The 230,686-nt window shown below is 34.7% G+C and carries 228 protein-coding genes and 4 pseudogenes (2 of these 232 cut by a window edge); 153 read left to right on the forward strand and 79 right to left on the reverse strand.

Annotated features, from left to right (window positions below; translation table 11 throughout):
• The 10 genes from AB4Y30_RS03200 to AB4Y30_RS03245 all read left to right on the forward strand — a co-directional run.
• A protein-coding gene (locus tag AB4Y30_RS03200; protein WP_368654060.1) for an ABC transporter permease crosses the window boundary here: on the forward strand, window positions 1-708 show its 3' portion. 426 nt of this gene lie to the left of the window's left edge; only the last 708 of its 1,134 coding nucleotides appear in the window; the start codon falls outside the window, past its left edge; its stop codon occupies window positions 706-708.
• Window positions 683-1,357 carry an ABC transporter ATP-binding protein gene (locus AB4Y30_RS03205; RefSeq protein ID WP_368654061.1) on the forward strand — a complete coding sequence of 225 codons (675 nt, stop codon included), beginning with the start codon at window positions 683-685 and terminating at the stop codon, window positions 1,355-1,357. Before AB4Y30_RS03200 ends, AB4Y30_RS03205 begins: the two co-directional genes overlap by 26 nt.
• A 498-nt stretch (window positions 1,358-1,855) precedes the next feature.
• Window positions 1,856-3,142: a sigma 54-interacting transcriptional regulator gene (locus AB4Y30_RS03210; RefSeq protein ID WP_368654062.1), complete on the forward strand. Its 1,287-nt coding sequence runs from the start codon at window positions 1,856-1,858 to the stop codon at window positions 3,140-3,142.
• Window positions 3,143-3,354: 212 nt separating this feature from the next.
• The gene (locus tag AB4Y30_RS03215; protein WP_368654063.1) at window positions 3,355-4,725 is read left to right on the forward strand and encodes an aspartate aminotransferase family protein; all 1,371 of its coding nucleotides are present in this window, start codon (window positions 3,355-3,357) and stop codon (window positions 4,723-4,725) included.
• Window positions 4,726-4,914: 189 nt separating this feature from the next.
• A complete protein-coding gene (locus tag AB4Y30_RS03220) occupies window positions 4,915-5,559 on the forward strand; it encodes a GNAT family N-acetyltransferase (protein ID WP_368654064.1) in 645 nt (214 codons plus the stop codon).
• Window positions 5,560-5,597: 38 nt separating this feature from the next.
• The gene (locus AB4Y30_RS03225) at window positions 5,598-7,208 is read left to right on the forward strand and encodes an amidohydrolase (RefSeq protein WP_368654065.1); all 1,611 of its coding nucleotides are present in this window, start codon (window positions 5,598-5,600) and stop codon (window positions 7,206-7,208) included.
• A 149-nt stretch (window positions 7,209-7,357) separates the two neighbouring features.
• Window positions 7,358-8,626, forward strand: coding sequence for an ABC transporter substrate-binding protein (locus AB4Y30_RS03230; RefSeq protein ID WP_368654066.1), 1,269 nt, complete (start codon window positions 7,358-7,360; stop codon window positions 8,624-8,626).
• A gap of 9 nt (window positions 8,627-8,635) precedes the next feature.
• On the forward strand, window positions 8,636-8,974 hold the full coding sequence (locus AB4Y30_RS03235) for a hypothetical protein (protein ID WP_368654067.1): 339 nt from the start codon (window positions 8,636-8,638) through the stop codon (window positions 8,972-8,974).
• Window positions 8,975-9,191: 217 nt separating this feature from the next.
• Window positions 9,192-9,809 carry a DUF47 domain-containing protein gene (locus AB4Y30_RS03240; protein ID WP_368654068.1) on the forward strand — a complete coding sequence of 206 codons (618 nt, stop codon included), beginning with the start codon at window positions 9,192-9,194 and terminating at the stop codon, window positions 9,807-9,809.
• Window positions 9,810-9,824: 15 nt separating this feature from the next.
• Window positions 9,825-10,823: an anion permease gene (locus tag AB4Y30_RS03245; protein ID WP_368654069.1), complete on the forward strand. Its 999-nt coding sequence runs from the start codon at window positions 9,825-9,827 to the stop codon at window positions 10,821-10,823.
• Window positions 10,824-10,881: 58 nt separating this feature from the next.
• On the opposite strand, the gene AB4Y30_RS03250 is transcribed toward AB4Y30_RS03245, so the two are convergent.
• Window positions 10,882-11,322, reverse strand: a complete 441-nt coding sequence (locus tag AB4Y30_RS03250) for a hypothetical protein (protein ID WP_368654070.1) — start codon at window positions 11,320-11,322, stop codon at window positions 10,882-10,884.
• A 195-nt stretch (window positions 11,323-11,517) separates the two neighbouring features.
• On the opposite strand from AB4Y30_RS03250, the gene AB4Y30_RS03255 reads away from it, so the two are divergent.
• Together AB4Y30_RS03255 and AB4Y30_RS03260 are read left to right on the forward strand one after the other, a co-directional pair.
• The gene (locus AB4Y30_RS03255; protein WP_368654071.1) at window positions 11,518-11,697 is read left to right on the forward strand and encodes a hypothetical protein; all 180 of its coding nucleotides are present in this window, start codon (window positions 11,518-11,520) and stop codon (window positions 11,695-11,697) included.
• Complete coding sequence (locus AB4Y30_RS03260) at window positions 11,690-13,099, forward strand: amidase (RefSeq protein WP_368654072.1); 1,410 nt, start codon at window positions 11,690-11,692, stop codon at window positions 13,097-13,099. The genes AB4Y30_RS03255 and AB4Y30_RS03260 overlap by 8 nt, the downstream gene beginning before the upstream one ends.
• 21 nt (window positions 13,100-13,120) lie before the next feature.
• Here AB4Y30_RS03260 and AB4Y30_RS03265 read toward each other — a convergent pair whose 3' ends face one another.
• Complete coding sequence (locus AB4Y30_RS03265) at window positions 13,121-13,609, reverse strand: DinB family protein (RefSeq protein WP_368654073.1); 489 nt, start codon at window positions 13,607-13,609, stop codon at window positions 13,121-13,123.
• A gap of 186 nt (window positions 13,610-13,795) precedes the next feature.
• Between AB4Y30_RS03265 and AB4Y30_RS03270 the strand changes: the two genes are divergently transcribed.
• The 3 genes from AB4Y30_RS03270 (at window position 13,796) to AB4Y30_RS03280 (ending at window position 15,373) form a co-directional block, all read left to right on the forward strand.
• Complete coding sequence (locus AB4Y30_RS03270) at window positions 13,796-14,197, forward strand: CidA/LrgA family protein (protein ID WP_368654074.1); 402 nt, start codon at window positions 13,796-13,798, stop codon at window positions 14,195-14,197.
• Window positions 14,172-14,858: an LrgB family protein gene (locus tag AB4Y30_RS03275; RefSeq protein WP_368654075.1), complete on the forward strand. Its 687-nt coding sequence runs from the start codon at window positions 14,172-14,174 to the stop codon at window positions 14,856-14,858. Before AB4Y30_RS03270 ends, AB4Y30_RS03275 begins: the two co-directional genes overlap by 26 nt.
• Before the next feature lie 230 nt (window positions 14,859-15,088).
• Window positions 15,089-15,373: a hypothetical protein gene (locus tag AB4Y30_RS03280; RefSeq protein ID WP_368654076.1), complete on the forward strand. Its 285-nt coding sequence runs from the start codon at window positions 15,089-15,091 to the stop codon at window positions 15,371-15,373.
• A 56-nt stretch (window positions 15,374-15,429) separates the two neighbouring features.
• On the opposite strand, the gene AB4Y30_RS03285 is transcribed toward AB4Y30_RS03280, so the two are convergent.
• Window positions 15,430-16,596, reverse strand: a complete 1,167-nt coding sequence (locus AB4Y30_RS03285; RefSeq protein WP_368654077.1) for a TraB/GumN family protein — start codon at window positions 16,594-16,596, stop codon at window positions 15,430-15,432.
• 174 nt (window positions 16,597-16,770) lie between these two features.
• Here AB4Y30_RS03285 and AB4Y30_RS03290 point away from each other — a divergent pair, with 174 nt between their 5' ends.
• The 5 genes from AB4Y30_RS03290 to AB4Y30_RS03310 all read left to right on the forward strand — a co-directional run bounded on the left by AB4Y30_RS03290 (window position 16,771) and on the right by AB4Y30_RS03310 (window position 23,558).
• Complete coding sequence (locus AB4Y30_RS03290) at window positions 16,771-18,336, forward strand: ABC transporter substrate-binding protein (protein WP_368654078.1); 1,566 nt, start codon at window positions 16,771-16,773, stop codon at window positions 18,334-18,336.
• 422 nt (window positions 18,337-18,758) lie between these two features.
• Window positions 18,759-19,418 carry a Yip1 family protein gene (locus AB4Y30_RS03295; RefSeq protein WP_368654079.1) on the forward strand — a complete coding sequence of 220 codons (660 nt, stop codon included), beginning with the start codon at window positions 18,759-18,761 and terminating at the stop codon, window positions 19,416-19,418.
• 229 nt (window positions 19,419-19,647) lie between these two features.
• On the forward strand, window positions 19,648-20,700 hold the full coding sequence (locus AB4Y30_RS03300; protein WP_368654080.1) for a hypothetical protein: 1,053 nt from the start codon (window positions 19,648-19,650) through the stop codon (window positions 20,698-20,700).
• A 71-nt stretch (window positions 20,701-20,771) separates the two neighbouring features.
• The gene (locus AB4Y30_RS03305) at window positions 20,772-22,187 is read left to right on the forward strand and encodes a hypothetical protein (RefSeq protein WP_368654081.1); all 1,416 of its coding nucleotides are present in this window, start codon (window positions 20,772-20,774) and stop codon (window positions 22,185-22,187) included.
• 129 nt (window positions 22,188-22,316) lie between these two features.
• The gene (locus AB4Y30_RS03310; protein ID WP_368654082.1) at window positions 22,317-23,558 is read left to right on the forward strand and encodes an amidohydrolase family protein; all 1,242 of its coding nucleotides are present in this window, start codon (window positions 22,317-22,319) and stop codon (window positions 23,556-23,558) included.
• A 250-nt stretch (window positions 23,559-23,808) separates the two neighbouring features.
• On the opposite strand, the gene AB4Y30_RS03315 is transcribed toward AB4Y30_RS03310, so the two are convergent.
• The 3 genes from AB4Y30_RS03315 to AB4Y30_RS03325 form a co-directional block, all read right to left on the reverse strand.
• Entirely contained in the window at window positions 23,809-24,585 is a 777-nt protein-coding gene (locus AB4Y30_RS03315) for an AraC family transcriptional regulator (protein ID WP_368654083.1), read from the reverse strand.
• A gap of 18 nt (window positions 24,586-24,603) precedes the next feature.
• The gene (locus AB4Y30_RS03320; RefSeq protein ID WP_368654084.1) at window positions 24,604-25,179 is read right to left on the reverse strand and encodes a LysE family translocator; all 576 of its coding nucleotides are present in this window, start codon (window positions 25,177-25,179) and stop codon (window positions 24,604-24,606) included.
• A gap of 127 nt (window positions 25,180-25,306) precedes the next feature.
• Window positions 25,307-26,047, reverse strand: a complete 741-nt coding sequence (locus tag AB4Y30_RS03325; protein WP_368654085.1) for a GTP pyrophosphokinase family protein — start codon at window positions 26,045-26,047, stop codon at window positions 25,307-25,309.
• A 426-nt stretch (window positions 26,048-26,473) separates the two neighbouring features.
• On the opposite strand from AB4Y30_RS03325, the gene AB4Y30_RS03330 reads away from it, so the two are divergent.
• Window positions 26,474-27,838 carry an FAD-binding oxidoreductase gene (locus tag AB4Y30_RS03330; RefSeq protein WP_368654086.1) on the forward strand — a complete coding sequence of 455 codons (1,365 nt, stop codon included), beginning with the start codon at window positions 26,474-26,476 and terminating at the stop codon, window positions 27,836-27,838.
• A gap of 57 nt (window positions 27,839-27,895) precedes the next feature.
• Here the strand turns inward: AB4Y30_RS03330 and AB4Y30_RS03335 are convergent, their stop codons facing one another.
• A complete protein-coding gene (locus AB4Y30_RS03335) occupies window positions 27,896-28,696 on the reverse strand; it encodes a histidinol-phosphatase HisJ family protein (protein ID WP_368654087.1) in 801 nt (266 codons plus the stop codon).
• 169 nt (window positions 28,697-28,865) lie between these two features.
• On the opposite strand from AB4Y30_RS03335, the gene AB4Y30_RS03340 reads away from it, so the two are divergent.
• From AB4Y30_RS03340 to tnpA, 14 genes are all read left to right on the forward strand, one after another.
• Window positions 28,866-30,080 (forward strand): ATP phosphoribosyltransferase regulatory subunit, encoded by a 1,215-nt coding sequence (locus AB4Y30_RS03340; protein WP_368654088.1) that lies wholly within the window; start codon window positions 28,866-28,868, stop codon window positions 30,078-30,080.
• A 22-nt stretch (window positions 30,081-30,102) separates the two neighbouring features.
• Window positions 30,103-30,717 (forward strand): ATP phosphoribosyltransferase, encoded by a 615-nt coding sequence (gene hisG, locus AB4Y30_RS03345; protein ID WP_368655159.1) that lies wholly within the window; start codon window positions 30,103-30,105, stop codon window positions 30,715-30,717.
• A 13-nt stretch (window positions 30,718-30,730) separates the two neighbouring features.
• Window positions 30,731-32,008, forward strand: coding sequence for a histidinol dehydrogenase (gene hisD / locus AB4Y30_RS03350; RefSeq protein ID WP_368654089.1), 1,278 nt, complete (start codon window positions 30,731-30,733; stop codon window positions 32,006-32,008).
• Complete coding sequence (hisB, locus tag AB4Y30_RS03355) at window positions 32,008-32,595, forward strand: imidazoleglycerol-phosphate dehydratase HisB (RefSeq protein ID WP_368654090.1); 588 nt, start codon at window positions 32,008-32,010, stop codon at window positions 32,593-32,595. The genes hisD and hisB overlap by 1 nt, the downstream gene beginning before the upstream one ends.
• A 45-nt stretch (window positions 32,596-32,640) precedes the next feature.
• The gene (gene hisA / locus AB4Y30_RS03360) at window positions 32,641-33,354 is read left to right on the forward strand and encodes a 1-(5-phosphoribosyl)-5-[(5-phosphoribosylamino)methylideneamino]imidazole-4-carboxamide isomerase (RefSeq protein ID WP_368654091.1); all 714 of its coding nucleotides are present in this window, start codon (window positions 32,641-32,643) and stop codon (window positions 33,352-33,354) included.
• The gene (gene hisF / locus AB4Y30_RS03365; protein ID WP_368654092.1) at window positions 33,354-34,106 is read left to right on the forward strand and encodes an imidazole glycerol phosphate synthase subunit HisF; all 753 of its coding nucleotides are present in this window, start codon (window positions 33,354-33,356) and stop codon (window positions 34,104-34,106) included. The genes hisA and hisF overlap by 1 nt, the downstream gene beginning before the upstream one ends.
• Window positions 34,107-34,108: 2 nt before the next feature.
• On the forward strand, window positions 34,109-34,741 hold the full coding sequence (gene hisIE, locus AB4Y30_RS03370; protein WP_368654093.1) for a bifunctional phosphoribosyl-AMP cyclohydrolase/phosphoribosyl-ATP diphosphatase HisIE: 633 nt from the start codon (window positions 34,109-34,111) through the stop codon (window positions 34,739-34,741).
• 1 nt (window position 34,742) lies between these two features.
• Window positions 34,743-35,810 carry a histidinol-phosphate transaminase gene (hisC, locus tag AB4Y30_RS03375; protein WP_368654094.1) on the forward strand — a complete coding sequence of 356 codons (1,068 nt, stop codon included), beginning with the start codon at window positions 34,743-34,745 and terminating at the stop codon, window positions 35,808-35,810.
• 479 nt (window positions 35,811-36,289) lie between these two features.
• Window positions 36,290-37,540, forward strand: coding sequence for an IS110 family transposase (locus AB4Y30_RS03380; RefSeq protein ID WP_368654095.1), 1,251 nt, complete (start codon window positions 36,290-36,292; stop codon window positions 37,538-37,540).
• Window positions 37,541-37,785: 245 nt separating this feature from the next.
• Complete coding sequence (gene nadX / locus AB4Y30_RS03385) at window positions 37,786-38,574, forward strand: aspartate dehydrogenase (RefSeq protein ID WP_368654096.1); 789 nt, start codon at window positions 37,786-37,788, stop codon at window positions 38,572-38,574.
• Window positions 38,575-38,651: 77 nt separating this feature from the next.
• Window positions 38,652-39,137: a GNAT family N-acetyltransferase gene (locus AB4Y30_RS03390; protein ID WP_368654097.1), complete on the forward strand. Its 486-nt coding sequence runs from the start codon at window positions 38,652-38,654 to the stop codon at window positions 39,135-39,137.
• Window positions 39,138-39,197: 60 nt separating this feature from the next.
• On the forward strand, window positions 39,198-39,317 hold the full coding sequence (locus tag AB4Y30_RS03395) for a hypothetical protein (protein ID WP_368655160.1): 120 nt from the start codon (window positions 39,198-39,200) through the stop codon (window positions 39,315-39,317).
• 234 nt (window positions 39,318-39,551) lie between these two features.
• Window positions 39,552-41,543 carry an ATP-binding cassette domain-containing protein gene (locus AB4Y30_RS03400; RefSeq protein ID WP_368654098.1) on the forward strand — a complete coding sequence of 664 codons (1,992 nt, stop codon included), beginning with the start codon at window positions 39,552-39,554 and terminating at the stop codon, window positions 41,541-41,543.
• 190 nt (window positions 41,544-41,733) lie between these two features.
• Entirely contained in the window at window positions 41,734-42,204 is a 471-nt protein-coding gene (gene tnpA / locus AB4Y30_RS03405; protein ID WP_368652045.1) for an IS200/IS605 family transposase, read from the forward strand.
• A 160-nt stretch (window positions 42,205-42,364) separates the two neighbouring features.
• Here tnpA and AB4Y30_RS03410 read toward each other — a convergent pair whose 3' ends face one another.
• A complete protein-coding gene (locus AB4Y30_RS03410) occupies window positions 42,365-43,195 on the reverse strand; it encodes a DeoR/GlpR family DNA-binding transcription regulator (RefSeq protein ID WP_368654099.1) in 831 nt (276 codons plus the stop codon).
• 220 nt (window positions 43,196-43,415) lie between these two features.
• Here AB4Y30_RS03410 and AB4Y30_RS03415 point away from each other — a divergent pair, with 220 nt between their 5' ends.
• The 5 genes from AB4Y30_RS03415 to phnX (AB4Y30_RS03435) all read left to right on the forward strand — a co-directional run bounded on the left by AB4Y30_RS03415 (window position 43,416) and on the right by phnX (AB4Y30_RS03435) (window position 48,777).
• A complete protein-coding gene (locus AB4Y30_RS03415) occupies window positions 43,416-44,168 on the forward strand; it encodes an ABC transporter ATP-binding protein (protein ID WP_368654100.1) in 753 nt (250 codons plus the stop codon).
• Window positions 44,161-45,807 (forward strand): ABC transporter permease subunit, encoded by a 1,647-nt coding sequence (locus AB4Y30_RS03420; RefSeq protein WP_368654101.1) that lies wholly within the window; start codon window positions 44,161-44,163, stop codon window positions 45,805-45,807. Before AB4Y30_RS03415 ends, AB4Y30_RS03420 begins: the two co-directional genes overlap by 8 nt.
• Window positions 45,808-45,875: 68 nt before the next feature.
• The gene (locus tag AB4Y30_RS03425; RefSeq protein ID WP_368654102.1) at window positions 45,876-46,871 is read left to right on the forward strand and encodes an extracellular solute-binding protein; all 996 of its coding nucleotides are present in this window, start codon (window positions 45,876-45,878) and stop codon (window positions 46,869-46,871) included.
• A 20-nt stretch (window positions 46,872-46,891) separates the two neighbouring features.
• Entirely contained in the window at window positions 46,892-47,986 is a 1,095-nt protein-coding gene (locus AB4Y30_RS03430) for a 2-aminoethylphosphonate--pyruvate transaminase (RefSeq protein WP_368654103.1), read from the forward strand.
• Window positions 47,983-48,777 carry a phosphonoacetaldehyde hydrolase gene (gene phnX / locus AB4Y30_RS03435; protein WP_368654104.1) on the forward strand — a complete coding sequence of 265 codons (795 nt, stop codon included), beginning with the start codon at window positions 47,983-47,985 and terminating at the stop codon, window positions 48,775-48,777. Before AB4Y30_RS03430 ends, phnX (AB4Y30_RS03435) begins: the two co-directional genes overlap by 4 nt.
• Window positions 48,778-48,870: 93 nt before the next feature.
• On the opposite strand, the gene AB4Y30_RS03440 is transcribed toward phnX (AB4Y30_RS03435), so the two are convergent.
• The gene (locus tag AB4Y30_RS03440) at window positions 48,871-48,993 is read right to left on the reverse strand and encodes a DUF3916 domain-containing protein (protein WP_368654105.1); all 123 of its coding nucleotides are present in this window, start codon (window positions 48,991-48,993) and stop codon (window positions 48,871-48,873) included.
• A 294-nt stretch (window positions 48,994-49,287) separates the two neighbouring features.
• On the opposite strand from AB4Y30_RS03440, the gene AB4Y30_RS03445 reads away from it, so the two are divergent.
• The 4 genes from AB4Y30_RS03445 to guaA (AB4Y30_RS03460) are packed head-to-tail and all read left to right on the forward strand — an operon-like array spanning window position 49,288 to window position 55,276.
• On the forward strand, window positions 49,288-50,244 hold the full coding sequence (locus tag AB4Y30_RS03445) for an AAA family ATPase (protein WP_368654106.1): 957 nt from the start codon (window positions 49,288-49,290) through the stop codon (window positions 50,242-50,244).
• A gap of 2 nt (window positions 50,245-50,246) precedes the next feature.
• Entirely contained in the window at window positions 50,247-51,500 is a 1,254-nt protein-coding gene (locus tag AB4Y30_RS03450; protein ID WP_368654107.1) for a DUF58 domain-containing protein, read from the forward strand.
• Window positions 51,501-53,702 (forward strand): transglutaminaseTgpA domain-containing protein, encoded by a 2,202-nt coding sequence (locus AB4Y30_RS03455; protein WP_368654108.1) that lies wholly within the window; start codon window positions 51,501-51,503, stop codon window positions 53,700-53,702. It begins immediately after the preceding gene.
• 41 nt (window positions 53,703-53,743) lie between these two features.
• On the forward strand, window positions 53,744-55,276 hold the full coding sequence (gene guaA / locus AB4Y30_RS03460) for a glutamine-hydrolyzing GMP synthase (RefSeq protein WP_368654109.1): 1,533 nt from the start codon (window positions 53,744-53,746) through the stop codon (window positions 55,274-55,276).
• A 144-nt stretch (window positions 55,277-55,420) separates the two neighbouring features.
• On the opposite strand, the gene AB4Y30_RS03465 is transcribed toward guaA (AB4Y30_RS03460), so the two are convergent.
• Window positions 55,421-56,296 carry a LysR family transcriptional regulator gene (locus tag AB4Y30_RS03465; RefSeq protein WP_368654110.1) on the reverse strand — a complete coding sequence of 292 codons (876 nt, stop codon included), beginning with the start codon at window positions 56,294-56,296 and terminating at the stop codon, window positions 55,421-55,423.
• Window positions 56,297-56,529: 233 nt separating this feature from the next.
• Between AB4Y30_RS03465 and AB4Y30_RS03470 the strand changes: the two genes are divergently transcribed.
• From AB4Y30_RS03470 to AB4Y30_RS03480, 3 genes and pseudogenes are all read left to right on the forward strand, one after another.
• Window positions 56,530-57,120: an ankyrin repeat domain-containing protein gene (locus AB4Y30_RS03470; RefSeq protein ID WP_368655161.1), complete on the forward strand. Its 591-nt coding sequence runs from the start codon at window positions 56,530-56,532 to the stop codon at window positions 57,118-57,120.
• A 440-nt stretch (window positions 57,121-57,560) separates the two neighbouring features.
• A pseudogene (locus AB4Y30_RS03475) lies at window positions 57,561-59,002 on the forward strand (DHA2 family efflux MFS transporter permease subunit).
• A gap of 181 nt (window positions 59,003-59,183) precedes the next feature.
• A complete protein-coding gene (locus AB4Y30_RS03480) occupies window positions 59,184-59,378 on the forward strand; it encodes a hypothetical protein (RefSeq protein ID WP_368654111.1) in 195 nt (64 codons plus the stop codon).
• Window positions 59,379-59,603: 225 nt separating this feature from the next.
• On the opposite strand, the gene AB4Y30_RS03485 is transcribed toward AB4Y30_RS03480, so the two are convergent.
• A complete protein-coding gene (locus AB4Y30_RS03485; RefSeq protein ID WP_368654112.1) occupies window positions 59,604-61,208 on the reverse strand; it encodes an ABC transporter permease in 1,605 nt (534 codons plus the stop codon).
• A gap of 1 nt (window position 61,209) precedes the next feature.
• Entirely contained in the window at window positions 61,210-62,100 is an 891-nt protein-coding gene (locus AB4Y30_RS03490; protein ID WP_368654113.1) for an ATP-binding cassette domain-containing protein, read from the reverse strand.
• 151 nt (window positions 62,101-62,251) lie between these two features.
• Between AB4Y30_RS03490 and AB4Y30_RS03495 the strand changes: the two genes are divergently transcribed.
• Both AB4Y30_RS03495 and AB4Y30_RS03500 read left to right on the forward strand, forming a co-directional pair.
• Window positions 62,252-62,851 (forward strand): TetR/AcrR family transcriptional regulator, encoded by a 600-nt coding sequence (locus AB4Y30_RS03495; protein ID WP_368654114.1) that lies wholly within the window; start codon window positions 62,252-62,254, stop codon window positions 62,849-62,851.
• Window positions 62,852-63,337: 486 nt separating this feature from the next.
• Window positions 63,338-64,491, forward strand: a protein-coding gene (locus tag AB4Y30_RS03500; RefSeq protein ID WP_368654115.1) for an IS3 family transposase whose coding sequence is annotated in 2 segments (ribosomal slippage) — window positions 63,338-63,590 and window positions 63,590-64,491 — 1,155 coding nt in all. Because the reading frame shifts where the segments join, the coding sequence is not laid out codon by codon here.
• Window positions 64,492-64,569: 78 nt separating this feature from the next.
• Here the strand turns inward: AB4Y30_RS03500 and AB4Y30_RS03505 are convergent.
• Window positions 64,570-64,803: a helix-turn-helix domain-containing protein gene (locus tag AB4Y30_RS03505; protein WP_368654116.1), complete on the reverse strand. Its 234-nt coding sequence runs from the start codon at window positions 64,801-64,803 to the stop codon at window positions 64,570-64,572.
• Window positions 64,804-65,030: 227 nt separating this feature from the next.
• Between AB4Y30_RS03505 and AB4Y30_RS03510 the strand changes: the two genes are divergently transcribed.
• Together AB4Y30_RS03510 and AB4Y30_RS03515 are read left to right on the forward strand one after the other, a co-directional pair.
• Window positions 65,031-65,189 (forward strand): aspartyl-phosphate phosphatase Spo0E family protein, encoded by a 159-nt coding sequence (locus tag AB4Y30_RS03510; protein ID WP_368654117.1) that lies wholly within the window; start codon window positions 65,031-65,033, stop codon window positions 65,187-65,189.
• A gap of 351 nt (window positions 65,190-65,540) precedes the next feature.
• The gene (locus tag AB4Y30_RS03515; protein WP_368654118.1) at window positions 65,541-66,362 is read left to right on the forward strand and encodes a metallophosphoesterase; all 822 of its coding nucleotides are present in this window, start codon (window positions 65,541-65,543) and stop codon (window positions 66,360-66,362) included.
• 147 nt (window positions 66,363-66,509) lie between these two features.
• Here the strand turns inward: AB4Y30_RS03515 and AB4Y30_RS03520 are convergent, their stop codons facing one another.
• Entirely contained in the window at window positions 66,510-69,605 is a 3,096-nt protein-coding gene (locus tag AB4Y30_RS03520; RefSeq protein WP_368654119.1) for an ATP-binding protein, read from the reverse strand.
• A gap of 771 nt (window positions 69,606-70,376) precedes the next feature.
• On the opposite strand from AB4Y30_RS03520, the gene AB4Y30_RS03525 reads away from it, so the two are divergent.
• From AB4Y30_RS03525 to AB4Y30_RS03535, 3 genes are all read left to right on the forward strand, one after another.
• A complete protein-coding gene (locus tag AB4Y30_RS03525; protein ID WP_368654120.1) occupies window positions 70,377-70,943 on the forward strand; it encodes a hypothetical protein in 567 nt (188 codons plus the stop codon).
• Between the two features lie 121 nt (window positions 70,944-71,064).
• Complete coding sequence (locus AB4Y30_RS03530) at window positions 71,065-72,060, forward strand: hypothetical protein (protein WP_368654121.1); 996 nt, start codon at window positions 71,065-71,067, stop codon at window positions 72,058-72,060.
• 15 nt (window positions 72,061-72,075) lie between these two features.
• Window positions 72,076-72,549 (forward strand): hypothetical protein, encoded by a 474-nt coding sequence (locus AB4Y30_RS03535; RefSeq protein ID WP_368654122.1) that lies wholly within the window; start codon window positions 72,076-72,078, stop codon window positions 72,547-72,549.
• A gap of 446 nt (window positions 72,550-72,995) precedes the next feature.
• On the opposite strand, the gene istB is transcribed toward AB4Y30_RS03535, so the two are convergent.
• Window positions 72,996-73,715: an IS21-like element helper ATPase IstB gene (gene istB / locus AB4Y30_RS03540; protein ID WP_003320558.1), complete on the reverse strand. Its 720-nt coding sequence runs from the start codon at window positions 73,713-73,715 to the stop codon at window positions 72,996-72,998.
• Entirely contained in the window at window positions 73,712-75,211 is a 1,500-nt protein-coding gene (istA, locus tag AB4Y30_RS03545; RefSeq protein WP_368652493.1) for an IS21 family transposase, read from the reverse strand. Before istA ends, istB begins: the two co-directional genes overlap by 4 nt.
• Before the next feature lie 178 nt (window positions 75,212-75,389).
• Here istA and AB4Y30_RS03550 point away from each other — a divergent pair, with 178 nt between their 5' ends.
• A complete protein-coding gene (locus AB4Y30_RS03550) occupies window positions 75,390-75,563 on the forward strand; it encodes a hypothetical protein (protein ID WP_368654123.1) in 174 nt (57 codons plus the stop codon).
• A 433-nt stretch (window positions 75,564-75,996) separates the two neighbouring features.
• Here AB4Y30_RS03550 and AB4Y30_RS03555 read toward each other — a convergent pair whose 3' ends face one another.
• Entirely contained in the window at window positions 75,997-76,719 is a 723-nt protein-coding gene (locus AB4Y30_RS03555; RefSeq protein ID WP_368654124.1) for a cytochrome c biogenesis CcdA family protein, read from the reverse strand.
• A 215-nt stretch (window positions 76,720-76,934) separates the two neighbouring features.
• On the opposite strand from AB4Y30_RS03555, the gene AB4Y30_RS03560 reads away from it, so the two are divergent.
• Window positions 76,935-77,630, forward strand: coding sequence for a hypothetical protein (locus AB4Y30_RS03560; RefSeq protein WP_368654125.1), 696 nt, complete (start codon window positions 76,935-76,937; stop codon window positions 77,628-77,630).
• 105 nt (window positions 77,631-77,735) lie between these two features.
• On the opposite strand, the gene AB4Y30_RS03565 is transcribed toward AB4Y30_RS03560, so the two are convergent.
• Window positions 77,736-78,272: a dihydrofolate reductase family protein gene (locus tag AB4Y30_RS03565; protein ID WP_368654126.1), complete on the reverse strand. Its 537-nt coding sequence runs from the start codon at window positions 78,270-78,272 to the stop codon at window positions 77,736-77,738.
• Between the two features lie 106 nt (window positions 78,273-78,378).
• On the opposite strand from AB4Y30_RS03565, the gene AB4Y30_RS03570 reads away from it, so the two are divergent.
• The 3 genes from AB4Y30_RS03570 to AB4Y30_RS03580 all read left to right on the forward strand — a co-directional run bounded on the left by AB4Y30_RS03570 (window position 78,379) and on the right by AB4Y30_RS03580 (window position 80,527).
• Window positions 78,379-79,341: a helix-turn-helix transcriptional regulator gene (locus AB4Y30_RS03570; protein WP_368654127.1), complete on the forward strand. Its 963-nt coding sequence runs from the start codon at window positions 78,379-78,381 to the stop codon at window positions 79,339-79,341.
• Between the two features lie 137 nt (window positions 79,342-79,478).
• Window positions 79,479-79,901, forward strand: coding sequence for a VOC family protein (locus AB4Y30_RS03575; RefSeq protein ID WP_368654128.1), 423 nt, complete (start codon window positions 79,479-79,481; stop codon window positions 79,899-79,901).
• Window positions 79,902-80,062: 161 nt separating this feature from the next.
• Window positions 80,063-80,527, forward strand: coding sequence for a VanZ family protein (locus AB4Y30_RS03580; protein ID WP_368654129.1), 465 nt, complete (start codon window positions 80,063-80,065; stop codon window positions 80,525-80,527).
• 183 nt (window positions 80,528-80,710) lie between these two features.
• On the opposite strand, the gene AB4Y30_RS03585 is transcribed toward AB4Y30_RS03580, so the two are convergent.
• Both AB4Y30_RS03585 and AB4Y30_RS03590 read right to left on the reverse strand, forming a co-directional pair.
• Window positions 80,711-81,388, reverse strand: a complete 678-nt coding sequence (locus tag AB4Y30_RS03585; protein ID WP_368654130.1) for a DUF1129 family protein — start codon at window positions 81,386-81,388, stop codon at window positions 80,711-80,713.
• A 2-nt stretch (window positions 81,389-81,390) separates the two neighbouring features.
• Entirely contained in the window at window positions 81,391-81,717 is a 327-nt protein-coding gene (locus AB4Y30_RS03590; RefSeq protein ID WP_368654131.1) for a PadR family transcriptional regulator, read from the reverse strand.
• Between the two features lie 922 nt (window positions 81,718-82,639).
• Here AB4Y30_RS03590 and AB4Y30_RS03595 point away from each other — a divergent pair.
• Genes AB4Y30_RS03595 through AB4Y30_RS03610 form a run of 4 tightly spaced genes read left to right on the forward strand, consistent with a single transcriptional unit; the run spans window position 82,640 to window position 85,994 of the window.
• On the forward strand, window positions 82,640-83,293 hold the full coding sequence (locus AB4Y30_RS03595) for an ABC transporter permease (protein WP_368654132.1): 654 nt from the start codon (window positions 82,640-82,642) through the stop codon (window positions 83,291-83,293).
• A 21-nt stretch (window positions 83,294-83,314) separates the two neighbouring features.
• A complete protein-coding gene (locus AB4Y30_RS03600) occupies window positions 83,315-84,322 on the forward strand; it encodes an ABC transporter ATP-binding protein (protein WP_368654133.1) in 1,008 nt (335 codons plus the stop codon).
• On the forward strand, window positions 84,319-85,068 hold the full coding sequence (locus AB4Y30_RS03605) for an ABC transporter permease (RefSeq protein ID WP_368654134.1): 750 nt from the start codon (window positions 84,319-84,321) through the stop codon (window positions 85,066-85,068). Before AB4Y30_RS03600 ends, AB4Y30_RS03605 begins: the two co-directional genes overlap by 4 nt.
• A 17-nt stretch (window positions 85,069-85,085) precedes the next feature.
• Complete coding sequence (locus AB4Y30_RS03610; RefSeq protein ID WP_368654135.1) at window positions 85,086-85,994, forward strand: glycine betaine ABC transporter substrate-binding protein; 909 nt, start codon at window positions 85,086-85,088, stop codon at window positions 85,992-85,994.
• A gap of 158 nt (window positions 85,995-86,152) precedes the next feature.
• Here AB4Y30_RS03610 and AB4Y30_RS03615 read toward each other — a convergent pair whose 3' ends face one another.
• The 4 genes from AB4Y30_RS03615 to AB4Y30_RS03630 all read right to left on the reverse strand — a co-directional run bounded on the left by AB4Y30_RS03615 (window position 86,153) and on the right by AB4Y30_RS03630 (window position 88,986).
• Complete coding sequence (locus AB4Y30_RS03615) at window positions 86,153-86,785, reverse strand: DUF421 domain-containing protein (RefSeq protein ID WP_368654136.1); 633 nt, start codon at window positions 86,783-86,785, stop codon at window positions 86,153-86,155.
• Between the two features lie 224 nt (window positions 86,786-87,009).
• Window positions 87,010-87,690, reverse strand: a complete 681-nt coding sequence (locus tag AB4Y30_RS03620; protein WP_368654137.1) for a phosphatase PAP2 family protein — start codon at window positions 87,688-87,690, stop codon at window positions 87,010-87,012.
• Window positions 87,691-87,987: 297 nt separating this feature from the next.
• Complete coding sequence (locus tag AB4Y30_RS03625) at window positions 87,988-88,476, reverse strand: VOC family protein (protein WP_368654138.1); 489 nt, start codon at window positions 88,474-88,476, stop codon at window positions 87,988-87,990.
• A gap of 54 nt (window positions 88,477-88,530) precedes the next feature.
• Complete coding sequence (locus AB4Y30_RS03630) at window positions 88,531-88,986, reverse strand: MarR family winged helix-turn-helix transcriptional regulator (RefSeq protein WP_368654139.1); 456 nt, start codon at window positions 88,984-88,986, stop codon at window positions 88,531-88,533.
• Between the two features lie 487 nt (window positions 88,987-89,473).
• On the opposite strand from AB4Y30_RS03630, the gene AB4Y30_RS03635 reads away from it, so the two are divergent.
• The 3 genes from AB4Y30_RS03635 (at window position 89,474) to guaA (AB4Y30_RS03645) (ending at window position 92,983) form a co-directional block, all read left to right on the forward strand.
• Window positions 89,474-90,010, forward strand: a complete 537-nt coding sequence (locus AB4Y30_RS03635; protein ID WP_368655162.1) for a methylated-DNA--[protein]-cysteine S-methyltransferase — start codon at window positions 89,474-89,476, stop codon at window positions 90,008-90,010.
• A 176-nt stretch (window positions 90,011-90,186) separates the two neighbouring features.
• Window positions 90,187-91,215 carry a M42 family metallopeptidase gene (locus AB4Y30_RS03640; protein ID WP_368654140.1) on the forward strand — a complete coding sequence of 343 codons (1,029 nt, stop codon included), beginning with the start codon at window positions 90,187-90,189 and terminating at the stop codon, window positions 91,213-91,215.
• 211 nt (window positions 91,216-91,426) lie between these two features.
• Complete coding sequence (guaA, locus tag AB4Y30_RS03645) at window positions 91,427-92,983, forward strand: glutamine-hydrolyzing GMP synthase (protein ID WP_368654141.1); 1,557 nt, start codon at window positions 91,427-91,429, stop codon at window positions 92,981-92,983.
• A gap of 452 nt (window positions 92,984-93,435) precedes the next feature.
• Here the strand turns inward: guaA (AB4Y30_RS03645) and AB4Y30_RS03650 are convergent, their stop codons facing one another.
• The 3 genes from AB4Y30_RS03650 to AB4Y30_RS03660 are packed head-to-tail and all read right to left on the reverse strand — an operon-like array spanning window position 93,436 to window position 96,090.
• Window positions 93,436-93,999, reverse strand: coding sequence for an SCO family protein (locus AB4Y30_RS03650; protein ID WP_368654142.1), 564 nt, complete (start codon window positions 93,997-93,999; stop codon window positions 93,436-93,438).
• A gap of 2 nt (window positions 94,000-94,001) precedes the next feature.
• Window positions 94,002-95,414 carry a sensor histidine kinase gene (locus AB4Y30_RS03655; protein ID WP_368654143.1) on the reverse strand — a complete coding sequence of 471 codons (1,413 nt, stop codon included), beginning with the start codon at window positions 95,412-95,414 and terminating at the stop codon, window positions 94,002-94,004.
• A 1-nt stretch (window position 95,415) separates the two neighbouring features.
• Window positions 95,416-96,090: a response regulator transcription factor gene (locus AB4Y30_RS03660; RefSeq protein ID WP_368654144.1), complete on the reverse strand. Its 675-nt coding sequence runs from the start codon at window positions 96,088-96,090 to the stop codon at window positions 95,416-95,418.
• 338 nt (window positions 96,091-96,428) lie between these two features.
• On the opposite strand from AB4Y30_RS03660, the gene AB4Y30_RS03665 reads away from it, so the two are divergent.
• The 4 genes from AB4Y30_RS03665 to AB4Y30_RS03680 are packed head-to-tail and all read left to right on the forward strand — an operon-like array spanning window position 96,429 to window position 100,214.
• Window positions 96,429-97,787 (forward strand): nitrous oxide reductase family maturation protein NosD, encoded by a 1,359-nt coding sequence (locus tag AB4Y30_RS03665; RefSeq protein WP_368654145.1) that lies wholly within the window; start codon window positions 96,429-96,431, stop codon window positions 97,785-97,787.
• Window positions 97,774-98,664, forward strand: coding sequence for a nitrous oxide reductase accessory protein NosL (locus AB4Y30_RS03670; protein ID WP_368654146.1), 891 nt, complete (start codon window positions 97,774-97,776; stop codon window positions 98,662-98,664). The genes AB4Y30_RS03665 and AB4Y30_RS03670 overlap by 14 nt, the downstream gene beginning before the upstream one ends.
• Window positions 98,665-98,671: 7 nt before the next feature.
• Window positions 98,672-99,502 (forward strand): ABC transporter permease, encoded by an 831-nt coding sequence (locus AB4Y30_RS03675; protein ID WP_368654147.1) that lies wholly within the window; start codon window positions 98,672-98,674, stop codon window positions 99,500-99,502.
• Window positions 99,489-100,214: an ABC transporter ATP-binding protein gene (locus tag AB4Y30_RS03680; RefSeq protein ID WP_368654148.1), complete on the forward strand. Its 726-nt coding sequence runs from the start codon at window positions 99,489-99,491 to the stop codon at window positions 100,212-100,214. Before AB4Y30_RS03675 ends, AB4Y30_RS03680 begins: the two co-directional genes overlap by 14 nt.
• A 65-nt stretch (window positions 100,215-100,279) precedes the next feature.
• On the opposite strand, the gene AB4Y30_RS03685 is transcribed toward AB4Y30_RS03680, so the two are convergent.
• A protein-coding gene (locus AB4Y30_RS03685; protein WP_368654115.1) for an IS3 family transposase occupies window positions 100,280-101,433 on the reverse strand; the annotation gives its coding sequence in 2 pieces (ribosomal slippage) (window positions 100,280-101,181 and window positions 101,181-101,433; 1,155 coding nt in all).
• A gap of 114 nt (window positions 101,434-101,547) precedes the next feature.
• Here AB4Y30_RS03685 and AB4Y30_RS03690 point away from each other — a divergent pair.
• Entirely contained in the window at window positions 101,548-102,894 is a 1,347-nt protein-coding gene (locus tag AB4Y30_RS03690; protein ID WP_368654149.1) for a PepSY-associated TM helix domain-containing protein, read from the forward strand.
• A gap of 491 nt (window positions 102,895-103,385) precedes the next feature.
• Here AB4Y30_RS03690 and AB4Y30_RS03695 read toward each other — a convergent pair whose 3' ends face one another.
• Window positions 103,386-103,556: an MmcQ/YjbR family DNA-binding protein gene (locus AB4Y30_RS03695; RefSeq protein WP_368654150.1), complete on the reverse strand. Its 171-nt coding sequence runs from the start codon at window positions 103,554-103,556 to the stop codon at window positions 103,386-103,388.
• 149 nt (window positions 103,557-103,705) lie between these two features.
• On the opposite strand from AB4Y30_RS03695, the gene AB4Y30_RS03700 reads away from it, so the two are divergent.
• Genes AB4Y30_RS03700 through AB4Y30_RS03710 form a run of 3 tightly spaced genes read left to right on the forward strand, consistent with a single transcriptional unit; the run spans window position 103,706 to window position 104,585 of the window.
• The gene (locus AB4Y30_RS03700; RefSeq protein WP_368654151.1) at window positions 103,706-103,882 is read left to right on the forward strand and encodes a hypothetical protein; all 177 of its coding nucleotides are present in this window, start codon (window positions 103,706-103,708) and stop codon (window positions 103,880-103,882) included.
• Window positions 103,883-103,913: 31 nt separating this feature from the next.
• On the forward strand, window positions 103,914-104,144 hold the full coding sequence (locus AB4Y30_RS03705) for a GNAT family N-acetyltransferase (protein ID WP_368654152.1): 231 nt from the start codon (window positions 103,914-103,916) through the stop codon (window positions 104,142-104,144).
• 24 nt (window positions 104,145-104,168) lie between these two features.
• The gene (locus tag AB4Y30_RS03710; RefSeq protein ID WP_368654153.1) at window positions 104,169-104,585 is read left to right on the forward strand and encodes a hypothetical protein; all 417 of its coding nucleotides are present in this window, start codon (window positions 104,169-104,171) and stop codon (window positions 104,583-104,585) included.
• Between the two features lie 258 nt (window positions 104,586-104,843).
• Here the strand turns inward: AB4Y30_RS03710 and AB4Y30_RS03715 are convergent, their stop codons facing one another.
• Both AB4Y30_RS03715 and AB4Y30_RS03720 read right to left on the reverse strand, forming a co-directional pair.
• The gene (locus AB4Y30_RS03715) at window positions 104,844-105,659 is read right to left on the reverse strand and encodes an ABC transporter ATP-binding protein (RefSeq protein ID WP_368654154.1); all 816 of its coding nucleotides are present in this window, start codon (window positions 105,657-105,659) and stop codon (window positions 104,844-104,846) included.
• Window positions 105,660-105,979: 320 nt separating this feature from the next.
• Window positions 105,980-106,969, reverse strand: a complete 990-nt coding sequence (locus AB4Y30_RS03720) for an iron-hydroxamate ABC transporter substrate-binding protein (RefSeq protein ID WP_368654155.1) — start codon at window positions 106,967-106,969, stop codon at window positions 105,980-105,982.
• A gap of 182 nt (window positions 106,970-107,151) precedes the next feature.
• Here AB4Y30_RS03720 and AB4Y30_RS03725 point away from each other — a divergent pair, with 182 nt between their 5' ends.
• From AB4Y30_RS03725 to AB4Y30_RS03740, 4 genes are all read left to right on the forward strand, one after another.
• Entirely contained in the window at window positions 107,152-108,168 is a 1,017-nt protein-coding gene (locus AB4Y30_RS03725; protein ID WP_368654156.1) for a FecCD family ABC transporter permease, read from the forward strand.
• Window positions 108,165-109,187, forward strand: a complete 1,023-nt coding sequence (locus AB4Y30_RS03730; protein ID WP_368654157.1) for a FecCD family ABC transporter permease — start codon at window positions 108,165-108,167, stop codon at window positions 109,185-109,187. The genes AB4Y30_RS03725 and AB4Y30_RS03730 overlap by 4 nt, the downstream gene beginning before the upstream one ends.
• 403 nt (window positions 109,188-109,590) lie before the next feature.
• Window positions 109,591-109,785 carry a cold-shock protein gene (locus AB4Y30_RS03735; RefSeq protein WP_368654158.1) on the forward strand — a complete coding sequence of 65 codons (195 nt, stop codon included), beginning with the start codon at window positions 109,591-109,593 and terminating at the stop codon, window positions 109,783-109,785.
• A gap of 830 nt (window positions 109,786-110,615) precedes the next feature.
• On the forward strand, window positions 110,616-112,013 hold the full coding sequence (locus tag AB4Y30_RS03740; RefSeq protein WP_368654159.1) for a DHA2 family efflux MFS transporter permease subunit: 1,398 nt from the start codon (window positions 110,616-110,618) through the stop codon (window positions 112,011-112,013).
• A gap of 193 nt (window positions 112,014-112,206) precedes the next feature.
• Here AB4Y30_RS03740 and AB4Y30_RS03745 read toward each other — a convergent pair whose 3' ends face one another.
• Together AB4Y30_RS03745 and AB4Y30_RS03750 are read right to left on the reverse strand one after the other, a co-directional pair.
• Window positions 112,207-112,446 (reverse strand): indolepyruvate ferredoxin oxidoreductase subunit alpha, encoded by a 240-nt coding sequence (locus AB4Y30_RS03745; protein ID WP_368654160.1) that lies wholly within the window; start codon window positions 112,444-112,446, stop codon window positions 112,207-112,209.
• Window positions 112,447-112,486: 40 nt separating this feature from the next.
• A complete protein-coding gene (locus AB4Y30_RS03750) occupies window positions 112,487-113,473 on the reverse strand; it encodes an NAD(P)/FAD-dependent oxidoreductase (protein WP_368655163.1) in 987 nt (328 codons plus the stop codon).
• A gap of 398 nt (window positions 113,474-113,871) precedes the next feature.
• On the opposite strand from AB4Y30_RS03750, the gene AB4Y30_RS03755 reads away from it, so the two are divergent.
• The 4 genes from AB4Y30_RS03755 (at window position 113,872) to AB4Y30_RS03770 (ending at window position 116,546) form a co-directional block, all read left to right on the forward strand.
• Entirely contained in the window at window positions 113,872-114,528 is a 657-nt protein-coding gene (locus AB4Y30_RS03755) for a helix-turn-helix transcriptional regulator (protein WP_368654161.1), read from the forward strand.
• 79 nt (window positions 114,529-114,607) lie between these two features.
• Window positions 114,608-115,231, forward strand: coding sequence for a superoxide dismutase (locus tag AB4Y30_RS03760; protein WP_368654162.1), 624 nt, complete (start codon window positions 114,608-114,610; stop codon window positions 115,229-115,231).
• Between the two features lie 118 nt (window positions 115,232-115,349).
• Window positions 115,350-115,841, forward strand: coding sequence for a flavin reductase family protein (locus AB4Y30_RS03765; protein WP_368654163.1), 492 nt, complete (start codon window positions 115,350-115,352; stop codon window positions 115,839-115,841).
• A gap of 240 nt (window positions 115,842-116,081) precedes the next feature.
• Window positions 116,082-116,546 (forward strand): DUF1307 domain-containing protein, encoded by a 465-nt coding sequence (locus tag AB4Y30_RS03770; protein ID WP_368654164.1) that lies wholly within the window; start codon window positions 116,082-116,084, stop codon window positions 116,544-116,546.
• A 100-nt stretch (window positions 116,547-116,646) separates the two neighbouring features.
• Here the strand turns inward: AB4Y30_RS03770 and AB4Y30_RS03775 are convergent, their stop codons facing one another.
• Window positions 116,647-117,084, reverse strand: coding sequence for a DUF6526 family protein (locus AB4Y30_RS03775; RefSeq protein WP_368654165.1), 438 nt, complete (start codon window positions 117,082-117,084; stop codon window positions 116,647-116,649).
• Window positions 117,085-117,356: 272 nt separating this feature from the next.
• Between AB4Y30_RS03775 and AB4Y30_RS03780 the strand changes: the two genes are divergently transcribed.
• The 3 genes from AB4Y30_RS03780 to AB4Y30_RS03790 all read left to right on the forward strand — a co-directional run bounded on the left by AB4Y30_RS03780 (window position 117,357) and on the right by AB4Y30_RS03790 (window position 118,653).
• Complete coding sequence (locus tag AB4Y30_RS03780; RefSeq protein WP_368654166.1) at window positions 117,357-117,836, forward strand: VanZ family protein; 480 nt, start codon at window positions 117,357-117,359, stop codon at window positions 117,834-117,836.
• A 167-nt stretch (window positions 117,837-118,003) separates the two neighbouring features.
• Complete coding sequence (locus tag AB4Y30_RS03785) at window positions 118,004-118,243, forward strand: hypothetical protein (protein WP_368654167.1); 240 nt, start codon at window positions 118,004-118,006, stop codon at window positions 118,241-118,243.
• Between the two features lie 65 nt (window positions 118,244-118,308).
• Window positions 118,309-118,653, forward strand: a complete 345-nt coding sequence (locus AB4Y30_RS03790) for a DUF3221 domain-containing protein (RefSeq protein WP_368654168.1) — start codon at window positions 118,309-118,311, stop codon at window positions 118,651-118,653.
• Window positions 118,654-118,776: 123 nt separating this feature from the next.
• On the opposite strand, the gene AB4Y30_RS03795 is transcribed toward AB4Y30_RS03790, so the two are convergent.
• Complete coding sequence (locus tag AB4Y30_RS03795; RefSeq protein WP_368654169.1) at window positions 118,777-119,706, reverse strand: prenyltransferase; 930 nt, start codon at window positions 119,704-119,706, stop codon at window positions 118,777-118,779.
• Between the two features lie 322 nt (window positions 119,707-120,028).
• On the opposite strand from AB4Y30_RS03795, the gene AB4Y30_RS03800 reads away from it, so the two are divergent.
• The 6 genes from AB4Y30_RS03800 (at window position 120,029) to AB4Y30_RS03825 (ending at window position 124,733) form a co-directional block, all read left to right on the forward strand.
• A complete protein-coding gene (locus AB4Y30_RS03800; RefSeq protein ID WP_368654170.1) occupies window positions 120,029-120,568 on the forward strand; it encodes a DUF418 domain-containing protein in 540 nt (179 codons plus the stop codon).
• 132 nt (window positions 120,569-120,700) lie between these two features.
• Window positions 120,701-121,258: a DUF418 domain-containing protein gene (locus AB4Y30_RS03805; protein WP_368654171.1), complete on the forward strand. Its 558-nt coding sequence runs from the start codon at window positions 120,701-120,703 to the stop codon at window positions 121,256-121,258.
• Window positions 121,259-121,390: 132 nt separating this feature from the next.
• Window positions 121,391-121,999, forward strand: coding sequence for a dihydrofolate reductase family protein (locus AB4Y30_RS03810; protein WP_368654172.1), 609 nt, complete (start codon window positions 121,391-121,393; stop codon window positions 121,997-121,999).
• A 188-nt stretch (window positions 122,000-122,187) separates the two neighbouring features.
• Window positions 122,188-123,300, forward strand: a complete 1,113-nt coding sequence (locus AB4Y30_RS03815; protein ID WP_368654173.1) for a YibE/F family protein — start codon at window positions 122,188-122,190, stop codon at window positions 123,298-123,300.
• Window positions 123,297-124,094: a YibE/F family protein gene (locus tag AB4Y30_RS03820; RefSeq protein ID WP_368654174.1), complete on the forward strand. Its 798-nt coding sequence runs from the start codon at window positions 123,297-123,299 to the stop codon at window positions 124,092-124,094. The genes AB4Y30_RS03815 and AB4Y30_RS03820 overlap by 4 nt, the downstream gene beginning before the upstream one ends.
• Window positions 124,095-124,196: 102 nt before the next feature.
• Complete coding sequence (locus tag AB4Y30_RS03825) at window positions 124,197-124,733, forward strand: DUF1572 domain-containing protein (protein WP_368654175.1); 537 nt, start codon at window positions 124,197-124,199, stop codon at window positions 124,731-124,733.
• Window positions 124,734-124,744: 11 nt separating this feature from the next.
• Here the strand turns inward: AB4Y30_RS03825 and AB4Y30_RS03830 are convergent, their stop codons facing one another.
• Together AB4Y30_RS03830 and AB4Y30_RS03835 are read right to left on the reverse strand one after the other, a co-directional pair.
• The gene (locus AB4Y30_RS03830; protein WP_368654176.1) at window positions 124,745-126,529 is read right to left on the reverse strand and encodes an IS1182 family transposase; all 1,785 of its coding nucleotides are present in this window, start codon (window positions 126,527-126,529) and stop codon (window positions 124,745-124,747) included.
• A gap of 149 nt (window positions 126,530-126,678) precedes the next feature.
• A complete protein-coding gene (locus AB4Y30_RS03835) occupies window positions 126,679-127,545 on the reverse strand; it encodes a GyrI-like domain-containing protein (protein ID WP_368654177.1) in 867 nt (288 codons plus the stop codon).
• A 231-nt stretch (window positions 127,546-127,776) separates the two neighbouring features.
• Here AB4Y30_RS03835 and AB4Y30_RS03840 point away from each other — a divergent pair, with 231 nt between their 5' ends.
• The 9 genes from AB4Y30_RS03840 (at window position 127,777) to AB4Y30_RS03880 (ending at window position 137,271) form a co-directional block, all read left to right on the forward strand.
• Entirely contained in the window at window positions 127,777-128,535 is a 759-nt protein-coding gene (locus tag AB4Y30_RS03840) for a DeoR/GlpR family DNA-binding transcription regulator (RefSeq protein ID WP_368654178.1), read from the forward strand.
• A 199-nt stretch (window positions 128,536-128,734) separates the two neighbouring features.
• Entirely contained in the window at window positions 128,735-129,517 is a 783-nt protein-coding gene (gene phnX, locus AB4Y30_RS03845) for a phosphonoacetaldehyde hydrolase (RefSeq protein WP_368654179.1), read from the forward strand.
• A 5-nt stretch (window positions 129,518-129,522) separates the two neighbouring features.
• Complete coding sequence (locus AB4Y30_RS03850) at window positions 129,523-130,653, forward strand: phosphonoacetaldehyde reductase (RefSeq protein ID WP_368654180.1); 1,131 nt, start codon at window positions 129,523-129,525, stop codon at window positions 130,651-130,653.
• 24 nt (window positions 130,654-130,677) lie between these two features.
• A complete protein-coding gene (locus tag AB4Y30_RS03855) occupies window positions 130,678-132,330 on the forward strand; it encodes an ABC transporter substrate-binding protein (protein ID WP_368654181.1) in 1,653 nt (550 codons plus the stop codon).
• Between the two features lie 22 nt (window positions 132,331-132,352).
• Complete coding sequence (locus tag AB4Y30_RS03860) at window positions 132,353-133,279, forward strand: ABC transporter permease (RefSeq protein ID WP_368654182.1); 927 nt, start codon at window positions 132,353-132,355, stop codon at window positions 133,277-133,279.
• A complete protein-coding gene (locus AB4Y30_RS03865) occupies window positions 133,279-134,121 on the forward strand; it encodes an ABC transporter permease (protein ID WP_368654183.1) in 843 nt (280 codons plus the stop codon). The genes AB4Y30_RS03860 and AB4Y30_RS03865 overlap by 1 nt, the downstream gene beginning before the upstream one ends.
• Before the next feature lie 10 nt (window positions 134,122-134,131).
• Entirely contained in the window at window positions 134,132-135,115 is a 984-nt protein-coding gene (locus tag AB4Y30_RS03870; RefSeq protein WP_368654184.1) for an ABC transporter ATP-binding protein, read from the forward strand.
• Window positions 135,112-135,906: an ABC transporter ATP-binding protein gene (locus AB4Y30_RS03875; protein ID WP_368654185.1), complete on the forward strand. Its 795-nt coding sequence runs from the start codon at window positions 135,112-135,114 to the stop codon at window positions 135,904-135,906. Before AB4Y30_RS03870 ends, AB4Y30_RS03875 begins: the two co-directional genes overlap by 4 nt.
• A 24-nt stretch (window positions 135,907-135,930) precedes the next feature.
• Complete coding sequence (locus tag AB4Y30_RS03880) at window positions 135,931-137,271, forward strand: CehA/McbA family metallohydrolase (protein ID WP_368654186.1); 1,341 nt, start codon at window positions 135,931-135,933, stop codon at window positions 137,269-137,271.
• Between the two features lie 243 nt (window positions 137,272-137,514).
• Here the strand turns inward: AB4Y30_RS03880 and AB4Y30_RS03885 are convergent, their stop codons facing one another.
• Window positions 137,515-137,652 (reverse strand): hypothetical protein, encoded by a 138-nt coding sequence (locus tag AB4Y30_RS03885; RefSeq protein WP_368654187.1) that lies wholly within the window; start codon window positions 137,650-137,652, stop codon window positions 137,515-137,517.
• 190 nt (window positions 137,653-137,842) lie between these two features.
• Here AB4Y30_RS03885 and AB4Y30_RS03890 point away from each other — a divergent pair, with 190 nt between their 5' ends.
• Window positions 137,843-138,235, forward strand: a complete 393-nt coding sequence (locus tag AB4Y30_RS03890) for a DUF3021 domain-containing protein (protein ID WP_368654188.1) — start codon at window positions 137,843-137,845, stop codon at window positions 138,233-138,235.
• A gap of 46 nt (window positions 138,236-138,281) precedes the next feature.
• Here the strand turns inward: AB4Y30_RS03890 and AB4Y30_RS03895 are convergent, their stop codons facing one another.
• Window positions 138,282-138,845, reverse strand: a complete 564-nt coding sequence (locus AB4Y30_RS03895; RefSeq protein WP_368654189.1) for an NADPH-dependent FMN reductase — start codon at window positions 138,843-138,845, stop codon at window positions 138,282-138,284.
• A 189-nt stretch (window positions 138,846-139,034) separates the two neighbouring features.
• On the opposite strand from AB4Y30_RS03895, the gene AB4Y30_RS03900 reads away from it, so the two are divergent.
• From AB4Y30_RS03900 to AB4Y30_RS03920, 5 genes are all read left to right on the forward strand, one after another.
• On the forward strand, window positions 139,035-139,406 hold the full coding sequence (locus AB4Y30_RS03900) for a winged helix-turn-helix transcriptional regulator (RefSeq protein ID WP_368654190.1): 372 nt from the start codon (window positions 139,035-139,037) through the stop codon (window positions 139,404-139,406).
• Between the two features lie 248 nt (window positions 139,407-139,654).
• Window positions 139,655-140,704 carry a FecCD family ABC transporter permease gene (locus AB4Y30_RS03905; protein ID WP_368654191.1) on the forward strand — a complete coding sequence of 350 codons (1,050 nt, stop codon included), beginning with the start codon at window positions 139,655-139,657 and terminating at the stop codon, window positions 140,702-140,704.
• Entirely contained in the window at window positions 140,701-141,462 is a 762-nt protein-coding gene (locus AB4Y30_RS03910; protein ID WP_368654192.1) for an ABC transporter ATP-binding protein, read from the forward strand. The genes AB4Y30_RS03905 and AB4Y30_RS03910 overlap by 4 nt, the downstream gene beginning before the upstream one ends.
• 20 nt (window positions 141,463-141,482) lie before the next feature.
• Entirely contained in the window at window positions 141,483-142,502 is a 1,020-nt protein-coding gene (locus AB4Y30_RS03915) for an ABC transporter substrate-binding protein (protein WP_368654193.1), read from the forward strand.
• Window positions 142,503-142,506: 4 nt separating this feature from the next.
• A complete protein-coding gene (locus tag AB4Y30_RS03920; RefSeq protein ID WP_368654194.1) occupies window positions 142,507-143,418 on the forward strand; it encodes a ferrochelatase in 912 nt (303 codons plus the stop codon).
• A gap of 85 nt (window positions 143,419-143,503) precedes the next feature.
• On the opposite strand, the gene AB4Y30_RS03925 is transcribed toward AB4Y30_RS03920, so the two are convergent.
• The gene (locus tag AB4Y30_RS03925) at window positions 143,504-144,004 is read right to left on the reverse strand and encodes a lysostaphin resistance A-like protein (protein WP_368654195.1); all 501 of its coding nucleotides are present in this window, start codon (window positions 144,002-144,004) and stop codon (window positions 143,504-143,506) included.
• Window positions 143,983-144,111, reverse strand: coding sequence for a hypothetical protein (locus AB4Y30_RS03930; RefSeq protein WP_368654196.1), 129 nt, complete (start codon window positions 144,109-144,111; stop codon window positions 143,983-143,985). Before AB4Y30_RS03930 ends, AB4Y30_RS03925 begins: the two co-directional genes overlap by 22 nt.
• A 186-nt stretch (window positions 144,112-144,297) precedes the next feature.
• Between AB4Y30_RS03930 and AB4Y30_RS03935 the strand changes: the two genes are divergently transcribed.
• On the forward strand, window positions 144,298-144,726 hold the full coding sequence (locus tag AB4Y30_RS03935) for a hypothetical protein (RefSeq protein WP_368654197.1): 429 nt from the start codon (window positions 144,298-144,300) through the stop codon (window positions 144,724-144,726).
• 105 nt (window positions 144,727-144,831) lie between these two features.
• On the opposite strand, the gene AB4Y30_RS03940 is transcribed toward AB4Y30_RS03935, so the two are convergent.
• Window positions 144,832-145,500, reverse strand: coding sequence for an NAD(P)-dependent oxidoreductase (locus tag AB4Y30_RS03940; RefSeq protein ID WP_368654198.1), 669 nt, complete (start codon window positions 145,498-145,500; stop codon window positions 144,832-144,834).
• Between the two features lie 28 nt (window positions 145,501-145,528).
• Window positions 145,529-146,716, reverse strand: a complete 1,188-nt coding sequence (locus AB4Y30_RS03945) for an MFS transporter (protein WP_368654199.1) — start codon at window positions 146,714-146,716, stop codon at window positions 145,529-145,531.
• Between the two features lie 276 nt (window positions 146,717-146,992).
• Here AB4Y30_RS03945 and AB4Y30_RS03950 point away from each other — a divergent pair, with 276 nt between their 5' ends.
• Entirely contained in the window at window positions 146,993-147,334 is a 342-nt protein-coding gene (locus AB4Y30_RS03950) for a MerR family transcriptional regulator (protein WP_368654200.1), read from the forward strand.
• A gap of 151 nt (window positions 147,335-147,485) precedes the next feature.
• Window positions 147,486-148,193 (forward strand): EcsC family protein, encoded by a 708-nt coding sequence (locus AB4Y30_RS03955; RefSeq protein ID WP_368655164.1) that lies wholly within the window; start codon window positions 147,486-147,488, stop codon window positions 148,191-148,193.
• 122 nt (window positions 148,194-148,315) lie between these two features.
• On the opposite strand, the gene AB4Y30_RS03960 is transcribed toward AB4Y30_RS03955, so the two are convergent.
• Window positions 148,316-148,915, reverse strand: coding sequence for a TetR/AcrR family transcriptional regulator C-terminal domain-containing protein (locus tag AB4Y30_RS03960; protein WP_368654201.1), 600 nt, complete (start codon window positions 148,913-148,915; stop codon window positions 148,316-148,318).
• A gap of 125 nt (window positions 148,916-149,040) precedes the next feature.
• Between AB4Y30_RS03960 and AB4Y30_RS03965 the strand changes: the two genes are divergently transcribed.
• Window positions 149,041-150,006: a zinc-binding alcohol dehydrogenase family protein gene (locus AB4Y30_RS03965; RefSeq protein WP_368654202.1), complete on the forward strand. Its 966-nt coding sequence runs from the start codon at window positions 149,041-149,043 to the stop codon at window positions 150,004-150,006.
• A gap of 306 nt (window positions 150,007-150,312) precedes the next feature.
• Here AB4Y30_RS03965 and AB4Y30_RS03970 read toward each other — a convergent pair whose 3' ends face one another.
• From AB4Y30_RS03970 to AB4Y30_RS03980, 3 genes are all read right to left on the reverse strand, one after another.
• The gene (locus AB4Y30_RS03970) at window positions 150,313-151,404 is read right to left on the reverse strand and encodes a hypothetical protein (protein ID WP_368654203.1); all 1,092 of its coding nucleotides are present in this window, start codon (window positions 151,402-151,404) and stop codon (window positions 150,313-150,315) included.
• Entirely contained in the window at window positions 151,344-152,084 is a 741-nt protein-coding gene (locus AB4Y30_RS03975) for a Rieske (2Fe-2S) protein (protein ID WP_368655165.1), read from the reverse strand. The genes AB4Y30_RS03970 and AB4Y30_RS03975 overlap by 61 nt, the downstream gene beginning before the upstream one ends.
• Before the next feature lie 174 nt (window positions 152,085-152,258).
• On the reverse strand, window positions 152,259-153,155 hold the full coding sequence (locus AB4Y30_RS03980) for a LysR family transcriptional regulator (protein WP_368654204.1): 897 nt from the start codon (window positions 153,153-153,155) through the stop codon (window positions 152,259-152,261).
• Window positions 153,156-153,467: 312 nt separating this feature from the next.
• Here AB4Y30_RS03980 and AB4Y30_RS03985 point away from each other — a divergent pair, with 312 nt between their 5' ends.
• From AB4Y30_RS03985 to AB4Y30_RS04000, 4 genes are all read left to right on the forward strand, one after another.
• Window positions 153,468-154,040, forward strand: a complete 573-nt coding sequence (locus AB4Y30_RS03985; protein WP_368655166.1) for a DUF4303 domain-containing protein — start codon at window positions 153,468-153,470, stop codon at window positions 154,038-154,040.
• A 65-nt stretch (window positions 154,041-154,105) separates the two neighbouring features.
• Window positions 154,106-154,420 carry a DUF5713 family protein gene (locus tag AB4Y30_RS03990; RefSeq protein ID WP_368654205.1) on the forward strand — a complete coding sequence of 105 codons (315 nt, stop codon included), beginning with the start codon at window positions 154,106-154,108 and terminating at the stop codon, window positions 154,418-154,420.
• Between the two features lie 27 nt (window positions 154,421-154,447).
• Complete coding sequence (locus tag AB4Y30_RS03995; RefSeq protein WP_368654206.1) at window positions 154,448-155,410, forward strand: DUF1963 domain-containing protein; 963 nt, start codon at window positions 154,448-154,450, stop codon at window positions 155,408-155,410.
• A gap of 120 nt (window positions 155,411-155,530) precedes the next feature.
• The gene (locus tag AB4Y30_RS04000; protein WP_368654207.1) at window positions 155,531-156,127 is read left to right on the forward strand and encodes a hypothetical protein; all 597 of its coding nucleotides are present in this window, start codon (window positions 155,531-155,533) and stop codon (window positions 156,125-156,127) included.
• Between the two features lie 48 nt (window positions 156,128-156,175).
• Here the strand turns inward: AB4Y30_RS04000 and AB4Y30_RS04005 are convergent, their stop codons facing one another.
• From AB4Y30_RS04005 to AB4Y30_RS04020, 4 genes are all read right to left on the reverse strand, one after another.
• Window positions 156,176-156,496, reverse strand: coding sequence for a hypothetical protein (locus tag AB4Y30_RS04005; RefSeq protein WP_368654208.1), 321 nt, complete (start codon window positions 156,494-156,496; stop codon window positions 156,176-156,178).
• 238 nt (window positions 156,497-156,734) lie between these two features.
• Window positions 156,735-157,376 carry a hypothetical protein gene (locus AB4Y30_RS04010; protein ID WP_368654209.1) on the reverse strand — a complete coding sequence of 214 codons (642 nt, stop codon included), beginning with the start codon at window positions 157,374-157,376 and terminating at the stop codon, window positions 156,735-156,737.
• A 13-nt stretch (window positions 157,377-157,389) separates the two neighbouring features.
• Window positions 157,390-157,800, reverse strand: coding sequence for a permease prefix domain 1-containing protein (locus AB4Y30_RS04015; protein ID WP_368654210.1), 411 nt, complete (start codon window positions 157,798-157,800; stop codon window positions 157,390-157,392).
• Complete coding sequence (locus AB4Y30_RS04020; protein ID WP_368654211.1) at window positions 157,797-158,126, reverse strand: PadR family transcriptional regulator; 330 nt, start codon at window positions 158,124-158,126, stop codon at window positions 157,797-157,799. Before AB4Y30_RS04020 ends, AB4Y30_RS04015 begins: the two co-directional genes overlap by 4 nt.
• 318 nt (window positions 158,127-158,444) lie before the next feature.
• On the opposite strand from AB4Y30_RS04020, the gene AB4Y30_RS04025 reads away from it, so the two are divergent.
• Window positions 158,445-159,152, forward strand: coding sequence for a DUF4274 domain-containing protein (locus AB4Y30_RS04025; RefSeq protein ID WP_368654212.1), 708 nt, complete (start codon window positions 158,445-158,447; stop codon window positions 159,150-159,152).
• Window positions 159,153-159,254: 102 nt separating this feature from the next.
• Window positions 159,255-159,779, forward strand: a complete 525-nt coding sequence (locus AB4Y30_RS04030; protein ID WP_368654213.1) for a GNAT family N-acetyltransferase — start codon at window positions 159,255-159,257, stop codon at window positions 159,777-159,779.
• Between the two features lie 141 nt (window positions 159,780-159,920).
• On the opposite strand, the gene AB4Y30_RS04035 is transcribed toward AB4Y30_RS04030, so the two are convergent.
• The 4 genes from AB4Y30_RS04035 to AB4Y30_RS04050 all read right to left on the reverse strand — a co-directional run bounded on the left by AB4Y30_RS04035 (window position 159,921) and on the right by AB4Y30_RS04050 (window position 163,287).
• Window positions 159,921-160,685, reverse strand: coding sequence for an ABC transporter permease (locus AB4Y30_RS04035; protein ID WP_368654214.1), 765 nt, complete (start codon window positions 160,683-160,685; stop codon window positions 159,921-159,923).
• A complete protein-coding gene (locus tag AB4Y30_RS04040) occupies window positions 160,678-161,604 on the reverse strand; it encodes an ABC transporter ATP-binding protein (RefSeq protein WP_368654215.1) in 927 nt (308 codons plus the stop codon). The genes AB4Y30_RS04035 and AB4Y30_RS04040 overlap by 8 nt, the downstream gene beginning before the upstream one ends.
• An 84-nt stretch (window positions 161,605-161,688) precedes the next feature.
• Window positions 161,689-162,387: a response regulator transcription factor gene (locus AB4Y30_RS04045; protein WP_368654216.1), complete on the reverse strand. Its 699-nt coding sequence runs from the start codon at window positions 162,385-162,387 to the stop codon at window positions 161,689-161,691.
• A 21-nt stretch (window positions 162,388-162,408) separates the two neighbouring features.
• On the reverse strand, window positions 162,409-163,287 hold the full coding sequence (locus tag AB4Y30_RS04050) for a sensor histidine kinase (protein ID WP_368654217.1): 879 nt from the start codon (window positions 163,285-163,287) through the stop codon (window positions 162,409-162,411).
• Window positions 163,288-164,070: 783 nt separating this feature from the next.
• Between AB4Y30_RS04050 and AB4Y30_RS04055 the strand changes: the two genes are divergently transcribed.
• The 4 genes from AB4Y30_RS04055 (at window position 164,071) to AB4Y30_RS04070 (ending at window position 168,700) form a co-directional block, all read left to right on the forward strand.
• Window positions 164,071-165,534, forward strand: coding sequence for an ABC transporter permease (locus AB4Y30_RS04055; protein WP_368654218.1), 1,464 nt, complete (start codon window positions 164,071-164,073; stop codon window positions 165,532-165,534).
• An 18-nt stretch (window positions 165,535-165,552) separates the two neighbouring features.
• Window positions 165,553-166,224 (forward strand): ABC transporter ATP-binding protein, encoded by a 672-nt coding sequence (locus tag AB4Y30_RS04060; protein WP_368654219.1) that lies wholly within the window; start codon window positions 165,553-165,555, stop codon window positions 166,222-166,224.
• A complete protein-coding gene (locus tag AB4Y30_RS04065; RefSeq protein ID WP_368654220.1) occupies window positions 166,217-167,719 on the forward strand; it encodes a PASTA domain-containing protein in 1,503 nt (500 codons plus the stop codon). Before AB4Y30_RS04060 ends, AB4Y30_RS04065 begins: the two co-directional genes overlap by 8 nt.
• 453 nt (window positions 167,720-168,172) lie before the next feature.
• A complete protein-coding gene (locus tag AB4Y30_RS04070) occupies window positions 168,173-168,700 on the forward strand; it encodes a DUF308 domain-containing protein (protein ID WP_368654221.1) in 528 nt (175 codons plus the stop codon).
• A gap of 83 nt (window positions 168,701-168,783) precedes the next feature.
• Here the strand turns inward: AB4Y30_RS04070 and AB4Y30_RS04075 are convergent, their stop codons facing one another.
• Together AB4Y30_RS04075 and AB4Y30_RS04080 are read right to left on the reverse strand one after the other, a co-directional pair.
• Window positions 168,784-170,427: an ABC transporter substrate-binding protein gene (locus AB4Y30_RS04075; RefSeq protein WP_368654222.1), complete on the reverse strand. Its 1,644-nt coding sequence runs from the start codon at window positions 170,425-170,427 to the stop codon at window positions 168,784-168,786.
• 669 nt (window positions 170,428-171,096) lie between these two features.
• Entirely contained in the window at window positions 171,097-171,954 is an 858-nt protein-coding gene (locus tag AB4Y30_RS04080) for a MurR/RpiR family transcriptional regulator (protein WP_368654223.1), read from the reverse strand.
• Window positions 171,955-172,319: 365 nt separating this feature from the next.
• Here AB4Y30_RS04080 and AB4Y30_RS04085 point away from each other — a divergent pair, with 365 nt between their 5' ends.
• The 5 genes from AB4Y30_RS04085 to AB4Y30_RS04105 all read left to right on the forward strand — a co-directional run bounded on the left by AB4Y30_RS04085 (window position 172,320) and on the right by AB4Y30_RS04105 (window position 180,562).
• A complete protein-coding gene (locus AB4Y30_RS04085; protein ID WP_368654224.1) occupies window positions 172,320-173,375 on the forward strand; it encodes an ornithine cyclodeaminase family protein in 1,056 nt (351 codons plus the stop codon).
• A 102-nt stretch (window positions 173,376-173,477) separates the two neighbouring features.
• Window positions 173,478-175,532 carry a hydantoinase/oxoprolinase family protein gene (locus AB4Y30_RS04090; RefSeq protein ID WP_368654225.1) on the forward strand — a complete coding sequence of 685 codons (2,055 nt, stop codon included), beginning with the start codon at window positions 173,478-173,480 and terminating at the stop codon, window positions 175,530-175,532.
• Window positions 175,533-175,536: 4 nt separating this feature from the next.
• Complete coding sequence (locus AB4Y30_RS04095) at window positions 175,537-177,192, forward strand: hydantoinase B/oxoprolinase family protein (protein WP_368654226.1); 1,656 nt, start codon at window positions 175,537-175,539, stop codon at window positions 177,190-177,192.
• Window positions 177,193-177,269: 77 nt separating this feature from the next.
• Complete coding sequence (locus tag AB4Y30_RS04100) at window positions 177,270-178,856, forward strand: ABC transporter substrate-binding protein (RefSeq protein ID WP_368654227.1); 1,587 nt, start codon at window positions 177,270-177,272, stop codon at window positions 178,854-178,856.
• Window positions 178,857-178,951: 95 nt separating this feature from the next.
• Window positions 178,952-180,562, forward strand: coding sequence for a gamma-glutamyltransferase family protein (locus AB4Y30_RS04105; RefSeq protein ID WP_368654228.1), 1,611 nt, complete (start codon window positions 178,952-178,954; stop codon window positions 180,560-180,562).
• Between the two features lie 194 nt (window positions 180,563-180,756).
• Here the strand turns inward: AB4Y30_RS04105 and AB4Y30_RS04110 are convergent, their stop codons facing one another.
• On the reverse strand, window positions 180,757-181,548 hold the full coding sequence (locus AB4Y30_RS04110) for an HAD-IIB family hydrolase (protein ID WP_368654229.1): 792 nt from the start codon (window positions 181,546-181,548) through the stop codon (window positions 180,757-180,759).
• A gap of 428 nt (window positions 181,549-181,976) precedes the next feature.
• Here AB4Y30_RS04110 and AB4Y30_RS04115 point away from each other — a divergent pair, with 428 nt between their 5' ends.
• Both AB4Y30_RS04115 and AB4Y30_RS04120 read left to right on the forward strand, forming a co-directional pair.
• Window positions 181,977-183,317 carry an aspartate aminotransferase family protein gene (locus AB4Y30_RS04115; RefSeq protein WP_368654230.1) on the forward strand — a complete coding sequence of 447 codons (1,341 nt, stop codon included), beginning with the start codon at window positions 181,977-181,979 and terminating at the stop codon, window positions 183,315-183,317.
• Between the two features lie 136 nt (window positions 183,318-183,453).
• Window positions 183,454-184,620 (forward strand): M24 family metallopeptidase, encoded by a 1,167-nt coding sequence (locus AB4Y30_RS04120; RefSeq protein WP_368654231.1) that lies wholly within the window; start codon window positions 183,454-183,456, stop codon window positions 184,618-184,620.
• Between the two features lie 41 nt (window positions 184,621-184,661).
• On the opposite strand, the gene AB4Y30_RS04125 is transcribed toward AB4Y30_RS04120, so the two are convergent.
• From AB4Y30_RS04125 to AB4Y30_RS04140, 4 genes and pseudogenes are all read right to left on the reverse strand, one after another.
• The gene (locus AB4Y30_RS04125) at window positions 184,662-184,811 is read right to left on the reverse strand and encodes a hypothetical protein (RefSeq protein WP_368654232.1); all 150 of its coding nucleotides are present in this window, start codon (window positions 184,809-184,811) and stop codon (window positions 184,662-184,664) included.
• A gap of 214 nt (window positions 184,812-185,025) precedes the next feature.
• A pseudogene (locus AB4Y30_RS04130) lies at window positions 185,026-185,804 on the reverse strand (transposase).
• 11 nt (window positions 185,805-185,815) lie between these two features.
• Window positions 185,816-186,247 carry a transposase gene (locus AB4Y30_RS04135; RefSeq protein ID WP_368654233.1) on the reverse strand — a complete coding sequence of 144 codons (432 nt, stop codon included), beginning with the start codon at window positions 186,245-186,247 and terminating at the stop codon, window positions 185,816-185,818.
• A 406-nt stretch (window positions 186,248-186,653) separates the two neighbouring features.
• Window positions 186,654-188,528, reverse strand: coding sequence for a heavy metal translocating P-type ATPase (locus tag AB4Y30_RS04140; RefSeq protein ID WP_368654234.1), 1,875 nt, complete (start codon window positions 188,526-188,528; stop codon window positions 186,654-186,656).
• Between the two features lie 206 nt (window positions 188,529-188,734).
• Between AB4Y30_RS04140 and AB4Y30_RS04145 the strand changes: the two genes are divergently transcribed.
• The 6 genes from AB4Y30_RS04145 to AB4Y30_RS04170 all read left to right on the forward strand — a co-directional run bounded on the left by AB4Y30_RS04145 (window position 188,735) and on the right by AB4Y30_RS04170 (window position 195,911).
• A complete protein-coding gene (locus AB4Y30_RS04145) occupies window positions 188,735-189,631 on the forward strand; it encodes an NAD(P)/FAD-dependent oxidoreductase (protein ID WP_368654235.1) in 897 nt (298 codons plus the stop codon).
• Window positions 189,632-190,063: 432 nt separating this feature from the next.
• On the forward strand, window positions 190,064-190,333 hold the full coding sequence (gene rpsN, locus AB4Y30_RS04150; protein ID WP_368654236.1) for a 30S ribosomal protein S14: 270 nt from the start codon (window positions 190,064-190,066) through the stop codon (window positions 190,331-190,333).
• Window positions 190,334-190,398: 65 nt separating this feature from the next.
• Entirely contained in the window at window positions 190,399-191,367 is a 969-nt protein-coding gene (locus AB4Y30_RS04155; RefSeq protein WP_368654237.1) for a GTP-binding protein, read from the forward strand.
• 548 nt (window positions 191,368-191,915) lie between these two features.
• Entirely contained in the window at window positions 191,916-192,464 is a 549-nt protein-coding gene (gene dcd / locus AB4Y30_RS04160) for a dCTP deaminase (RefSeq protein WP_368654238.1), read from the forward strand.
• Window positions 192,465-192,796: 332 nt separating this feature from the next.
• A complete protein-coding gene (locus AB4Y30_RS04165) occupies window positions 192,797-194,404 on the forward strand; it encodes a BCCT family transporter (RefSeq protein WP_368654239.1) in 1,608 nt (535 codons plus the stop codon).
• Window positions 194,405-194,609: 205 nt separating this feature from the next.
• Complete coding sequence (locus tag AB4Y30_RS04170) at window positions 194,610-195,911, forward strand: GDSL-type esterase/lipase family protein (protein ID WP_368654240.1); 1,302 nt, start codon at window positions 194,610-194,612, stop codon at window positions 195,909-195,911.
• Window positions 195,912-196,042: 131 nt separating this feature from the next.
• Here the strand turns inward: AB4Y30_RS04170 and AB4Y30_RS04175 are convergent, their stop codons facing one another.
• Window positions 196,043-196,216, reverse strand: coding sequence for a hypothetical protein (locus AB4Y30_RS04175; protein WP_368654241.1), 174 nt, complete (start codon window positions 196,214-196,216; stop codon window positions 196,043-196,045).
• A gap of 422 nt (window positions 196,217-196,638) precedes the next feature.
• Here AB4Y30_RS04175 and AB4Y30_RS04180 point away from each other — a divergent pair, with 422 nt between their 5' ends.
• Window positions 196,639-197,742: a glycosyltransferase gene (locus AB4Y30_RS04180; RefSeq protein WP_368654242.1), complete on the forward strand. Its 1,104-nt coding sequence runs from the start codon at window positions 196,639-196,641 to the stop codon at window positions 197,740-197,742.
• A 50-nt stretch (window positions 197,743-197,792) separates the two neighbouring features.
• The gene (locus tag AB4Y30_RS04185; RefSeq protein ID WP_368654243.1) at window positions 197,793-198,848 is read left to right on the forward strand and encodes a polysaccharide pyruvyl transferase family protein; all 1,056 of its coding nucleotides are present in this window, start codon (window positions 197,793-197,795) and stop codon (window positions 198,846-198,848) included.
• Between the two features lie 28 nt (window positions 198,849-198,876).
• Here the strand turns inward: AB4Y30_RS04185 and AB4Y30_RS04190 are convergent, their stop codons facing one another.
• From AB4Y30_RS04190 to AB4Y30_RS04230, 9 genes are all read right to left on the reverse strand, one after another.
• On the reverse strand, window positions 198,877-199,761 hold the full coding sequence (locus AB4Y30_RS04190; RefSeq protein ID WP_368654244.1) for a glycosyltransferase: 885 nt from the start codon (window positions 199,759-199,761) through the stop codon (window positions 198,877-198,879).
• A 206-nt stretch (window positions 199,762-199,967) separates the two neighbouring features.
• Window positions 199,968-200,909, reverse strand: coding sequence for a glycosyltransferase (locus AB4Y30_RS04195; RefSeq protein WP_368654245.1), 942 nt, complete (start codon window positions 200,907-200,909; stop codon window positions 199,968-199,970).
• Window positions 200,910-200,935: 26 nt separating this feature from the next.
• Entirely contained in the window at window positions 200,936-202,018 is a 1,083-nt protein-coding gene (locus tag AB4Y30_RS04200; protein WP_368654246.1) for a polysaccharide pyruvyl transferase family protein, read from the reverse strand.
• Window positions 202,015-203,049 carry a glycosyltransferase gene (locus AB4Y30_RS04205; protein ID WP_368654247.1) on the reverse strand — a complete coding sequence of 345 codons (1,035 nt, stop codon included), beginning with the start codon at window positions 203,047-203,049 and terminating at the stop codon, window positions 202,015-202,017. Before AB4Y30_RS04205 ends, AB4Y30_RS04200 begins: the two co-directional genes overlap by 4 nt.
• A 34-nt stretch (window positions 203,050-203,083) precedes the next feature.
• Window positions 203,084-203,566 carry a hypothetical protein gene (locus AB4Y30_RS04210; protein ID WP_368654248.1) on the reverse strand — a complete coding sequence of 161 codons (483 nt, stop codon included), beginning with the start codon at window positions 203,564-203,566 and terminating at the stop codon, window positions 203,084-203,086.
• Between the two features lie 15 nt (window positions 203,567-203,581).
• On the reverse strand, window positions 203,582-204,007 hold the full coding sequence (locus AB4Y30_RS04215; RefSeq protein ID WP_368654249.1) for a hypothetical protein: 426 nt from the start codon (window positions 204,005-204,007) through the stop codon (window positions 203,582-203,584).
• Window positions 204,008-204,129: 122 nt separating this feature from the next.
• A complete protein-coding gene (locus tag AB4Y30_RS04220; RefSeq protein ID WP_368654250.1) occupies window positions 204,130-204,429 on the reverse strand; it encodes a hypothetical protein in 300 nt (99 codons plus the stop codon).
• A gap of 170 nt (window positions 204,430-204,599) precedes the next feature.
• The gene (locus AB4Y30_RS04225) at window positions 204,600-205,052 is read right to left on the reverse strand and encodes a hypothetical protein (protein ID WP_368654251.1); all 453 of its coding nucleotides are present in this window, start codon (window positions 205,050-205,052) and stop codon (window positions 204,600-204,602) included.
• Window positions 205,049-206,755, reverse strand: coding sequence for a hypothetical protein (locus AB4Y30_RS04230; RefSeq protein ID WP_368654252.1), 1,707 nt, complete (start codon window positions 206,753-206,755; stop codon window positions 205,049-205,051). Before AB4Y30_RS04230 ends, AB4Y30_RS04225 begins: the two co-directional genes overlap by 4 nt.
• Before the next feature lie 519 nt (window positions 206,756-207,274).
• On the opposite strand from AB4Y30_RS04230, the gene AB4Y30_RS04235 reads away from it, so the two are divergent.
• Window positions 207,275-207,910, forward strand: a complete 636-nt coding sequence (locus AB4Y30_RS04235) for a hypothetical protein (protein WP_368654253.1) — start codon at window positions 207,275-207,277, stop codon at window positions 207,908-207,910.
• A 213-nt stretch (window positions 207,911-208,123) separates the two neighbouring features.
• Here the strand turns inward: AB4Y30_RS04235 and AB4Y30_RS04240 are convergent, their stop codons facing one another.
• Window positions 208,124-208,456: a GNAT family N-acetyltransferase gene (locus AB4Y30_RS04240; RefSeq protein WP_368654254.1), complete on the reverse strand. Its 333-nt coding sequence runs from the start codon at window positions 208,454-208,456 to the stop codon at window positions 208,124-208,126.
• A gap of 300 nt (window positions 208,457-208,756) precedes the next feature.
• On the opposite strand from AB4Y30_RS04240, the gene AB4Y30_RS04245 reads away from it, so the two are divergent.
• The 5 genes from AB4Y30_RS04245 (at window position 208,757) to AB4Y30_RS04265 (ending at window position 212,286) form a co-directional block, all read left to right on the forward strand.
• Window positions 208,757-209,329, forward strand: a complete 573-nt coding sequence (locus AB4Y30_RS04245; protein WP_368654255.1) for a bifunctional transcriptional activator/DNA repair enzyme AdaA — start codon at window positions 208,757-208,759, stop codon at window positions 209,327-209,329.
• Entirely contained in the window at window positions 209,319-209,849 is a 531-nt protein-coding gene (locus AB4Y30_RS04250) for a methylated-DNA--[protein]-cysteine S-methyltransferase (protein ID WP_368654256.1), read from the forward strand. The genes AB4Y30_RS04245 and AB4Y30_RS04250 overlap by 11 nt, the downstream gene beginning before the upstream one ends.
• A 6-nt stretch (window positions 209,850-209,855) precedes the next feature.
• A complete protein-coding gene (locus tag AB4Y30_RS04255) occupies window positions 209,856-210,773 on the forward strand; it encodes a DNA-3-methyladenine glycosylase (protein ID WP_368654257.1) in 918 nt (305 codons plus the stop codon).
• 37 nt (window positions 210,774-210,810) lie between these two features.
• On the forward strand, window positions 210,811-211,623 hold the full coding sequence (locus AB4Y30_RS04260; protein WP_368654258.1) for a radical SAM protein: 813 nt from the start codon (window positions 210,811-210,813) through the stop codon (window positions 211,621-211,623).
• Window positions 211,624-211,800: 177 nt separating this feature from the next.
• Window positions 211,801-212,286 (forward strand): GyrI-like domain-containing protein, encoded by a 486-nt coding sequence (locus AB4Y30_RS04265; RefSeq protein ID WP_368654259.1) that lies wholly within the window; start codon window positions 211,801-211,803, stop codon window positions 212,284-212,286.
• Window positions 212,287-212,426: 140 nt separating this feature from the next.
• Here AB4Y30_RS04265 and AB4Y30_RS04270 read toward each other — a convergent pair.
• Both AB4Y30_RS04270 and AB4Y30_RS04275 read right to left on the reverse strand, forming a co-directional pair.
• Window positions 212,427-213,390, reverse strand: a pseudogene (locus tag AB4Y30_RS04270) (arsenic resistance protein).
• A gap of 135 nt (window positions 213,391-213,525) precedes the next feature.
• Window positions 213,526-214,050, reverse strand: coding sequence for an Hsp33 family molecular chaperone HslO (locus AB4Y30_RS04275; RefSeq protein ID WP_368654260.1), 525 nt, complete (start codon window positions 214,048-214,050; stop codon window positions 213,526-213,528).
• Between the two features lie 207 nt (window positions 214,051-214,257).
• Here AB4Y30_RS04275 and AB4Y30_RS04280 point away from each other — a divergent pair, with 207 nt between their 5' ends.
• The gene (locus tag AB4Y30_RS04280) at window positions 214,258-214,896 is read left to right on the forward strand and encodes a hypothetical protein (protein ID WP_368654261.1); all 639 of its coding nucleotides are present in this window, start codon (window positions 214,258-214,260) and stop codon (window positions 214,894-214,896) included.
• 396 nt (window positions 214,897-215,292) lie between these two features.
• On the opposite strand, the gene AB4Y30_RS04285 is transcribed toward AB4Y30_RS04280, so the two are convergent.
• Window positions 215,293-216,183: a DMT family transporter gene (locus tag AB4Y30_RS04285; RefSeq protein WP_368655167.1), complete on the reverse strand. Its 891-nt coding sequence runs from the start codon at window positions 216,181-216,183 to the stop codon at window positions 215,293-215,295.
• Window positions 216,184-216,344: 161 nt separating this feature from the next.
• Here AB4Y30_RS04285 and AB4Y30_RS04290 point away from each other — a divergent pair, with 161 nt between their 5' ends.
• Both AB4Y30_RS04290 and AB4Y30_RS04295 read left to right on the forward strand, forming a co-directional pair.
• Window positions 216,345-217,721, forward strand: a complete 1,377-nt coding sequence (locus AB4Y30_RS04290; RefSeq protein WP_368654262.1) for a PLP-dependent aminotransferase family protein — start codon at window positions 216,345-216,347, stop codon at window positions 217,719-217,721.
• Window positions 217,722-217,734: 13 nt separating this feature from the next.
• Window positions 217,735-218,223, forward strand: a complete 489-nt coding sequence (locus AB4Y30_RS04295) for a MepB family protein (RefSeq protein WP_368654263.1) — start codon at window positions 217,735-217,737, stop codon at window positions 218,221-218,223.
• Window positions 218,224-218,345: 122 nt separating this feature from the next.
• Here AB4Y30_RS04295 and AB4Y30_RS04300 read toward each other — a convergent pair whose 3' ends face one another.
• Both AB4Y30_RS04300 and AB4Y30_RS04305 read right to left on the reverse strand, forming a co-directional pair.
• Window positions 218,346-219,281 (reverse strand): DsbA family protein, encoded by a 936-nt coding sequence (locus AB4Y30_RS04300; RefSeq protein ID WP_368654264.1) that lies wholly within the window; start codon window positions 219,279-219,281, stop codon window positions 218,346-218,348.
• 300 nt (window positions 219,282-219,581) lie between these two features.
• Window positions 219,582-220,022, reverse strand: a complete 441-nt coding sequence (locus tag AB4Y30_RS04305; RefSeq protein WP_368654265.1) for a hypothetical protein — start codon at window positions 220,020-220,022, stop codon at window positions 219,582-219,584.
• A gap of 690 nt (window positions 220,023-220,712) precedes the next feature.
• Between AB4Y30_RS04305 and AB4Y30_RS04310 the strand changes: the two are divergent.
• The 4 genes and pseudogenes from AB4Y30_RS04310 to AB4Y30_RS04325 all read left to right on the forward strand — a co-directional run.
• Window positions 220,713-221,237 (forward strand): annotated as a pseudogene (locus AB4Y30_RS04310) (catalase); the annotation flags it as partial.
• Window positions 221,238-221,546: 309 nt separating this feature from the next.
• On the forward strand, window positions 221,547-222,032 hold the full coding sequence (locus AB4Y30_RS04315; RefSeq protein ID WP_368654266.1) for a DinB family protein: 486 nt from the start codon (window positions 221,547-221,549) through the stop codon (window positions 222,030-222,032).
• Window positions 222,033-222,252: 220 nt separating this feature from the next.
• Entirely contained in the window at window positions 222,253-222,915 is a 663-nt protein-coding gene (locus AB4Y30_RS04320) for a hypothetical protein (RefSeq protein ID WP_368654267.1), read from the forward strand.
• A gap of 47 nt (window positions 222,916-222,962) precedes the next feature.
• Window positions 222,963-223,097: a hypothetical protein gene (locus tag AB4Y30_RS04325; protein ID WP_368654268.1), complete on the forward strand. Its 135-nt coding sequence runs from the start codon at window positions 222,963-222,965 to the stop codon at window positions 223,095-223,097.
• Window positions 223,098-223,166: 69 nt separating this feature from the next.
• Here AB4Y30_RS04325 and AB4Y30_RS04330 read toward each other — a convergent pair whose 3' ends face one another.
• Window positions 223,167-223,721: a TetR/AcrR family transcriptional regulator gene (locus tag AB4Y30_RS04330; RefSeq protein ID WP_368654269.1), complete on the reverse strand. Its 555-nt coding sequence runs from the start codon at window positions 223,719-223,721 to the stop codon at window positions 223,167-223,169.
• Window positions 223,722-224,055: 334 nt separating this feature from the next.
• Between AB4Y30_RS04330 and AB4Y30_RS04335 the strand changes: the two genes are divergently transcribed.
• From AB4Y30_RS04335 to AB4Y30_RS04355, 5 genes are all read left to right on the forward strand, one after another.
• Window positions 224,056-224,937, forward strand: a complete 882-nt coding sequence (locus AB4Y30_RS04335; RefSeq protein WP_368654270.1) for an ATP-binding cassette domain-containing protein — start codon at window positions 224,056-224,058, stop codon at window positions 224,935-224,937.
• A 25-nt stretch (window positions 224,938-224,962) separates the two neighbouring features.
• Entirely contained in the window at window positions 224,963-226,576 is a 1,614-nt protein-coding gene (locus AB4Y30_RS04340) for an ABC transporter permease (protein WP_368654271.1), read from the forward strand.
• 343 nt (window positions 226,577-226,919) lie between these two features.
• Window positions 226,920-227,714 (forward strand): ABC transporter ATP-binding protein, encoded by a 795-nt coding sequence (locus AB4Y30_RS04345; protein ID WP_368654272.1) that lies wholly within the window; start codon window positions 226,920-226,922, stop codon window positions 227,712-227,714.
• Between the two features lie 35 nt (window positions 227,715-227,749).
• Window positions 227,750-229,471: a hypothetical protein gene (locus AB4Y30_RS04350; protein WP_368654273.1), complete on the forward strand. Its 1,722-nt coding sequence runs from the start codon at window positions 227,750-227,752 to the stop codon at window positions 229,469-229,471.
• A gap of 307 nt (window positions 229,472-229,778) precedes the next feature.
• Window positions 229,779-230,686, forward strand: the 5' portion of a protein-coding gene (locus AB4Y30_RS04355) for a chromate transporter (protein WP_368654274.1). 280 nt of this gene lie beyond the right edge of the window; the window shows 908 of its 1,188 coding nt (coding positions 1-908); its start codon is at window positions 229,779-229,781; the stop codon falls past the right edge of the window.

Raw genomic sequence — 230,686 nt, forward strand, 5'->3', positions numbered from 1 at the left:
ATAAAAGCAGTTTTAGAAATTGAAAATTTACATGAACAGCATAATGAAACAGCGCCTTCGTGGGAAGCGTTAATTGAACATAGTAAGGAAATTGAAAATGAACAACATTTGATGGACACAACATTGCAATTTAAAGATGGAGAAATAATAGAAGAAAGTGAAGGCACAACAATTGAACCTTGGACCATTTGGGCGTATATTGCTCTACTATCTACCATGCTAATGTTTGATTGGATAATAAAGGAAAGACGTGCAAATGTAAGGGAGCGATTTTTATTTACACGCATGACCTTTAAAAACTATTTAGCTCAGCATTTTCTAATTTATACAGGGCTTTTATTTTTATTTGATTTACTGACAATGTTCATTTTCCACTATTATTATCAGGAAACAATAAGCTTACAATTTATTAGTGCTTTATTGCTGTTCCGTATGATGATAAATATGAGTTCTTTCATATTAGCGTTATGGATTCGACATCCATATGTACTTTATACGACAGGATTTGCAGTTACATTAATAAGTGCCTTAACAAGTATTATTAGCTTGACCTCGGTGAAAATGACCTGGTTTCAATGGTTCCATCCAATTCAGGCATTTTTAACAGGAGATCATATAAATATATGGTTGATTATCAGCAGTATCATTTTCGTCTTTTGGTTTGTTCGTCGGGAGGATCCTTATGTTAAAGATTCAGTCACTTTCTAAAGCATACAGTAAAAAAAGCATATTAAAGAATGTTTCATTTCAGATTCAGCAAGGTGAAATTATCGGACTAGTAGGGGAGAATGGTGCAGGAAAGTCTACCTTGCTTCATATTTTAGCGACAATTTTAAAGCCTTCTAGTGGAACGATTACATTTAATGAGCAAGTGTACAGCAGAAAAAGCCTTGGAAAATTCCGTAAACAGATTGGGTTTGTTCCTCAAGAGGTTGCGATTTGGGATCAATTCACGGTTGAAGAAAACATGCTGTTCTTTGAAAAATTATCATGGAAGAAGAAAAGTAAGGAACAGTTACGCCAGCTCTGTTTAGACGTGAAGCTAGATAAATGGAAAGAATCTGTACATACCTTATCTGGAGGAATGAAAAGGAAATTAAATCTTGCTATTTCATTAATTCATGAACCAAGTTTATTGCTTCTAGACGAGCCGACAGTTGGAATTGATTTGAAATCCAAACAAGAAATCGCCAGTTATTTAAAAAAACTAGCGAAGGAAAAAGGATTGACGATTGTTTATATTTCTCATGATATGGATGAAATTATCAATCTATGTGATCGCATTTTTAGCTTAGGTGAGGATCCATTTTATTATGAGTTTTTGACAAAATTAGACAAAGAAGTTATTCCGTTATAAAAAATAGAGCCGAATATAAAGAAGGGTTTTATAAATAATCGCCCTTTATATTCGGCTCTATTTTTGCACAAAAAAGGAAGGAGGTTACAGATGGATAAAGGAAAATCCATTTGTAAAAACTCCTTCAAAAGGGGGTATAATTGTTTCTTGAATATATTGTATATGCAAATAAGACAGAATACAACAAAAAAATAGATTTTTATAAATATTTAGTCAATAAGACTCATAAAGTGTAGAAATAATAGAGGGAAACTTGATGGATATACGAAACTTCTGTCCTAAAATAAACAAAAAGTAACAATTAGTTTGCTAGGGATGTTTACTATTGGTAGACTATTCTTAAAGAAGTATAGAAATATTTAACCAACCCAATATTGACTTACTATAAAAATTCAGTATTTTGATAATATAATAATAATTGGAGCGCAGTAAGGGGTTACATTTTCATAAGACGCTTTTTATGAAGGCGTTGGAATTTAAGCATACTAAGGTGAGTATATGCAAGAAATGGGAAATCAGCAATTATTTAAGGAAATTGCAGAGTATTCATCGGATGAAATATTTGTCACAGATCATCAAGGATATATCATCTATGTAAACAATGCTTGTGAGAAGCATTATGGATTTCTTGCGGAGGAATTGATCGGAGAGTTTATTGGAGATTTAGAACATCACTTGTTTTACCCATCTGCGACATTGGAAGTAATTAAACAAAAGAAAACAGTGGAAATGATGCAGAAAACTTCATTAGGAAAATCACTTTATGTTACTTCTATTCCCATTTTCAACAAAGAAAATGATTTAATTCGAGTAATTAGCTTTGCTAGGGATTCTACGGATATTACCAATTTAAGAAAACGTATAGATTTATTGGAACAAGAATTAAGTGATCAAATAAATCACCAGAACCTAGAAAAGGTTGTTCAGCAAAGTGAATGTATGCAGCAGGTGTTTCAAACAATTGATAAAATCGCACATACGAATACACCAGTTTTATTAACAGGAGAATCTGGTGTAGGAAAAAATGTATTAGCAATGAAAATTCATAATCATGATGATCAAGAGTTGGCCCATTTTTGGGAGGTAAGCTGTGCAAATGTTTCTGATGAAGGATCAGATTATGATAACTTCACGAATATTGTAACGAATAATGAAGGAGCTATCTTATTTTCAGCAGGTGAAACAATTTATTTTGATGAAATAGATGCATTATCATTAAAAGCACAATCAAGGCTATTAAAGTTCTTACAGCAAATAAAAAATAAAGTACGTATTATATCTTCTACAAACAAGGATATTGAGGATTTAATTAAACAAGGAAAATTTCGTAAGGAACTGTATTATCGGTTGAATATTGTAACACTTAATATTCCGCCATTAAGAGATTGTAAGCGAGACATTAAACGATTCACACAACATTTTTTATCTTATTTTAACCAAAAGTATAATCGCAACATTACAATTCCTACAATTGTGATGAATGCATTTCATGAATATAGCTGGCCAGGTAATATTCGCGAGATGAAGAATATTATTGAAAATCTAGTGATTACTTCGGATAAAAATCAAGTGTCCTTTAGTCAGCTTCCGCCAAAAGTTAGAGTAGGATCAGTTTCCAATGCCATGACTTTACCAGATCGCATCGAACATTTTGAACGGACATTGATTATGGAGGCGTATGATGTCTATAAATCTAGTTATAAAGTTGCACAACATTTAGGAATAAGCCAATCTACTGCAGCACGCAAAATAAAAAAATACATTAGTGAATCGTCTGTTGAATAATATCCATAGGGGGTGATATGATTTTAGTGATGATGAAGTGGGGTTTGCCTTAAGAGGATGTTCAATGATAGCATGTTCTTTTTGCTAGGATTTTTCTGTTTCTCTATATTGAAAATTTTGGATGAAAAGAGTAGTCAGCCCTTTCATAATTAGCTTTAACATAACTTTGACACCCATTTTTAAGGAAATTTTAAAATCAGGAGGTTTTTTATATGGCAATGGAAATAAAGAAAACAAAGATTGAGGAATTAGTAAATATAGATAAGAAGCATTTCTTACATCCTTCAACAAATCCAAAGGTTCATGCAGAAAATGGTCCACCAATTATCTTTACAGAGGGGAATGGCATTTTTGTAAAGGATGTTCATGGGGATACTTATATGGATGCAATGTCTATGCTTTGGAATGTTAACCTAGGGCATGGTGTAAAAGAATTAGCAGAAGTAGGAAAAGAGCAAATTGGCAAACTTGCATATGCTTCTGCATTTAAAGGTTTTTCAAATGAACCGGCAATTGAGCTTTCTAAAAAATTAGCTGATATAGCACCTGGTGATTTAAATGCAGTATTCTATACCTCAGGTGGTTCGGAGTCGAATGATACAGCAATTAAATTATCACGTTACTATTGGGGAATAAAAGGAAAGCCTGAAAAAATTAAAATTATTGCATTAAATAATGCTTACCATGGTGTTACAGTAGCTGCCCAAACAGCAACTGGTATTCCTGCATTCCATGATTTCGCTCGTTCTAATATCGAGCATGTACATCATGCGAAAGCTCATTTAACAAACTGTGAAAATGGAGATAAAAACGATCCAGATTATGCGCAATCGATTCGAGGTGTTATTGAAAGAGAAGGTGCAGATACGGTTGCTGCTGTTTTATTAGAGCCTGTTCAAGGTGCTGGTGGTGTGCATATTCCACCTGAAGGATATTTACAAGCTGTACGCAAATTATGTGATGAGCATAATATTTTATTTATTGCAGATGAGGTCATCTGTGGATTTGGACGCACGGGTACAATGTTTGGTGTAGAAAATTGGGATGTAGTACCTGATTTAATGAGTATTGCTAAAGGTATTTCTAGTGGATATGCTCAACTTGGTGGGGTATTAATTAATGACGAAGTGAAGCAAACATTAGATGGCTTTGATGCTAACTTAAGTCATGGTTTCACATACAGTGGTCATGCTTCAGCATGTGCTATTGGATTAAAGAATATTGAAATCATGGAGCGTGACGGAGTTGTAGAAAACGCGAAGAAAATGGAAGCAGTGCTTAAGGATGGTCTTGCTTATTTAGAAGATAAACATTCTATCGTCACGAATTCCCGAGCAATTGGTTTATTGGCAGCAATAGAAATCTATGAGGATCGTGATACTGGTAAACTATTTGATCCAAAAAAATTACCTGCAACTACATTGGTAGATGAATTCTTTGCTAATAAATTAATATTAAGAGCTTTAGGATCAAACAATGAAATCATTGCGATTGCACCTCCACTTACGATTACAAAAGAAGAAGTAGAGAAAATGATTGCAATTATGGATGAGTCTATAACATCCTTTAGAAAAACATTTTAAGAAATTAAGAATAAGTAATGAAAGTGATTGAATCCAGCTTTCATTACTTATTTAACTTCTAACTCGCAAAAAAAGTTAGAAGTTAAGAGAGCAACAAAAGAAAGCGCTTACTTTTTAAAATGAGATTCTGTTTGGAAGGTCATAATTACTTTTGCATCAGTCTCGTGTAACACAGAGGAGAGAATAGGAATGGAAACTAATAAGCTAGATGATTTAATTATAAGAAAAATTAAAGATGAAGATATAGAAAAGATTGTAGCGATTTCTACAGTGAGTTTTGGTGATCCAGAGATACCCTTTAAGCGGAAGCATTTTGAAAGTCAATTGGAAGTATTTCCTGAAGGGCAATTATGTGTAGAATACCAAGGCGAAGTTGTTGGCTCCTGTAATAGCGTTATTGTTAATTTTGATGAATATGGAGATGAGCATTCTTTTGATGAGATAGCTGATAAAGGATTCATACGTAACCATAATCCAAATGGGAGAAATTTGTATGGCACGGAAGTTGTTGTGGATCCGAATCGGCGTTCATTAGGAATTGGCCGTAAATTATATGAGGGACGTCAAGCTATCTGCCGAAAGTTTAACTTGGAAAGTATTTTATTTGGAGGAAGAATCCCAAATTTCCATAAATACGCAGATCGTTTATCTGTAGAGGAGTATTGTCAACAAGTAATTCAAGGTGAAATTTATGATCCTGTATTCACTTTCCAATTACGTAATGGCTTTAAGCTTCGAGCAATTATGGAGAATTACTTACCAAAGGATTTAGAGTCATTGAAATATGCCACATTAATGGAATGGCATAATCCCGATTATCGCAGTAATGAATAATAATTATCGAATATAATTTAAGATAGGAGTTATCGTCTATGGTGTTTGCGGATAGTATCCTTTCTAGTAATGCAGTGTTTACTGGCTTGAATGATCATGTGAAGCCAGGAGCAGTTGCTGTTAAAGGAAATAAAATTTTAGCAGTTGGTTCAAAAGAAAAAATAGGAAAATACAATGGCCCACAAACGCAAAACTATGATTATGATAATCAGCTAATTATGGCAGGCTTTCATGATGCACATATCCATCTGATGTTTGGGAGTTTGATGACTCATGGAAGTGTAAACCTTTCACAAGCAACAACAGCAGAAGAAGCTGTACAAATGTTAAAGAGGTTTGCTGATAGCAGAAAAGAAGATGAATGGATTATTGGTTATGGCTGGGAGCATTTAAATTGGGACAAGAAGGTATTTCCTAATCGTTTTCTGATTGATGAATCTATTAAGGATCGACCTGTTTTATGCTTCCATTCTGAAGGTCATTATACTTGGGTCAATAGTAAAGCGTTAGAAATTGCCAATGTAAATAAGGATACGGAAAATCCACCAGCAGGGTTGATTGAAAAAGATCAGCATGGCGAACCGACAGGTATTTTAATTGAAAAAGCATCACGCTTAGTGACAGATTATGCACTTGATTTTCCAAGAGAGAAATTAGAAGAATTATTTGATGCTTTCTTAAATCATGCGGCAAAATTGGGGGTTACCTCAGTAAGTGATGTTTATGGTGCAGGAATGGATTATAAACAAAGCTATACATTATTTGATGCCTATGATAAAGATGAACGATTAACTTGTCGTATCCATTTATATCCTCCAATGAATGGGGATATAGAGAATGTGAAGCGTTTAAGAGAACAGTTCCGTTCTTCAAAATTACAGGTCACTGGATTAAAACAGTTTATTGACGGTGTTGTAACAGGGCATACCGCTTATATGGTAGAGCCTTATACAGATAAACCTGATTCGATTGGAGAAACCATGTTTCCAATTGATACGATCCGTGATTGGGTACTTGAAGCGGATAAGGAAGACTTTCAAATTCGGTTTCATGCGATTGGTGATGGCGCAGTCCGTTTAGGGTTGGATGTATTTGAAGCAGCACAGAAGCAAAATGGTTTTCGTGATTCAAGACATACTTTAGAGCATATTGAAGTCATTGAATCTTCTGATATACCTAGATTTGAATCACTAGGGGTCGTTCCTTCTGTCCAACCTTCTCATATTGCGTTGATGCCGGTTGAAAGTCATACAACAAGAGTTCGTGAAGAAAAGCATGGAAATATTTATCCTAGTAAGACATTGACAGGATCGACAATGAAACTAGCTTTTGGAACAGATTATCCAATTGCAGGTCTGAATCCAATCAAGGAAATTTATCATGCTGTTACCCGAATGGATATCACAGGAGAGAATGTTTGGAATGAAAAAGAAAAAGTGACTGTAGCTGAAGCACTTCAAGCATATACCAGTGGTTCCGCATTTACCGCATTCCGAGAACATGAAATTGGGAAACTTGTTGAAGGGTACTTAGCAGATATTATTGTGTTAGATCAAAACTTATTTGCCATAAATGAACAAGAGATAAAAGATGCAAAAGTAATTCTTACGATGGCTGATGGAGAAGTAGTTTATCAGAAAGAGCAGTGATCGAACAAAATGAAATGAAACCAAAAGTTCCTAGAAAAGGTGAGAGAATTCTCTAGTCATTCCCATTAGAATGACAGGGTCATTTAATGAATACATCAAGCGAGGACAACAATCACCGAATCATCAATAAAAGAGATGGAGATGAAGTGATGAGAAGTATAATGAAGAAGTTACCATTATTTATTTTACTATTATTACTTGTTGTACTAGCAGCCTGTAATTCAAAGACAACAGATGGAGAAGAAAACACAACAGGGGATGAAGGCGAAGAAGCGGCAGAAGAGCCAGTAAATACCGGTGGAGAATTGAAGGTAGCTTATCCTGCCCAGCCACAAACACTTGATATGCAAGTGAGTGGTGCCATTGCAACAACAGATATTATGTGGCATGTGTACGAAACATTAATTGGAGTAGATAATACATTCGCTATTCAACCGATGCTAGCAGAGTCCTATGAACAAAGTGATGATGGATTAACAGTTACATTCCATCTACGTCAAGGGGTTAAATTCCATAATGGGGAAGAGATGACTTCTGAAGATGTTGTCGCGTCCATGGAACGTTATAAACGTGTAAGTACACATGGGAAATCAATGTTTTCAGATGTAACCTTTGAAGCAGATGGAGATTACACTGTCATCATGACATTGCCTGAACCAAGATCTACAGCGCTGAATACACTTGCTTACCCATCAGCAGGGCATCCGGCAATTATGCCAAAGGAAATTGCGGATAATTCAGATGATACAGGGGTTACAGAGCATATTGGAACAGGACCATTTATGTTTCATGAATGGAAGCAAGATCAGCATGTTCATTTGAAAAAGTTTGATGATTATCAGGCTCTATCAGGAGAGCCAAGTCTAACCGTTGGGGAGAAGAAAGCTTTAGTAGATGATTTAATCTTTGTCTTCACACCAGATTCCAATACACAGGCTTCAGGTCTACAATCTGGTGAATATGATATTGCTCATGAAGTAAATCGTGATAATGCTGCTCGCTTAGCGGAAGATGAAAATATTACAAATTATGTATATCCAGATGCATACTTAGTAGCTAATTTTAATAAGAAACAAGGGCTATTTACAGATAAGAATGCTCGCCAGGCAGTATCCGCAGCACTGGATATGGAAGCTATTCTACAAGGTGCATTCACAGATTCAGAATACTATAAATTAAACCATAATAATATGATGTATCATCAGTTAGAGCTTTGGGATAGTGATGTTGGTAAGGATAAATATAATATTGCAGATGAAGATTTAGCAAAAGAGTTATTAGAACAGACAAATTATGATGGAGAAGAAATTGTAATTATCACAGATCGTGAATATGAAGAGCATTATAATGCATCTGTAGTAATTCAGGATCAGTTAGAGCGTATTGGAATGAATGTTGACCTCCAAGTATATGACTGACCAACAGTATTGACAAAGATTTATGAAGAGGACCAATACGATATTTATGTAATGGGATTGACACCTAATCCAGAACCATCTGCAGTCCGATACTTTACGAGAGACTATGCTGGATTTACAGATAGTGAAGAATTAGATGAAATTTTAAGAACTTTCCGTGGAAAACCAAATTTAGAAGCGGCCTATGAAGATTATGAGATACTCCAAGAATGGTACTGGGATTTCATGCCAGCGGTGCGAATAGGAGATTATGATGCGATTGTATCTGTTCGTAGTAATGTAAAAGGTTATGAAGAACAGAATAAACAACATCGTCCTATCTATTGGAATGTTTGGGTAGAAGAATAAAAATATATTAAGAAGTAGAAGCTAGGAAAAAATCCTGGCTTCTACTTTTTATTTTTCATAAATCTAGAACAAATAACTTTTTTTAAATATTTTGTATTAATTTGTCAACAACGTATTTGTGAAAAAAATGTAAATAATTTATGAAAAATCTATACTAATGCAAGAAGTTGGAGTATGATTACTTGGAATCCAGTATTTTGTTAAGGTGGGAAAATGAATGATTTTTAAAAAAGAGGATAAGTTTTCAGTCCATTTAAGTACTATTTCAGCGAATTTAACAGAAGGTACTAATTTTTTTGCGGATTATAAACTGACGAATATTGACGATTTAAAATATTTTTCTGAAGAAATGAAAAAATTTGAATTAAAAGGTGATACTTTAGTACATCAAGTGATTCAGGATTTAAACAATGTTTTTATTACGCCGATTGAGCGTGAGGATATTCTAGCTTTAGCAATGCATATGGATGATGTGTTGGATGGTTTAGAGCAGACGGCAGCCCTATTTGAAATGTATAATATTTCTACAGCTGATGAATTCATGTTGGAATTTGTCGATATGATTCAAGGAGCAGTAGAAGAAACAGAAAAAGCAGTAAAATTAATAGCTAAAAAGAAATTACCAGCAATTCGTGAACATGCTATCAAGATAAAAGATTATGAATCAAAATGTGATGCGATTTTAAGGAAGTCAATTAAACATCTTTTCCAAGTAGAGAAGGATCCAATTCGTATTATCCAATATAAGGAAATTTACGAAGAGTTTGAAGAAGTTGCTGATTATTGTCAAAATGTGGCTAATACATTCGAAGCCATTATTATGAAAAATGCTTAAGGAGCAAATTGTCTAATGGATACAATACTTTTAATTACCGTTATTATCGTACTTTTAGCGGTAGCTTTTGATTTTATTAATGGGTTTCATGATACAGCAAATGCTATAGCAACTTCGGTTTCGACAAAAGCACTTAAGCCAAGACACGCTATTATTTTAGCAGCTACGATGAACTTTGTAGGTGCAATGACCTTTACTGGTGTAGCAAAAACGATAACAAAAGATATCGTTAATCCATTTGAATTAGAAAATGGATCTCTTGTAATTGTTGCAGCACTGATTGCAGCCATTGCGTGGAATTTAATTACTTGGTATTTTGGTATTCCAAGCAGTTCCTCTCACGCTTTGATAGGATCAATTGCAGGAGCAGCTATTGCTGCTGCTGGAATTCATTCACTAAATTATAGTGGCTTTCTAAATATTATTAAAGCATTATTAATATCTCCATTATTAGCATTTGCCATTGGATTTACGGTTTATGGAATATTAAAATTGGTTTTTAAAAATAGTAATTTATCAAAAACAAATAAACGTTTTCGTACTGTTCAAATTGCCACAGCAGCATTACAATCTTATTCTCATGGAACTAATGATGCACAAAAAGCAATGGGAATTATTACGATGGCACTTATTGTAAATAATTATCAACAAACAGATGATATTCAATTTTGGGTTCAATTTGTTTGTGCGTTAGCCATGGGACTTGGTACAGCTATGGGAGGATGGAGAATTATTAAAACAATTGGTGGAAAGATTATGAAAATCCGCCCAGTGAGCGGGGTCGCAGCTGATTTAACAGGTGCTGCAGTAATCTTTGGAGCAACTTTTATTCATCTTCCAGTTAGTACAACTCATGTTATCTCATCTTCTATTCTTGGAGTGGGGGCGTCACATCGTTTAAGAGGAGTGAAGTGGGGAACAGCCCAAAGAATGTTAATTACATGGGTAATTACACTTCCAATTTCTGCGACATTGGCGGGAATAAGTTATTACATATTGAATTTATTTTTCTAATTTTACGGAAGCCCCCTTGTATTGCTATTGGCAAATATAAGGGGGCTTTATGAATGGATTATTGATGGACAGATAAGCGAATATCAACGATTTGTTTTCCATCCTCTGTTTCTTCTTTTTTACTGATCTTCCAGTTAGCAGAAAGCAATGTAGTAAATTGTGATAGCTGTTCTGCCGTGAAATGAATGTTAGTAAATTTATCATCAATCATTTGAAAATCTTTACCTTCTTCAAAGTCAAATTTTAATCCTAGAAACCTCTTAATACCAGGCTGTGTTACAAATTTTACTTTATATTCTTCAGTAATAGCTTTTTCAATTATTTCTGGATGGTCTTTATATGCGTCAGTTAAAATTTGATAATCAAATGTATCGTCAAACTGATTTAATTGCTCATAATCTGATTGTTTTACTAAATCCAGCAGTTGTTGGCTATCCATGCCCTTAGAACGAATAGTTTCGATCAAATAAGCCTCAAACATAGAAATGCGTACAGTCATTATAATCCCCCTCAATATTCTTTTGTTTTTAAGTGCTATAAACCCATACAATATAAGCACAATCGTTGAAGTTAATAGTGTAATTATACTGAATTCCAATAGTTGCTTCAACAATTGCGAACTATCAAAAAATCATCTATCTGATAAGTTTGATTATTGTTATAATGAGTTTATGTACGAGAGAGGAGCTTGATGATGGAAGAATGGGTAAAAGCATATTTAGAAATGCAAGGAATAAAAAGAGATGATGAAACCTATAAGGAATTAGCAGTACGTTGGAAAGAAGTATATGAACATAAAGGTGATTTTCAAGGATTAAAAGAAGCGAATATTATTTTACATTATACTCCAAAGGGGAGTGATGACAATGACTGAAACACTCGCACATCAAACCATTGAACAATTAGCACCATTAATTAAAACTAAGGAAATCTCCCCTGTGGAAGTAACAACAGCTGTTTTACAAGAAGTAGAAAAGAAAAATCCATTGATTAATGCCTATATTGATATTTATAAAGAAGAAGCATTGGATGCGGCACGATTAAAAGAAGCAGAAATTATGAAGGGGATTTATCATGGGCCCTTACATGGAATTCCATTAGCTTTAAAAGATATTTTTCATATGAAAAATAAACGAGTAACATTTGGTTCGAAAATTCATGGAGACCATATTGCTAATTATGATGCTACTGTAGTGGAAAAACTAAAACAAGCTGGCGCTATTTTTACTGGGGCATTAAACATGCATGAATATGCGAGCGGAAATACAACGAATAATGCACATTATGGAGCGTGTAGGAATCCATGGGATCCAGAGCGCATTCCAGGTGGTTCAAGTGGAGGGTCAGCGGCTGCAGTTGCTGCTAACATGACGATTGCATCACTTGGGACAGACACAGGTGGATCGATTAGAGGACCGGCATCTGTATGTGGAATTGTTGGGCTCAAGCCTACATATGGAAGAGTAAGTAAGCATGGTTGTTTTCCATTAGCTTGGTCATTAGATCATATTGGACCAATGACTAAAACAGTAACAGACACAGCAATATTACTTCAGCTATTGGCGGGATATGACTCGCGTGATAGTGCATCCAGCAATTATCCTGTGGATGATTATACTTCTAATTTAACAGGAGATATTCAAGGGCTTGTAATTGGAATAAGTGAGGAATACTTTTTCGATGATGTGGATCCTGAAGTAGAAAAGATTGTGCGCACAGGAATTCAGAAGCTGGAGCAGTTAGGTGCAAAGATAGAGCAAGTGAAGATTCCTTCTCTGGAAAACACAATTTGGGCGCAGCGAATGACTATTACAGCAGAATCAGCAGCAGTACATCATCAGCATTTGATTGAACGCCCTGCTGATTTTGCTGAAGATGTTAGACAAGGCTTCGAGTTAGGGCATTTAATCTCTGCAGTGGATTATTTACAGGCGCAACAAATTCGTGCGCAGATGAAAAAGGAATTTAATAATGTATTTGAAAAAGTAGATGTACTTATTTCACCTACCCATCCATTCCCAGCAACAGTGATTGGACAAGATAAGAAAATGCATAATGGTAGGGAAATAAAAGTTTATGATAATGTAAGTCGTTTTTCTAGACCAGGAAATTTGGTAGGGCTCCCATCGCTTAGTATTCCGTGTGGTATACATGAGGGGCTTCCAGTAGGAATGCAAATTACAGGAGCTGCCTTTGCGGAAAAAACAGTTTTACAGTTTGCCAAAGCAGTAGAAGACTTGAACCTATTGCAAGAAGCAAAACCAAAAGTATATTAAATAGACGAAGAAGCTCTCTAATTAATTAGAGAGCTTCTCGTATTGATCAGATTGAAATAGCTTGTTTAAACCATTCATGAAGCCGAGATGAATTCCTTCATGCCAAGTAACAAATTGTAAGGAAGCATCAACTGTTTCTAACAGCATGCCATTAATATTGCGTTTAATGGAAGCATGGTTCTTTAACTTATCTTGAAAATAATCACTAATTCTTTCTTCTTGTTCCTTTAATGCGATTAATATTTCTTCAGGAGTTGGGACTTCGTTGAGGTTCCAGTCTGATGGACTGGTTCCGTCGATAAATAGCTTTGTCCATTCAGGATGAGTAATTGTATAATTACAATCAGCATCATGTAGAAAATCCTCTGCCGTTATATATACATGCCCTGCATTCCAGCGTACTGTATTCATGTACCCTTCAGGCTGTTCATCCCATAAAGCTTTATCAATTTTATTTAATACAATAAAGGTAGAAGTACGTGAATACTTAAATAGTCGTAATGACTCCATAATATATCCCCCTCTATCTTTGCTTAATATTAGAAGTTATTTTTATCATGAACATGCGTTCATCTAAATTTTCCGTTCATTATACTATACAAATAGCTATGAAACTTTTCAACTGTTTAGCTATTGCTAAGTTAGAAGTATCATAGTATGTTACTAATTGATGGAGTAGAGAATGGATGTGTTTGAATGAAATTAAAATATGCACTAATTTTTTTAGGGCAATTATTTATTCTTTGGTTATTAAATGAAATAGGTATGAAGCTTGCTGCTTGGTTAGATATACCGATTCCAGGAAATGTAATTGGCATGATCTTGTTATTTATTTTATTGCTAACTGGTGTCATTAAATTAGAGTGGATTAATGAGGCATCATCTTTTTTATTAAAGCATTTAGTATTTTTCTTTTTACCGATAACAGTTGGCATTATGACATTAGGTCCAATATTTCTTAACTATGGAATTCCTTTAGCCTTTGTGTTATTTGGAAGTGCAGCATTTGGGATTATATTGACAGGTGCTGTATCACAGCTATTAGCAAGTAGAAGGAAGGTGGCAAAAGAACGTGGTATTCGTGATCACAATATTTAGTATTATCGCTACGATAGGTATGTATTTATTAGCATTGAAAGCTCATAAGAAATATCCAATTCTATTAATGACACCAATCTTTTTTGCGACGACTTCCATTATTATCATTTTGCTCGTGATGGGGATTTCATATGAAGAGTATACATTAGCGAAGGATATAATGACTTATTTATTAGGTCCGGCAACTGTAGCATTAGCGATTCCACTATACCGACAAAGGCATGTTATTATGCGTAATTTTATGCCAGTAATATTAGGCATGATAATTGGAACGACAGCAACAATTGTAGCAACTGTATATATGGCTACATGGATAGGGTTATCTGAGGAAATGGTAACTGCCTTAAGTATTAAGACAATCACTGTTCCAATTGCTAGTGAAGTAGCAGTTGTTATTGGAGCTGATGCATCTTTTGTTGCCATTATGGTTGTTCTTACAGGTATGTTTGGAGCAATGTTTGGCTCGGTTTTATTAAACTGGGCTCGAATTACAGATCCTGTTGCTCGTGGATTAAGTTTTGGAACAATTTCACATGGAATAGGAACTGCGCAAGCAATGGTAGAAGGGGAAATAGAAGGGGCAACTTCTGGAGTAGCTATAGGTTTAACTGGAGTTTTCACCTCCTTAATCATCCCTTGGCTATTACCATTATTAGTTTAATTAGCATCTATATTTAAAGAAAACTAAGGCTATCCAAGTTTGAAAGGAGTAGGTGGCCTTAGTTGTTCTTTCATATTACCTCATGTGACCAACTTTGACACTAGGACATCATGGATGACCTCCTTAAATTCTTTATACTAAAGATTAATAGGCTGTTGTCTATACGAATCAATACCTCGTGACATATGTCTATAGAGAAGGTGAATTTGAATGTGGGAGCGTGAGTGAAGATGGATTCAAATGAGAAGACGTTACCAGAAGAAGTGGAATATTACCACCAGGTCTTTGATAGAATAGATCAGCCAGAAGCAATGCATCAACCGTATCATAACGAACGATTATATGGTGGAATTGGTCCATTTGCAACAGGTTTATTAGGTGGTCTAGTTGTTGGGGCATTGGTTGACGGCCCGCCTTGGGGTTATCCGTATTATGGGGGATATCCATATTATGGAGGCTATCCACCGTACAGACCACCTTACTATGGCTATCCCCCTTATTATTATCGACGCTAAAGTAAGTAAAAATCCCACGCAGAGAGAGGCGTGGGATTGGTTGTTTTAAGAAGCTATTAAAAGTTTTTAAAGAATAAGCGGATAACATCAGCACCACCAACGAATGTACCAATGGAGCTTCCGATATTGGCTAATACAACAACAAGTAAGATACGGGTTACTTTATTATTCCAAAATCCTTTTGCACTGTGAACATCATCAGCTAAAGCTTCAAAGTCTGCGACATTAGGCTTGCGCATATAAGCTTGAACTCCTCCAGCAAACCATCCAGCAGCAAGAAATGGATTCAATGATGTGAATGGTGCGGCAAGAAAAGCAGTAATAATGGCAAGCGGATGTCCAAGTGCAATAGCTGTACCAATTGCTGCTAATGATCCATTCCAGATAACCCAGCTTAGTGTTTGCTGTAAGCCAACTTCAGGATTGGAGAAAAATGTATATGCAATAATCGCTATAATGATAGCGGGTATCGACCAGCCAATTATTTTTGGCCATTTAGATTTTGGAGGTTTCTCTACCAATTTTTCTAAGTTATGTTCTTTTTGAATTTCATTTGTTATTCCAGGAACATGTGCTGCGCCTAATACTGCGACAATTTTTTTTCCTGGAGCATCTTTAATTTTCTGTGCTAAATATTGATCACGTTCATCAATAAGTGGTCGCTTTAAGCTTGGAAAGCTCTCTGTGAATTCTTGAAGCATAGAATTAATCATATCCTGTGACTTCATCTTCTCTAATTCTTCTTCTGAGATTGTTTCTTTACTGAAAATACTTCCCATAACAGATGCAAGTAATCCAGCTTTTCCTTTCATACCAATGCCTCGCCAAATCCGAGAAAAAGTGATCTGAATATCACGATCTGCTAATACAAGCTCTGAACCAATTTCCTTTGCTGATTCAATTCCTTGAATCATTTCTTGACCAGGTTTGATTCCAAATTGACTGGCCATTCGTTTTTGGAAGGAAGAAATGGCTAGGTTCATTAAAAGTAAAGTCGCCTTTTTTTCTTTAATGACTTTAAAGATGTCCATTTCTCTCCAGCGATTTCCATCCATAATAGACTGATATCGTTGTTCGTCTAATTCGATACATACAGCGTCAGGCTTTTCCATTTCAATTACTTCTTTTACTTGCTCTGCACTATGCTTAGAGACATGTGCTGTACCAATGAGTATATATTCTTTTCCATTTAAATGTATTCGAGTAATATTTTCTTCTGACATATTTACGTTAGCACTTCCTTATGCTTTCTTATTGCTATATTATACTTTACTTCTTATTTTTTTAATACAAAAGAACTTGATAAAATTAGATTTCAGGTAAAAAATTGACAATTGACTTGGGATAGTCTATTTTATATTTTAAATTATTTTTACAAAAAGGGGAGATAATCAGCGGTGCGAAGACTAGGACTAATATTATTTTTAGCAATTTTTTCAGTAGCATTAATTGGTTGTGCAAGTGAAAAAAATGGAGGTACAGAAAATAAGGGAGATTCAACAGAAAAGGTGACATTAGATGTAGCATTAAATGCGCAACCACCAGCAATGGACCCTATTGTAACAACATCTACCGTTACTCGAGATGTATCTAGACATGTTTTTGAAACACTTCTAACAGTGGATGAAAACTATGAAGTAGCTCCAATGTTAGCAGAAAATTATGAAGTAAGTGAAGATGGTAAAACAATCACACTTAAATTAAGAGAAGGTTTAACCTTCCATGATGGTAGTGATTTAACAATAGAAGATGTTATTGCTTCATTGGAGAGATGGAGAGATATATCTACATTAGGGAAATCTTTCTTTAGCCAAGCTGAATTCAAGGCAGAAGATGAGCATACATTAATTATTGAATTAGAAGAAAGAATGTATACAGCACTGCAAATTTTAGCAGAGCCTGGACGTTCCGCAATTATCGTCCCAAAACGTACAATTGATGAAGCAGAAGAAGATGGCTTAAAAGAATTTATTGGTACAGGCCCATTTAAGTTTGATGAATGGAAGCAGGATCAATATATCGCAATGAGTAAGTTTGAAGATTATCAAGCAATAGATGGAGAGCCAAGTGGTTTAGCAGGAAGAAAAGAAGCTAAAGTAGATGAAATTAAATTCCATTTTGTTACGGATTCATCTACAAGAGTTGCAGGAATTACATCTGGAGAATATGATATTTCAGTGGCAGTACCATTTGATAATGTGGCACAGTTAGAGGCAGATGATAATATAGAAAATCGTATTGATCATAATGGTTTTAATGCAGTTGTCTTCAATAAAAAAGCAGGTCTCTTTTCAGATCAAAAAGCAAGACAAGCTGCGTTAGCAGCTCTTAATATGGACGAGATTTCTCAAGCAGCATTCAGCAGTGAAGCGTTCTATGATTTAGAGCCAAGCTTAATGATTACAGATATGAAACAATGGTATACGGATGCAGGAAAAGAAAATTATAATCAAGATGATCCAGAAAAAGCGAAGCAATTATTTGATGAAATTGGCTATAATGGGGAAGAAGTAAAAATTATTTCTTCGAGAGATTATCAAGATCATTATGATAATGCGGTTGTTGTTCAGCGTCAGTTAGAGGCAGCTGGACTTAATGTAACATTAGAATTATCAGATTGGGCAACAGTCTTACAAAAGCGCGATGATGAATCGGCATATGATATCTTTATAACAGGATTCCCAACAGAACCAGTTCCAACAAATTATGTTTTCTTAAGCTCTTTAACGCAATGGGCTGGGTGGACAGATAGTCCAGAGTTAGATCAATTAATTAATGAAATTAATGCAGCGACTTCTGATGAGGAAGCGAAAGCATCTTATGAAAAGCTTCAAGAAGCATATTATGATTATGTACCAATTATTAAATTTGGTAATAAAACAACTGTTACCTCTTCAAGAGCAAACATTGAAAATATCGGTTTCTTACATGGAGTGTTTTTCTGGAACGTTGAAAAGAAATAATAGAATGCCAGTTTTCCAATTGAAACGGAAGACTGGCATTTTTTTTAGTAGAGTAAGGAAGTATTAAAAATTGCGCAAATTAATGCTTATGCAGAGCTAGTATTATCTAGAACGCAAAAAATGTTGAGAATGTGCTAGTAGCAGGTGTTGTGATAGGACGTCATGTTTTTAGCCCGTAAGATCGCTCTGCGCTTTTCTTAATAGAAAAGGTAGGATAGAAAGGCAGGAGAAAATAAGTATATTGTTGAACTATTAAATGAGATATGTTTGACTATTAATTAGGTATATTTATTGGAGGATATGAATTGCTTATAATTTGAGGTTATCTAGGAAATTATCTAATTTCACTAGTATGTAACTCATATTTTAAGTAAGATCAAGACATTATTGTTTCAGATAAAATAGAAAGAGGTGTAGTGAGCTTGGAAGAAGAGAAAAATGTTCCAAAACCTTCGTTACTAGGTATGTTAACAAATCCAACAGAGCAATTTATACGAATTAAACAGCAACCAATTATATTGATGCCAATGCTAATCATCATCGTCTTAACTATCATTGGTACTTGGTTATCAGCTTCTAATGTTGTTATACCGGAATTACAAGATGTGGAAATCGACCAGGAGATGGCGGCATTAATTGATGCATTTACTAAAATTGGTGCGACCATTGGTGGCGTTATTATGCCATTATTAACTACACTAATTTCTACAGTTATTTATTTTCTAGTTGCAAAAATTGCCCAATCAAGTGTCAGCTTTAAACAATTATTTTCGATGAATACATTTATTCTATTAATTACTGCAATTGGGTTAATTGTAAATGGCTTCATTTACATGTTAATTGATGGGACAGCAGATGTATCGCCAACAAGCTTAGGTTATATTTTGAATCAGAATAATGTTATTTATAATAGTATTGAATTATTTTCTATTTGGAATTTAATTTTGTCTGCTATTGGACTGCACAAGGTTGCTAACTTCTCTAAAGGCTTAGCATGGGGAACAGTCATTGCGATTTTCCTTGTAGGTATTTTATTCCTTCTTGCAGGTGATGCGGTTACGGACATGGTTCCAAGTAATTAAGAAAAATCCATATAGTTTAAAGAAATCCTCGATTAGTGTAATAGCTAGTCGAGGATTTTATTTATTATTAAGGAATAATGATTATTAATGTAGTATAATGTATTTTATGTGATTTTTTAAAAAATAGTATATTTTAAGGGAAGAATAAGTCATTTAGAGTAGTCCTGTATTATAGTAGGATTGCTAAACTGTCTTATCTTCATTTTGTAATGGATTTGGGGGTTACGGTATGTGGAAAGTATTAAAAATTGCTAGTGCATTTATCGGAATTATTGTTGGTGCCGGCTTTGCATCTGGGCAAGAGATTTTACAGTATTTTACAAGCTTTGGTTACATAGGTACAGTTGGAGCAATCGTTTCTACTACATTATTTGCATACCTTGGTATGAATCTAGTGATGCTTGGAAGTCGTCTGCAAACAACTTCGCATAAAGAAGTCATTTATAAAATTAGTGGACGTTATTTAGGATATATTGTAGATGCAATTATTATTTTCACGTTATTTGGTGTAGGCGTTGTTATGGTTGCTGGTGCTGGAGCGACTTTAAATCAGGAGTTTGGCCTTACTCCATTTTTAGGAAGTCTTCTTTTGACTATTCTTATTTTACTAACGGTCATGCTGAACGTAGAAAAAGTAATCGCTATCATTGGAGGAATCACACCTGCGTTAATCGCAGCAGTTGTGTTAATTAGTATTTATTGTATTTTCACATTTGATAAACCATTAGATGAATTGAATGAAATTGCAGTTCAACAAAAATCTGCTTTATCACATTGGTTTATTTCGGCAATCAATTATGTGTCTTTTAATATTGCGGTAGGTGCTGCGATGGCTTTAGTAATGGGTGGAGCAGAGAAAAATGAAAGAATTGCCAAATTCGGAGGTTTATTTGGAGGTTTAAGCTTAGGTATTTTAATCGTATTAAGCCATTTAGCTATTTTTTCAAAAATTGATCAAACCATTGGTTATGACATGCCAATGTTAAAAATTGTAAATGATATCTCACCGAATTTATCATTAGTTATGGCAGTTGTGTTATTCGGAATGATTTTTAACACTGGTGTAGGGATGTTTTATGCTTTTGTAGCACGTTTTGTAAAAATGAATACGAAGAAGGCAAATATTATGATTGTTGTTACATTAGCTGCTGGCTTTGCGCTGAGTTTTGTAGGATTTACTGATTTAGTTAGTTTATTCTATCCAATTATTGGATTCCTAGGGCTATTCCTTGTATTTGCTTTAATTATTGCACCATATAGAATACCAAAGCGTAAAGAATAAGAAGATAGGATTCCATCATAAGTTTCGTGTAGAATAGAAGAAAAGCTAGTTATGGAGATGAAGGTTCTGCTATGTTTAAACAAATAGGACGATTAGGCTTTGCGATTTCTACAACATTATTTGTTTTATTTCATTTCTTAGAATTATTTTTTTCAGAAGCCATTTTTCTTTCGCTGATTTCATTTTTTGGTCTTTTAACATTATTTTTTGGAATTTTAATCTTAAATCACCGAGCTATACTATTGCCACTTATTCTTTTAATTGTGGCAATAGTTATTGGTTTGGCACATCCAAGTGCTAGTTTTTCAGAGGTCTTTTGGGTAGGGGCAAGTAAAATGCGTTCATTACTCCCTATGTTATTTGTAATTCCATTTGTAGCTTGGGTATTGAAACAGGAAAACTATGTAGAAGATACGATTTTGTTAATGAAGCGTCAGCTGAAAAGTAGTCGAACTTTTTATGGTTTACTTATTTTTATGACGCAAATCATATCATTTTTCTTACTTTTTGGTTCGATTGTTGTTGTTTATCAGATTGCAACAACCTTTTTTAAAGGGAAAGTTTCACCAACTTGGGAAGTTTTTAAATCAACTGCAGTATTACGTGGATTTTCATTTTCCTCTATGTGGGTTGTTAGTATGCCGAGCTTTGCTTATACAGTAGCTGTTTTACAAGCTGATTTGATTCATGCTTTTATCCAAGGGTTATTGGTGGGTGTAGCAGGTCTACTACTTGGAATTGTTCATTTGCATTTTTATGAGAAAAAACAGAAAATCTCTTTGTCTAGCGAAATAAGAGAAGTGATTGCGAAGGCAGAGGAAAATCGTTCAACTGTTCAAAATGGTTTAAGAAATCCGATTGAATTTGCAGTATTATTTAGTTCTTTAATTATTCTAACCTTTGTTGCCAATGCTTTACTGCCGTTAGACTTATTGGCTGTGATTCCGTTTGTTGTGATTGTCTGGGTGGTAACTTATTTTATTGTGAAACGAAGAATGAGGGCATTGTTTCAGGAGATTAAACAATATTTCAGTAAAAGGATTACTTCTAATGCACCACAATGGGTCTTGTTATTGGCTACAGGTATTTTAATCGTAGCTTTGGATACTTCTGGATTGTCTGAAGCGGCTATGCAGGGTGTTTATCAATGGTCAGAGAGTGCGCTAGGGATTAATTTCCTATGGGTATTGCCATTAATAGTACTTATGCTTGGATTTTTAGGAGTTGGGCCACTTTCTGTAACTGTACTTATCGCTGGCATTGTGCTTAGTATTTATCTACCATATGAGCCAGAGTTAATTGTATTAGCGATGACATTAGGAAGTGCATTAAGTATCTTGCTATCACCGATCGTTATACCAACGATCCTGCTCAGCGGAGTGAATCAGAAAAATCCATTTGAAAATAGTGTGTTATATAATTGGAAGTTTGCTATCACCTTTTATTTCTTGGTAGAAACATATATTCAAATTCGGCTGCTATTTTAAGAAAATATGGAAAGAAAAAAACATTTCATTACTCGAAATGTTTTTTTCTTTATGTTATAATTTGATTATATTTTTGCAATATTATTAATAAAGCGAAACTACGATAAAAATTATTGGAGGTAATAGGGAATGTCTTATGTATTAGTAGAAAATGGAACCTTAATTGATGGAAATGGTGGAGATCCAGTAGCTAATGGTGCTGTATTAATTAAAGATAATATTATTGAACAAGTTGGAACAAAAGATTCTATTCAAATTCCAGCTGGTGCCAATGTAGAGACAATAGATGCAAAAGGCGGAACAATTTTACCTGGATTAATCGATGCACATGTACATATTACATTTGAACTTGGTAGCTTAGAGGAAAGAGCAAGCACACCTTTCTCTTTAAAATTCTATCAAACTATTGAATATATGAGAAAAACATTAGATGCTGGGATTACAACAATACGTGATGCTGGTGGAGCAGATTTAGGTTTAAAACAAGCGGTAAATAATGGTCTTGTTGTAGGGCCTCGTATGCAACTTTCTATTAATGCATTAACGATTACTGGTGGACATGGAGACTCTTGGATGCTTTCCGGAATGGACTTAACAAGACAAGGCTATCCTGGAATGCCAAATGGACTTTGTGATGGGAAAGAAGAAGTGAGAAAGAAAACACGTGAAATGTTACGTGCAGGTGCAGATTTAATTAAAGTTCACTCTACTGGTGGGGTAATGAGCCCAACAGATCATCCAGAGTATACGCAGTTCGCTTTGGAAGAATTAGAAGTAATGGTTGAAGAAGCACGATTCCATCGCAATAAGAAGGTAATGGCACATGCTCAAGGAACAGAAGGAATTCAAAATGCGATTAAAGCAGGTATTCATTCTATTGAGCATGGTATTTATTTAGATGATGAAACAATTGAAATGATGAAAGAACATGGTACATATTTAGTTCCAACATTATTAGCACCTGTTGGTGTATTAGAACTAGCAGAAGAGCGTAGCTTGCCTAAATATGCAGTGAAAAAAGCGGAAGAAGTAGTAAATGATCATATGGAAAGCTTCAGACGCGCTCACAAAGCCGGAGTAAAAATTGCTATGGGAACAGATGCAGGTGTATTCACACACGGAATTAATCTTCGTGAGCTTGGTTTAATGTGTGAGGGTGGAATGACACCAATGGAATCAATTGTTGCAACCACTAAAGTAGCAGCAGAATGTATGGGCTGGGAAGATCAAGTTGGTACATTAGAAGCTGGGAAGTTTGCAGACGTAGTTATTTTAAATGGAGATCCACTTGATGATATTCATGTAATAGAGAATCAAGATAATATTGTAACTGTATTAAAAGACGGTAAGATTGTTAAAGATTTACGATAAAATATTTCGTATGTTATGCAGAAAGCTTACATTATCTTTAAAAATTAAAGCAAAGGGATTTGAGTATGAATATATGCTCAAATCCCTTTTTTTTCATATAAATAGACATAAATGATCCCTGGTCAGTTTCACTTTTCTAAGCTAATGTTTTTAATTATAGAAAGATTAGTAGATATTATTACCGTACTTTTCATCCAGTTTATCAATACATTCCATATCATTGTTTCTGTATAGTTCGGTACTGAGGATGCTAATTTAAATAAGAAATGTATTCATGTGCAGTTGTTCCATATACACATTTGAAATGTTTGTTTAAGTGTGTTAAATCAACAAATCCATAATGAGCTACTGCTGAATATAAATCTTTACTTTTTTCCATTAATTGTCTAGCTTGTTCTAGTCTATGGTTAAGAGAGTATTGGTAAGGGGTAATTCCAGTTTGAGCTTTAAACATTCTAATGAATTGAAATTTTGATAAATTAAGCTGTTTACTAATTTCATCGAGTTTAAGGACATTCCCTAGATCAGAACGTAGCATTTCTTTTGCTTTTTTTATGAGCGTATTATCTTTTAGCAGATTTGCTGAAACATTTGTTTGAATAAGATTATCTGTTAGGGAAAGCAACAATGTACTACATAAGGACTCATCTTTTCCACTTAGTATTGCATGGGCAAGATTTAATACACTGCTTTTTAATATGTGATTATATACAATAGGTTTTTGGAAATATATCATTTCCTTTTTCTCGGTAACATCTAAAAGAGATTGAGGATCTATATAGAGCATAACGTAGTCAAGGCCATTTTCATCATGCGCCATTCCATCGTGTGCTTGCTCTGGATTAAAGAACATCACACCATTTGGATAAGATAATTGCAGGTGACCATCTAAATGATAATGCTGAATACCACGTAATGTTACACCAATTGCATATTCTTTATGATAATGATTTTTATATTTGAAATTAGTGAGACTAGCTGACAATGCTGTAATGTCTGCCACTTTTTTATAGTTAAAATTATCCACTCTACTCACCTCGCTATTCTATACCCAGATCATAATTGTAGCATAAACCAAACTAAGAGCCATGACGATGTTAACAATCTTTGAATGCTTTTGTAGAAAGTTTTTGAGAATTGCACCAAACAGAATCCAAGAAATAAATGCTAAAAAACCAATGATAGTTATAACAATTACTCCTATTGTAATAATGGTTGTATCGGTATAGTAGGGTAAAATAAAGCTAGGGATAACTGTTAAGGTAAAGATAACTACTTTGGGATTTAAAAATTGCATAAGAAAACCTGTAGTAAAAGTACCGGTTTTGTTGTCTCTTGATTTTGTTGAATCCATTTTATAGATTTGATAAGAGAGATATAACATATAAATGGTTCCAATTATTTGCATACCAATTAAGATATTCGGCATGATTGTTATTAATATTGAATTCAACATAGCCGATATTCCAAGTAATAAACCAAAAGCGATAGTTGCTCCAAATGTATATTCTGCTGCTTTTTTTGTCCCATAATTATGTACAGTAGATAGTATAACAATATTCGTAGGTCCTGGAGTAAATGTCGTAATAAAGCAGTAAATGATAAAAGATGTAATATCCAAGATGAAAAACTCCTTCCTAAGGTGCTTTCTTGAATATTACATCTTCTATATAAAGAGCGTATAGTATATTATTGCAAGTTTACTGAATCAATTTAGTCAAAATCATTCAGCTATATAAAATTCCTAATTACTCATCAAATTCTTCTGATTTCACTGCATGCTCTAATAATTGCAAAGGATGTAGTATTTGTTCGGTGATTGAGTTTTCCAATGGACTATCTTGAACTTTAAATTTTTTAATCTCTCTATTAAGGTGCTCCATCTTCACGTCTAGCTCTGCAGCGGATTCAGCTGCTTCTTTTAATTCATCAATTAATGTTTGCGGGATATCTTTATTATATTTATAGAAAATCTTATGTTCTAAGCTTGCCCAGAAATCCATTGCAATGGTACGAACTTGAATTTCTACAGGTGTTAATACTTCTCGATCTGATAAGAAAATAGGGATTTCAACCAGTAAATGTAAGCTACGATATCCATTTGGTTTAGGATCTTTAATATAATCCTTACATTCAATAAGTTTGATATCCTTTTGATTGATTAGCATCTCTTTAATTCGGTAAATATCTGAGATAAAGGAACAGGTGATACGTACTCCAGCAATATCCCTTATTTCATTTTTGATAGCATCAAGGGAAATATCTAAATCTTTTCGACTAATTTTTTTCACAATGCTTTCCACGCTTTTTACGCGAGAAGTGACATGTTCGATAGGGTTATAGTCATGCAGATATGTAAATTCTTCCTTTAAAATATTTATTTTTGTATTTATTTCATCCAGGGCAAATTTATAAGGCATCATAAATCGGGAACTTTCAATTTTTATTGCTTTAATTTTATTTAAGTTTAATGTCATGTTTTGCTCCATGATTGATAATCTCCATTCTTAATGAAATGATTCCATATCTATTATAAGGGGTTGTTCAAAAAGTACAATAAAAATGACACATCGAACAGGGGAACTTCGACTAAGTTCCGACACGTCCTGTGGAAGTCGTTGGCTTGCTTTTCCGTTCCTTGAAAAAGAAAAGCACTTTTTCTGCGTGCAAGAGCGTCTGCTCACGTATTGGAATCATACATTTTGCTACTCAAAGCTACGCCTCCTTGAACTACTTGGTCCTTTTTGTTGAACTTTTTGAACACGTACTAGAAAAGAAGAAGTGAAAGAATAACAATAATTGACCGTATGATCTAGCTAGAACAACTTTCATGAATTTATCTATTGAGCTATAATGGGAAAGTGAGTAAAAAGTTAAAAAATTTACATTTGTTAATTAAAGAAAGGAAGACTAAAATGAATTATATTGAAAAATTAAGCAATATCCTTCCTGAAGATCGAGTGACAACAAACCAAGTTGTATTGGAAAATCATAGTAAGGACGAGTCATATCATCAACCTCATTTACCAGATGTTGTTGTATTTCCTAATTCTGCAGAAGAGGTAAGTGCAGTAATGAAAATTGCTAATGAAGAAGAGATACCTGTGGTTCCTTTTGGACTGGGTACAAGCTTAGAAGGTGCAGCAATACCATATACAGGCGGAATTTCTTTAGATTTTTCACAAATGAATAAAATTCTTGAAATTATTCCAGAGGATTTTCTTGTAAAAGTACAGCCTGGAGTAACAAGAATTCAATTAAATGAAGAACTAAAAAAACATGGATTATTTTTCTCAGTTGATCCAGGCGCAGATGCTACCCTTGGTGGAATGGCTGCAACCAATGCAAGTGGAACAACAGCTGTTCGTTATGGGGTAATGCGTGATCAAGTTCGTGATTTAGAGGTTGTTTTAGCGGATGGTACGATTATGAATACAGGAAGCCTTGCAGCGAAATCATCTTCTGGTTATAACTTAAATGGTTTATTTGTTGGGTCCGAGGGTACATTAGGATGCTTTACGGAATTAACATTAAGAGTGTATGGAATTCCAGAAGAAACAGTAGCAGCTCGTGCTTCTTTTAAGACAATTGATGAGGCGGTGCAAGGGGTAGTAGCTATTCGTTCAGCAGGTATTCAAATTGCACGTATTGAGTTATTATGTGAAGAATCAATGCGCCGTATTAATGCATTTAGTGAAACAAATTACTTAGAACAACCAGCATTATTTATGGAATTCCATGGTAATCAGGCTGGGCTTGAGCAGGATATTCAATTTGCCGAAGAGATTCTTGCAGACTTTGGTTGTGAAGGTTTCCAATTTGAGAAAGATACCCAATCCCGGAATAAATTATGGGAAGCACGTCATAATCATGCTTATTCTTTTATGCACAGTAATCCTGGAAAGAAAGCGATGGTTACTGATGTATGTATGCCAATTTCGCATTTAACAGGGGCGATTAATTATGCATCAGAGCGCTTAGAAAATCTAGGAATTGTTGGCGGAATTGTAGGGCATGCTGGGGATGGGAATTACCATACCATTTTAATGATTGATCTGAATAATCCAGAAGAAATAGCACTTGGAAATCAATTTAATAAGGATATTGTAGAATATGCATTAGCACGTGGCGGTTCTTGTACAGGAGAGCATGGCGTTGGTGTAGGCAAGATGAAGTATCAGGAAATGGAACATGGCAATTCATTAGAAATAATGAAAACAATAAAACGTTCGCTTGATCCTAAAAATATTTTAAATCCTGGAAAAGTTATTAGCATTTAAATAAAGAGAGAATCACAGTCTTGTTGATGAGGTGCACTCAACAAGTCTGTGATTTTTTTATAGCAAATCATTAATCTTATGAAAAGTAGGTTTTTGTTTACTAAAGCTACAAACATAAGTAAATCCTAGTTCATCTAGAAGCTGTAATGACTCTTTGAAATGATAGTTTATATCCTCTACGCGATGTGCATCAGCACCAACCGTAATAATCTCGCCACCTAAGTCTTTATAAAGCTGTAAAATATCTTTACTTGGCAAAGCGTTCTTCATCCCATATCGAGTACCAGAAGTGTTGATTTCAATACCTTTGCCTTGAGGTATAATTGTTTGGAAAATTTGCGTGATGGTATCATGGAAATCAGTATTTACCTGCTGGCCAATGGTATATCTTTTTACTAAATCCAGATGGCCGAGAATTTGGTACTTATCAAAGTTTTTCACACAATAAAGCAGTTCTTCATAATATTTTTGATAAGCTGCTTCAATGGAGCGGGAATTAAATAATTCTCCTGAATGCAAGTCTGCTTTATCGACAGTGTGCAAGGAACAGATAATAAAATCAAATTCCTTTTGGGCTAAAAAGGCTTCATATCTTTCTGGTAAATGTGGCTGAATCCCTACTTCAATTCCTTTATAAATTTCAATATCAGTTTCATAGATTTTTTGTAATCGAGATAATTCCTTGAAATATCCATCTAAATCAAGATCAAATGTATATAGTGGATCAGGATAATCAAAATCAATATGGTCCGTAAAACATATTTTTCGAAGTCCCTTCTGAATAGCTCCTTGAACCATTTCTTCCATTGGAACAGAACAATCATCTGAAAAATGACTATGTACATGATACTCAAACATTAAAAAATCCCTCCAAAATTGGTTGACATATTTAATAGCTATGCTTATAGTATTACATATCGCTTTATCGAGATAAAGTAATAAAGTGATAAAATGTAATTAAAATAATTGAAAATCAGATAAATTTTTAGCTCTTGTTTGCATACAAGATAGAAAGGAGATACCAGCTTTGTTAATAAAAACAAATGGACAGTATATTCAAGATGAACAACGGATTGAAAAAATCGCTAAAACAATTAAGCAAAGATTCGTCACTTATGGATTTAAACGTGTATATACATCTGTATTTGAAAAGTATGATCTATACTCACAAGTGAGAAGCTCCATCAATCAAAATGAGATGATTAAAGTTATTGATCATTTGAACCAAGTTCTAGTGATGCGACCTGATGTGACATTGCCTGTTACTAGACAACTAGCTAAAGAATATTCATCTCTCCCTCATGAATTAAGATATTACTACATAGAGGATGTTTATCGCAAGCCTGTTGAGCATCTAGATAAAATTGAAACAACTCAAGCAGGGGTGGAATACTTTTGTGAAAGTTCACCTGAAGCGGATGCAGAGGTAATTGCTTTAGCCATCCATATGCTTAAGGATTTAGGCTTCCAGTCGGTAAAAATTGAACTGGGTCATGCCGGATTTTTTAATGAAATTATTCAAGCATTGGATATTTCTAAAGAAGAGGCAGAGCAGCTTAAGCAATTGATTCGCGCTAAAAATATTGCTGAAATGGAGCCATTTTTAGAACAACTGCAAATCGAATCCTCTGTAAAAGCTGCAGTAGCTAAAATCCCATTCTTGTATGGAAATCCAATAGATGTTTGTGAGAAAGCAAGACAGATTACTTTTACAGAAGGAATGGAAGAGAAGATAGATTATTTCATTGAGTTATTCCGTATCCTGGAAATGTATGGTGTGGCGGAGCATGTAGTAATGGATTTAGGTTTAATTAATCATATGGATTACTATTCAGGTGTGATTTTTCAAGGATTTGTTGAAAATATAGGTATGCCAGCGTTAATGGGAGGGCGTTACAATCAGTTAGGTGATTTTTTCCATGCTGATTTACCAGCAATTGGTTTTGCATGTAAATTGAATACATTAATGCTTGCGCTGGCACAAATGCAGGAGAAGCCTAGAAAAATGATAGATGCAATTATTGTATATGACGAGGAAAATAAAGAAAGTGCAATTAAATTAGCAACAGCATTAAGATTAAAAAAATACAAGGTGATTGTGACAACAGATCATAATTTAGCTAAAGATGAAAGACTCGCAAAATATAAATTTAATATGTTAAACGATTCATATATGCTAGAAGGTTCAAGTGAAGGGAGCAAGCCATCTTCTATCGAAGCATTTATGCAAGGTTTGAAGTAATAAGGAGGAGTACGAATTGTCAGTGATTACATTAGCAATTGCCACGGGACGTATGGCAGCAAGGACAATTGATTTTTTAGAGGAGTCAGGAATCTACTTTCCTGATTATCATAATGATAGTAGAAAGCTAGTAATGTATGACACAACAAATACAGTGAAGCTAATTTTCGCAAAAACAGCAGATTTAGGTACGTATGTAGACAAAGGGGCAGCAGATATTGGTATTGTGGGCAAGGATATTATTGTAGAGGAGCAACCAGATGTATATGAGTTACTAAATTTTGATTTTAGTAATTGCCGCGTAGTTGTAGCAGGATTTCCAAATACAGATTTATATCCCGGTAGAACACTTACTGTTGCTACAAAATATCCTAGAATAGCAGGAAACTTCTTCCATAGCAAAGAACAGGCAGTAGAAATAATTCCTTTAAATGGATCAATAGAGTTAGCGCCATTGATGGGATTATCAGATGTTATCGTGGATATTGTTGAAACAGGAGCAACATTGGAGCAAAACGGACTCGTAGTATTAGAGGATGTTCTTGATGTGAGTGCGAGATTAATTGTTAATAAAGCAAGCTATGCTACAAAAACAGAGCAAATCGAGCAGTTGATCAGCAAGCTAAAAAGGAAGTAGAAAGGAGTTCCTTATGAAAATCGTAACATGGAAACAATACGAACAAGAGCAAGTATTGCAAAAGGAAAATCTGGTAGATGAAGCATCCATTGATGAAGTAGTACTCTCTATGATTGCGGAAGTAAGAAGTAAAGGGGATGCAGCTTTATTTGCATACACAGAACAATTTGATCAGGTTCGATTAGACCATTTGCTTGTGTCTCAAGAAGAATGGGAAGAGGCAATGGCAGCTATAGATCTGGAATTTATGCAATCGATTCAAAAAGCACATGATAAGATTGAAAAATTTCATAAGCTCCAAAAAGAACGTTCCTGGATGCTGGATGATGAGCCGGGGATTTTATTAGGTCAGAAAGTGACTGCTATCGATCGTGTTGGTATTTATGTTCCAGGGGGTAAAGCAGCATATCCTTCGACGGTTTTAATGAATGCAGTCCCAGCTAAAATAGCGGGTGTTTCTAAAATAGTAATTACAACCCCACCGCAAGCAGATGGGAAAATTAATCCATATATTCTTGCTGCAGCTAAAATAGCAGGTGTTGAAACCGTATATAAAGTTGGTGGGGCACAAGCCATTGCCGCATTAGCTTATGGAACGGAAACCATTACAAAGGTAAATAAAATTGTCGGGCCTGGAAATGCTTATGTAGCTAGTGCAAAAAAATGGGTGTTTGGTGAAGTTGCAATTGATATGATTGCTGGTCCAAGTGAAATTTGCGTAATGGCAGATCAGGCGACAAATCCTGTTTATGCTGCTGCTGATTTATTATCACAAGCAGAGCATGATGAAAGAGCTAAAGCTATTTGTGTTACTACAAGTAAGCAATTTGCAGAGACACTTAAAGAGGAGATATATCAGCAAACAGAGCTTGCAGAAAGAAAAGCAATTATTCAAAGCTCTATCGAAGATTATGGCAGAATTGTTCTCGTCGATTCACTGGAAGAAATGTATGATTTTGTAAATCACTTAGCACCAGAGCATTTACAAATTATGCTAGAAAATCCTATAGAGCATTTAGGTAATATTCAGCATGCTGGAGCCATTTTTCTAGGAGAGTATGCTCCTGAGGCACTTGGAGATTATATAGCAGGGCCTAATCATACACTACCTACAAGCGGAACAGCCGTATTTTCTTCTCCACTAGGTGTCTATGATTTCATGAAAAAATCAAGTGTTATTTATTACTCTAAGGAAGCTTTGAGTAAGGTAGGAGAAGATGTGATGCGAATTGCTAATGCAGAAGGATTATTTGCACATGCAAATTCAATAAAGAAACGGATGGATGAATAATGCGAAAGCACGAAATAAAGAGAGAAACCGCCGAAACTAAAATTAATTTGGTATGGAATTTAGACGGTGCAGGAAAAACAAATATTCAAACTGGTGTTGGCTTCTTTGATCATATGCTTGTTTTAATGACAAAGCATGGCAGATTTGATTTAGATGTTAATTGTGATGGGGATATTGAAGTGGACCAGCACCATACTGTAGAAGATATTGGTATCGTTCTAGGTCAGGCCTTCTACCAATGCTTAGGCGATAAAGTTGGTATTGAAAGATATTCGACGATTACGATTCCCATGGATGAAGCACTTGCCACTGTATCGATAGATATTAGCGGTAGACCTTACTTTGTTTATCGAGTAGAAGGATTAAAAGATAAAGTAGGGCAGTTTGATACGGAATTAGTAGAAGAGTTTTTCCAAGCGTTTGTTAGTCACGCAAAGGTGACATTACATATTCGCCTAGAATACGGAAGTAACACACATCATATGATTGAAGCTATATTTAAAGCATTTGGTCGTGTATTACATGCAGCTAGTAGAATCAATGAGAATTGGCAAGAGGTTCCTTCTACAAAAGGGTTTCTTGAGTAACTGAATCTAGATGAGAAGTTCGTTTAACTAGAAAGGAAGAAAGGCATGATTATTTTTCCAGCAATTGATATTCGTAATGGTAAATGTGTTCGCCTTATTCAAGGCGATTATAATCAAGAAACAATTTATGGTGATTCTCCAGCAGCTATGGCATTAGAATGGCAAAATCAAGGAGCTACCTTTATTCACGTGATTGATTTAGATGGAGCAAAGTCGGGAGTAAGACAGAATATCCAAGCGATTACAGAGATTGTGAACACTGTTTCTGTACCTGTTCAAGTTGGTGGTGGAATTCGCTCATTAGAAAGTGTCGAAGCATACTTGCAGGCAGGAGTTAATCGAGTCATTCTTGGTACAGCAGTCATTCAAGATAAACAGCTGCTAAAAGAGGTAGTGGAAAAATATCAAGAAAAAATTGTTGTATCTATTGATGCTCGAGGATATTTTGTTGCAACAGATGGTTGGACAGAAACAAGTAATGTGAATGCATTAGAACTGATCAAAGAGTTAGAAGCATTAGGTGTAAAAACAATTGTTTTTACTGATATTGCAAAAGATGGCATGTTAGCAGGTCCAAATTTTGCAGTGCTTGAAGAAATGAATCAGACAACCGTAATAGATATTATTGCTTCAGGTGGTGTTTCAACAGTTCAAGATGTTACGAGATTAACAGAGATGAAGATGTATGGAGCAATTATTGGTAAGGCATTATATGAAAAAAACATTACACTAAATGAAGTGTTAGGAGTTGAAAAGTAATGCGTATTATTCCATGTTTAGATGTTGATAAAGGGAAGGTAGTAAAAGGGAAAAAATTTGTAGATATTCAGGAAATTGCTGATCCAATTGTATTAGCAAAGAAATATGTGGAAGATGGAGCAGATGAGCTAGTATTCTATGACATTACTGCTTCTACAGAAGATCGAGAGCTATTTTTAGATACGATTCAAGAAATACGCAAAATAACTCCAATCCCCTTTATGGTAGGGGGAGGAATAAAATCACTTCAAGATATAGAAAATTTAATCCAGATTGGAGTAGACAAATTTTCTATTAATAGTGCTGCGATTAATAATTTAGATTTTATTAAGCAAGCAGCTGAACAATATGGCTCTGAGCGAATTATTTTATCCATGGATGTGAAAAAAGTAGGTCCAGGCAAATGGAACGTATTTGCAAAGGGAGGCCAACAGGATACGGGAATCGATGCGATAGAATGGGCTGTGCAAGGAGAACAAGCAGGTGCAGGTGAAGTCGTTCTAAATAGTATTGATGCAGATGGTGTCAAAGAAGGATATGACCTTGAATTAACAAGAACGATTGCTGAGAAAATTAATATCCCTGTGATTGCAAGTGGGGGAGCAGGGAAAAAAGAAGACTTTCTCTTGGCATTAACAGAAGGAAAAGCAACAGGAGCATTAGGTGCATCTGTATTTCATTATAATGAATTAATTATTAGTGATATAAAGGACTATATCTCAAAGCAATTAAATGGAGCTGAGGAGGAGTAGGAATGGATATCCAGCTTGAACAAATAAAATTTGATGATAATGGGCTGATTCCAGCAATTGTTCAGGATGAGCAAACTGGAAATGTTCTGATGTTAGCATATATGAATAAAGAAGCTTTACAGAAGACGATTGAAACAAAGGAAACATGGTTTTATAGTCGTTCACGCCAAGAATTATGGAATAAAGGAGCAACTTCTGGTAATAAACAAAAAGTAAGGCGTATGTCTTTTGATTGTGATCAAGACGCCATATTGATGCAAGTAGATCCCGTGGGCCCAGCATGCCATACAGGCAAGTCCTCCTGCTTTCACAATCTTTATGTTGAAGAGAGCACAAATAATCGCGATATTATTTTTCAATTAGCTAAAGAAATTAAAGGGCGTCGTGAGAATCCAATAGAAGGTTCCTATACTTCCTATTTATTTCGAGAAGGACTAGATAAAGTATTGAAAAAAATTGGTGAAGAATCAAGTGAAGTCATTATCGGGGCAAAAAATCATGATAAGGAAGAATTAGTTAGTGAGCTTGCAGATTTGACCTATCATACACTTGTTCTGATGGAACTAGCAGGAGTAGAAATAACGGATATAAAAGATAAATTAATAGCGAGAAGTCAGAAAAGAAAGGAAGACTAAAATGAGTCAGTTTTGGAGTGCTATGGCAAAGCGGGCTGAACCTTATGTTCCAGGCTTACAGTTAGAGGATGAAAAAATTATAAAATTAAATACAAATGAAAATCCTTATCCAGCAAGTCCGGCAGTAATAGCTGCCATTCAACAAGAAACAGCGAATCTACAACTATATCCTTCTGCAACAGCGGATAGTTTACGTGAGCAAATTGCTGAAGCTTATCAATTGTCGAAGGAAGAAGTTTATGTTGGTAATGGATCAGATGAAGTACTCGCATTTTCATTTATGGCATTCTTTGACCAAGAGCACGCCATTCGCTTTCCAAATATAACCTATAGCTTCTATCCAGTGTATGCAAATTTATTCAATATTTCTTATGAAGAGATTCCGCTAAATGAAGACTTTACTATGCCTATTGAAAGTATGTTTCAAGCTAAGGGTGGAGTTATTTTTCCAAACCCAAATGCGCCAACAGGTATTTATTTAGAGTTAACAGCAGTAGAAGCGGTGATTGTTAATAATCCAAATGTTGTTGTCATTGTAGATGAAGCGTATATAGATTTTGCAGGTGCATCGGCTGTAGAGCTTATTCGTAAATATGATAATTTACTAGTGATTCAAACGACTTCGAAATCACGCTCTCTAGCTGGCTTACGTGTGGGTCTTGCATTGGGAAATCCGATACTGATTGAAGGGCTTATGCGCATTAAGGACTCCATCAATTCCTATCCATTAGATCGACTGGCGTTAGCAGGTGCACAAGCGGCTTTTGCAGATAATGCATATTTTGTAAAGACAACAAAACAAATTATCACAACACGTGAACATGTGAAAGCAGGATTACAAGCATTAGGTTTTCATGTTTTACCTTCACAAACCAATTTTGTTTTTGCTACACATCCCAATTATGAAGCAAGTGAATTATATGAACAATTATTTGCGAAAGGTATTTTAGTACGGCATTTTAACAAGAAGCCAATTGATCAATATTTACGTATTTCTATTGGAACGAAGACAGAAATGGAGAGATTTTTGGAAAGTGTAAAGGAAATAATAGCAACGGCGGAGAGATAAATGAAATAGAGGAGGCTGGGACAAAAGAAATTATTACTTAGCTAATTCCAAACATAAATTGTGCAAATAACCGCTTCGGAAATATACTCCGCTTTCCATGGGCGGCTGGAGAGCCTCCTCGTGCTACGCACTCCGGGGTCTCACCTAGGCCTTCTTCCCATAGGAGTCTACGTATATATAATCATGCCTCTCGCTTTGCTTGAGGCACAAAACGACAGGAAATAAAATTTGCTTTCTGACTCAGAATCATTAATCTAAAAATATAGAGATGTGTCACATACTACAAATCACGTCGTAGGGAGTGGATTGTCTCGAATAGGAGATGACCGCGTATATATATGTGTAGATTACCTTTTTAAGCACAAATAAGTGTGCCTATCGAGCACGAAGACTTATCTTTGGAGAAAACAAATACGTTTACAGCTGGGTAGTCAGTCCCTGTGGCTTGTCTCTATATATTCTAGAGAGGAGTCTTTTTTATGGCTTTAAAAATTGTCTACCCTATTTGTTGTGGTATTGATGTCCACAAAAATTTTGTGGTGGCGGTGATTGCTTCCACAACCAATGGAGTTACTTCCTATCAAAGCCGTCGCTTTTCAACCTATACAAAGGGATTGAGAGAGCTGTCCAAATGGCTTGATGAACATCGTTGTAAAGATGTCTGCATGGAATCAACAGGAAAATACTGGATTCCTGTGTTTAATATATTGGAGGATTCCTGTGATATCACCTTAGCACATCCTAAATATGTGAAAGCGATTCGAGGGAAAAAAACAGATAAGAAAGATGCGAAATGGATAGCTGATTTATTCAAACATGACTTGGTAGCTGGAAGTTTTATGCCACCATTTCGAATCAGGCAGCTTCGAGATTTAATGCGTTATCGCTATAAACTCACTAATTTTAGTTCCAGTGAAAAAAATCGTTTTCAAAATAGTTTAACTGTCTCTAACATTCAACTTGCCAACACTGTCAGTGACACGTTTGGAAAAGGTTCTATGAATATTATTCAAAAACTTTTAGACCATCCAACTCATACTGATTTTGATATCGAACCATTAGTTTTTGGGGCAATGAAACATAAAGTCGAAGAACTAAAGCTTGCGGTGGATGGTTTTATCACTCCTGAACAGGCTGGAAAAATGGCAGTGATAAAACAACATTATGAGGATATTCAAGAACGGAAGCAAGAGCTTGAGAAAATGATTCTTTTTCTTGCCGAACCCTACACCGAAGAAATAAATTTACTTCTGACTGTTCCGTCCATTAAAAACATCTTTTCTGCCATTACTATTATCTCAGAAATAGGTGTGAAGATGGACGTGTTCCCGACAGCCAAGCATTTATGTTCATGGGCAGGGTTAACACCAACCAATCATGAAAGTGCCGGCAAGAAAAAGTCTGTTAGAATTTCGAGAGCAGGAGTATATTTAAAACCTCTCCTCGTACAATGTTGTCTTAGTGTAGTGAAGAGCGATAAACATCCCGAAATTCGAAACCGCTACTTAAACATAAAAAAGCGACGCGGTCACAAACGTGCGATTATCGCCATCGCACGAATGTTATTAACTGCAATATATCATATTTTAAAGAAGAAAGAACCTTATAATCCGGAATTATACCAAACAGTAGATGTTCTTCCAGTAAGCCGTGAGATCACGGTTGAACAAGCAATTTCATTCGCAAAATCTCAAGGATTTCGCATTCTAGAGCGACCTACCGCTACCTAGAATTGATTCAAATCCATTTTTTAAAAATCATCTTTTGATGGTTTCTTTGGCATGTCTATAATTAAATGATACCTTTGAGGTCTTTATTTCAGACTTTTCCTACGCTTCATTTGAAAATTATTCGGATTTCAAGCTTAATTTTTCCTTTTGTCCCAGCCTCTTTTGTGTTTACAAATATTAAGGCAATTCTTCGACTACACCATATTTTCTTATGTATAATAAAAGGATAGATTGGAGGAATCGGAATGAGAATTGGATTAATCGGAGTTGGAACAATTGGAACTTTTTTATTGGATAAAATCAATTTAGAAAAGCGTATTCCTAATTATGAGATTACTGCAATATTTGATGAACGTGAGAAAGCAAAGACCTCTTTGAAAGATGTAGAGAAAAAATATAATGTGCAGTTATATCAAGATATAGAAGCATTTTTGCAGTCCTCTGTGGATTTAGTTGTGGAGTGTGCTAATATTCCTGTGGTGCAAAAATATGGTGAACAAATTTTACAGCAGAAGGATTTTTTTATTATTAGTATTGGAGCATTAGTTGATGATAACTTTGTGCAAACCTTGAAGCAAATTGGTCAACAGGCAGGAACGAAAATCTATCTACCGTCAGGCGCTATCGGTGGTTTAGATGTACTACAGGCAGCAAGCAGCCTAGGTGGACTAGATACAGTATCTCTGACAACAAGAAAACCAGCAAATGCATTAACAGAAGAAGTAATAAAAGAAGAAAAGATTTTATTTACAGGAAAAGCAAAAGATGCAATCGTCGCATTCCCTAAGAATGCAAATGTTTCTATCATTTTATCTTTAGCTGGAATTGGTGTAGAGCAAACAGAAGTAACAATTATTGCAGATCCAGCAGTAGAGAAAAACCTACATTATGTGGAAGCAAAAGGTGATTTCGGAAGTTTAAGCTTAAAACTAGAAAATGACCCTTCACCTACAAACCCTAAAACAAGCTATTTGACAGCTTTAAGCATTTTTTCAGCTATTCAAAAATTAAACTCTACTATACATATCACTTAATATTTGCAGAAAGAAAAGGTTTTGTGTATATTGTTTTATTCTGTGATAAATTTTATGAATCGTAAGCGAGGTGTGAAATGAGAATTGAGAAATTTCAAGAAGCAGATGTAGAGGAGATTTTGACTTTATTCTATGAAACCATTCATACGGTAAATGCGAAGGATTATACAAAGGAGGAAAGGAATGCATGGGCACCAAAAGCTGATTTTACCGAAAAGCTAGAAACGTGGAAGCATTCATTGCAGAAAAACATTACTTTTGTTGCCAAAATCGATGGAGACATTGTTGGTTTTTCGGATATGGATGATCAAGGATATTTGGATCGCCTATTTGTTCATAAGGATTACCAGGGGCAAGGAATTGCTAAAAAGCTAGTACAGCATTTAGAGGCTGTAGCAAGGGAAAGACAGATCGGGAAAATACAGACAGATGCAAGTATTACAGCAAGACCATTTTTTGAAAAACAAGGCTATGCGGTATTACGAAAGCAAAGGATCAAGCGAAAGGGAGTTATAATTACAAATTATAAAATGACCAAACAATTAAATGAGGTGAAGCGATGAATCCATCAATTATCATTGAAAAAGCGAATGAAGGAAATTTAAAAAAATATCTCACTACAAATTCCCCGTAATAAATTAGTCTGTGTAACAGGTGTATCTGGATCAGGAAAATCAACATTAGTTATGGATACTCTCCATCAGGAATGTCAGCGTCAATATTTAGAGGCAATTGGTTTATAAGGAATTCAGAAACCAGATGTCGAGCAAATCAGTAATGTCTCACCAGCTATTCAAATCAGTCAACATCATACAAATAAAAACCCTCGTTCCACGGTTGGAACACTTACAAATACATACACAGATTTACGACTTGTCTATGAAAAAATAGGTTTAGTCCATTGTAAGAGCTGCGAGAAGCCTTTTCATCAATGTGATGGTAAAGAAATGGTTGAGCAGGAGAAGGGTGATTTTCATGTGTTTGTTCTATGCGCTTATTGTGAACATAAGCAATCACGATTAACAAGATCAAACTTTTCTGCGAATACGATGGAAGGTGCTTGCCCAACATGTTCAGGAATTGGTGAACAAGTTCAAATGGATTGGGAAAAAGTTGTCGATGTTAGCTTATCACTTGAAGATGGAGCTATTGTTATTTTTGACAAAGGTTATAAGCAGTATATGCTGTCTATTCTGTATAAAGCATTCGCGTTTTATGAACTAGCCGATGTGAAAGAAAAAGCAGTGCAAGCATGGACAGATGACCATCGCAAAATTTTATATGAAGGAGTAGAACAAGCAAATATTAATCCAGAAAAAGGGTTCCCTAAAAATGTAACGAGTGGGAAATTTGAAGGATTAGCTCCGTTTTTATGGCGTCGTTATCAAGATAAGCAAGGAACAGAGGATAAAATTTTAGATTTCTTCCAAACAACAACATGTTCAAGCTGTCATGGAGAAAAACTAAATCCAGTGAGCCGTGCAGTAACTGTAAATAAAATTCGTTTGCCTGAGCTATCCACTTATTCTCTTGAACAATTATATCAATGGATTATGGAGTTGAAAGAGGAATTATCAGATAAACAAAGGGCACATGTAGATGTTTTTCTACTGGATATTGCGACAAAGCTAAAACGTTTACTCAAGGTCGGAGTAGGCTATTTAACAATGAACCGTCAAGTCATTACTTTATCTGGTGGGGAACAACAGAAGATTAAACTAGCAGCAACCTTAGATTCCACATTAACAGGTGTTATCTATTTATTGGATGAGCCTACAACAGGTCTGCATTCAAAAGACACAGTAGGAATGATAGATTTACTGAAGAACATGCGTAATTTAGGAAATACAATTATCGTCATTGAGCATGATACAGAAGTGATGCGTGCATCAGATGTAATTATTGATATTGGCCCGGGTGCTGGAAACTTTGGTGGTGAAATTATTGGACTGGGCACACTAGATGAATTGGCAGAACAAACAGCTAGTGTAACAGGAAACTATTTACAAAAAACAGAATCACTTAAAGAAAAGACACGTCCAGTAGAGAATAGCTTTAAATTAGAGCATGTGACAAGGCATAATTTAAAGGATTTTTCTGTTTCCTTTCCAAAAAATTGCTTAACGGTAGTGGCTGGTGCATCAGGGTCTGGGAAGTCAACATTGATTTTTGATGTGCTTGCAAATCAAGAAGATCTAGATTTTGATCAAGTCATTACAGTGCAACAATCCTCAATTACGAAAATGCGCCGTTCAAATGTAGCAACCTTTACAGATGCTTTTACTGGAATTCGTACGCTCTTTTCTAAGCTAGAAAAAGCAAAAGAACAAGGGTTTACAAGTAAACATTTTTCGTTTAATACAGCAGGAGGGCGATGTGAAAATTGTGAAGGCTTAGGTGTTGTTCCTAGTAATATGATGTTCTTCGATCATATTGAGCTCACTTGTCCAGTATGTCAGGGAAAACGATTTAAAGATGAAATACTAGAAATTACTTGGCAAGGCCATTCGATTTCGCAAATTCTAGATTTATCTGTGACAGAAGCATGCTCCTTGTTTAAAGCAGAGAAGAAATTAGCAAAAACATTTGCACTACTAGAAGATGTAGGCTTAGGCTATGTCACATTAGGACAATCCTTAACAACCTTATCAGGTGGAGAAGGACAACGGTTAAAACTAGCGAAGGAATTATTAACTGCTAAAAAAGGCAAAATGATGTTTTTAATTGATGAACCAACAACAGGCCTACATCCCATTGATATAGAGCATTTTATTGTATTATTGAATAAAATGGTGGATGCTGGTCATACCGTAATTATTGTTGAACATAATGAACAGATGATGCGAGCGGCGGATTGGCTGATCGAGCTGGGACCAGAAGGTGGAGACAAAGGCGGAACACTGATCGCGGAAGGAACCCCGGAGCAGATCAAAGAAAAACAAGCTTCCTTGATTGGGAAGTTTTTATAAGGAAAGTATGTTAGTTAGATATTGCAACATTCTGTTGCAATATCTAACTTTTTATGATTTTAGAAAACCCCTGGCTATGCCGGGGGTTCTAAAGAGCTTCAAGCGTGGGGTCAAAAAAAGCCTCTCTTCATGGTAAGCTAAGGTTGGTTTCCCGACCACCAAAACTCACCAAAGAAGGAGGCAAAGCCCTATGCAGGACAAGAATAGTTTAGCACATACAAAGTGGAGATGTAAGTATCATATAGTATTTGCTCCAAAATATAGAAGACAAGTGATTTATGGAAAATACAAACAAAGTATTGGAGAAATTATAAGAGAGCTTTGTGAAAGAAAAGAAGTTGATATACACGAGGCAAATGCGTGTAGAGATCATATTCATATGTTAGTGAGTATACCACCGAAATTAAGTGTATCTTCCTTCATGGGATACTTAAAAGGAAAAAGTAGCTTAATGATATTTGATCGTCACGCGAATTTAAAGTACAGATACGGTAATCGAAAATTCTGGTGTCGAGGCTACTTTGTAGATACAGTGGGAAGAAATAAAAATCAAATACAAGAATACATAAGAAATCAGCTTAAAGATGACTACATGAGTGATCAATTAACTTTATTCGAAGAATTTGATCCATTTACAGGGAAGAAAAATAAAAAGAAATAAGAGATTCTTTTAGAATCAGTGAGTAAGTGTGGTGCAAAAGGGAAACCCATTCAGTGGGCCTTTAAGGCCAAGGCCGGTAACAGAGGCTTCTAGCCGCAGAACAAACCACCAGTTCACACTGGTGGTTTTGATTATATGTTTTTACATGCTACTTCTACCATTATTCATTAACTAATCTAGGCAGTGCTTTATTTGTAGGTAGCGAAAAAGATAACAATTGTTCTTCCTCACACTTGGCAAGAAGTAATTCTGTTTTCAATCCTTTAAAATCGCGAATATATTTCTTAGGTAGTTTATCGTCTGTAATGATGTAATTTACGCTATGAAGTGACGTAATTCCAATAAGTGCATCTTTATTAAACTTGGTATGGTCCGCAGTGACAAAGATTTGATTTGTAAGTGCAATGATTTTTTTACGTGTTATGGCTTCCTCCATGTTATAGTCAGAGACACCTTTCTGAATAGAAATACCTCCTGCCCCTATAAATGCCTTATGTATATTTAAGGAATCAAAGTTAAACAAGTAATCATGGGAGAAAATAGACTGCTCTTCTTTTCGAACCTTCCCTCCGATCATAATTACCTCTACATTACTATGAAATAGCTCTAGTACAACTGGAATAGAGTTGGTTATGACGGTCAGCTGCTTTTTCTGTTTAATATATTTTGCAATTTGGTATGTTGTCGTTCCGCTATCTATGTAAATACAATCGCCATCGTCAATATAATCTGCACAAAGTTTAGCAATTGCTTGTTTTTCAGGAAGCATACTAAATTTTCTTTCATCCATTGTTCTTTCCAAATCTAGTGGCTCGACATATTCGATTCCTCCATATATTTTTTTCACTTTCCCTTGCTTTAATAACTGTTGAATATCTCTGCGTAATGTATCTATTGAAATGGCTAAATTACCTGTTAGCTCCTTCATTTTCATCACTTTTTTCCTCTTTAGCATCTCTATAATCTTCTTTTGGCGTTCTAAAGGTAGCACGGAATACCCTCCCTTTGATGAAGTACGTTTATCTTACTTCCTGGATTTCCCGATTTCAATAGGGTTTACATAATCTTTATATTCCCATTTTGAATCTATGCATGATATAGGAGGGATTTATGAAACACTCATGCACTTTTTACATATCGTTTACAAAATCCGTGAATGTAATTTACATTCAACTTTTATACTGGGAATTGTAATCGAGGAGGTGGATATTTTGTTGCAACTACAAAGTATCGGAAAACAATATGATAAAAAAGTCGTATTAGATAATATCAATTTAGAAATTCAAAAAGGTGAGATTGTTTCCTTGCTGGGAACGAGCGGAAGTGGAAAAACAACCTTATTAAACATCATTTTAGGCCTAACTAAAATGGACAAAGGAAAAATTATTTTTAATGGGAATGACATATCAAATGTCCCAATGAGAAAACGTGGATTTAACATTGTGTTTCAGGATTACGCATTATTTCCAAATTTAAATGCATATGAAAATATCATTTACGGTTTGAAAAATAAGAAGGGAGCAATCTCTAAAAAAGAGGTTCAAGATTATATTGAATTTCTAGAGTTAACTCCACATTTAGATAAACGAATTTCAGAGTTGTCAGGTGGACAGAAGCAGCGTGTTGCTCTAGCAAGAACATTAGTAACAAAGCCAGAGGTTTTATTATTAGATGAACCATTGAGTGCATTGGATGGTGTGATTAAAGAATCTATCAAAACCAGAATTCAATCAATTGCGAAAGAGTTTAATTTAACAACTATTATCGTTACACATGACCCAGAAGAGGCTTTAACCTTATCGGATAAAATTGTCATTATTAAAGATGGTAATGTCGCACAGTTTGGAGCACCGCAAGATATTATTCAACGCCCAAGCAATGACTTCGTGGAAGAATTTATTTTAAAGCAATTGCATATAAAGCGTCAGAATATCTATCATTTATTCGGTGAACAGTATGCATAAAGGAAAGATAGAAACAAAGGTTATTTTTATTGCGATTATTGCTCTCTTTCTAGCATTTCTAGCATTGCCACTATTATTCTTATTTGTTCAATCCTTTTCGAGCGAAGAAGGCTTTGCGATTAAGAATTATCTTGAATTATTTGAGAGTAAGGAAATAACTGCTGCATTTTTAAATAGTATAAAAATTTCAGCGATCACAGCGACTATTACAACAACATTAGCATTTGCGCTTGCTTATACGGTCAATGTAACAAGAGTCTTCTCACCGTTGAAAAAAGTAATTCGAACAGGCATTATGATTCCGATGTTACTGCCAACCATTACCTATGGTTTTGCGATTATTTATTCTTTCGGTAATCAGGGGCTCATTACAAAATTGTTCGGACAAAATTTATTTGATATCTATGGATTTAATGGTCTGTTAATAGGCTATGTCATTTACACTTTGCCATCAGCGTTTCTACTTATTCATAACTCTTTTACATACATGGATAAGAAATTCATTATCGTATCGAAGCTAATGGGAGATGGACCAGTTCGAGGATTTATCAATACCATTTTACGTCCGCTAGTAGGAACCTTAGGTGGAGCATTTGTTTTATCCTTTATTTTAAGCTTCACGGACTTCGGGATTCCTGCATCGATTGGTGGAACATATGAGGTTGTTGCAACTGAATTATATCGAGTGATGTTAGGAGCTATTCCTAATTTCGATCAAGGCGCTGCCATTGCAGTGTTAATGCTTTTACCAGCAGTATTCGGAATTATTCTACTAAGATATTTAGATAAATTTCAATTCCACTATGACAAGGTAGGAGATACGGAAGTTTTACGGCACCGAGGGAGAGATATCTTATTTGGAAGTATATCTGTCATGACATTAATAGCTATCGTATCTGTATTCGTGGTGATGCTCGTTGCACCATTAGTAGAAAGCTACCCTTATAATATGTCTTTTACTTGGAAGCATTTTTCGTCAGTATTTACATCCAATGATCTGGTTAATGTTTATCAAAACTCATTACTTGTTGCAGGACTTACTGCCGTATTTGGAACGATTATTGCTTACGGAGCAGCACTGTTAAATATTCGTACAAAAGTAAAAGGTCGCGGAACGATGGATATCATCTCCATGATTACCAATACAGTTCCAGGAATGGTACTTGGTTTATCCTATTTACTATTCTTCAATGAGAGTAGCTTGAAAGGAACATTTATCATCATTATTTTAAGTACGATTGTGCATTATTTTACTACACCATATTTAATGGCGAAAAACTCCCTAGCAAAAATGAATCCTTCCTGGGAGACAACAGGAGAGCTATTAGGGGACAGTTGGTTGAAAACAATCCGTCGTGTTGTATTACCAAACTCTATTTCTACAGTATTAGAAATGTTTAGTTATTACTTTATTAATGCGATGGTTACTATATCAGGATTAATCTTCTTAGTTACAGCAGAAACATCTGTAGTAGCAAGTAAAATTAAAGAGTTACAGCATTTTGCACAGTTTAATGACATCTTCGTGTTATCAATCCTTATTTTTGGCACGAATTTGGCTATGAGATTAGTATGTGATGGTTTACAGAAGATAAAAATTCGCCAAAAGACAAAAACAAAACTACGTAGTGTAGCTTAACTACAAGTGCGTGTTTAAAAAGGCCGTTTTGTTGGACTTTTGAACACCCCCTACAAAGGAGAAAAATGATGAAAAAATTTAAAGGTTTCGTAGTCTTATTAGCAATTATGCTTGTCTTATCAGCATGTGGAAAAGGATCAAGTCAAAAAAGTGATGGAGATTCAGGAGATCAAGTTGTTTTATTAACTAATGCGGATGAAGAAGCAGTAAACGCATGGAAAGAAACATTAGATGAAGCGGGTTATGAAGGAAAGTATATCATTCAATCTCTAGCAACATCTGAATTAGGTGGAAAGTTAATGGCTGAAGGGAAGACGATACAAGCCGATTTAATTACGATGAGTACTTATTTCTTACAAAGTGCACAGGACAAGCACGAAATGTTCGCTGATTTATCTTTTGAGACAAAGGCAATAGAGGAGCATCCATCTTATTATTTACCGATTTTAGGTAACACAGGGGCTATCTTTGTAAATACAGAAGTAATGAAAGCAAATAATTTACCAGTTCCAGCATCGATTAAAGATTTAACCGATCCTGTTTATGAAGGCTTTGTATCGATTCCAAATATCACGGATTCTTCTACAGCATGGTTAATGGTTCAAGCTGTCATAGATGCGTATGGTGAAGAAGAAGGTCAGGAAGTATTAGAAAAATTAGTGAAGAATGTAGGCCCACATTTAGAAAGCTCAGGTTCAGGACCGATTAAGAAAGTACAGTCAGGTGAAGTTGCGTTAGGATTTGGGTTACGTCACCAAGCAGTTATTGCTCAAGAGTCAGGAGCACCTATTGAGTTTATTGATCCAGTTGAAGGAAACTTCTCTTTAACGGAAGCAGTTGCTGTAGTAAATAAAGAATCTGGACATAATGAATTAGCTATGGAAATGGCTGAAGTGTTAATGAATGATAGTCGTGCAAAAATGATTGATTTCTACCCTGTAGCATTATACGAAGGGGAGTCTGTAGATTCAGTGTTTGAACCGGCATATTCAAAGAGTTTTCCAGAGCCTTTAACAGTAGAGTTATTAGAAAAACATCAGGCATTCTTTAATGCGGCAAAATAATAAGTAAGGGGAAATCATAAATGACAGATTATAAATTACTGACTCCTGGACCATTAACAACAACAGCTTCAGTCAAGGATATGATGAAGATTGATCGTTGTACATGGGATGATGAGTATAAAAGGATTACTCAAAAGATTCGTTCCCAGCTACTTGAGCTAGCGCATGTAACAGAGGATGAGTACACAACAGTTTTGATGCAAGGTAGTGGGACTTTCTCTGTAGAATCTGTGATGCAAACAGCATTAGGTGCAAGTGATAAGGCATTAATTATCACAAATGGTGCTTACGGAAAACGTATTGTAGAAATGGCAAAATATATTGGAATTCATTATGACGAATACAGTGTTGACTTCAATCTACATCCAGATATAGCAGAAATTCGTAGCCGTTTAGAGAACGATCCAATGATTACACATGTTGTCATGGTGCATTGTGAAACAACTACTGGAATTTTAAATCCATTAGAAGAAGTAGCTACTGTTGCAAAAGCATTTGATAAAGTACTAATTATTGATGCGATGAGTAGTTTTGGTGGCATCGAAATAAATGTAGAAGAACTAGGAATTGACTATTTAATAAGTAGTGCAAATAAATGTATCCAAGGAGTACCAGGCTTCGGCTTTGTCATTGCTAAGCTTAATCAATTGAAGCAATGTGAAGGAAATGCTCGAAGCATATCATTGGATTTATACGAGCAATGGAAGGAAATGAATCATGATGGGAAATGGCGTTATACTTCTCCAACTCATGTAGTAGCAGCATTTTCAAAAGCAATTGATGAATTATTAGATGAAGGTGGAGTTCCTGCACGTCAAGCACGCTATGAAAAGAATAATAAGCGAATTAGATCAAGATTTGCAGACGCTGGAATCCATGCTTATATATCGGAAGAGAAGCAATCTCCGATTATCGCAACCTATTTATTTCCAGATGAATTCTTTTCCTTCACAGATTTTTATGAGTATGTAAAAACAAAAGGATTTGTGCTCTATCCTGGGAAACTTACTGAAGTTGATACATTCCGGGTTGGAAATATTGGCGAAATTTATGATACAGAAATCGAACAGCTTTGTGATATTATTGATGAATATATGGGGGTGCTTGCAAAATGATAAAAATAGAAGGTGTAATTTTTGATTGGGCAGGAACGACAGTGGACTTTGGATGTTTTGCTCCAGTGCAGGTTTTCGTGGATATTTTTAAAAATGCAGGAATTGAAGTGACAATGGCGGAAGCAAGAGAACCAATGGGAATGTTAAAAATTGATCATGTGCGAGCGATGCTTTCCATGCCAAGAATTGCAGAAGCCTGGGAAACAAAATACGGAAGAACTGCGAATGAAGATGATGTGAAGAAGCTTTACAGTGAATTTGAAGAGACTTTAATCGCTACGTTAGCGAAATTCACGAATCCAATTCCTGAAGTATTAACTACCGTAGAAACATTAAGAAAACAAGGATTGAAAATTGGTTCAACTACTGGGTATACCAAAAGTATGATGGATATTGTTGTATCTGAAGCGGAGAAAAAAGGGTATGCACCTGATTATTATGTAACGGCAGATGATACCAATTCTTTAGGACGCCCATACCCGTATATGATTTATCATAATATGGAAAAACTACAGCTATCTGCTGCTCGTCACGTTGTTAAAGTGGGAGATACAGTTTCAGATATTAAAGAAGCATTGGCGGCAGGTGTTTGGGCAGTTGGAGTTGTGGTAGGAAGCTCAGAAATGGGACTTACCGAAGAAGAATTTAACGGATTATCTAAGGAAGAAAAAGAAAGCAAAATCGCTGAGGTAGAAAGACGTTTTATCCAGCATGGTGCTCAATTTACCATTCGTACAATGGGCGAATTACCAGCATTAATTGAAACAATTAACGAAAAATTGAATGCTTAATAGATTTGGTCTTGGATGAATATGATTATTTATCCAAGGCTTATTTTTTCTATTGTATAAGGGATTTCTAAATGGCAATTTGCCCGGTAGAATTTATTTTGAGTAGCTAGACCCCTTTCTGAAATATCCATCTCCTTTGAAAATAATGATTTGAGAACACCATAAATCGGGTAATGTAATTATAGCCATTACCAAATCATGTAAGCCACGCACCATGTAAGCTCCTTTAATTCGATTCGTATACGAATCACACCAAGAAAAGGAATTCCATTTTCAAAAATAGCTTCATCGTACCGCTTGACGAAGGAATCGCGTTGGGCACATTGTCATGGTTATGCAACTTTTATATCATCATGATTCTTTAACTTCTCCGTTTAGTTAGATCCATTTTATTCCATGTGAGGAGAGACATAAAAAATAATAATTGATAATGGTTCTTATCAATGTATTTATAAGCAGTTTTTCTTTATAATGTAGATAACTACGGTTATGGAAAGGGGCATTGTATTTATGAGCGAAACATCTGTTTACTATAAAAAAATTGAGCAAGTATTAGATAATATCGAACAAGTAATTTTAGGAAAAAGAGATGCAGCAACATTAAGCTTAGTCGCTTTATTAGCACAAGGGCATGTGTTACTAGAAGATGTTCCAGGTGTAGGTAAAACGATGCTCGTCCGTGCACTAGCAAAATCATTAAGTTGTGATTTTCGTAGAATTCAATTCACTCCTGATTTACTACCTTCAGATGTAACAGGAGTTTCTATTTATAATCCACAAAAGTTAGAGTTTGAGTTCCATGAAGGACCTGTTTTTGGAAATATTGTTTTAGCAGATGAAATCAATCGTACTTCTCCTAAAACACAAGCATCATTATTAGAAGGAATGGAAGAAGGGGGAGTAACAGTAGACGGGAAAACACTTCCATTGGAAAAGCCATTTTTCGTTATGGCAACACAGAATCCCATTGAATATGAAGGTACATATCCTCTACCAGAAGCTCAATTAGATCGATTTATCTTGAAGCTGAAAATGGGCTACCCATCTTATCAGGAAGAGCTAGAGATGTTAAATCGAACATCACGTGATCATCCAATTGAACATCTTTCTGCTGTGATGACAAAGGACGAATTAATTAAGATACAAGAAGAAGTAAAGAATATTCATGTTTCTGATACAGTACAACGTTATATTGTGAATCTAGTTACTGTAACTAGAACGGACAAAGAAATCTCTTTAGGTGTAAGCCCGCGTGGAGCAATCGCTTTAATGAAAGCAGCAAAAGCTTATGCTTATATTCATCAGCGTGATTATGTACTACCAGATGATGTGAAATTCCTTGCACCTTTTGTTTTATCCCATCGCATTATTTTAACACCAGAAGCAACTTTTGAAGGTTTATCGAATGAACAGGTGATTAAGCAAATTATTAATCAAACATTTATTCCGGTTCGGAAGGAATCTTAGTGATGAAACAGCTACGGCAATTTTTATTCGCTTGCCTTATTTTCGCCATCTTATTTGCATATGCAATGTTTCAAGGTGGAAAGGTAAGCTGGTTTATGTTTTTCAGTTTTTTGCCAATTTTTATCTATGTAGTCTGCTTGAAGCTGTATCCAATTAGCAAATGGCAAGTAGAAAGAAAGCTACAGAAGAGAATTATTCGTGCTGGTGATGATATTTTATTAGTAATTAGGATAAAACGCTCCATTCCTTTTCCTCTTTTTTCGTTAGTTTGTGAAGCAGTTTTCCCAAATACATTAAAGAGAATTGATAATGGACTAACAAAATATACTACCTTTGATTCCGGACAGCATTTATATATAGAAAGAGAATCAAAGAAAATTATTTTCCCCTGGTTTAAACGTGTCATTGAAATTCCATTCCAGCTCCATCAAGTACCGCGTGGTGAGCACATCCTGCAAAAGGTTAAAGTACGTACATCTGATTTATTTGGATTTATCAAAAAAGAACATACTTTTCATCTAAAAGACTATATCCAAGTTTACCCAAATGAACGGAAAATAACGATGGATGAACAGATCAGCAGCTTTGAGCATGGACCGATTTCTTCTTCCGTATTACATGCGAGGCAAGCAAATATTGTGTCTGGTACCCGTGAATACATCCCAGGAGATCGACTGTCCTGGGTAGATTGGAAGCAAACAGCAAGAAAGAATAAAATCATGACAAAAGAGTTTGAACAGGAAAAAAGTACAGATACATTAATTGTGTTAGATAGCAGTTCACATCAAAATATGTCAGAAATTCCTTATGAAGGCTCTGTAGAAATTGTGATGTCTTTAGTAGGACTATTACAAAGACAAGGAACCAATGTAGGATTGTTATCTATTGGCAAAGATGCGGGGAGAGTTTCCTTAAAACCAGATCCAAATAAATACGAAAAAATCCGTAATCTTTTAATGCGAATACAGCCGAGTAATAACCGGAATTTTTCTGTTCAATTAAAAGAAGAGATTACGAAAACAAATGGGCAATTTGCGATTATCATCGTGACTACAAGAATGGATGCAGCATTTAAGCAAGTATTAACAGAATTACGAAGAAAAACACGAAAAATTACCGTGTTGATCATTATGGCTGCAAAGAAAATTACGCCAAAGGATTATGAAATGATTCAAGAGCTACAGTTTGCTAATGTGGATATTCAAGTATTAACTGAAAAGGAAATGAAGCAGCAGTGGTTAGAGGTGACTGGATAAATGTTAAATTCCAATCGAATTCCAATATTGTATACTTCTATTTTATATTTATGTGGATTTTTCTTATTTCTAGAATGGTTATATCCACTTCAAATTATTTCGGATAAAAGTAATGTCACAGTTTTCATTATGTATGCGGCACTCTGTTTTGCTATTTCTGTTTTCAGGCTACCTTGGTGGGCATCCTTTCTATTAAAAGGCTTTGGGGTAGTAATGATCTTACATGCTTTATTTTTAACAGAAAAGCTATTCTCGAAACTTTGGTTTAATGAAGTGTCTGTGGAATTAGTGTTTAATATTCAAGCAATTTTCAGCAATCAAATGGGAGAAATTACTTCTTTCTTTCGAACACTTCTTTTCCTATTGATTATTTGGGTGATGAGTTATTTAGTACATTATTGGTTTGTAGTTATGAAGCGGATTTTTGTATTTCTGTTCTTTACCTTTCTTTATTTGGCATTGCTGGATACATTTACGATGTATGAAGGGTTTGTTCCAATTGTACGAACCTTTATTATCTCCTTTATCGCCTTGGGAGTTGCACATTACTTTAAAGAAATAGATCGGGAGAAAATTGATTTTCCATGGTTCGGAAAGCTTAAGGTTTGGTTAGTTCCTATCATTGGGATGACATTTTTAGCTTCAGCTATTGGAATCATAACACCATCATTTGCGCCACAATGGCCAGATCCGGTTCCGTTCTTTAAATCAGCAACAAATTTTGGAAATGATGGAGATGGACAAGGAACACGAAGAGTAGGTTATGGAAGTAATGATTCAAACTTAGGAGGTTCCTTTCAACAAGACTACACACCTGTTTTTCAGGCAACAACAGCAAATAGACAATATTGGCGTGTAGAAACGAAAGATGTCTACACAGGTAAAGGCTGGGAGCGCTCGGCAGATCTAGCATATGAAGAACAAGCAAATGGGGAAATCAACTTAGACTTTTATGCTGGTTCTGTTCAAACGGAAGAAGAAACAGCATATGTAAGATTTAATGGAAACAATACGATGAACAATTTAGTTTATCCTTATGGGATGAAAGGGGTACAAGCAATAGAAGGGGTTGTCTTTTCACGAGATCCTAATGCAAATATGGTAAGAGCACAAATTCGTGATGAAACGGTTCAACTTCAGGAATATTCGATGACCTTTGATGAACCAGTCTATTCCCTTGAAGCATTACGTGCTGTTACAGCTGGTAATGACCCAGAAAATATTATGGAAAATTATACTCGGGTTCCTGATACCTTACCAGATCGAGTTCGTGAATTAGCAGAAGAGATTACAGCAGGTACAGATAATCGTTACGATCAGGCAAAGGCAGTGGAACAATATTTTAATCAAAATGGTTTTGAATATGTCATAGAGGATGTACCATATCCAGAAGAGGATCAAGACTATGTAGATCAATTCTTGTTTGAAACGCAAATAGGCTATTGTGACAACTATTCCACCTCAATGGTTGTTATGCTAAGAACCTTAGATATTCCCGCTCGCTGGGCAAAAGGCTTCACTGGTGGAGAAGAACAAAGGGTGAATGATGACGGAATGAGAGATTTTGAAGTGACTAATGCGAATGCACACTCATGGGTAGAAGTATATTTTCCAAATGAAGGCTGGGTTCCATTTGAGCCAACACAAGGATTTGATAACCCATCTACATTCCGAAATACAAATTTAGATCAGCCAGAAGTAGATTTACCAGAAACAGATGATACAGAAGTTGAAACACCAGAACCAGAAGAAGACGAAATGATGCCTCCAGAAATGGAAGATCTTGGTCCAACGAATGAAGCAGGAGAAGAGGAAGAGGTAGAGCCAAACAGAACAGGGCTTTATGTTACAATTGGTGTTATCTTCTTATTAATTCTAGCTTTTATTATTTATAAAACTAGATTTAGATGGAAGACAATATGGGTATATAGAAAATGGATGCGAGACCCAACAGAAAAAACCTTTACAGAGAGTTACTTATTTTTACTAACTTTATTAGGACACTATACATTAGCTCGTCGACCGGAACAAACACTAAGAGAATACGCAGAACAAATTGATGAAAGATATCATACAAAAAATATGAGTTTATTAAATCAAATCTATGAGCAAATATTGTATAATAATGAAGGCAATGATTTGCAAACAAAAGAATTCATCCCAATTTGGAAAGAATTAGTTGACCAGATGAGGAAGGAATAATAAATAGGAAGCATCCTAACAGATTGACGAGGAGAGATAACATGAGTAATGATGAAAAAATTGTAATTTTGGATCTCGGTAACAAGAATAATCAATTGTTAGCAAGAAAGATCAGAGAACAGCATGTGTATAGTGAGCTGTATCCAAACACTGTAACAATTGAGGAAATCAAAGCACTAGATCCTAAAGGAATTATTTTAATGGGAACAGATGAAGATATTCAAGCTGAAGACAGCGCAATGGTGGCTGAAGAAGTATTTGAATTAGGTGTTCCTGTCTTAGCTATTGGCTCTGGTATGCTGCAAATGGCCCTTCATTTTGGAGGAAAAGTAGTTGCAAGTGAACAAGCAGCTGGAGTAGGTAATATAGAAGTACAAAGTAATTCTGTTTTATTTGATGGTATCCCTCAAAATCAGTCTGTTTTCTTAAATCAAGGAAATCAAGCTGTTGAATCACCAGCAGCTTTTCAAGTAGATGCAATAAACGGAACAGGACAAGCAATAGCAATCAGCAATACAGCAAAACAAATGTTTGGAATTCAATTCCAGTTAGAAGAAGAAGCAACAGAACACGGCATTGCTATTTTGAAACAATTCCTATTTACGGTTTGTCAATGTAGCGGAGGCTGGACGATGGACCGTATTATTGAAGAACAAGTGCAGAAAATTCGCGACCAAGTCGGAGATCAAAAAGTAATCTGTGCTCTAAGCGGAGGCGTAGACTCTTCCGTTGTTGCTGTCTTAATTCATAAAGCAATAGGTGATCAACTAACATGTATCTTCGTTGATCATGGATTATTACGTAAAAACGAAGCAAATGAAGTTATGCACGTATTTACAGAAGACTTCAAAATGAATGTTATTAAAGTAGATGCACAAGAACGCTTCTTATCAAAACTAAAAGGTGAAGATGATCCAGAGAAAAAACGTAAAATCATTGGTAATGAATTCATCTACGTATTTGATGATGAAGCAGCGAAATTAAAAGACACTAAATTCCTAGCACAAGGCACCATTTATAGTGATATTGTTGAGAGTGGTGGAAAAGCAGGGAAGCTTGTTAAATCACACCATAATGTTGGTGGCTTACCAGAAGATATGGAATTCGAATTAATCGAACCATTAAGCCTATTATTTAAAGATGAAGTTCGTGAACTAGGAACAGCATTAGGAATTCCAGATTATATTATTTGGAGACAACCATTCCCTGGACCAGGACTAGGAGTTCGTGTATTAGGTGAAATTACCGAAGAAAAATTACACATTGTAAGAGAAGCAGATGCTGTAGTACGCGAAGAAATTGCAGCAGCAGGCCTCGACCGTGATATCTGGCAATATTTCGCAGTACTTCCTAATATCCGAAGCGTAGGAGTTAAAGGAAATGCTCGCTCATACGATTACACAGTAGGAGTTCGTGCAATCCATTCTGTTGACGCAATGACAGCAGAATTCGCAGAAATCCCTTGGAAAGTATTAAGTAAAATCTCTAGCCGTATCGTAACAGAAGTCGATCATGTGAATCGGGTAGTGTACGATATTACTGGGAAGCCTCCAGCGACTATAGAGTGGGAGTGACTTAGAAAATAGCCTAGAACTCTTTATTCATAAGGGTTCTAGGCTATTTATTATTACGCAATTTTTTGCGACAATATTAACAATACCAGAGGCTAAAAAGTTAGACTATCATTCTCAATAACATTAAATAATAATTGCTCTTATTTATATCTTTTGAATCATCTCTATAAAGTTTTGAGCGGCTTTGGATAAACTATGGTTTTTAAGCCATATTAAACCGACTGACCCTGTTAATTCAGTTGTTTTTGATATTCGATAAGCGTTGATAGGATATCCTCTATATCTGTGTAATAAAGTTTCTGGGACAATAGCGGTAGCAAAATTATTTGTGACTAAATCCATTAAAAGACTAATATCAGAACATTCTCCAACAATATTAGGCTGGAGTTTAAAACGAGAAAATGCTTCTGTAATTAAATAATGTACACCTAGACCTTCTGTACTTGGAAAAAGAAGTGGGTAATGATGAATTTCTGCAAGTGATACTTCTTGATCAAATAATGTATGCTCCTTAGATGTAATGAAATAAAAAGATTCGTTACAGAGATGGAGTACAGAAAAATCATCTAATTTGAGTGGCAAACGAATAATTGCTAATTCCACAATCCGCTCTCTAACTAGTTGACAAAGATAGGAGGATTCATTTTGTTGGATTTTATATGTAATCTTCGGGTATTGTTTTTGAAATTCTGCTAGAACATGAGGCAAGTCTTTAAATGAAAAAGTATTGACCCCAATTGTGAGCCATCCATTTACTCCTTTCTCAACCTCCTTTACCTCTGCTTTCGTTTTTTCCATCAATTGAGTGAGTTGTAAAGCATTTATATATAGTGTTTTCCCAGCTTCTGTCAATTCTAAAAATTTACCATCTCGCTCAACTAATTTTGAACCGAGTTCTTCTTCCAAGGCTTTTAATTGCTGGCTTAGAGGAGGCTGAGTCATATGGAGCCTTTTGGCAGCAGCGGAAATTTTCCTTTCTTCTACAATCGCAATAAAATAACGAAGCTGTCTAATATCCATCGTTACATTCTCCTTATTTTATATATGAAAAAAATTAACAAAACTGATTTTATTAATATTTTTCATATGATTCTTCTCATGATAACATATTTATATGGGAGGAGCAGAGTATTATGAGATTAAATGCAATATTAATAAGCTTATTTGTCGTTATTATGCTTACTGCATGTAGTACGACTCCCGAATCTAAGGGAAATTCACCTATACAATCAGAAAGAAAAGAGGAAACAAAATTGGATCAACAATTAATTTTTGCAGCTACAGAAGGGGATATAGATAGCGTTTTAGAATTATTAGAAGCCGGAGCAGATATCAATACGAAGGATAATCAAGGGGTTACAGCGGTAATGGCAGCAACACATAATAACAATGTAAAGACAGTTAAGATACTTATTGAACAAGGAGCCGATATAGATATTCGCAATAATAATCAGGATAATGTGCTTTTATATGCTGGGGCAGAAGGGTTATTAGATATTCTTAAACTTGCTATAGAAGCTGGGGCAGATACAACTTTAACAAATCGTTATGGTGGAACTGCACTCATTCCTGCTTCAGAACGTGGACATGTTGAGGTTGTAAAGGAGCTTTTAATTAACTCTGACACAGATGTGGATCATCTTAATAATTTGCATTGGACTGCATTATTGGAAGCAATTATTTTGGGTGATGGCGGAGAGAATTATCAACAGATTGTACAATTATTAGTTAATCATGGTGCAGATATAAATATTAGTGATGGAGATGGAGTTACTCCATTAGAACATGCAAAGCGACGAGGATTTGAAGAAATTGAGCGTATTTTAAAAGAAGCCGGAGCATAAGTATAAGATTTTAAATGAATGAAGAGTGACCATTACATCAAAACACGTAGAAATGTATAGAAGCACCTAGCATTGGAAGCAGTTTTTAACCTTTGTTCAGTGAAGAGATTCTATACTTCATACTAGAAATTGATAAGCATGCTTGTTTTTCCATCTTTTTAAGTAGATGCGCAAGTTTTTTCTGAACGAAGGTAAAACTTTCGGCGAATGTCACAGAATTATTAAGCATCTTTTTCGAGGTGAAGTTGAAAAAACGAACATAATTTATAATTGATTAATTTTTTGAGTGAAACTTGATTTCAAATAGTCGGAATTATCACTCTAATAAGAACCTGTGTTTAACAGGATAATGAAATTTATTCCAACTCAAATAAACTTAGCTTGGTAAAATACTAACAAATATTGCTCTCAACAATTAAAGGAGTTGGAGATGAATTATAATGTCTAACAATCAAAGCCAAGTGAAAATTGTACCATTAATGATATCCTTACTCATTTGTGGATTTATGGGGATGTTTAGTCAAACAGCTCTTAATATTGCCCTGCATCATTTAATGATAGAATTTGAGGTTTCTGCTGCTACTGTACAGTGGCTGACAACTAGTTATCTACTTGTATTAGGTACTCTGATTCCTATTTCAGGTTTATTGATAAAACGTTTTAAAACAAGGAAAATTTTTACTATTGCTATACTTTTTTCCGTTACTGGTTTAGTGCTTGCGGCCAATTCTCCCAATTTTTATGTACTTTTACTTGGTCGAATTATTCAAGCATGTGGTACAGGTTTAGCTACACCGCTTTTATTTAATACTCTTTTAGTTATTTTTCCACCACATAGACGTGGGGTTGCGATGGGTATGGTTAGCTTAGTGATGATGTTTGCTCCTGCAACTGGTCCAGCCATTTCGGGATTTATTGTCGAATATTTAAACTGGCATTGGGTATTTTGGATACCTATTCCATTTTTATTACTGTCATTATGTTTAGGGTTAGTTTACATAATTGATCTTTCTGTTGAAAAGAAACCAGCTATTGATTTTATTTCCATTATGTTATCAACTCTAGGATTTAGTGGTCTTGTAATGGGATTCAGTTTAGCGGGAGAAGAACAATTCGGATGGTCTAGTTTGCCAGTTTTCTTCTCACTACTCATAGGAGTAATTTCCATAATATTGTTTGGTAGACGTCAATTAAAACTGGAAGAACCAATTCTTAACATTCGCATTTTTAAGCATCCGATGTTTATGATGGGCATAGGCTTAACGGTTTTGAGTAACTTTATCATCTTCTCAAGTAATTTATTACTCCCTATGTATATCCAAGGTGGATTAAGTTTGTCGTCTCTGATGCAGGATTACTATTGCTGCCTGGCGGAATTATTAATGGAATTATGGCGCTTGTAACGGGATATTTATTTGATAGATTTGGTCCTAGATGGGTCGTAATACCGGGTTTTGCTTTTGGTACTATTTCAGTAATAGTATTTTCGCAAATATCTACAACTACTTATGGGTTAACGATAATCATTTTTTATACTTTGTTAATGGTAGGGATGTCCATGATTACCACACCATCACAAACCAATGGATTAAATCAATTAGAACAAAGTAATTACCCTGATGGGACAGCAATTATAAATACTACTATTCAAACCTCTGGTGCAATTGGAACAGCAATTGCTGTAAGTATACTGAATAGAAGCCAAAATACTTTTTTATCTCAAGTGAATAACTCTAGTAATGCTGAGGTAGAGTCTCTAGTTTATGGGATTCAGCATGCTTATACTTTTGCTGTCGTCGTAGCTATCATAGGCCTGATATGCTCTTTATTTATTAAGCGTGTGCTTACTACTGGATTGACACTAAATAAAATTTCTAGATAGTTCATAGTAGAATATTTTAAGTTCTTAAAGAAGTTTATAAAAGGAGAGAGATTCTTTTGACATTATTATTAAAAAATGTGCGTTTAGAAACAGGATATTTATATGATCAATTGTTTATCATAGCTACAGAAACAAAATACTTTGATATCTTGATTTAGCTTTGAATCCTAAGCAGGCTCAAATGGTTTTATCATTTAGTGCCTCAGCTCTTTATATTGGAATTGGATTAGGAGCATTTGTGGGGGGAGGCGTTATAAGTATAAGTTCAGTAAATGATGTGGGAATAGGAAGCAGTATATTAGTTTTGATTGCATTAGTATTATTTACTTTTGTTAATAGAGCAGCTAATAAGAAAGTAAAATATATAATGAAATAAGAGCCAGTTATAAATGCTTCACCCTTATTTTAAGGAAATATACTATAACTTAATTTGAAATGGAAATGTCTATTGAACAGCATTTGTTCTAAACTAAATTAGATAAAATAGATTAAAACATAATGTAGTCTTCTACCCAAATCCCCTACCAATTCATTCCTGGTAGGGGTTTGGTGTGCGGATGCTAAAATAGCAACAATAGCGTAAAAGAATCAGATTGTAAAATCAAGGTTTTGTCATCACATCACGTCTCAGATAAGCAAGCATACCAAAATAGATGCAAACAACAGCAAATAGTAAATTAATACTCAGTGCTACAATAGATAAATTCTCTACTTGAATCGTATAATGTGAAAATGCGAAAGGAGATAACTGCATGATTTCCCAGCCAACAAGACCACTTTCCCAAGCGACTTCCAATAAACCAAAAAGTCCCCATAGTCCCCAGCTAAGAGCAGTTATTTTTGGAAAGAAACCATATAACAAGCTAAATACTCCGATAAGTGTCCATACTGCTGGGATTTTAGAAATTCCCATCATCAAAATTTGCCAAAATTCATTTCCCCAACTACCTGCAACAGAGCTATAAATAATGCCCCCAATGACTCCCATTAGAATAAGCAGAATTGCTGAGCCACCTAATGCGATAAAGATAAAGCTAAACATATACGATTTTCTATTTACTTTTTTATCTAAGATAATTTCGTTACGTCCATCTAGCTCTTCTTTCTTCAATCCGTTCAATGCAAGCAAAGCATATAGCCCGATAAACAGTGCCATAATATAAATACCAATGCTGACAAACAGCAATCCGATTGGTATGCCTTCCATCCAATTATCTCCTCCAATTTCCGCAAATAGGGAGCTGATTTGTCCTGAAATGGTAGGAGAAATAGCTACAAAAGCTCCTATATGAAGCGTGACAGCTACGATCCATCCTACAAACATTCCCTTATGAACCCTCCAAGATAATGTAAGAGGGTTTTTAAAAGAAGGAGCGGCCTCTGCAGGACCAGCTTGTACTCCGAAAATAGCACCACCATTGTCTCTTTTAGTAGAAAGAAAGTAAGCGAGAATAATAGGGAGTAGTGCAATCACAAACAAGGGAATTAAACCAAAAGCGTTTTCATCTGCAAAAGGAGAAGTAATCCGAGTCCAAGAGATAGGGGAAAACCATTTTAGAAAAAGATTGCTTCCACCAAAGTTATTCAAAATATTGATGACTAAGCTTAATCCCAAAATAGTGATTCCTATATTCCGTGCAGCAGAGCTATTATTTCTTAGTTGGCAGGCTAATAATCCAATCCCTGTATAAAATACGCCTGCAAAGAATAATGTAACACCAAAAATGATAATCTGTTTAATGGAAGCTCCAAGGACCAGCATGGTAATACTCATGAAAACATTGGATAAAAAAACACCTAAAGTTACCACACAAGTTATCGCAGTTAAACTGGCATATCTGCCAAGTACCAAAGAATTAATAAGTTCAGTCCGTCCATTCTCCTCATCGGTTCTCGTGTGTCGAATAACTGTAAGAATTACGCTAACACCTAGCAATAAAGTAATGGGATTTATAGCTCTCCACAATGTGGCTCCAACAATATCCATAGACATAATTGGTCCATGTACCGCAGATACTAAACTATCTTGATTTAATTCGGTGATTACAGAAGTTATTTCTAGATTGCTAGTCAGTGAGAGAAAAGAAAAAGCATGTCCAATTAACATAAATAACGGTAACAATATCCAAATAGGAAGGAGAAAACGATCCCTTCTAAGATATAAAGAAATTAATGTTTTTGTTCCAGCGAAGCTTTTGTTAATCAACTTAAATTTCCTCCTTCACATCATAATGACGCATAAATAAATCTTCTAAGCTAGGCGGTTCAGCAGTGAAAGATTGAATATTAACAGAGGACAACTTTTTCATAACATGATTAATAGCAGAACCATCAATGGAAAAACGATACTGGTTATTGTTATAAGAAATATCATAAACACCTTCTATTTGGTCTAAATCCGGAATGATATCTTGTGTAGCTATACTGATAGTTGTTCTAGTGAGATGTCTTAATTCTTGAAGTGTTCCAGTTTCGACAATTGTTCCTTGTCTAATAATACTTACTCTGTCACAAAGAGCCTCCACTTCGGATAGGATATGGCTAGAAAGGAGAACGGTTTTTCCTTCAGATTTTATTTCAGCTACACATTCTTGAAAAGTAGCTTCCATCAATGGATCTAATCCAGAAGTTGGCTCATCAAATAAGTACAGGTCTACATCACATGAAAGAGCGGCAATCAAAGCAACCTTCTGCCGATTCCCTTTAGAATAAGTAGATGATTTTTTCTGCAAATCAAGCTGAAACTTCTTAATCAACTCGTTTCTCTTTTCTAAATTTTGCTTCCCTTGTAAACGTCCTAGAAAATCAATGATTTCTCCACCTGTTAGATCTGGCCATAAGCTTACATCTCCGGGCACATATACAAGATTTGCATGCAGAGTGACAGCATCTTTCCACGGATCTCCTCCTAATAAAGAGACAGTTCCAGAACTCTTCCGCAATAAACCTAATAGTATTCGAATAGTGGTTGATTTTCCAGCTCCATTCGGACCAATAAATCCATGAACTTCACCTTTTTTGACAGTGAGATTCACTTCTTTTAACGCCTTAAATGAACCAAATGATTTTGTTAAGTTGCGAGTTTCTATAATATTCATTTGAAAACCCCTCGTTATATGTTTTGTAGTGAATAAGTTTATATTATACAAAACATTAGATTAGCCTTCCTTTTTTGTCAATTGTTTTATATAATTTTTATTTAATCACTCTAAAATATTATTTATGATGATAAGCATGGAGGTAAATGGAATGAATGGATATGAGCAAAGAACAATAAGTAAGCAAACAAAAATCAAAAAAGCTGCGTGCAAGCTTTTTAATGCATACGGAATTGAGAAGACTAGTGTTAGTGAAATAGCTAAAGAAGCACAAGTTTCACCAGCTAGTATATATAATTACTTTAAAACCAAAGATGGCTTAATCAAAGAAGTGGCAAGCGATTTAATAGAAGATGCTTTAAGAGAAAAAGAGTTATTGTGGGAGAGTGATTTACCATTTAATGAGTTACTTGAAAAAGCGATGAAAAATCAGAATTTATTCTTGAATCCTGCTAACTTAAATTTATTAGAAAAATTTATTAAGGAAAGCGACGATGTGAATACCCTCGTAAAGAAAGTCTTTCATGAACGCTACCCTGCTTTATTAGAAACTTTTTTGGAAAAGGGGAGAAGAGAAGGGTATATCCATCGAAAAATATCTACGGAAGCAATGATGGTTTATCTTAAAATGTGTCAAAATATTATCAGTAATTCAGATGTGGTAAAAGCGAATAATCAAGCAGTGCTTAGTGAGCTTTATGAGTTGCTATTATATGGATTAATCGGTCAACCCCATGAAACTAAAAAATAGAAGTAAAAGAAAAAAGAGCTGAATCCCTTAAACAATAAAGGTTTTAGCTCTTTTTTCTATGATCATTGCATTTTTAATTTTAAATCTTGAGACAGCCCTTATTGTAACTAGTTTAGTAGTTTGTTTCGGTTCCTAATTAATATAAAAAACTTTTTATATCTTTATCCACTACTAATTCTAATGTTTTTGTACCAAATTGTATATTATCTTATTTAAGACTAATCTATATTTTGCAAAATTTTACATACAGGTTTTTGATGCTTAAGAATGGGGTAAAGATACACCGCGATATTGTTGAATAAAAGTTGATTTTAGCTAAAAAACCACCACCTATTCATCTTTTAAAAAGAATAAGTGGTGGTTTTAACAATGGTTTAGTATATCAATAAATATATTACCTAAGGAAGGTGTCAGTATGATGCTAGTATAGTTTCATGGACACAACTTAGTTAAGTCTTTAAAATTATTACTAGGGGGTTGTGTCCAATGGCAAATCACAAACATGGTAAACGTTACAATGATGATTTTAGGAAGATGGTTGTTGATTTATATCGTTCAGGTCAATCAGTTAGGGAATTAAGCAGTGAATATGGCGTTTCAGAAGTAACTATTTATGCATGGATAAAAAAATTCAATCCAGTAGAGCTAGAAGATGGATCATCCGTAACACCAGATGATTACGCAAAGATGCAAAAAGAAATGCTTAAGTTACAACAGGAGAACGAAATATTAAAAAAAGCTATGGCCATATTCGCAAAAAAGTAACCGACAACGATATTACGGATTTCATCGAGCAAGAAAGAGAATATTACCCTGTTCATACATTGTGTGAAGTGCTTGGTGTTCCTAGGAGCACGTACTATCAATCATTAACGTTTTCTATCTCAAAACAAGAACAGGAAAATCGACAACTAACAAAAGAAATCATCCGAATTTTTAACGACAGTAAACAACGTTATGGTGCACCAAAAATCCACCATTTATTAGAGTTGGCCGGATATCATGTAAGTTTAAAACGTGTGCAACGCCTGATGAAAAAGGCAAATATCAGGTCCATCACAACGAAGAAATTCCGTCCGACACCGAGTAAAGAAAAGATAATAGAACGTGAGAATATTTTAGAGCGTGATTTTGAGACGAAAACAATCAATGAAAAATGGGTTGGAGATATTACTTATATCCACACGTTAAAGCAGGGTTGGTGCTATCTGGCAACTGTTTTGGATTTGCATTCAAGAAAGATTGTTGGCCATTCTTTTGGACGCACAATGACAACGGAATTAATAAGCACCGCATTACGAAATGCATATGAAACCCAACAACCCTGTGAAGAACTTATCTTTCATTCAGACCTTGGTAGTCAATATACAAGCGATGAATTCGCATTTTTGATCACCGAATTTAACATAATGCATTCTTTTAGCTATAAAGGTAGCCCTTATGACAATGCTTGCATTGAATCGTTCCATGCCATTTTAAAAAAGGAAGAAGTCAATCATGTTCAGTATCTAGATGAATATTCAGCGAAAATAGCGTTATTTCAGTACATTGAAGGTTGGTATAATCGCAAAAGAATTCATGGGAGTATAAATTATATGACACCACAAGAGGTAGAAAATATCTGCCGAAATATCAGCTGAAAATATCATTAAAAACTTAAGCTATTTGTGTCCAAGATATTGACATAGGTCCAGTATTAAGGATGAGTCATGGAATAATTACTTTATGTCTTTGACTTCATCTTCTTCAACAATAGAAAGAATTTCATTCATATCTTCAATCTCAAATGCTTGTACAATTTTTTCTAGGTGTTCAAACTGGATGCGTTGTCTTTTTCCATTTGCTAATTCACTTAATGCAGCTAGGCGAATACCTGTTTTAATATGTAGCTGAGTAAGAGATATATTTCGATTATGCAATAGTTGATTAATTTGTAATTTTACTTTTTTCATTTAAGTAGCACCTCATACGTTGACTTTACGATTAAGCGTACATTACAATGAGATGAATTAATTACGCATAAGCGTATAAGTGAATGTTAAAAAATGAAGAAATAAAAATGATTAATATTGTTGATGTAACCTTCTAGAAACCATTGTAATAGTGGTTATATCGGCTTGTGTTAAGTATTTATAGAATGACTGGTGCATTTCAGAAACTAAAGAACAGGAGAAAAGAATTGAAACCGAGAAAGGAATTATATCGTGAAATTAAATCTTTAAAAATTAGTCTGGTTCAGATCAGTAAGGAAAAGGGAATGAATCATCCTCATACTATTCAAGCTAGCCAAAAATTAGATAGGTTAATTAATGAATATATGAACCTAACACAAAAATAATAATACACATAAAAGAGTTTACAAGAAATCAATGAGCAATAGGTGCGTCCTGTTGCTCGTTTTTTTTTCGGAAGTAGATAAGTGAAAATTTTAAAATGGGTTAGATTAAATTAATGCTCGACTATCTAAAAGGAAAAGTCGAACATAAAAGAGCTAATTAGATAGAAAATCAAATGAATTTTTTGGGTTTTGAATAAGAGGTTGATACAATCGTTTCATGTAATATCAAATATCATAAAAACTTATAAGACAACATACCTTTAATCAAGAATTTCCGTATATGAATGTATCCTATGGGACTATAACAGAGTATGTATAGGAAAAAAATTTATTCATAAGGGGAGAGTTTAAATGGCAATAATATATGCTGTTAGCGATATCCACGGAGATTATGAAGCTATGCTTGACACGCTAAGTCTAGTTGATTTAGATTCTGATAGAAATCATAAACTAATTTTTCTTGGTGATTATTTAGACAGAGGAAAAGATAGCTGTCGGGTACTTTACCATATAAAAAAATTAGAAGAACAATATCCTAAACAGGTCATTAGTTTACTAGGGAATCACGAACAAATGTTTATGGAATGGTTCACTTTAAAGGATAGATTACAATGGCTTGCACAAGAAGCAAACTTTATTACTGTCAAAAGCTTTTTTTCTAGTGAACAGCTTAATGAAATACTTTTAAATATAGAAAGAAAAAAAGAATCCTATTCGGAAATTAGTCAATATATGGTGAAGGAAATAAGAAAATCTCATTCAGAGCTTTTAGATTGGCTTGCTAACAAAGAAAAAGAACCATTATTTTATGAAACAGATAATCAAATATATGTGCATGCGGGCATTTGTGAAACAGATGAATCTTTATGGAAGCATGCAACAGATCCTTATGACTTTACATGGAAATATCCACCTGAAACGGGCGTGTTTTATAAAGATATTATTGCAGGCCATACTTCAACAGTGGTTGTGTCGAATGATAACAATTATCTAGGAAAAGTATATTGGGATAAGGAGAGTCATTTCTTTATTGATGGGGAAACAACAAAAAGTAACATAGTGCCTTTATTAAAGTTTGATACTTGTACAGGGATATATTCTAGTTACGAGAAACAAATGGACGGTTCGTGGTCAGAATATCAAATAACTAAGAAGGTACCTTATAATCTATAGAAGAAAAGTCATATATTCTATTGTACTTAATAACATTCATCAACAAAACAATACAAAATATTGATGCGAAGCCCTAAAGTAGACCAAAATCTAATCCTAGGGGTTCGCATCATGTAAAACATAATCTATTCAATTTCTACTTCTTTCCTACCGTATCTTGTCAGGAATAATGAAAGACACCGTTGTTCCTTCGCCTAGCTTACTTTGAATGTGCAATCCTTGTCCATACATTCGTATCAAACGGCTATGTGTATTAAACAGACCAATCCCTCGTTGTTCTTTATTTTCTGGGCTCAGTAACACTTTAATCTGTTCATCATCCATACCACTTCCAGTATCTATGATAGCAAAATGAACTGCATCTGCTCGCTTCTCAATTCGAATACGTAACGTTCCACCTTTTAACTGATTTAAAACACCATGTCGAACGGCATTCTCCACTAACGGTTGAACAATAAGTGGAGGGACGAGAATTTCAGTATCTGTATTTACCTCCCATTCTACTTGCAATCGTTCTCCAAAACGCTGTTGTTGGATATACAGGTAGTTCTGTACCAGTTCAAGTTCTCGCGACAACGGTACTAGCTTGCTTGCAGTTAAAAATTCAAAACTGATTCGCAAATACGATGCGAATACCTCTGCAAGATTCCTCATCTTTTTCACATCAGTATAACTTAAAGACAGAATTGAATTCAACGTATTAAAGAGAAAATGCGGTTGAATTTGCGCTTGTAAATAAGCTGCCTCCATACTTAAACGATCATTAACCGCTCGTTTCAATGATGAAAGTGACCAAGCACGATATTTTAATTCCAAAGCATCAGTAGGCTTAGTGACATAATCGTTCGCTCCAGCAAGAAAACCTGCATAAATATCTTCTGGTTCATCACGAGCAGTGAGCAGAATAATAGGTAGCTCAAACATCGAGAATCGCTTGCGAATCATTCGTGTCAGTTCGTATCCCGATGTGTCTGGCATCATTACATCGGCAATGATGAGATCCCATTGCTCATCAGATAATTTATCCATCGCTTCATTTGCGGAATTCACTGTTTCTATCTGGTAATCTTCACTTGATAAAATATGAGTAATTACCTTTAAATTAACTGAATCATCATCAACTACTAGCACGCGGAAACGCTCTATGCTTGTGTGAGGCATTTGAATTTGAAGCGTTTCTTTAATGTCATAACTAGCTGCTGCTATTTCTCCTGTGATTTGCGCTCGTACATCTGCCAACGAATGTTCGATTTTCTCCATATTAACAGGAATGGATGACTGTAGACTCTCATCAAAAATGGGCAATTTAAAGCTAAATACACTTCCTTTATCCAATTGTGACTGGACAATTAACTCACTGCCATGCAATTCAATTAGTTCTTTGCAAATGTTGAGCCCAAGTCCAATACCACCTTCGCCAAAGGTCCCTTGCTCATATCTCATAAATGCACGTTTTTGTGTTGCTTCATCCATACCTATACCTGTATCTTTTACTTTTATCCATACATGCTCTTGATCTTGTTCAGCTGTAAGCTCAACGATTCCTTCTTTCGTGTACTTTAATGCGTTATGCACTAAATTAATGAGAATTTGTACTAACCGCTTTTCATCCGCATGAACATGTGGCAAATCATCCTCTATGTTCATTCGTAGTTCCACTTTTGTACCGTCAGTCAAAAATTGCAACATATCCAGTACACCTGTGGCAACGGACTGAACGTCGACTTCCATCATACGCATTGCAATCCGTTTATCCTGTAATCTTACGACATCCAACAAGTCGTTAATCATAGAGGACATCTGACGGCTAATTTTAATAAGTAGATCCATGTCTCGTTGACTTTGGTTATCCAGTACATGCTTCTTTTTTGTTAGCACACTCTGGGCAATGTTTATAATGCCGTGAAGCGGTGTGCGCAATTCATGAGATGTATTAGCAAGAAAGCGATCCTTTAACCTGTTCGCCTCTGTCAATTGTGTATTGAGTAATGAAACTTTATTTGAATTATGAAAATACCTTTTAAACCAATAAGCAGAGAAACATGTAATCGCAGCAATCAAATCTATCGGATAAAACATAAATTGCGCCGTTCCAGCGTAGTACACGTAACCCCAAAGAACATTACTAAATACAGAAATGACTGCAAATAATAAAAATATTGCACCTTCAGCTTTGTTGAGCACCATCTTCATAAAATAATAGCCTGTCCAAAGTAATGAAGTGTAATAAAAAAGTCTGTAGTAATCTTTTTCAATCGAATAGAGGACGATTTCTTCTGGTCCAGCTAAAATAAAAAGAGTGAAAGTAATCAGCAAGAAGAAATAACTATAAAATATTTTGCTATTATGACGAATTCCAATGAACACTCTTGCCATCAATAAGGCACAAAAGGCAAACCAGATGGATGCAAAAGCCTTCAATTTCACTAACCATTCAAATTCGATAGGAATTAACATGTATAAAAAACCATTGTAATTAAAGGCAATCGTCATGGCTCCTGTAACCATCATGAATAAAAAGATAATAAACTCTTTTTTTCGTACATCCATTAAGTAAATGATTAATGCATACAATGCATGAAGTAGAAAAATGACACAAACGATGAGCTGAAAACCAATAGAACTCAAGTACTTTTGATTGACATTGTCATGTGTACCAAACTGCACTGACTTGATGAGACCACCTTGAAGTGGCGACTGATAATTTGCTACCCGAACGAATAGATCCAGTTCAGTTTGTCCTTTAGAATCATAAGTTACTAAAAATGGCCTCGTTTCGGAAACTTGTCCACTTTTCTCTTCAGCAAGTTTACCGAGTCGAGCGATTGTTTCTCCATTAAATTCTACTTCAGAAGCAGTATAGATTGATTGAAACCAAATACCAAGCGACTCTGATAATGGACGGTCGAGTAAAATACGCAAATGGTAGGTCCCATATCCATATGCCCCGCTATCTGCAGTCCAGTTAGCTGGAACCTGCAACATTTGCCCTTGCGAAGCTTCGTTCACATTGGATGCATCTACCCATTGTTCAGGATAAAACAACCACTCTCCATTCATAGGAAAGGTATTTAAATCTTCAAGCTCGATACCTCGTAAATCCAATACACCTTCTTTTACAGTTGGCGAATTTGGAGATGAGAGCTGCTGATACCAAATCCAACGCAGTGCAACGAGAAAAATGATAAATAATAATATGTAAAAAATATAGCTAAGTTTTATTTTTTTCGTTGAAGTTGTCATAAGCACCCTCATTCCATCTGTCGATTGTCTTGATTATTAGAACGTGTACAAAAATATGATTTTTCAGATGAATAGTATACCTATATGATACAACAAACTACATTCAAATTTCTCTAAGTCTGTTTGCTTTTTAAACATTTTTTATGACATCCATAAGAGATTTTAACTTGATTCTACCAATGTTTATCCTCTTACCAAGACGATTGAATTCATCTCTTTACTTATAGATTAATAATATGGTGGGAGATGTTCTCTTTATAATTCAACAAGTTTTGTAGATACTATCTCCACATCCATATAGAAATAAGTAGCCTAGGATTAAAGATTAGTTTTCATCTTTTGCCCTAGACTGCTTACTTTTGAAAATGATGAAAATAATACTAGTATAGTTTCATAAATACGTCTCTTGATTGAATTAGAGTAACAACAGTTAAAGTAGGTTATATATCTGGCGATGAACTCTAAACTTAGCACATTTTAGAATTTTAAAAATTTAGAAAATAAAAAATTTCATATAATTTTTCTTTTAATTTAGAGTAGGATAAACACTGCCTAAGTAGCTTGTTTTAGCATCTTTCACTTGAATTTAAATCTTAACTTAAACGATGAGATAGAATTTTAACACTATTACGAAAAAAGTATAAAATATTGATTATTTAAAATGGTGATGTTACACTCGGAAAACGCTTCGTAAAAAAGAGAGGGAGGTGTCGATTTAGGTAATAAAATAAGGAGTGAATTTTGTATAATATATTTAGGAGGAATTTACAAATGAAATTTAAGGTGTTTTTATTTACTGTTGTTATTTTAGCAAGTGTAATTAGTCCTAACACTAGTAGTGCAAGTGAAATTGATAATGAACATGAATCAGGACTTGAATTGACAGAAAACCATGAAATAGATATGGAGAAGGAGTTTGATGAAATAGAAGTATTATTTAATGAATTAGATGCACAAGCTGGACTTGATCCAGATCAAATCACACCTTTCAACTTCACACTTCCATTACCTGTATATTTTGCTAAAATTGTAGATTTAGCAGAAGGAGAAACACAAATGACTGTTAAGGCAAATACAATTGAAGGTAAGGGTACTACTAAAGGGTTAAAATTAACTACTGTAACTTCCGCAACTACCGCACTTAAAAATTTCACAACAGGAGCAGAAAAACACGGCGATAAAAAAACGGCAATTGCTAAGTTTACGAGCACTTCAACAACTTCAATGAACAGAGCTAGTGGATTGAACGATTATGCTAATGTAACTATTCATACTGCAACACATCAAGGGGTTTTGTATGATGCAAGAACTGCTAATAGAGCCGTAGATTTAAATTAGTAGATTTCTGGTACATAAAGATAATTAAAGGGAAAATATTATTTTAAATTATTAATTTTTATAGTTTAGGGTGTGTTTAAGCACTCTAAACTATATGTTTTATTTATTTGGAGGAAAGTAAATGCTGAATTTTCACAGATTTTTCATCTTTTTCATTTTTCTTTTAGTGATTGGATGTAATAGTGTTGATAAAGATATCATAAAAAATGAAATAACATTAGATGAAAATAATGAATTATTAATCCTACATAATAATTTTAAATATTTAGATTCTATAGACAGTGTTCTTGAGTCTAGCATAGATTATAATAGTGTCAAATCTTTCGAACCTATATCAGAACAATTGGAAGTATATGAAGGAGTTCAAGATGACTATCAGTATATAAAACTAGCAAAAGATGATTCATCTATAAAAGGAAAGATTACTATTGAAAATAAATCAGAAGATGATTTAGAATTGGAACATGTCTTTTTCCAGGGAGAAAATAAAGTAGACATAACTTTGCAAGATGATGTTACATATGAGAAAGTGATTACAATTACTCCAGCAAATCAAGTTACCGAATTAGAAGTTTCTTTAGAATACTTTGATGAAATGGAAAGTGAATTATCTTATTTTGCACAAGAAAAGACTACATCATCTAATGATTTAGAATTTAATAATTTGGAAAGGCTTCAACTAGTCCGATTTTTTGTGACCAAAGAAGAGCTAATTCCAGAGGAGCAGGTGTTAGATGAATATGAGTTAGAAATAAGAGAAGAAGATATTGAAACCTTAGATTTATTTCCTTACATAGAAATTATTGAAAATGTAAGTAATAATAATACTTTTATTAATTTAGAAGTAAACAAATTGGCTTATCCAGCTATAATGGATATTTTTATTTTAGATAATGATTATCAAGTCGTATATTCCTTTCTTTCAATTGAACTTGAAAAAGGAAAGTCAAAAGAAGTAGAACTCCCAAACGATGTTAGTGAATTAATAGAAAATAAAAAAATGTATGTTCTTTATTTTACTAATCGTTCTGAAGAGTTAATGTTAGATTTTCTTGCTGCCGATATTGGTCTTAGACCAATACCTACATCTTTTCAGAATATAAAAACTTTGAATTGAGGAATTGTATAATTTATGAAAAAAATTATTGGAATAATACTTTTTATACTCCCTATTACTTTTATTTTTTTTAGTGACAAAATTTTCATAGGAAATAAATCATTAAATAATGTATTTTTAATGATCGCAAGTATTCTTGTAGTTGGAACAGTCTATTTCATACTAGAAGCTATTTTTAAGAAAAACCCTAATTTCTTAGGAAAGGGTATTTGGAAAAATCCATTTAACTTAATTATCATAGGAACCTTTCTGTTATTTGCTTTGTCAATGACATTTTTACTACTGTTTAATACATATGATTTAAGTAAACATCCTAATTTAAATCGAAGCGTAACATTTCTTCTTGCTTATCCAACAGTCTTTGTATTGGAAGTCATGGTGATTGGCTTTTACAAAATATTATTGCCTAAAAATAGTGGTAAAGATTTGTTGGTAAAAAGTTCTTATACGATTTTACTGATCCTGCTTGCTTTACTATTATTTAATTAAAATTAACTCAAAAATAAGTAATCTCTATCAAATATTATGTATGTGAATTTTAGTCCATTACATATATAGTTATAGTGCTTTTTATGAATTCTCAAGAAAATTTCTATTTTTGAGGGAGAGCCAGTTATGATACTAGTATAGTTTCATAGACACATCTTAGTGCAGGACAGCAAGCGAAGTGTGGTAGCAAAAAAGAATGAATAAAACGTAACTCACTTGTGTCCAAAATATTGATGTAGATTCAATATGTCTCCTAATTGAATTAGAATAACAACAGTTATATCTAGCAAGTTGTAGATGATCTCTTAACTAAGCATACTTTTAACTTTTAAATACTAATGGAGTAAGAGAGAAGGGAAGTTGTTATCTAAAACAGAGAATTGTATTTGGCAATTAAAAAATGTACCAAATGGCATTTAAATATGCATGCCACTTGTCACTTCAAATTATTGATGCAATAAAGACTCTTTATAACGAAAACTATCTCCTTTAAAAACAAGTAAATGAGAATGGTGAATCAGGCGGTCAATGACAGCTTCTGTTAGAATCGGGTCGCCAAAAACATGATTCCATTGACCGAATTGAAGATTGGTTGTAATCACTATACTTCGGTTTTCATAACACATAGAAATCACTTGAAATAAAAGCTCTGCTCCTTCTTTGTTTAACGGAATATAGCCGAGCTCATCAAGTATTAAAAGGTCTAGCTTTTCGATTTGTTTCATCAGCTTTGGTAGAGTGTTTTTCTGGTTTGCTTCAATTAGTTTATTAACCAAGCCTGCCACTGTATAGAACTTTACCTGGCTGCCAAATCTATGTATGGCATTTAAGGATAGTAATGTTGCCAAATAAGTCTTTCCTGTACCGACACCACCGTATAAAATAAGGTTTTCCCTCTCCTTAATAAAGTCACCATTAATGACAGCTGTACGTTCAATTCCTTGTGGAATTTGTATATGTTCCCATTGGAAAGGAGTAGAACCTGTCTTCGGTAGCTGAGCTTGACTTAGTAATAAATTAACTTTTCTTTCTTCTCGATTTTGGACTTCCTTTTCAAAAAGCTTTAATAGGTACTCTTCATTTGTTTCTGCTTCTATTTGATTAAAATTCTCTCTAATCCAACTTAACTTTAGTCGCTTTGCGTAGGCTTGTATTTGCTCGTTCATTCACTCGTACCCCCTTGAAAGAAAGCATCGTAATGAGAAAGCCCACGAGTTGCGCTAGGTACTGTTGGAACATTAAGACGAGGAGTAATCGCCTCATAAGATGTACCTTGATTTAGTAGAGAATAGAAACAATGCTTGATTTGATCCGCACTAGGATGACCATGTGAAGAAGCTAACTCTAATGCCTCATTCAATAAAGTAAAATCATCATTTTTTAAGAGCGTAGCTAAAAGACGTAAAACTTCTTTCTGCTCTTCTTCTGTACAATCTCTTAAAAAGTTGGACCATTCAAGGGGAAATTGGTCATATAAACTAGAATATTTAATTGCCTTTGGACGTTTTGATAGTAAGTGTAAATATGGTTGCCAGTTCATCGACCTTCTTTTTACTCCATATAAACGAGAATGCTTTACAATAACCTGACGTTCTTCGTTCAATACAATAATAGAGTTATAGGTTACACAAATATTTATGCGCTGCTTGGCAAATCTAGGCGACGTTGAATATTCCTTGTTATCGATGTTTATAATCCCGTATTTATCTGCCTTCACTTCCTGATAACGCACACATTCAAACTTCTTCTCAGGAAGGATAAGCCATTCCTTTTTGTCTTCCTTATATAACTCTGATTGAAGCGTTTCTTTTAAGTAGTGTGGACGATTTCGGTCTTCCTCTGCGCATTGCCAAAGTGTTTCATTAAATTGGTCGAGATCCACTATGGTGCACTCGGGTAATAAGAAGTTATTTCGAACATATTTCACCATTGCTTCAACGTGTCCTTTTTCATTCCCCTTCCCAGGATTACAAAATTCGTAACTGAACCCATAGTGTAAGACAAAACGTTCAAATGTATCAGTGAGTTCACGTTCACCCTTACCTTTTATCTTTTTCACAGCGGGGGATAAGTTATCGAATCGTATCGTTGTCGGCACACCACCCATATAGTGAAACATACGTTGTAGACCCTCTAGTAAACACTCAGTGTTTTCCGAAGGAAATACCTGAAACAGGAATGAATTACTGTACGGAAATGACATCACTAAATACGGTAGGTCTATTATCTCTGATTCATATAAGAAGGGTGCTGTACCAAAATCAACTTGTGCTGTTCCTGGTATGGATTCAAGAGGTAATGAAGCTCCTTCTATATATTCTTTTAGCTCTTTCTTCCTTCTTGAAACATAGTCACGAACTGTACGTGCAGAACCTTCGAAGCTATGAAACTTAACTAACTGCTCGTACATTCTTTTGGCAGTTCTATGATTCTTCTTTTTCTTTTTTAAGTCTTCTCGAATCCACTTATCTAAAATAGGCTTCACTGGATCCATCACTCTAGAGCTTCTTTTCTGTGGTTTTTTTACTGGAAACTCTTCTTGATTCGCATACTTAGAAACTGTACGAGGATCCAGCTCCATCTTTCTTGCCACACTGGAATAAGTTCCACCTTTTTGATTCACTTCATGTCTGATATAATCAATTTGTGCCACTGCTAACATCTCCTAATAGCCTCCTGTTAAACGTTGTTGGTCCAACGAGGAGTTTAAAGTTATTTTGAGAAGTTGACAAGTGGCTTTTTTAATTTGTGTAGGGCCCTCCGGGCCCTACACAAATTAACTGCCATTCCCTACATATTTAGTTTGCCATAAACAGAATGGAATAAGGAGGAGAAAATGCATGGAGGTAATTTTGATAGTAATAGTTGGTGCATTGGTGCTAATTATGAGTATAGTTGTCTTATTTAGAAGTTTATTGTATAGAATAAAAGCTCCTAACGATAGACTAAATGATGAAATTGCAGAACTTAAAAAAAGAGTTAGTGACCTCGAAGTAACCATGAAGAAAAAATGATTTTTTAATGTAATATGGATTCTAGACAGAACAGGCCTGAAGGAACTTCTATTGATGGTTTAGTTATTAATAAAAAACATGATGATAAAAAACTTTTTTATTAGATGTTTAATTAAATCATTCACCATTTAACTTCATTATTTAATTCTACTAATTAATTAAATTTCCTTATCACTTTTAACAATGAAAAGAAAAAGCTAAATGTAAAGGGACTAACCACTTACTAAAGATTAGAGTTTAGCAGTAGTTTTTCGTAAAAGATAAAGGATGAACATAAAATGAAAATGGGTATTACTAATGATGCGAGCCTCTAGTAGTAGATTTTTAGTCTAATACTAGAGGCTCGCATTCTATTTTCAAAGAATCTACTTAATGGGACATTTTAAGCTGACTTTTCTATAAAAACTGATCATTTTCCTACCTTCAAAGTCCATTAAAATCCTTGGAAGTCTCCAAAAATAGGTGTTAATAATGAATTGATAATTGTAAGCTTATTAAAAAACAAGAGTATGCCCATTAAAATCATAATTACGCCACCAATTTTCATCAAGATTCCACTGTATTTTCTCAGCTTCGTAAATTTGGTAATAAAAAAAGCTAGTAATAGAAAGGGAACAGCAAATCCTAAAACGTAAGAAATCATATACCATAGGCCTTGTGAAGGATTTGTTCCAACAAGCGCTAGCGTAGCTGCCAATATAGGCCCCATACATGGGGTCCAACCTACTGCAAAAGCTAAACCGATAAACATGGTACCGAGATAGCCAGGTGGCTTGTTTTTAATATTTAGTTTATGTTCTTTCATTAAAAACTTTGGTTGAAAAAGGCCAAGCGTAACGAACCCAAAGAATATTATAAAAATAGCACCAATTTGTTGAATTAATCTACCATATTTATAGTACCATTCCTGTATAAAAGTTGTACTTTCAGTTGCTCCCAATCCAAGGATTAAATAGATGATTGAAAACCCCACTAAAAAGAAAATGGTATGAAGAATTGCTTTTCTTTGCTCTTTCAATTTACCATCTTGGATATCAGAAACGCTCATACCAGTAATATATGATAAAAAGGCTGGATATAACGGAAATACACAAGGTGAAACAAAAGATAATAAACCTGCGCCAAAGGCAAGTAAAATGGAAACATCTGTCAGCATTATTACACCGCCCATATTAACTAATAACCTTAGTATATATAAATAAAGATAAATTCATATAGATTTGTTTAAAAGTTCAGAGATTAGTTGGAAAATAGTCCTGCGCTTCTGATGCTAATATATATGAAAACGGCAATTCTTTTGATTAATTCAATTTACATATATTATTTCTCGTGTTACATTACACACAACAATCAGCGCAAGAGGGGACGAGTATGCTAAAAAAGGGAATTATTGTTGCGATATTGATGGTGGTTGCATTAGGTATAGGCATTTATAGTTTTTTTCATTTGAATAATCAAATTGTTAAAGCGGATCATGAAAAACAAAATGAATTAAAAGCCGAGGAAGCTAATGAACAAAAGAGTGAAGCTAGGAAAAAAGTAGAACAAATGACAGATGATGAACTTAAGAATTTATTAATTAAAGGTAAGAAAGGAAATAAGGGTGAGGTTGAAGTCACAAGGGAAGAAACTGAAATGTTGCGAGCTGTTAGAGTAGAGGAATATTATGATTTATTCGGTATGACAGAGGATGAAATTTTAGGTCATATTAATAGCCAACATCAATATCTTGATGAAATGATATTGCTTCTACATAGAGGAGAGATAGAGCATACTGAGGAATTCCATTTTTGGGGTAGATTCGGATTTGAATGGATAAAAGAAAACTATAATTTTGAAAATGAATACTACAACAAATCAATAAATGAAGTATTAAATTTAATGGAAGAATATGCCCAAACTAAAAATAGAGATGCATTATTCTCATTGAAGTTTATCCTTTATGAATTAAATCAAGAATTTAATCCTGAATCTATAGCAACGAATAGAGCGAATGAACTAACATTATTTAATGCCGTTAGAATATGGAATGGAAAAGATCCTTTAGAATATAGAGTATTGAAATAAGTAGAGTGGAAAACATTCTCTTTCTATTTAATTTCAAATTTAATGGATTATTTTTAAGAAAAACAGCTCTAATAAGGAGAGCTGTTAATTCTTTAGCTAGATCATTCACCTTTTAACTTCATAATGTAATTCTACAAATTGATTAAATTGCTTTATTCCTTTTAACAATAATTCCAAGTGATAATCTCCATCTTCAAACAACGGAATTCCTTTTCCAATTAGTGTTGGGGCAACGGTTATGATGATCTCATCAACAACATTCTCTTTTAAGAAGGAATATAGCAATTTCCCTCCGCCTACTAACCAAATATTTTTGCCTTCTTGTTTCTTTAATTCGTTTACAAAGTCTGGAATATTGGGGTTAATAAATTTTACCTGTTCTGTATCAGCTACCGAAGACCTTGTAAATACATAACAATTTTTATCAGAATACAGCCAGCTATTGTCACCCTCATGTTTTATAATCCAATCGTAAGTTGTTTTCCCCATTAAAACGGTATCAATCGTGTCAAAAAACTCAGAAGTGCCATTATCCCCGTCTCCCTCTACTTTAAACAACCATTCAAGTGACTCCTCTTTTGTGGCAATATATCCGTCTAAACTTGATGCAATGAATAATACTACCTTCCGATTTTGGTTCATGATCATTCTCCTTTCCTTAGCTCTAAAATAAGTATAAGGTTAAAACACGACATCTTTTGTCATATAAATAGAATTAATTAATATTTTTACTGAAGGGATGTATTTTATGAGAGCAGATAGATTAATGAGTATTATGATCTTGTTGCAGAACAGAGGGAAAATGACGGCAAAAGAATTAGCTAATGAACTTGAGGTATCGGATAGAACTATCCTTAGAGATATGGATGCATTAACGAATGCTGGGATTCCAATTGTTTCTCAACGTGGTAAAGAGGGAGGCTGGAATCTATTAGATAATTTTCGGAGTAAATTAAGTGGATTAAACATAGATGACATGAAATCTTTATTTCTTTTCCCCTCTGAAGAATTACTCGAGGATTTAGGGTTAAATAACCAGTTACTTGATACAAGACAAAAGCTACTTGCAGCTATTCCAGATACTTATCGAGGCGAGGCACAGGCAATATGGGAGAGAATTCATATAGATTCAGGTACGTGGAGACAATCCAAAGAAAAAAAGGATGCTCTTCATATCGTGCAACAAGCGGTTTGGAATAATAAGAAGCTGAGAATTCACTATGAGCAGGCAGATGGGGAGCAAAAGGAAAGGTTGATTGAACCATTAGGATTAGTGGCAAAAGGGAATAAATGGTATCTTGTTGCTGTAAGAAATGGAGAACTACGAAATTATAGGGTGTCACGTATACACAAGGCAAAAGTTGAAAAGGAAACTTTTAATAGACCGGTTCATTTCAATTTGGCGAAATACTGGGAACAATCTAAAGAGAGGTTTGTACAAAATCTCCCGAAATATGATGTACAAGTAGAAATACATCCAAAAATTATTAAAAGAATTACTTTTACAGGTAAGTTTGTTCAAGTTATCCAAACAGAAAATCTAAATGGGGACAAATGGATACCGGCAACGCTTAGATTTAATGATAAGCAAGAGGCGATAGAATTTATATTGGGATTCGCAAACAAAATAAAAATCATTTCACCAGAAGATCTCCCAGATAAAGTTGTTTTGTTAGCTATGTCTGTTATTGATTTTTATAATAATAAATAATGCATATTTATTTGATGGGGGTCTGGTATCGTGTCTTTTAAAAATCAGGTGCACTTTTGAATATCTCAAAGGTTCTATTGGTTTCACCTAAAGGCTATCATTTTCTTGTTACATAAATTTAGGAGGTATGACATTTTATGAAACCACGAATTACAGTAATTACGTTGGGTGTAGATGAATTGGAAAGGTCTTTAAAATTTTATCGAGACGGAATGGGGCTTCCAACAGAAGGTATAGTTGGCAAAGAATTTGAGTATGGTGCTGTTGCCTTTTTCGACTTACTATCAGGGATAAAACTTGCTATTTTTGAGCGGAAAAATATTGCACATGATGCTCAAATTAATCAGACCGCCTCCAGTCCTACGGAATTTACTATTGGTCATAATGTAGAAACTAAAGAAGAAGTTGACAAAGTAATGGAGCAGGCACGGAAGGCCAAGGCTATTATAACAGTTGAAGCTCATGACAATTTTTGGGGTGGTTACTCTGGTTATTTTCAAGACCCTGATGGTCATTTATGGGAAGTAGTATGGAATCCACATATAGCAATCAACGAATAAATTTAAATTACTTTTCTTAATTGAACGCAATCCTGTCATATTGAGGCTTGCGTTTTGCTGATATTAACCTTTTATCAGATTTTTGAACATGTGATAAAATAATAGATTGAAACTATATAAATTTCGAAAAGTAGTATATACATATTGAAGGGGATAGATAGATGTACAAAATACTCTCCTGGATTGCTGTTGTTTTATGGATGGCACTTATTTTTTATTTATCACACCAGCCTGCTACAATTTCCAATGAACTCAGTTCAGGAATTACAGAAATGATTGTAAATGCCTTGGAAAAACTTGCTTCTTCATTCCAATTCGACATTGGAGATCTGCATCATATCGTTAGAAAAAATGCACACTTTTTTGCTTATTTAACACTGGGCATTCTTGTCTTGAATAGCTTAAGAAGAAGTGGTATATATGGCATGCAAAGTGCAGGTATTGCATTCTTGATTTGTGTTCTGTATGCCATAACAGATGAAGTACATCAATTGTTTATCACGGGAAGATCTGGAGAAGTAACAGATGTCTTGATTGATAGTGCTGGTGCGGGCATGGGAATTATTGTTTATTTAATTATTTCTAGGCTTATAGGATGGTACAGAAATAGACGAACTGTTGATTAAGAGTTTGAAGGAATAGACTCTCTGTCAAAATATAGCCAGTGAAAAAAGAAGGGCGATCGCCCTTCTTTTTAACAATTGAATGCCTCTACTAACTTTTTAATAACATCTAAAGTTTCTTCCCAGTTTTTATCCGAGTGTTCATAAGAAGACGCTTCGTCCGAAATGTCATCCGTAAAAATTTGGCTAGGCATTTCTGCTTTTCTTTTTCACGATAAAATGTAATAACCATAGGATAGCTCCCAAAAGTAAAGATAACCACCAATCAAAGCTAAAAGACGGTCCGATTTCAGGAGTGAATCTTGCTACCGCAAGCACAATAGCCATACTTACTGCAGCAACTAATCCTACCTTGAGCATGTTTGTTTTAAGACTAATTTTTTCATTAAATAGAGATTTCTTTGTTACCTTCAACATATACCAGATATTACCAATAACAAAGATCCCAATGGCCAATGAAACCACTGATACTCCAAGTAAGTTAATTTCATTATTTACTTCAGTGAATTGAGAGAATACAAGTAAGATAATACCTCGAATAATAAGTACCCAACTAATGATATTCACTATGACTCCACCAACAAACTGAAAAATATTTCTTTTATCCTCTTTAGGTAATTGTTCAATGATTTCATCTGTATAGGAAAGGGGATCGTCTCCAAATATATCCTTCGCTGTTTTACCTTCTTTTTGCCCATCAATCAAATGATCAAGCATTTCCATCAACACTTCTTCTGTTTGCTGTTCAGATAATGTGAAGTGTAATCGAATATAAACAAGTAAATCATCATAATATTTCTCGTTTTCCTTTGTTAATAATTTTCTTTTTTTATTGTTTTCTTCTATTAATTGTTTTGCATTCAATTTTAGAACCTCCTTTTTAATAATTCATTGACAGGGGATGATATTTGTTGCCATTCTTCAATAATCGATTGTAATGCCTGCTTTCCAGCATCCGTTAAAAAATAATATTTGCGATTTGGTCCTGAATCCGAGGGCCTCATTTCTCCACGAATGAAGCCATTTTTCTGGAGTCTTAATAGCACTGGATAAATCGTTCCTTCGCTTACATCATTGAGACCAGTTTCTTGAAGTTTTTTCGATAGTTCATATCCATAAGCAGGGCCTTTTTCGATAACTGCCAATACACAACCATCAAGAATTCCCTTTAATAGCTGACTTCTTGTTGACATAAACGTCCTCCCCTCGTTATCTAACTTGTTATACATGGTAGTGAAGTAAAAAAATAACTACTTGACTATACAAGGTAGCGAATGAATAAAACACTACTTTGCATAACAAAGTAGCTAAACTTAGTTTATACTTTTTTTGGGTGCCATGTCAAATACAAAATCGTGTAATCAGGATTTTTTAATTTTAAAAGATTAATTTTTTGCTTCTCCTTTTGCAACTATTTTTACAGTTGTGAAGGAGAAGAACCGTATGATAACTAGGCCGAAGGAATATTTTCTAAACATTAAATTGTTAAATATGATTCAGGGCTGACAATTAAAGCTATACGAAAAACATGAAATATTAAAATCAAAGCTTATGTTTTCATTATAAATGTTAGGGTATATAAATAAATAGCATTTCTCCATCCCAATTTTTATCTACCAATAATGTATTAACCATTATTAAGGGTATGAAAAAATCAATTTCTATTTTTCATAACGATATGTAAATCAAAAATAAAATCGAATAACAACAATCTCTAACAAGTTTTTAATTTTGTTTAAGGATATATATGCTAAAGTGTGGGAAAATTCCGACATTATCTGTAGTAGCTTCAAAGTTTAGTGCAAGTCATCCATCACGTTTCTTTCCAATTTACTTTTTCGTATCTATATGAGGTTTGAGGTAGACAAAGTAGCATAGAATACCTCGTTTTAAACTTTCCGCATTTATATATCAAATAAAATATCATTCATATCGTAAACAAACCCCTTAAATATTTGTTGCATGGTTGATACATTTATTTATCATTTCTCTATAGCTTTAAAATGGAGTAATTTTATGGATTTAATAGGGATTAATTAAAGATGAGAAATTTTAAAAACATGAAGAGTGATTCAATTTATCATTGATCATTGCTGAAAAAAGGAGGGCGTTTAAATGAATGAATATTTAGAATATGTAAGTATTAATGCTTCCTATATATGGGGGCTTACTATTCAACATATTGAACTCGTAGGAATAGCAATTATTATTGCGGTGATTATTGGTGTTTCTATAGGTATTTACTTAACAACTAATGAGGATTTAGCCGAAACTGTTTTAGCTGTGGCTTCCATCATGCTAACCATTCCAAGTATTGCTTTGTTTGGGATAATGATTCCTATCTTTTCATTAATCAATCAAGGGATTGGGTTTGTGCCATCATTAGTCGCGCTTGTATTGTATTCGCAGCTTCCTATTATTCGTAATACATATTCAGCGATTAAAAATGTAGATCCAGCTGTGATAGATGCAGCTAATGGTGTAGGAATGAAGCGAGGACAAAGATTGTTCCGTGTTGAAATTCCAAATGCATTACCTGTCATTATGGCTGGAATACGCACAGCAGTAGTAATGAATATAGGAATAAGTGTTATTGCTGCGTTTATTGGTGCTGGCGGACTTGGTACTTTGATTGTACAAGGAATCACGCGAACTGATATGTATTCCATTGTTACAGGTGCGCTAGTGGTATCTCTACTCGCAATTGTTGCAGATACCATGCTACTCTTCGTCCAGAAGTGGATGACACCAAGAGGATTAGCAAAATAATATTGTGAAAAGGGTGAGTGTATGATTTCATTTAAAAATGTATCTAAAACATATACAGGAAGTGAAAAAGCTGTAAATGATGTGAGCTTTGAAGTAGAAAAAGGTGAAATTATTATTCTTCTTGGACCATCAGGCTGTGGGAAAACGACATTGCTCCGCATGGTGAACCGTTTGGAGACCATCAGTGAAGGGGAGATTTTCATTAATGGAGAAAATGTAAACGATTTAAATGAAATTGAACTTCGACGAAAAATTGGATATGTGATCCAAAGCAACGGTCTTTTTCCAAATATGACTATTGAAGAAAATGTAACCATTGTTCCAGATCTATTGGGATGGGATAAAGAGAAAAAGCGGGAGCGCTATAAAGAATTGATGCAGTTAATTGGTTTAGATCCAAAGGAATATAGAAAACGTTCTCCTTATGAGTTGTCGGGAGGTCAGCAGCAAAGAATTGGTGTTATTAGGGCTCTTGCCGCAAATCCACCGGTTATGCTGATGGATGAACCATTTGGGGCACTAGATCCGTTGATTCGTGAAAAAATACAAGATGAATTTTTACAAATCCAGCGTGAAGTGAACAAGACTGTTCTATTTGTTAGCCATGATATTGATGAGGCAATTAAAATGGCGGATAAAATTGTGCTTATGCGTAATGGGGAGATTATGCAATTTGGAACTCCTACAGAAATATTGATACGTCCAAAAAATAATTATGTCTCACAATTTATAGGGAGAGATCGAGCAATTAAACATCTTAGTTTGCGAACAATAGCTCAATTAAACGAAGAAATTGAACTTATAGACATCGATCAATCCATTGTTGATTCTAAAAAAGTAAGTATTCATGAAAATTTAAAGGATACACTTGTAACGTTATTGAATCAGGAAGCAGACCAGCTGATTGTGCATGATGATAACGATCAAATACAAGGTGCTATTACCATTGACCAAATTCAAAGATATTTGCATTTGGAAATGCGCCAGAAGTCATCTCAGTTTGCTGAAAAAGAGAAGGTGATGGAGTGAGTCGTAAAAAACTTATCACTTATATCGTACGCATTTTATTGTATGTTTTGGCTTTTGGTTTCTTTATTTACGCAGCTATTAATGGGTTTTTCTCACCAATTTATAAGGAGCCTAATACATTCTTCGTATTGGTAAGAGAACATCTTAATCTTGTCATGCTTTCTTCTTTTTTAGCTGTTGTTATTGCCTTACCTTTAGCAGTACTATTTACACGTGCGCGTTTTCGAAAATACGAATGGATTGTTTCGAACATTGCTAACGTGGCACAAACGCTTCCGAGCTTAGCAATTTTAGCACTTACGATTGGGATTTTAGGAATAGGCTTTGTGCCAGCAGTATTTGCTTTATTTATTTACTCGGTTCTTCCTATTTTTCGTAACGCAGTAGCAGGATTTAATTCCATAGATCCTAATCTCATTGATGCAGGAAAAGGTATGGGAATGAAAGCGAGCCAGATTTTTTGGAGAGTGGAGGTTCCAAATGCGGCGTACGCGATTATTGATGGTCTCAGGACTGCGATTATTTTAAATGTTGGAACAGCTGCTTTTGCTTACTATATCGGAGGCGGGGGTCTAGGTGTCTGGATAATGACAGGTATTCAGCTTGTTGATCATGCTTATCTTATTTCAGGAGCAATCTCTGTTACACTAATGGCTATTGGATTTGACTACTTATTAAGAGGAATAGGTTACATTGTTACCCCAAAATCGAATAGACAAATAACTAATTCAGCCACAACGACATAAAAGGAGGATGGTGAATAATGATTATCATGAAACGTTCCTTCATACTTGTTTTTCTCTTCATTTTTTTAAGTGGATGTTCGGTTTTAGGTGGTGGGAGTAAGTCGATAACCATCGGTGGAAAGAACTTTACCGAGCAGTACATACTTACACAAATGACGTATTATTTACTTGAAGAGGAAGGCTTTCAAGTAAGGATGATGGAAAATTTGGGTTCTACACTTCTTCGTGTAGCTCTTGAAAATGGTCAGGTTACTCTTGCTTGGGATTATACTGGAACCATTTTGGTGAGTCATTTAGGGCAGGAACCGATTTCAGACCCAGATGAAGCTTTTGAAGAATTAAAACGAATCGATAAAGCAAATGGGATTGATTGGGTAAACCCTTCAGGTGTGAATAATACATTTGCATTTGTTATGACACAAGAGCAAGCAGAAGAACTTGAGATAGAAACAATGTCTGATTTGGCAGACTATATAAATGAAAATCCAAATGAATTAACGCTGGGAACAGATGCTCAGTTTACCAATAGACCAGAAGATGGTCTGCCTGGTGTTGAAGAAGAATATGGATTTTCTTTTGGAGTAGAGAATACTGTTCTAATGGAGCCTGGCCTAGTCTATGGGGCATTACAAAACGGGGACTTGGATGTAGCAGTAGCATATGAAACAAATTCTCAAATTGAAGGATATGATTTGTTTTTATTAGAAGATGATAAAAGCTTTTTCCCTCCTTATCATGCAGCGCTTGCTATAGATGAGGAATTATTTGAACAATATCCGGAAATTGAGACCATTCTTGCACCTCTTGCAGAAAGTCTTGATAGTGAAGTGATGCGTAAGCTTAATTATCAGGTTGACTTTGAAAGACAAAGTGTCGCTTTGGTTGCACATAATTATTTAGTGGAAAATGGTTTCTTGGAGGAATAGAAGGGGGTTAGATATAAAGGCTTTCCAATTTTAAATATAAACTTTAGTGACTTTATATCAGAGAATTAGATTATTTACAAACATTGACTTGCTGCAAGTACAAAAAAATTTCCTGCCAAATTTTATTTTAGCAGGAAATTTTTTAGTGGTATTTTAAATTATTTCTCTTTTTCTTCAATGTATAGCTCTCCGTTCGTGTAACTACAAACAAAAATAGATGAAAAATCTGTGTATCCCTTCGACTTTAACTGTTTGTCTAGCCATTCTTCAGTTAAACCCATAATCTGAACCTGTTCTTTCTGAATAACCCCATCAAGTATTAGAGGTAAACTAAAAGTGGATTGATCTTCGAAAACCGTTAATTCTCCTGAAGGTTCAATCAATGCAAAATGGACTTTTGAAATATCAGCAATGCCCTTATCTCTAAGTTGAGTATATAAGTCATCTAGAGTATAACCGATATTTTTCATTTTATATTGGTTACATCGCCCATTTTCAATGATTGTAGTAGGTCTTCCATCGATGATATCCCTTGTTTTTTGAATTTTTAAGGTGATAAATGAAAGAACATATTGAATAAGAAATAACGTTAAGATCGGTGCCAGCCCTCTTATAATAGAAATTTCAGGATCTTCTATCGCAATGACTGCTAAGTCGGCAATCATTAATGTTATCCCGATTTCCAAAACACTGATCTCTCCAAGCTCTTTCTTTCCAGTTAATCTAAAAAAGAGGAGGATGACGAAAAACATTAGTAGTGTTCGAAATAAAATAACAGTCAATTCATCCATAAATAGAGCTCCTCCTTTTATACTGATTGAAGGGATTATCATTAATGTGCGTTTTCCCTTGATTTTTATACTGGATAAGTGTTTTTTTTGATTAATCAATACGTTTTATATAATGTAGAAAGTTATTAGGAAAAAATTAAACAGCCTGATACCATTGGAATTTTGGTAACAGGCTGTTACGACTTTTTAAATATTATAGTATAATTTGTGATATATAAAACACTCTACAATGATTCTCTCTCCGGCTGTTTAAACATTCTATGGAGCGGTTGTCGCACGCGGAGGTAAACTCCTATAGAAATAAATACGGCTGCTAAACCATATAAAAATCCGGCAAGTACATCTGTTGGGAAATGAACACCTAAATAGATGCGAGTGTACAATATAAAGCCAATCCAAACAAGTGTGATGAAACCGATAATTACCTTCTTCCATAATTGGGCGACAACAAGTATAAGCACCATCCCGATAAAGGCATAGAAAATAGTTGTTGCTGTAGCATGCCCACTTGGAAAGCTTTCATTTGTTTTTTCAATAAGCTGTATAAATTCCGGGCGATCTCTATCGAATAGTTTCTTTAAGACTTTTCCGCCAATCGCTGCACAAAAAAGAATCGTACCTCCGAACCAAAATCCTTCTGTAAATTTCCGCTTGAAAAATAATACAATACAAATAATGATTGTTAAGGCGATAACAACCTTCATGCTACCAAGCTCTGTGACTTTCATGATAAAGCTTGTTTTTCCTTCAGAGATAGACCCTTGAATCCTTTCAATCCATGATAAATCAAAGGATCTAATCCAGCTACTTTCAAAAAATACACCCCAGGCTATTCCGCCAAATAATAATAGAAATATGATTCCTGTTATTAAAAAAGGGGCAGGAGTTAATCTTCGTGATTTCAAAACGAGAACCTTCTTTCTATCTTTTACATTTAAATATTAAATTACCATTGTACATAAGAATGAGAATTTTTGCATGGAAATAAATAAAAAAGTTATGTTTATTCTTCTATATAGAAAAAAGGAAAAGGGGGGACTTTCAGTAATACAATGTTGTCAATGCAAATATGGTGAGAAAGGTTAGTGCAAAGGGGATGAGCCCTTCAAGTGTACTTCGTGTGTTTGGGATGCTTGCACTGACTGCATATTTTGGAATGATGCATATTGGATTGTAAGTATATAATATACTTGATTCTAATCTCAATTAGCAGTCGCTTTCGGCCATGCTACCTCCAACTGAATTCCATTATTATCTATAAAAATAAAATTACGTATACTACCTTGATCGTAAATATCAGTCATAATGATATCTTCACTTTTTAGTTTTTCTCTTAAAAGAAATGCTTCTTCTTCATTCTGAACTCCAAATGCAATGTGCTGAAGGGCGCCAGGTAAAATACTATATAAGTCAGCTGCTGTTGGGTTCTCGCTTAAACGCTTCAATGCCTTGTCGCTTCTATATATTTGGGCCTTTGGATATTCGAAGAAATGAATTCCCCATGTTTCTACATTTCCAGGTTTAATAAAACAATGTCTCCCTCGTTGCTTAAATGCTGGATAAATATTTCCAACCTGCATTCCTAAGACATGTTGATAAAAGTGTACTGTTTCATCCAAATTATTTGTTACCAAGGCTATATGATGGATTCCTTGCCATACTATATGGTCCTTCTGTTTTTCTTTGCTCATGAAAATACACCCTTTCACTATATAATTAGAGTTCTAATTAATTCTGAAAAAAACTTACTTCTCTTCAAACAGGTTAACTAATTTAATAAGTTGGTTTTTCAACGTTTCAAATTCTTCATCTGAAAAACCTGCTTTAACTCGATCCTCAACGAGACGTGTAATATATTGTGTTTCTGTAGCCATTTTCTCTCCGTCTGCGGTGAGGAAAATTTGTTTGTAACGCGCGTCTCCAGAATAATTTTTACGTACAATTAATTGCTTTTTTTCTAATCCATTCATAAGACTGGTCACACTCGGACGCTCAATCATTAGGATTAACTCTAATTCTGATGAAGTGATTCCAGGAAAGTAATGAAGAACCCCTAACGCGTTCCACTGGGTGTGTGTCAATCCGAACGGCTTTAATTCTTTTTCAACTTCACGTCGTAAGGTACTATAGGCTATCTTAACAATTCGGCCGATTGGTCCTTGATCCCATTTCCAACTTGATGTGTTTAGATGACTATCCATAGATAACTCCTTTTGAAATTAGTTAGAACTCTAACTAATATATATTAGTAGTGTTTTGGTGTCAAGAAACAAAAGGAATTTATACGCTCTGAAATAGATTGTATTTATAAAATTCAGCCTGTAACAATTGAACAGGGAAGTTGATATTTTAATTATGCAGGGATACTATTTAAGTAGTGAATCAGCTGAGAATTATTACAGATATACATTATCTACTAAATATGATGGTGATAACATGACCCGAAAATTAACATTTAAACAGAAAAATTACATATCTGCTATATTGTTTATTTTAATCTTCTCTTGGTTAATCTTTATTAATTATATGGAAACAAAAAGTATAGCTTTAGGATTAATTATAATTCAGACTATATTTTTTGTATTATTTTTCCGCATCGTATATTGGTTAATAGATTGGGTGAAAAAATAGTAGAATGTACTTTAAAGAGAAGGAATAACACATTTTTAAAAGATAAAGGACTGATTAATTATGTATAAAACATATTACAGCTCTCCGTTAGGTCAAATACTTTTAATTAGCGATGACGACAATTTGCTTGCGTTGAAATTAGAATGCCATAGATTCTATGATAAATTCGAAGCTTCGGATTTAGTCCAAAAAGATGACCTAGGTGTTTTTAAAAATACTAAATTATGGTTAGATAATTATTTTGCAGGTAAAGCACCTGACATTGAAGAACTCCCACTTTCACCAGCAGGCAGTAAATTTAGGCAGGACGTCTGGAATATTCTATGTAAGATACCATATGGTGAAGTAATTACCTATGGTGAAATTGCAAAGAAGTTATCTCATAATACTGATATAAAGATGTCTGCACAAGCTGTTGGTGGCGCAGTAGGACATAATCCAATATCCATTATTATTCCATGTCACCGTGTTGTAGGTGCAAACAATAATTTAACAGGGTATGGTGGCGGAATAAAAAATAAAATCAAGTTATTAAAATTAGAAAAAGTTGATGTCGATCAATTTCATATTCCTACGTCTGGTACAGCATTATAGAAAGTGATTTAGAAATATGGCGAGTTGGTTATCGGAATATTGCAGCAATAATGGTAGGTATAATATAATGGCAGTATCACATAAGAGTAATTTTTACTTAAAAAAGACCAAAAACTAATAGAATACAAGAAGGGAGCGTATGAACAACACCACTTTTTGTTCATATAAAACTGACTATGTTTAAAAAAGACGAAACTGTTTCATTTTTAAAAGATTTACTTTTAATTAATAGTCCATCAGGCTATACAAAGCAGGCAGTACAATTTTTAAGAGAAACAATTGAAGGCTTTGGTTACGATACAATCACAACACCTAAAGGGAATCTGATTGTTCATGTTGATGGTAAAGACCAATCTCAGACTCGTGCTTTAAGCGGGCATGTAGACACATTAGGTTTAATGGTTCGCTCGATCAATAGTGATGGAACATTAATGCTTACGAAATTAGGTGGTCCAATAACACAGACACTTGATGGAGAGTACTGTGACATTATTACACGTGATGACAAGGTGTATACGGGAACGATTTTATCAAAATCACCATCTAATCATGTTTTTAAAGATGCTGCAAAAAAGGATCGTGAGATTGATAATCTGATCGTGAAGATTGATGAGTGTGTGAAGAGTAAAGAAGATGTTCAGAAGCTTGGTATTCAAAATGGAGATTTCGTTGCTTATGATCCGAAGGTAGTGATTACGGATTCAGGATTTGTGAAATCTAGATTTTTAGATGACAAAGCATCTGTCGCAATTTTAGTAAGTGTTTTAAAAGCGCTTAAAGAAGAAGGAATTGTTCCTGCGACAAACTTGAAATTCATCTTTACAACTTATGAAGAGGTTGGTCATGGGGCGTCATGGATTCCTGAAGATATTACAGAGATGCTTGCAGTGGATATGGGATGTATCGGTCTTGATCTAGATTGTACGGAATTTGATGTATCCATCTGTGCAAAAGATTCTTCCGGCCCATATGACCGTGATTTAACAACGACTTTAATAAATCATGCGAAGGATCAAAAACTCAACTATGCGGTCGATATTTATCCGATGTATGCAAGTGATGCAACTGCTGCATTACGTGGTGGGGCAAATATTAAGGCAGCACTAATCGGTCCAGGTGTTGCAAATAGTCACGGAATGGAACGTACACATATGGATGCGCTTGAGAATACATTTAAGTTAATTACAGCATATATTCAAAACTAAAAAGAACCTATATTAATTTTTCCAAGGGGCATATATGATATGCCTCTCTTTGTGTGGTCTAATAGCACTTTTTGATAGGAATAAGGTATAATAGAAAAATTCAAATTCACATTGGTAAATTTGGTAGAAGTTTTATACGAAAAAAACTGTTCAATAATGAATACTAAATGATAAAATAATAGGTAATTAATTAGGAAGAAGAGGTGCGTAGATGTACAATCAATCAGATAGTAAACAAGTTGAAATGATGGCAGTCCTGGATTTTGGTAGCCAATTTAATCAACTAATTACTCGGCGTATACGAGAATTTGGCGTGTATTCAGAGCTATTACCACATACGGTGACAGCAGAAGAGTTAAAAGCATCCAATATAAAAGGAATAATTTTTTCTGGGGGACCAATGAGCGTTTATGATAAAGAAGCTTTTTCGGTTGATCCAGAAATTTTTAATTTAGGTATTCCCATTTTAGGAATTTGTTATGGAATGCAATTGATGACACATCATTTAGGCGGAAAAGTAGAACCTGCGAAAACACGAGAGTATGGGAAAGCTACTATAGAAATTAAAAATGGTGAGAGTGCATTATTTACAGATCTTGAGCCAGAAGAAACGGTTTGGATGAGCCACGGAGACTATGTGGCAGAAAAACCTGAAGGATTTGAAATTACTGCAGTGAATCCACATTGTCCTATTGCTGCAATGGAGGATAAAGAGAAACAATTTTACGGGGTACAGTTCCATCCAGAAGTACGTCATACCGTTCATGGGGACAAACTGCTACGCAACTTTACCCTTAACGTGTGTGGTTTCCAAGGCGATTGGGATATGGGACAATTTATTGATATTGAGGTAGAGAAAATTCGCCAACAAGTAGGAGATAAAAAAGTGTTATTAGCTTTATCAGGGGGAGTGGACTCCTCAGTTACTGGTGTTCTATTGAATAAAGCGATTGGTGATCAACTAACCTGTATTTTTGTAGATCATGGATTATTAAGAAAAGATGAAGGCGATCAAGTGATGGAAAGCCTGTCCGGAAAATTTGGCTTAAACATCATTCGAGTGAATGCAAAGGATCGTTTTCTAGGCAAATTAAAAGGTGTAAGCGATCCTGAAACGAAACGGAAAATTATTGGTAATGAATTTATTGAAGTGTTTAATGATGAAGCGGCAAAATTAAAAGGAATTGACTTCTTAGCACAAGGAACGTTATATACAGATGTAATTGAAAGTGGAACAGCAACAGCTGAGACCATCAAATCCCACCATAATGTAGGTGGGTTGCCTGAAGATATGCAATTTGAACTGATTGAACCAATGAATACTTTATTTAAAGATGAAGTACGTGCATTAGGAGAAGAGCTAGGTATGCCATCTAGCTTAGTATGGAGACAACCATTCCCTGGACCAGGACTTGCCATTCGGGTATTAGGAGAAGTGACAGAAGAAAAGCTAGAAGTCGTACGTGAAAGCGATGCAATCTTGCGTGAAGAAATTACCAATGCTGGTTTAGAGCGTGATGTATGGCAGTATTTTACCGTACTTACAGGTTTTAAATCTGTCGGAGTTATGGGAGACGGACGTACTTACGATTACACAATCGGAATTCGAGCTGTTACCTCCATTGATGGTATGACAGCGGATTGGGCACGTATTCCATTTGATGTACTGGAAAAAATCTCTACAAGAATTGTAAATGAAGCAAGTCATATTAACAGAGTTGTGTATGATATTACTAGCAAACCCCCAGCAACTGTGGAGTGGGAGTAATTCATTAAGAGCAAGTGTCGAGAAAAGTTTGCATGAAGTAGGCGGAGCAGTGTATGAGGCTTTATTTAAAGCCATAGAGTTAGACAAAATATTAAGTAGTAATTGAATAGTTCGTTTTTGGGTAGTCTACAGTACTCATATAATAGCCATAAGTTTTTACTTCCATACTTGTAAATTGTTCATAGATAAGTATATACATTTTATAATTATGAAAAATATCAAGAACTAATAAGCGGCTTTAGCTGTATATTTTATAGGGCTAAAGCCGCTTATTAGAAAAAAGAAAGAAGTTTTAACGCTAAAGTTCTGTCATCCACACATAGATCTTGTTTTGCGAAGCAAGTTAGTTTATACGAATCTAATTTAGAACGTTAGCCGCTCAGCATTATTTTCTTAACCTTATATATTTATCGGTATAGTCAAGACATTTCCTATTTGTTTCATTGTTTCTATTAACGAATTTCTTTTATGTTTTTTATTACTTTCTCTACATAAGAATCATCATTATAATTATACTCATTTAGGACATAACCTTGATCATCTACTAAGTAAAAATTCGTTCCATGGATGACCTGATTAGAAGTATCAGGTTTTTGCACAATCGTCTGAAATTGTTCCCTCGCAAATTCTTCAATTGTATCTTGAGTATATCCTGTTAACATATGCCAATTTGTTTCAGTATTTGTGAATTGTTGTATATATTCCTTCAATACATCCGGGGTATCAAGGTTAGGATCTACAGTGAATGAGACAAACTCGACGTTTAAGTCATTTGCCTCAATTTCTTTTTGTAGAGATGCCATTTCAAACATCATAGGTGGACAAACCGTTTCGCAATTCGTAAAAATAAAGCTGGCTATCCAAACTGTTCCATTCAAATTGTCTGTTCCAAATGGTTTCTCATTTTGATCTATAAATGAAAATGGATCAATTTTATTCCCGGTAGGTTGATTCGCACTACAAGCTGATAAAATTAATAGACAGACAAGAGAATAGATGATATATCGAATCTTCATGATTATATTTCCGCTCCTTCTATGTCTAGATAAGGCAATTGTATTGTAATAGTTGTCCCCGTTGATTGAGTACTTGAAATAGTAAATTTTCCTTCATGTAATCGAACAATTTCCTTTACTATAGATAATCCTAATCCAGTTCCTCCGGTTGTACGATTTCTAGCTTTATCCGATCGGAAAAAACGTTCTCCGATTCGCTCGATATCTTCTTTTGGGATTCCTATCCCGTCATTGTTGATTTGGAATTGTACTGCTTTATTTACTTTTTTGAGCTTAATTAAAATGGCGCCTGATGATAACGAATATTTAATAGCATTATCGATGATGTTATAAAACACTTGATGAATTCGATGTGAATCACCTAATACAACAAGATCTTCTTCTATATCAAGTTTTAAATGTAACTTTTTTTCTTTAATATGAATCTCAAATAAATCAATTGTATCGAAAAGTAATTGTGCAATTGCAATAGGTTCCATGTTTGTTGAATAGGAGTTTTCCTGCAAATAATTCAAATCCACGAGATCGTTAATTAATTTACTTAATCGATCTGTTTCTTTCTGTATAGTTGCTAAATAATTGGTTGCTTCTTCAGGAGAAGTATATATTTTTTGTTTTAATGCCTCAGTATATCCTCCAATATATGTAAGAGGAGTACGTAGTTCATGTACAATGTTTGAGGTGAATTCTTTTTTACGTTCTTCTAGTTGGCCTAACGATAAACTCATCTGGTTGAAAGCTTTAATTAATTGACCAATTTCATCTTGACGATCTGTTTGTATAATATCTGAATAGTTACCTATTGAGACCTGATCTGATAGTCGTTGTAAATCTTGAAGTGGTTTGAACATGGATTTCCAGATACGAGTAATTATCAGGAAGAAAAAGCAAAAAAACAACGATCCAGCGATAAGTAATATTGGAATGCTATCACTAAATACATCTTGAATAGCTTCAAGTGGTACATATATGTATATAAACCCAATGAGCCCCTGGTCACCTTTGATTGGAAATATCGCTCCCAAAATTTCTCTATTTAGTTCTTCGACAAATCCTTCCTTCATTACATATTTTCCTTCTTCTAATTCAGATTGATCGTGTGAATCGATAAGATTTTCATAATTTATTTTATAAGGAAAGTATGATGACAGTTCATCTAAGTCATCAACAACAATAATTTCATATTCTGAAACTACGTTATACCATTGGATTTTTTCAATAATTTCATCACTTAATTCTCCATAATGATAATGAGAAGCTGTACGTTTACCTTGGTGGATGATAGAGTCTTCAATACTTGACACATATAATTTGGAATATAAATAATGGATAAATAAAAATGAGACCAGAACTGAAAATCCAATACTGAAAATGATTATGAGTAATATTTTTTTATTAAATGTTAGATTTTTCATTTTACACCTCAAATTTATAACCGATCCCCCAAACAGTTTCAATCAAACTTCCATGGTTTCCCATTTTTAGTCTTAATGTCTTAATATGTGTATCCACTGTTCTTTCACTGCTGTTATGGTCTTCACCCCAGACGAGATATAATAATTGCTCTCTTGAGTATACGCGACCATTATTTTTCGCAAGAATATTGAGTAATCCGAATTCTTTTCGTGTTAATGAAAGCAGAGAATCATTTAGTTTTACTTGGTGTGATTTATAATTAATTATAAGGGGGCCAAACGTTAGAATGTCAGAATCTCTCTTGTTACCATAAGTTCGTCTAAGAACCGATTCGATTCTAGCAAGAAGTTCTCCTGGCAAGAATGGCTTGACTATATAATCATCTCCACCTAGTTTTAGTCCATGGACTTTGTCCCATTCTTCTCCTTTTGCTGATAAAAAAATAAGTGGAATAGATGATAGTTGTTTAACTTCTTGAGCAAATGAAAATCCGTCCATAAAGGGCATCATTACATCTACCAGCAATAAATGTGGTTTCGCTTTATCTAATAATGCAAGAGCGTGAGAACCATTTGTTGCTTCAACGACTGTATACCCATCTTTCTCTAAAAAAGTTCGGATCATTTTCCTCATTTGTTCCTCGTCATCTATTATCATAACAATGGTTCGATTCATACAAATACCCCATTTCTACAGTAAATTCTTATACATTTAATTATAGAGAAAAAATATGAAATATGTGTGAAATCAGAAGCCCCTATTAATTTTCATTTCTTGATTAACATCATAGAACAAATTTTTGATGAATAACGGTTAAAAATTATCTCTCTTTGCTCAAAAAATCAATTTTATTACACAATCTCACATTAACTTCACATATGTAATATATTATTTTGCTAATGAGTTTAATGGAGGTGAAAAGTTATTAATAATTGAGTCAAGATGTTTGCTAGAAATTAAAAGAAAGCAAAATAGTAAGACTTCCTTTGTTTAATAATGAATGAATTAGAATTTTGCAGATAAGTGAAAATCATGGGCTTACAAAGGGGGGAGTTTGTATTAGAAAAAAATTTATTATGGTGACATTAGGTTTGCTGTTAATCTTATTTTCTCCTATTTATGCAAATGCACAGGAAAAATCTATTCAATATCAGATTAAAGAATCACAATCAGGTGAAATTGTTAAACTAAATCAAGGTGAGTATATAGAAAATATTGTTATCGATAAACCTATTCATCTTATTGGTGATGAAAATGTAACTTTAATTCAAAAAGGATCCAATCCTACCATCACAATCAAATCAAATAATGTAATAATTGAAAATCTGAATGTTAGACATATAGATACTGGTAGTAAGTCACCAGCTATTTTAATAAATGGTGATTATAACTCTTTAAATAATATTCAGATTGATACTAATAGCTACGGAATCCAATTAGATCAGGCGAATGAAAATAACATATCATATGTAAGTATTTTAGGAAATGAAGATGAATCAATAAAAAACCGAAATCATGGGATTGACTTGTGGGATTCGGATTATAATGAAATCTATGCTACACGAATAAGAAATGTTCAAGATGGTATTTACATTGAAAAAAGCAATAAAAATAAAATTCATCATAATATTGTCTCCCATTCTCGATATGGAACTCATCTTATGTTTACAAAAAATACCGAACTTATAGAAAATGAATTATATGAAAATATAAGTGGTATGTATATTATGGGAGCCGAAGGAACAGTAGCAAAACATAATATATTAAGAAATAATCAAGGAAATGTTCAATCGTTAGGCTTGTTCATATTTGATACGTCAGGAGCTACCATCACGGAGAATTCAATTGAAAATAATCGAATAGGATTTCTTATTGAAAGCGCGAGGGATAATAAATTAGCCTTTAATAATGTACAAGGTAATTATATTGGTATGCAATTTAAAAGGGCCGAAAATAACGATGTCGTTAACAATTCATTTATAGCAAATGTAGTACAAGGACAAGCAACGGAGAGTTCTGAAAATGATACGAATCAAAACTATTGGGGAGACCACCTTAGTTTAGATATAACTGGAGACAAAACTAGTGACTTAACATATAAAATTGATCCTTTTTTTCTCAATTTAACGAATGAATTCCCGCCTTTTCAATTATTATTTCAGTCACCTGGGATGATATTTCTTGAACAGCTTATTTCTACACCTGTAGACCAGCAACTAGTTGATGAGTCTCCATTAATGGAAAATCCGTTAATCAGTTCAAAGAACAATCAATCTATAAATCAAGTTTCTACTTTATTATTTTGTATTTTTCTATTAATTTTTAGCATACTTATTATTTATTTGGGGGTAAAAAGCAATGAAAAAATTTAGTTTGTTATTTATGGTTTTAGTGGTAGTTGCCTTGGTTCTAGCTGCATGTGGTGAGGGAGATAATGGTAAGAAAGCAGAAGACGCCAATTCAGAGAATAAAGAGTCCGATGAAACTACTGAACTAGAATATGAACCGGAACCAATTGATCCAGAAACGGATGTTTGTGTAGTTTGTGGAATGGCTATCGCGGATGATGAGCATGCAACGCAAATTATTTTAAAGAATCGTAAGCCATTAAAGTTTGATGATATTGGCGATATGTTTGTCTGGTTAGATGAAAATAGTGAGGACGATATTGGAGCTAAATTTGTACGCGACTTTCACACTTTGGAATGGATTCTACTTGAAAATGCAACGTTTGTTTATGACGAGGGGATAAGTACCCCGATGGGATTTGGAGTTATTTCATTTAAAGATAGTGAAGGAGCAGAAGCATATATAGAAGAAAATGGTTTTGGAAAACTTTTAAGTGCTACGGATTTATACAATCATGAATGGGAAATGATGATGGATCATGGTCATGAAGGACATGACCATGGAGATCACAGCCATGGAGATCACGACCATGGGCATGGGTTTCATACAGAAGGATTTGACATGCACTTTACAGAACTTGAAAATGCAACGGTAGGAGAAGAAACTAAATTAGAGGTAAATATTACACTTGATGAAGCTGGTTTAGAAGGTGCTAAAGTTCGTTATGAAATTTGGAAGGAAGATAATACGGACTGGGTAGACGCAAGTGAAGCTAATACAGGGAATTATGCTGCAGATTATACCTTTAAAGAAGCTGGTACATATATTATTCAAGTTCATGTAGAAGATGATCATGATTTACACGAACACATGGAATATGAAGTCATTGTAAAGGAATGATATGAAGTTGCGTATCCTAACAGTAGCAAAAAGAGAAATAAAATTAGGGTTTAGAAGCTCCTGGACCTATTCTTTTATGATCCTTTTGTCCATTTTTACTGTTGCTATACTACTGTTACAATCAGGTGTTGCAACTGTACAAGGGTATACTGATATGACTGGTACGGTAATAAATATGACCCTATATTTATTACCGTTAATTACCCTTCTATTAGGTGGATTTTCAGTAGCAGTTGAAAAGGAAGATGGGCAATGGGGATTACTTTCTACCTATCCAATCTCTGTGTATGCTTTTTTATGGGGAAAATGGATTGGACTAGCCATTATTCTTTTAACTATGCTCTTTTTTAGTTTTGGGCTTTCTGGTGTTATTACTATCGTATTTGGACATGGATTAAGTATTAATACTTTAATTTTCTTTTGGCTATTTTCTACTGTGTTGGCATTAGTCTATTTAAGTATTTCTTTATTGATAGGATCTATTGTGATGAATCGTTGGCAATCACTTATTGGAGGAATCACAGTATGGTTTTTTACAATAATTATATGGCCATTGTTAATGATTAGCACACTTAGCCACTTACCATCTTATAAATTAATAAAACCTATTTTACAAGTACTAACTCTTTTAAATCCTGCTGAATTTATTCGTGTTGTTTCTATTATGAGATTTGGAGCAGGGGCGGCGTTCGGAGCTGACTATTATAAATGGATTACATGGGCAACCAGTAACTACGGATTACTTATTTTTTTCGGTATTTTTTTGAGCTGGATATTCGTATCAATATTCGTTGGTGGATTTATTTGGAATCGGAGCGACAAAAATGGAGCAGAATAACATGACAGTAGAGTTTTATAATCTATCGAAAATAGTAAAGAAGAAACACTTATTGATGTCTTTAAATTATCAACTTTCTAAAGGAAGGATACTTGCTTTATGTGGTGGCAACGGGGCAGGTAAAAGTACACTAATCCGGTTGATTACAGGGATAATAAAGCCCACAACAGGATATGTGACAATCAATGGATTAAATAAAAATAAACATAAAAGGCAATTCTTAGAACAACTTGGCTATATGCCAGATGATTTTCAATTTCAAAAGTCGATGACTACTAAAGAAACGCTGGACTTTTATGCACGAATTAAAAATATAAGTAAAACAAGATATTTAGAAACATTAAAGGAAGTGGGTTTGCTAGATAAACTAAATGAGAAAGTTGGCAAGTTCTCAAAAGGAATGAATCAACGCCTTTTGTTAGCTCAAGCACTCTTAGCAAAGCCAAATATTCTAATTTTGGATGAGCCAACGAACGGTTTAGACCCATATTGGGTGAAACAATTTTGTAACCTTATGCTACAGGCTAAAAAGGATGGACAAACGATTATCTTTTCAACGCATGATCTTCAGATTGCTGAACAGATTGCTGATGAAGTTTTGTTTCTTAGTGAAGGTGAGGTTATTAGTAAAGGTTCTATTAATCAATACCTTAATACCGGTTTATATGAAACATTTCAACAGCTTTATTTTAATGCTATTTCAGAAAAATAAAACATGGTTATATGGACCTATGTCAATATCTTGGACACAAATAGCTTAAGTTTTTAATGATATTTTCAGCTGATATTTCGGCAGATATTTTCTACCTCTTGTGGTGTCATATAATTTATACTCCCATGAATTCTTTTGCGATTATACCAACCTTCAATGTACTGAAATAACGCTATTTTCGCTGAATATTCATCTAGATACTGAACATGATTGACTTCTTCCTTTTTTAAAATGGCATGGAACGATTCAATGCAAGCATTGTCATAAGGGCTACCTTTATAGCTAAAAGAATGCATTATGTTAAATTCGGTGATCAAAAATGCGAATTCATCGCTTGTATATTGACTACCAAGGTCTGAATGAAAGATAAGTTCTTCACAGGGTTGTTGGGTTTCATATGCATTTCGTAATGCGGTGCTTATTAATTCCGTTGTCATTGTGCGTCCAAAAGAATGGCCAACAATCTTTCTTGAATGCAAATCCAAAACAGTTGCCAGATAGCACCAACCCTGCTTTAACGTGTGGATATAAGTAATATCTCCAACCCATTTTTCATTGATTGTTTTCGTCTCAAAATCACGCTCTAAAATATTCTCACGTTCTATTATCTTTTCTTTACTCGGTGTCGGACGGAATTTCTTCGTTGTGATGGACCTGATATTTGCCTTTTTCATCAGGCGTTGCACACGTTTTAAACTTACATGATATCCGGCCAACTCTAATAAATGGTGGATTTTTGGTGCACCATAACGTTGTTTACTGTCGTTAAAAATTCGGATGATTTCTTTTGTTAGTTGTCGATTTTCCTGTTCTTGTTTTGAGATAGAAAACGTTAATGATTGATAGTACGTGCTCCTAGGAACACCAAGCACTTCACACAATGTATGAACAGGGTAATATTCTCTTTCTTGCTCGATGAAATCCGTAATATCGTTGTCGGTTACTTTTTTGCGAATATGGCCATAGCTTTTTTTAATATTTCGTTCTCCTGTTGTAACTTAAGCATTTCTTTTTGCATCTTTGCGTAATCATCTGGTGTTACGGATGATCCATCTTCTAGCTCTACTGGATTGAATTTTTTTATCCATGCATAAATAGTTACTTCTGAAACGCCATATTCACTGCTTAATTCCCTAACTGATTGACCTGAACGATATAAATCAACAACCATCTTCCTAAAATCATCATTGTAACGTTTACCATGTTTGTGATTTGCCATTGGACACAACCCCCTAGTAATAATTTTAAAGACTTAACTAAGTTGTGTCCATGAAACTATACTAGCATCAATAGGCAAAGATGTTATATAAAAATAAAAGGGATGGGATCTAATTTGAAAAATACCTATAATCCTTTACAAAGACTTCATTTTTATGCAGCGTTGTTTATCACTCCATTATTACTTATATTAACTTTATCAGGTATTGGTTATCTTTTTTTCACGGATGTGGAAAATAAAATATATCAACATGAGTTTTTTGGTAAAAGTGAAGAAACGGAACAACAGACACTTAAACAAGCTGTTAAAGAGATTGAGGAAACGTATACTGGTTACAGTATAAACAAGATTAGTATTATGGAAAAGCCTTATAATGATAGGATAACAATCAGTAATGAAGATGGGAATCAACAGTATCTTTTTTTAGATGACAATAACCAAATAGTTGCTAGTCAAAATGCTAAATATACTTATTCTAATGTGATGAGAAGCATACATAGTTCACTGTTTACGGAAAACACAATTATTAATTACTTAGTAGAGTTAACTGCATGTTGGACTATTTTCATGATTGTGTCTGGAACTTATATGTTAGTTAAAAAGAAACTTATTACGAATAAAAATAAGAAATTAAGATTTCAAAAATGGCATGCTCTTTTAGGATTGATTGTAGCCATACCTTTATTTGTTATTGTATTAACAGGTATTCCATGGTCAGCATTCATGGGAAGTCATATTAGTAAGTTGGGAGAGGATTATCCAAATTTAGGGAATACGGAGTTGCGTTATAACCCACCTAATTCAGATATTAACGAGATTCCTTGGGCGACTAAAAGTAAAAAAGAACCTGTGTCTGAGAGTGGTGAGCATAAAGGACACGCTGATCATCACGGTGCATCAAGTTCAGTTACTGATTTACCCAATCAAATGACTGTTGATGAAATTAGCAGTATTGCTCAAAAAGAGGGTGTTTCTAAACCATTTTCTATTGTATATCCATCAGATGAGAAAGGGGTTTTCACTGTATCCAAAGGAAGTAATTCTGGTGTTACTGGGCTGGATGTTTCACCAAATGAAGAAACAACAGTTTATTATGATCAATATAGCGGCGACAGGCTGGGAAAAGTGGATTATGAAGAATATGGTGTCATAGGTAAATGGTTTACTTGGGGTATCCCGTTACATGAAGGTCACTTATTTGGTTTGCCAAATAAAGTAATGAATCTACTTGTCTGTATCGCGTTTCTAGGTGCTATCGTAATTGGTTTTATTTCTTGGATGAAACGTACAAAAAACTTCTCAAATATACTACCGAAAAGAGTTAATAAACCACTTTCAATTTCTGTTATATCGATGTTAATAGTACTTGGTATTTTAATGCCATTGTTCGGAATATCTATTATTCTTGTGTTCATTATAGAAGCTATTTTATATTTCAAGAAGAAAAAAGCGGTGTCTTAAGACATCGCTTAGTTTGTAGGGAAATCATTTGAAATTTCAAATGATTTCCTATCTAGAGCACGTAATAAACCGCTAATATTTGATCGGGTGACAGTAAGTTCATTGCTTAGCTCAGAGGGTAATGCTTCATAGTTTCTTTCCTCAAGCATTTATAATAGATATAGCCGAGCTAAATTCAAATCAAATACTGTGGTTTTTGAATCTAATATTCTGGTTAATTTATTTGTTTTTTTGATGTAATGTAAGAAAGAGTTTTACCTCGATATCCGGATTATCAAGAGGGTTTGTCATATGTTATTCATCTTCTTCTAATTATTGAATGTATTTATTATAATGGCAATTGATTAACTGTCAAATAGATAAGCTATTAACTAAGTGTGGGGCGATAATCCTTATGTTAAAATGTTTAGCAGTCTTGCTGCATTATAGTTTTTTCCATTTCTTCCCCTTAAAATAGTAAACAATCATTGTCTACTACTCTAAACGCTTTTTTACCTTGTTAAATCATAGCTTAAATCTAAGAGATGGAAGATTTCCTCGTCAGGAACAGAACCATCCAATACAATGCTAATCCAGTGCTCCTTGTTCATGTGATAAGCGGGTAAAATTGCATTATTCTCTCTTAAAATACCAGATAATGCTGGATCACATTTAACATTCAATATCTCTGTTTTTCCCTATTGTAGATACGCTATCTTGCTGTATCGTTACTGTTAATGTATTTGGTGTACCGAGACTACTTCAGATTGTATGAAAATAATATTACGAATAATCAATTAGCATTTTTAAAATAAGATAGGAGGAGAAACAAATGAATAATGATATTACTTACAAAAAGCTACAATCAGGCGATGAAAAGGATTTTTATGATTTAGTATTGTTATTCAACGATGTATTTGAGGCCAACAATGGCGTAAATAAGAAAAATATTAGCCAATTGCTGAACAATCCAAACTTTGTGTGTTTGGTCGCTTTTCATCATCAATAAAGTTATTGGGGGAATAACTGCTTATGAGCTCATGTCGTATGATAAGCCTGGATCTGCAATGTATATCTATGATTTAGCAGTTCAGAATAGTCATCAACGAAACGGGATTGGTAGCAAATTGGTTTCGGAGCTATTAGCAGATTGCAGAAGTAAAGGTATAAAGGAATTATTTGTCCAAGCGGAGGAAGCTGACACTCATGCGGTTCAATTTTATCAGAAATTAGGAGGCAAATCTCTTAAAACATATCAGTTTGATTTTTAACGTTTAAACATAGATGAAAGGACAATGATTGTGGTTGGACTGGCAGTATTATGTGGAATTTTGGTAGCTATCATCCCGTCACGGTTGATAATTAATGTCTTTTCTGACGTGAATATGAGTTATATTTTGATTGATATCGCTCGTTGGACAGCAGTCTATTTCCTAATGTCCATGATTGCTTTTGGCATTGCAGAATTAACACGCAGTACAATTGTACCGCTTTCCATTTTAATTATGATTCCAATACTTATTGCGACAGGTATCTTACAATGGCCAGAAGGATTACGATTCTTGCCAGATCAAGCAAGTATGAGTTTACTTGGAACTCCTGCTTATGAAGTGACTGAGCTTCCGCCGTGGATTGCTTTCTTTACACTTCTTGCTTGGGTGGTTGTGTGTATTGGGATTTATTGGTTTTCCTTGTTACGACGCGATAGTTAAAAAGATGTGAACTCATACTTTGATAGGTGATAAGTATGAGTTTATATTTATCATTCTATTTATCAGTATCCATTAGTTTTGCCAACCTGATAAAAGAAAGTTAGATGTATTGAATGTAGCAATGATTGTTCTTATATAGCTTACTTCGATAACCTCTATATTTGTGGTCTCATCAAGGTTTTTTCCACCTCTGACGAAAGATACTGGAATGAACAACGTGTCTTTTATTAAAAATGAATTAATCTTTTGGCTAGTTTATCAAGTTTTTTGTATAGCATCTTTAATTAAGCAGTTTCCTCGTCCATGTGGAATACACATTGGAGTACCAAAGATAGGATCACGTGCGATATTACATCTCATACGAAATACTGCTGAAACAAGTTCTGCTGAAATTGTATCTTCCGGGCGTCCTTGAGCATATATTTTTTTATCTTTTATCGCAATGATATGGTGTGCATAGCGGCTTGCTAAATTTAAATCATGCAATACCATTACAATAGTACGATTGTCTTTTTCATTTAAATTGAAAAGAAGATCTAGAACATCAATTTGATGTGTTAAATCCAGATAGGTGGTTGGTTCGTCTAATAAAATAATCTCAGTATCTTGTGCTAAGGTTAACGCAATCCATGCCCGTTGGCGCTGTCCACCTGATAAAGAATCAACAGATTGATCCTTTAAATCTAACATATTTGTATCTTCTAGAGCTTTTTGTACAGCTTCCTCATCTTTTTTGGACCATTGCTTCATTACTTTACGATAAGGATGTCTTCCTTGTTTAACAAGCTCATAAACAGTTAAACCTTCAGGAGCTGTTGGCCCTTGTGGCAAGATTGCTAAGTTCTGTGCAATTTCTTTTGTTCGCATTTGAGCGATATTTTGTCCATTTAATACAATAGATCCTCGCTTTGGTTTTAATAAACGTGCCAACGAACGCAGTAATGTTGACTTTCCACAGCCATTTGGACCAATAAAAACAGTAATTTCCCCTTTTGGGATAGAAATATCTAGTTCTTTTATAATAATTCGATCTCCAAATCCCAGTGTTAGATTACTTGCTGTTAATGAGCTCAATATAAAACGCCTCCCTAACCTAAAAAGGTGTGGTGTTCTTAATTAATTTCATTCTATGATTTTGATGGACATGATAACAATTTCAATAAAAAATAAATACTTAATAAGCCGCTTCTATTTTTTCATGTAAAAAAGTTTCACTCAGTAGTATTCACGATCTTTTGTAAAGGTGATTCCTTTCCTTTTGCTTAGATAAGAAACTAAGAGAACAAATATTCCTGTTAAGTATTTGTTTTCTTAAGAAATTTTTAAAAAAGGTTAATAAGAGGTAGAAATCTTTTGCTTAAAGACAAATTAAGCTTTTTAAACAAGTATGAAAATTATTTAAACAAATCAACAAACATATCGATTGTTTGTTTTGAAGCAACCAAGCCACTGTTTGTCCAATTGCTTTCATCTTCTATGAAGTATACTTGATTATTTTGAACGACAGCAGTATTGTTCCAGACATTGCTATTGTCTAATGCTTCAATTCCTTCATCATCTTTGTTACCTAGAATAATGAGATGATCAGCATCTATTTCAGAAAGTTTTTCTAAAGATATTGGGTTCCAAGCTGATTCTCCTTGGCCTAGCTCTTCAACCAGTCCAGGTACTGTCACACCTAGTTCATTATAAATCATATTAGCGGAGTGACGATTTTTCTCGAATAGGAAGTATTTACCTCCAATAACCCACATCATTGCAACGCTTTCGTCACCTAATAATTCCTTAAGCCCTTCTTTTGCTTGGTTTACTTTTTCCTCATAATCCGTTAAAGCTTCTGCTGCTTCATCTTCCTTACCTATTAGTTTCCCTATCTTCTGTATGCGAACTTGCCAATCACTTACCTCTTCTTCAGATAATACATAGGTAGGTGCAATAGCTGCATAATCATCATAAGAGCCTTCATAATTATCTAGCACATGATCTAAAATAATAAGATCAGGTTCTATGCTTAGAACAGCCTCTAGAGGCAATGTCCATTCAATGGTGTCAACATCTGCTAATTCTTGTTCTAGGTAATCTTGTACGCTTTCACCAATTGCCCATTTTGCAACAGGTTTCTCACCAAGAGCAATCAATGTATCTTCATTGTAAGATGCAAGAATTTTTTCAGGGTTTGCAGGAACGGTAACTTCCCCCATATCGGAATCAACCTTGATTTCGCTTTCTTCTTCTGCATCATTTGGTGTATTTACTTCTTCTGATTTATTGGGCTCATCTGCTTCGTTCGGTTCCTTATCATTACTATTACTACAAGCAACGAGAAGAAATAGAGCAATGAGGATAAGCATTAACAAATATTTCTTTTGTATGTATTTGTGCATTTCTTTTTCTCCTTTAATATTATATAATGAACTTCTACCGATAATGATAATCATTTTCGATTAAGGTGTCAATAAAATTATAGTGATATTTTATGGAAATAGAACTTAAAATTACAGAATATCTAAACATGATATGTTCATCTAATAATGTTTTAGATAGAGGATATAGGAGTATATAAGCAATGAAATTATTTTCGCATTCATCCCAATTAATAAAACTATTAATCAATATCATAGGAATTTTTCTGATCGTTTTCTCGATTGGTGTTTCTATTTCTTATGGTGCAACAAAAATTGATTTACATATAATTTGGCAGGCTGTTTTTAATTTTAATGAGGGAGATAAGGCACATCAGGTTATTTGGGAGTTACGCATTCCACGTGCTTTAGCTGCAGTATTAGTTGGCGCATTTTTAGCTGTATCTGGGGCAGTGATGCAAGGAATGACACGTAATCCTCTTGCATCACCTTCTATTATGGGTGTAACAGATGGTGCAGCATTTATGCTAGTAATTATTTTAGCATTCTATCCAGCAGTTTCTAATATTGGCCTAATATTCTCTTCTTTTTTAGGAGCAGGGGTAGCAGTAACACTAGTATTTTTAGTAGGATCCTTTTCTAGTGGCGGCCTAACTCCTGTAAAACTAGCGTTAGCTGGGGTTGCTATAGGAACCTTATTGCGTTCTGTTTCTTCTATTCTTTCGTTACATTTCCAACTGGAGAAAGATATTGGTTTTTGGCTTGCAGGTGGATTAGATGGAGTAGGATGGAATGAGATAGTTATTCTTCTTATTGTTGGAGTTATTGGAATGGCATTAGCGTTATCCATTGCAAAATCTATTACTGTTCTCAGTCTTGGAGATGATTTATCTACTGGATTAGGACAGAATAATACATTGATTAAAGTTTCTGGTATTGTGGTTGTGTTGATATTAACAGGTGTGGCTGTTTCTATTGCAGGTTCTGTTGGGTTTATAGGGCTCATTATTCCGCATATTACACGTTTTATTATTGGAACGGATTATCGTTGGATTATTCCAACCACAGCAGTATTTGGAGCCTTATTGCTGGTAAATGCAGATCTTATTGCACGACTAATTAATGCCCCTTTTGAAACACCAGTAGGAGCAATTACATCTATTATTGGTGTTCCTTTCTTTCTTTATCTAGCAAGAAGCAGTGGGGGTGACAAAAAATGAATACAATTGAGAAGAAAAAACGTCTTCGGTTTTGGTTAATTATTAGCATTTTAATCATAGGAATAATTGCTTTTTTCTTTATCAGTTTGAGTTTAGGTATGATTTCCATTTCTCCAAAAGAAGTAATTCAGACACTAATGGGGCAAGGGACAGATAGGCAGGAGCTTGTACTATTTAAATTTCGTATGCCAGGAATTATTTTAGCATTACTTATTGGAGCTGGTTTAGCTGTTTCCGGAACAATTATGCAAGGTATTACACAAAATGGTCTTGCTGATCCAGGAATTTTAGGAATTAATTCAGGTGCAGGTTTTGCGATTGTTTTATTTCTTTATTCTTTTCAAGGAATTATCCCCGCTAGCAGTGTGCTTAGCACCTATATGCTTCCTTTTGTAGCTTTAGTAGGGGCATTTACAGCAGCAATTTTGATTTATACTATTGCTTGGAAAAAAGGAGTTTCTCCAATTCGCCTGGTCTTAGTTGGAATTGGAGTGAATGCTGCATTTGGTGCTCTATTAACAATATTACAGCTACGAATGGATCCACAAAATTATCGCCATGTAACTATTTGGCTTTCTGGAGAAATATGGAGCGCAAACTGGGATTTTGTTTATGCTTTATTGCCATGGATGTTGATTCTTATTCCTGTTGCAATGATAAAGGCAAGAAATTTAAATGTCTTTCATTTAGGAGATGATATAGCTTCCGGTTTAGGTACACATGTAGAAAAAGAAAGAGGATTTTTATTTTTTATTGCTGTAGCATTGGCAGGAGCGGCAGTAGCAGCCGGTGGAGCAATTGCTTTTTTAGGATTAGTTGTTCCACATATTGTTCGTAAGCTAGTTGGGCCATTACATAATTATGTAATTCCTATTTCAGCTTTATTGGGAGGATTTATCTTGATAATTGCTGATGTTATTGGAAGTAATATTCTAGCACCAACAACAATCCCTGTAGGAATTGTTGTAGCAATTGTTAGTACTCCTTATTTTGTTTATTTGCTGATGAAAACAAATTAAAAAAGAGAAGGAATTACGTTTGCAGTATCATGTGGTGGAGGAAAACTTCCATAGAGAATCGTTGGTGAAGTAGAGGCTTTTGAACAAGCTTACAATATTTGATGCTTGAAAGTATATTACGAACTTTGTACAAAGCAGTTTGACGATACCTAGCGATACAGCATTGATGATAACTGCCTTATATTCTCCGAATAACTAAAGCTAAATAAAACTTTTTTCGAATAAATAAAGAAAAAGCTATCTTTTTAAATGGATAAGTGTTACACTACGTACAACTTAATTGTTTGTGTTAGCAATACAGGATTTATGTCAATGCATATAATGTATATCATCGTCTTGAATTATTATCAGAACAACCAAAGTAATAAACGTGCATAAAATGATGCACATGGAGGAATTATCTATGAACACAGGTTCAGTAAAATGGTTTAACGCAGAAAAAGGTTTCGGTTTCATTGAAGTTGAAGGTGGAGACGATGTATTCGTACATTTCTCAGCAATTCAAAGCGATGGTTTCAAAACATTAGAAGAAGGTCAACAAGTTACTTTTGATATCGAAGAAGGCAACCGTGGACCTCAAGCAACTAACGTTAGATAAGATTTTATAGTAAGAAGCTCTTCTGTTATAGAAGGGCTTTTTTTATTTTTCTATTTTCTTGATTGCAGCATGAAAAAAGACGCTTAAAACGTCTTTTAAAGTCAATATTGATTTTTAAGAAGAAGTTAATATATTTTATAAGCTTGTCCTGTTTCTAATCCTAAAACACACTTGCGATATGATAAGCCAACTCGTTTAGATGTAGTAGGTTCAAATCCCTGAAATAATTTTCCATACTTTCACTTGGCTATACGGCAGAAGATACTGTTTTTAACGGGTCATCCATTAAAAGTCCTGTTGTGCCAATCGTTCTAGTTGCTCCAAACTAATAAGATTTTCAAACATTTTGCTCCTTTCATGCTTTATATATAGTGCAAGCTTTAAATATAGTTTAGTGAAGCGGATTATCTTGTTATATCGAATTTTTCGATTGATAGCCATTTGTTTACTTAAAAAGCTTCCATACTTTTCTGTTTTCAAATTTACTTAGAGGATAATAGCATTTCATTTTTTGGGAATTTCATATGAATTCTGACTATTTGATTGACCTATATTATGGAGTATAGTAATATTTGGCTACCTATCAGTAAGGAGTTTTTGTTATAGAAGGTTCTGACTCCAACTAAGATACGAGATGCTGCTTTAAGTTATTTAGCGTATTATGATTTGTTTTTATTAGATCAAATTGCAGAAGATATAGAGATTAGAAAATTTTTATATATTCTCACTATAAAATCTCTTTTTATAAGGATAAATTACGCTTTGAAAAGTGAGTAAAAGCTATTTTACCTATGTTTTGAGATGGTAACGGCTAGGGGGAATCCAAAAAAATGGGACAGAAAATTAATCATAAGGGTGTTGTGGTAGTTGTTATCTTAGCGACATTTTTATTTTCATTTAGTCAGTTTTTATTAATCACAGCATACCCAACAATTATGGCTGAATTTGATATAAATGCTACTCAAGTACAATGGCTTACTACAGCATTTTTACTAACAACAATTGTTTTTATTCCAATGACCGCTTATCTATCAAATACGTTTTCATCAAAAAGCCTTATTGTTTTTGCGCTTTCCTGTTTAGCTATTGGTACAGTAATTGGAGGATGGTCACCAAATTTTATTACATTAGTATTCTCAAGAGCAATTCAAGCAATGGGTGCAGGTATTATTCTTCCACTTGTCCAAACCATATTATTGACTATATTTCCATATGAGCGTAGAGGTGCTGCAATGGGCCTTCTAGGAGCTGTATCGAATGTAGCACCAGCAAGTGCACCGGCTCTTTCTGGCATCATAATCGATATGTATAGCTGGCGTTCTCTTCATTGGGTTATATTGCCCTTAATAGTAGTAGCTTTAATTTTAGCTGTATTTGCAATGAAAGATGTGTTGGAAAAGCAAGAATCGAGATTAGATGTTTTTTCCATTATTCTTTCTGCAATAGGTTTCTCTTTTTTCATTTTTGGTTTAAGTAATATAAGTGTGACTGGATTTATGGATAAACTTGTAATTCTTCCGCTTTTTATTGGAATTATAGTGCTTTACCTTTTTGTACGTCGTCAATTACATTTGACTTTACCAGTTCTTAATGTGCAATTGTTTTCTAATTCTATCTTTCGGTTAGCATCGATACTTGTTTTTATTAATTTAATGCTATTATTATCTACAGAGACAATACTACCTATGTTTGCACAAACTGTTCTACAAACAAGTGCATTTTTATCTGGTTTTCTTTTGCTTCCAGGAACCATTTTGCTATCTATCATGACATTTGTGTCAGGGAATTTATATGACCGTTACGGCGGTAGAAAAATTACTATTATAGGATTTTTATTTACATTTATAGCTTTATTATTATTAAATGCTGTGGGCATGGAAAGTTCTCCATATTTAATTGCCATATATTTTTGTTTATTTATGCTTGGTTTTGGATTAACACTAATGCCACTAGTTACGGTAAGCATGAATGCATTGGACAACAAAGACATTCCTCATGGATCTGCGATTATTAATACTGTGCGACAGTTTGGAATGACATTTGGAGTTATTACACTTTCCACTATTATCAGTGTCACTACTTCAAATATGGATGCATCTTATAGAGTGAGTACATATTGGGGAGTAACTTATTCATTTATTGTTATGGCACTATTAGCTTTGGTAGGGTTTTTCCTTGCAAGATTTATAAGAGAAAAGCAAAGAAATGCAAACTCAGTAGAATTATAGACTCATATATGAGAATTCACCCTAAAAAAGTTGAAATGGTTTTAGGGTGAATTTATATTCATCAAAGGGAAGGGGCATGCCTTGCTTCCTTTGCGTTATTTGTAAAATCTAATTAAGAGGATATTCCTCTAGATTTCTGAGTTACGAATGCTTTCACAACTAATCTATAAATTTTTTCATTACATCTAAGCTTCTACTTATTTTCAAAGAAGGCCTCTGCTTTTTCTAAATAAATGGCTTGGTCTGGAGATAAGTCATATTCTTCAACAATCGCATCAACTGGACAAACGGCTACACACGCACCACAATCAATACAAATATCAGGATCAATATAAAATTGATCTACGCCTTCCTCTATACAATCAACAGGGCAGACACTTACACATTCTGCCGCTTTTTCTTTACTACATGGGTCAAGAATAACGAAAGCCATAAAGTAAATCCTCCTTCAATTTGTAATTATTTTTTCAGTTTTAGAACATGGCTGTAGAATGTTTTGGTTGAATTCGTGCTTTTGGGTCCATATAATTTTTTGCATTATTGATTGCGGTTGGACCTTCTCCAAAGCCTGTTGCAATTAGTTTTACTTTTCCTTCATACGTACAAATATCACCAGCAGCATAGATTCCAGGAATATTAGTTTCCATTTTAGAGTTCACAACAATACTATTCTTTTCTATTTCTAATCCCCAATCTTTAATTGGTCCGAGGCTGGATACAAATCCGTAATTACAAATAACATCATCAACATCTAATTCAATCAGTCTTTCTCCTTTTATTTCTTGTAAAATCAGTTTTTCAATTCGATTTGTCGCAACAATGGAAGCTGTTGTAAAAGGAGTAAGTTTTTTAACCGTAGATTTATTTAATTGATTTACACTATGCTCATGGGCACGAAAATCGTCTCTACGATGGACAAGCGTAACTTCTGAAGCTATTTTCTCTAGCATTAATGCCCAATCTACTGCGGAATCACCACCACCAAGAATAGCAACTCGTCTATTTTTAAATTTATTTATATCTTTTACATAATAATATAGGTTCGTTCCTTCAAAAGTTTCGCTTTCCCCAGCATTTAATCTTCTTGGTTGAAAAGCACCATTGCCAGCAGTAATAATAATTGTTTTGGTTAGGTGTATGTCACCAGTGTTTGAAATAAGCCGAAATGTGCCGTCCTCTAAACGTTCTAGTTGTTCGATTGATTGACCAAGTATAATTTCAGAGTTAAATAAGTTCATTTGTTCTTCTAATTGATCAATCAGCTCTTGTGCTTGGATTTTAGGAAATCCTGCTACATCATATATGTATTTCTCTGGATAAAGTGCTGTTAACTGTCCTCCAATTTGAGGCAAGCTATCTATTACTTTGACACTTGCTTGACGCATACCACCATAAAAAGCGGTAAATAATCCAGTCGGGCCAGCCCCAATAATGGTTATATCAACTTGATCCAATGTAATACCTCTTTTCTATTTCTTTTTGCTAATTAAAAACCTAACTTTCGTAAAAATGATCATTTAATTAACTTTTTATACCTAAAAGTATAAATAATGAAAATATAACTGTCAAGACGCAATATGATAAGCGTAGAAAAGAAATTTCTGTTATGTTTCAAAAGTAAATTAGTACGCTAATCAGTATATAATTAACTTTTTAAACTAAAATGTTGAAAAAATAAAAAATAAGATATAAACTAGATAATTATAGAAAGAGGTGACTTATTAGCATAGCAAATATTTTACATAGACCATACAACGAGTTATTCATTATCAAAGGGGTTTTATGATGAACTTTACGTCATATTTTAAAATGGAAAATGTTATGCTATGATGAGGATAACTACCCTGGAGGTGAAAAAATGAAGAACTCTCGTCTAACAACAAAAGAAAAACTTATTGATTTATTAAAAAAGCAAAATGAAATGACAGTAAGTCAAATGGCGCAAGCGTTAGACATCACAGAAATGGCAGTTAGAAAACATCTTAATATTCTTGAGAGAGATTCCTTTCTGCATATCTCTGAAGTAAAGCAACCCTTGGGTCGCCCTGTTCAGGTTTTTTCACTAGCACCTAAAGCTGATATACTCTTTCCGAAAAATTATGATAATCTAACTTTGGATTTTTTAAATGATTTACAAGAAATGCAAGGAAATGAAATCATTGATCGTCTATTTGAGAATAGAGGTAAAAGACTTGCAGGTAAGTATTTTCCTTTTATGAAAGATATTTCTTCAAATGAAGCGATGGTTGAGACATTAAAGGATATTCAAATCGACAAAGGATATATGGCTGACGTGATTAAAATAGATGAGCATCAATTTGAATTGATTGAACATCATTGTCCAATTTTTGAAGTGGCTAAAAATTTTAAACAAGCGTGCCATTGTGAGACAAATATGTTTAAAGAAGTTTTAAATACAGAGCATGTACAAAGAACAAGCTGTAAAGCAGATGGAGATCATCATTGTCATTTCCTTATTAAATTTACTGAGGATGATATACCTGTTACAAGTTAATTTCTACCTAATCTTTTATGCATAATTATTATACTAAATAGTTTATAAAGTATTAATTAAAAATTTGGAGGGATTTATAATGACCACATTTTCATTACCAGCATTAAATTATGGATTCGACGCATTGGAACCAGTTATTGATCAAAAGACAATGGAAATTCATCACGGAAAACACCATCAAACATATGTAACTAATCTGAATGCGGCGCTTGAAGGACATGAAGAATTAAAAGGAAAAACATTGGAAGAGCTACTTGCTAATTTAGGTACATTACCAGCACCTATTCAAACAGCTGTTAGAAATAATGGGGGAGGACATCTAAATCACTCGCTATTCTGGGAAATACTGACTACTCCTAAAGAGAATAATTCTCCGACAGGTGATTTAGCTGAGGCGGTCAACCAAAAGTTTGGTAGTTTTGAAAATTTTCAGGATGAATTTACGCAAGCGGCAACAGGAAGATTTGGCTCTGGATGGGCTTGGCTAGTTGTTAATAATCAGAATGAGATTAATATAACGAGTACGCCAAATCAAGATAATCCGATTATGGTAGGGGAAACAGCTATTTTAGGTTTGGATGTTTGGGAGCATGCCTATTATCTAGCTTATCAAAATAGAAGACCTGAATATATAGCGAATTTCTTTAAAGTTATTAATTGGGATGTTGTTTCTCGTAATTATGAAAAAGCTTTAAATAAATAATAACTTTTATCTACAAGATAAGATGCCTTTAGGCTCTTATCTTGTTTATTTGATGAAGTAATTTCGGGTTGCGAACAAAATTCTAAAAATGTTAAATCATAAGGAGAGAAGTGAGACAATGAAAGTTGATATTTTTAAGGAAGCAATGGCAAATTATCCTACAGGTATTTCAATTGTTACATCAAATGATGAACAAGGTAATCCAATAGGCTTAACGGTTAATTCATTTGCTTCTGTATCACTAGATCCATTACTTATTTTATGGTCAATTGATAATAGAGTTTCTACATATGAGGCATTTAAAAAAGCAGATAAGTTTGCTGTTAATATTTTAGCGAATGATCAAGCAGAAATTGCTAAATTATTTGCAAGCAGTCTTAGCAACCAGGAGAGATTTGAAGGTTGCGACTGGAATTCATCAGCATATCAATTACCAATTATTAAGAATGCTGTGGCTTCATTGCAATGTAAAACATTCCAGCAAGTCCAGGCAGGAGATCATATTATCTTTATTGGTGAGGTTATTGAAATTGACATAGAAAAAAGACAACCTCTTTTATACCATAGAAGAAAAATGGGAGGATTTCCAGAAAGCTTCCATGAAAGCTAGCCTAAGAAAAAAGTTAATTAATTGATGACAAAAAGAAAAATTAACTATAGGAGTAATAATTTGTAATATTACAAATGCATAAGTGTTTTTTAGTTTATGTAATAGCATCAATGGGTAAAGATACTTATATAGTATTACGTTTGTGTTACAAAATTGCTAAAGTGTTATTTTAGTTTGACTTTGATCATGTAATTCGGTAAGTTAGTAATTATTTCAAAAAAATGGATAGGGGAAAAGTAAATGAAGAAAAATCTTCGAAATATCATGTTTTTATTTATATTAACTGCTATGGTGACATTAGTAGCTTGTGGTTCAAGTGAAAAGGTTACCCTTGAAGGTGATGTAGATGGTGCAACACAAATCGTCACTTTTGAAGCTAAAAAAGATAAAATTGAAAAAGTAGAAATGAAAATAGCTCAAACATATGAGTCTTTGAATATGTCTTCTAAAGAGGAAGCTGAATCTACAATGGGTGAATTGATGGAAGAAGCGTTTGCGTCAGCGAATGAATCCGATGGAGTCGACGTTAGTGTTGGCTTTGAAGATGAAGAGCTTATTGTAGAAGCAAATATAGATTTCACAAAAGCAGATACAGATGCTTTAGATGAAATAGGTATGGGGCTTGGATCATCTTTAGATGATGAAGATTTAAGCTTGGAGAAAGCTGTTAGTGATTTAGAAAGTCAAGGTTTTGAAAAGAAGTAAATTAATAGATTAATATAGTTTTGGATTAATAGATTTTAAACAACAAACTCCCGGTGATTTTTATTGCTTGGGAGTTTGTTGACTTTATATGGATAGTGAGTTAAATTCTATGATTATCTGCGCGCCAATTTTTAATTATTTGTTTTATTTCACCTTTTGATAAATCCTCGTTTCCTGTCTTTTCTACTAAACTTACAAATTCTTCATCTGATGCAAAGCGTAATCCAATAAGTTGATTAACTGTAATTTTTTCATCGATTTTCTTTTGTGTTAACATGTAATATCGCAGTGTTTCTTCTGTTCGAATCAACCTATCTTGTAATTTAAGTGCATAAATTCGAGCAAGCATCCTAGAAATAATAGCGATAAGAAGGATGCTGAGCAAGAAGATGTGAACGAAAGTAAGGTTTTCCTGTGCCGTAGCAACAACGATATACGCAATGATAGAAAATAGCGTAATTGCACTCAATGGAAGCCAAAAAAAATGTTGTAGTGGTGATACTGCTGTGTGATTTTCAGCAGATTGTTTCTTTTCCAATATAATCTCCTCTTTTCTATATACCTATATGGGTATATTATAAATGCGTTAGAAGAGAAAGTCTATGAAATGGCTTATGGATTTAACACTAAAGACAATATGTAATCCGTTATAAAACCCGATTATCATAAAGAAGTTTATTATCGCAAGCAATCAAAATGATTTGGAATTTATGTTAGAATAGTAACAAAATTTCAATTCAAAATATTTTCTTATATATAAATGAGCCAGATTGGAAATCAATTCGTTAACAGAGAGGGGTTACTTATTTATTGAAGTCTTTTTATAAATTTATGGTAGTACTGTTATTCTGTCTTTATTTAATTATCCTTTCAAAACAAATATTATTTAAATTTCTACCTCTACAAGTAATTGTAGACCATATCACTTTGAATTTTGAGGGAGAAACTTTTTGGCACAGTCATAACTTTATTCCGTTTAAAACTATTTCTTATTATCTTTTTACTGCAGCAGATATGAATTTTAGTATACGTATTGTGAATTTAGCAGGTAATGTAATTGGTTTTATGCCGTTTGGTTTCCTGATGCCTTTGCTATCAAGGAAGTTTTTAAACTTAAAGGTCATTATTTTAGCAACTTTTTGCTTGAGTTTAGCTTTTGAGCTTATACAGCTTATATTTAGGTTCGGTAGTTTTGACGTAGATGATTTAATTCTGAATACGTTTGGAGGAGTATTAGGGTACTTATTTATTTTCTTGATTCTAAAATTTATATTTAACAATAGAAAATAACGGTATGCCATTAATAGGTGAGATTGTAACAACAAATTACAGTAATAGTTGTGTGCTTAATTTTACAAAATGTAAAAAGAAAGTATTCCCCAAATCTTGTATAATGGTAATTAACTATAACAACCGGACTATAAAGTAGCACAATTTTAAAAAAAGGAAGATGTAAAATGAATAAATATTTAATAGCTTTTACAATGATATTAGTCTTATTTCTTGCAGGTTGTTCTCTAATTCATGAAGCAAATTTAGCATCCCCAAATGAAGAAGCGGCAACGGAAGAGGCGGAAGGCGGTCATTATGAGTTGATATCAGTAAAAATGTCCGATAAACCAAAGTTCTCGAAGGAAGAATGGAGAGAAATCCTTAAACAGATTCAAAATGGTGAAGTTATTTTAGAGAAGGAATAAAAAAGAGATCAAGTATGATATTTTTTCTTTAAATCTTGAAATAGGAGAGAAAGGCAAGAGTTAATATGAAAAAAACACTTCTCATAACATTTATTGTTTTGTTAAATGTTTTACTTATTGGGTGTGGAAAGCCTGATATAGAAGGTATTGTATTAGAAGTAAATGACGATGGGGTAAAACTTGCTACAGAACTTTCTCCTGCTGAATATGAGAAAATCAAAGATGAGTCGGTTTTAGATATACAAAATGAAGATGTAAATGGTAGTACATCTCTTGGTTTGATAGATCTAAATTATGAACATACAGATAAATTCAGTAAAGGTGATGAAGTAGAAGTATGGATGGAAGGGGATATAATGACATCTTATCCTTCAAAGGCTAAAGCCAAAAAAATTTCAAAAAAATATTAAATTCTCCCTTGAACTGAAAAGAAAACCATTCAAGAATCATCATTATTACAATCTCCCCCATCTATCTACAGATGAGGAAGATTGTTTTATGTTCCGATTTTTATTAAATGGAGCGGTAATATATTAAATAAAGATACCAATCCAGATAGCTGTCACAAAAGCGAGTAGAAGAAGGATTTTTTCAATGCTTGTTACTTTCTCAACATCCTCGACATCCATTTTCATCATAAGATAAATACCATAAATTAGTATAACACCAGCTCCAATTGCTCCAATTGGGCGTGTAAAAGCCATCCAAACTAGTAACGTACCAACAAATATAAAATAAAGCAGTGCTGGAAGCTTGGCCCCTATTTCCCCAAATTTATCTTCTGCCCAAACAACTGATGTACGTTTTATAGGCTGTGCTTTTCGATCGGCATGCCTATCAGGAATATGATGCACCATGACCCATGTCATACACCATATGGCATTAATCAATGCATTTTGCCAAGCCCATATAGGTACTTGCTCAAGTAATATCCATGGTGCTGCAATTCCCAGCAATAACATTGTTGGAAATAAACTAAACCATTCGCCCACAAAAGGATAATAAGCTAATTGAAACGGTTTTAATGAATAGGAAGCTGCTCCCCAAAGACCTACAAGTGTCAAAACAGCAAATTCTATATACCCTAAAAAGGCAAAGACAGCTGTAATAAACAGTAAGAATATGCTTATCCCAATACCTAATTGAATTAACATCCGCTCTGACATCGTTCCTGTCTGTAACACCCTACTGCCTCCAGAAAGTATACCAGGACTATGCTGATCTGTGCCAGATTGGTAATCTGCCAGATCGTTAAAAGTATGTGTCAACATTCCATGTATCAATACTGTTCCAATTAATAAGATGGAAGCAACACTGATAATCGTCAATGCTGATAAAGTATAATGAAATAAAAGTGGCAATACGGTTGATAGAATAGCTGCCACACTGGAAGATACAACTGCTATAATCCTTAATAACATACCAATTCCTTTTAAGCTAAATGCTGGCTGTGATGGAATCATAATCATCATCCTTTTTCAATTAGATAATTTTAAATTTTCTTTTGTTATTAGCATAGTTGTAATTCCGAACATTTATACTATATTTCTGTCAATATACGCTGTAATAATATAACTTTGACATCCCATATAAAATCTCCTTTATCTAAGGGTTATGTTGAACTACTAATAAATCTATCTGATCAAAGAAATCTCAACAGTTTGTAAATATTAAGCGAGTCGCATTGAAATGATGGAAATTTAACTTAAATTAATTAAGTGCTACACTTAATATGGCATGATGAACTTTTTAAATACATATTGATAAACTGAGGGGAGGGATAATTTGAAGAATAGGATACAAGAGTCATCTCCTATTTCGACGAAGGAACGTATTGAATCATTGGACATTATTAGAGGGATAGCATTGTTCGGAATTTTATTAGTGAATATGCCATTATTTCAGTCTCCTCAATTAATTGCAGATTTATATATGATGTCACCCGAATTAAGCTCAAGTGATCAGTTTTTACGAATGCTACTTGATGTTTTTGTAGAGACGAAATTCTTTACGATATTTTCCTTTTTATTTGGTGTTGGCTTTTATATTTTTATGGAACGTGCAGTAAATAAAACAGATCATTTTTATCGCTTATACTCACGGAGATTAATCGTGTTAGCCATCTTCGGATTCTTACATCTTTGCTTATTGTGGTATGGTGATATTCTTTTAGGATATGCGCTTGCTGGATTCTTTTTAATTTTCTTTTATAAGAGGAAGCAGAAGACGATTCTTCTTTGGTTGATGTCATTTTCAATTGCGCTGATTGGACTTTTAGTATTTGGTATTTTTGGTTCGACTGATTTAGCCACCATGGAACAGTAAATAAGTAACTTAAAAGAAGAGGGGACAGATAAAGTAGAAGAAGCGATTGATATTTATCAAAATGGTAGTTATTTAGAATGGCTATCTTATCGTTTTACCAATGAAGTAATTCCTGTTTTAATGAATACGCCAATGAATATACTAACTGCTCTATTTATGTTCTTAATAGGTTTATATGCAGTAAAACGGGGAATTTTTAGGGATTTTCCTTCTCATAAACCTTTTATAAAGCGTGTCTGGTTGATTAGTTTGTTAACTAGTATTCCGTTGAGTGCTGGCATTATTTTATTACATTTAAAAATACTTAATTTTGGCATTTTAAATGAACAGCTAATACAGTCACTTTTAACGATAAGTGGATTGAGCCTTTCGTTCTTTTATATTTCAACGATTTTATTTTTACTAGAAAGAGAGAAATGGAAGAGAATTCTTCATCCTTTTAGTTATGTTGGCAGGATGGCATTAACAAATTATATTACCCAAACAATAATTGGGGTAGGGATATTCACTGGGTTAGGGATGTTTGGAGAAGTGAATATAGGTTTGGGGATTCTGATAAGTATTATTGTTCTTCCATTGCAAATGATACTAAGTTACTTTTGGCTAAAACATTTTCGTTTTGGTCCCCTAGAGTGGGTTTGGCGTTCACTTACATATGGTGAATTTCAGCCTATGAAAAAACAGTTGTGATGTTTAAATGAATTTATTGAAGAGAAATACTATAAGACTCTAGTAGCTACAACACGAAATCACAGCAAAATAAGAGAAGTCTCCCTCCATTCGGTTTGCTACAATAAAAGTATAAGGAAGGGAGCGGATAGTATGGGAAAAGTAATTTTAGATATTTCCATGTCACTTGATGGGTTTATTGCTGGTTTGAATGATAATCAAGAGCAACCACTTGGAGCGAACGGTGAAATAATTCATGAATGGTTATTTAGTGGTGATCAGCCGAGTCGCTATAATGATTTTTTTAGGTTATCTAGTATCAATAAAGAGGTCTTTGACGGTTCTATTCCAGACATAGGTGCTATGGTAGTTGGGAGAAGGACATTTGATATTGTAAATGGATGGGGAGGTAGTCATCCAATTCAAGGGATACCAATTTTTATAGTGACTCATGAAGCGCCAGAAAATTATCTTGAGAATCATACAAGCTTTACATTTGTTACAGATGGTATTAAAAGTGCTATCGAACAGGCAAATAAAGCTGCAAATGGCAAAAATATAAGTATCGGAGCGGCGAGTATTGCTCAGCAGTGTGTACAAGCAAAGCTTCTTGATGAAATGCATCTTCACATATCACCTATTCTGCTGGGGAACGGCATTCGTTTATTTGATCAAATTGGGCAGGAGCATATTAAATTAGAAAGTAAAGAAGTTGTCGACGGATCAGATGTTGTACATGTTAAATATAAAATATTATATTGAAATCTTGGTATGACTTTCTCAACAAAACCTGCCATAGATTCTAAAACATCCAATGTTACTATGAAACATTGGATGTTTTATTTTGGGGCATGCTGAAGTACTATACTGTACATATGAATCACTCTATGTAAAAGTGGTAACATAGTATATATTTTAGAAATATAAATAGTCCAGTTTTACTTTTTGGAGTGATCGCATTGAAAAGATGGTTACAAAATCGAACAAAGACTCAATACTTAATAAGCGGTTTACTACTAATTGCTTTTATAGCGTCTATGATTTTTATTAATAATAATCATGAATTATATACACGTACAATAGTTCAAATAACAGATGTGCAGGAAACTCACAGAGAATCTCAAGTAGATAGACATGGAAATCAGGATGACTTTGTAATTCAGAGCGTTACTGGAGAAATTAAAAATGGTCCCGATAAGGGTGAACTCACTACTTTTGATAATGAATATATGCAGTCCCTGGCATTAGATTATGAATTATCAGTAGGAAATGAAATTTTTCTCGCAACAGATGGAAAGGCAACGGGAGATATCAAACGGGATAAACATTTTGTATTCGTAGCGTGGATATTTCTTATCATTCTCCTGATTGTCGGTAAATCAAGAGGTGCACTCTCAGTCTTAAGTTTACTTGTGAATGCATTAATTCTATCTATTGCTTTGGATATTTATATACAAAACCCTAGTCTCGGCTTATCCGTCATTACATTAGTTAGTATTGTGATTTTTACTATTTTATCTTTATTAATGGCAACTGGTTTTAATGAGAAGACATATACAGCCATTCTTACCACATTGATTGGTACAGGATTATCACTGCTTATTGCTTATTTAGCACTCCGTTTTACTGGGGAAGAAGGGCTTCGTTATGAAGAGATGGCATTCTTAACTAGAAATCCTCAGGTAGTCTTTATGGCAGGTTTATTAATCGGTTCGCTGGGAGCGGTGATGGATGTTGCAATTACGTTATCAGCTTCTATGTTTGAAATGTATGAAAAGAATAACCGGATTAGTGTAAAAGTGTTGAAGAAGGCTGGATATGAAGTAGGGAAAGATATTATGGGAACGATGACGAATATTTTATTTTTCGTCTATGTTAGTGGATCGATTCCGATGCTGCTTATTTATTTTAAAAATGCCACGCCATTTGGTTTTACATTATCGATGAATCTATCTTTGGAATTAGCACGTGCTTTAGTAGGAGGGATTGGCATTGTATTGACCATTCCAATTGCCATCTACATTTCTATTTTCTTTATTCGTAGAAAGCAGGTGAAATCATGAATGTACTAATCGTGCTAGCAGTTATATTGTTTGCATTAATGGCTTGGGTTGGAGGGATGAAGGGTGTACGATCTTTTATTGCACTTTTTATCAATTTTATCATTGTACTCATGGCTGTCTTTGTGATGAATGATCCTTCAGGAAATCCTATTATTATTGCATTAATCGCATGTGGATTTATTAGTGCAGTCAGCCTGTTTTTCATTAATCGATTTAATAATAAAACGATGCTCGCCTTTTTGGCGACTATTGCGACGATGGTTATTCTAATTTTCTTTATTATTATTTTAACGGAGCAGTCGATGATTTATGGGCTTGGTGAAGAGGAATCTGGAGAGATAACGACCTTTAATGTCCATATTGGGCTTAATTTTGTTCAGATTGCTACAGCAGTGATTATTATGAGTACAATTGGAGCAATTGTTGATACTGCTATTTCAATAACTTCACCATTACGGGAAATACATGAACAAAACCCTGAAATTTCTAAAAAAGATTTATTCTTAGCAGGAATAAATATTGGTAGAGATATTCTTGGAACAAGTACGAATACTTTATTCTTTGCCTTTTTTGGCGGTTATATGGGATTGTTGATTTGGTTTAAGGATTTAGATTATTCGATAGGGGATATCATTAATGCCAAAGTATTTAATGATGAAATGCTGACGATTTTTATTTCTGGTATTGGAATTGCCCTCGTTATCCCTATCGCATCACTGATGAGTGCTTATTATTTGAAACGGAAAAAGAAAAAGGAAGCTTCCAATGAAAACGAACAGATAGAACAAAATTAGCAAGTACAAGAAATCTGAATGGGCTTAATATGATAAGTCTATTTGGATTTTCTATATGATAAACTGTTGTATAAAGATCCGTCTAAAAAAGGAGAGATATTTGTGGATATTGGAAAAGAATATTTGAAGGTAATACAAGCAAGATTTGCAGATGTAAAAAATCTTGGTGATAAAACAATAACCCAACTATCAGAGCAGGATGTACATTGGAAATTAAATGAGGCATCCAACAGCATCGCGATTATTGTAAAGCATATGAGTGGCAACATGATATCTAGATGGTCCGATTTTTTAACATCAGACGGGGAGAAGCCTTTTAGGAATCGTGATCAGGAATTCGAGGATGATATATCTTCCAAGCAGGAAATGATCACACTTTGGGAAAAAGGCTGGAACATATTTTTTGATACATTAAGTGGTTTAGAAAGTTCGGATCTCCTAAAAAACATCACCATTCGTGGAGAGCAACATACCGTGTTAGAAGCGATCGAGAGACAAATGGCTCATTATGCTAGTCATGTTGGTCAAATGGTGTATATCGGTAAGCAATTAAAAGATGAAGATTGGCAAACTCTTAGTATTGCGAAAGGGAAGTCAGAAGCATATTTACAGGAGAAGTTGAAAGAGCATAGGTCTTAAAAAGAATTTTCTTATGAAAATATAATAAAAGCAGGGGCTGTCCAATAAGCCCCCAAAATAAAACAAGAGGAAGAAAAATAAATCATTTTTCTCTTCTTGTTTTTCATTTGTAAAAAATTCCTGAAAAGTAGCCTGCGAAGCTCAGCTATTTTCAGGATATTGTGGGCTATTGCCACGATCCCGAATTCTGTGTGGACTTTATCGATACCCCGTAAAGAAAATCTACGGAACGACCGATTGCCCTTGATGTGACCGAAAACACTTTCTACTTCCACTTTTCGTTGGGCGTAGATTGCTGCTTCCTCTTCACTTTCAAGGGCTGCTTTTGCCTTAGCTTTCATTTCTTCAAAGATTGTATTCCAAAAAATTTGTCTGTTCCCCTTTGCCTTCGTACACTGGGGCTTCAATGGACAATCCAAACAACTTTCACATTCATAAATTTTATAACTCTGCACATAACCAGACCTATTCTTCCGATTGAGATATTTTTTGAACACGACTCTTCGGTTATTTGGGCAGATATAATCATCCTCATGGGCACGATAGGTCCAATTTTTAAAGTTTTTAATGTCTTTTTTGTACGCTCTTTTTTGTTCTTTGAGATAGGTGCCATAGGGTATTAAAAATTCAAAACGAGGGGATTTCTCTTCACCAATCGCATATAAATAATTTGCTTCACTTCCATAACCTGCATCGGCAATGATCCGTTGAGGCATCGGAAGGTTAGAAGCTGCCAACTTCTCCAAGTGTGGAATAAAACACCGAGTATCATTTGGTCGTTGATGCACGGAGTAATCGACAATCAATTGATTTTCTGTGGCCATTTGTACATTATAGCCTGGCTTCAACTGTCCATTTCTCATATGATCTTCTTTCATCCGCATAAACGTGGCATCCGGATCTGTCTTGGAAAAGCTGTTTCGATCTCCTAAGATGGTTTGATAGGTCTGATACTTTTCCATACGTGGAAGAAAGTTCTCACGTATTTGTTTCATTGGTTTTTTTAAGGTGCTACGACGAGAGCGGAGCTGTTTTCGAAGCTGACTTTCTTCCGTATTTTCGATAGCTTCAGAAAGGGCATCTACTTTTTCTGCTAGTTGATTGGCAATCGCTTCTAAGTCTTCCGCAGTCGCTTCTTCTTTAGAATGGCTTATCTCTAGCTCTTCCTGTGCGGCAATCGTATCGATATGTGCCAACGTTTCCTGGATGCGTTGCTTTAACTGCGCCTCCCATCGCACGGTTGATTTTTTCCATACGAAAGAATACTTATTGGCATTGGCTTCTATCTTTGTGCCATCCAAGAAGTAGTTTTCCATCGTAATCCATTGATCTTCTATCAGTTGCAGAATCATCGTTTCAAATAGCTGATCCATCATGGCTTTCATTCGCTTCCCACGAAACGCATTGATGGTGCGAAAATCAGGGGTTTGCATACCTGCAAGCCACATAGTTGGTAGATTTTCTTTGGTCATTTTTTCGATGTCTCTACAGGAATATATTTTTTGGCTGTAAGCATATAAAATAACTTTCAGCATCATTTTGGGATGAAAGGCTGGTCTACCTCCACCGCTATAATAACGATAGAGCTGTTCCTTTGGGATACGCTCCACCATTTCATCTACCACTCGTGCTACATGATGTGTAGGGATATAATCTTGGATATCAAAAATCACCGTGCTTTGTCGGTTATCGTAAGGTTTAAATAAGGGAGTTGCTGGGTTAGAAGCTGTAACTTTTTCCTCGATTACCTCTAGAGGAAGTGTCGTTTGTGTGGTACAATTTGTATGAGATTTCATAAAAAATCGCCCTTTCTGAAATGTTGTGTGGTAACTCCATTTTACAAGAAAAGGCGATTTTTTTATATGTTTTTTAGGAAGAATAAAGAAAAAAAGGGCCGTCATAGAAAAGCAGTTTTCACTGACTTTTTGGACAGCCCCTGCTAAACTCACTCAGATTTCTTCTCAACTGGAATCCAGATCTCACTATAAGCGTTTATTCCATCTTCTTTCATATGGGTAAATGAAAATGAAGGTAATGGCAGAATAATGTAATCAGAGCTTAGTAACCATTTGGCATAAATATCTGCCATCGTATTTTGTAGTGTCTCTGGGAATTTTCCTTCATTTGGAAATACTGCCCATTCATTTACCTCAACGAAATACGTATCAAGTTTTTCATCAATATTGGTTTCAGTTGTTAGTACCCCAATGAAATGCGTTAAATCACCTTTTTCTTCTTGAAATAAATAGTCGGCATCATAGGATGCATTTACAACTTCTTTAGGATCAAGATTCATTAATTCATGCATCAATTCCTTTTGCTCAGTCGTTATAGACTCTACAAGTTTTACTATTTCTTGATTAACCCCTTCAAATTGCATCGGTACTCTTGATTTGACACCAGCTAAGGTAAACGCTGGCATTTTTACTATTTTATATTCCATAGAATCTCCTCCCTTTACTTCGATTGAGAAATGTAGCTTTGAAAACATTTGTTTTATGTTATGTTTTTGAACTTCAGACGGTAGATAACCTAGCTCCTTTTTGAATGCTCGAGTAAAACCGTCAATAGACTGATAAGCATATTTATAAGCAACATCAGTCACTGATAGACCTTTTAATAAATCCTCATTTGCCATGGCAATTCTTCTTTTTTTGATATACTCGTTTAAGGTTAAACCTGTTAAATGAAAGAAAATTGTTTTGAAATGGTATTCATTGATAGCATGAGCTTTAAACCATTCCTTCCAGTTAATGTCCTCACATAAATTTTCTTCAATATATTCAACTGCTTGATTGAGTTCTTTTAACATGAAATGTCCTCCTTTCTGTAGCTACAGTTTATCAACGATTTGTTATCGTTACTCGATATTGTTAGAGAAGTTCGGTCGGATCATATATTGTTTTTAGATGTAAAGTTTTATTATGAAAAACTGAGAAAATATGTAAAAGGTATTTTGATTTGGTAAACTATTGGTATTGATATTTAATTAAGCATGAAGTGTTAATGAAAGCATCATACATACAAAACAGGAGAGATTTCTATGTTATCACAAGAACGATACAACTTAATTATGGAGAACTTACGTGTAAAAGGAAATGTATCCATGAGAGAATTAGTGGAACTTCTAGGTGTTTCCATGGATACGGTGCGTAGAGATATAAAATATTTAGAAAGTATAGGAAATCTAAAAAAAGTATACGGTGGTGCATCTTTACCTAATCAAATTGTGACAAATCATTCTTTTGTCAATCGCAAAAATTCTAATGTTGTAGAGAAACAAGAAATATCTAATAAAGCGATCCAATATATTAAAGAGTATCAGGCGATTGCATTAAATGCTGGTACTACAAATGTGGAGTTTGCGGAAGAATTAGTGAAATCATTTGATTGTTTAACTGTTATCACTAACTCTTTACTCATCGCTAATATTTTAAACACTAAAAAGGATTTCACCGTTATTGTTACAGGAGGGTTCTTAGATCATGAGGAACATTCATTTTATGGTAATGGTGTGATGGATAATTTGCATCAATTCTATGCGGATATTGCTTTTATTAATGTGAATGCCATTTCTTTAGAAAAAGGAATTACAGATTTCCGTCAAGGAGAAGTGGAAGTCATTAATGCTTTTATCAAAAATGTTGAAAAAGTTATCGTCCTTGCCGATTCTAGTAAATTTGAAACCATCTCTTATTTAAAAATATGTGATTTGGATAAAGTGGATGTTTTTCTAACAGATTCAAATATCAATCCACAGCTAGTAAAACAATATAAAGAGAAAAACGTCATCATCAAGTAGGAATATTAGGATAAATATAAAGATGAAATAGCCATTAGATAATGGTTATTTTTTTTGCTTAAATAACACAAAAATGTAAATAAAATAAATTCGATTATATACTTATGTAAAATATATGTAAACTATCGCAAAATATATTGATGAATTATGCAAAAATCATTATGATGGGTTTGAGTTTAGAAGAAGAAAGGGTGGAATCATGAGAAAGATTAAAGCTGTAATTTTCGATTGGGCAGGAACAATTGTAGATTTTGGAAGTATGGACCCGGTAGTTGCTTTGAAAAATGTCTTTAAGTCATTTCAGATTGATGTAAGTTATGAATTGGTAAGAGAATCGATGGGAAAGCATAAAAAAGATCATATTCGAGATATTCTTACGTCGGCTTCTAGTGCTTCACAGTGGGAGAGTATTTACCATCAAAGTTGGACAGAAGAAGATGTGGAGATGGTTTATCAATCATTTAATAAAGAATTGATACATGTTCTATCAACCGATGCAGAAATGTTAGATGGTGTTTTAGAGTTATTCCAAGCTTTAAGAGAACGGGGAATTAAAATTGGTTCATCAACAGGTTATCGAAAAGACATGCTTGATCTTATAATCAATCAAATCACAGATGAAAGGTTGCTGCCAGATTTTATTGTAACAGCTAGTGAAGTGGAAAAGGGTAGACCTTATCCAGATATGATTTTAAAAAATTTGGAGCTAATGGATATAAAAGATAAACAGCAAGTAATCAATATTGGGGACACAAGCGTTGATATTCTTTCTGGATTAAATGCAGGTGTGTTTTCAGCTGGCGTACTGATTGGGAGTAACCAAATGGGACTTTCTAAGGAAGAATTCCAATCTTTAAATGAGAAGGAGAAGGAAGAAATCATAAGTAATACGCAAAAGAAATTTGAACAATCTGGTGCAAATGCGATTGCTCGCCAAATTGGAGATGTACTTGAAATTATTAATGATTTAGAAAGGAATTAAACTTGATGGCAAAATTTTATAATCCTGTAAAACTATATTTTGAGAATAGTGGAATGGTGCAGTTAAAAGAAGATTTAAAAGATATAAATGCAGAAAATATATTAATTATTACTTGGAATAAAGCATTATTTGCTACTGATTCTATTTTACTTAATCTACTTCCTCCTCAAGTATATAAAAAAATAATTGCATTCGATCAATCAAATCCAGATATGGAAGATATCCTTGCAATGTCTGAAGAAATAAAGGATTTTTCATTTGATTTTATCCTTGCAGTTGGTGGAGGTAGTGTGATTGATATTTCAAAAAGCTTAGTTGCATTAAAGCATCAGGAGTTTGAAACGATAGAACAGCTTCGAGATATTATCGTTAATGGTAAGTATGAAATTGGTTTGGAAGAAATTCCAATGTTAGCTATCCCAACAACTTCTGGAACTGGATCAGAGGTAACACCATGGGGAACGATTTGGGATCGAGAATTTAATAAGAAGTATTCTATCAGTTCTTCAAAGTTATTTCCTGCTTATGCATTGATTTTGCCAGAATTAACGATGAAGCTACCGCTAAGGAGCACCATTTCAACAGGGCTTGATGCATTATGTCATGCGACAGAAGCATATTGGTCAATGCATTCAAATCCGATATCTAGAAGTTATTCTCTTCAAGCGATTGCAATGATTTTACAGCAATTGGAACGAAATGACTTTGCATTAGACAACTATGAGATTAGAAAGCAATTGGCCATGGGAAGTGTACTTGCAGGATTGTCTTTTAGCAATACAAGAACAACAGCGTGTCATTCCATTTCTTATCCTTTGACACTTCATTATAATATCGATCATGGTATTGCGGTCAGTATGACATTAGGAAAGATGTTTGAACATAATCAGCAACGTATCATTGATTTACCAAGTCTATTGTCAGCATTTCAAGTAGAGGATGTGAAGGATGTAGAGAAGAGAATCATTGAGATTTACAAAAAGTATGATATACCGTTTCGTTTGATGGATTATCAAGTAAAAAGAAGTGATTTATCAATTATTGCTAGCCAATCTTTTACTAAAGGAAGAATGGATAATAACCCAGTAGATTTAACGGAACATGATATTGAGCAGTTACTAAATTCAATTATTTAATAAAAAAGAAAGAAGGTACATGACATGAGAAAAAATGTAACGCTTAAAAATAAATCGAAAATTATTTTCAGTATCTTTTCGGTAATGTTAGCTCTCTTCCTTGTTGCTTGTTCGGATTCTGATTCAGGAGAAAAGTCTTCAAATAATGGAAATTCTACAGCTTCTGGATCGGAAACAGGTAGTGATACACCTCTAAAAAATATGGAAGAATTAAAAATTGGTGCACAGACTTTACCAAGTACATTGGATGCAAATGCGTCAGTATCTAATGCAGGAATTCAAGTTTACTACAATATTTATGACACATTAATTATGAGAGAACCACATGCTGAGGAGCTTGAATTCATTCCTGGTCTTGCAGAAGAATGGGAGCAAACAGATGATTTAACTTGGGAGCTCAAATTACGTGCGGATGTGAAATTTCATGATGGTACAACAATGACTGCAGAAGATGTTGCTTATTCATTAAATAGAGTAATTAATGAAGAGGATCCGAGTTATGCAACATCTCATGCTTATTTACTAGCGAACATAGAAGAGGCTGAAGTGGTAGATGATTTAACAGTAAGATTACACACATTTAAACCAGAGCCCTTAATGGAGCATTTATTATCAGATCCAAATGCAGGAATTTCTGCTAAAGCCTACTCAGAAGAAGTTGGCTTAGATAAAGCAAGCTTAGAGCCAGTCACAACAGGACCCTATAAAGTAACTTCGTTTGAACCAGATCAGTCTATCGTATTAGAAAGATTTGAAGATTATTGGGGAGAAGAAGCGCCCTTTGAAAAAGTGACCTTTACATTAATCCCTGAGATTTCTTCACGTGCAACAGCTTTACAAAATAATGAAGTAGATTTTGTTACAAGTATACCTGCAGATCAAGAGCAGATTTTTGAAGGGAATGACTCTCTTCGTTTAATAGGTACAACTTATCCAATGTATCATATTTATCGATTTAATATGAGTAATCCAATTGTTGCTGATCCTAATGTAAGAGCAGCATTAGACTATGCTATTGATAGACAGACAATTGTTGATACGATTTGGGAAGGTAAAGCAGAAGCAGCAACTTCATTTCAATTTGAAGATTATGGTGAACCTTTATATTTATCTGATGTAGAAAATATTGAGTTTGATTTAGAAAAAGCAAAAGAATTAATCGCAGCATCAGATTATGATGGTGAAACAATTGAAATCTACAATACTACAAACTATTACACTTATGCAGACTTAGCAGCACAAACAGTTATTGAAATGTGGAAGGAAATTGGTGTGAATGCTCAACTAGTAGAAGTAGAAAGCTTGTCTTCTGTACCTAATGAAGAGAAGGAAATAAGAACATGGTCTAACCCACTTTATTATATTGATCCAATGGGGGTTATTGAGAGACATTGGTCACCAGTTGGTGAGTCAGTAAATAGTGGAGATTTTATCCCTTCGGATGAGTATATAGAACAGTTTGAAATTGCCCGTTATAGTGCAGATGAAAACGAGCGAGCAGATGCATTAAGAAAAATGCAAGAATTTTACCGTGAAGAAACACCTTATATCTATCTGTATAAACCATATGAAGCTATTGCAATGAAGGAAAATATAAATTACGAAATTCCATCTAAATTACGAGCACATACTTTAGGTTTACGTGCAGGAGAAATAAGTGTTAATAGTACACAGTAGGATTAACTAAGGTTGGTGACTCATGTTTAGCTATATTTTAAAAAGAACACTTTTTAGTTTAGCAACCATTTTTCTAGTACTTGTTTTCGTCTTTGTAGCTGCTCGCGTGACAGGAAATCCAGCAGAAATTATGTATCCAGATGGAATGGAGCCCGGGCAGTTAGAACAATACAATGAAAAATACGGTTTAGATAAAAGTTATCCTGAACAATTTTATAGTTATATGAAAAACGCATTTCGTGGAGATTTTGGTCAAAGTATTGTAGAAAGACGGCCTGTAACAGATGTTATTATACCAAGACTTGGTGAAACATTAAAACTGGGTAGCATTGCATTAGTTACTAGTATAGTAGTTGGGATTTTATTAGGAATCTTTATCGCATTAAATCGTGGAAATATTATTGCAAAAGCGATTAATAATTTCATGTCATTGATCTATGCAGTACCAGGCTTCATTATTGCGATATTTTTAATGCTCTTGTTCAGTTTCCAATTGAATATTTTACCTAGTCAAGGTGGGGGTTCAGTACTGAACTATATTATGCCTGTTATTTGTTTGTCTGTTGGACCAATAGTAAGTATTGCAAAACATGTACGAACTGGTGTGTTAGACACATTAAATCAAGAATATATTCGTACGGCAGTAGCAAAAGGTATTGGCAGAAAGCGTGTAATTTACGGACACGCTTTCCGCAATGCGCTTATTCCTACATTAACGATTACAGGGATGGTATTTGTAGATATTATGGCTGGTTCGATGATTATAGAAACAGTTTTCTCATGGCCGGGAATAGGAATGACATTAATAAATTCGGTGTTGAATAGAGATTTTCCGATTATACAATTTAGTATTGTTCTTATTTCAGCAGTAGTCGTAGTTGTTAACTATGTTTTAGACGTTTTGTATATGATAGTAGACCCTCGAATCGGTAAAGGAGGGAACGCATAATGAAGCAAGCTATTTCATCCATGCCACTTTTTATTAAAATATGTTTCATCATCGTACTCACTGTTATAATTGGAGCCATTTTTGCGAGTTTAATTTCTCCCTATGATCCGAATGCGCAAGTACTTCTAGATAGAAACAAGCATCCATCCTTTGCAGGTGGTGATATGGCTAATATATTTGGTACAGATGAACTGGGAAGAGATATTTTCTCCCGACTTCTATATGGTGCTCAAGTTAGTATTGCCATGGCATTAGTAGGATTAATTTTTGGAAGTATTATTGGTGTTGTTCTCGGACTAACATCCGGATATTTTGGTGGCTGGTGGGATCGTCTAGTCATGATGGCTGTTAATTTTCAGCAATCTATTCCATTTACATTAGTGATTTTGATTGGAGTAATTATTTTTGGTAGAGGAATCCCAGTGTTAATGATTTTCATCGGAATTGCGAAATGGGAGTCCTATACTCGTTTTGTTCGAGGACTTGTACTAAGTCTGAAAGAGAAGCAATTTATTGAAGCAGCCCAGAGCTATAATGCTTCATCATTTCGAATTATGTTTAAGCATATATTTCCAGCTCTTACTTCTTCTCTAATTGTGTTGATTACGCTTAATTTTCCTGGTGTTTTATTGCTAGAATCCTCTCTTTCCTTTATCGGGATTGGCGTACAACCTCCAACAGCAACACTAGGTCAAATGGTTGGAGCTGGCAGAAATTACTTGACAACAAATCCATGGATTGCAGTAATGCCTGCGATTATAATTGTGATTCTGTCTTATAGCGTGCAAAGTATTGGTGAATGGCTACGGGATAAACTTGATGTTAAAAAGGCTGATAACTAGGAGGGATCATGTGAAAACAGTATTAAAGGTAGAAGATTTAAAGGTTGGTATTAAAGGAAAAAAATCAATAACATATCCTATCCAAAATGTCAGCTTTGATATTAATGTCGGAGAATCCTTAGCACTTGTAGGGGAATCAGGTAGTGGTAAGTCGATGACTGCCATGTCGATTATGGGGTTATTACGTTCATGGAATAGCCATCTGAATACAGAAATCGATGGGAAAATTGAATTTACAACAAAGGCAGGAAAGACACATCAGCTAACAGAAATTGACGATAGAGCTTATGACCTTATCCGAGGAAAGGATTTAAGCATTATTTTCCAAGAGCCTTTATATGCATTAAATCCAGTTATTTCAATTGGGAAGCAGATTGGAGAAGTTATTTGGGCCCATGAGAAAGCTTCTAAAAAAGAAGTTGAACAAAGGGTCGTCTCTCTTTTAAAACGTGTTGGTATTCCAGATCCAGAAAATCGTATGCATGATTTTCCACATCAATTTTCTGGTGGCCAATTGCAGCGAGTGATGATTGCTATGTCAATTGCTTGTGACACTAGCTGTTTGATAGCAGATGAGCCAACAACAGCACTTGATGTTACGATTCAAAAGCAGATTTTAAACCTTTTGAAACAATTACAAAAAGAAGAAAAGCTTTCTATTCTGTTAATCACCCATGATCTAGGAGTTGTTTCTCAATTCGCAGATAAAGTAGCAGTCATGTTTGCAGGAACAATCGTAGAATATGGATATGTAGAAAAGGTATTTAAGAATCCGATTCATCCTTATACAAAATTATTATTAGAATCTATACCTACCTTAGAAACAGAACCAGGTGTTCGTTTACGAACGAAAAAAGATTTTCTTTCCGACGAAGGGAAGAAAAAGGGAGAATTGGTATTTGATCCAGATCATAGGCAAGAGAATTATCATTTGAAATTGATAGAGAAAGAACATTATGTATCCAACTCTTTTACTCGGGAGGTTACTGTATGACAGACCCGATTTTAGAAGTGAAAAATCTAAAAATCTATTATAATACGAAATCTAATATCTTTAGTAAAGGAGCCTCAGGGCAAAATAAAGCAGTGGACGATGTGAGTTTGAAAATCAATAAAAATGAAATCCATGGATTGGTTGGCGAATCAGGATCAGGCAAAAGTTCATTAGCTAGAGCTGTCATGGGCCTTAGTCCAATAACAGAGGGACGAATTTTATTTAACGGAAACGATATCTCAAATCGCAAACATGGTAAAGATCGTGTCAAGATCCAGATGATCTTCCAGGATCCAAACAGTTCGTTAAATCCGAATATGAGGATAAAAGAAATTTTAGAAGAACCTATTATTGTCAATCGTTTAATGAGAAAAGATGAAATTATGCCACGATTGTTAGAGCTGATGGAATTAATTGATTTACCAGTATCCTATTTAGATAGATATCCACATCAATTATCTGGTGGACAAAGGCAGAGGGTTGGTGTAGCAAGGGCAATGACAACAGATCCAGAGCTAATCATTGCAGATGAACCAACTTCTGCACTTGATGTATCTATTCAGGCTCAGCTATTAAATTTGCTTTATGAGCTAAAAGAACAGAAGGGATTATCCATTCTATTTATATCGCATAATTTAGCTGTTATTCGTTATATTTCTGATTATATTTCTGTCATGAAAAAAGGGGAAATTGTAGAAACAGGTAAAGCTCTTGAGGTTTTTAACCAACCTGAACATCCATATACAAAAAAACTAATAAGCTCCATTCCTACACTAAAAAAGTTTTCATAAATGACCAAGGAAAGAGGGAATATCATGAAAAAATTCGAGATCAGTTTACAAACAGTGGATTTAGAGAAAGAGCCTTCTGTTGAAAATCAATTTATCTTTGAAATAAAAAACGTAACTGATACAGTACAAAATAGTGTAATTTGTTTACAAACTCCACTATATACTATTCCTTTTGAATATTTGGAGATAGATATTGTAGATTTAGAACCAAATCAGACGAAACAGATTGATTTAAATTATCAATTTACATATGGAGGAAGGTATGTATTTTACTTTTGGGAAAAAGATGCCCAGCTAGATACTTTAGATAAAACAAGCTTTTTTATTCCAGGTTCAGGATTTTACTCAGGAGATGTACATAACCATTCCTTTTATAGTGACGGGAAAAGTACATTGACGGAAAATCGTGCATCTATGCTTGATAAAGGACATAGCTTTTTATATAGTACTGATCATAATACATTAGAACATGGAAAAGAGATCATTGAATTTCAACGGACAGAAGAAGCAGAGGAATTCCTACATATGGTTGGTTGGGAATTCACATCCAAGCATGGTCATGCCTTAGCGTATGGTGCAGAGGAGCTTTATGATCCAACAAAGATAACGGAAAAGCACAATTTAGAACAGTGGCAAACATATGTAGATGCGATGAATCGGGACAACGGAATTGTCTTTCTTGCCCATCCGTACGAAGCTCCAAAATATGAATTTAGTGATGATGTTTTAATGCAGATTAAAGATATAAATGGAATTGAAGTATGGAATGGTCTCAATCATCATGCACTAAGTTATCAAAATAGAAAAGCATTTGAGATGTGGGATGCATTGAATAGAAAAGGTGAAGAACAGTATATTGGCAATGCCGTTTCTGATGCTCATACAAAAGAAAAGCAAGGGAAACCATATATTAAAGGATATTTAAATACGTTAACACAGGATTCGATTCATCAGCTTTTAAAGAGTGGTTGTTTTATCGGTTCTAATGGACCAGAAATCACCTTTGAAATAGAAAATGCCCAAATTGGAGAGACTTATTATATAGCTGAAGAGAAAAAGACTGTAAAATTCTCATTTACTGTATTTGATCCTGCTGGGCATATAGAAAATATTATTTTGTATAAAAATGTCAAAGATAAAGGACAACGTAAAGCGGAGAAGGTTTTAGAAATTTATCCAGTTGGAAAGTCAGAACGAAGATTTTGGAAAGAAGTATGCTACATGGATGTTTCACCAAATGAATTTTATCGTTTAGAAGTGGTTACTGCTTTTGGTATTGTCGCATATGATGCGGAAGCAAACATACAAGATAAGGGGTTTGCCTATACTAATCCAATTTGGATTTCTCGAGTGAAAAATGATTGATATTGATATTGCATAAATTCCATTTGATATAAATTGAAAAAAGCTACCTATACAGAATTGCCCCCTGTATAGGTAGCTTTTACTTTTGTATATTAATAAACAATATGTATTGCAATCTCAAAATCTAACGCAAAAGCCGCATGTTTTTTACAATTTCAGTAAAGCGTTCAACGGTTTTATAGTTTACACCGTGTAATGCAAATGGAGCTAAGTAATGTGTGCCAACAAAGTTACTGGTTGCTTCTAGAGAACGAGGTAGTTCTGGAATGGTAAATCTAACACCCCTGCTGAATAACCTGCTTGCTTAACTTCTATAGTAACAGAAATTAACGTTTCTTTTCCTTGCAATTCATTACCTTCTTGTACCATGAGCCCAGCCATAGATGATTAAATCCTCGACTAAATTTCAGCAAAGAAGGTGCACTATTCCACTAGATAGAAAATGGAAAGATATGATGAAATGTTTGTAGGCAGCGAAAAAATAGCGAAGGTATGTATGCTATAATAACTTTTAAAAATTATTTTCTTTAATAGAAAATTTAGCGAAAAATTTTAAAGGCAGGTCAATCAAATGCTAATTAGAAAAGCTCTTTTAAGAGGAGGCAGACCTTTCATTATTATGGGAGCAATTGCTTTATATTACCAAGGAAGTTATGAGGATGCTAAAGGAACATTTATGTCCAGCTTAATTGCTTTCTCTGTTGGTGCAGCAACTGTTATATATAATATTGATCATTGGAGCTTTCCGAAGCAAAGTGGTATTCATTTCTTAATCATGCTAGTAACGGTTTATCCTATTCTATTATTTAGTGGCTGGTTTGAAATTTCCACTGTCTTTGATGCTTTTAAAGTTTTTTTCTATTTTGTATCTGTTGGAATAGTAATTTGGCTTGTTATGATTGCATTAGCCAAAAAGTTTTCATGGTGTACTAATGCGGGGAACTTTGTTAGATCTGATTATTAAAGGACCCACTCCAATCATACATAGTTTGGGGTGGGGCTATCTATTATTATCTTACAGTTTTAAGAGCTGTTGACCAAGCAACAACATCATCAATCAATTCACCAAATCTTGGTTTATGAACGTCCATTGGCCTGAAAGTTTTCATTTCCTCAAAGTCATTAAATAAGCTAAATGCACCTTGAGGTTCTACTGTGGCTACTTTTAAGTTTGCTAATGTTGTACGTAATGCCAGAGAAGCCGCAATACCTAGTGTAGAGCCGTAAGCTACAATACCAGCTGCTTTATGATGCCATTCTGAACCTAAGTAATCTAAGTGATCTTTAAGACCTGAAGGAATATTTTTATTGTACTCTGGTGTTACAAAGATAAAACCATCACATGCGTCAATTTTCTTCGACCATGTCTTATGTGCATCTGTTGCATATTCTTTATTTGTCATAAGTGGTGGAACTGCCTCGTTGAAACGATCAAGTCCACTTTCTTTAATATCTATAATTTCAAATTCTGCATTTACTCCTCTAGCATCTGCAAAATTTTTAACCCACTCTGCAACTTGTAAGTTAACACGTACCTCACGTGTGCTTCCTGTAATAATACCAATTTTAGTCATGATGTAACCTCCGTATAAATGTATATTGGATGAATCAAATAATAAACTTGTATTAATTTGATCACTAGAGTTATAATAAATCTAAAGTTTCCTTTTGGGAAGAAGGCACTTTAATTAAACCTAGTTACTTTTAGGAAACTATTTGATGTGATTGGGATTTGGAACTGGCATATAAAGGAGAAAATTTAAATGACTCATCAATTAACAGGTGAAAATTGTGGAGAGCTTCAAGTTGCATTAGATATTATTGTTGGTAAATGGAAGCCGGTAATTTTATTTCATTTGATGCGAAATGAGAAATTGCGTTTTAGTGAACTACAAAGAGCTATTCCACAAATTACTAAGAAAATGTTAACTTCACAATTAAGAGAATTAGAATATAATGACATCATTCATCGCGAAGTCTATCAACAAGTACCTCCAAAAGTAGAGTACTCCATGACGGAATATGGAAACGGATTAATTCCATTATTAGAATCCATGAGAGGATGGGGAATGGAGCATCTAAAACATATGGAGGAATTACACGGGAAAGATAAGATAGAGTTAACTGAAATTTAAGTGTAAAAAAATTAAATATATAAACGTATTTCTAAATACTAAATCATTCAAATTAGAGTGATTTGGTATTTTTTATTTGGAATAGAAATGAACTGCTCATCATAATTGTCGCTCGTATGTAACATCTTTTTCTCCTTCTTTATTTTATTTGTACTATTGACAAAATAATTCCACAAACATATAATTGTCATCAATATAATTAAATTGCATTAAGGAAACAAATTAAAAGGTGGGAAAGGGAAGAGTGAATGGGAAAGAAAAATCATCCATATGTAACAAAAACACTAATCGTGCTAATAATCATGGGTATCATTTTAGTATTTGTAGCAATCGCAGGTATATCAATTGGACCTATTTCTATACCTTTTAAGGAAACGATTTTAATCTTTTTACATAAGTTAAATCTGGTGCATTATGCAGGTTTTACAGAACAACAATGGGTTGTGATAACAGATATTCGACTTCCGAGGGTGCTTGTAGCTAGTTTAGTTGGGGCTGCACTTGCTGTAGCAGGAGTATCTATGCAAGGGTTATTTCGTAATCCATTGGTTGAGCCAGGTTATGTCGGGGTATCTAGCGGAGCTGCACTTGGTGCGGTTTGTGCAATATTCTTTGGTTGGACATCTTTTCATCCATGGTTTTTACCTATCTCTGCATTCATAGGAGCATTATCAGCCACATTTATTATCTTAGCTGTCTGGAAGGTGACAAAACAGAAGAGTATAGCAGTATTGCTTTTATTAGGAATTGGGATTAATTCTTTCTTTTCTGCCGTTATGAATGTCTTGGTTGCATCCTCTAAAGATGAGCAGGAGTTAAGAAGTATTGTTTACTGGTTGCAAGGGGGACTAGAAGCAAGAACCTGGGAGCATGTTTCGTTAATTGTTATTCCGATTATTTTAGGTGTTGGTGTCTTATTTCTTTTTGGAAATAGACTGAATATTATGCTGTTAGGTGAGGAGCACGCAAATACATCTGGTGTAAATACTCGTTTAACGCGAAATATTATTTTAACGATTGCAGCAATGATTACAGGGATTGCTGTTTCGGTCAGTGGAATGATTGGTTTTATTGGACTCGTTGTGCCACATATACTCAGGCTGATTATCGGCCCTGATCACCGTTTATTACTACCTGCAAGTATGCTAGGAGGAGCAATCTTTTTGATCTTAGCAGATTTGATTTCACGTATGATTTTACAACCAATTACCTTACAAGTTGGAGTTGTCAGCGCATTGATAGGAGCACCATTATTTATCATCCTGATATTAAGATCTTTTAAAGGAGCTTCATTATGATAAAAGTTAATGATCTGCATGTTTCATTAAATAATAAAGCCATTTTAAAAAATATTAATGCATCTATTCCAAAAGGAAGCTTTTCTGGATTAATTGGTCCAAATGGAAGCGGGAAAACTACTTTATTAAAAACTCTATCTAAATTGATTCCGTATGATAAAGGGGAAGTAAGCATAGCAGAAAAAGAATTATCATTCTATAAGCATAAAACACTAGCAAGGGAATTAAGTTATGTGCCACAAGATACGAATATAGATTTTGACTTTAACGTCAAGGATATTGTAGCTATGGGTAGGTATGCTCATGGTACGTTTTTTAATAAAGAAATATCTAACGAAGCTATCGTCAAAGAAGCAATGATTGCGACCAATACATGGCGTTTTGCAGATAAGTCGATTTTAAGCTTATCTGGTGGACAACGTCAGCTTGTATGTATAGCAAAAGCATTAGCTCAAGACACACCGCTTATTTTATTAGATGAACCAATTGCAGCACTCGATATTTATTATCAAATCCGGATTCTCAAATTACTTAAAGAGCTTACAATGCAAGGAAAAACAGTGGTGACTGTCTTACATGATCTAAATTTAGTTGCTCGCTTCTGTGAAAATGTACTGCTGCTTGAAGACGGAAAAATTAAAGCCCATGGTAGCTGTAAGGAGGTACTAACAGAACAGACATTACAAGAAACTTATCAAATTGAAGCTGCTGTAAGAGAAGACAAGCTAATAAAAACAATTCAAATTACACCATTGTAAAACGAAAGGATGATAGATGGATGAAAAAGAGTATTTTAATGATGATGGCAATTTTCATATTCGGATTATTAATTGTAGGGTGTCAAGGAGGAAATGAAGAAGAAAGAGCGGAAGCAAATGAACAAGAAGATAACGAAGGGAATGGGGAGAACAGTGTAGAGGGTGAATCAGATACGTTTCCAGTAACCATAGAATTGGATGGAAATTCTATTGAAATTAAAGAAAAGCCTGAGCGTATATTACCAATGTCACTTGATGTAGCCGAAATTGTTCTGGAACTGGTTGAACCAAGTAGAGTAGTTGCGATACCGAAAAATGCAGGAAATTCAGTGATGTCTACACAAGCAGAAAAAGCCAAGGAAATTGAAAATCATGTATCTTCCGCAGTAAATATTGATCCAGAAGAAATTCTTTCCTATGATACAGATTTACTTCTACTAACAAAGGTACATGGACAAGAAGAGGATGCTAGTAATGTATTGAGTGAAGTTGATCTACCAACTCTTTTTTTTAATTCTGTACAAACGGTTGAGGCATTTATGCAAAGAGTTGAACTGATTGGTAAGGCAGTAGGTGAGACAGAGAAAGCTGTTGAAGTAACTAATAGATTAGCTTCAGATGCTGAGTCCATACAGAAAAAGATTCCTGATGGGGACACACCGCCTTCTGTTTTAGTATTATCAGAAGTAGGAACAGGGACAGGACCTTTTATGCTTGGACCTACTAATATTTCATATGATATTATTCAATTGGCAGGTGCTACACCAGCAATAGATTCTATTAATTTGCAAAGCTCCACACCTGCATCGATAGAACAGGTGTTACAAATGGATCCAGATTATATTTTTCTCCTTGATTTTACTGGCGTAGGAGAAGAGGTTTATGAAGATTTAATGGGAGCACCTGGTTGGGACACATTAACTGCTGTACAAAACAACAATCTAAAAGTATTAGATGTAAAATATTTAATGAACCCAAATGTAGATGTAATTGAGGGCCTTGATATTATGGTAGACTGGATTTATGAACTAGAGGAGTAATCTTATGAATATATTAGTATTATTTAGCTATGGAAGCTTAAGAACAATTGATGATGTGGCTGGTTTTTATGATGATATTTTTCACGGCCACGGGACAGCGGAACAAATTGAGAAGGGTGTAGAAAAATACCGCGCTCTTGAAAAAGCTGAAGCCCTAGGCTCTAATACATATCGGATTGGTAGGTTTTTGGCAAAACGGCTCCAACAAATAACGGGGGAGGAGTGGGAGACATTTGTTGCGAACCATCATGCTAGTCCTAGTATAGAAGAAGTCGCAAAAGAGTGCGCGGAGATAGATCCGAAACAAGTGGTCACACTTGGACTAACTCCCTTTGATTCGGTTACCGGTAAAAATGCTTATGAAAGCCGATTTGCAAAGAAGTTTCGAGCACATCATACCTCGACTACTATTGTCCATGCCACTTCCTTTTATGATAATCAATTGTTTAGAAATGTCATAGTAGATCGTGCTAAGACTGCTAAACAATGGCTAAAGGAAGAAGTTAGGAACAAGGCAGAGATTGTCTTTACTGCACATAGTAAGCCAGGAACCGCTGCTGCTCATCAAAAAATGATTAACGAATATAATGAATTAGCCAAACATATTGCAACAGAACTTCCATGTGAACATTATCATATCGCATATCGAAGCGGTCAACCTGCCCCGCAACGCTGGCTTGGTCCAGATGTTTTAGATGTTATTAGTGAGTTAGCGGAGCGACAAGTATCTGCAGTCATATTTATTGAAGTATTATCTGTGATTGAAAACTTAGAAGCTGTAGAAGAAGTGACAAAAGATGCTGTAGCTAAAGCACGAAGCCTAGGCATGGAAGCTATACAAAGTGAATACTTGAATGATAGTGCTGATTTTGTAGAAGCGCTTGTGGATCATTTATGTAGAGAGTTGGGGATTTGATATTGAATAATTGTAACCCCTTCTGGACTTTAGAAGGGGTTATGATGTAGGTATCTATAGAAAGCGATGATTTTATGTAGGTCGATTATAAAATATCAAAAGCAAGCAGCAAAGATGAACTAATATTCATCAGACTATGGATAATCCAGCTAGGCAATATAGATCCATTTCCTAGTTTTTCATTCACATATCCCATCAACCATCCAGCTAAAGCAGAAAAAATAATGATTAAAATCACTAAAGAGCTACTTAAATAAGTAAATAGGAGAATACCATGTAACAGTCCGAATAGGAGGGCTTGAATAACATTACCAGCTCCAAATCCCCACCAATTTGAAAAGTTTTTTAATAAGAGTCCACGAAATAATAATTCTTCCGATAAACCTGTTTGTACAATGGCATAAATCAAAATAAGTAAAATACTCTGTATACCCATAGAGGCAAATTGTGCATTTGCTATCATTGTTTTGTCATCAATAACAGAGAGCAAGATAAATCCTGAAAATAGTAATAAAATAAGAGACAGGGCAGAAAGTATAAAGGCCTTTGTTTTATTGTGAAAAGTTATTTTTTTAACCCAATCCATGGAAGGAATTTTTCATGTTTTCTAAATGCGATTGTCCAATACAAGAAGGAAATAATAGCGAAAATAACTACTTGTATCAATCCATCTATAACCGTTTGAATAAACAATAGATATTCCTCCTTTGTACACGTTAATAAAGTTTAGCAAATAATGGAAAACAGGGATATAAATAAGCTTAATGTCCGGCTTAACTAACTTTATGAAGAGGTAATTATTCAATGGTTTTTTGGATTTAATACATCGTTTTTCGTATGTTAGAATAAAGGTATAGAGTTTGAAAAGGTGGGAGAGGTATGAGATATCGAGGTAGGCTGCTATTTGTGATGATTGCATTTATTGCCTTAACTGGTTGCTCAGAAATTCTTAATTCAGAAGAATTATTGGGAGAAGATGTACAAAGTGCTTTGGAAGTGGCGATAGAAAATGATACTGGTCAAGGGGCACTTGAATTAGTAACACCAAACATTACTACTGAAGATACTAAAATTGAAGTCAAGACGATAGACATAGATGAGGATAAAACTACTTTTATTTTCATAGCTAATGAGCCAGTTTTTGAAGGACAAATCAAAAATAATGAAATTTACACTTTGGATATCAGTGATATTAAAGATGCACTCAGAACGGATTACAATCCTAAAGTTCAGTTAATGCAAACAAGCAATGACAAAGAATCAGGAGATATTACCACCTTTAAACAAGTTAGATATTCTGTAGAGTAAGAAGAACGGACAACAGGTCCTTCCCTAAAAATAAATGGGAGGGGCCTGTTTGTGAGTTATTAATGAGAAAAATGACGGGGTTTCTACATCTGGCAAAAGGTATTTTTAAGTTGGTAAATTTTCCCCAGCAATGAAATGTACTCCTTCCCAGCGCTCTCTTACCGCGTCACAAACTGCCGTAGCAAAATCTTCATAGCTAATACTTTTCTTTAAAAAACTCATTTCATCGTTTGAAGCGTCCCAGCGCTGGTAAGATCCAACACGTAATCCATTAGGAATATATGCTGGTGGTGGGATTAAGTAAGCCCATGATTTTGGGGAAGGTAATGTTTCCAGATAATCACGTAATCGGCTATGAGCTCTTCCTCTAGGTAATGTACGTTCTGGAAAAGCAACGTCTTGCCAAAATCGCTTGCCATTACTCATTTTTAGACTTCCGGCTCCTCCTACTGTAATAATCACTAAATTCTTTCTACCGTCAGCTGCTTTTCGAATTCGTTTGTCGAATTCAAGTAACGTAGTTTCAGGAATATCTCCACGCATGCGAATGGCATTTACAACTATATCAGCTTTCTCTACCGCACAATGCAAGCTAGAGATATTATTTATATCTACAGGCTTCGTCTGAATAGGGGATTTCGTCTTTGGTAGTCTAGAAATATCACTATCCTGTCGTACTGCTGCAATAACTTGGATATACTCATATGTTGATAATTGTTGTAAGACGGAGACCCCAGTACGTCCAGTTGCCCCTAAAATAAGTACATTTGTCATCACCGATCGACTCCTTGAAATAGAATTTTTATGATGGCTCATTCTTTATACAAAACGAGATAATCAAGCTGACACTAAGTAATATGGCCAAGCATACAAAAGCCATCCCATAATTTATGATATTTAATAAAAATACAGCAATTATTGGGCCAAGACTTGCACCAACAAATAAAATAAAGGTGTAAAGTGAAACAGCTGCTCCATGATTTTTTCCGCCAAGCTGACCTACTAACGAGATAAGTGTTGGGACAGTCAACGCAATTCCAGTAACAAAGATGACACTCATTAAAACTAAAAATACTAAATTAGAACTAATTCCAATGATTAAGGAACCTAGCACTGCAATAACTAATGCACCTCGTAAAATGTTCATTAAGCCGAATTGATTGGACAACTTTCCTGCAAATGGGGCGAATAGCATTCCGATGATTCCAATGATACGAACATAAAGAATCCCGTCTGCACTCATAGAAAATTCCTCTGTTAAATATTCACCAAGAATAGTATAAAAAGCTACGAAAGTAAGTAGTAAGGTAATAGCGATACTATATACCTGGATTAAGCTTTTATTGGTTAATAAACGATAGAACTGAATGAACATGAGCTTCATGTTATTGTTATCCTGCCTAATGACTGCTTTTGGAAGTAGGGTAAGAACCAATATAGCGGTTATAAAATAAATTCCGCCAAAGTAATAAAAAACACTTTGCCAATTAAATTCTTGACTAATATAACTGCTGAATATTTGACCAACGATAGCAGAGATTAAAAAGCTGGAGCTAATAAACCCAATGGCTGTCACTCTTTTAGTAGCAGGAAATTGATCCACTACATAAGCAATGGCAACTGGTGCAAAGGTTGCTGCAGCAAATCCTTGAAAAGAACGCCAGACAATGACCCAAGCCAAAGAGCTGAAAATCGGTAGCATAAAAGTCACCACCGTCAACAACAACAAACCGGTTAAGATAACCTGTTTTCTGCCATAACGATCAGATAGAGGGCCGGTAAATAAACTTCCGATTGCATAGCAAAGTGAGAAGGCGCTTCCTGTCCATGCTACATTTGTCATGCTAGTGTTAAAATCTAGACTAAATATTGACATTAATGGAATGGTTAAATAATTGCTTGCTACAACTACTAACCCGCACCAAAATAATACGGCAGTTAATAAAGAATATTTCGGCTGCAGGTTCACGTTATCTTTACTAAAATTCATAACTAATCTCCTTTGTGAAACATATTTACTTATTTTGTAATTTATTTACATTAATAATAGTTTAGTTACAAAAATGAGTCAATAGGTAATTTGTAGATTAGCTACTTTTATTGTAAAATAGTTACAAACTTAATTGGATAACATGGGCTCCACATGCTCACTAAAAAATGTATAATAATCAATCTTAAGCGTAAAAAAAGCTGCGGATTTTGTTAATGATATATAATGCTTGCTTTAATTCAAAAAATATTTTGATAGAAGTTAGGAGAATGAGAGATGAACGAAGATGCCCAAAAATTAAATGCTTTATTGGATTTTGATCTATTAAAAAAATTAGTAGTTGGAATAGGAGAGGTATCTGAGATCACAGGTATTCCAACGCGTAAAATCCGTTATTGGGAAGAAAAAGGAGCTATCCAATCTGAAACCAATACAGAAGGTTCCACACGTAGATATAATTATTTGAACGTGAAGAAAATGCTCCTTATTCAAGAAATGATTGACGAAGGATTCACATTAGATGCAGCGATTAAAAAGGTAGATAAACGTATGATTATCTTAAACGATGCATTTCGCAAATTAGCGGATATCATACCAGATACAGAAGAAAAGGAATAGCGGAATAATTTTTTAGGAGAGTTCAGTATATCCAAGGAATATCCTGGTAGGGAGTAAGTGGTAAGTGATGCTGACAACCTTTGAGAATGAAGAAAATATTAGGCTGACTTTTAGCTGGGATGACGTCTATAAATTGAAGGCGGTTTTGAATATGGAATATGAAATAATAGTGCAAAAGGAACTTTGGGTCTGGCGAAATAAAGTTTTGAAAAAATCCAGTCTTTTCAACCAGTTATCGAAAAAAGCACAAAAGAAAATAAATAGCATAATTCCTGAAAAGGCTCACCACATCATTACAGAAAGCATCAAAAACATGGTGAAAGCGACGTTGGTCGGATCTCATCTGACAACAAAGAAACCAAAACCAACAGAACTTACCTTGTACGAAAGGGATGAGATGGCCAAAGAAAAACTCATTTCCTATCGTAAAACGGCAGTAATTGAAGGAGCAGGAACAGGTGCAGGAGGCATTTTCCTTGGACTTGCAGATTTTCCATTGCTATTGTCGATCAAGATGAAGTTTTTGTTTGAGTTGGCAGCGGTTTATGGCTATGATGCAAATGAATATGAGGAAAGACTATTTATTCTCCATGTTTTTCAGCTAGCTTTTTCCAGCGATGAAAAACGAAAGGAAACGTTTTATATAATCGAAAATTGGGAGCAGGAGAAGGGAGGGCTGGTTGATATGGATTGGCGTGTTTTCCAGCAGGAGTATCGTGATTATATTGATTTGGTTAAAATGCTTCAGCTCATTCCAGGATTTGGGGCAATAGTAGGTGCATATGCGAATCATAACCTGATGGATACCCTTGGAGAAACGGCAATGAATGCGTACAGATTACGTCATCTTGAAATATAGATCGAAGAATGAATAATCGGTGACAGCCATTATTTTTTTTGCTTACGCCAATACTAATTTTGCTTGGTATTGGCGGCGGTTTTAGAGAATTCGTTTGGAACGCAATAAACAGTCTATAAAAATTAACTAATAATCATTCGTAGTCCATCATTAAAGAGATCATCAATTGTTTTTCCTGCCGAAAAATATTCTTCTATGCTTGCTGTAAGAGTAGGATGTTTCTGATGGAATGGTTCAAAATGAAAGTCTTGGATCTCCTGTTCAGAGACACTTGTTTGTTCTTCAATCACATGACCGAAAGTAAAGCGGGTTGCAGTCAAAATAATTAGACGTGATTGACGCATGCTCATTCCAGCATCCACTAAGGTTTTCATTGCCAGCTCAGATAGATCTGCCATTGTTAAGGATAGATGTGCTCCTGCAACAACCCTTCCTCCATCAGTATGCGAGAGTAATGCTTTGCGCAAACGATTAAATATTTTTACCAACCAATCTTGCCAAGATTCATTATTCTTTCGTCCAGTCAAATTATGGAACTCCATTTGCAAAATAGTCTCTGCCATTTCATTGACCAATGCTTTTTTATTTTTAAAATGCCAATATAATGCGGGAGCTTTAACATCTAATCTGCTTGCTAATTTTCTTAGTGTTACTCCTTCAAGACCACTATCATTGAGCAACTCCAATGCTACTTTTATAATGTGTTGTTTGTTAAGTGTCATACTATGTATACCCCTTTCATTATATTTATGTACGCTTGACATTATATCATAAGTATCGTATAAACTTACTTAACAGTGTTAAATTTAACGATGTTAAATAAGTTTTATTTTGGGGAGGTTTTACCATGAAAGCTGCAGTATTACACAAAATTGGAGAAATTCCACGTTATGAAGACTTTACTGATCCGTCTCCAGGAAAAGATGAAGTTTTGATTCATGTGAAAGCCATAGCGCTTGAAAACGTTGATCAGATGATAGTAAGAGGAGAACATTTTGCGAGTCGCCAATTTCTTTCTGAATTACCAGCTATCGTTGGAATCAAAGGAGTAGGGGAACGTTCCGATGGAAAACTGGTTGGATTTTCAGGTATGAAATCTCCATATGGTGCCATGGCTGAAAAAGCGGTTGTCCCTAATGAATCTACAGTTCTGATTCCTGATGGGGTTAGTGCCGAAGAAGCGGTAGCACTTCCATCTGCATTAACTTCACTTTTTCCACTTAAATGGGGGGTGAAGATGGAACCTGGCAAGACTGTTCTTATAAATGGTGCTACTGGGATTGCAGGTAAGCTTGCTATCCAAATTGCTAATCTCCTTGGTGCTAGGCGTGTCATCGGTACTGGTAGGAATGAGGGATCTTTGCAACGCATCAAGGAATTAGGTGCAGACGCAGTTATAAGCCTTAAGCAGTCTGAGGATGATTTATTCGCGTTATTTAAAAAGGAGGCAGATCAGGGTATAGACATTATTTTAGATTTTTTATGGGGACATCCAACAGAAATACTCATAAAATCGATTGTACCAAATGAAATAAGCTTAAACGGGCAACAAACTCAGCTTGTTCAAATAGGAGAAAAAGCGGGAGTGGATATCGTACTTCCTGCAAACGCTGTGCGAACCTCAGGGCTTGAAATTTCAGGTGCTGCTGCAGGTATAACTCCAGCATTAATCCAAGAGGGAACTGATTTGATATGGGAGTGGTTAAAGGAAGATAAACTTCATATGGATATTGAAAGAGTTCCACTTGAAGATATTGAGAATGTATGGAGCTGCTCGGATTTTCAAGGAAAAAGGATTGTAATTAATCCTTAAGTTATTGTGTGATTAGCTTAGAAGCAAAAGCAATGAACGAAAACTGTATTGATGATTGAATTGCACCCAAATATTTGGATGCAATTCAAATGAATTACAAAGCTACTTTCTTTCTGAAAATATTATATGATAAATGATTTTCTTAGTTAACAGTATCAAACTCAAGTTGTAGTTTATGTTTTCAAGGATATAAATGATGGATTGAATACATAAACATTTGTATACTGCTTATTGATTTTATTGTTTCTATAGTTTTTCTTAATAAGAATTCAGTGGTTTATTATCTAGATTTTTATATTAAATTCTTTACTCCTCATCAAATAAATGATCGCCTCGATGCAAGCGTATAGCAATTTGTACAGTGTGTGGTAATTCTCTTGAAGTCGGTGCATGACCTGCCAAATATCGTGTTACGGCAAGGATAAGTGTCTCTTGAGCGTGTTTGGATAATTCACTGTCTTCCTTTTGCCAATGCTCATATTCTATAAATGCAGCCTCAAGCATTTGAAAGGAATGAAACTCTGCATCTTCACGTAATAAAGCATGACCAAGCGTAGCAAATAATGTATTCATATCTCCATTATTTTCGAGATATTGCATCACCCAAGTAGCGGCTTCTTCTACTTTCTGTTGACTATCTAATAATTCGAGCAATTGCTGTGGATCTGAAGGAGGTGACCCTTTAGAGACATTTGGACGTTTTGCAGAAGGAATATTTAAAAAGCGATCTTGATAAACGGTCATCGCAGCATGAAATACGCCTCGAATCAGCTCTGGTGTAACGGAACGACGTAATGACTCATGAACTGCATGAGCATGTGTGAATGTATGCAATACGGTTATCCAATCTCTAAATTCATTTTGAGTATGAAAGCGAGCAATGCGTTCTGCAGCAGCTAAGGCAACAAGCTGAGCAAGTCGAATTGGTGATACACTTTTCTCTAATGCATCAGTTAAATATGAAATTGTTTCTATTGGGTGATCACTCAAAAGTTGATCTAAAAGTGCAGACTCATCAACGGATGATTCATTTTGTACTGGTTCATTTTGATGGGAGAGTAGCTGTGGCAATGATGTAAATGCCTGCTCTAGTGGTGTAACTAAATTAACTGGAGATTGCCAGCTATGCAGCTCTTCACTTCTTGTTGCATTTCCCAGTCCAGGAAGCAACGAGGTTAATACATATGGGCGGTGTTCATCACCTATTTGTTCCAATGTCTCGAAAGCTTTATTATGAAAATCTAACGTATGTCCTGTATTCATATAAACATGATCTGTTATTGCTGTTAGCATCATATCAGATAATTGTTCAACGGAAGCTCCATGATTTATAGCTGTTAGTAATATTCGCTCCGCTCCTTGCTCATCACGTACTTCCAGACAATGAGACGATACCATTTTTGTAATTGATCTATGGTTGGTTGTGTACCAGAATTCTTATCTGAAAGCGAACCAAGTAAGAATCGAGTACCCATTCCCGCACTTTCTCGGCTGATATGAACTAATCCTTGATACAGGGCTAATATTTTCCCCATATGATCAAGTTTATGCAAGATATTGGTCATTGCTGTCAAAATTGTCAAGCCTGATCTCCAGCCGCTGCGTCGGTGTTTCGTACCAAATTCAATGCCAATACGGACAATCTCCGTCGATGATTCCCCGGCTTCCATTAAACCAACAACCGATTTAGCAATAATCAAACGAATATTTTGTTCCATACCTTCCCGTAATCGATCATACAAATCCTGTACGGTTCTTTTCTGGTAAGGCTGTGGATCTACCCACACCTCATCGTCAATTATCTTTACGGGATATGTTGTCGCATCATCTGCCCATGGGTCAAGTGTTCCACCGCTTTTTAGATCAAATCTAGCCTGATGCCAGTGACATGTTAAAATTCCATCACACCAGCTTCCTTTATGCAATGGAAATCCCATATGTGGACATCGATTATCGATGGCAAAAAGCCTGTTTTCATTCTCGCTACGGTCAACAACTACGGCAATTCCGTGTTTACCACCTTTGACAACCTTTACTCCTGACTCACATAATGCGTGGAACTTATCTACATAGATCATTTCACTCACATTGTGTTCCTCCTTTGTATACGTAAGTTGTCTATTTTTATTTACTTGGGCATTATTATCTCACTTTTCAATCATATTATAAAAAGATATGATTCAGAATAGTGAATATTTGCATGAGGTGAATGCTATACTTTCAGAAATATGATTAGGGTGGAACTTTGAGTTTTATTCATTTTGATTATGTCTTTCAATATTATATCGAATTTGTTCTAAAAACTTGCTTGCTGCGCTGGAGAATACTTGGTGTTTTTTCCAGATAATATTTAAGCCTGCTGTTAATTTAGGGTTCAAAGGTTTAAAGCAAAGTTCAGATTCTCCTGATGTGTTAATAATTTTATCTAAACATAAAGCATATCCAAGACCTTGTTCCACCATAAGTGCAGCATTATAAAGTAAATTATAGGTGCCAGCAATATTTAAATCTTTCACATTTTGTCCAAACCATCCAGAAATTTCATTATCAACAGTTGTTTGTCTAGAGATGATTAAAGATTTATCGATTAGATCGGCTGCTTGAATTGACTTTTTATGCGCCAATGGACTATCCCTGCGCATTAATACGCCCCAAACATCTTTATCTGGTAACTGCATATAATCATATTTTTGTTTATCAGTTGGTTCAATCACGATACCAAAGTCTAATAAACCGCTATCTAATTTATCCGTAATATCATCTGCATTTCCACTGTATAAATGAAATTGAATAGCTGAGTGATCCTTCCTTAGATCTTTTAAAGTTTCAGCAATAAAATGCATTGCTTCTGTTTCACCGCCACCGATATATATTTCTCCGCTAATAAATTCTTCCGGCTGGTTAAAATTTGCTTCTGTTTTATCGACTAAATCGACAATTTCTTTTGCCTTTGTTAGCAAAAATACGCCTTCCTCTGTTAAGGTGATTTTTCTGTTGCCTCTGATGAATAAAGAAGTGTCTAATTCAGCTTCTAAATCACTTAATTGTCTTGATAATGTAGGTTGGGATATATGTAAAGACTTTGCTGCTGCTGAAATATTTTGCTCATTTGCAACTGCAATAAAGTAACGTAATAAACGGATTTCCATGATGAATCCTCCTATGCTTTTTATGTATAATTTATCATCTAATATAGGTATTTGGATTGTATCATCTTTATGCTGTCATTGAAAAGGTAAGGAGTAGTGGAAAAATGATATAAAACAAATAGATGGATACCAATGCATTTATTGATGATACATGCTCTGCTATACATTTAGAAAAGATGGGAAATTTGCAAAAAAACCTTGGAATTATGCTACTATTTGTATATAGAAGCGGAACTAGAAAGTAGATTATTAGAGTAGCTCAATAGGAAGTATTTATGAGAAATATATTGAGGTGAAGGGACAGTGAACGAGATGGAGGAACTTGCAACAGTGATTGCCAATGCAGCAAGAAAAGCTTTTAAAAATCTTTTTGCGAATGGTGAATCCTTTTACTATTGCACGTTGTTCACAACAGGGGAAGGACACGAACCATACATATCAGCTTGGTCGTGGGAGGCATTAGAGCGAGAAGCTAATAATCCAACAACTTGGTCAAGAGATAGTCTGCACAAAGGCAAAATTGATAATGTAGTGTTATCTAAAAGGAAAGAATTAATGAAGTGGTCTTATGTAGATTCTCCATATTACTGTTCAGGTGAAGAACATTTTCAATATGTGAAAAAGCTTTTTGAAGCTCGTCCATCGAGTGCACAACTTGATGAAGAGAAGTGGTTGATAGAATGGCAATTACGTTTAGAGGCAATGGAGCTAGCCATGAAAATACTCGATAAAGAAGGTTTGTTTTCCCTGAATCAAGCAAGAGAATTGATTTGTATCTTAGTTGAAGTCATGCCCCCAGATGAAATAAATACGCAAATAGCCAAACGTTTGAACGAAGCATACAATCTAGCATTACAATCATGGCTATCAGAAGCTGCAGAATGATATTAGCTGGAAGTCACACAGGATTTCGTAAATAATTAATAAAACCATAAAAGGAGCTAGATAAGATGAAAGAGATAAACTACTTAGAAATTATGTATAAAGATGATTATTATCCGAATTTTTTAGTGGATAAAATTAAAGTATTATTGGAAGACGGTGTTCAATATTTACAGCAAGGTACTCATTCTTTAGAGGAAATTCAGGCTAAATTTGATGAAATCACACGCTCTATTAATGATTTAGAAGATGAATTTGATCAACATCATAGTGAAATTGAGACCGTTGCAAGAGATAGTATTGCAGTAACAGTCATGGAGATATTGCAAGCATACAATATTGAGCTTGATATAGAGGATGCAATAAGAGAACGTGAATGGTGAAGATATTGTTAGAAGAGGAGGAATATGATGCGGGCTGCTTGGAGGAAACAAGCAATTATAAATATTCTAGAAAAATATGATCTTAACTTGAAATTAGAAATTATGGGAAAGAAAGAGCTAAAAACATTACTAATAGAATATGCTGAGGTGGCGCTGCGTTTAGACCTTGAAGCAGAGGAGAATTATGCACAAGTAGGTAATAGTCGTATAGCAGGGCGGCCAGATTTACCACCATCAATCAAATGGCCATGTACTGCGGATGGGGAAGCTTATACTTTTTTGGCGCAAATTAATTTAAGTGAATTGCCATTTCTGCCTTCAGATAGCTGGCCGACAGCAGGGATGCTTTATTTCTTTTTAGGTTTAGATGAACCAGCCTATAATATTGATCATCAGGTCATGTATTATAATGGCGATTTCGCAGATTTAACTTTAGCTAATTTCCCAGAGGGAGTAGAGGAAGTCAATGCAGATGAGCGTGAATTTATTGCGCATCGTATTACATGGCAACCTCAGTTATCATTACCTGATTTGGGCGAGGATTCAGATGTGCTACTTCAGGAATATGAGGAGCTTTATACAGAGATATGCGATGTGAGTGATGCACTGGGAGGAGGCTTACAAACATGGGCGGGAGAAACGCAGCTCGATGCCTATTTATGTCGTAATGGAATGGCTGAGCTATTATTTCAAACGCATAAAACACCAGAAAGAGTTGATCAGCAAGCGGTAGAAGCATTTACTGATGGGCGTGATCAATATGGTATGCATCTTTTAGAAGAAGTATTGCCACTTTTACGGAAGTATAAGGAACATGAAGAACAACATCAACAGGCTGCAAAAAATTGGCAAGTGTTGTTCTCTTTATCCTCTGTAGATGAAGTAAATATGTGCTGGTGGGACGCTGGATATTTAGAGTTTTTAATTAATGTGGAAGACTTAAAAGAAGGTCGTTTTAACAATACTTATCTTAATTTAGCAACAAGTTAAGAAGTGGAAATCGCTCTTTCTAGTAAAAAAATCTTTCTTATTCCCACTTTGAAATTAATCTTTCTTTTTAGGTAAATTGAAATATATTACAATCATTTCAGGGAGGAAGGGGTGTGCATAATGAGTAACGGATGGGAAGGCAGACGAGAAACACGTCAGTATGGCAATGGATGGATTAGTTTTGATCTGCCTGTATTGACTAATATCACGATCACTCAAGCATTGACCGCCATCCGTGATTCGTCCATTCAGGATCAGTGTCTAGACTTTGGCAAAGTGCATCTGGGTCCCTCTGGAAATCCACCAAGATATTTAACAGCACTTGACCATAAGACCCAAATTCCTCTTTCACCACAGCTGCAAGAGTTCTATTCATTTGCAAGATGGTGGCGTAACAGCATATTGTTAATGGAAGTGATCGATCCTGATGCCTATTTCGAGCATCTTACAAACCCTAACTTGCATTTGGGCGAGGTGCTTGCTAACGAATTCTCTCATCCATATGTACTCGTCGATGAGGACGAATGTGCAATAGATCCGGCTCGATGCGTACTGTTCAGTCTGGATACGCTCGATAGATATCCCTATAATCGGGTTTACCTTGTGTTTGGTGATAAAGAAGAACCTGAAGTTTGGGGATTCCGTGAAGAGCATTTCCATTCGCCAAATTTGCTGGCATATCTTGTGAATGGAGTACCACATGATGGGATTCTCTAAACTTCGTTGCGTCTAGCTTGTTCACGATAAGTTAAGCGTGTCTGTCGTTTATAGGTTTTCATACGCTTTAGTGATTGCAAGCCATTCAAACAGAATGAAGAGAATAGTCAGCGTAATCCAGGCTACTTGTGAGATTTGCTTTTCCATTTCTTGCTTCTTTTTAATCCCATAAATGCCCAAGATAATGGTGATTGCTGAGGGGAGGTATAGTATCCACAATCCGTAATTATTAGTACCAGTACCTCTTCGATTTATAAAGGTTACGACTGTTCCTTCTGGTACATTCCATACGACCCAGCTTGCAATTCCAAGCAATATCACCCCAACACTAAGCGTTACCACACTTATCCACTGCCCACGACTACTCATACCTTCACCTCATTCGCTTATCCCTTTTATAATCAGTTTATTATATTTATCTTGTAGGCTCAAAGAAAGTCTGTAATTCTTGTAAGGTGGTAACTCTTATTAAACAATAAAGAAATTGATAAATATAAACTTATTTTCTCAACGGAGTGCTCTATTTACTAGGACTTTTAAGTAGAAACAGCCTTTTAATCAAAACACAAAAAAGAGATAATGCTTTTGGCAATATCTCTTTATCTTCCTAGTTATAAACTTTTTTCTTCTTTTCAGCTCCGTAAAAATACATACTTAATGGCCACCATAAAACCGCAAATATTGGATAAACTTCCCAGATGACATTTGGTGTGGAAACAACACTTACAACAATAAAAAAGATGCTAGTCAGTAAGGTTCCAAAAAGAGATAAACCAAAATATTTCTTGGCTCTGATAAAATATAAAAGAATTGGCCACCAAAGAACAACATAAGCTGGATAGATTGCCCATGGATATCCAGGTGAAAGATAATAATTTAGCACCGAATAATATAAAATTGTACTAGCACTTCCAATGAATGCAACGGATAGCTTTTTGCTATTTTTTCCTAGAAATGCAAGGATGACCCATAAAATAATTGGGAAAATAGCATATAGAAACCATGGATGATCTGACTCATTTGTATAGTTAGCGGCAACTAAGAAAAAGATTGTTACTATCCCAACGAAAAGAGCGAAAAACTTATATTGATTTTTACTTAAAAAATATAGGCTCATTGGCCATAGAATAATTACATAAGAAGGGTATAGAAACCAGAGATGCCCTGGGCTAGTTAGATAATTAACTATGATTAAAAATAAAATACTCATCGCACTTCCAATTGTGGCAAAGGTAATCTTATGTTCCATATTCACCAGCTCCTCATTTTATTTTCAGCCATCTGTAAAACATAGAAAGGGGCCACCATAAAATCGCAAACACTGGATAAACAAACCAAATGTTGTCAGGTGAATAATAGAAATTAATAAAAATGAACAATGCGATAATTAAAATAGCTCCCCATATGGAAAAATTCAAGTCAATTTTTGCTCTCTTTTTTCTATCAGGTCTCTTGCTTGGTTTGCTGATACCAAGCTCCATTTTTAATTCTTCAATATTTCCAAATTCTACAATCGCCTTATTGATGGCATCTTCTTCTTCCTTCCCTTGTGCCATAAGATCATAGACTTTTTCTTCGAGATTTTGAAAGATTTCTTGTTTAATTCTTTCTTTTTCCTCACTATTAGGAATATCTTTAAATAATTCATCTACATGGTTTTTAATCTTTCTCACTCTAATCCCTCCATAAATAAATCAATGATTTCTTTTAATTCTTTCCACTCTTTAACGGTTTCTTTGAAATAGGCTTTTCCTAAAGTGGTAATTCTGTAATATTTTCTCTTTCCCCCATGAGACACATCGCCATAATAAGACTCAATTAATTCCTTTTTTTCAAGGCGCTGAAAAACAGCATATAATGTAGCCTCTTTAATTTGGAAACGATTTTCTGTCCTCAAGCTAATTTGTTTTGAGATTTCATAACCATATTGATCATTTTCATAAATTAATCGCAAAATAATGGATTCCAGATGACCACGAATAATATCACTTCTAATCATAACGTCCCTTCCTCGCTTAGGATGATAGTTCTATCTGATAGAGTAATGTTAAAATCATTTACTCTATGTGTCAAAGTAATTTTAGGATGACTAATAAAATGGCTGTAACTATTGGTAATAAAGGGATATTTATAAAAAAATGATTCTAATATAAGAAATATTTTTATGAGGTAGAGTAATATTAAAGAGTTTGTATACATAATCTCGAGAGAGAAATTGAAATAATTAACGGAGATTTTAATGGGTATCTATTAAATTTTTATTAGGAATAATGATATAATTATTTAACAAAAAATTCTGATATAAAGGGAGAAATATATGAACTGGACAACGATTAGTAAATCCAAAAATATCTCTCAGGTCCAAGAAGCTTTAACAAAATTGGATATTCATGAACGTGATGCGCGAGGAAGGACACCTTTATTGATTTTTATCACAAACCGAGCACCAGTTGAATCAATTAAATTATTATTAGATCATGGAGCAGAACTGGAAGTAGCAGATAGATTAGGAGAGACTCCATTAAAAAAAGCAGTCAAGTTTCAACATAGGGAGACGATCGAACTTCTGCTTGATTACGGAGCTAAATTAGATGCACCTGGCGGAATCTTGGAATCTGCATGGAATATTGCCCGTTTTCGAGATTTTTCATTAGCCGATTTATTGATTGAAACAAGAGGAGCTGTGCGCTTAACTTTAACAAATGAGGAAAATCAATTAGTAGATGATATACTACATCAAGAATCTGAAAAAATATGTCATGAAATTAAGCAATTATCCTCAACGGAACTCTTACATGCCGTTGTGCAGCGATATAATTGGGATAATGGGATAGAAGCGATGTTAACTGTTTTTGAACATCCGGCGTGTGCCGAAATTACGGTGCTTGATATGTATGATTTGTTGGAAGGAGATTCCTGGCTAGAAATGGAAGGAGATCTTTATACAGAGGCACAAGCTTGTAAGAAGTTTGCCGAAAAGTTGAAGCCAGCTATTGATACCTATTATGAACGCTTTAAGGTATAATGCTCTTTTTCATTTGGATCAGGTTTAGTATCGAAAATTTCTAATAAATGAAGTTTCATTTTATAAAGGGGATCATTTTGAAGTATAGAGAGGAGCAATATTTTGGAATTTAATACAGAAAGATTAGTCATTAGACCATTTCAGTATGATGACTTACAGGATGTGTTTAATATTTATAATAACGATGACATTTGTAAATATCTCTTACATGATAAGTGGACACAGGAAAATATGTGTGAAGAATTTAGTCCAAAGCTAGAAAATAATCTGCTGACAGAAGGGACACCTTTAAGTTTAGCAGTAGTAAGTGATGCTAAAGTAATTGGTGATTTATCTGTATGGTATACAGGAATGAAGGATACTGTTGAAATTGGTTATAGTTTTTCTAAAGAGGCTTCTGGAAAAGGCTATGCAACAGAAGCGGTGAGTGCTTTAGTGAAGAAGTTGTTTATCGATTTTAATGTACACAGGATACAAGCTAATCTTGACGCAAGAAATAAGGCATCGCAGAAATTATGTGAACGTGTAGGAATGAGGAAAGAAGCTCATTTTATTCAGGATTTCTGGAATAAAGGTGAATGGACAGATAGTATTGTGTTTGGAATGCTGGCTTCTGATTTAAATTAAGGGAATTAAGGAATAAATAATTATATCAGGCTGTCAAGAAATCCCGACAGCCTGATATTTCTTTTAAAGTAGCGTTTTTTATCATATAAGTTTGGGGAAGATTAAAAATGCCACTTCATACCCTTCGAATTCCACTACCACTTATCGTAAATCCTCTTTCATTTTATATTTGATAGCTATCACAGAAAATACAGCTAAGAAAATGACTGCCACACCAGCAACATGAATAACATCATTTGTATGATGTAAGTCTTTTGTGCTCGTAATTGTGTTCACTAATAAGTAGGAAGATAGATTTGTGTTGCTAATAAGAGACTCTAATGCACTTATGACCATTCCCAAGGCATTCAATGAGAGGACGATTCCAATTACAATAATGGCGATTACATTTTTAATAATCATGGCTACACACATTACTACAATGGAAAATGCCCAATGGAGTAAAAACTGTCCGATTAGTAGCTTTATGAAGTACCCTAAATCTCCGATAGTAGCATGACCAAAGAACAATGATCTTCCAATTAAATCAGCCATAAGCATCGCAAGGAATATAAGCATGGTGAATATTCCTAGGATCAGGATTTTTGAAAGGACAGAATTCCTTCGCGCGTTTTTCATGGATATATAATTTTTATAAAAGCCAGAGTTGTATTCAGTGATATAAAAGTAGACGCTGAATACAGCAATATACATTAATACCCATGATGGAGTTTGACCTAGCATCATTTGGATAAATTGACTTTCATTCATACTGCTGATTAGCATTTCTCCTTGGACAGCAGGCTGGGCATATTGTTTCAGCATAAATATGCCAAAGATTTGAAAAGCAATAAAGACAAGTAATAATACATACATTATTTTATTTGAAAAGAAACGGTTTAGATCCATTTTGAGTAGATTAATCATGTGTATCACCGCCGCTTCCTGTCCGTTCCAAAAAGTATTGTTCTAAACTCTGTTTATGTTTTGTAATGTAGTGAACAAAGACCCCGTTTTCAGCAAGTGTTTTAACGATTTGTTGGCTTTCCACATGTGTATCATGGATATGAATGATACGTTCATTGATTACTTTGTATCTTTGAATTCCTAGATTTTTTTCCAAAATAGGAATAGCCATTTTAGCTTCGTCAACTTCTAATTCAATACGATTTTCACATTGAAGCAATAATTCTTCTTTAGAAATATTTTCAATAACCTTACCATGATGAAGGATTACATATTTGGTTGCCACCTTTGATAACTCCTCCAATATATGGCTGGAAATAATGATAGTAATTCCTGTCTTATTCAAATCCAAAATCAACTTCCGGATTTCAGAAATACCTTGTGGATCAAGTCCATTAATGGGTTCATCCAAAATTAACACATCTGGACTTCCTATTAATGCAACTGCTATCCCTAATCTTTGCTTCATACCCATGGAAAAGTTTTTGACCTTCTTCTTGTGAGTTCTATCCAAACCAACTAGCTTTAGTAGGTCGTTAATATATCTCTGACGATCTTTTAGCCCATAGGAAATGGCTATTAAATCAAGATTTTTATAAGCAGAATAATTTGGGTATACTCCTGTATTTTCAATTAATAAACCCATTCGCTCGAAATAAGAATGGTTTTCTTGTACTGCATGATCAAATAAATGAATTTTTCCAGATGAAGGATAGATCAATCCCCCAATCATTTTCAGCAAAGTAGATTTTCCAGCTCCATTTGGACCGATCAATCCGAAGATTTCACCCTTCCGTATTTTGAAATCTACGTTATCTACGGCTACTTTTGCTTTAAATTTTTTGGTTAGCTGTTTCACTTCAATAATTTCACTCGACATATTGGTTACCCTCCTTAGAAATTAATGTAATAAAAGAAAGCTAATATAACGTCAAGAAAAGGTTAAGAAAGTTCAAAGAAACATTTATTTGCTTAACCGAAAACCAATCCCCCATACTGTTTCAATATAATTCTCATCATCAAAGGCTTTGATTTTATTACGAATATTACTGATGTGAACAGTAATGGTCTTATCTTCTCCAACATATATTTCATCCCAAGCTAGCTCATATAAGTCCTGTCTAGTAAACACACGTGTTGGATTTTTTATTAAGAGTTCAATGATTTTATATTCTTGCCTAGTAAGATTTAATTCTGATTGATGAACGGTAACACTCATTGTGTCACTATCTAAAGTTAAGTTTTTATGTCTGTAGGATGTAGTGGTTCTAATTTTAGTATTTCTTTTGAGATGTACATGGATTCTGGCGAGCAATTCTTCTACTTCAAACGGCTTGGTGACATAATCGTCAGCTCCCAAATCAAATAAGTTTAATTTGTGATCGAGCTTTTCTTTGGCAGATAGTACAATCACTGGTGTGTCATACTGTAAATCTGTTCTTAGTTCATTCATAAAAGCTTCTCCTGATAAACCTGGAAGCATAAGGTCTAAGATAATAAGGTCATAGGCTTGCTGACTAACATTTATTTTCCCTTCACTACCAGAAAAGGCTTGTGTACATAGGAAATTCTCTTTCTGCAGGACATCATAGATAATATTATTGATATGCTCATCATCCTCAATAATTAGGATATGAGGTTGTCTACTTTCATTCTCTAGCATGCTTATCCTCCTTTTTAAATATCACACTGATACAAAATTGATTGCCTCTAAATCAGCATGGACATGGCCATCCATTTTCTCAACAAGTGATTTTACAATGGAAAGACCTAATCCCGAAGAAGGATGGCTACGCGAGGAATCTTCTTTATAAAAACGAGTAAATATCTTGTTGAAATTAATCAATTGGCTTTGTTTCAGCAGGTTACGAAAATGTAGTCGAGCTTCATTTTGACTTTCTTCATACTGGATTGTTAAAGTTCCTTCTCCGTGGGAAAAATAATTTCTAATAATATTTTCATAGACTCTCTCTAATGCATTCTGATCACCCATCATATAGACAGGGAGCTCTGGGAGACTAATGTCTGGTTCCTCACCATTTTGATTAAATTCATCGATGAAAAAGAATAAACGTTTCTTCAGTGTATTAACTAAATCAACGGATTCAAGCTTTAAATGATAATCTGGGTTTTGCAATTTTGTATATAAGAACAGTTCATCTACAAGTGTAATAATCTGTTTTATTCTAGTCTGAGCCAAAGAAACATAATGTGCTTTCTCATCGGGATTTTCAGAGCGCTCAGCTAGCTGTAGGTAACCGTCAAGTGAGGTGAGTGGAGTTCGTATGTCATGGGATAAGCTAACAATTGTCTGATTGATTTCTTCATTTTTCTTTATAAATGCTTGGTTTTGGTCTCTTTGCTTGCGAAGAAATGTATTGCATACTTCCATCAGTTGATAAATTTCTTTAGGTTTAATTTGAGACTGAATAAACTTGAAGGAATGATGCTTTGAAATAAAGGTTAGCTGATTTCCAATATCCTTTACCTGGTTTTTGTAGTACAGCAAGTAAACTGTCTGAATGATAAATGCGATGGATATTAGGATTAAGGCAATAAGCATTTCTCCACTTCCTTTTTAAATAATGACGAAAATTTTCTTTGTCATCATTGTATATCAAAAATCTGTTATTTTCGATATGAAGCTGCTCAAGATATGAAAATAAGAGGTTAATAATATTCTTTTGAATTGTTACTAGAAAAGGTTTTTCATAAAATAATATGAAATTATTCTCGCGTTACAATTACTTTCTATGCGAAATCTTCACTTATCCCACTTTATATGAAATTCGGCTTAAATTATTAACCTTCTTTCGCTTTAATATAATAGAAAGCTAATACTTGAACAGAAAATCAAAAAGAGAAGCATTCTAAGAAGAAACCTAACAAAAGGGAATATTTACAGAGTTATTTAATAAAATAGGAGGAAGAAATTCAATGAAATAACCTTGGAAAAATTAATGAAAATTTCCACAACACACTTGTTTAAACTCGATGCAGGGATATTTTTAGAGATAATCGAATTATAGAATAACAATAGTAGAATTATTTAATGGTACCGATTGAAAATCAGGAATTTGATTATATTTAAGTGTAAGTAATTCTTATTCTATAGAAATAGCAGGAAAAGTTCAGATGAATCAAAAAATTAGAAAAAAACTTTGATTTTCTCATCTTTTTCTAAATAGGAGTAGTTTTTTTTGTGTATTAATACTATAATACGGTTTAATGGTGTATTAATAACATAATACAATTTGGTACCCAGGTAGGGAGGTGGAATATGTTAAATAAGAAAATTATGGGCAATTATTTTTAAAATAACAGTAGATTTGTAGGGGGGTCAATTATGAATTTTATTAAACGGGGATTTTTAGGAATTACAAGAAAAAAGGGAAAATCTCTTATTCTATTAGCAGTTATTTTTATTTTAGGGAATCTAATATCTGGTGCTATTTCGATTCAACAGGCAACAGGGAATGTAGAAGCAACCATTAAGGAAAGACTAGGTACAGCAGCAACTGTTGATATGGATTATGAAGCATTTGAGAAATTACCTGAAGAAGAACAAATGGAAGTAGAATGGGCACCGCTAAAACCTGATATGATTAAGCAAATCGGTGACCTTTCATATGTGAAATACTATGATTATAGTATGTCTCAATGGATGAGCTCAGATAGTATTAGTCCGGTTCAGAGCGAAGATATGATGATGATGGAAGACTATTATCAGTTTGTCCTTAAAGGAATTAATTATGCTCCAGTTATTGATTTTGAAGAAGGGAAAGCCAAATTAATTGATGGGCGTGTATTTACAGATGAAGAGATTGAGAATGGTACGCCTGTAACTATTATTTCTGAAGCACTAGCAGCTGAAAATAATCTTGCGGTTGGAGACAATTTTACTTTAGTAAAGAACGTACTAACTTATGATGATGAAACAGGCGAAGAGAGCGTAGTTGCTTCTCGTGATCTAGTCTTAGAGATTATTGGGGTATTTGACCCGCAGTTAGTAAGAAATGATGAAAACGATAGTAGTACTAGTAGTGCTACGATGATGTTTGTGGACGATACAGAGAAACAGAATATGATGTATGTCGCAAATGAGATTGTTATTCAAGAGACAGAATTTGAATGGACTGAAATGTTAAAAGCAGATCCTGAATGGGCAGATATGATGTCAGACGAGGATACATTTGAATACTACGAGCCAATTTTTTATTTAAATAATCCAGAAGATGTTGAACCGTTTAGAGAAGAGGTTTTACCTTTATTACCAGAATACTATACGGTAATCAGTGCAAGTGATCAATATGATCGAATTGCAGGACCAATGGAGTCCATGTCGAAACTATCAAAATATGTTTTAATTGCGGCAGTAGGAGCGACAATCTTAATTACAGGTTTAGTAGTGTTACTTTTCTTGCGAGATCGTAAACGTGAATTAGGTATTTACCTATCGTTAGGTGAGAAGCGCAGTAAAGTAATTGGACAAATCTTAATTGAAGTAATTGTTGTTGCATTTGTAGGAATTACGATATCCCTATTCAGTGGAAACCTTTTAGCTGGACAGGTCTCAGATACAATGATGAAATCGGACAATAATCAAGAGGACTACTACGGTGGTTATGTTTATTATGATGCATTGGAAAGTAATATAACTACAGATGATGTATTAGATTCTTATGAAGTACAATTAGATTTAGGCTATGTATTAGCTTTCTATGGAATTGGCTTATTAACTATCCTAATGGCAACGATTATTCCGTTAGTTTATATTGTACGTTTGAATCCGAAGAAAATTTTAATGTGACGGTAAGGGGGGAACATAATGATATTAGAAGCGAAAGGTTTAAATTATTATTATCAAGATGGTGAACAGCGTCGTTATATTTTAAAGGATACATCCATTTCTTTTGAAAAAGGAAAATTCTATACAATATTAGGCCAATCTGGTTCTGGAAAAACTACTTTATTATCCTTACTCAGTGCATTAGAAACACCGCATAGTGGGGAAGTATTATTCAATAATCAAGATATTAAAAAAATTGGCTATGAAAAATATCGTCGGAATAATATCGGAATTATTTTTCAAAGCTATAATTTAATTCCAACATTCACTGCTGTTGAGAATGTCTTAGTTCCAATGGCTATTACAGAAAATGAATTGCCAAGTGAAAAACACACAGTTGCATATAATTTACTGGATTATATTGGAATTGTAAAAAGCAAAGCAGATCGTCTTGTTAACAAGCTATCTGGTGGAGAACAGCAGCGTGTAGCTATTGCTCGTGCATTAGCTACAAACGTAGAGTTAATTTTTGCCGATGAGCCTACTGGGAACTTAGATGAAGAGATGGAACAGGAAATCATTGATATATTTAAGAAATTAGCACATGAACATGGAAAATGCGTTATCGTAGTAACACACTCTAATGAAATTGCTGTACAATCTGATCAGGCTTTTCGCTTAAGGAAGGGTGTACTATCTCCTTATGAGTGATTTTTTATCAAAATTTAATAAAGATAATTATGATGATATGGTAGACGAGAAAGGCCAAAAAGATCAGAAAGATGTACAAGAAAATAATGTAGAGAAACAGCAAGAAGAGCAATTAGAGTTGAATCAGGCAGAATATGAGGAAACTGAGGAACAAGTAGATTTAAGTCCTAAACAGGATACATCAACTAACACCTCACCGTTAGTTTCTTCAAGAAGTACGCGAAGACAAGATTCTGAAGAAGAAGTAGAGATTGATTTAGACTATCGCAAGAAAAAGAAACAAAAAATGATTATACTGATAGCGGGTTCTGTTGTAGCCGCTATCTTCCTATTCTTTATCTATCATATGCTTGTCCATGTGAAGCTAGAAAATTTCGTAGATAGACCAGTTTCAGAGGTGCGTGCTTGGGCCACAGAAAATGATGTTGAAGTTGAATTGGAACAAGAATATAGCATGGAGCATGATGCAAATGAAGTTATTCTGCAAAGTGTTTCTGAAGGGGACAAAATCAGAAAAGGAAAGACTCTTACAATAACAAGTAGTTTAGGAGCTGACCCAGATGAAACACTTCCACTGCCGGAATTCTCGGAAATGAATCAAGAAGAAGCAAGAGTTTGGATTGATGAAAATAAAGCAGAAAATCTACAAATGGTGACAGAGTTTAGTGATGATATTGAAGAAGGAAGCTTTATTAAACTTACTATCAAGAATAGTGATATTGATCCATCAGAATATACTAGAAAAGATAGTGCCGCTGTTTATTATTCCAAAGGAAAAGAAGTTTTTGAGAAGAATATTACAATCCCTGATTTTGTTGGTCAGCCTAAAGAAGAAGTGGAGAAATGGGTAGAGACAAATGAGATTGAAATGACTTATGAAGAAGCAGATTCAGATAGCGTAGAAGCTGGAAATATTATCAGTCAAAGTGAAGCAGCAGAAGGGAAGATTGCAAAAAGAGATAAAATGACAGTTGTTGTTTCAGCAGGAAAAGCAATTGTTGTACCTAATTTTACTGAATTAACTCCAGACGAAGCAGCGATGAATTATCCTGATTTAAATGTGACAGTAAAGCAAAGATTTCATGGAGAAGTGGCTTATGGGACAATGATCTCGCAGTCCGTTGACGCAGGTACAAAGCTGTTAGAAAGTGATGATAAAAATGTCACTGTTACATATTCACAAGGAAGACCATATTTACAGGATTTCCGTGGACAATCAGAGGGCGACCTGCCAAGACTATTTTATGAGCAGTATAAGTCAAAAGGTGCTGATATTAACTATATTGTAAAATATGTTGATTCTGATGAAATCAAAGGTACAGTAGTTGGTATGGGTAACTTTAATGAATTTGTCGCAATGAAATACACCGTAGAAATTCGGATTAGCAATAATAAGTATGCACCACCAAATCCACCAGACTTTTCTGAAGAGGGTGGAGACATCTATCCAGAGCCAGATGATGAAGAAATACCAGAAGAAGTTCCGGAAAAATAAAGTACATTGATTTGAACTAGAAAAATATAAATCGCTGAACTGCTCTCTGTTAGAAGATAGATTTGAAAGTGAAATCTGTTTATCTGATAGGGAGCAGTTTTAGTATTTCCTATTTTGAAATGTAGTTCAATCAAACATAATTGCTTCTATAATTCCCATGACCTGTTCGATTACTTCTTGTGGTGCCTCTTCTACGAATTTATAATTTCTCGCTTTTAAGGTTTAGAGAAATTACAGCAGGAAAAATAGGAGAGGTTTGTAAAGATGAGTTGAAAGAAAACGATTTATATTTTGAATTAAAGGGAATTACAATTATTACGAGGAGGTTCACTATGGAAAACGGTACTAATTCCGTTTAGGATATATTCGTCTTGTTAAAATTATCCATTCCTATAGTAAAAAAACGATTTTTACATTAAAATAATAAAAAAACATATAAGGAGGTAATACTAAATGATCAAGATTAGGGAGTTCAAAGAAAACTTTCAACGTCATGCGATTCTCCGAGCTGTTATATTTATATTCATTGGAGTAGCTATTTTTATTAACCCAAATGGCTTTCTTCATTTTATCGGTTATTTGATTGCTGGATATCTGACCTTACTAGGTGTGATTAAAATATATCAAAGCTACAAATTTAAACAGCAGACTGGTACTTATGATATAGCTTTAGCAATTGGTATTATCTTGATTATATTAGCAGCTATCTTCATTTACTTTGCACCAACTATTTTCTCCATTTTGCCATTCGTACTAGGTTTAGCGATTATTATCAATGGATTAATGCACCTGATTGTAGCATTGAATCTAAAGAGTACAGGCTGGACTATTTTTTGTATCCTACTCATGGCCGGGGGAGCTGTCCTTGTTTTTAACCCTTTCCAAAGTACATTAGTATTATTTCAAGCGTTTGGAGTTATCTTGACATGTATAGGTATCTCTGAAATTGTTGGACATTTTCAAAATAGAGAAAACAATTAGAGTAATAGAATTATATGTCTTCCTATTAGCATGAAAAACTCACCTTCATCTTTTTATAAGAAGAAGGTGAGTTAGTATATTATCTATTCTTTTTTACTTGTATTCCATAAAACGAGTGATTGGTATAATGTTATACCTTCAACATTATCTCTAGCTGCATTTAGAGAGTAGGTATTACCTGTTTTCACTGCTGGCATATACTCTGACCATGCATATTCTTGTAATTCAGCCCACAGCTCTTTTGCTTCTTCATCAGAAGCAGCGCTAAGAATCCTTTCATGAAGATCGACTAAATGTTCATCATCTGCAGATCCCCAACCCATGCCTGTGCCTAGAACTAGCACTTGTGCAGGGATATTTACTTCAGCCGCACTGTTGACATAAAAGCCCCATTCCGTTGGATCTTCACGTAGCTCAGATACAGTAGCCCAATCATAATCACCTAATTTTACATTAACACCAATTTGTTTCATTTGTTCCTGAATTACAACTGCAGCACTATAGTTAGTTGGAACATCTGAACTTGTTAACATTGTGAATTCTTCGCCATCATAGCTAGATTCTTCTAAAAGCTCTCTTGCCTTATCTAAATCATTTTGATTGTAATGCTCTAATCCTGCTTCACTGTACCAATCGGTATGTTTAGACATATATCCATGATCAAGCTCATAGAAGTCCTCATTTACATATCCTGCAAGTAAAATTTCTTCTACATTCAATGCTGTCGCAACAGCTTGTCTCAATTTCTGATCAGAAAATAACTCATTCTTCTTATTGAAAATTAGAAATTGAGGACTACCTAATGCAATAAGAGAATTAATATTTTCATTTGCTTCCATTTGATCATAGTTGTCATATGGAATACTATATGCGACATCATAATCACCCGAAGTGATACCAGCTACTCGTGTAGATGCATCTGTTACAAATTCAAAAAAGATATTATCTACTAACGCTTCTTTTTTACCTGATAAACCACTTGGCTCTATATCTACTGGTTGATAATCGTCAAATTTAGATATGTGAACATGCTGATCTGTTAACCATTCTTCAAACTTAAATGGTCCTGTACCTATAAATTCCGATACACCTGATGCATCTGCATTATCAATAACCTCTTTTGGCATTATCACAGGTGCCTGTAGAACTGCTGACATGGTGTCAAGTACACCAATTGTCGGCTTTTCTAATTGAAGTAAAACAGTTTGATCATCTTCCGCTGTCCATGTAGACCCTTCATAAACTAGTGATATAGATGAATTATATTCTAGCCAACGCTCCATTGAAGCAACAACGTCTTCTGATGTTAATGGGCTCCCATTATGAAAGGTTACTCCCTGTCTTAAATTAAATGTATACGTTAATCCATCATCACTTACATCAACAGATTCCGCTAACATTGGTACAGGCTGACCACTTTCATTTGGCGCCATTAAGCCTTCAAAAATATGTCTTGTGATCATGTTGTTTGCTGCTGATGTAGATACATGGGGATCTAATGCTGGTGGACGCTGATAGAAAGCAACACGCAAATCTCCACCTTCACTTGTTACTTCTGCATTATTCTCACTGTCATCATCGCTGTCTGCATCTGTGTCAGTGTTGTCTACATCGGTATCCTCATTCTCTGAACTGGTGTCTTTATCAGAAGAACACCCTGCTACCATAATAACTGCAAAGAACAGTAAGACGGCAAGTAGATAAAACTTGTTTTTTGTTCTCTTCATTCTGTACTTCCCCCTATATATAATTTTAGGCTTGGTTTTAAGCCTTTAGCCTCTGAATCATATGTTGAAAATATTTTCTGAGATGAGAATTTTACATTGAAGTAGTATGCCTTTTGTAAATAATAATTTGTTATTTTGCTTACTTAATATCTTCCGTAAAGATATAAAGAAACGGATTGGAATTTTAGTTAAAAAAGGAAGGCAATACTTTCTCAACATTTTGTAGAGATTGTGGATTTTTACTCGAGATTAATCAAAAAGCATAGGTGTATTTTCTTTGAGGTAAGATTGATTACTTTATAAGTAAATCATAATAGATGAGTCTTTGTAATCATCATAGATTATACACTATTCGCTAATTAATTTCCAATTTTATAAAAATTCGGGATATATGGAGGAGGATAAAGATGTTAAGTATTTTATATAGGAGTATTACTACTCACTAGAAGCTCACTTGAGATCACTATGTATGAGAGATTAATAAAAGTCCTAAAATCCTTTAATTAAAAGAGCTTTAGGACCTTGATTCATGTTAAGAAAGTATAAGTGCACCCAAGAGAAATTTCACAGCTTTTCAATTTTATAATCTACTCTACGGCAAGATTAAATAGAAGAAATTGATCTCTAGTAGAAACTTTTTTAACAGTATTTATATCTCTTTCCAATCCATTAAGATTCTGTTAATTGAAATCTTTCGTTTAACACTTTCATTTCCTCAAGTGGTTTGAGTAACTCTCCCTGTTTATTAATTGTTAATAAATAAATCAAAGTATCAATTAAAAACATTGTTGCTAAATGAGAATTTGAAAAAGATAATGAATCAGCGCTTGTGAGCAAAGTACATTTTGCATTCTTTCCAAATGGATTAGAATTGGAGTTTGTGATTGCAGCTTGGGTAATCTTCTTTTCAGCTAGAAAATTACTATACTGTATCATCCGTTTTGAATAAGTAGGGATTGCAATGAATATAACCAAATCTTTATTGGTGAATCCACGGATAATGTCTAGTGCAGTAACACTTTCACCATCTAAAACCATAGATTTTGAGAAAACCTCATTAATATGAGCGTTTAATACATGAGCTGGTCCTAATGAGTTCTTACGTGCTAAAATGACAATTCTTTTAGCCGTTATAATATTTTCTAACATTTCATTGAAAGTAGCAATCGTATTTCGGTTATATACTTCAGTTAAGTTTTCAATTGATTTTTCATATACCTTGTAAATGTTATTGTGTACATTATTAGAAGTGGTTTTTAAGTCTTGATTTTTCTGAATAGAATCAGTACTAACTAATCTGGATTTAAGAATTTCTTGTAATTCCTTTTGAAGCTCTGGAAATCCTGAATATCCTAAATCTTGTGAGAGTCTGACAACAACTGATTCGCTAACATCAACTTCTTTAGCGACTCTAGAAGCTGGCAAAAAGGCAGCATCTAGCCACTGATCCATTAAATAATATGCAACATTTTTTTTGGCATCACTGAGATGTTCTAATGAGTTTTGTATTTTGTCGAAGAAAGACATTGTGTTCCCTCCTGATAAATTTATTATCAATTATTTTAAAAATAAAATTGCCAAAGATAATTTGGTTTGAAGTAGAGAATAAAGTACTTTAGAAGCAATTTATATCATACTACCACGAATATCTATATTCCTCTTGAGTAAGTTAAAAATACTTTTTATATGCTAAAAAATTTTTCAAAAACAATTGAATGGTAACATACTATCTTATTTTTAATAGAATAAAAATCTTTTAATTATACATTATTTAAAACTGGGGATTGAAATTTCTAATAATTCTATATTCAGCAAGATTAAATGTTGACAAACAATATTTATTGCTGCATAATGTGATTGTATCATAATTGGTCATAAAAGGAGAGATTTTTTTGAGTACAAAAATTTTATTTCTTAATCAAGATGATATTTTAAAATGCGGTGGAGGAGAAATGTCTTTAGCAGTTGATGCGATGGAAAAAGTCTTTTCGCTTCATCAAAAAAAAGAGTACATATTACCAAATAAATCTGTTTTGCGCTGGGGAGGTATGGAATCTGAGAGTACAAGAGGAAGAATTAATTCTATGCCTGCTTCTATTGGCGGGGATTTTAACTCAGTAGGTATTAAATGGATTTCAAGTGCTCCACAAAATCCAGAAAAATATGGAATGCCTCGGGCAACAGGGGTTATTATTCTGAATGATTATGAGACATTGATGCCGATTGCAATCATGGATGGAATGTTATTAAGTGCGATGCGTACGGGTGCAAATTCTGGAGTAGTTGCAAAATATCTTGCTAAAGAGAATTCTGAGGTTTTAGGGTTAATAGGTGCAGGAGTTCAAAATAAAACCCAACTTCTAGCAATGAAACATGTCATGGGAAATCTAAAAAAGGTGAAAATTGCCGATTTAAATAAAGAACGAGCAGAAAGCTTTGCAGATGAAATGAGTAAAAAAGTTAATTTGCCAATTGAAGTAGTGGACAAAGCTGAAGAAGCGGTAAGAAATTCAGATGTAATTATTACTGCAACAGTAACAAAGAAACCAATTGTTCAAGCGGATTGGATTAGTGAGGGTGCTCTCTATATTCATGTGGGAAGTCATGAATGTGAGTTTGATGTAATTGAGAAAGCAGATAAAGTAGTGGTGGATGATTGGGAAGAACTGAAACATCGTGGTGTTGAAACAATCTCAATAATGTATGCTGAAGGAAAATTCCAAGAAAATGAAATCCATGCTCATCTAGGAGAAGTAGTTAATGCAGTTAAACCGGCGAGAACTAATGATAAAGAGTTTATTTATTTTAGCAGTGTAGGACTAGGTATTCAAGATGTTGCTTTAGCTTCTGTAATATATGAAAGAGCACGAGAAAAAAATATCGGAAAAGAATTAGATTTATGGGGAGAATCAACCTATTTACATCAGGCTAAAAAAGTAATGAAATAAGTAGATAATTTATTATTCTACTAAAAATTTTATGCGATAAATAGACTGAAAAATCGAACTTGAAATAATTTTTGTGAAAACATACTACAAGGAGGAGAAATTTTGGGATACAGAATAGGAGTGGATGTAGGAGGAACGTTTACAGATATTTGTTTATTTGATGAAGAATCTTTAAAAACGATAATTCATAAACTTCCATCTACCAATAAAGATCCTTCAGCAGCAATTATTAAAGGAATTAGTGAAATAATTCAAACTAATAATTTGCCAATGCAGAAAATAACTTCCTTAGTTCATGGAACAACAGTAGGGACAAATGCGGCAATACAAAGAAGAGGAGCGAAAACAGCACTTTTAACAACAGAAGGTTTTCGGGATTTATTAGAAATTGGCAGACAGGTGAGACCATCTTTATATAACTTGCAAGCAGATAAGCCTGAACAACTTGTTAAACGAAAGTGGAGAAAGGAAATTAAGGAAAGAATTTTATATGACGGTGGAATTTACCAAGATATAGACCTTCAAGAAGCAGAGAGCATTATTGATGAATTAATAAATGAAGGTGTTGAAGCTATATCTGTATGTTTTTTACATTCTTATGTAAATGCAAAACATGAAAAAGAAATTAAAGCTTTATTAAAAGAGAAATATCCTAATGTGTATATTTCTCTTTCATCTGAAGTATTACCAGAATATCGAGAGTATGAGAGATTAAGTACCACGATTCTTAACAGCTATATTGGGCCAGTGATTAGCGATTATATGAACAATCTTGAAAAAGAATTGAAGGGTATTGGTGTTCAAGTAAGACCATATATTAGCCATTCTAGTGGAGGATTAATGTCTGTTTCAACAACAAAATCTAATCCAGTTAAGACTGCTTTATCTGGACCAAGTGCTGGAGTTTCTGGAGTAGTACATGTTGCTAAACTAGCGGGGTTTAATAATCTAATAACTTTAGATATGGGTGGAACAAGTGCGGATGTATCCTTAATACAGGATTTGAAAGTAAAAGTTGCTACTGGAAAAAAAGTGGCAGGATTCCCGTTAAATATACCCATGACTGATATCCACGCAGTAGGAGCTGGAGGAGGAAGTATTGCATGGATAGATAGTGGAGGAATGCTTAAGGTGGGTCCACAAAGTGCTGGTGCAGACCCAGGACCAGTTAGTTACGGGGGAAGTGGAACTGAACCTACAGTAACAGATGCGAATGTGCTTTTAAAAAGACTTAATCCAGAATGGCTTCTAGGTGGGAAAATGAAGGTCAATTATGGTGGGGCAGAGATTGCTGTAAATGAAAAACTTGCTAAGCATCTTCATCTGGAAACGACAGATGTTGCTTATGGAATAATTAAGGTGACTAATTCAAATCTAGTCAGGGCAATTAGAGTTGTTTCTGTTGAGCAAGGACATGATCCTAGAGACTTTACACTTGTAGCATACGGAGGGGCAGGTCCCTTACATGCTGCGGAGGTTGCAAAGGAACTTGGTATGAAATATGTTTTAATACCAGAAAGTCCAGGAATTCTTTGTGCGATGGGTCTTTTAGCTACAGATTTAAAAATGGACTATGTGCAAACAAAAATAATTACAGCGAATTCTACTAATCTACACATCATAAAATCTGAAATTGCAGAATTAGAGAAGAAAGCTATGAATTGGTTCGTAGAAGAAAATATATCCAGTGAAAAACAAGGAATAGAGCGAAGTTTTAGCATGCGTTATAAAGGTCAAAATTATGAATTAACAGTAGATGCTGATTTTAATATAAATGAAGAACAAGATCTTAATAAATTAATAGAAAAATTTCATGATACACATAAAAAGATCTATGGTTATGCAAATAATGATGAAGACGTTCAGATTGTGAACTTTAGAATTACTGCTTCAGGACAAATAGATAAAGTTGTATTAAAAAAATACGATGAACACATTGATTCTAATCAGGCAATTATTGATTCAAGAGAGGTTTACTTTGATGAAGAAAAAGACTTTGTAAAGACAAATATTTACAAGCGAGAATTAATGGGTGTAAATGATAGTATTTCAGGACCGGCAATCATAGAACAAGTAGATACTACTATTGTTGTACCGTCAAATGTTACGGCAAAAATGGATTCGTACAGAAATATTATTTTGGAATTAGGAGGTTAAAAATTTGAAGAATAGAAAAGTGGATCCAATCATGGTTGAAGTTTTAAGTAATGCTCTACTTTCGATAGCGGAAGAAATGGGAGTAACATTAGTAAAAACCTCTTATTCAACAAATATTAAAGAAAGAAAAGATTCTTCAACAGCCATATTTAATGAAAAGGGAGAAACGATTGCACAAGCAGCAGCCATTCCAATCCATCTTGGTTCAATGCTAGGAATTTGTAAAGAAATATTAACCAAATTTGATGTGGATGAGATTCATGAAGGCGATATGTTTGTAGCTAATGATCCTTATAATGGGGGAGGAACACATCTCCCTGATATTACTATTGCTCAGCCAGTTTTTAGTAATGGAAAAATTATCGCATTTGTTGCTAATATCGCTCACCATTCTGATGTAGGTGGAATGGTACCAGGAAGTTCATCAGGGAATTGTACTAGTATTTTTCAAGAAGGAATAAGAATACCTCCAATAAAGTTGATAGAAAAGGGAGAAATATCTCAGTCTATTATAGATTTAATTTTGCTTAACTGTAGGACTCCAGAAGAAAGATTAGGGGATCTAAAAGCACAAATTGCTTCTAATAAGCTAGGGGCAAAGAGGTTATTTGAGTTAATTGATAAATATGGAGAACAAACCTATAAAAATAGTTTAAATGAGTTGTTATTATACACAGAGAGAAAAGTTAAAGCAGGTATAAAAGATATTCCGAATGGTGTTTATACATTTACAGATTATCTTGATGATGATGGGATTAATCTGAATATTAAAATTCCAATTAAAGTAAAGATTGAGGTATTTGATGAGTCGATTCATCTTGATTTTACAGGCTCTAGTCCTCAGGTAACTGGTGGAATAAACGTTGTGAAAACTGCTTTATTAGCGACAATTTATTATGCTTTAAAAGTTGTCATTGATCCAACAGTCCCATCTAATGCTGGATATTACAAGGCAATTAAAGTGACTGCACCTCGAAAGTCAATTGTCAATGCTGAATCACCAGCAGCTGTTGGGGGAAGGACAGATTCATGTCAAAGGATAGTCGATGTGATTTTTGGAGCTCTTTCTGAAGCAGTACCTGAGAGAATTGTTGCTGGTTGTAATAGTGCTGTTACAACTGTATTGTTTTCAGGATATGACAATTATAGAGATAAGACGTTTGTTTATCCAGAATCATTAGGTGGAGGGCTAGGTGCAAGATATAACAAGGATGGACTGGATGGGGTTCATGTGCATGTAACTAACTCCTCAAACTTACCTATCGAATGTTTGGAGATGGAATACCCATTAATGATTGAAAGGTTTGAATTGAGAAAAGACTCTGGAGGTGCTGGTAAATATAGAGGAGGACTAGGCATACGACGAGATTATAAAGTGCTATTTGATATGGAGTTTGCGACTCATGGTGACCGACAAGTGATTCCACCGTGGGGGTTATTTGATGGATTAGACGGCGTTGGTGGAGAGTTTGTCATCAATCCAGGAACAAAAACTGAAAGAAAATTAAATACTGGTAAAGTTTCCGGAATTGCACTGAAAAAAGGAGACATTTTGAGTGTGCGTACACCTGGTTCTGGTGGTTATGGTAATCCGAATGAAAGAGATCAAAGTAAAATAATTGAGGATCTTTCTGAAGGGAAGATAAGTAAATTCAACTAAATTGATTGTAGTAGATTTTAACTTATTTACGCTAGCTTGTTTTTGCCAAATATAAAGTGAAGGAAGGCGTTTTGGATATGATTAGTAAAAAATATATATCTAAAATTATTGCATTGTCACTAATAATGTTTGCTAGTGTATTAGTGGGGTGTAGTGATGATTCTACAAAATCAAATACCACTTCCGATTCTGATAACAGTGGTGGTCAATTAAAAGTGGCATTGGAATCTCAACCTAATACACTTGATCCACTAATGAGTTCGGCAGTAGTAAGGGCAAGGGTTGCTCAAAATATTTTCGAATCGCTAGTGACATTAAATTCAGACTTTGAACCTACACCAATGTTGGCTGAATCGATAGAACAAAGTGAAGACGGATTAACATATACATTCCATTTAAGAAAAGGAGTTAACTTCCATAATGGAAAAGAAATGACTGCTGAGGATGTTTTAGCTTCTATGAATAGATGGGCGGAAAAATCAACACAAGCACTTGCATACTTTGAAGGAATAACATTTGAAATGGAAGATGACTATACGGTGATTATGAAATTAAAGGAGAAGTATAAGGATATCCTAGTTTTTCTTGCTGAGCGAGATGATTCTTCCATAATGCCTAAAGAAGTTATTGAATCAGAAGAAACAACTGGTGTTACAGAGTATATTGGTACAGGCCCTTTTAAATTCGACGACTGGAAGCAAGATCAATATATTAAATTATCAAAATTTGAAGATTACACACAGTCAGACTTACCGACAGATGGATTGTCTGGAAAGAAGGAAGCACTTGTAGATGATCTCTATTTTTATTTTGTTACAGATACTTCTACACGATTAATGGGACTTAAAACAGGTGAATATGATATTGTTAACTTCTTACCAGAAGATAATTATGAGGAGCTAAAATCAGATCCCAATATAAATACACTAATATCCTACAAGGGAGCTATTGAAATATCATTTAATAAAAAAGAAGGATTATTTTCTGATTTTAAAATGCGTGAAGCAGTAAATACAGCTGTAGATGCAGAAATGATTATGAAAAGTACTTATCCTGATGAAGATCTTTATAAATTAAATCCAGGATATATAAATGACCAAATAGTTAATTGGTATGTGGATGCGGGAAAAGAAAAATATAACCAGGGAGATCCAGAAAAAGCTAGAGAGTTATTAGAAGAAGCTGGTTATGATGGAGAGGAAATCACAGTCTTATCTACCCGAGATTATGACTATAATTATAATACTGCAGTTATCTTACAACAGCAATTAGAAGAAGCCGGAATGAATGTTAAAATTGAAATTTATGATTGGTCATCATTATTAGACCTTCAACATGATCCAGGAGTCTGGGATATTAGTATTTTAGGTCCAGATTATAAAACCTCGCCACCACAAATGCTAGCATTAGATCCTAAATGGCCTGGTTGGACGGATGATCCAAAAATCACAGATTTAAAAGATAAAATTAGAACAGCTGAAACTCAAGAACAAGCTAAAGCACATTGGGAAACTTTACAAGAATTCTTATGGACAGAATACTTACCAATATCAAGAGTAGGTGACTATGCAGTAATAGTTGGAACAACAGATAAAGTAGAAGGTTTCAAAGTTTTTGATAGCCCTGGAGGCTATATATTTTGGAATACAAAAGTATCAGAATAAAAGATATGCTTATAGAAAGTTTTAACAAATAATAGTGCATTGTTTTACAAAGAATAATTTTTCACTATCATTTAATTATACTGGAGTGAATAACTATGAATGGAATGGTAGTTGCACCAGAACCTTATTCAGTAGAAGCTGGAGAGTATATTCTAGCGAAAGGTGGAAATGCAGTAGATGCTGCTATCTCAGCTGCATTTGTTCAAGGAGTAATAAATCCTTTTTATAGTGGAATAGGAGGGAGTGGATATTTACTTGTCCATATTGCTTCAACAGGTGAATCTTTTCATCTAGATTGTTCATGTACAATGGGTTCTAAATCAATTCCAGAATATTGGGCTGATGAATACATTAGTCGTTCGGAAGCATATGGTAGGTACATCATAAAGAGTGAAGAAAATCAGTATGGTTATAAATCAATAATGGTGCCTGGCTTTGTATTAGGTGCTTGGGAAGCATTTCAAAAATACGGAAGCGGAAATATTTCTTGGAAAGAAATTATAGAACCGTCTATACAATTAGCAACAGAAGGCTTTGAAAATTACCCTTATCTGTTTCGATTATGGTCTGATAAAGCAGATACCCCAGGACACCCAAGCTTTTATCGGAAAATTTCTGAAAATGAAGATTCTATAAAGATTTATGGGACACCGAAGAAAACAGGGAAAAGATTTATACAAAAAGAGTATGGTAAGACATTGAGCCGGATTGCAAATAATGGAGGATTAGACTTCTATAAAGGAGATATTGGTGAACAAATTGCAAAGGATTTTCAAAGTAATGATTCACTAATAACTAAAGAGGATATAGAAAATTATAATGTTTTAGAAACAGAAACGATAGTAGGACATTACAAAGGCTATGAATTACGAGGTGCTGTAAGTGGTAGTACAAGCAGTGCTCAAGTAATTGCTATGTTACAAATATTAGAAGGTTTTGATGTGAAAGGACTTATTCATAATAGTCCGGCATATATAGAGCTTATTGCAAGTGTAATGCGCGCAGGATTTAAAGATCATCTTCAATTAAAAGGTGATCCTCCTTATTCAGTAGTAATAAATTTGTTACGTAAATATACTTCCATAGAACGAGCTAAATATTGGCAAGAACAGATTAATCATGGAGACACTATTATTGGTCCAGATACACCTACAGGATTAGGTTCGGATACTACTCATGTATCCGTAATTGATAAAGAAGGATCGGCTGTAAGCTGGACACATACCCTGGGTTCAATGGGAGGATCTGGGATGGTAACTAGTAATTTAGGATTTTTATACAATAATTTTGTTGGACATTTTAACCCTGTTCACGGAAATTGGAATTCTATTCTTCCTGGTAAACGTGGTGGTGGCGGTGCTCCCCTTTTTCTTTATAAAAATGGTAAGTTAGTTATGGTGATAGGAGCTCCAGGAGGAAGTCGTATTATTACAGCAGTACTTCAAACAATCCTTAATGTGATTGATCATGGCATGTCCATGCAAGAAGCGGTTAATGCTCCAAGGTTTCATTCAGAAGAGCAGGATAAAATTTTTCTTGAGCCACTTATCCCGGAGGAGACCAGTCGTACATTACGAAATAAATATGATGTGCAACGCTCTACTTATATGTCAAGAGTACAAGCTATATGGATAGATCCAGATACAGGAATCCTGTCAGGGGGCTCAGATCCAAGAGGATTAGACGGACAAAAGGTAATCTCTTGAGCTAAGTTTTACGACAGGAACGAGATTATATCATAAAGTCCCCTAAAGGTAGTTTTATTATCTACCTTTAGGGGACTTTGTTGTTGACTATAGGGTTTTATTAATAATAAATTCATTAAAGAGATTTTAGGAATGAGAGGAGAAAATGTATATGGAAATCATTTTAATAAACAAGAAAGTCTAGCTAACACCATTTAAACTGTACTCCTATTATCAATGTTTGTTCTATACATCGTTCCTAATTCCTCAAGCTTTTCTACAATAATATTTTCTACATCCTCGCTTAATATAACATTTTCAGATGCAAATGGAGATAATTGTAGATTTTCCCCAATCATGACAGAGTGTAGCGCATGCTGAAACATGGAAATATCATTTATGTCATTGCCAAATGCAATATATTCTCCCTCTTTAATACCAAGTTGCTGTAATCCGCTCCATTTATCAATGCCTTTAGGACTTATATCTAAAACACCTTCACCTCTGTGAGTATGGACAACAATCTCCATCTTCTTAAGCTTTTCTTCAACTTCTTTCATATTGGATGAAGTGAGCATTAAAATTTTAATAAAGGACTGTAGTTGATCTAATGGTACATTTTTAGCACGTTTTTGTGGATCAAGACTATTAAAAATAGGGTGTGTGTCCGATCCTGTATAAGAATAATTCCAATCACTATCTATTAAATAGGATACATGGTAAGTATCAATTAATTGAATAATCTCCTTAAGCGTATCATGTTGGAAATTTACTGTTGATATGATATTTCCATGGTTTGCAACCATGGAACCATTGCCACCAATCATTGGATATTTATGAAAACGCTCATGTAGAACAGGAAGTAAATCCCGTATTGACCTAGCTGATGCAAAAATAACTTTATGTCCTTCTTGATCTACCAATCTCTCTAATGCATTTAATAATTTTTCAGAAATGGGCTGGCCGTTGAAACAAATAGTTCCATCTAAATCAAAAACAAAGTTCATGATGTATCACCTCTATAACCTTTAATACTCTTATCATATCAGATTGAAGGATTAAATAGAAAACGTAGTTGAGATGTTACTAAAACCTCTATAATTTACAAAAGAAAATGATTAAACAATCTCTTTTGATGAAAAATTCCTGTTGATATCTTCGCGGATGGACATAATCGAACCAATACAATAATGAAGAAACTTGGCTATTTTCCTATTTTAATATAGGTTAACTGATAGTCTATTCAGCCTTGTTAAAACTTGAAAAGATATATTTTTAAAACTACAAATAGATTTCAAACAGCATAGGATAAATATACTGAAAAAACAATTTGCAAATTTATGTAAATTATGAGAAAGTTTGAATTAGTATGATTAAAAGTGCAGGTACTAATGAAAGACCAAATAGCAATATTCAAAAAGAAAGGGGAAACGAGATGGAAACGAAAACGATTGAGAAGGCACAAGAAAAATATGAGGAATTGGCGGGCATTGACAAGAAGCATTTTATGCATCCAACGACCTCATTCAAACAACATCAAGAACAGGGACCCGGCTTTATTTTTACGGAGGGTAAAGGAGTTTACTTAAAAGATATTAGAGGAAAACAGGTGATTGATGGCTTATCGTCTTTATGGAATGTTAATATCGGTCACGGTCGAGAGGAACTCGGGTTAGCGGCAATGGAACAAATGAAGAAATTAGCATTCAGTTCAACATTTGCAACGAATAGTCATGAACCTGCAATTAAGCTGGCTGAAAAGGTAGCACAAATGACACCAGGAGATTTGACAATGACTTTCTTTACTTCAGGTGGATCAGAGGCCAATGATACAGCATTTAAAACAGCACGCTATTATTGGCAATTAAAAGGAAAATATGAGAAGAAAAAGATTATTTCCCGTAAAAAATCGTATCATGGAATATCCATGGGAGCTACGAGTGCAACAGGCTTGCCTGCATTCAGAGAATTTCCTTCCTTATCACCAGATTTTCACTATGTCGATTCTTCCATTGAATCACTAAAGGAAATGATAGCACTTCAAGGGGCAGAGACGATTGCCGCTTTTATTTCAGAGCCTGTACAGGGATCAGGTGGTGTCAATATGCCGCCAGAAAATTACTTTAAAGAGGTTAGGGAAATATGTGATGAAAATGACATTCTGTTCATTACAGATGAAGTTATAACAGGTTTTGGCAGAACAGGAACCAACTTCGGAATAGAGAATTTCGGTGTCGTTCCAGATATGATGGTGATCGCTAAAGGGATTTCAAGTGGTTATGCTCCTCTAGGTGGGATGGTCATTTCAGAGAAGCTTAAAAATGAACTAATTGAGTTATCAGATGGTGTTTATATGCACGGATACACTTATAGTGGTCATCCAATGTGCTGTGCAGTTGCATTGAAGAATTTAGAAATCATTGAAGAAGAAAATTTAATCGAAAATGTGCGCAATATGGGAGCAGAATTTCAAAAAGGATTCAAATGGTTGGAAGAGCGTCATGAGGAGATTGGTAATATAAGAGGCATTGGATTGCTGAGAGCTTTTGAAATCTTAAAAGATAAAGAAAAGAATATACGCTACTCTGAGCCAGTATCCGTTAAAGTAGTTGAAGAAGCGTTGAAACTTGGCTTGTTAGGCAGAAGTATTATTTATGAAGGACAGGATACACTAGCCTTCGCTCCACCATTCTGTATTAATAGGGAAGAAGTGGAAACGATCATTTCAATTATTGATAAATCCTTAACCAAGGTTAAAAAGAAAGGGCTTAAATAAACAATACAAACGGCCAGTCTCTGCGATCGTGATGAGTAATAGACCGTTTTTTATCCAATAGGACATTGCTAAGAAAAATGAATCGATCAAAGATTTTGCACAACGAAGTAACAAAGGTGGTAAGGGGGAATATGGAATGGTTTTTAAGAAATCTGAATTCGTCCAACGACTAAATAAGACGAAAGAAAGTATGCAAAAGCTAGGGATTGATGTATTGCTTACTACGAATCCTGCTAATATGAATTATTTGTCAGGCTACGATGGATATTCATATTATGTAGAACAGGGTGTCATTGTAATCCTGGATCAGGAAGAGCCAATTTGGGTGGGCAGAAGAATGGATGTCAATGGTGCCAAATTAACGACTTGGATTCAAGAGAATAATATAAAGGGCTACAGTGACGATTATGTACAATCTTCTACTAAACATCCGATGAACTTTTTTGCGGATATTTTAAAAGAGTTAGATTGTGATAAAAAGCGGATTGGATTTGAAATGAACCAGGAGTTCTTTTCACATCGTGCTTATCTGGAGCTGGAAAAAGATTTACCCAATGCGACATTTAAAGATGCCTCATACCTTGTGAATCATATACGAATGATAAAATCAGAACAAGAAATTGAGCATATGAAGATTGCTGGACGCATAACAGAGAGGGCAATGCAAACAGCTATTGATCATATTGAGGTTGGAGTTAGAGAAGCGGATGTTGCTGCAAAAGTATATCAGCAATTGATTAGTGGTGTAGATGGATTGGCAGGTCATTATCCAGCAATTATCCCCTTGATGCCTTCAGGTGAAAGAACGTCAACACCTCATTTGTCTTGGACAGATAAAAAATATGAGAAAAATGAGGTTGTCTTTATGGAATTATCTGGGTGTAGGTATCGATATCATGCTCCTCTTGCCAGAACTATATTCTTGGGACAACCTACTCATGAATTTGAAGAAGTGTCAAAAGTTGTTTTAGAAGGCCTAGATATTATTTTAGACTTTATTAAACCAGGCATTCTTTGTGAAGAGGTTGAACTAAAATGGAGAAATGCTATTGAAAAAACAGGCTTGGCAAAGGAATCCCGTGTAGGTTATCCAATTGGATTAGGCTATCCACCTGATTGGGGAGAACAGACATTAAGCTTCAGACCAGGTGATCGAACGGTATTGGAACCAAACATGACGATTCATGTCCTACCAGCTATTTGGATGGATGAACAGGGGTTTGAAGTGAGTGAGACGATTAGAATAACGGAAAATGGATGTGAACCTTTTTCAAATATAGAGAGGGCGCTATTTTTGAAATGATAAGCTAGGTGATGTGAGGCTGGGACAAAAGAAATTATTACTTAGATAATTCCAAACATAAATTGTGCAAATAACCGCTTCGGAAATATACTCCGCTTTCCATGGGCGGCTGGAGAGCCTCGACGGACAGGACGTCCTAATGCAGACGTTGCCACAGGACGTGGCGTACTCGTCTGCCTCGTGCTACGCACTCCGGGGTCTCACCTAGGCCATCTTCCCATAGGAGTCTACGTATATTTCCTACGCTTCATTTGAATATTATTCGGATTTCAAGCTTAATTTTTCCTTTTGTCCCAGCCTCATTTCCTACGATTAGTCAAGTCTTTTTTAATATGTAAGCATGCTAAATAGACCTCAAGTATTCTATATTTTTTTGAGGGAGTATCTGTGTTATAATTTAAGAGATTATTGGTCCACCGAGACCGTGTGCGAGTAATCGTACTTTGTATTGTTCCTGACCATGGAATAAATACATTTTAGTAGTTTGTTCATGCAAGCTACTACCGCAACCTTGTCCTTTTTGGGATGAGGCTGCTTTTTTAATTTATAATAATAATCGACAATGTGATTTGGTGCTGCTTTTTGTTGACGAATCATATTTCGAACAATGAAGTATAAGACTTTCCTTCCTTTCGGATTTCCGCGCTTATTAATGTGATCTTGACCTGCATATTTACCTGATTGATATCTTCGAATATCAATCCCAATAAAAGCATTGACTTTTTATGATTGGAAAAGCGAGAAAGATCCCCAATTTCACCAATAAATAGGGATGCACTAATTTCACCAATCCCTGGAAAGCTTGTGAGAATCTCGAATTCAAAAAGTGTCTTTGCCTTTTCAATCATTTGCTTTGAAATATTTCCCTTTTCTTGTAATAGTTGTAAAAGTTGTTGCGCATAATATTGGACTTTTTGAGTTATGACACTAGTTGAAGAAACAGCTGGGTAAGACTCTTGGGCGTATACCATAATGTCGCTTGCTTTTTGCTTTGCCCGATTCTCTGAAATCTTTTTGATCGTACTTTTCATCAAAAGGTTTTTGACTTTTGTTTTACTTGTTTGTAATACAAAATCTGGGTGTGGAAATAAATTGATTAGAGTGAGTGCATAAGGCGTGACTCGACTAGAAAAGAATCTCTCCAATTCTGGAAAACTTAACTGTAATGCATTATGCAAATGCATTCGTGTACGCTTTATATCATATCCTCTTCTACTTCTTGATAAAAGCGAGATAAATCACGTATTTCATGATAAACACTAGGTTGTTGTATTTTTTTTAGACGAATATTTTGTTGATGCACTTGTGCCAATTTATGGGCATCATGTTTATCCGTTTTCCAACTTCTTAATGTTCCTTGTTCTAATTGTTTTTTAGCTGCTAAGGGATTTAATAAGCAATAATGCAACTGATTTTTTCGGCAGAATGTTTCTACTGGTTTAGAGTAAATACCCGTCGCTTCAAAGACCAACATCATATCATCTGGGAGCGTACGAATTTCGTCCAGGAGGCCCTGAAAACCAACTTGACTATGAATGACTTCACCTTCAGAAAGACACTGTTGACCATCGTAAACAACTTTATAGCTTTTCCCCATCGAAACATCCAAAGCCATTACTGTTCCCATTTTACTACCTCTCTCTTCTTTTTTATGAAAGATCTTCACCTGTTCATTTCGATTCCAATTTCCTTTACACGAGCTCTATGGCCCCAACATACTTAAACCTGATTCAAAAATGAAAGTGAAGAAGCCCTGTTTTTAATTCGGATTCGTAATCCCAGAGACTTCGGTCGGGCTTTCTTTCACTTCTCACTATATCTTAAAAAAAGAAATAGTGGGTAAGGTCATCCGTCGATGATCTTACCCACTAATCTTAGTATGTTTTATATGACAAAAAATAATGAAGCAGGTAAATTGACATCTTCTTCTAGCTTTTTTGATATGAATTTTTTTTAAGTGTTTATCCAGGCATAATCAAGAAAATCACCACTTTGTATAAATCAAAAATACAAAGTAGTGATTTTACTATAACTTACTCTGTCTTTAACATCCGTAAGCCATTCAGAATAACAAGAATAGTACTTCCTTCGTGACCAATGACACCTAATGGCATATTAATAATTTGTAAGAAGTTACTAACAATTAGAATTCCGATGACAGCAAGGGAAAAGATAATATTCTGCTTAATAATAGCATTCATTTTCTTAGAAATCCGAATGGCATTTACCATTTTGGCTAGATTATTTTTCATTAATACGATATTTGCTGTTTCTAAAGCAATGTCACTTCCTGCTCCCATGGCAACACCAATGTTTGCTGTTGCTAGGGCTGGTGCGTCATTTACGCCATCACCAACCATTGCGGTTTGTTGGCTTTCCTGTCTTAACTGTTTTAAATGGTTTACTTTATCTTCAGGCAAACAATTTGCGTGATATTCCGTTATTCCAGCATCCTGGGCAATGCTTTTTGCTGTTGCTTCATTATCTCCTGTTAACATCATTGTTCTTAGGCCGAGCTGATGCAGCTCGTGAATTGCTTCAACTGCCTCTTGACGGAGCGTATCCTTTAACAGAAAAACAGCGATAATTTCTGTATCTTTCTTTACAAAGATATTTGTTTTGGCTTGTTCTACAGTATAATGAGTTTGAAAAAACTCATTAGCTGCTTGCTTTCCTACCATTTCTGCATTCCCAATGAGCCAATGGACGCCATTAATTTCTGCTGCAAGACCTCGACCGTTATGATGCTGTACAGTTGTTGCTAACCCTAATCTTTCACCAGCTTGTGCTTCTGCCCAATTTTTCATTGCTAGAGCAAGTGGGTGGATTGATTCATTTTCAATTGTATAAATGATATCTGCTAGTTCTTCTAAATTCTGTTTTGGAACAATAAAAGAATCAACGACAGCGGGTTCGCCTTTTGTTAATGTTCCTGTTTTGTCTAAGGCAATCACATTTAACTTAGCTAATGCTTCTACATACACACCGCCCTTAAAAAGAATACCTTGACGTGCCCCAGAAGAAATAGCAGATAGAGTTGCTGGCATAATTGAAGCAACTAGTGCACATGGTGAAGCGACAACTAATAAAATCATGGCACGATAAATTGTATCGGTCCAAGACCAACCAAATAAATAATGAGGAAGGAACATCATCACAGCAACTGTAATGAGAACAATTTTTACATATAAACCTTCAAATCTTTCAATAAATTGCTGGGATGGGGAGCGTTCTTCATGCGCATTTTGAACTAACTTAATGATTTTTTGAAACATTGTTTCATTTGGTAATGTATTTATTTCAATATGAAGACTTCCATTTAAATTTACTGTTCCTGCAAATACTTCAGCTCCAATTCTTTTAGAGATTGGAACGGATTCTCCAGATAACGCACTTTCATCAATGGTTGTTTCGCCTTTTATAATCAGACCATCAGCTGGGATTCTTTCACCTGCTTTTACCGCAATTTGATCACCGGGCTGTAATTGTTCAATATGAATGACTTTTCCATCTAATAATGTAGCTGTCTCTGGCTGTAATTTCATAAGACTTTGTAATTCGTTTTTGTTTTTATTTTCTGTATAGCTCTCTAAAGCCCCAGATAAAGAGAAAATGAAAATTAAAATAGCACCTTCTGCCCAATAGCCTATGGATGCTGCGCCAATTGCAGCAATAATCATTAATAATTCTACGTTGAGTTGTTTAGTTTTGATGGTCTCTGTAATACCTTCTTTTGCTTTGGCAAAACCACCAATAAGAAAAGCGGCAATGAGTAATCCAATCCATAAAGCATGATGAATATGACTAGATAGTATCCAGGCGATTAGAATCAAAATTCCACTGATAGCTGCAGCGATTATTTCTCCATGTATTTTAAAAAAAGAGACAATCTGATTTATTTTGCTCATTATTATGTATTTCCTTTCAAATTATAATAAGTATTAATTTATAATAATTATAATTATAGTTGATTTTATTTTTACTGTCTAGGATTATATGAAGAATAGTGATAAAAATCTTTTGAAATAATCTCACTTGATAAATCGTAACGATTACGATATAGTGGGTGAGGAATAATGAAAATTAGTTCTGTACAAAAAAGGAGGGAAATATTTTGTATTATGATTGCGCTGTGATTGGGGGAGGACCTGCTGGATTAAATGCTTCTCTCATTTTAGGAAGAGGGAGAAAAGAAGTTATTTTATTTGATAATGATGCACCACGTAATTCTGTAGCGCAGGAATCTCATAATTTTATTACGAGAGATGGGATCAAACCATCTGAGTTTAGAAACTTAGCTCATATAGATTTAAGAAAATACCCTACCATATCCATTCAAAAGAATCGGGTATTGGATATTATACAGGCTGATTCTACCTTCCAGATTAAAACAGAGGATGGCCGGAATTACAAAGTTACAACCATTATTCTGGCAGCAGGATTAAAAGATGTATTGCCTGAGATAGAGGGAATTCATGATGTTTATGGAACTAGCCTATTTCCTTGTCCTTTCTGTGATGGATGGGAGCTAAAAGATCTTCCATTGGTCTATATTGCTAATGGTGCACATGCCTTTCATGGTCTAAAAATGATTTCTAATTGGAGTGAGGACATCATTGTTTGCACAAATGGAAAAGCAAGCTTCAGTTCTGATGAAAAAGAAATATTAAAAGAGAAGCAAATCGAGATTATAGAAGATGTGATTTTAAGGTTAGAAGGGGAAAATGGACAATTAAAAACGATTCATTTTCAAAATGGTAAAGAACTTCATAGGGAAGTGGGATTTGTCTCTTATCAAATGAAGCAAGCTACACCTTTTGGTAAGCGTTTAGGGTTAGAGTTGAATGAAATGGGCGGAATTAAAACAGATTTATATGGACGTACAAGTATGAAGGGAATTTATGCAGCTGGAGATAATGCAAATGGTCCTCCACAGCTGATTATTGCAGCAGGTGAAGGAGCTAAAGCAGCAATAGGAGTAATTAGTGATTTCGTAGAAGAAGTATTTTAGTAAGTATATAGAGAAAATAATAATTGAAAAAACCGCATAAATATGAGGTCTTTTTTTTATTCCTTAAATCGTAATTATTACGTTTTGTGTGGTGGAGAAAAAAGTAGTGAGTAAGAGTGCTACATAAATAAAGAGCATTTTTAAATATTAAATTGCAATATTTATAATTTCATTTATGGAAGCTTGACGAAAGAACGCCTAAAGAAGAATGGCAAAGTTTAAAAGGCGCATTTTTTAGAAGCAGAAGCTTTGATGGAATGATCTATTGCACTTCAAGAAATAAAAATACAAGTTTGAAATAGAGTTACATTTTATGGAAATAGCAGAGAAGTCTGTCATTTTAGGAGACTTCTTCATTTCCTGATATTAATCATAATGACACCGATTTATTCGCTGAAAATAAATAATCAATAATGAAGGGAGCAAGTTAAAATGGCTAAAAAATCAAAAATAGCTAAAGAGAAAAAACGTCAACAAATGGTTAAACAATATGCAGAGCGAAGAAAAGAGCTGAAAGCAAAAGGGGATTACGAAGAATTGCGTAAATTACCAGTAGATTCTTCACCAACCCGCCTAAAAAATCGTTGTGAGATTACAGGGAGACCACATGGCTATCTACGAAAATTCAAGATGTCCCGTATTTCTTTTAGAGAATATGCTCACAAAGGACAAATACCCGGCGTGAGAAAAGCTAGCTGGTAATAGAATCTCCAGAAAATGAATACTTTTGGTAAAAATTTTTCTTTTATGGATAAGGAGGAAAAGCATTGTCAATTGAAAAACCAATTCCTGTAACTATTTTAACTGGTTTCTTAGGCGCTGGGAAAACGACATTGTTAAATAAATTACTACATGATATGTCAGATCAGAAGGTTGCTGTTATCATCAATGAATTTGGTGATACATCCATTGACGGTCAACTGGTGATACCGACAAGAGAAGAAATCATCGAAATAAACAGTGGCTGTATTTGTTGTAATGTGCGAGGAGATTTAATCCATTTATTAGATAATTTGATCAAACAAGAGAAAAAATTGGATCGAGTAATCATTGAAACAACAGGCATGGCTAATCCTGCTCCAGTTATTCAAACATTTTTAATGGATGAAAAAACGGCAGATTATTTTGAAATCGACAGTGTGATTACAATGGTCGATGCCCTGCATATAGGGCAACATTTACAAGAGGAGGAGCCGCAGCAGCAAATTGCGTTTGCAGATATTTTGCTTATCAATAAGGTAGATTTAATCACAGAAGCTGAAAAAATAAAGCTAGAAAAACAGCTGATTCAAATGAATCCAAATGCACAGCGATTCTATACCACTTATGGAGATGTTGATACTAAAGATTTAATCGGTCATAGATCGTTTGAACTGGATCATGTATTAAATATTGATCCTAATTTGTTAACTGAAACACATCACCATCATCATAATCATGAAGTAACATCTTTTGTATTACAGGAGGATCGTCCGCTTGATTTAGATAAAGTAAATAGGTGGTTTGCTTATTTAGTCCGTGTTAAAGGAGAAAGTTTATATCGCTACAAAGGTATCCTTAATATCAAACAATTGGAGCAAAAGGTAGCTTTTCAGGGAGTGCATATGTTGTTCGCAGGAACAGAAGAAGAGCTTTGGGGAAAAGAAGAGAAAAGGAAAAGCGAGGTCGTATTTATTGGGAAAAACCTAGATCATGAGGAATTGAAAAAAGGCTTTCAAAAGTGCCTTGCTATATAATTACTCCATTCATTTTTTATAAGAACTCTGATTTAAAAAGAGCCTGTTATTTAGGAGCTATGCTGTCTTGCCTTCATGCAGCACATGCTCCATTTTTATTATTTCTAGTGATAGATAGCAAGCATTTAGAGCGGAATTTATATTATCGATTTTAGCTGTTTAAATTATATGGATATGGGGAATAGGAAATTAGCTTGGTTTTAACTAACATGTTGTCAAATATTTGTTTTATGGTGTCTTTGCTAAATCTTGATTTAACAAGAGGCTCTCCCTCCCAGATTATGAGAGACATGCTTGTTTTTCTTTTCTGTCTAGCAGGATTAAGACTAGACATAATAAATACAAGATATTGAACATGCTATTAGATTTCCATATGTATCACCTAGTAAAAAAATCGATTAATATCTTGGTACAGCTCTGCTTGCATCAAATCTTTCCATTGATTAGAAAAGTGAAAGAGGATTTTACCATATCACTTTTATTTCATGATTTTTGGAAAGAGTTTTTGTATTTCTATTTATTATTTATTAAATAAGGAGTGTAAGCAGATGATTTTATCGGGAAAAACAATTCAAGACCATGTAAATGACAATTTGATATCTATTACTCCGTTTCAAGAAATAAGTATTCAACCTGCTTCTGTTGATTTGCGTCTTGGTAAGGAATTTTTAATCGTTGATGATGTTTCTAGTCCTTATTTGTCTACTGAACAGCCTGCAAATTATCGGGAAATGGAAGTGACGGAGGAAGGGGTTATCATGATTCCTCCACAAACTTTTGTACTTGGAACTACATTAGAGCAAATTAGCTTACCTAATCAATTAACTGCTTTTGTAGAGGGTAGAAGTTCTATAGGAAGACTTGGTGTTTTTATTCAAAATGCAGGATGGATTGATCCAGGGTTCTCTGGGCAAATTACGCTAGAGTTATTTAACGCAAATCGTGTACCAGTAAAGCTAGAAGTAGGCATGCGTGTTTGCCAATTAGTTATTGCACAAGTGGATCAAGAAACAGAAGGATACCAAGGGAAATACTTATTTCAAAAAGGAACTACACCAAGTAGAGTGTATTTGGATCCCGAAAAAAAGAAGCAATAAATAATTTTGAATGGATTTATAAAAATTATTTTTTGGACCACGCTGAATGCTAAAGATATTTCTTATATGTAATTAGAATTTTTTCTTGGTCAAAGGGAAAAATAAAATAATTCACTGGTGAAATAAGCTGGAAAAAGTAAAAGATTAATGAAAGTTTATTGGCTTTGTGCAAAATTATATAAAAATTTTAATTTGCGCAAAGCCTAGTAATAGAGCGAGTAATCAAATATGTTCAGCAGGCGAGAAACTTGAATCGTCTTCTAGGTATGTTACAATGGAAAACATGTTGTTAAAAATGAGAACAGATAAGAACAGAGAGGACATATTTTTTTATGGATCAAAGTGACAAGAAATTCTCAACGGTATTTACATATGCGGCATCTTTTGTTGGCATATTAGTGGTTTTAGGTGTAGTTTTTCCTGATCAATTTGGAGAAGTATCTGGAGCAATTGGGTCATGGATTACAGAACACTTCGGTTGGTATTATCTTACAGTTTTTACCTTCATTTTACTTTTCTGCATCTTCTTAGGACTTAGTCCAATTGGAAAACTTAGACTAGGTCAACCTACAGATAGACCGGAATTTAAAACCGTATCATGGTTAGCTATGTTGTTCAGTGCAGGTATGGGAATTGGTTTGGTTTTCTATGGAACCCATGAACCTATTGCGCATTACTTAGCTCCACCTACTGCTGATCCGGAAACTACAGCAGCAGTGGTTGAAGCCATGCGTGCTTCTTTTCTTCATTATGGATTACACCCTTGGGCGATTTACGCTATAGTTGGGCTTGCTTTAGCTTATGCGCAGTTTAGAAAAGGTGAAGTAGGTTTACTTTCTAAAACTTTACGACCTATTTTTGGAGATAAAGTTGATGGAACCTTAGGAAATGTTGTTGATATTTTAGCTGTATTTGCGACAGTTATTGGAGTAGCTGTATCCTTAGGTGTTGGTACTATTCAAATTAATGGTGGACTGAACTATCTTTTTGGTCTTCCAGTTAATGGAATAGTTCAAGGAATCATTATTGCTGTTATTACTGCGCTATTTTTATATAGTGCTTGGAGTGGATTAAGTAAAGGAATTCAATATTTAAGTAATTTAAATATGATTTTAGCCGGATTATTATTTACGGCTATTATGATTATTGGTCCAACCGTGTTAATCATGAATATAGCAACAAGTGCAACAGGAGATTATTTAACAACCTTCTTTTACACGAGTTTAGACCCTGCACCATTGAATGCGCAAAAGCATGAATGGTTGGAGAACTGGACGATTTATTATTGGGGTTGGTGGATGAGCTGGAGTCCTTTTGTAGGTATATTTATTGCTAGGGTATCAAAAGGGCGTACCATTCGCGAATTCGTATTTGCTGTATTATTAGTTCCAACCGTTGTAGCTATCCTTTGGTTCAGTGCTTTCGGGATTACTGGAATTAGTACAGGAGTAGATGCGCCAGAAATATTTAATTTACCACCTGAAACACAGTTATTTGGTGTCTTTAATGAGTTGCCATTTGGCTTTCTTTTATCTACATTTGCCGTGTTATTAATTATGTCGTTCTTTATTACATCTGCAGATTCTGCAACATTTGTTTTGGGAATGCAGACTTCATTTGGAAGATTAACCCCTGCAAATGCAATAAAAATTATTTGGGGATTATCTTTAGCAGCTATTGCTTATGTATTATTATTAGCAGGTGGAGAAACAGGATTGAATGCTTTACAATCAGCAGCCATTATATCTGCATTTCCATTTAGTATCGTAGTGATATTAATGGCTATAGCTTTCTACAAAGATGCGGACGCAGAGAGAAAAAGAGTATTTCCACCAAGGCAGCCGAGAACAAGAACACCAAAAGCGCCGAAGCCACCGAAGCCTAGAGCGCCAAAACCGCCAAAAGTATCTAGAAAATCAAGAAAACAAACTGAAGTATAAAAAAAGCTTGATACCTTATCAAATGATAGGTATCAAGCTTTTTTATTGATTAAATTTTTTGCATAAAGAGATCTTAAAAAAATGCTGAAGAATATTAATATTTTCTGAAATAATTGCGAAACTATTAATACTCATCAAATATTCAATTTGAAAATATAAAAGATGAATGGAAAGATATACCTTCAGAAAAGAAAGGGTGAAATTATTGAAAAAAATAATTATGAAGTCGCGAATATTGCCTATGATATTCGCTCTATTAATTATATGGACACCAATGACAGTGCTAGCAGAGAAAAGGGAAAAGATAGAAATTCATTATATTTCATTGGGTGATTCTTTGGCTGCGGGGCTATTATATGATGGAGAACACGGCGATGGTTATGTTGGTGATATTGTTAAGACTTTAATTACTAATGGATATCAGGTAAATATGGTCAATAAAGGCGTATCAGGTTTTACGTCATCAGAAGTTTTAGAGACATTACCAAATAATAAAGAGCTCTCTAAAGCAGATATTGTCACAATCAGTGTTGGTGCAAATGATTTACTAAAAGCATTAGATATACCAAAATTTATCATGTTTAATTCAAAATATTTGAATGCAGCATCTAATGAAAAAATGAAAAGAGAAATTAAAAATACTTTAGTAGAAGCGATTAAGGTAGCAGAAGGATCTTTAGATAAAGTATCCATAGATAAAATTGAAAGAAAAGTAATGGATCTTCTAGAAAAATATCCAGATTTATTATCTCCAAATATAAGCGCAGCACTACAATTGATTATAGATAATCTAGAAAACACGGAAGAAAATATAGAAGCTGCAAAGTTAAAAATAGCTGAAACAAAAGGAAATCTTGAAGGAAATGGAGTAGATGATGTAGGCATATTAAAGGCCGCATTGATTAATCTGGAAGCTGCTTCAAGTAATATGCAGACAATCATTGAAATATTAAATATATCGGAAGAACTTAAAAATGAAGTAGAAGAACTTAAAAATATGGCTTCTCCTTTAAAAGCAGCTATAGATGATATAAAAGGTTTAGAAGATGATTTAAATAAATATTTGGAGCAAGTAGCAGAAATCGAGTATTTAATAAATAATGCACAAGAGGTACAGCAAATCATGTTGAATATTCCATCCACTATAGCAAATGTTGGTCAAAATCTTGAACAAACAATAGCTACTATCCAGCAAGCAAATCCAAATGTTCATATTTATGTGTTAGGCTATTATAATGCATTACCTTATTTACCAGCAAATCTACAACAAATTATCCTGCCATTAATAAATGCTTTAAATCAAGAAATACAAGAAACTACAACTGCAACAGGATCAATGTTTGTACCTACTTTTGCATTCTTTGAAAAAAATTATGAGACATACCTTCCTAACAAATTTGATATTCATCCAAATAATGAGGGATACCAAGTAATTGCAGGTGCATTTATGAGTAAGATAAGTCAAGCTTTCCCAGATATTACAGAACCTTCAACACCAGAACAGTAATGCTAGCTGCTTTATTGAGGTTTAAAAGCGTAAAAAAAGCTTAGACTAACCCAGCTTGAAGAGATTTTTCTTCAAGCTGGGTTTTGTTGAAAAACGTATACATACTGATCACAAGCTTTCCATATCAAGTCTTATGGAATAATAACTAGTGAAACAGTGCGCTCTCTGTTATCATCATTTTGCGATTCATCGTAATATTTTTTTACTAAAGCATCAAGTTCTGACTGGAAATCTTCAAATTTAGATTCGTCTAAATTCAACTTTGCAATGGAGAAAGTGGATGTATCTTTATTTTCATCAAGCATTTTATGATAACTTTGGTAGGACTGTAGGATGTACATGAAATAAAAAGTTATAAAATTTACCTTATCATGATAACTTGCTAGGTTCCACTCTGCCTCATCAATTTTATATGTCTCCGTATTAATTGCGTATAATGATGTTAATTGTATATATAGACAATGTTTACGGGATATTACTGCTACTGATTTTAGAAATAGCGATAATGCTTAGAATGATGAAGAAAATATCAAATAGTAACATGATGTTAAAATAAAATTATGTGGTTTTGAGAAGAAAAGAAAACTCAAAACCGCTATTTTTTATTTTGAAAATGAGCTTTATAAAATCCCACTGAATAAAGTTTCATTTTATGATTCAAGCTCCCTTACTTTCACAGCTTTGTATTCATATACTACTATATCTTGTTTATTGGTGGTGTAGAGATATGGTAAATATAAGTCTTTGTATGATTGTTAAAAATGAGGAAGAGGTGTTGTGTCAATGTTTGGATAGTGTAAAGGGAATCTGTGATGAAATAATTATTGTAGATACTGGTTCAACCGATAGTACGAAGGAAATTGCAAAGAAATACACAGATAAAGTCATTGATTTCACATGGGTAGATGATTTCTCCGCTGCGAGAAACTTTGCATTTGATCAAGCAACCTCTTCCTATATTTTATGGCTGGATGCAGATGATGTATTGGAAAGGGAAGAACAAAAGAAATTCCAAAAATTAAAGGAAGAGCTAGATGATTCAGTGGATGCGGTATCGATGCTTTACCATATTGCTTTTGATGAATTTGGTAATCCAACCTTTAGTTATCGAAGAAATCGTTTAGTAAAACGGGAATGTTGTTTTAAATGGATTGAACCTGTACATGAATATTTGGACGTGTCTGGAAATATTATCGCTTCTGATATTGCTATTACACATCGTAAATCAGATAAATCGAATATAGATCCCGCGAACGATCGCAATTTGAAAATATATGAAAGACGATTGGAACAAGGAGAAGTATTTAGTCCAAGAGCTTTATTTTATTATGCAAATGAATTAAAGGATCATGGGTTTTATCAGAAAGCGGTTATTTATTATCGGGAATTTTTGGCTACAAGAAAAGGCTGGGTGGAAGATGAAATTCGGGCTTGCATTAATATGGCTACATGTTACCGAATGTTAGGCAATGCGGAGAAAGAAATTGAGGCACTTGCACTATCTATTGTCTATGATGTTCCAAGACCCGAGGTTTCTTGCCGAATTGGAGACTTATTCAAGGAAAAACATTTATTTCGAAAGGCAATCATTTGGTACCAATTAGCAATAGAGATAGAACTAGACGATCATCAAGGATTTCAGCAGCAGAGTTATTCCACATGGTATCCACATCTCCAGCTTTGTGTTTGTTATTGGCAGATAGGGGAGAAGGGGTTGGCTGAAGAGCATAATCAAAAAGCTAAATATTATCGTCCCAATGATGAGCAGGTTTTGTATAATGAAGCGTTCTTTAAAGCGTTTAAGGAAAAGCATGTGCAAGAGAAGATTTAAATATAGATAAGAATGGGGTGAGATGACATTAAAATAAAGGTGTGTTGATAATGAATAAAAAAATTTTATATATTGGCTGGATTGGCTATCGAAATTTAGGTGATGACTTGATGTGGAATAGCTTTTATTCTTTAGTCAAAAAGTATTTTGCATCTAAACCAATAACCGTTATTCCTTCCTTTCCATCTGTAAATATTCAGGAATTAGAACCTTATGATACAGTTGTTTTAGGCGGAGGTTCTTTAATTTCACCTGCGTACATCCAGCTTTTACACAAGGCGATAAAAATGAAAAAGAAAGTAGTCATCTGGGGTAGTGGGATTGACCGTATTCCTGAGACAGTATTGCAAGCAATCCAGCAAGGAAAAAAGCCTCCAGCTATTCAACGTTTTAAGGGAGAAGAAATTAGGCAATTACGTGAAGTTCTTTTAAAAGCAGACTTTGTTGGAGTAAGAGGACCATATACAAAGAAAGTGCTTGAAGTATTAACTGGAGTAGAAACAGTTCCAATTATTGGTGATCCTGGATTATTATTAACACATTCCTCTACGGAAGCTAAAGCAAAAAAGCAAATCGGAATTAATTGGGGAACAACCGGAAATAACTTGTATGGCACTAATGAAAAGAGATTGGAAAAAGAATTAGTGCAGGCAACAAAGAAATTAATAGCCAAGGGTTATCAAATATCTATTTATGCTGTGTGGGATAAAGATTTTCCTGCGTGTCGGAGTTTTTATAAACAAATAGATGATTCGGAAAATGTCATATTTGAAGAGAAACTCTATACAGAAGAAGAACTGATGAAGAAGTTATCTAATTGTTTGTTGACGATTAATTTTAAATTACATCCTAATTTATTATCTTTATCTGCTGGTGTGCCAGCGATTGCATTAGGGTATCGATTTAAAGTGTTTGATTTATTCTCCTCTCTTGACTTGGAACATTTTGTTTTATCAACAAGTGAAGAACAAATGGATGAAAAAATAGCTCAACTTGTTGATACAATAATTCATGAAGAAGAAAATATAAAAGAAACATATCAGGGCAAACAAGATGTTTACCAACCTCTTATTGAAAAAGCTTTTATAGAATGCTTCCTATGGTAATTTGATTAGCAAAAAGGATTACAAGCCCTTATGGCTGTAATCCTTTTTCTATCCAATCTAATAAAGTTTTTGCTCTATGCTCATAGGTATGGTGGTGAAGAAGATGCTGATAACCTGCTGATGCAATTACTTGAGCTTCATCAAGATGTGTTAGATAGTAATCAATTTTCTCCATAAGGTTTTGGTGGGAATCAAACAAAACAAGATGCTTGCCATCTTCAAATAAGGAATCTAATTTAGGAACCTCATCGGTTAGTACAAGGGAACTACAGCCTACCCCTTCAAAAATACGCATATTAAGACTTTTAATAGTATCTGCTGTATGGTTGATAATGAGCTTGGATTGCCCATAAGCTTTAGCAAGATCATGTAGGAATACGCGTTTATTAAAAGATAATTGATAATTTGCTTGAAATTTTTCTTTTATTTTTTTAATAGCTTGTATCCGTTTTTGATACATATTAATGTCTAATGTTCCAACGGAGGTAATATCAACAGGTCTATTCTTAAGAGGTGTATCATGATTAAAAATATGCTTTGCCATTGCAAATGGAAAGAATTTGGCTGGTACAGGAAAATGTTTTGCTAAATGCAAGGAGTGTGACATTAATATAAGATCCGGCTGGTATCGGTGAATTAATCCCTTATTTGTTGTGAGTCGGTTTTCTCCATGATGAATCCAAAACAATTTTGGCAGTTTTGCCAGATGGATATTCTTTACTTTAACTGGAGGGAGAGCAGGACTTTCAATAAATAGAACAGCGTTATACCTATCAATGGCAATCTTTGAAAAATCAATCAAGGATGTGTATACATCTATCTTTACACCAATATTTCGAAAAGCGTCCTCTAAATATCTCCCGGGTGTGAAGCTTGTTCGCCCATAACATATCAAGAGTTTTTTCTGATCCATAATATTTTAACCTGCCTTTATTTAGTTGCGATTTATACTGCTTATGCTTTACCAGTGTATGTGTAGTTTGAAAAAAAGGATGTATGCTTATCCAATGTAGAGAAAGGAATTGCCAGAAATGAGCAGGGAGTGGATAGAAATACATGAGAGTTGTCTAAATAGCAAAAAGTAATTTCTATGGATGCGAAAAGATCCAAAATACATGCTTATTTTCCTGAAGATGTTTGCTTTAAAATAGATTCTATCTTTGTCAGGAATTCCACAGCACGTATTTTGGTTGTATGTCTTTCTTTTGTCAGCATCATGCCGTTATGGGCGATTATTTTTCTTTCTTTTTCATGATTTAGATAATAATCAATTTGTTCTTCAAAGCAGAGTTCGTCAATTGCAACAAAATTAACACCAGGTATAAATCCTAAATCACCTAATTCTTTAGAATAACTGGCAATTAGTAGGGCATTACAAGCTGTAATTTCAAAATACTTCATTAATGGATATTTAAAAACAGAATCACATGTTAAAACGATTTTAGAACGGTTCAACTCCTTAGCATAATTTTCTCCTACGAAGACATTTTTTTCTCCCTTTAAAATTTTCCGGTAACCTGGATGTGGATAATGGACAAAGTCATCTCTATTTTTTAGGCGCATCTGCATCATGGCACGTAACGGATAAAAATCCTCTAAAACGGAACCTGTAAGCAAGATACTTATATCTTTTTTTAATTTATAGTCTTTATAAATTTCTTCATGAGCATGATGTGGCAGCCAGTGCATAAGGGATGCAAATTCAGGGTACCACTGCAAAAACTTATCCCGATAAAAGGTAAAAACATGCTGAATATTTTCCTTTTCAATCATTGTTTTTCGTAAAGGCCTTTGAAAGTGTAAATCATGCAACCCAACTGCAAAGGGGAGACTTAAATCCTGAAGTCCTGTTACAATTGGAGAACCATTTTCTAAATAATCATTAAAAAAGATAAAGTCTGGTTCAAACTGGATATCATCAAGAATCTTCTGGATGTTACCAGATTGATGAGATACATGTAATTCGGTTATTTTTTGAAGCTCTTGGATAAAGTAATATGATGCAGGAACGGTGTAGGTTTGATCATCACGTGTCATAAATAACAGCTTTAACTTTTTCATTTTCATCGCATCCTTTTGGAAATACTTTATATATATAAGCCTTGCTCAAATGGTTCTTTCAATTTTGAGCGATAGTATTGCTTATGCTTCTCCATGATTTCAATAATATCAGAAGACTCTTTCAAGATTTTTTCTTCCAATGAAATAATCTGATCAGCTAAATTTACCTCATCTGTTGCGATAGCCAGTTCTTCCAAAAGAATAGAAAGAGCAAAGTCAAATGCTTTAAAACGATATGCTAATGCAATAAAAGGCACTTGAGCTGCAAGGGAGAGGTAGCTTGCATGCAATTTAAAATTAATTGTAAAAACAAAATGCTTCATTAAAGCCATTAACCTGTCTGCTGAATAAAGTTTCTCATCTAATTTATAAGCAGATTGGTCAGTTAATTTAGCGGCTAAACGTTTGGTCGGCTCAAGATCTGTTTCCCACATAATATAAAAATAAATCTTATAACCTTTCTCAACCAGTTGATTTAAAGCATTGGCAAATCGATCCTCTAGCGTGAATTCATTTCCACCATAGATACGATGATAGGAAGTCCCCCAATTCACACCAATTACTTTATCGTCAGCAAGAAATGGGGGAGGGAATAAATTTTTATTCATAGGATCTGATAATAAAAATGCAGGATCTCCACTGATGAGAACCTCATTTTTTACACCAACTTGCTGTAATACTTGTTGTGATAATGGGCCTCTGACACCACTCCAGACACTTTGATCAAAAACCGTATTTAGCTTTTTACGAAATGACTCTGTTGTTTTTAGAAAATCGATTTTTGCATCTGAAATATAAGACTTAGGTACCCAATCAATACCTGATCCCCAAATCATGATTTTTTTATTCAATTGTAATGCCCGATATAAAGTATCAATAATATAAGGCTGAATCGGATAATCTGCACCACTTAAAATAGAGCCACCGCCAAGTACAATCAAATCATAATCGGCGAGGTTTGCATTATCGAGATAACGTTTTTCATTATTTACCAAATCAAGTTTATATGAATTCCCTAGCTTGTAGAATTCTTCTTTAAAACATTCATACATTAATTCATCGCCTAAATTGTTATAACCAATCCAGCCTATATATAAAACACGTTTCATTTTTTCTCTCCTTTATTTGATGCTTCTAATTTCTCTAAGCAAGTCTTTTTATAATGCGTGGCCCGAAAACTTCCAACACCTTTTAGAATTAAGTAGCTGGGATGACTTTCACCTAATTCTAGGCATTTTTCGAAGCATGTTTTTGCAGCTTCATAATCAGATTGATGAAAGAGAAAGAGGCCTTTATAAAAATGTAGATCAACGTAATCTGGATAGAGAAGCAGTGCTTTTTCAATACCAGGGAGTGCTTGGTTCATGCTATTAGTCTGAATAAACATGTCATATTTCAGTTTATAGAGGATAGAGGGAGGTTTTTGCCCTGCTAATAAAAAATTGAAAATAGATTTATTAACATATTCGAAGGCTTGATTATATTCTTTATTACGATAATACTCACTAGCAAGATGATATTCGACCCAAGGACTATGGTTTTCCTTCTTCTCTTCTAATTTTAGAATTCTTTTATTCCGAGTTGATTTATCTTTTTCTATAGAGACCTCATTAATGTAGCCATAATGCAGGATAGGAAGGTCTAATACATCGGTTGTGAGATTTTCGCGCTCTCCGTCTAATGATTCATGAATCGGATTGATAAATTTAATGCCCTGGTGATTACGAAATAACCGAGGTTGATAATGAATATGAGCGTTGTGGTTTGGGTCGTCTATACGATCACCTGTTAAATTGGTTATAGGCAAAAAGAGTAGATTGGTATCCTTATTTTTTATTATTTCCTTATATACTTCAGCATCCTGTATATCTAAATATTCATCCGCATCCAGCCACAATATCCATTCACCTGTAGCTTTGGCAATTCCTTTGTTTCTTGCGTTTGCAAAATGGTTATCCCACTTATAGTGAAAGATTTTCGCTTGAAATCGTTGAGCAATATCGATTGTACTATCCGTGGAACCAGTATCTATAATAATAATTTCTTCTACAAAGTTCTTTACACTGGATAAGCATTTTTCAAGAAAGGTCTCTTCGTTTTTGACAATCATGCATAAGCTTATCATTGGTTTTGTTTCCACCTAAATTCCTCCTTATTTGTTATGTTGGCTCCCTTCATATATTTGACGAAATCGATAACCAAGGAGGGGAAGGAGCAGTGTTAATAATAGTTACTTTAGGATAATAGCTTAGCAGTAGGTGTAAAGTATCCATACATCGAATTTTATACGATTTGAGTAAGAAAGAGCACTTATCTATTAGTTCTCTTAGTTCGATGATTTGCTTACGGATATCCTCTTTAATATATTCATCCGACACATCATTATTTAGGGCGATTATAGGTACATCGGAATAATAAATTTCTTCAATTAAATCTTTTTGGTGAAAAAAGTGATAATGAATTTTTTCAAGGGATGAGAGAGAAAGAAGCAATTTTCTCTCCAATTCCTTTCTCTCATCATCAAGTATATTTTCTCTTTCATCATGAAGTACATAAAAATATTCAATTAGGAAATATAAGAAAATGTGTGTAAAGACTATATAATTTGATTCACATTTATATAATTTGTCTTTCACAGATGAACCACTGTACTTCATCTTCTTTTACCTCCTTTATTTTTTAGAACAAGGCCTGTTGTTTCTACAATCTTCACAATCACATTTAGTTGAAGGATGATAACCTAGTTCTTCATAGAAATTATTGCTGCAATCGTGGTTCTTGTGTACTGGCTTTTTGTGTCTACATTTACAATCACATGCTTCATCTAAAGCTGTCACATCTTCTAGTTTAAATTGAAGAAGCATCTGGGATTTAACAATTGTACGCAATGTTTTATTGACACTATCATTAATGGTTAAGAAATCCTTTAAACCATGATGTGATTTTTTTAAAAATGCTTGAAGCTTCTCTCCTTCTGCATTTAAGATGTGAGATAGCCCTATTTCTTCTAAGGCAATAGAGGATAGAAGTAAATTTATTGTTTCACAACGTTTCAGTGAGACAATCGGAGTGATATTTGGAACATTTGGCATTGACATAATTTTACCTCCTAGTTTTGGAAACATATAAATATCTAGAGAATAAAAGTTGATGATAATCACACAGTTATTCCTTGTTTCGGCGAGACAGTCATTGAGTAAATATTTTTCAATCTACATATTTACTCAAGTATTTCCAATATATTTTTAAGCTTTGTTTGTAGTAATAATTCTTTTTTTAATACGGTTTCTAATGTTGATTGGACACTATTATTTATTTTAAGTAAATCCTTCAAATCTGGAAGTGCTTTAGGCGAGCTCCTTAAGGTACCTAATACATATTGAATTTTTTCTCCCTCTGCATTAATAATATGGGCTAGACCAAGCTCTTCAAAAGCTATAGAAATCAATAATAAATTAATGACATCATCACGGTCGATCGAAATTTCAGGTGTAATATTTGGAATATTTGCTTGTGACAAATCGCTTCCTCCTCCTTATTAGACATATATCTGTTAGCATACAACTATCGTATGTCTATACCATTTAGGCTGTTCCAAATGCCATTAAGAAAAGAAAAAAAGCTTGCGGAGAAATAATTTATTTCTCCGCAAGCCTGGCTATCGAGTGTTGATTTTACAATTCAGATTATTTATGCAATTTGATTGATAGACCAGAAGATTCCTTGCTGTCCGGAACCACCTAAGTCTAAGCCAATAGTTAGACCATTAGCTATATAGAATAGGCCAATCTGGTCGCCGGCAGTAAGTTCGACTTCTCTTGCAAGAGTCACGGTTCCGTTTCCTAATACAGCTCTTAATGTGAGTAGGGTAACCTGAATGTTCAGTATAGGGAATAGACCAGTTACTAATGTTGCAGGATCTGGCGTAATTCGTTGAACAGCAAATGCTGGGTTTACTCCTGCTCCTAGGCTAAGGGTAATTGCAGCAGTCGTTTGGTAGTTAATTGTTGCACTAATAGAATAACGACCTGTTTCAGGAACTGTGTAAATTCCATCTAATGCGTTAAAGTTAGGGTTAGGATAAGAACCAGGTGTCGCTACCGTCTGCCAACTGACTAATTGTTCAGAGCCTGTTACAGTCATTGTTCCTTGAGTGGCAGAAAAACCGTTTTCTGCAAATGCAGGTCCCGTAGCACCCGTAGCACCTGCTGGTCCTGTAGCACCTGCTGGTCCTGTAGGTCCTGCTGGTCCTGTAGCGCCCGCTGGTCCCGTAGCGCCCGCTGGCCCTGTAGCACCTGCTGGTCCTGTAGCACCTGCTGGCCCCGTAGCACCCGCTGGTCCTGTAGCACCTGCTGGTCCTGTAGCACCTGCTGGTCCTGTAGCGCCCGCTGGTCCCGTAGCACCTGCTGGTCCTGTAGCACCTGCTGGCCCTGTAGCACCTGCTGGTCCTGTAGCACCCGCTGGTCCTGTAGCGCCCGCTGGCCCTGTAGCACCGTCAGCACCCGTAGCACCTGCTGGCCCCGTAGCACCTGCTGGTCCTGTAGCGCCCGCTGGCCCTGTAGCACCTGCTGGCCCTGTAGCGCCCGCTGGCCCTGTAGCACCGTCAGCACCCGTAGCACCTGCTGGCCCTGTAGCGCCTGCTGGTCCTGTAGCACCTGCTGGTCCTGTAGCGCCCGCTGGTCCTGTAGCGCCCGCTGGCCCTGTAGCACCTGCTGGTCCTGTAGCACCCGCTGGTCCCGTAGCACCTGCTGGCCCTGTAGCACCGTCAGCACCCGTAGCACCCGCTGGTCCTGTAGCGCCCGCTGGTCCCGTAGCACCTGCTGGTCCTGTAGCACCTGCTGGCCCCGTAGCACCTGCTGGTCCTGTAGGTCCTGCTGGTCCTGTAGCGCCCGCTGGTCCTGTAGCGCCCGCTGGCCCTGTAGCACCGTCAGCACCCGTAGCACCCGCTGGTCCCGTAGCACCTGCCGATCCTGTAGCACCCGCTGGTCCTGTAGGTCCTGCTGGTCCTGTAGCACCCGCTGGTCCCGTAGCACCTGCTGGTCCTGTAGCACCTGCTGGTCCCGTAGCACCCATTGGTCCTGTAGCACCTGCTGGCCCTGTAGCACCGTCAGCACCCGTAGCACCCGCTGGTCCCGTAGCGCCTGCTGGCCCTGTAGCACCCGCTGGTCCCGTAGCGCCCGCTGGCCCTGTAGCGCCCGCTGGTCCCGTAGCACCGTCAGCACCCGTAGCACCCGCTGGTCCCGTAGCACCCGCTGGTCCCGTAGCACCTGCTGGTCCTGTAGCACCCGCTGGTCCCGTAGCACCTGCTGGTCCTGTAGCACCTGCTGGTCCCGTAGCACCCATTGGTCCTGTAGCACCTGCTGGTCCTGTAGCACCTGCTGGTCCCGTAGCACCCATTGGTCCTGTAGCACCTGCTGGCCCTGTAGCACCGTCAGCACCCGTAGCACCCGCTGGTCCCGTAGCGCCTGCTGGCCCTGTAGCACCCGCTGGTCCCGTAGCGCCCGCTGGCCCTGTAGCGCCCGCTGGTCCCGTAGCACCGTCAGCACCCGTAGCACCCGCTGGTCCTGTAGCACCCGCTGGTCCCGTAGCACCTGCTGGTCCTGTAGCACCCGCTGGTCCCGTAGCACCTGCTGGTCCTGTAGCACCTGCTGGTCCTGTAGCGCCTGCTGGCCCTGTAGCGCCTGCTGGCCCTGTAGCACCTGCTGGTCCTGTAGCACCCATTGGTCCTGTAGCACCTGCTGGTCCCGTAGCACCCATTGGTCCTGTAGCACCTGCTGGCCCTGTAGCACCTGCTGGTCCTGTAGCACCTGCTGGTCCAGTAGGCCCCGTAGGTCCCATAGGTCCACTTGGCCCCGGTGTAGAACCTCCATCTGGAATAATGCTAGTTACTTGTTTTAATTTATTGTCCAATAGTAATTCTTTTTTCATCGCCATTGCGAGCATATCTTGAACAGCTTCATTTACTTCTAATATTTCAGGTAATGTTGCTGGTATTGTTAGACCAGGGAGAGTTCCCAATGAATATTGGATTTTTTCTCCCTCCGCATTAATAATATGGGCAAGTCCTAATTCCTCCATCGCAATGGAAGCTAATAACAGGTTAATTGCATCGTCCCTTGTTAGAGATACATTTGGGGTAAAATTTGGTAGACTGGGTTGGGACATTATTATTCTCCTTTCCTTAGAAATAGGTATTTCAAACAGATGTACTTGCTAAATAAGGGATTAACAAATACAACGTTCTCAAACAATATATTCAGTGCTGACAAGTCAGTATAGACAGACTACTATTATTCTTATATTCATGAAAAATGGGTTTGAAGGAGTTTTGAAATAGGATTTATATATAATGAAGAGGAAAGAGAATGTTAAGAGAAATAGAATACGAAGGAGATGTAAAGATGAGGTACACAGATATTAAAGCAAAGACTGTTGAAGATATAATTTCAGAAAAACAATTTTACACTTTAAGGGAATCCTTAATTCAATCCTATTTATTAATAGATAAATTAAACCAACAAGAGGTTAAAGAACTTCTACTAAACGTTTTTAATATGAGCGAACAAGAGCTTATGGAACGTTCTACTTCTTTTCATCAACATCAAATGAAAAAATCAATAATCACATCTACCATTGAAACAGCTGAAAAATGGATTGAAAAGTCGAATATGAAAGATGTACCTTCAATGCTTGAATTGACTCATTCAGACATTGAAATTAACGGACCTAAGGGATCAATTAGTGGAAGCCATCATTTAGAAGGCTGGTTAGAACGAGCAAACCTTAAGTTGATCACAATAAATCGCTTTGCTAAACAACATGATATTGTCCTGGAACAAGAAGGGATATGGTATGAAGATAATGGTGAGGTAAGAGGACAAGCCATTGTTTATACTTATATGAAAATAACAGAAGATAAAGTTTCCTTTATAGCACGTTATGATAATAAAAGAGAAGCATTTCAAATGAGCGGATTAAGCGAGGAAGATTTAATTAATTAATTAATTAATTAATTTCAACGACTCATGCAACAAGATAAGAAAAATTATCGAGAGTCAAAGGGCATTATTTTGCATGTATATTTTCAATTTTCTAGATTTCTAATAAATAAAAAAGATCGTTTCTATTTAAGAGCGACCTTTTGCATTGTTCTGCTATAAATTTCTAAAGAAACAATAGTATGAGCAACTAAACCCTATAGAAGTTTTACTAACTTATTTTAAAGGATGTTTCAGACGGAAGCCAATCTCTGTAAAACCTAAACGTTTATAAAGGGAAATTGTTCTATTCCATATTTCAGGATTTGGAGTTCCAACTTCTAAATTATTCCATCCATATTTTTTGCCATGTTTTTTTGCAGCAACAATTAATTGTTCACCAACACCTTCACTTCGCACTTTTGATGCTACATATAATTCTTGAATAATACCAAAAGTACCGGATGCATATAAAGCCATAGCTTCATAAATAGTTAGCACACCGACACATTCTTTATCTTTAAAAGCTAAGAAGGCAGTCCTCCATTGTTCTTCATCTTTTTTTAGCAATTCCGTACAGGCGTTTACTAAGCTTTCACTTGAAGTAGCCGTTCCTCTTAATTCTGATAAAAGTTTCGAAACTAATTTTGTTACAAGTTCAATATCATTTAGTTTGGCTTTTCTTATTTCAATACTTATTTTATTTCTCCCTCCTTTATTTTAATTGTAGGAAAAAATGATGATAAAGGAAATACAAATCATAATTTACTAAGAACACATAGTTTTTGAAAAGTTTTCATATCTTGCTATTTAACTTGAAATATGTTTTTTTATCTGTAAACCATGTACAATTTAACTAGAGGTGAGGTCATGATGAAAAAGCCAACAGAAGAACAACAAAGGGCAATTATTGAAAATGATCAGAGCTATGATGGGCAATTCTTTTATGCGGTTAAAACAACTAAAATCTTTTGTAGACCATCTTGTAAATCAAGAGTACCAAATTTTGATAATGTAACTATTTTTAGAGATGCGGCAGCTGCAGTAGAAGCAGGGTATAGACCATGTAAAAGATGTAAATCAGGTGGTAGTCGTTTGCCTGATGAAGAATGGATTACACATATTGAAATGTATATAAAGGAAAATTACTCGAAGCCTTTAACCTTAGATTATATAGCCGATCATTGCCATGGTAGTGCTTATCATCTACACCGAGTTTTTAAAAGAATCAAAGGCATAACTCCATTAGAATATTTACAACAGATTAGGATGGAAGAGGCAAAAATATATTTAGTTCAAACTGATCTGTCGATACAAGAGATTGCAAAACTAGTTGGAATTCCGAATTCTGCAAGGTTTTCAACAGTATTTAAAGAGAAAAATAAGCAGACACCAAGTCATTATAGAAAAAATTACAAAGAGGAGTGTAAAAATGAAAAATAAACAAAACCAATTCGTTTATTATGGAAATATAAATCACAAAGACTGGTCCATTTATATTGCAGCAACAGACAAAGGGCTATGCTTCGTTGGTTCTCAAAAAGAAGGAATAAACGAGCTAAGAGCTTGGGTAGATAAAAACAAATCGGGTGCAACACTTACCGAGGATGAAACGAAAATTAGCCCGTATGCTTATCAGCTTAAGGAATATTTAGATGGAAAGAGAAAAACATTTGATATCACTGTTGATTTAAATGGTACGATTTTTCAAGAAACCGTGTGGAATGAGTTACAAAATATTCCCTATGGTGAAATAGTTTCTTACTCTGATCTTGCTAATAAAATTGGCAAGCCAAAAGCGGTACGAGCAGTTGGCGCGGCTAATGGTGCAAATCCAGTAATGATTGTTGTTCCATGCCATAGAGTCGTTGCTAAAAATGGTAATTTAACAGGATTTCGAGGTGGTTTGGAGATGAAAAAAGCATTACTTGCACTTGAAAAATCAAATGAGATGGGAGAGTAATGCAGGATGAGAGCTTGGAAGGAAGAAGATCAAGATATTTTGATTGAAACACCAGAAGCTTTTGATTTTAAGGTAAATCTGGACTATTTGTTAAGAGATCCAAATGAATGTATGTATGAAATTGAAGATCATTTAATTACTCGTGTGATTGAGGTAAACAATGTCTGTATATTAGCACGTATAAGTGAAAGAGATAAGAAATGTTTATGTGTTGAGTTTTTAGGGGAAACAAAGCCCAAGTCATTAGCAGATAAAGAAGCCGTCGTTCGTTATATTTGCGAATGGTTCGATCTTGATAATGATCTTACCCTATTTTACGAAATGGGCTATCAGGACCCCTTATTGAAGCAGCCAATCGAGCAGTTTTATGGGCTGAGAACTATTGGGATAGATGATTTATTTGAAGCTTTATGCTGGGGAGTTTTAGGTCAACAAATCAATCTCAAATTTGCATACACCTTAAAACGTCATTTTGTAGAGAAATTTGGTAAGTCATTGGACTATAACGATAAGAAGTATTGGATTTTCCCTTCCTTTGAAGAAATAGCTGTATTAACTCCTGAAGATATGGCAGATATAAAAATGACAAGGAAAAAAAGCGAATATATTATCGATATTGCAAAGTTGATGAAAAGTGGACATTTATCAAAAGAAAAAATGCTAGGTTTTGATGACTTTAATCAAGCTGAAAAGGAATTAATTAAAATTCGTGGGATTGGACCATGGACGGCTAATTATGTATTGATGCGTTGCCTTCGCTATCCAGCTGCCTTCCCTATTGATGATGTTGGATTAATCAATGCCATTAAATTTCTAAAAGGAATGGAAAGAAAACCAACAAAAGAGGAAATAAGATTATTGGCTTCTACATGGAAAAACTGGGAATCTTATGCGACTTTTTATCTGTGGAGAACATTGTATTAAATGAAATGATTTTAGAAACAAGTGAAGAGGTAATCAGATGAATAAAAAATATACAAATTCAAAAAGCTTATTAAATAAAGGAACTGGATTCTTAAAGGGGTATAGCCATACATTAAATCCATATGTTGGTTGTGCCTTTGGCTGTTCTTATTGCTATGTTCGTCAGCTACCTGTACAAATATTTCGTGATGAGAGCTGGGGAAGCTGGTTAGATGTAAAAGAAAATGCGGCAAGTATATTAGAAAAGGAATTAGTTCGTGAAAAAGCCAAAGGACCTGTCACAATTTTTATGTCATCTAGTACGGATCCCTATCAGCCAGCAGAATATAAGGAGGAAATCACTCGTTCTCTTTTGGAGGTTATGGTTAATAATCCACCAGATTTTTTATTTATTCAAACGAGAAGTTCGCTTGTATTAAGGGATATTGATCTAATTAAACAATTAGACAAGCGTGTACGTGTAAGTATGACTATCGAAACAGATTCAGAGAATATTAGAAAACACTTTACCCCCTATGCACCACCTATTCAAGGTAGGTTAAAAGCGTTACGTAAGCTTAAGGAAAATCATATTCCCACTCAAGTAACTATAGCACCACTTTTGCCAAGCTCTAAGGATTTTCCTGCCATATTGTCTGAAGTCGTTGATAGAGTTTGTATAGATGATTATTTTATGGGTGATGGAAGTGGTGGAAAACGAACTGCAAAGCTTGGTGTACATCAAAAATATGAAGAACTCCAGATGGAAAAATGGTATGAAAAAGATACTTACTTAAAACTGTATAGACGTTTTGAAAAACATTTTAATTCTGATCAGATCTATATTAGCCAATCAGGATTTATGCCTTAATTCCGATGTCAACAACCCACCAATTAACTCCATCCGAAAGAAATTTAATCCAAAAGAAATTGGCAGTAAAAGCGAGTGTTATTAGTGGTTTAGTACAGATATAATTATTTGAAAAGTATTTAACTAAACTTTACACTTAAAGGGAATCACAAATTATTGTTGAAGGAGCTATAAATAATGAAAAACTTTGATTATGAAATTAAAACGCTTCCTGCTTATCGTGCAATGGGACTAAAATGTGATGTTCCATTCACTGAAATTGAAACAATTAAAGATGTGATTCAGGATTCAGTGAGTAGGGTGGATACACTTGAATATGCTGTAAATAAAAATATAAGATTAGGCCTGTCTTATCATCTTCGACCAGATGGTTTTGTTTATTATTCTGTCTATGAAGTAGAGGAAAAACAGCAGCTACCTGATGGGATGGTTGAAATCAATATTCCAGAAATGACTTATTTAGTAACAAAGCATAAGGGTGAAAGTATTGAAAAAACTTATCTGAAAATTATGGAATGGATAAGGGGAAGTGAGTACAAAGCTTTTAAAGAACAGAGTATCCAATATTATGATGAATTGCCGATAAAACACGAAAGGCACACAAATCATATAGATATAAGTAATCCTCCATTTGAAATATGGATACCTATAGAAAAATCATAACGAATCTTATTAAAATTGGAAAACAAGAATTTTTAGATCATAAGTGGTTGGATGATTATACTATGGAACTACTGATAAAAAATATCTTACATGAAAACGGCTTTAGCTAGGGAAGATAGAGTTAAAACCGTTTCATTATTTCAATCTTTCATGATTAGTTTAGGAATTATCTTGATATAAAATAATTCTCCTATTAATTCAACAATGGTTTGTGTGACGATGATAGCTGCAGTTAATGTTGCCCAAGCTTCGGGTAATGCAAGTGCCAATGGAAGAATAACAAGAGAATTTCTTGTTCCTATATTAAAAATTAATGCTCTTCCTGCACTTTTATCCAATTTAAACATGTATGCGATAAAATGTGATACAAATGGGGTAATGATTAAAACTAAAATATATTGGAATCACACGTATAATCATACCGAATTCATTGTATATTTTACCGATTTGAGAAACTACTACTACAAATAATACGCAAGCCATAAATGGGACAGGTAATCATGTTGTCGTATCTAATACCTTCTCGCCTAATGCCTGCTTCTTAGCCCAAAGTTGAGTAAATATAGCTATAATGATAGGTATAACAATAAGTACTAAAAAAGCTTCAAGGAATGGTTCTATATGAACAATTCCTACCATTTCTTCACCTATAAATATCCATAGATATAATGGTAGTAACATTATTTGTACTATAAATAAGATAGGAGTGGAAGCTAACATTAATTTCTCATTTCCCTTGCCTAGTTGCGTAAAAACAATGACATAATCAATACATGGTGTAAGTAAGACTAAATAAACTCCTAATAAAATCGGTGGTGATTGTGGGAATATCATTGTTAATACCCATACAATAATAGGAACAGCTATAAAATTTCCCAATAATAAAGCGGTTATAAACTTGAAATTTGACATAGCCTCACGTAATTTTAAAAATGGAATTTGTGCAAACATCCCATACATTAGTACGGCTATCAATGGTGAAATTGTCCAATCTAATCTTGCTCCGAAATCCTTAGTTAACACTCCTAATAATCCTCCAAGCAGAAGTGCAACAGCATATATCCAAATTTGTTGGGTTTCTAATTTTTTCTTAGTGATCCTCACGTTTCGAAGCATTTTTCATTCATTCTCCTATCATGCTTAGCGAATATATATCGTACATAAATTTTAGCATTGAAGGATTTTTAAGTCTATAGAGCGACTCTAAAGAGAATATTTTCATTACAGATTATCAGCTTGTTAAAGAATTGAGCTAAACTGAATATTATTGTCATTTGTAAAGCTAATATTAGCAGCGATATATGTTTGTGTTTGCTCACTCTGAATAAAGTAATGCGATATATCATCAATAATGTTTTGATATGGCATATCCGTTATTCCGATAAATTGATTCATTGCAGACCCTTTTACTACACGAATAGTTCCTTTAGAGCCAATTAAATCAGCAAATGACGTGTCATGCTGCATGGGAGCATGGAGTAGTGCATCATTAAGGTATCCGCGAACATTTCCTTTAGCATCAGCATCAGCAAAGATTTTATATTTTGGCTCACTTAATGTTATTTGTAGACTTATTCTTTGTTCTCCTTTTAAAGTGCCTGTCAGTATACTAATAACAGAGATCGTTTTTCCTAACATTTGTTTGTGAATAGGATGGATGTTTTTATTTTTTGTTAAAATTTTATTGATTAGCTCTGTATTATTTGCAAAGAATAAGCGCACTTGATTATCATAAATAAGCGTTTTAACAATTGTATTCTTCATTTTATCTCTCCTTCCTTTCTATGTACACTATAAAACGTAACGTGACGTAAGGTTCAAGAGAGGATTTTAAAAATAGGCATAAAGTATTCTTTTTGGAAAATCGATAAGTGAACTAATGATAATTTCCTATTGTAAGAAAATCCCAAATCTGTTTATCATAATATAATAGATGCTTCTGCAAATTGCAGAAACAAAGGAGTAAAAAGGATGGCAGATGAAATATTTTCAACTTTAATGCTTGTTATCGTTACACTTGTTGTGATAACTATTTTTTATTTTTTAAGTAAAATACCTGGAGCAGGTCTGGTGCTCAAAATTATTCGAGGAATTTTCATTATTTTATGGAGTATTGTTTTATTCCTCCTCGTGTTTTTCATGTTCTTTATGGTAGGTTATATGGTGATTGTATTCTTTACATTTACCGCAAACCCGGAAGGAATATTGTTCCAAGGAGAGCCAATTAACTTTTTAATTGGAGATAATGCTAGGCATGCTGCATACTTTATCATGGTATATGCAGGCTTTTGTTTAGTGATGGTGTATGTTCTTTCTTTTATTTTTGTATTTGGAAAAAAGCTTACTAAAACGTTTGGTAAGTTTCAAAATGAAATTACTTTATTAGTTATGCTTGTATTAGTATTTACAATTTTTCCTACCGTTGTCGAAGCAATACTACCAGACTTTGAGGTAGGAAAACATGGAAGATATGCGCTTGGATTTTTACCACTTGCTATGTATGCACAAGGGCGAATTAAAAAAGCAAAAGAACGTCATAAAGATGGACGCTATCTTTCTCGAACAGATCAATTTTACTTGGATATGGATAAAGAGGATGCTAAAAAATAACAATAACTGACAAAGCCGAGATGATATTCCATTTCGGCTTTATTAGCTATGATATAATTATTTTATTAAAATCCGATGAAATTCACCTGGAAAAGGGGAGATAAGTATGACTATTTTTTCTGTCCTTGCATTTACAGCGTTGATTGTGGCAATTGTAACCTTTGCTTTTGCGATGGCAGGTAGACACCAGCTGTAATGGATTTCTGCAAGATTAAAACAATCTTACTATATTTTACAAGAAGCATTTCAGCAAGTCCCGTAATAAAATTGGTATTAAAACTATGTTTGCGTATTTGATAGTAATAGATTCAAGCAACCTGATCCCTTTTGAGATAAGGTTGCTTTTTTTACAGATGATATAGCGCTATTTCTCAAAAGTTCATGCTAAATGTTTAGTTAGGAAATTTCTTTCCTCAACACAGGGGCATTTTTCCCTGTTATAACAGAAAGAACGACAATCCCTGCTGCAATTATCGTGAAGAATGTAATCGATTCATCTAGAAATAACGTTGCAAATAGGATCATCAAAAATGGTTGTAAGTATTGAAGCTGACTTACTCTTGCGATTCCTCCCATAGCCATTCCTCCATACCAAGCAACATATGCTAGAAACTGGCTGATAATAGCGAGGTAAATAAAGCTGATCCAAGCCTGCACAGGAGCTTGAAGCATGTCTACGGTAAAATTCATTCCAACTGGAATAATGAAAAAAGGAGCTCCAATCATAATTGCCCAGGCAATCACTTGCCAGCTGCCTAATTCTTTCGATAACCTTCCACCCTCCGCATAACTAAGCCCAAGTATAATTACAGCTGCGAGTAAGGCTAAATCAGCAAATTGCAATTGGCCGAATCCAAGATAAAGCGCATAGATAATAACAGCTAAAGAGCCAATGATACTTGAAATCCAAAATTTGCGAGAAGGGATTTCACCTGCTCTTAACATAGCAAATCCTGCTGTTGCTAATGGTAATAATGCTAATTCCACTGCTCCATGAGAAACAGGTAAGGATTCCATGGCCCAAGAAGTGAGGAGAGGGAATCCTAAAACTGCACCAACAGCGACAATAATTAGGCTTTTGAATTGACGAAGAGAAGGTAGTTTTTCTTTTCGAACAATAAATATAATAGCAATTAGAACAGCCGCCACAACGGTTCTACCTAAACCAACTATAGTTGTGCCAAAGTATTCGACTGCGATACTTGTCGCAGGAAGTGTTAAACTAAAACAAATAACACCTACTAATCCTAACAATAATCCTAATTTTTCTTTATTTTCTCTCTGCACCATTATTCAGCCCCTGTCTTTTTATTTTGTAACCTATCTGTACTGTTTTTCATTTTTCTTAGTGATAATTCTGCTATAATTCAAATATTAATAGGTACAAAATCAAAAGCATACTATTCATTTATCTATCTGTCCTGGTACAGATAAAGGAGGTGGAATAAATGAACCCGAAATATATAAATATAATGGAAGAAATTAAGCTTCGACTAACTAATGGATCGCTTGTTACTGGTAGTAAACTTCCATCTATTCGTCATCTGGCTAAGGAATTTTCATGTAGCAAAAATACGGTGATAAAAGCATATGTGGAGCTAGAAAAAGAGCATTTAATTTATGCTGTTCCTAAAAGTGGCTACTATGTTGTCAATGAATTTCAAAATGAGATAAACGAAAATAAAGAAATTGATTTTCTTTCTGCTGGCCCAGATAAAAATGCAATGCCTTATGTTGATTTTCAACATTGTATGAATCAAGCCATTGAACATTATAAGGAGGAACTCTTTACTTACTCTGATCAGCAAGGGTTATATTCCTTACGTGCACAGGTAGCAAAGTATTTACAGGATTTACAGGTATTCACGCAACCAGAAAGGCTAGTTGTTGTATCTGGTTCGCAACAGGCTCTTAATTTATTAGTTTCTATGCCATTTCCAAATGGGAAAAATAATATTCTGATTGAGCAACCTACTTATTTCGGATTCATTGAGTCTCTTCAGCTTCAGCAAACTACGACTTTTGGAATTGACTTATCGATGGAGGGAATCGATTTTGATCGGTTGGAATACATTTTCCGAAATAATGATATAAAATTTTTCTATATTATCCCGAGATTTCATAATCCGCTTGGACATTGCTACTCAAATAGAGAAAAGAAGAAAATTGTTGAATTAGCTGAAAAATACGATGTGTATATTGTGGAAGATGATTTTTTAGGTGATCTTGATCCAAATGCAAAGTCAGATCCTTTATTTTCTTTTGACCCTTCGGAAAGAGTGATTTATATTAAAAGCTTTTCAAAAATCTTTCTTCCAGGGCTAAGGATTGCTACTGTTGTTCTACCCAAATTAATGATTAGTAATTTTTTACGATATAAATTTAGCTCAGATTTCAATAGTCCGGCTCTTTCCCAAGGAGCATTAGAAATCTACCTGAAAAGCGGGATGTTTCAGAGTCATTTAAAGAAAATAAAAGAGATCTATCATACTAAAATGCAGCTTCTTCAAGAAGCATGCGAAGCCTTATTACCTACGAATACATATTTTTCTAAACCAACTTCCGGATTTTATATAGCAATTCGTTTGCCAGAAAATGTGACTGCCAAACAAGTAGTCCATCGATTGAATGAGCAGCAAATATATGTTGATGATGCTTCAAGAATGTTCTTACCGGAATATAAGCGGGAAAATTTACTGCGGATAAGTATTTCTCAAGTGGAAGCAAAACAAATAAAACCTGGTATAGAACAATTAGCTAACTGTATTACTTTGTTAAATAGTAGAAAAAGCTGTTTTTTATCAAATAAGTCTTTATTGTTGTAAAGGAGTATGAATCATGCAAACAATGGAATTAATAAAACAATTATTTCCTACTGATCAGAAATACCAAATCACGAACATCAAAGAAGAGAAACAAAATGAGGAATATGAAGGACTTACCTTTAGGATAAACACTCATGATTTTAGAAGTAGACTAGCTAAGAAAACACCAAAGAAAAAAGGTTATTTTGTAGTTTTTTGGTATAAGAATATAAATAATGAAAATCAAGCATACTCATTTGATGAAACGCCTGATAAAGTTATTATTACCATTTTGGATGATGACAAAAAAGGACAATTTATTATTCCAAAATTAGAGCTATTGAAAAGGGGAATTCTTAGAACTAAGGACACTAAAGGGAAGATGGCAATAAGAGTTTATCCAAAATGGGAAAAGGAACTAAATAAGAACGCAATGAAAGTTCAAAAATGCCAGGAAATCTATTTTATTGATCTGTCTAACGAAATCGACAGTGAACAAATGTTATCCTATTATTTTGAATAAGGCTTTAAATGATTTTAATGTTTGGATAAAAAAGACGCTTCTACTAAAAGAAACGTCTTTTTGCATATTAGATTATTCTGGTAACTATAAAGAAATTTCACTTTGTCTTTAAAAGAAAACAATTATATTTTTGCAATATAATCTTCTCCAAGAATTGTTTCCTTTTGATATTGATCGTTAGCAAGTTCTTTATTCACAAATGTATCCACATCTTCTTGCTCTATATCATACATCATTTCAATTTCTTTAGAGAATAAAAGTTTTTCCATTTCTAGTAGCTGAGAAAGGGATGGCTGGGATTTAGGCTGGATATCCTCATTACCCAAGACTTGTTTTAATCCTTTTACATAGTATTCTAATGGGCGATCACCAACAATTCGTACTCCTTGATTCTCTTTATTAATCATAATAATTGTAGGGAAGCCTCTAGCACCTAAATTTGCGACCTGTTGAAAATCTTCTTTAAGTAATTGTTGTCCAATAGGCTGTTCTGCTTCTTGAATAATAGCTTCTCCAGGCAAATCAAGCTTATTTACAATGTCGATTAAAATATTTCTATCAGACACATTCTTATTGAAAAGGAAAAGTGCTTCTCTTGTGCGTCGTAAAAATTCTAATGCAGTCTCTTCCTTGTATTTCTTTTGAATAATTTTAAATACTCGAGAAGCTGGATAAGAAGATTGTACTGGATTGTCGATCATAACAGAACCATCAATCGGCATTCTTGAATGATTTCCGACCTCTCGCCAATGTGGAGCAACATCTGCTGGTTTATAGATGCCATTCGCTGGATCAATCGGGCCATCATGCCATTTTTCTAATAAACCACCCATAACAGGTTGGAAGATAAAATAATCCTCGTATTGTTTGATAAAACGGCGTAAAGTAGGTTCAATTGCCCAACAATGTGAGCAGATTGGATCTGTTACATAGTAAAGAGTAACTTCCTTCTCTGGTTTATTAAAATTAATCATTTCTATTTCCTCTGATGAATCAGAAACACCACAAACACCAGTTTCTAAGTCACAGACCATAGTATTATTCTTTTGATTATCCATTTTATTTCCTCGTTTCTTTTTTGTTCGCTGCTTTATTATAGATCAGATTAAATCTGATGGAAATCAATTTGTTTGTTACCATAGATTACAGGTTATAGTTAACCAGTCTTTTGATTTTATAATGTTGTTTACTTAGTTTTAGAATTCCGCATAAATCCCATCACACCTGCAATAAAATAAAAAAAAAATTGCTAGTAAGCCATTGCCATAAGTAAGGAGAGTGGTAATCATAGCGAAAATTAATAATAAGTTACTTGCTGTTTGTTATTTTGTTTAAAGAGTAAAAGAGAGAATCAGAGATTAATTTGAATCTACAAACTTTCTATTTTGCCTAATTGTCCATATGCCTATACCAATGAGGATAGGTGATGCAAGGAATAAACCGCTTGTTAAGTGCAATGCTCTTGGAGATGTTCCCTCGAAGGCTGTAATGTCAGCGTTGCAGGTGACATGTACTCGATGTATGAAGTCATCACTTGTAAAAGCAATGTTTGAATCATGTCCTTGAAATAAGTTAATATCATTCCCATCCTGATCTTGGCATGAAATTGTTTCGTTAGAGGTTTGATAAGTAGTATAGTTTGCTTTGTCTGCAGTTTGAAATGTTTCGTCTGCTGAGAAGGTGGCTACCTCTACTGACTCTAAAGAACGGGTAAAGAAAAAGGCAAAAGGTGCAACGATAATTCCCATCAATAGACAACTGATTCCAAATAGGGATACCGTCTTTTTCATATTTTTCATTTTCAGATCTCCTTTTTTATGGGATAAGAAAGTATAAAAGTTGGCAAAAATTTATTCTTATTCAGAGTTAGCCATGTCTAGCTCCGAGCGCCAAAAACTATGAAATTTCGCGTCACTCCCTACAATAAGTCAACATCGGTTCGTGACCTCACCGTGCTTCCTTTATCTCGGTTGTGACACTCCAATCTCTACGTTTTTCGACGCATAGGACGTGCTAGTGCAGGCGTTGCGACAGGACGTCGCGTTTTTAGCCTGTAAGGGCGCTCTGCGCTTTTCGTTCAAGGTGTAGAGTATTGACGATAAAACAAAATATAATAGATTCTTTTTTAGTATCTTCTTTATTAAATACTCTTCTAACTTTTCAAAGTCCTTCTACATAATAGGTATAGTGTGATATTTGTCTTTTTAGAACTTCTATCGTTGGTTCGCCTCACCGTTTATTCTTTACAGGGATATAATCACTGCTTTTTCACTGTTTTGAGCAACGGGTCTTATTTTGAAAATGAATTTTTCTTATCTAGGATCTTTAAGCTAGAAAATTTTCGTAAAAATTCCTTATCTCCTTGGTAAACAATTGTTCAAACATGGGTTAATGATTATTGTGTTGTGAATACTCTAGGACTTTTTTAGTAAGAATACAGGATAATTACTATTGAAGGGAGAACAAGCTTTGTGAGTGAAGATAAACACATAAATAAAAAAGAAGAACAACTAAAGTCATTTATTAGAGATACTTATAATCAAGAGATGATTTCCAATGAGGGGAAAAAGATTGCGGATGATGAAAATTCATTGACTACTGGAGATCGTGGACCAACCCTGATTGAAGATTTTCTTGCGAGAGAAAAAATAGCACATTTTGACCGAGAAAGAATACCAGAATGAGTCGTTCATGCACGTGGCTATGGGGCTTATGGAGAATTCGAACTGTATCAATCCATGAGTGATATAACGATGGCAGATTTCTTACAGGATCCTTCGAAGAAAACACCATTATTTGTGCGGTTTTCACAAGTGATTGGTTCACGAGGCTGTAATGAAACGGTTCGTGATGTACGTGGTTTTTCTATTAAGTTCTACACAGATGATGGAAATTTTGATATTGTTGCTATTAATTTCCCGATTTTCTTCATCCAAGATGCAATTAAATTCCCAGATTTGATTCACTCCGTCAAACCAGAGCCTAATAATGAATACCCTCAAGGTCAAACTGCTCAGATAAAGGATATGCCAGGTGTTATTATTGAAAAAGATACAGAGTTTGGACCTGCGTTTATTCAAGCAATGGCCAAACAACGTTTTTGGGAACGACCAAGCTACTTATATCATGTTTAACATAACTTAACATCAGCCATTGGAAAGATGATCACAAATCTTCCAATGGCTATTTTCATGTCCATCTAAAATTTCTTCTTACTTTTTATTCCATTCTTATTGTGGAATAAAGGGTAAATATGGTTTTTGGAATTTTATCCGCAAATAAACAATTTGTTTAACATGTTAGAGAAAAAGGAAAAGGAGAAAATGATTCTAAAAAAGAGAAGGGAGAGTGTAATGGGTGCTGTATCTGTTTTAAGAGATGAATTATTAGCTGTACTAGAGCTTGGAATCCGAACGATGGAAGGATTATTGCAAAAAGTGAAGGAGAAAGATTGGAATTATCGACCAGCGGAAAATATGCGAAATCTACAAGAGCTTGCGATACATATTATTTCAATATCAGAAGTGGATTTACATCTCTGGCAGGAGAAGGATCAGGAAACAATCCAAAACTTAGAAGCATCATATGAGCAGATAGAATCAACAAAAGCGATGATTGGAGCAATGCATAAAGGATTTCAACAGTATAAAACATATATGGTTTCCTTATCAGATGAGGAGCTTCTAACTAAGAAGACTAAACCATTTTATTTGGAAAGAGGGAAAATCCAAGCACATTGGCTTGTGGAAGAGATTTCTCATTTTTTCCATCATCGAGGTCAATTTTTAAACAGCTTGGCTATGATATAAATATGTTTAACCTCTATGTATAAAAGCTAAGATTAGGCTCGACCTAATGCCACAAGAAAGTGTCTGAAGAATCTACAAAACAAAATATGCACCAAGCCTCATTTTGCATCAGCAAAAAAACTTTATAAGAAGCGGTAATCTATATTAAAATGAAATCAAACGTATTCAAACTATTAATGAACAATAGAATTATGTGATGAGGACATGGAGGTCAAGTGGAATGTTACGTTTTTTCAAGAATAAGCATCGACAAAGGAAAATGAAAAAGGTGAAAAGTGGAGATGGTCATGCACTCAAGCCTTTTCGTTTTTATGAGGTGTTTCATCGTTCGCTTTTTTATATCAAGTTGCAAGAAAATGATGGAGAATCACATATTTATGCGGTTCACGTTAATTTAATGGATGAAAACTATACGATTGATTTATATCGTGATGGAAAACATTATGCAAGAGTTACTGATCCAGCATTTTTCCCCGTTCCAGGTGGTGTTATTGAGGTAGCTACAACTTCTTATGGTTTGAAACGGATTCATTATGTTACAGAAGATGGACAAGAACATGTTTTATCTCCAGATCGCCTTTCTGCTGAAGGACTACGCATGCGATTTGATGCTCGTTTTCCGAAAGTCAGTTCCATTATTGGTAAACTAGCCATTGTGACCCTACTTATTTCTATTATATTAGGTCTTCCTCAGCTTATTTCACTTATTTCGCAGCTTCCTATTATTGAAGAAAGATGGGGCTCCTTTGAGTCACCAATTACCCTCCCCGCTTGGTTAAATACAACGGTTTTCATTGCTGGAATCATTGCAGCAATAGAGCGTGCTTTAACATTAAAAAATCATTGGTTGATTGATATGGAAACAAGCTGGTGGGACGCTTAGATTTATCGCAAAAGAAAGAGTTAGGATTATGAATTAGTAAGAAGTTCTTGTCAACCAAGACAATTATTGAAGAATTAGGATATATGGAGATGCTGGAGGAGACAAAAATAGCTTATCGAAACCCAGAGAACGAAGAATTTGTAACCTTATATCCCGAGGGTGCAGATTTTGAACTGATGTGAGGTAAATGAAGAAAATCAAAGTTAGAATGAATGCAGAGGACAAGTTAGTGTCCGTCCTCTGTTATATTTTTATTTCTTCTCTGGTGCAATCCCTTTGATGAACATTTCTGTCCATTCCTCTGTATAAGGTGTTATTTTTTCATATACATTTGGATTTGAAAGGCCCTCAACAAGTGCTTGAAAATATAATAGTAGAAATTCATCAGAATATTTTAAGTCGACTTTTCCTTCTTTGCGCCCTTGATGGAATAAGTCCAGCATCATCCTAAAGCTTTCCTGAGTATATTTCTGCATTATCATGGATAGCCCGTCTTCACCTTTTTCAGTAAGATACCTCATCATATCTAGATAAAAATCTTTATTAATTTTTTCTAAATAAGAAATTTTATTTTTGCTCATGGCAATCAATGTTTCTTCGAAAGGTTTATTTTCAGCCATAATTTGTTTCGCTTGATTACCCATATCTTCTAAAAAATGCTTAAAAACTTCATGGAAAAGATTCTCTTTATTTCCAAAGTACTTAAAAACAGTCGCTTTGCCGACATTAGCATGTTTTGCAATTTGCTCTATTGTTATATTTCCTTTACCTGTATTAGTATTCAACAACCCAAAAGTTGCTTCCAAAATTTGAATTTTCTTTTCTTCTGTCCGTTTTTGAAAACCGTTCATATTTATACCTGCTTTCTATATATCATTCAAAAGTTTCTTCAAATAATCATGTTTCTTCCTATTTATTATATATGTAAATTTATGAACTATCAAATAGAAAATAGTATTTATTTCATTGAATATTTTTTTAAAAAGGATTATTATTGAACTTATAATCATATTTTAGTTTATAAATAGGTTTGTTATGAAGTAATACGAACCAAAAAGATATTAATGGTTTATTTTCAGCCTTTTCTTGGAAAGCACGTTTTGACATGGTAGCTATTTTTAAAAAAGGAGTGTCAGCGTTATGAAGAAAATTGTGAGATTAGAAGGTTTGCAGAAAAAGTTCGGTAAATTTCAAGCATTAAGTGATGTGACGTTCAATGTAAATGCTGGGGAAGTGGTCGGATTTATTGGGCCAAATGGTTCTGGTAAATCAACAACAATACGTGCTTTGTTAGGAATTATTAAGCGTGATGCTGGTATTGCAGAGATTTTCGGAAAAGATGTATGGAAAGACAGCCTTGAGATTCATAAACGTATATCATATGTTCCAGGCGATGTAACGCTTTGGGGAAGTCTGACAGGTGGAGAGATTATTGATTTATTTCTTAAGCTTCATGGTGGTGGAGATGAGAGAAAACGTGATTATCTTATCAAACGCTTTGAATTAGATCCAAAGAAAAAAGCAAAAGGATATTCAAAAGGAAATAGACAAAAGGTTGGATTAATTGCAGCTTTATCTGTTGACTCAGATTTATATATATTTGATGAACCAACTTCTGGGCTTGACCCTTTGATGGAGGCCGTTTTCCAGGAGGAAGTGGAGAAAATTAAACATGCAGGAAAAGCTATTTTACTTTCTTCACATATTTTGAGTGAAGTGGAACGATTAGCAGATAAAATTGTTATTATTCGTCAAGGAAAAATTGTAGAAACAGGTACCTTGGATGAATTGCGTCATTTAACTCGTACAACGATAACAATGTCTACAGAAGAAGATGTTTCCCTCATGGCATCGATCAATGGTGTGCATGATTTTATACAGAAAGATAACCATGTAACATTTTCGGCTGATCATCAATATATGAATGATATTTTAAAGGAAGCAACCAAATTGGGAGTAAAGACATTTGAAGCCGTTCCACCAACGTTAGAAGATTTATTCCTACGTCACTATGAAGGCTAAGCATTAGGATGGAGGTGTTGATACGATGAAAGAAAAATTTGCACGTTGGGATATATTGTTTTGGCAATATTTGAAACGTGATTGGAAAAAGCTGATTATTTGGATACTAGGCTTAGGATTGTTTTCAGGAGGCTTTGTCCCAGCATTTGAGGAGTTAACCAAAGGGCAGGGCTTGGTTGGCATGTATGAAACAATGCAGAATCCAGCAATGATCGCAATGGTCGGTCCTACACCAATTGATAATGCACTAGATTATACATTAGGAGCTATGTATTCACAGGAAATGCTATTATTTTGTGGATTATTTGCGATTATTATTTCTGTCTTACATATAGTAGGACATACACGTAAAGAAGAAGATCTAGGATTAACAGAGTTAGTACGTTCTTTCCAAATTGGGCGTCAAGCAAATTCCTTAGCTGCAGTGGCTCAAGTGATTGTGGTTAATACAGTATTAGTATTTTTTATTGCAGGGACGTTATTAAGCTTTGGCGCGGATGGTATTTCTGTTCAAGGAGCATTACTGTTTGGGATATCAATTGGAATGGCAGGTGTAATAGGTGCGGTAATTGCCTTAGTAATGGCTCAAATTATGCCTTCATCTTCTGGTGCAACAGGATCAGCACTGGGCTTAATTGGACTTTTTTATATTATTCGTGCAGGAACGGATGTTTCAAATGTAGATTTATCTATGTTTAATCCATTAGGTTGGGTTTACTTAACTTACCCGTTTACAGATAATAATTGGATGCCGGTTGTTTTTTTCTTAATCTTTAGTGTAATTCTGCTCGTCATTGCATTTGCGCTTGAAGGTGGTCGAGATATGGGGGCAGGCTATTTGCCAGAAAGAGAAGGTCGAGCAAATGCGAAAAAATCCCTATTATCTGTTCCAGGATTATTCATGAAAATCAACAAAGGCGTTATGATTGGTTGGTTAATTGCTTTTGCAATCATGGGAGGAGCCTATGGTTCAATTTATGGAGATATGCAAACCTTCCTTGAGAGCAATGAGCTAATGCAGCAAATGTTTTCTTATACTGGATTTTCTATAGAAGAATCCTTTACAGGTACGATTATGATGGTGATGATAGTGCTTGTTTCTATTTTGCCAATTGCGATTGTTAATCGACTTTTTACAGAAGAGAGTCGTTCATATTTAAGCCAATTTTACGCAACTAAAGTAACACGTGGTCAGCTTTATTGGACCAGTATTGGGATAGCAATTGGTGCAGGCTTTTTAGGAACAATATTATCTGCAGTCTCACTTGGGGGCTCAGCGATGTATGCTATGAATGACAATGAAGCAATAGGGATGATTGATTTTATTGCTGCAGGTTTTAACCTTTTCCCTTCCGTTTTATTCTTCACAGCACTTGCAGCTTTAGCACTTGGATGGGCACCAAGATTAGGAAAAGTAATTTACGCTTATCTAGGATATTCTTTTATGTTAAATTATTTTGGTGGCATTTTGGATTTACCAGAATGGTTTTCGAAAACGGCTATCCAAAGCTGGATACCACAAATGCCAATGGAGGATTTTGCTCCAACAGTTTTTATTACGATTACACTGATTAGTACTCTCTTAATGATTATTGGTTATTATGGATATCGTAGAAGAGATATGATAGAAGGAGCTTAATTTTTCTTATTAAAGTCAATGAAGTCCATTATTTGGTGGACTTCATTGGCTTTTTGTTTATGGAAGGGAAAGTATTAAGCTATCTGTGTTTATCTAAAATAGCATGTCCAGCGCAGGCGCCTTGCAACTAACAAGGGTACCTGCGCTCGTGAAGTCGCTGTTATAGACTTTATTTCTAATTTTAATAGAGAACTGTTAACATATAAGTTGAAATCAACTGTGAAAATCATTATCTATTTTTAGATGCATGAAAACGACAGAAGTATTTTTATCATTGAAATATTAACCTGATGTCTTTAACCAAGTAATTGTTAACTTTAAAATGAATATAGGAGGTAATAAGATGGGTGAACGATCCATTAAAATTTTAGAGCTTGAGAAAAAATATGGAAATCAATCCGCTGTAAAACAAATTAATTTTGAAGTGAAAAAAGGGGAGTTGTTTGGATTTTTAGGGCCAAATGGAGCGGGCAAAACTACGACGATTAAAATGATGACGGGATTACTTGAGCCAACAAGTGGTACGGTTGAAATAAATGGTTACGATATTTGGAAAGATCCAATTGAAGCGAAAAAGCAGATTGCTTATGTTCCAGATCAGCCAAATCTGTATCCGAAACTAACGGGTTGGGAATATTTAGAGTTCGTAGCATCTGTATTTCAAATACCAGAAGATCGTTTTAAAGAACGAGCGAACAAGTTATTGTACATATTTGGATTGAATGATCGGGCTGATGAATTGATTGAAGGATATTCTCATGGGATGAAGCAAAAAATTGCAATCTGTGGAGCACTTGTCCATGAGCCAGAAATTTTATTTTTAGATGAACCAACAGTAGGACTTGATCCAAAAAGTGCACGGAATTTAAAAAATTTGCTTAGAGAAGAATGTGATAATGGCATGACGGCTTTTTTAACAACGCATATTCTTGAAATAGCGGAACAGATGTGTGACAGAATTGGGATTATTGCAGATGGCGATATCATTGCTCTTGGCACAATGGATGAATTAAGAGAAAAAGATGGACGTACAGAAGGAAGCCTTGAAGATATATTCCTAGAGTTAACAGGTGGTGATGATCAAGAAGCAGTAATCCAGGAGATGGCGAAAGAAGATCAATCAGGTGATCGATTATGATGAAAATCTTGCTCAGAAATCAGAGAAGAATATTCGTGAACACACTCAAATCTCAAGAGCTGAAAAACTATTTTGCCTATCTTGTTATTTTTGTAGTTTTAGCTATTCTACTATTTTTATTTTCTGAAGCGATATGGCGAATTGCCGGATCGGTGACCGAGCCTATTTTAGCTGGTATCTTTTCTTATAGTTTTTTAATGATTATTGGGATGATTATACTAATGGGGATGCCACAAGTGTTTAAACAATTGTACTCAGCAACAGATTTAGAGTTTCTCTTCACATTACCGATTAAAACGAGACATATTTTTCTAATGAAGTACAGCCAAAGTTTTATCGGCACACCTATAACTGCTTTTTTATTTTTTTTAGTACCACTCACAGCTTATGGGGTGGCTAGCGATGCAAATATTTTATATTATTTCGTACTCATATTGGTGTTGTTTGCAGCGGCAATTATTGGACTTTCCATTGCCTACTTACTTAATTTAATTGTCATACAAATTTTGCCTGCAAGTCGAGCAAACGAATTTATGACTGCAATGAGCTTTTTATCAGGATTGGTTGTCTACTTGTTATTTATGTTGCCACAAATGTCGAATGATCGTTCCTTTTCAGAGTCAATAACCTCTGGACTTCCAGTTTTACCAGATTGGGTGCCAATAAGTTGGGGAAGTAATGCATTAATTAGTGCGACAAATGGATCGATGAACTTTTTTCTACCTTTGGTTTTATTTTTACTTCTTGCTGTTGTGTCTGTCTTGCTTACGACAACATTAGTTGAGAAGGGTTTCCGTACAGGTTGGATTAGACTAAGTGAAGGAGGCAGGAAAAAGAAAAAACGTAAAATTAAAAAGGAACGTGCCCAAGGTATATCACATCCGATTATGGCGATTGGGAAGAAAGAATGGTTTTCCATTAAGCGTGATATGAGGGAATGGCTGGTGTTTTTACCGCTCGCTTTTTTCATTATTTTTCCTGTGATTGGTTTTATAGGTGGGGGCGTGAGCTTAAATGAACTCCGTGGATTTAATGAAATTTCATGGCCAGTTGCTCAAGGTGTGTTTTTATTTATTTATGCTATGTTTAACGGTCAGCTAGCTGCTACGGCTATTTCTCGAGAAGGATTATCTATGTGGATTTTACGCACACTCCCGTTGTCAGGTCGCGATATTGCTCTTGGGAAGCTATGGATTAGTTGGTTGCTTCCATTCATTATTTTAACAATCTTGGAATGTATTGTAGGAGCTTTTCTCGGCTGGGCATGGTGGCAATTTATCCTTGGTATTATCGTGAAAGCAGGAATTACCGTTGGAATTAGTGCCATTGGCATTTGGATTGGAACAATTGGTGCAAGGTTTAATCCAACCAATCCGCAGCAACGACTAACTTTTGGAACATCGATTATTTTATTATTACTGTCGTATGTGTATTTGTTCATTTTAACTATACCTTACGCATTAATGCTCGTACCTGGTGACGCTGCTCCATTTGTAGCTGAGGCGGCTACTGATATCTCTGGATTTTTCAGTTTAGTATTAAGTTTATTTAGTGTTTTGCTAACATGGAAAGCAAGCTATCCCATTATAGTAATTGGTTTAGGCCTATTGCTCATGTTCGTATTATCTCTCGGTATTGCATGGTTGTTCTTATATGTAAGTGCTGGTCGGATTAACCGTGGTGTTACTATCGATATAGTGAGCGGAACGAGTGGGAAGACTGTGTTTAAACGGAAATCAAGTGGAAGCTTGTATTAAGCTTTACTGCTTGAAGCAAGGAAGCCAACTTTGTCTGAAAGATAAAGTTGGCTTTTTTGAACGAAAAGAAAACATAGTATTTTCACTAGATTCTTTGAGCAAGCCAGGTCTAGCTCCGATATCATAGAAAATGTGTTATAACAGTGGTCACGTCGGAGCTCTTGAAGTCGGAATTTTAGTTTGTAAGGAAAATTGAGCTTTTCTAAATGTAAATTATTTGTAAATTATTTTTTCAAAGATTGAAAAATCAATACATTCATGATAGTTTTTAGAAACTTAAGATACGCAAAAAGGGGGAATGTAGTGTATGGATCAACCTATACATAAAAATAAATTTAGTTTATTGCTAGAAATTCTTCTTATTTCAACGCGACTTGGTTTAACCTCTTTTGGAGGACCGGTGGCACATTTAGGTTATTTCCATGAGGAATATGTTCGGAAAAGAAAGTGGATGGATGAAAAGAGTTATGCAGATTTAGTTGCATTATGTCAATTTTTACCGGGGCCAGCTAGTAGTCAGGTTGGAATTGGGATTGGTGTAATGCGTGGTGGTATTCTCGGTGGTATTATAGGATTTATTGGCTTTACATTTCCATCCGTTATTCTATTAATCTCACTTGCTTTATTTTTACAAGGATCCACGATGGACAATTTTGGTTGGATTCACGGTTTGAAGATTGTTGCTGTGGTTATTGTTGCACATGCAATTTTAGGAATGGCAAAACAATTGACACCTGATTTACAACGAAAAACGATTGCCTTGTTCGCATTAGTTATTGCCTTAGTATGGCAGACAGTATTTACCCAAGTTGGCATTATTCTATTAGCAGGTTTATTTGGGTATTTTATTTATAAAAACGCTTCCAGTTCGGATGAATCTACATTTCATTTTCCTATTTCTAAAAAGATAGGAGTCATTTGTTTATCTTTATTTATTGGCTTTCTTGTCATGCTTCCGATCTTAAGAGAAGTTACTTCAGCCACCTGGATAGCAATGTTTGATAGCTTTTATCGCTCTGGTTCACTTGTTTTTGGTGGAGGTCATGTGGTTCTTCCATTATTAGAGCGTGAATTTATTCCTACAGGGTGGTTAGACGAAGCTTCCTTTCTAGCAGGTTATGGGGCTACTCAAGCGGTTCCAGGACCATTATTCACCTTTGCCGCATATATCGGTGCAGTTATCAATGGCTGGCAGGGTGGCCTTTTGGCTACAAT

The organism is Ornithinibacillus sp. 4-3, assembly GCF_040958695.1.
Taxonomy (GTDB): Bacteria; Bacillota; Bacilli; order Bacillales; family Amphibacillaceae; genus CALAMD01.

What these genes read in the sequence shown, in the direction of transcription:
- AB4Y30_RS03205 (WP_368654061.1), top strand. Translation starts at nt 683, where the DNA reads ATGTTAAAGATTCAGTCACTTTCTAAAGCATACAGTAAAAAAAGCATA.
- AB4Y30_RS03210 (WP_368654062.1), top strand. Translation starts at nt 1,856, where the DNA reads ATGCAAGAAATGGGAAATCAGCAATTATTTAAGGAAATTGCAGAGTAT.
- AB4Y30_RS03215 (WP_368654063.1), top strand. Translation starts at nt 3,355, where the DNA reads ATGGCAATGGAAATAAAGAAAACAAAGATTGAGGAATTAGTAAATATA.
- AB4Y30_RS03220 (WP_368654064.1), top strand. Translation starts at nt 4,915, where the DNA reads ATGGAAACTAATAAGCTAGATGATTTAATTATAAGAAAAATTAAAGAT.
- AB4Y30_RS03225 (WP_368654065.1), top strand. Translation starts at nt 5,598, where the DNA reads ATGGTGTTTGCGGATAGTATCCTTTCTAGTAATGCAGTGTTTACTGGC.
- AB4Y30_RS03230 (WP_368654066.1), top strand. Translation starts at nt 7,358, where the DNA reads ATGAGAAGTATAATGAAGAAGTTACCATTATTTATTTTACTATTATTA.
- AB4Y30_RS03240 (WP_368654068.1), top strand. Translation starts at nt 9,192, where the DNA reads ATGATTTTTAAAAAAGAGGATAAGTTTTCAGTCCATTTAAGTACTATT.
- AB4Y30_RS03245 (WP_368654069.1), top strand. Translation starts at nt 9,825, where the DNA reads ATGGATACAATACTTTTAATTACCGTTATTATCGTACTTTTAGCGGTA.
- AB4Y30_RS03250 (WP_368654070.1), bottom strand. Translation starts at nt 11,322, where the DNA reads ATGACTGTACGCATTTCTATGTTTGAGGCTTATTTGATCGAAACTATT.
- AB4Y30_RS03255 (WP_368654071.1), top strand. Translation starts at nt 11,518, where the DNA reads ATGGAAGAATGGGTAAAAGCATATTTAGAAATGCAAGGAATAAAAAGA.
- AB4Y30_RS03260 (WP_368654072.1), top strand. Translation starts at nt 11,690, where the DNA reads ATGACTGAAACACTCGCACATCAAACCATTGAACAATTAGCACCATTA.
- AB4Y30_RS03265 (WP_368654073.1), bottom strand. Translation starts at nt 13,609, where the DNA reads ATGGAGTCATTACGACTATTTAAGTATTCACGTACTTCTACCTTTATT.
- AB4Y30_RS03270 (WP_368654074.1), top strand. Translation starts at nt 13,796, where the DNA reads ATGAAATTAAAATATGCACTAATTTTTTTAGGGCAATTATTTATTCTT.
- AB4Y30_RS03280 (WP_368654076.1), top strand. Translation starts at nt 15,089, where the DNA reads ATGGATTCAAATGAGAAGACGTTACCAGAAGAAGTGGAATATTACCAC.
- AB4Y30_RS03285 (WP_368654077.1), bottom strand. Translation starts at nt 16,596, where the DNA reads ATGTCAGAAGAAAATATTACTCGAATACATTTAAATGGAAAAGAATAT.
- AB4Y30_RS03300 (WP_368654080.1), top strand. Translation starts at nt 19,648, where the DNA reads ATGTGGAAAGTATTAAAAATTGCTAGTGCATTTATCGGAATTATTGTT.
- AB4Y30_RS03305 (WP_368654081.1), top strand. Translation starts at nt 20,772, where the DNA reads ATGTTTAAACAAATAGGACGATTAGGCTTTGCGATTTCTACAACATTA.
- AB4Y30_RS03310 (WP_368654082.1), top strand. Translation starts at nt 22,317, where the DNA reads ATGTCTTATGTATTAGTAGAAAATGGAACCTTAATTGATGGAAATGGT.
- AB4Y30_RS03325 (WP_368654085.1), bottom strand. Translation starts at nt 26,047, where the DNA reads ATGGAGCAAAACATGACATTAAACTTAAATAAAATTAAAGCAATAAAA.
- AB4Y30_RS03330 (WP_368654086.1), top strand. Translation starts at nt 26,474, where the DNA reads ATGAATTATATTGAAAAATTAAGCAATATCCTTCCTGAAGATCGAGTG.
- AB4Y30_RS03335 (WP_368654087.1), bottom strand. Translation starts at nt 28,696, where the DNA reads ATGTTTGAGTATCATGTACATAGTCATTTTTCAGATGATTGTTCTGTT.
- hisD (WP_368654089.1), top strand. Translation starts at nt 30,731, where the DNA reads ATGAAAATCGTAACATGGAAACAATACGAACAAGAGCAAGTATTGCAA.
- hisB (WP_368654090.1), top strand. Translation starts at nt 32,008, where the DNA reads ATGCGAAAGCACGAAATAAAGAGAGAAACCGCCGAAACTAAAATTAAT.
- hisA (WP_368654091.1), top strand. Translation starts at nt 32,641, where the DNA reads ATGATTATTTTTCCAGCAATTGATATTCGTAATGGTAAATGTGTTCGC.
- hisF (WP_368654092.1), top strand. Translation starts at nt 33,354, where the DNA reads ATGCGTATTATTCCATGTTTAGATGTTGATAAAGGGAAGGTAGTAAAA.
- hisIE (WP_368654093.1), top strand. Translation starts at nt 34,109, where the DNA reads ATGGATATCCAGCTTGAACAAATAAAATTTGATGATAATGGGCTGATT.
- hisC (WP_368654094.1), top strand. Translation starts at nt 34,743, where the DNA reads ATGAGTCAGTTTTGGAGTGCTATGGCAAAGCGGGCTGAACCTTATGTT.
- AB4Y30_RS03380 (WP_368654095.1), top strand. Translation starts at nt 36,290, where the DNA reads ATGGCTTTAAAAATTGTCTACCCTATTTGTTGTGGTATTGATGTCCAC.
- nadX (WP_368654096.1), top strand. Translation starts at nt 37,786, where the DNA reads ATGAGAATTGGATTAATCGGAGTTGGAACAATTGGAACTTTTTTATTG.
- AB4Y30_RS03390 (WP_368654097.1), top strand. Translation starts at nt 38,652, where the DNA reads ATGAGAATTGAGAAATTTCAAGAAGCAGATGTAGAGGAGATTTTGACT.
- tnpA (WP_368652045.1), top strand. Translation starts at nt 41,734, where the DNA reads ATGCAGGACAAGAATAGTTTAGCACATACAAAGTGGAGATGTAAGTAT.
- AB4Y30_RS03420 (WP_368654101.1), top strand. Translation starts at nt 44,161, where the DNA reads ATGCATAAAGGAAAGATAGAAACAAAGGTTATTTTTATTGCGATTATT.
- AB4Y30_RS03425 (WP_368654102.1), top strand. Translation starts at nt 45,876, where the DNA reads ATGAAAAAATTTAAAGGTTTCGTAGTCTTATTAGCAATTATGCTTGTC.
- AB4Y30_RS03430 (WP_368654103.1), top strand. Translation starts at nt 46,892, where the DNA reads ATGACAGATTATAAATTACTGACTCCTGGACCATTAACAACAACAGCT.
- phnX (WP_368654104.1), top strand. Translation starts at nt 47,983, where the DNA reads ATGATAAAAATAGAAGGTGTAATTTTTGATTGGGCAGGAACGACAGTG.
- AB4Y30_RS03440 (WP_368654105.1), bottom strand. Translation starts at nt 48,993, where the DNA reads ATGGTGCGTGGCTTACATGATTTGGTAATGGCTATAATTACATTACCC.
- AB4Y30_RS03445 (WP_368654106.1), top strand. Translation starts at nt 49,288, where the DNA reads ATGAGCGAAACATCTGTTTACTATAAAAAAATTGAGCAAGTATTAGAT.
- AB4Y30_RS03450 (WP_368654107.1), top strand. Translation starts at nt 50,247, where the DNA reads ATGAAACAGCTACGGCAATTTTTATTCGCTTGCCTTATTTTCGCCATC.
- AB4Y30_RS03455 (WP_368654108.1), top strand. Translation starts at nt 51,501, where the DNA reads ATGTTAAATTCCAATCGAATTCCAATATTGTATACTTCTATTTTATAT.
- guaA (WP_368654109.1), top strand. Translation starts at nt 53,744, where the DNA reads ATGAGTAATGATGAAAAAATTGTAATTTTGGATCTCGGTAACAAGAAT.
- AB4Y30_RS03465 (WP_368654110.1), bottom strand. Translation starts at nt 56,296, where the DNA reads ATGGATATTAGACAGCTTCGTTATTTTATTGCGATTGTAGAAGAAAGG.
- AB4Y30_RS03480 (WP_368654111.1), top strand. Translation starts at nt 59,184, where the DNA reads ATGGTTTTATCATTTAGTGCCTCAGCTCTTTATATTGGAATTGGATTA.
- AB4Y30_RS03490 (WP_368654113.1), bottom strand. Translation starts at nt 62,100, where the DNA reads ATGAATATTATAGAAACTCGCAACTTAACAAAATCATTTGGTTCATTT.
- AB4Y30_RS03495 (WP_368654114.1), top strand. Translation starts at nt 62,252, where the DNA reads ATGAATGGATATGAGCAAAGAACAATAAGTAAGCAAACAAAAATCAAA.
- AB4Y30_RS03505 (WP_368654116.1), bottom strand. Translation starts at nt 64,803, where the DNA reads ATGAAAAAAGTAAAATTACAAATTAATCAACTATTGCATAATCGAAAT.
- AB4Y30_RS03515 (WP_368654118.1), top strand. Translation starts at nt 65,541, where the DNA reads ATGGCAATAATATATGCTGTTAGCGATATCCACGGAGATTATGAAGCT.
- AB4Y30_RS03520 (WP_368654119.1), bottom strand. Translation starts at nt 69,605, where the DNA reads ATGACAACTTCAACGAAAAAAATAAAACTTAGCTATATTTTTTACATA.
- AB4Y30_RS03525 (WP_368654120.1), top strand. Translation starts at nt 70,377, where the DNA reads ATGAAATTTAAGGTGTTTTTATTTACTGTTGTTATTTTAGCAAGTGTA.
- AB4Y30_RS03530 (WP_368654121.1), top strand. Translation starts at nt 71,065, where the DNA reads ATGCTGAATTTTCACAGATTTTTCATCTTTTTCATTTTTCTTTTAGTG.
- AB4Y30_RS03535 (WP_368654122.1), top strand. Translation starts at nt 72,076, where the DNA reads ATGAAAAAAATTATTGGAATAATACTTTTTATACTCCCTATTACTTTT.
- istB (WP_003320558.1), bottom strand. Translation starts at nt 73,715, where the DNA reads ATGAACGAGCAAATACAAGCCTACGCAAAGCGACTAAAGTTAAGTTGG.
- istA (WP_368652493.1), bottom strand. Translation starts at nt 75,211, where the DNA reads ATGTTAGCAGTGGCACAAATTGATTATATCAGACATGAAGTGAATCAA.
- AB4Y30_RS03550 (WP_368654123.1), top strand. Translation starts at nt 75,390, where the DNA reads ATGGAGGTAATTTTGATAGTAATAGTTGGTGCATTGGTGCTAATTATG.
- AB4Y30_RS03555 (WP_368654124.1), bottom strand. Translation starts at nt 76,719, where the DNA reads ATGCTGACAGATGTTTCCATTTTACTTGCCTTTGGCGCAGGTTTATTA.
- AB4Y30_RS03560 (WP_368654125.1), top strand. Translation starts at nt 76,935, where the DNA reads ATGCTAAAAAAGGGAATTATTGTTGCGATATTGATGGTGGTTGCATTA.
- AB4Y30_RS03565 (WP_368654126.1), bottom strand. Translation starts at nt 78,272, where the DNA reads ATGAACCAAAATCGGAAGGTAGTATTATTCATTGCATCAAGTTTAGAC.
- AB4Y30_RS03570 (WP_368654127.1), top strand. Translation starts at nt 78,379, where the DNA reads ATGAGAGCAGATAGATTAATGAGTATTATGATCTTGTTGCAGAACAGA.
- AB4Y30_RS03575 (WP_368654128.1), top strand. Translation starts at nt 79,479, where the DNA reads ATGAAACCACGAATTACAGTAATTACGTTGGGTGTAGATGAATTGGAA.
- AB4Y30_RS03580 (WP_368654129.1), top strand. Translation starts at nt 80,063, where the DNA reads ATGTACAAAATACTCTCCTGGATTGCTGTTGTTTTATGGATGGCACTT.
- AB4Y30_RS03590 (WP_368654131.1), bottom strand. Translation starts at nt 81,717, where the DNA reads ATGTCAACAAGAAGTCAGCTATTAAAGGGAATTCTTGATGGTTGTGTA.
- AB4Y30_RS03595 (WP_368654132.1), top strand. Translation starts at nt 82,640, where the DNA reads ATGAATGAATATTTAGAATATGTAAGTATTAATGCTTCCTATATATGG.
- AB4Y30_RS03600 (WP_368654133.1), top strand. Translation starts at nt 83,315, where the DNA reads ATGATTTCATTTAAAAATGTATCTAAAACATATACAGGAAGTGAAAAA.
- AB4Y30_RS03610 (WP_368654135.1), top strand. Translation starts at nt 85,086, where the DNA reads ATGATTATCATGAAACGTTCCTTCATACTTGTTTTTCTCTTCATTTTT.
- AB4Y30_RS03615 (WP_368654136.1), bottom strand. Translation starts at nt 86,785, where the DNA reads ATGGATGAATTGACTGTTATTTTATTTCGAACACTACTAATGTTTTTC.
- AB4Y30_RS03625 (WP_368654138.1), bottom strand. Translation starts at nt 88,476, where the DNA reads ATGAGCAAAGAAAAACAGAAGGACCATATAGTATGGCAAGGAATCCAT.
- AB4Y30_RS03630 (WP_368654139.1), bottom strand. Translation starts at nt 88,986, where the DNA reads ATGGATAGTCATCTAAACACATCAAGTTGGAAATGGGATCAAGGACCA.
- AB4Y30_RS03640 (WP_368654140.1), top strand. Translation starts at nt 90,187, where the DNA reads ATGTTTAAAAAAGACGAAACTGTTTCATTTTTAAAAGATTTACTTTTA.
- guaA (WP_368654141.1), top strand. Translation starts at nt 91,427, where the DNA reads ATGTACAATCAATCAGATAGTAAACAAGTTGAAATGATGGCAGTCCTG.
- AB4Y30_RS03650 (WP_368654142.1), bottom strand. Translation starts at nt 93,999, where the DNA reads ATGAAGATTCGATATATCATCTATTCTCTTGTCTGTCTATTAATTTTA.
- AB4Y30_RS03655 (WP_368654143.1), bottom strand. Translation starts at nt 95,414, where the DNA reads ATGAAAAATCTAACATTTAATAAAAAAATATTACTCATAATCATTTTC.
- AB4Y30_RS03660 (WP_368654144.1), bottom strand. Translation starts at nt 96,090, where the DNA reads ATGAATCGAACCATTGTTATGATAATAGATGACGAGGAACAAATGAGG.
- AB4Y30_RS03670 (WP_368654146.1), top strand. Translation starts at nt 97,774, where the DNA reads ATGAAAAAATTTAGTTTGTTATTTATGGTTTTAGTGGTAGTTGCCTTG.
- AB4Y30_RS03680 (WP_368654148.1), top strand. Translation starts at nt 99,489, where the DNA reads ATGGAGCAGAATAACATGACAGTAGAGTTTTATAATCTATCGAAAATA.
- AB4Y30_RS03700 (WP_368654151.1), top strand. Translation starts at nt 103,706, where the DNA reads ATGAATAATGATATTACTTACAAAAAGCTACAATCAGGCGATGAAAAG.
- AB4Y30_RS03705 (WP_368654152.1), top strand. Translation starts at nt 103,914, where the DNA reads ATGTCGTATGATAAGCCTGGATCTGCAATGTATATCTATGATTTAGCA.
- AB4Y30_RS03710 (WP_368654153.1), top strand. Translation starts at nt 104,169, where the DNA reads ATGATTGTGGTTGGACTGGCAGTATTATGTGGAATTTTGGTAGCTATC.
- AB4Y30_RS03720 (WP_368654155.1), bottom strand. Translation starts at nt 106,969, where the DNA reads ATGCACAAATACATACAAAAGAAATATTTGTTAATGCTTATCCTCATT.
- AB4Y30_RS03725 (WP_368654156.1), top strand. Translation starts at nt 107,152, where the DNA reads ATGAAATTATTTTCGCATTCATCCCAATTAATAAAACTATTAATCAAT.
- AB4Y30_RS03730 (WP_368654157.1), top strand. Translation starts at nt 108,165, where the DNA reads ATGAATACAATTGAGAAGAAAAAACGTCTTCGGTTTTGGTTAATTATT.
- AB4Y30_RS03735 (WP_368654158.1), top strand. Translation starts at nt 109,591, where the DNA reads ATGAACACAGGTTCAGTAAAATGGTTTAACGCAGAAAAAGGTTTCGGT.
- AB4Y30_RS03740 (WP_368654159.1), top strand. Translation starts at nt 110,616, where the DNA reads ATGGGACAGAAAATTAATCATAAGGGTGTTGTGGTAGTTGTTATCTTA.
- AB4Y30_RS03745 (WP_368654160.1), bottom strand. Translation starts at nt 112,446, where the DNA reads ATGGCTTTCGTTATTCTTGACCCATGTAGTAAAGAAAAAGCGGCAGAA.
- AB4Y30_RS03755 (WP_368654161.1), top strand. Translation starts at nt 113,872, where the DNA reads ATGAAGAACTCTCGTCTAACAACAAAAGAAAAACTTATTGATTTATTA.
- AB4Y30_RS03760 (WP_368654162.1), top strand. Translation starts at nt 114,608, where the DNA reads ATGACCACATTTTCATTACCAGCATTAAATTATGGATTCGACGCATTG.
- AB4Y30_RS03765 (WP_368654163.1), top strand. Translation starts at nt 115,350, where the DNA reads ATGAAAGTTGATATTTTTAAGGAAGCAATGGCAAATTATCCTACAGGT.
- AB4Y30_RS03770 (WP_368654164.1), top strand. Translation starts at nt 116,082, where the DNA reads ATGAAGAAAAATCTTCGAAATATCATGTTTTTATTTATATTAACTGCT.
- AB4Y30_RS03785 (WP_368654167.1), top strand. Translation starts at nt 118,004, where the DNA reads ATGAATAAATATTTAATAGCTTTTACAATGATATTAGTCTTATTTCTT.
- AB4Y30_RS03790 (WP_368654168.1), top strand. Translation starts at nt 118,309, where the DNA reads ATGAAAAAAACACTTCTCATAACATTTATTGTTTTGTTAAATGTTTTA.
- AB4Y30_RS03795 (WP_368654169.1), bottom strand. Translation starts at nt 119,706, where the DNA reads ATGATTCCATCACAGCCAGCATTTAGCTTAAAAGGAATTGGTATGTTA.
- AB4Y30_RS03805 (WP_368654171.1), top strand. Translation starts at nt 120,701, where the DNA reads ATGAATATACTAACTGCTCTATTTATGTTCTTAATAGGTTTATATGCA.
- AB4Y30_RS03810 (WP_368654172.1), top strand. Translation starts at nt 121,391, where the DNA reads ATGGGAAAAGTAATTTTAGATATTTCCATGTCACTTGATGGGTTTATT.
- AB4Y30_RS03820 (WP_368654174.1), top strand. Translation starts at nt 123,297, where the DNA reads ATGAATGTACTAATCGTGCTAGCAGTTATATTGTTTGCATTAATGGCT.
- AB4Y30_RS03830 (WP_368654176.1), bottom strand. Translation starts at nt 126,529, where the DNA reads ATGAAATCTCATACAAATTGTACCACACAAACGACACTTCCTCTAGAG.
- AB4Y30_RS03835 (WP_368654177.1), bottom strand. Translation starts at nt 127,545, where the DNA reads ATGTTAAAAGAACTCAATCAAGCAGTTGAATATATTGAAGAAAATTTA.
- AB4Y30_RS03840 (WP_368654178.1), top strand. Translation starts at nt 127,777, where the DNA reads ATGTTATCACAAGAACGATACAACTTAATTATGGAGAACTTACGTGTA.
- phnX (WP_368654179.1), top strand. Translation starts at nt 128,735, where the DNA reads ATGAGAAAGATTAAAGCTGTAATTTTCGATTGGGCAGGAACAATTGTA.
- AB4Y30_RS03850 (WP_368654180.1), top strand. Translation starts at nt 129,523, where the DNA reads ATGGCAAAATTTTATAATCCTGTAAAACTATATTTTGAGAATAGTGGA.
- AB4Y30_RS03855 (WP_368654181.1), top strand. Translation starts at nt 130,678, where the DNA reads ATGAGAAAAAATGTAACGCTTAAAAATAAATCGAAAATTATTTTCAGT.
- AB4Y30_RS03860 (WP_368654182.1), top strand. Translation starts at nt 132,353, where the DNA reads ATGTTTAGCTATATTTTAAAAAGAACACTTTTTAGTTTAGCAACCATT.
- AB4Y30_RS03865 (WP_368654183.1), top strand. Translation starts at nt 133,279, where the DNA reads ATGAAGCAAGCTATTTCATCCATGCCACTTTTTATTAAAATATGTTTC.
- AB4Y30_RS03875 (WP_368654185.1), top strand. Translation starts at nt 135,112, where the DNA reads ATGACAGACCCGATTTTAGAAGTGAAAAATCTAAAAATCTATTATAAT.
- AB4Y30_RS03880 (WP_368654186.1), top strand. Translation starts at nt 135,931, where the DNA reads ATGAAAAAATTCGAGATCAGTTTACAAACAGTGGATTTAGAGAAAGAG.
- AB4Y30_RS03885 (WP_368654187.1), bottom strand. Translation starts at nt 137,652, where the DNA reads ATGGCTGGGCTCATGGTACAAGAAGGTAATGAATTGCAAGGAAAAGAA.
- AB4Y30_RS03890 (WP_368654188.1), top strand. Translation starts at nt 137,843, where the DNA reads ATGCTAATTAGAAAAGCTCTTTTAAGAGGAGGCAGACCTTTCATTATT.
- AB4Y30_RS03895 (WP_368654189.1), bottom strand. Translation starts at nt 138,845, where the DNA reads ATGACTAAAATTGGTATTATTACAGGAAGCACACGTGAGGTACGTGTT.
- AB4Y30_RS03900 (WP_368654190.1), top strand. Translation starts at nt 139,035, where the DNA reads ATGACTCATCAATTAACAGGTGAAAATTGTGGAGAGCTTCAAGTTGCA.
- AB4Y30_RS03905 (WP_368654191.1), top strand. Translation starts at nt 139,655, where the DNA reads ATGGGAAAGAAAAATCATCCATATGTAACAAAAACACTAATCGTGCTA.
- AB4Y30_RS03910 (WP_368654192.1), top strand. Translation starts at nt 140,701, where the DNA reads ATGATAAAAGTTAATGATCTGCATGTTTCATTAAATAATAAAGCCATT.
- AB4Y30_RS03915 (WP_368654193.1), top strand. Translation starts at nt 141,483, where the DNA reads ATGAAAAAGAGTATTTTAATGATGATGGCAATTTTCATATTCGGATTA.
- AB4Y30_RS03920 (WP_368654194.1), top strand. Translation starts at nt 142,507, where the DNA reads ATGAATATATTAGTATTATTTAGCTATGGAAGCTTAAGAACAATTGAT.
- AB4Y30_RS03925 (WP_368654195.1), bottom strand. Translation starts at nt 144,004, where the DNA reads ATGGATTGGGTTAAAAAAATAACTTTTCACAATAAAACAAAGGCCTTT.
- AB4Y30_RS03935 (WP_368654197.1), top strand. Translation starts at nt 144,298, where the DNA reads ATGAGATATCGAGGTAGGCTGCTATTTGTGATGATTGCATTTATTGCC.
- AB4Y30_RS03940 (WP_368654198.1), bottom strand. Translation starts at nt 145,500, where the DNA reads ATGACAAATGTACTTATTTTAGGGGCAACTGGACGTACTGGGGTCTCC.
- AB4Y30_RS03945 (WP_368654199.1), bottom strand. Translation starts at nt 146,716, where the DNA reads ATGAATTTTAGTAAAGATAACGTGAACCTGCAGCCGAAATATTCTTTA.
- AB4Y30_RS03950 (WP_368654200.1), top strand. Translation starts at nt 146,993, where the DNA reads ATGAACGAAGATGCCCAAAAATTAAATGCTTTATTGGATTTTGATCTA.
- AB4Y30_RS03955 (WP_368655164.1), top strand. Translation starts at nt 147,486, where the DNA reads ATGGAATATGAAATAATAGTGCAAAAGGAACTTTGGGTCTGGCGAAAT.
- AB4Y30_RS03960 (WP_368654201.1), bottom strand. Translation starts at nt 148,915, where the DNA reads ATGACACTTAACAAACAACACATTATAAAAGTAGCATTGGAGTTGCTC.
- AB4Y30_RS03965 (WP_368654202.1), top strand. Translation starts at nt 149,041, where the DNA reads ATGAAAGCTGCAGTATTACACAAAATTGGAGAAATTCCACGTTATGAA.
- AB4Y30_RS03970 (WP_368654203.1), bottom strand. Translation starts at nt 151,404, where the DNA reads ATGGTATCGTCTCATTGTCTGGAAGTACGTGATGAGCAAGGAGCGGAG.
- AB4Y30_RS03975 (WP_368655165.1), bottom strand. Translation starts at nt 152,084, where the DNA reads ATGATCTATGTAGATAAGTTCCACGCATTATGTGAGTCAGGAGTAAAG.
- AB4Y30_RS03980 (WP_368654204.1), bottom strand. Translation starts at nt 153,155, where the DNA reads ATGGAAATCCGTTTATTACGTTACTTTATTGCAGTTGCAAATGAGCAA.
- AB4Y30_RS03985 (WP_368655166.1), top strand. Translation starts at nt 153,468, where the DNA reads ATGGAGGAACTTGCAACAGTGATTGCCAATGCAGCAAGAAAAGCTTTT.
- AB4Y30_RS03990 (WP_368654205.1), top strand. Translation starts at nt 154,106, where the DNA reads ATGAAAGAGATAAACTACTTAGAAATTATGTATAAAGATGATTATTAT.
- AB4Y30_RS03995 (WP_368654206.1), top strand. Translation starts at nt 154,448, where the DNA reads ATGCGGGCTGCTTGGAGGAAACAAGCAATTATAAATATTCTAGAAAAA.
- AB4Y30_RS04000 (WP_368654207.1), top strand. Translation starts at nt 155,531, where the DNA reads ATGAGTAACGGATGGGAAGGCAGACGAGAAACACGTCAGTATGGCAAT.
- AB4Y30_RS04005 (WP_368654208.1), bottom strand. Translation starts at nt 156,496, where the DNA reads ATGAGTAGTCGTGGGCAGTGGATAAGTGTGGTAACGCTTAGTGTTGGG.
- AB4Y30_RS04010 (WP_368654209.1), bottom strand. Translation starts at nt 157,376, where the DNA reads ATGGAACATAAGATTACCTTTGCCACAATTGGAAGTGCGATGAGTATT.
- AB4Y30_RS04020 (WP_368654211.1), bottom strand. Translation starts at nt 158,126, where the DNA reads ATGATTAGAAGTGATATTATTCGTGGTCATCTGGAATCCATTATTTTG.
- AB4Y30_RS04025 (WP_368654212.1), top strand. Translation starts at nt 158,445, where the DNA reads ATGAACTGGACAACGATTAGTAAATCCAAAAATATCTCTCAGGTCCAA.
- AB4Y30_RS04035 (WP_368654214.1), bottom strand. Translation starts at nt 160,685, where the DNA reads ATGATTAATCTACTCAAAATGGATCTAAACCGTTTCTTTTCAAATAAA.
- AB4Y30_RS04040 (WP_368654215.1), bottom strand. Translation starts at nt 161,604, where the DNA reads ATGTCGAGTGAAATTATTGAAGTGAAACAGCTAACCAAAAAATTTAAA.
- AB4Y30_RS04045 (WP_368654216.1), bottom strand. Translation starts at nt 162,387, where the DNA reads ATGCTAGAGAATGAAAGTAGACAACCTCATATCCTAATTATTGAGGAT.
- AB4Y30_RS04050 (WP_368654217.1), bottom strand. Translation starts at nt 163,287, where the DNA reads ATGCTTATTGCCTTAATCCTAATATCCATCGCATTTATCATTCAGACA.
- AB4Y30_RS04055 (WP_368654218.1), top strand. Translation starts at nt 164,071, where the DNA reads ATGAATTTTATTAAACGGGGATTTTTAGGAATTACAAGAAAAAAGGGA.
- AB4Y30_RS04060 (WP_368654219.1), top strand. Translation starts at nt 165,553, where the DNA reads ATGATATTAGAAGCGAAAGGTTTAAATTATTATTATCAAGATGGTGAA.
- AB4Y30_RS04065 (WP_368654220.1), top strand. Translation starts at nt 166,217, where the DNA reads ATGAGTGATTTTTTATCAAAATTTAATAAAGATAATTATGATGATATG.
- AB4Y30_RS04070 (WP_368654221.1), top strand. Translation starts at nt 168,173, where the DNA reads ATGATCAAGATTAGGGAGTTCAAAGAAAACTTTCAACGTCATGCGATT.
- AB4Y30_RS04075 (WP_368654222.1), bottom strand. Translation starts at nt 170,427, where the DNA reads ATGAAGAGAACAAAAAACAAGTTTTATCTACTTGCCGTCTTACTGTTC.
- AB4Y30_RS04080 (WP_368654223.1), bottom strand. Translation starts at nt 171,954, where the DNA reads ATGTCTTTCTTCGACAAAATACAAAACTCATTAGAACATCTCAGTGAT.
- AB4Y30_RS04100 (WP_368654227.1), top strand. Translation starts at nt 177,270, where the DNA reads ATGATTAGTAAAAAATATATATCTAAAATTATTGCATTGTCACTAATA.
- AB4Y30_RS04105 (WP_368654228.1), top strand. Translation starts at nt 178,952, where the DNA reads ATGAATGGAATGGTAGTTGCACCAGAACCTTATTCAGTAGAAGCTGGA.
- AB4Y30_RS04110 (WP_368654229.1), bottom strand. Translation starts at nt 181,548, where the DNA reads ATGAACTTTGTTTTTGATTTAGATGGAACTATTTGTTTCAACGGCCAG.
- AB4Y30_RS04115 (WP_368654230.1), top strand. Translation starts at nt 181,977, where the DNA reads ATGGAAACGAAAACGATTGAGAAGGCACAAGAAAAATATGAGGAATTG.
- AB4Y30_RS04120 (WP_368654231.1), top strand. Translation starts at nt 183,454, where the DNA reads ATGGTTTTTAAGAAATCTGAATTCGTCCAACGACTAAATAAGACGAAA.
- AB4Y30_RS04135 (WP_368654233.1), bottom strand. Translation starts at nt 186,247, where the DNA reads ATGGGAACAGTAATGGCTTTGGATGTTTCGATGGGGAAAAGCTATAAA.
- AB4Y30_RS04140 (WP_368654234.1), bottom strand. Translation starts at nt 188,528, where the DNA reads ATGAGCAAAATAAATCAGATTGTCTCTTTTTTTAAAATACATGGAGAA.
- rpsN (WP_368654236.1), top strand. Translation starts at nt 190,064, where the DNA reads ATGGCTAAAAAATCAAAAATAGCTAAAGAGAAAAAACGTCAACAAATG.
- dcd (WP_368654238.1), top strand. Translation starts at nt 191,916, where the DNA reads ATGATTTTATCGGGAAAAACAATTCAAGACCATGTAAATGACAATTTG.
- AB4Y30_RS04165 (WP_368654239.1), top strand. Translation starts at nt 192,797, where the DNA reads ATGGATCAAAGTGACAAGAAATTCTCAACGGTATTTACATATGCGGCA.
- AB4Y30_RS04175 (WP_368654241.1), bottom strand. Translation starts at nt 196,216, where the DNA reads ATGCTTGATGAAAATAAAGATACATCCACTTTCTCCATTGCAAAGTTG.
- AB4Y30_RS04180 (WP_368654242.1), top strand. Translation starts at nt 196,639, where the DNA reads ATGGTAAATATAAGTCTTTGTATGATTGTTAAAAATGAGGAAGAGGTG.
- AB4Y30_RS04185 (WP_368654243.1), top strand. Translation starts at nt 197,793, where the DNA reads ATGAATAAAAAAATTTTATATATTGGCTGGATTGGCTATCGAAATTTA.
- AB4Y30_RS04190 (WP_368654244.1), bottom strand. Translation starts at nt 199,761, where the DNA reads ATGGATCAGAAAAAACTCTTGATATGTTATGGGCGAACAAGCTTCACA.
- AB4Y30_RS04195 (WP_368654245.1), bottom strand. Translation starts at nt 200,909, where the DNA reads ATGAAAAAGTTAAAGCTGTTATTTATGACACGTGATGATCAAACCTAC.
- AB4Y30_RS04200 (WP_368654246.1), bottom strand. Translation starts at nt 202,018, where the DNA reads ATGAAACGTGTTTTATATATAGGCTGGATTGGTTATAACAATTTAGGC.
- AB4Y30_RS04210 (WP_368654248.1), bottom strand. Translation starts at nt 203,566, where the DNA reads ATGAAGTACAGTGGTTCATCTGTGAAAGACAAATTATATAAATGTGAA.
- AB4Y30_RS04215 (WP_368654249.1), bottom strand. Translation starts at nt 204,007, where the DNA reads ATGTCAATGCCAAATGTTCCAAATATCACTCCGATTGTCTCACTGAAA.
- AB4Y30_RS04225 (WP_368654251.1), bottom strand. Translation starts at nt 205,052, where the DNA reads ATGACTGTAACAGGCTCTGAACAATTAGTCAGTTGGCAGACGGTAGCG.
- AB4Y30_RS04235 (WP_368654253.1), top strand. Translation starts at nt 207,275, where the DNA reads ATGTTAAGAGAAATAGAATACGAAGGAGATGTAAAGATGAGGTACACA.
- AB4Y30_RS04245 (WP_368654255.1), top strand. Translation starts at nt 208,757, where the DNA reads ATGATGAAAAAGCCAACAGAAGAACAACAAAGGGCAATTATTGAAAAT.
- AB4Y30_RS04250 (WP_368654256.1), top strand. Translation starts at nt 209,319, where the DNA reads ATGAAAAATAAACAAAACCAATTCGTTTATTATGGAAATATAAATCAC.
- AB4Y30_RS04255 (WP_368654257.1), top strand. Translation starts at nt 209,856, where the DNA reads ATGAGAGCTTGGAAGGAAGAAGATCAAGATATTTTGATTGAAACACCA.
- AB4Y30_RS04260 (WP_368654258.1), top strand. Translation starts at nt 210,811, where the DNA reads ATGAATAAAAAATATACAAATTCAAAAAGCTTATTAAATAAAGGAACT.
- AB4Y30_RS04265 (WP_368654259.1), top strand. Translation starts at nt 211,801, where the DNA reads ATGAAAAACTTTGATTATGAAATTAAAACGCTTCCTGCTTATCGTGCA.
- AB4Y30_RS04275 (WP_368654260.1), bottom strand. Translation starts at nt 214,050, where the DNA reads ATGAAGAATACAATTGTTAAAACGCTTATTTATGATAATCAAGTGCGC.
- AB4Y30_RS04280 (WP_368654261.1), top strand. Translation starts at nt 214,258, where the DNA reads ATGGCAGATGAAATATTTTCAACTTTAATGCTTGTTATCGTTACACTT.
- AB4Y30_RS04290 (WP_368654262.1), top strand. Translation starts at nt 216,345, where the DNA reads ATGAACCCGAAATATATAAATATAATGGAAGAAATTAAGCTTCGACTA.
- AB4Y30_RS04295 (WP_368654263.1), top strand. Translation starts at nt 217,735, where the DNA reads ATGCAAACAATGGAATTAATAAAACAATTATTTCCTACTGATCAGAAA.
- AB4Y30_RS04300 (WP_368654264.1), bottom strand. Translation starts at nt 219,281, where the DNA reads ATGGATAATCAAAAGAATAATACTATGGTCTGTGACTTAGAAACTGGT.
- AB4Y30_RS04305 (WP_368654265.1), bottom strand. Translation starts at nt 220,022, where the DNA reads ATGAAAAATATGAAAAAGACGGTATCCCTATTTGGAATCAGTTGTCTA.
- AB4Y30_RS04315 (WP_368654266.1), top strand. Translation starts at nt 221,547, where the DNA reads ATGATTCTAAAAAAGAGAAGGGAGAGTGTAATGGGTGCTGTATCTGTT.
- AB4Y30_RS04320 (WP_368654267.1), top strand. Translation starts at nt 222,253, where the DNA reads ATGTTACGTTTTTTCAAGAATAAGCATCGACAAAGGAAAATGAAAAAG.
- AB4Y30_RS04335 (WP_368654270.1), top strand. Translation starts at nt 224,056, where the DNA reads ATGAAGAAAATTGTGAGATTAGAAGGTTTGCAGAAAAAGTTCGGTAAA.
- AB4Y30_RS04340 (WP_368654271.1), top strand. Translation starts at nt 224,963, where the DNA reads ATGAAAGAAAAATTTGCACGTTGGGATATATTGTTTTGGCAATATTTG.
- AB4Y30_RS04345 (WP_368654272.1), top strand. Translation starts at nt 226,920, where the DNA reads ATGGGTGAACGATCCATTAAAATTTTAGAGCTTGAGAAAAAATATGGA.